This window comes from Streptomyces sp. NPDC090798, from assembly GCF_044768965.1.
Classification (GTDB): Bacteria; Actinomycetota; Actinomycetes; order Streptomycetales; family Streptomycetaceae; genus Streptomyces.
In genome coordinates this window covers 173,210-400,790 of the sequence record NZ_JBIVXA010000005.1, presented here as the reverse complement: position 1 = coordinate 400,790, position 227,581 = coordinate 173,210, and the positions used below count along the sequence as shown (strand labels likewise).

At 71.5% G+C, this 227,581-nt stretch carries 201 protein-coding genes and 7 pseudogenes (1 of these 208 only partly in view); 100 read left to right on the top strand and 108 right to left on the bottom strand.

Features of this window, described 5'->3' with window-relative positions; translation table 11 throughout:
* Window positions 1-756, top strand: the 3' portion of a protein-coding gene (locus ACIQTP_RS14310) for an XRE family transcriptional regulator (protein ID WP_403399682.1). It extends 510 nt beyond the left edge of the window; only the last 756 of its 1,266 coding nucleotides appear in the window; its start codon lies off the left edge, out of view; it ends in the stop codon at window positions 754-756.
* The gene (locus tag ACIQTP_RS14305; protein ID WP_403399680.1) at window positions 741-1,283 is read left to right on the top strand and encodes a GNAT family N-acetyltransferase; all 543 of its coding nucleotides are present in this window, start codon (window positions 741-743) and stop codon (window positions 1,281-1,283) included. The genes ACIQTP_RS14310 and ACIQTP_RS14305 overlap by 16 nt, the downstream gene beginning before the upstream one ends.
* Here ACIQTP_RS14305 and ACIQTP_RS14300 read toward each other — a convergent pair.
* Complete coding sequence (locus tag ACIQTP_RS14300; protein WP_403399678.1) at window positions 1,275-1,733, bottom strand: hypothetical protein; 459 nt, start codon at window positions 1,731-1,733, stop codon at window positions 1,275-1,277. The two genes, ACIQTP_RS14305 and ACIQTP_RS14300, sit on opposite strands and share 9 nt — an antisense overlap.
* Window positions 1,734-1,996: 263 nt before the next feature.
* Here ACIQTP_RS14300 and ACIQTP_RS14295 point away from each other — a divergent pair, with 263 nt between their 5' ends.
* A complete protein-coding gene (locus tag ACIQTP_RS14295) occupies window positions 1,997-2,470 on the top strand; it encodes a DUF4429 domain-containing protein (RefSeq protein WP_403399676.1) in 474 nt (157 codons plus the stop codon).
* Here the strand turns inward: ACIQTP_RS14295 and ACIQTP_RS14290 are convergent.
* From ACIQTP_RS14290 to ACIQTP_RS14280, 3 genes are all read right to left on the bottom strand, one after another.
* A complete protein-coding gene (locus ACIQTP_RS14290; protein WP_403399674.1) occupies window positions 2,418-2,828 on the bottom strand; it encodes a hypothetical protein in 411 nt (136 codons plus the stop codon). The genes ACIQTP_RS14295 and ACIQTP_RS14290 overlap by 53 nt on opposite strands.
* Before the next feature lie 730 nt (window positions 2,829-3,558).
* Window positions 3,559-3,759, bottom strand: a complete 201-nt coding sequence (locus ACIQTP_RS14285; protein ID WP_403399672.1) for a hypothetical protein — start codon at window positions 3,757-3,759, stop codon at window positions 3,559-3,561.
* A gap of 107 nt (window positions 3,760-3,866) precedes the next feature.
* Window positions 3,867-4,190, bottom strand: a complete 324-nt coding sequence (locus ACIQTP_RS14280) for a hypothetical protein (RefSeq protein ID WP_403399670.1) — start codon at window positions 4,188-4,190, stop codon at window positions 3,867-3,869.
* A 133-nt stretch (window positions 4,191-4,323) separates the two neighbouring features.
* On the opposite strand from ACIQTP_RS14280, the gene ACIQTP_RS14275 reads away from it, so the two are divergent.
* A complete protein-coding gene (locus ACIQTP_RS14275) occupies window positions 4,324-4,941 on the top strand; it encodes a hypothetical protein (protein ID WP_403399668.1) in 618 nt (205 codons plus the stop codon).
* A gap of 301 nt (window positions 4,942-5,242) precedes the next feature.
* Here ACIQTP_RS14275 and ACIQTP_RS14270 read toward each other — a convergent pair whose 3' ends face one another.
* On the bottom strand, window positions 5,243-5,794 hold the full coding sequence (locus ACIQTP_RS14270) for an HIRAN domain-containing protein (protein ID WP_403399666.1): 552 nt from the start codon (window positions 5,792-5,794) through the stop codon (window positions 5,243-5,245).
* A gap of 757 nt (window positions 5,795-6,551) precedes the next feature.
* The gene (locus tag ACIQTP_RS14265) at window positions 6,552-6,971 is read right to left on the bottom strand and encodes a hypothetical protein (RefSeq protein WP_403399664.1); all 420 of its coding nucleotides are present in this window, start codon (window positions 6,969-6,971) and stop codon (window positions 6,552-6,554) included.
* A gap of 207 nt (window positions 6,972-7,178) precedes the next feature.
* Between ACIQTP_RS14265 and ACIQTP_RS14260 the strand changes: the two genes are divergently transcribed.
* Both ACIQTP_RS14260 and ACIQTP_RS14255 read left to right on the top strand, forming a co-directional pair.
* Window positions 7,179-7,622: an SRPBCC family protein gene (locus ACIQTP_RS14260; protein WP_403399661.1), complete on the top strand. Its 444-nt coding sequence runs from the start codon at window positions 7,179-7,181 to the stop codon at window positions 7,620-7,622.
* A gap of 64 nt (window positions 7,623-7,686) precedes the next feature.
* Entirely contained in the window at window positions 7,687-10,644 is a 2,958-nt protein-coding gene (locus ACIQTP_RS14255; protein ID WP_403399658.1) for a SpoIIE family protein phosphatase, read from the top strand.
* Window positions 10,645-10,686: 42 nt separating this feature from the next.
* On the opposite strand, the gene ACIQTP_RS14250 is transcribed toward ACIQTP_RS14255, so the two are convergent.
* The 5 genes from ACIQTP_RS14250 to ACIQTP_RS14230 all read right to left on the bottom strand — a co-directional run bounded on the left by ACIQTP_RS14250 (window position 10,687) and on the right by ACIQTP_RS14230 (window position 17,324).
* Complete coding sequence (locus ACIQTP_RS14250) at window positions 10,687-11,838, bottom strand: XdhC family protein (RefSeq protein ID WP_403399655.1); 1,152 nt, start codon at window positions 11,836-11,838, stop codon at window positions 10,687-10,689.
* A 55-nt stretch (window positions 11,839-11,893) separates the two neighbouring features.
* Window positions 11,894-13,351 (bottom strand): NCS2 family permease, encoded by a 1,458-nt coding sequence (locus ACIQTP_RS14245; protein WP_403399653.1) that lies wholly within the window; start codon window positions 13,349-13,351, stop codon window positions 11,894-11,896.
* A gap of 111 nt (window positions 13,352-13,462) precedes the next feature.
* On the bottom strand, window positions 13,463-15,847 hold the full coding sequence (locus ACIQTP_RS14240; protein WP_403399651.1) for a xanthine dehydrogenase family protein molybdopterin-binding subunit: 2,385 nt from the start codon (window positions 15,845-15,847) through the stop codon (window positions 13,463-13,465).
* A gap of 2 nt (window positions 15,848-15,849) precedes the next feature.
* Window positions 15,850-16,434 carry a (2Fe-2S)-binding protein gene (locus ACIQTP_RS14235; RefSeq protein ID WP_403399649.1) on the bottom strand — a complete coding sequence of 195 codons (585 nt, stop codon included), beginning with the start codon at window positions 16,432-16,434 and terminating at the stop codon, window positions 15,850-15,852.
* Window positions 16,434-17,324 (bottom strand): FAD binding domain-containing protein, encoded by an 891-nt coding sequence (locus tag ACIQTP_RS14230; protein WP_402038058.1) that lies wholly within the window; start codon window positions 17,322-17,324, stop codon window positions 16,434-16,436. The genes ACIQTP_RS14235 and ACIQTP_RS14230 overlap by 1 nt, the downstream gene beginning before the upstream one ends.
* 342 nt (window positions 17,325-17,666) lie before the next feature.
* On the opposite strand from ACIQTP_RS14230, the gene ACIQTP_RS14225 reads away from it, so the two are divergent.
* Both ACIQTP_RS14225 and ACIQTP_RS14220 read left to right on the top strand, forming a co-directional pair.
* Window positions 17,667-19,394, top strand: a complete 1,728-nt coding sequence (locus ACIQTP_RS14225; RefSeq protein WP_403399647.1) for a PucR family transcriptional regulator — start codon at window positions 17,667-17,669, stop codon at window positions 19,392-19,394.
* A gap of 149 nt (window positions 19,395-19,543) precedes the next feature.
* Complete coding sequence (locus tag ACIQTP_RS14220; protein WP_403399645.1) at window positions 19,544-20,317, top strand: hypothetical protein; 774 nt, start codon at window positions 19,544-19,546, stop codon at window positions 20,315-20,317.
* 118 nt (window positions 20,318-20,435) lie between these two features.
* On the opposite strand, the gene ACIQTP_RS14215 is transcribed toward ACIQTP_RS14220, so the two are convergent.
* Both ACIQTP_RS14215 and ACIQTP_RS14210 read right to left on the bottom strand, forming a co-directional pair.
* On the bottom strand, window positions 20,436-20,735 hold the full coding sequence (locus ACIQTP_RS14215) for a hypothetical protein (RefSeq protein WP_403399642.1): 300 nt from the start codon (window positions 20,733-20,735) through the stop codon (window positions 20,436-20,438).
* A gap of 133 nt (window positions 20,736-20,868) precedes the next feature.
* On the bottom strand, window positions 20,869-21,714 hold the full coding sequence (locus ACIQTP_RS14210) for a GntR family transcriptional regulator (RefSeq protein WP_403399640.1): 846 nt from the start codon (window positions 21,712-21,714) through the stop codon (window positions 20,869-20,871).
* Between the two features lie 156 nt (window positions 21,715-21,870).
* On the opposite strand from ACIQTP_RS14210, the gene ACIQTP_RS14205 reads away from it, so the two are divergent.
* Complete coding sequence (locus ACIQTP_RS14205; RefSeq protein WP_403399637.1) at window positions 21,871-22,749, top strand: (2Fe-2S)-binding protein; 879 nt, start codon at window positions 21,871-21,873, stop codon at window positions 22,747-22,749.
* Window positions 22,750-23,066: 317 nt separating this feature from the next.
* The gene (locus ACIQTP_RS14200) at window positions 23,067-24,119 is read left to right on the top strand and encodes a DUF2637 domain-containing protein (RefSeq protein ID WP_402038071.1); all 1,053 of its coding nucleotides are present in this window, start codon (window positions 23,067-23,069) and stop codon (window positions 24,117-24,119) included.
* Window positions 24,120-24,183: 64 nt separating this feature from the next.
* On the opposite strand, the gene ACIQTP_RS14195 is transcribed toward ACIQTP_RS14200, so the two are convergent.
* The gene (locus ACIQTP_RS14195) at window positions 24,184-24,666 is read right to left on the bottom strand and encodes an ATP-binding protein (protein ID WP_403399635.1); all 483 of its coding nucleotides are present in this window, start codon (window positions 24,664-24,666) and stop codon (window positions 24,184-24,186) included.
* Between the two features lie 455 nt (window positions 24,667-25,121).
* A complete protein-coding gene (locus ACIQTP_RS14190; protein ID WP_403399633.1) occupies window positions 25,122-25,640 on the bottom strand; it encodes a hypothetical protein in 519 nt (172 codons plus the stop codon).
* 156 nt (window positions 25,641-25,796) lie between these two features.
* On the opposite strand from ACIQTP_RS14190, the gene ACIQTP_RS14185 reads away from it, so the two are divergent.
* Window positions 25,797-27,332, top strand: a complete 1,536-nt coding sequence (locus ACIQTP_RS14185; protein WP_403399631.1) for a helix-turn-helix domain-containing protein — start codon at window positions 25,797-25,799, stop codon at window positions 27,330-27,332.
* Here the strand turns inward: ACIQTP_RS14185 and ACIQTP_RS14180 are convergent.
* Together ACIQTP_RS14180 and ACIQTP_RS14175 are read right to left on the bottom strand one after the other, a co-directional pair.
* Window positions 27,329-29,071: a pyruvate dehydrogenase gene (locus ACIQTP_RS14180; RefSeq protein ID WP_403399628.1), complete on the bottom strand. Its 1,743-nt coding sequence runs from the start codon at window positions 29,069-29,071 to the stop codon at window positions 27,329-27,331. The genes ACIQTP_RS14185 and ACIQTP_RS14180 overlap by 4 nt on opposite strands.
* 83 nt (window positions 29,072-29,154) lie before the next feature.
* On the bottom strand, window positions 29,155-30,975 hold the full coding sequence (locus tag ACIQTP_RS14175) for a PP2C family serine/threonine-protein phosphatase (protein WP_403399626.1): 1,821 nt from the start codon (window positions 30,973-30,975) through the stop codon (window positions 29,155-29,157).
* 459 nt (window positions 30,976-31,434) lie between these two features.
* On the opposite strand from ACIQTP_RS14175, the gene ACIQTP_RS14170 reads away from it, so the two are divergent.
* Together ACIQTP_RS14170 and ACIQTP_RS14165 are read left to right on the top strand one after the other, a co-directional pair.
* Window positions 31,435-32,415, top strand: a complete 981-nt coding sequence (locus ACIQTP_RS14170; protein WP_402038085.1) for a helix-turn-helix domain-containing protein — start codon at window positions 31,435-31,437, stop codon at window positions 32,413-32,415.
* Window positions 32,416-32,451: 36 nt separating this feature from the next.
* Window positions 32,452-32,934: a DUF456 domain-containing protein gene (locus tag ACIQTP_RS14165; RefSeq protein WP_403399623.1), complete on the top strand. Its 483-nt coding sequence runs from the start codon at window positions 32,452-32,454 to the stop codon at window positions 32,932-32,934.
* Between the two features lie 132 nt (window positions 32,935-33,066).
* Here ACIQTP_RS14165 and ACIQTP_RS14160 read toward each other — a convergent pair whose 3' ends face one another.
* The gene (locus ACIQTP_RS14160) at window positions 33,067-34,314 is read right to left on the bottom strand and encodes an SGNH/GDSL hydrolase family protein (RefSeq protein WP_403399620.1); all 1,248 of its coding nucleotides are present in this window, start codon (window positions 34,312-34,314) and stop codon (window positions 33,067-33,069) included.
* 252 nt (window positions 34,315-34,566) lie between these two features.
* Between ACIQTP_RS14160 and ACIQTP_RS14155 the strand changes: the two genes are divergently transcribed.
* Complete coding sequence (locus ACIQTP_RS14155; protein ID WP_403399617.1) at window positions 34,567-34,935, top strand: PPOX class F420-dependent oxidoreductase; 369 nt, start codon at window positions 34,567-34,569, stop codon at window positions 34,933-34,935.
* Between the two features lie 114 nt (window positions 34,936-35,049).
* On the opposite strand, the gene ACIQTP_RS14150 is transcribed toward ACIQTP_RS14155, so the two are convergent.
* The 17 genes from ACIQTP_RS14150 to ACIQTP_RS14070 all read right to left on the bottom strand — a co-directional run bounded on the left by ACIQTP_RS14150 (window position 35,050) and on the right by ACIQTP_RS14070 (window position 65,854).
* A complete protein-coding gene (locus ACIQTP_RS14150; RefSeq protein WP_403399843.1) occupies window positions 35,050-36,417 on the bottom strand; it encodes a bifunctional transcriptional activator/DNA repair enzyme AdaA in 1,368 nt (455 codons plus the stop codon).
* A gap of 375 nt (window positions 36,418-36,792) precedes the next feature.
* A complete protein-coding gene (gene rsgA, locus ACIQTP_RS14145; protein ID WP_403399616.1) occupies window positions 36,793-37,902 on the bottom strand; it encodes a ribosome small subunit-dependent GTPase A in 1,110 nt (369 codons plus the stop codon).
* A 326-nt stretch (window positions 37,903-38,228) separates the two neighbouring features.
* A complete protein-coding gene (locus tag ACIQTP_RS14140) occupies window positions 38,229-40,925 on the bottom strand; it encodes a SpoIIE family protein phosphatase (RefSeq protein ID WP_403399614.1) in 2,697 nt (898 codons plus the stop codon).
* A gap of 142 nt (window positions 40,926-41,067) precedes the next feature.
* Complete coding sequence (locus tag ACIQTP_RS14135; RefSeq protein WP_403399612.1) at window positions 41,068-43,095, bottom strand: hypothetical protein; 2,028 nt, start codon at window positions 43,093-43,095, stop codon at window positions 41,068-41,070.
* Window positions 43,092-45,212: a hypothetical protein gene (locus tag ACIQTP_RS14130; RefSeq protein ID WP_403399609.1), complete on the bottom strand. Its 2,121-nt coding sequence runs from the start codon at window positions 45,210-45,212 to the stop codon at window positions 43,092-43,094. The genes ACIQTP_RS14135 and ACIQTP_RS14130 overlap by 4 nt, the downstream gene beginning before the upstream one ends.
* Before the next feature lie 58 nt (window positions 45,213-45,270).
* Entirely contained in the window at window positions 45,271-47,874 is a 2,604-nt protein-coding gene (locus ACIQTP_RS14125; RefSeq protein ID WP_403399607.1) for a hypothetical protein, read from the bottom strand.
* Window positions 47,871-51,380 (bottom strand): tubulin-like doman-containing protein, encoded by a 3,510-nt coding sequence (locus ACIQTP_RS14120; RefSeq protein ID WP_403399604.1) that lies wholly within the window; start codon window positions 51,378-51,380, stop codon window positions 47,871-47,873. The genes ACIQTP_RS14125 and ACIQTP_RS14120 overlap by 4 nt, the downstream gene beginning before the upstream one ends.
* 130 nt (window positions 51,381-51,510) lie before the next feature.
* Complete coding sequence (locus ACIQTP_RS14115) at window positions 51,511-53,784, bottom strand: VWA domain-containing protein (protein ID WP_403399603.1); 2,274 nt, start codon at window positions 53,782-53,784, stop codon at window positions 51,511-51,513.
* A 99-nt stretch (window positions 53,785-53,883) separates the two neighbouring features.
* Entirely contained in the window at window positions 53,884-54,432 is a 549-nt protein-coding gene (locus ACIQTP_RS14110; protein ID WP_402038117.1) for a Pycsar system effector family protein, read from the bottom strand.
* Complete coding sequence (locus ACIQTP_RS14105) at window positions 54,429-55,526, bottom strand: hypothetical protein (protein WP_403399601.1); 1,098 nt, start codon at window positions 55,524-55,526, stop codon at window positions 54,429-54,431. The genes ACIQTP_RS14110 and ACIQTP_RS14105 overlap by 4 nt, the downstream gene beginning before the upstream one ends.
* Window positions 55,519-58,044: a hypothetical protein gene (locus tag ACIQTP_RS14100; protein WP_403399598.1), complete on the bottom strand. Its 2,526-nt coding sequence runs from the start codon at window positions 58,042-58,044 to the stop codon at window positions 55,519-55,521. Before ACIQTP_RS14100 ends, ACIQTP_RS14105 begins: the two co-directional genes overlap by 8 nt.
* A 5-nt stretch (window positions 58,045-58,049) precedes the next feature.
* Entirely contained in the window at window positions 58,050-58,886 is an 837-nt protein-coding gene (locus ACIQTP_RS14095) for a hypothetical protein (protein WP_403399596.1), read from the bottom strand.
* 113 nt (window positions 58,887-58,999) lie between these two features.
* Window positions 59,000-59,710, bottom strand: coding sequence for a Crp/Fnr family transcriptional regulator (locus tag ACIQTP_RS14090; protein ID WP_403399840.1), 711 nt, complete (start codon window positions 59,708-59,710; stop codon window positions 59,000-59,002).
* Window positions 59,711-60,105: 395 nt separating this feature from the next.
* The gene (locus tag ACIQTP_RS14085; protein WP_403399595.1) at window positions 60,106-61,629 is read right to left on the bottom strand and encodes a cellulose binding domain-containing protein; all 1,524 of its coding nucleotides are present in this window, start codon (window positions 61,627-61,629) and stop codon (window positions 60,106-60,108) included.
* A gap of 280 nt (window positions 61,630-61,909) precedes the next feature.
* On the bottom strand, window positions 61,910-63,256 hold the full coding sequence (locus ACIQTP_RS14080) for a radical SAM protein (protein ID WP_403399593.1): 1,347 nt from the start codon (window positions 63,254-63,256) through the stop codon (window positions 61,910-61,912).
* An 82-nt stretch (window positions 63,257-63,338) separates the two neighbouring features.
* Window positions 63,339-64,022 carry a pyridoxamine 5'-phosphate oxidase family protein gene (locus ACIQTP_RS14075; RefSeq protein ID WP_403399591.1) on the bottom strand — a complete coding sequence of 228 codons (684 nt, stop codon included), beginning with the start codon at window positions 64,020-64,022 and terminating at the stop codon, window positions 63,339-63,341.
* An 824-nt stretch (window positions 64,023-64,846) separates the two neighbouring features.
* Window positions 64,847-65,854: a hydroxyacid dehydrogenase gene (locus tag ACIQTP_RS14070; RefSeq protein WP_403399589.1), complete on the bottom strand. Its 1,008-nt coding sequence runs from the start codon at window positions 65,852-65,854 to the stop codon at window positions 64,847-64,849.
* A gap of 216 nt (window positions 65,855-66,070) precedes the next feature.
* Between ACIQTP_RS14070 and ACIQTP_RS14065 the strand changes: the two genes are divergently transcribed.
* The 7 genes and pseudogenes from ACIQTP_RS14065 to ACIQTP_RS14035 form a co-directional block, all read left to right on the top strand.
* Complete coding sequence (locus tag ACIQTP_RS14065; protein WP_403399587.1) at window positions 66,071-67,321, top strand: FAD-binding protein; 1,251 nt, start codon at window positions 66,071-66,073, stop codon at window positions 67,319-67,321.
* Window positions 67,322-67,427: 106 nt separating this feature from the next.
* Window positions 67,428-68,675, top strand: a complete 1,248-nt coding sequence (locus ACIQTP_RS14060) for an ROK family protein (protein ID WP_403399585.1) — start codon at window positions 67,428-67,430, stop codon at window positions 68,673-68,675.
* Window positions 68,676-68,861: 186 nt separating this feature from the next.
* On the top strand, window positions 68,862-70,124 hold the full coding sequence (locus tag ACIQTP_RS14055) for an ABC transporter substrate-binding protein (RefSeq protein WP_402038142.1): 1,263 nt from the start codon (window positions 68,862-68,864) through the stop codon (window positions 70,122-70,124).
* A 29-nt stretch (window positions 70,125-70,153) separates the two neighbouring features.
* Window positions 70,154-71,116: a carbohydrate ABC transporter permease gene (locus ACIQTP_RS14050; protein ID WP_403399583.1), complete on the top strand. Its 963-nt coding sequence runs from the start codon at window positions 70,154-70,156 to the stop codon at window positions 71,114-71,116.
* Complete coding sequence (locus tag ACIQTP_RS14045) at window positions 71,113-71,994, top strand: carbohydrate ABC transporter permease (RefSeq protein WP_403399581.1); 882 nt, start codon at window positions 71,113-71,115, stop codon at window positions 71,992-71,994. The genes ACIQTP_RS14050 and ACIQTP_RS14045 overlap by 4 nt, the downstream gene beginning before the upstream one ends.
* A gap of 42 nt (window positions 71,995-72,036) precedes the next feature.
* Window positions 72,037-74,904 (top strand): glycoside hydrolase family 2 TIM barrel-domain containing protein, encoded by a 2,868-nt coding sequence (locus tag ACIQTP_RS14040; protein ID WP_403399579.1) that lies wholly within the window; start codon window positions 72,037-72,039, stop codon window positions 74,902-74,904.
* Window positions 74,858-75,090 (top strand): annotated as a pseudogene (locus ACIQTP_RS14035) (MFS transporter); the annotation flags it as partial. The gene ACIQTP_RS14040 and the pseudogene ACIQTP_RS14035, both read left to right, overlap by 47 nt.
* Window positions 75,091-75,099: 9 nt before the next feature.
* On the opposite strand, the gene ACIQTP_RS14030 reads toward ACIQTP_RS14035, so the two are convergent.
* From ACIQTP_RS14030 to ACIQTP_RS13965, 14 genes are all read right to left on the bottom strand, one after another.
* Window positions 75,100-75,414 (bottom strand): CPCC family cysteine-rich protein, encoded by a 315-nt coding sequence (locus ACIQTP_RS14030; RefSeq protein ID WP_403399838.1) that lies wholly within the window; start codon window positions 75,412-75,414, stop codon window positions 75,100-75,102.
* A 182-nt stretch (window positions 75,415-75,596) separates the two neighbouring features.
* Window positions 75,597-76,271: a response regulator gene (locus ACIQTP_RS14025; protein ID WP_402038153.1), complete on the bottom strand. Its 675-nt coding sequence runs from the start codon at window positions 76,269-76,271 to the stop codon at window positions 75,597-75,599.
* 89 nt (window positions 76,272-76,360) lie between these two features.
* Window positions 76,361-77,683 carry a lasso peptide C-terminal Trp epimerase gene (gene mslH / locus ACIQTP_RS14020; protein ID WP_403399577.1) on the bottom strand — a complete coding sequence of 441 codons (1,323 nt, stop codon included), beginning with the start codon at window positions 77,681-77,683 and terminating at the stop codon, window positions 76,361-76,363.
* Entirely contained in the window at window positions 77,680-78,411 is a 732-nt protein-coding gene (locus ACIQTP_RS14015) for a DsbA family protein (protein ID WP_403399575.1), read from the bottom strand. Before ACIQTP_RS14015 ends, mslH begins: the two co-directional genes overlap by 4 nt.
* A gap of 5 nt (window positions 78,412-78,416) precedes the next feature.
* A complete protein-coding gene (locus ACIQTP_RS14010) occupies window positions 78,417-78,977 on the bottom strand; it encodes a MauE/DoxX family redox-associated membrane protein (protein WP_403399573.1) in 561 nt (186 codons plus the stop codon).
* A complete protein-coding gene (locus ACIQTP_RS14005) occupies window positions 78,974-79,843 on the bottom strand; it encodes an ABC transporter permease (RefSeq protein WP_403399571.1) in 870 nt (289 codons plus the stop codon). Before ACIQTP_RS14005 ends, ACIQTP_RS14010 begins: the two co-directional genes overlap by 4 nt.
* A complete protein-coding gene (locus ACIQTP_RS14000) occupies window positions 79,840-80,805 on the bottom strand; it encodes an ATP-binding cassette domain-containing protein (protein WP_403399569.1) in 966 nt (321 codons plus the stop codon). The genes ACIQTP_RS14005 and ACIQTP_RS14000 overlap by 4 nt, the downstream gene beginning before the upstream one ends.
* Window positions 80,802-81,272, bottom strand: a complete 471-nt coding sequence (locus ACIQTP_RS13995) for a lasso peptide biosynthesis B2 protein (RefSeq protein ID WP_403399567.1) — start codon at window positions 81,270-81,272, stop codon at window positions 80,802-80,804. Before ACIQTP_RS13995 ends, ACIQTP_RS14000 begins: the two co-directional genes overlap by 4 nt.
* Window positions 81,269-81,532 carry a lasso peptide biosynthesis PqqD family chaperone gene (locus ACIQTP_RS13990; protein WP_402038170.1) on the bottom strand — a complete coding sequence of 88 codons (264 nt, stop codon included), beginning with the start codon at window positions 81,530-81,532 and terminating at the stop codon, window positions 81,269-81,271. Before ACIQTP_RS13990 ends, ACIQTP_RS13995 begins: the two co-directional genes overlap by 4 nt.
* Window positions 81,529-83,370: a lasso peptide isopeptide bond-forming cyclase gene (locus ACIQTP_RS13985; RefSeq protein ID WP_403399564.1), complete on the bottom strand. Its 1,842-nt coding sequence runs from the start codon at window positions 83,368-83,370 to the stop codon at window positions 81,529-81,531. The genes ACIQTP_RS13990 and ACIQTP_RS13985 overlap by 4 nt, the downstream gene beginning before the upstream one ends.
* Window positions 83,371-83,443: 73 nt before the next feature.
* On the bottom strand, window positions 83,444-83,572 hold the full coding sequence (locus ACIQTP_RS13980; RefSeq protein WP_103079660.1) for an aborycin family tricyclic lasso peptide: 129 nt from the start codon (window positions 83,570-83,572) through the stop codon (window positions 83,444-83,446).
* A 115-nt stretch (window positions 83,573-83,687) separates the two neighbouring features.
* Window positions 83,688-84,440: an ABC transporter permease gene (locus tag ACIQTP_RS13975; RefSeq protein ID WP_402038174.1), complete on the bottom strand. Its 753-nt coding sequence runs from the start codon at window positions 84,438-84,440 to the stop codon at window positions 83,688-83,690.
* The gene (locus tag ACIQTP_RS13970; protein ID WP_403399562.1) at window positions 84,433-85,380 is read right to left on the bottom strand and encodes an ATP-binding cassette domain-containing protein; all 948 of its coding nucleotides are present in this window, start codon (window positions 85,378-85,380) and stop codon (window positions 84,433-84,435) included. Before ACIQTP_RS13970 ends, ACIQTP_RS13975 begins: the two co-directional genes overlap by 8 nt.
* 147 nt (window positions 85,381-85,527) lie before the next feature.
* Window positions 85,528-86,661, bottom strand: coding sequence for a sensor histidine kinase (locus ACIQTP_RS13965; RefSeq protein WP_403399560.1), 1,134 nt, complete (start codon window positions 86,659-86,661; stop codon window positions 85,528-85,530).
* A gap of 150 nt (window positions 86,662-86,811) precedes the next feature.
* Here ACIQTP_RS13965 and ACIQTP_RS13960 point away from each other — a divergent pair, with 150 nt between their 5' ends.
* Both ACIQTP_RS13960 and ACIQTP_RS13955 read left to right on the top strand, forming a co-directional pair.
* Window positions 86,812-87,504 carry a LuxR C-terminal-related transcriptional regulator gene (locus tag ACIQTP_RS13960; protein ID WP_403399558.1) on the top strand — a complete coding sequence of 231 codons (693 nt, stop codon included), beginning with the start codon at window positions 86,812-86,814 and terminating at the stop codon, window positions 87,502-87,504.
* 508 nt (window positions 87,505-88,012) lie between these two features.
* The gene (locus ACIQTP_RS13955; RefSeq protein ID WP_403399557.1) at window positions 88,013-88,222 is read left to right on the top strand and encodes a hypothetical protein; all 210 of its coding nucleotides are present in this window, start codon (window positions 88,013-88,015) and stop codon (window positions 88,220-88,222) included.
* Window positions 88,223-88,380: 158 nt separating this feature from the next.
* On the opposite strand, the gene ACIQTP_RS13950 is transcribed toward ACIQTP_RS13955, so the two are convergent.
* From ACIQTP_RS13950 to ACIQTP_RS13940, 3 genes are all read right to left on the bottom strand, one after another.
* Complete coding sequence (locus tag ACIQTP_RS13950; RefSeq protein ID WP_403399555.1) at window positions 88,381-88,959, bottom strand: hypothetical protein; 579 nt, start codon at window positions 88,957-88,959, stop codon at window positions 88,381-88,383.
* Window positions 88,956-90,668 carry a PHP domain-containing protein gene (locus tag ACIQTP_RS13945; protein WP_403399553.1) on the bottom strand — a complete coding sequence of 571 codons (1,713 nt, stop codon included), beginning with the start codon at window positions 90,666-90,668 and terminating at the stop codon, window positions 88,956-88,958. Before ACIQTP_RS13945 ends, ACIQTP_RS13950 begins: the two co-directional genes overlap by 4 nt.
* Before the next feature lie 134 nt (window positions 90,669-90,802).
* Window positions 90,803-91,240 (bottom strand): ATP-binding protein, encoded by a 438-nt coding sequence (locus ACIQTP_RS13940; protein WP_403399551.1) that lies wholly within the window; start codon window positions 91,238-91,240, stop codon window positions 90,803-90,805.
* Window positions 91,241-91,345: 105 nt separating this feature from the next.
* Here ACIQTP_RS13940 and ACIQTP_RS13935 point away from each other — a divergent pair, with 105 nt between their 5' ends.
* Together ACIQTP_RS13935 and ACIQTP_RS13930 are read left to right on the top strand one after the other, a co-directional pair.
* Window positions 91,346-92,182 carry a Scr1 family TA system antitoxin-like transcriptional regulator gene (locus ACIQTP_RS13935; protein ID WP_403399549.1) on the top strand — a complete coding sequence of 279 codons (837 nt, stop codon included), beginning with the start codon at window positions 91,346-91,348 and terminating at the stop codon, window positions 92,180-92,182.
* Window positions 92,179-92,382 (top strand): DUF397 domain-containing protein, encoded by a 204-nt coding sequence (locus ACIQTP_RS13930; protein ID WP_403399547.1) that lies wholly within the window; start codon window positions 92,179-92,181, stop codon window positions 92,380-92,382. The genes ACIQTP_RS13935 and ACIQTP_RS13930 overlap by 4 nt, the downstream gene beginning before the upstream one ends.
* Here ACIQTP_RS13930 and ACIQTP_RS13925 read toward each other — a convergent pair.
* The 3 genes from ACIQTP_RS13925 to ACIQTP_RS13915 all read right to left on the bottom strand — a co-directional run bounded on the left by ACIQTP_RS13925 (window position 92,304) and on the right by ACIQTP_RS13915 (window position 95,460).
* Window positions 92,304-93,641, bottom strand: coding sequence for an MFS transporter (locus tag ACIQTP_RS13925; RefSeq protein ID WP_403399545.1), 1,338 nt, complete (start codon window positions 93,639-93,641; stop codon window positions 92,304-92,306). The genes ACIQTP_RS13930 and ACIQTP_RS13925 overlap by 79 nt on opposite strands.
* Window positions 93,638-94,294, bottom strand: a complete 657-nt coding sequence (locus tag ACIQTP_RS13920; protein ID WP_403399543.1) for an ArsR/SmtB family transcription factor — start codon at window positions 94,292-94,294, stop codon at window positions 93,638-93,640. The genes ACIQTP_RS13925 and ACIQTP_RS13920 overlap by 4 nt, the downstream gene beginning before the upstream one ends.
* Window positions 94,295-94,365: 71 nt before the next feature.
* Complete coding sequence (locus ACIQTP_RS13915; RefSeq protein WP_403399541.1) at window positions 94,366-95,460, bottom strand: alanine racemase; 1,095 nt, start codon at window positions 95,458-95,460, stop codon at window positions 94,366-94,368.
* 136 nt (window positions 95,461-95,596) lie between these two features.
* On the opposite strand from ACIQTP_RS13915, the gene ACIQTP_RS13910 reads away from it, so the two are divergent.
* Entirely contained in the window at window positions 95,597-96,190 is a 594-nt protein-coding gene (locus ACIQTP_RS13910) for a TetR/AcrR family transcriptional regulator (protein WP_402038201.1), read from the top strand.
* A complete protein-coding gene (locus ACIQTP_RS13905; protein ID WP_403399538.1) occupies window positions 96,183-97,019 on the top strand; it encodes an alpha/beta fold hydrolase in 837 nt (278 codons plus the stop codon). Before ACIQTP_RS13910 ends, ACIQTP_RS13905 begins: the two co-directional genes overlap by 8 nt.
* Window positions 97,020-97,040: 21 nt before the next feature.
* Here ACIQTP_RS13905 and ACIQTP_RS13900 read toward each other — a convergent pair whose 3' ends face one another.
* Entirely contained in the window at window positions 97,041-97,550 is a 510-nt protein-coding gene (locus ACIQTP_RS13900; RefSeq protein WP_403399536.1) for a CAP domain-containing protein, read from the bottom strand.
* A gap of 434 nt (window positions 97,551-97,984) precedes the next feature.
* Between ACIQTP_RS13900 and ACIQTP_RS13895 the strand changes: the two genes are divergently transcribed.
* Window positions 97,985-98,632 carry an HD domain-containing protein gene (locus tag ACIQTP_RS13895; protein ID WP_403399533.1) on the top strand — a complete coding sequence of 216 codons (648 nt, stop codon included), beginning with the start codon at window positions 97,985-97,987 and terminating at the stop codon, window positions 98,630-98,632.
* A gap of 8 nt (window positions 98,633-98,640) precedes the next feature.
* Complete coding sequence (locus tag ACIQTP_RS13890) at window positions 98,641-99,630, top strand: GlxA family transcriptional regulator (RefSeq protein ID WP_403399531.1); 990 nt, start codon at window positions 98,641-98,643, stop codon at window positions 99,628-99,630.
* Window positions 99,631-99,695: 65 nt separating this feature from the next.
* On the opposite strand, the gene ACIQTP_RS13885 is transcribed toward ACIQTP_RS13890, so the two are convergent.
* Window positions 99,696-100,460 (bottom strand): isocitrate lyase/phosphoenolpyruvate mutase family protein, encoded by a 765-nt coding sequence (locus ACIQTP_RS13885; RefSeq protein WP_403399529.1) that lies wholly within the window; start codon window positions 100,458-100,460, stop codon window positions 99,696-99,698.
* Between the two features lie 240 nt (window positions 100,461-100,700).
* Here ACIQTP_RS13885 and ACIQTP_RS13880 point away from each other — a divergent pair, with 240 nt between their 5' ends.
* Window positions 100,701-102,101, top strand: a complete 1,401-nt coding sequence (locus ACIQTP_RS13880) for a hypothetical protein (RefSeq protein ID WP_403399526.1) — start codon at window positions 100,701-100,703, stop codon at window positions 102,099-102,101.
* Here ACIQTP_RS13880 and ACIQTP_RS13875 read toward each other — a convergent pair.
* Both ACIQTP_RS13875 and ACIQTP_RS13870 read right to left on the bottom strand, forming a co-directional pair.
* The gene (locus ACIQTP_RS13875) at window positions 102,046-103,758 is read right to left on the bottom strand and encodes a DUF2264 domain-containing protein (protein WP_403399524.1); all 1,713 of its coding nucleotides are present in this window, start codon (window positions 103,756-103,758) and stop codon (window positions 102,046-102,048) included. The two genes, ACIQTP_RS13880 and ACIQTP_RS13875, sit on opposite strands and share 56 nt — an antisense overlap.
* 78 nt (window positions 103,759-103,836) lie before the next feature.
* Window positions 103,837-104,883, bottom strand: a complete 1,047-nt coding sequence (locus ACIQTP_RS13870; protein ID WP_403399522.1) for a rhamnogalacturonan acetylesterase — start codon at window positions 104,881-104,883, stop codon at window positions 103,837-103,839.
* 189 nt (window positions 104,884-105,072) lie between these two features.
* On the opposite strand from ACIQTP_RS13870, the gene ACIQTP_RS13865 reads away from it, so the two are divergent.
* On the top strand, window positions 105,073-106,743 hold the full coding sequence (locus ACIQTP_RS13865; RefSeq protein WP_403399520.1) for a rhamnogalacturonan lyase B N-terminal domain-containing protein: 1,671 nt from the start codon (window positions 105,073-105,075) through the stop codon (window positions 106,741-106,743).
* Window positions 106,744-106,745: 2 nt separating this feature from the next.
* On the opposite strand, the gene ACIQTP_RS13860 is transcribed toward ACIQTP_RS13865, so the two are convergent.
* Both ACIQTP_RS13860 and ACIQTP_RS13855 read right to left on the bottom strand, forming a co-directional pair.
* A complete protein-coding gene (locus tag ACIQTP_RS13860) occupies window positions 106,746-108,155 on the bottom strand; it encodes an RICIN domain-containing protein (protein WP_403399518.1) in 1,410 nt (469 codons plus the stop codon).
* A 212-nt stretch (window positions 108,156-108,367) separates the two neighbouring features.
* The gene (locus tag ACIQTP_RS13855) at window positions 108,368-108,676 is read right to left on the bottom strand and encodes a hypothetical protein (protein WP_403399516.1); all 309 of its coding nucleotides are present in this window, start codon (window positions 108,674-108,676) and stop codon (window positions 108,368-108,370) included.
* A gap of 251 nt (window positions 108,677-108,927) precedes the next feature.
* On the opposite strand from ACIQTP_RS13855, the gene mmuM reads away from it, so the two are divergent.
* Window positions 108,928-109,872, top strand: a complete 945-nt coding sequence (mmuM, locus tag ACIQTP_RS13850) for a homocysteine S-methyltransferase (protein ID WP_403399514.1) — start codon at window positions 108,928-108,930, stop codon at window positions 109,870-109,872.
* Between the two features lie 83 nt (window positions 109,873-109,955).
* Window positions 109,956-110,255: a hypothetical protein gene (locus ACIQTP_RS13845; RefSeq protein WP_403399512.1), complete on the top strand. Its 300-nt coding sequence runs from the start codon at window positions 109,956-109,958 to the stop codon at window positions 110,253-110,255.
* Here the strand turns inward: ACIQTP_RS13845 and ACIQTP_RS13840 are convergent.
* A complete protein-coding gene (locus ACIQTP_RS13840) occupies window positions 110,194-111,831 on the bottom strand; it encodes a carboxylesterase/lipase family protein (protein ID WP_403399510.1) in 1,638 nt (545 codons plus the stop codon). The genes ACIQTP_RS13845 and ACIQTP_RS13840 overlap by 62 nt on opposite strands.
* Before the next feature lie 203 nt (window positions 111,832-112,034).
* Here ACIQTP_RS13840 and ACIQTP_RS13835 point away from each other — a divergent pair, with 203 nt between their 5' ends.
* Together ACIQTP_RS13835 and ACIQTP_RS13830 are read left to right on the top strand one after the other, a co-directional pair.
* The gene (locus ACIQTP_RS13835) at window positions 112,035-113,354 is read left to right on the top strand and encodes an acyltransferase (RefSeq protein ID WP_403399508.1); all 1,320 of its coding nucleotides are present in this window, start codon (window positions 112,035-112,037) and stop codon (window positions 113,352-113,354) included.
* A 261-nt stretch (window positions 113,355-113,615) separates the two neighbouring features.
* Window positions 113,616-114,722, top strand: a complete 1,107-nt coding sequence (locus tag ACIQTP_RS13830) for a LacI family DNA-binding transcriptional regulator (protein ID WP_403399506.1) — start codon at window positions 113,616-113,618, stop codon at window positions 114,720-114,722.
* On the opposite strand, the gene ACIQTP_RS13825 is transcribed toward ACIQTP_RS13830, so the two are convergent.
* Together ACIQTP_RS13825 and ACIQTP_RS13820 are read right to left on the bottom strand one after the other, a co-directional pair.
* A complete protein-coding gene (locus tag ACIQTP_RS13825; protein ID WP_403399504.1) occupies window positions 114,659-115,312 on the bottom strand; it encodes a ThuA domain-containing protein in 654 nt (217 codons plus the stop codon). The two genes, ACIQTP_RS13830 and ACIQTP_RS13825, sit on opposite strands and share 64 nt — an antisense overlap.
* 188 nt (window positions 115,313-115,500) lie before the next feature.
* Window positions 115,501-115,779 (bottom strand): hypothetical protein, encoded by a 279-nt coding sequence (locus ACIQTP_RS13820; protein ID WP_403399503.1) that lies wholly within the window; start codon window positions 115,777-115,779, stop codon window positions 115,501-115,503.
* A gap of 237 nt (window positions 115,780-116,016) precedes the next feature.
* On the opposite strand from ACIQTP_RS13820, the gene ACIQTP_RS13815 reads away from it, so the two are divergent.
* Window positions 116,017-116,421 (top strand): VOC family protein, encoded by a 405-nt coding sequence (locus tag ACIQTP_RS13815; protein ID WP_403399501.1) that lies wholly within the window; start codon window positions 116,017-116,019, stop codon window positions 116,419-116,421.
* On the opposite strand, the gene ACIQTP_RS13810 is transcribed toward ACIQTP_RS13815, so the two are convergent.
* Window positions 116,404-117,090 carry a helix-turn-helix domain-containing protein gene (locus ACIQTP_RS13810; protein WP_402038249.1) on the bottom strand — a complete coding sequence of 229 codons (687 nt, stop codon included), beginning with the start codon at window positions 117,088-117,090 and terminating at the stop codon, window positions 116,404-116,406. The genes ACIQTP_RS13815 and ACIQTP_RS13810 overlap by 18 nt on opposite strands.
* 10 nt (window positions 117,091-117,100) lie before the next feature.
* The gene (locus ACIQTP_RS13805; RefSeq protein ID WP_403399499.1) at window positions 117,101-118,036 is read right to left on the bottom strand and encodes an AraC family transcriptional regulator; all 936 of its coding nucleotides are present in this window, start codon (window positions 118,034-118,036) and stop codon (window positions 117,101-117,103) included.
* A 103-nt stretch (window positions 118,037-118,139) separates the two neighbouring features.
* Between ACIQTP_RS13805 and ACIQTP_RS13800 the strand changes: the two genes are divergently transcribed.
* Entirely contained in the window at window positions 118,140-118,991 is an 852-nt protein-coding gene (locus ACIQTP_RS13800) for an NAD(P)H-binding protein (RefSeq protein ID WP_403399497.1), read from the top strand.
* A gap of 113 nt (window positions 118,992-119,104) precedes the next feature.
* Here the strand turns inward: ACIQTP_RS13800 and ACIQTP_RS13795 are convergent, their stop codons facing one another.
* On the bottom strand, window positions 119,105-120,265 hold the full coding sequence (locus ACIQTP_RS13795) for a YihY/virulence factor BrkB family protein (RefSeq protein WP_403399495.1): 1,161 nt from the start codon (window positions 120,263-120,265) through the stop codon (window positions 119,105-119,107).
* Between the two features lie 17 nt (window positions 120,266-120,282).
* Between ACIQTP_RS13795 and ACIQTP_RS13790 the strand changes: the two genes are divergently transcribed.
* From ACIQTP_RS13790 to ACIQTP_RS13720, 15 genes are all read left to right on the top strand, one after another.
* Window positions 120,283-121,917 carry an acyl-CoA dehydrogenase family protein gene (locus tag ACIQTP_RS13790; protein WP_403399492.1) on the top strand — a complete coding sequence of 545 codons (1,635 nt, stop codon included), beginning with the start codon at window positions 120,283-120,285 and terminating at the stop codon, window positions 121,915-121,917.
* A gap of 335 nt (window positions 121,918-122,252) precedes the next feature.
* Window positions 122,253-123,659, top strand: coding sequence for a GAF domain-containing protein (locus tag ACIQTP_RS13785; RefSeq protein ID WP_403399490.1), 1,407 nt, complete (start codon window positions 122,253-122,255; stop codon window positions 123,657-123,659).
* Between the two features lie 81 nt (window positions 123,660-123,740).
* Entirely contained in the window at window positions 123,741-125,120 is a 1,380-nt protein-coding gene (locus ACIQTP_RS13780; protein WP_403399488.1) for a hypothetical protein, read from the top strand.
* A gap of 320 nt (window positions 125,121-125,440) precedes the next feature.
* The gene (locus ACIQTP_RS13775) at window positions 125,441-126,013 is read left to right on the top strand and encodes a GNAT family N-acetyltransferase (protein WP_403399486.1); all 573 of its coding nucleotides are present in this window, start codon (window positions 125,441-125,443) and stop codon (window positions 126,011-126,013) included.
* Between the two features lie 171 nt (window positions 126,014-126,184).
* Window positions 126,185-126,268: a putative leader peptide gene (locus tag ACIQTP_RS13770; protein ID WP_309486338.1), complete on the top strand. Its 84-nt coding sequence runs from the start codon at window positions 126,185-126,187 to the stop codon at window positions 126,266-126,268.
* Between the two features lie 135 nt (window positions 126,269-126,403).
* Window positions 126,404-128,098 carry a nitrite/sulfite reductase gene (locus ACIQTP_RS13765; protein WP_403399484.1) on the top strand — a complete coding sequence of 565 codons (1,695 nt, stop codon included), beginning with the start codon at window positions 126,404-126,406 and terminating at the stop codon, window positions 128,096-128,098.
* On the top strand, window positions 128,095-128,274 hold the full coding sequence (locus ACIQTP_RS13760; protein WP_079090235.1) for a hypothetical protein: 180 nt from the start codon (window positions 128,095-128,097) through the stop codon (window positions 128,272-128,274). Before ACIQTP_RS13765 ends, ACIQTP_RS13760 begins: the two co-directional genes overlap by 4 nt.
* A complete protein-coding gene (locus ACIQTP_RS13755) occupies window positions 128,271-129,017 on the top strand; it encodes a phosphoadenylyl-sulfate reductase (protein WP_403399481.1) in 747 nt (248 codons plus the stop codon). Before ACIQTP_RS13760 ends, ACIQTP_RS13755 begins: the two co-directional genes overlap by 4 nt.
* Window positions 129,014-129,586, top strand: coding sequence for an adenylyl-sulfate kinase (cysC, locus tag ACIQTP_RS13750; RefSeq protein ID WP_403399478.1), 573 nt, complete (start codon window positions 129,014-129,016; stop codon window positions 129,584-129,586). Before ACIQTP_RS13755 ends, cysC begins: the two co-directional genes overlap by 4 nt.
* Entirely contained in the window at window positions 129,583-130,521 is a 939-nt protein-coding gene (gene cysD / locus ACIQTP_RS13745) for a sulfate adenylyltransferase subunit CysD (protein WP_402038273.1), read from the top strand. The genes cysC and cysD overlap by 4 nt, the downstream gene beginning before the upstream one ends.
* Window positions 130,522-130,523: 2 nt before the next feature.
* On the top strand, window positions 130,524-131,879 hold the full coding sequence (locus ACIQTP_RS13740; RefSeq protein WP_402038275.1) for a sulfate adenylyltransferase subunit 1: 1,356 nt from the start codon (window positions 130,524-130,526) through the stop codon (window positions 131,877-131,879).
* Window positions 131,880-132,111: 232 nt separating this feature from the next.
* Complete coding sequence (locus ACIQTP_RS13735) at window positions 132,112-133,227, top strand: aliphatic sulfonate ABC transporter substrate-binding protein (protein WP_403399476.1); 1,116 nt, start codon at window positions 132,112-132,114, stop codon at window positions 133,225-133,227.
* Window positions 133,228-133,263: 36 nt separating this feature from the next.
* On the top strand, window positions 133,264-134,052 hold the full coding sequence (locus ACIQTP_RS13730; RefSeq protein ID WP_403399836.1) for an ABC transporter ATP-binding protein: 789 nt from the start codon (window positions 133,264-133,266) through the stop codon (window positions 134,050-134,052).
* Window positions 134,039-134,959, top strand: coding sequence for an ABC transporter permease (locus ACIQTP_RS13725; RefSeq protein ID WP_403399474.1), 921 nt, complete (start codon window positions 134,039-134,041; stop codon window positions 134,957-134,959). The genes ACIQTP_RS13730 and ACIQTP_RS13725 overlap by 14 nt, the downstream gene beginning before the upstream one ends.
* 7 nt (window positions 134,960-134,966) lie before the next feature.
* A complete protein-coding gene (locus ACIQTP_RS13720) occupies window positions 134,967-135,710 on the top strand; it encodes a sirohydrochlorin chelatase (protein WP_403399471.1) in 744 nt (247 codons plus the stop codon).
* A 72-nt stretch (window positions 135,711-135,782) separates the two neighbouring features.
* Here ACIQTP_RS13720 and ACIQTP_RS13715 read toward each other — a convergent pair whose 3' ends face one another.
* From ACIQTP_RS13715 to ACIQTP_RS13705, 3 genes are read right to left on the bottom strand one after another with little or no spacing between them, the layout of a single operon-like run.
* Entirely contained in the window at window positions 135,783-136,412 is a 630-nt protein-coding gene (locus ACIQTP_RS13715; protein ID WP_403399470.1) for a DsbA family protein, read from the bottom strand.
* 55 nt (window positions 136,413-136,467) lie between these two features.
* Entirely contained in the window at window positions 136,468-137,079 is a 612-nt protein-coding gene (locus ACIQTP_RS13710; protein WP_403399467.1) for a TIGR03086 family metal-binding protein, read from the bottom strand.
* Window positions 137,080-137,089: 10 nt separating this feature from the next.
* Entirely contained in the window at window positions 137,090-138,127 is a 1,038-nt protein-coding gene (locus ACIQTP_RS13705) for a ketopantoate reductase family protein (RefSeq protein ID WP_403399465.1), read from the bottom strand.
* 39 nt (window positions 138,128-138,166) lie between these two features.
* Here ACIQTP_RS13705 and ACIQTP_RS13700 point away from each other — a divergent pair, with 39 nt between their 5' ends.
* Window positions 138,167-138,997, top strand: a complete 831-nt coding sequence (locus ACIQTP_RS13700) for an aldo/keto reductase (RefSeq protein WP_403399463.1) — start codon at window positions 138,167-138,169, stop codon at window positions 138,995-138,997.
* Window positions 138,998-139,072: 75 nt separating this feature from the next.
* Here the strand turns inward: ACIQTP_RS13700 and ACIQTP_RS13695 are convergent, their stop codons facing one another.
* Both ACIQTP_RS13695 and ACIQTP_RS13690 read right to left on the bottom strand, forming a co-directional pair.
* Window positions 139,073-139,450: a DUF4440 domain-containing protein gene (locus ACIQTP_RS13695; RefSeq protein WP_402038293.1), complete on the bottom strand. Its 378-nt coding sequence runs from the start codon at window positions 139,448-139,450 to the stop codon at window positions 139,073-139,075.
* On the bottom strand, window positions 139,443-139,991 hold the full coding sequence (locus tag ACIQTP_RS13690; protein ID WP_403399461.1) for a DUF1697 domain-containing protein: 549 nt from the start codon (window positions 139,989-139,991) through the stop codon (window positions 139,443-139,445). Before ACIQTP_RS13690 ends, ACIQTP_RS13695 begins: the two co-directional genes overlap by 8 nt.
* Window positions 139,992-140,267: 276 nt before the next feature.
* Between ACIQTP_RS13690 and ACIQTP_RS13685 the strand changes: the two genes are divergently transcribed.
* Complete coding sequence (locus ACIQTP_RS13685) at window positions 140,268-142,532, top strand: MMPL family transporter (protein ID WP_403399459.1); 2,265 nt, start codon at window positions 140,268-140,270, stop codon at window positions 142,530-142,532.
* Window positions 142,533-142,645: 113 nt separating this feature from the next.
* On the opposite strand, the gene mgt is transcribed toward ACIQTP_RS13685, so the two are convergent.
* From mgt to ACIQTP_RS13665, 4 genes are all read right to left on the bottom strand, one after another.
* Window positions 142,646-143,848: a macrolide-inactivating glycosyltransferase gene (mgt, locus tag ACIQTP_RS13680; protein ID WP_403399457.1), complete on the bottom strand. Its 1,203-nt coding sequence runs from the start codon at window positions 143,846-143,848 to the stop codon at window positions 142,646-142,648.
* Between the two features lie 110 nt (window positions 143,849-143,958).
* A complete protein-coding gene (locus ACIQTP_RS13675) occupies window positions 143,959-145,248 on the bottom strand; it encodes an ABC transporter substrate-binding protein (protein WP_403399455.1) in 1,290 nt (429 codons plus the stop codon).
* A gap of 44 nt (window positions 145,249-145,292) precedes the next feature.
* Window positions 145,293-146,126: a carbohydrate ABC transporter permease gene (locus tag ACIQTP_RS13670; RefSeq protein WP_403399453.1), complete on the bottom strand. Its 834-nt coding sequence runs from the start codon at window positions 146,124-146,126 to the stop codon at window positions 145,293-145,295.
* On the bottom strand, window positions 146,123-147,058 hold the full coding sequence (locus tag ACIQTP_RS13665; protein WP_403399452.1) for a carbohydrate ABC transporter permease: 936 nt from the start codon (window positions 147,056-147,058) through the stop codon (window positions 146,123-146,125). The genes ACIQTP_RS13670 and ACIQTP_RS13665 overlap by 4 nt, the downstream gene beginning before the upstream one ends.
* Window positions 147,059-147,272: 214 nt before the next feature.
* On the opposite strand from ACIQTP_RS13665, the gene ACIQTP_RS13660 reads away from it, so the two are divergent.
* The gene (locus tag ACIQTP_RS13660; protein WP_403399834.1) at window positions 147,273-148,136 is read left to right on the top strand and encodes a phosphotransferase enzyme family protein; all 864 of its coding nucleotides are present in this window, start codon (window positions 147,273-147,275) and stop codon (window positions 148,134-148,136) included.
* Between the two features lie 33 nt (window positions 148,137-148,169).
* On the opposite strand, the gene ACIQTP_RS13655 is transcribed toward ACIQTP_RS13660, so the two are convergent.
* From ACIQTP_RS13655 to ACIQTP_RS13640, 4 genes are all read right to left on the bottom strand, one after another.
* On the bottom strand, window positions 148,170-148,892 hold the full coding sequence (locus ACIQTP_RS13655; RefSeq protein WP_403399449.1) for a 3'-5' exonuclease: 723 nt from the start codon (window positions 148,890-148,892) through the stop codon (window positions 148,170-148,172).
* A gap of 130 nt (window positions 148,893-149,022) precedes the next feature.
* Window positions 149,023-150,261, bottom strand: a complete 1,239-nt coding sequence (locus ACIQTP_RS13650; RefSeq protein ID WP_402038313.1) for an SAV2148 family HEPN domain-containing protein — start codon at window positions 150,259-150,261, stop codon at window positions 149,023-149,025.
* Window positions 150,262-150,375: 114 nt separating this feature from the next.
* Window positions 150,376-151,695 (bottom strand): copper amine oxidase, encoded by a 1,320-nt coding sequence (locus ACIQTP_RS13645; protein ID WP_403399447.1) that lies wholly within the window; start codon window positions 151,693-151,695, stop codon window positions 150,376-150,378.
* Window positions 151,696-151,791: 96 nt separating this feature from the next.
* Entirely contained in the window at window positions 151,792-152,613 is an 822-nt protein-coding gene (locus tag ACIQTP_RS13640) for a Tat pathway signal sequence domain protein (RefSeq protein ID WP_403399445.1), read from the bottom strand.
* Between the two features lie 178 nt (window positions 152,614-152,791).
* On the opposite strand from ACIQTP_RS13640, the gene glgX reads away from it, so the two are divergent.
* Window positions 152,792-154,900 (top strand): glycogen debranching protein GlgX, encoded by a 2,109-nt coding sequence (glgX, locus tag ACIQTP_RS13635; protein ID WP_402038320.1) that lies wholly within the window; start codon window positions 152,792-152,794, stop codon window positions 154,898-154,900.
* A gap of 60 nt (window positions 154,901-154,960) precedes the next feature.
* Window positions 154,961-157,366: a malto-oligosyltrehalose synthase gene (gene treY, locus ACIQTP_RS13630; RefSeq protein WP_403399442.1), complete on the top strand. Its 2,406-nt coding sequence runs from the start codon at window positions 154,961-154,963 to the stop codon at window positions 157,364-157,366.
* Here the strand turns inward: treY and ACIQTP_RS13625 are convergent.
* A complete protein-coding gene (locus ACIQTP_RS13625) occupies window positions 157,326-158,564 on the bottom strand; it encodes a cytochrome P450 (RefSeq protein ID WP_403399440.1) in 1,239 nt (412 codons plus the stop codon). The two genes, treY and ACIQTP_RS13625, sit on opposite strands and share 41 nt — an antisense overlap.
* 448 nt (window positions 158,565-159,012) lie before the next feature.
* On the opposite strand from ACIQTP_RS13625, the gene ACIQTP_RS13620 reads away from it, so the two are divergent.
* On the top strand, window positions 159,013-160,263 hold the full coding sequence (locus tag ACIQTP_RS13620; RefSeq protein WP_403399437.1) for a M14 family zinc carboxypeptidase: 1,251 nt from the start codon (window positions 159,013-159,015) through the stop codon (window positions 160,261-160,263).
* 8 nt (window positions 160,264-160,271) lie between these two features.
* Here ACIQTP_RS13620 and ACIQTP_RS13615 read toward each other — a convergent pair whose 3' ends face one another.
* The 3 genes from ACIQTP_RS13615 to ACIQTP_RS13605 all read right to left on the bottom strand — a co-directional run bounded on the left by ACIQTP_RS13615 (window position 160,272) and on the right by ACIQTP_RS13605 (window position 162,777).
* The gene (locus ACIQTP_RS13615) at window positions 160,272-160,688 is read right to left on the bottom strand and encodes an SSI family serine proteinase inhibitor (protein ID WP_403399435.1); all 417 of its coding nucleotides are present in this window, start codon (window positions 160,686-160,688) and stop codon (window positions 160,272-160,274) included.
* Window positions 160,685-162,052: a M14 family zinc carboxypeptidase gene (locus tag ACIQTP_RS13610; protein WP_403399433.1), complete on the bottom strand. Its 1,368-nt coding sequence runs from the start codon at window positions 162,050-162,052 to the stop codon at window positions 160,685-160,687. The genes ACIQTP_RS13615 and ACIQTP_RS13610 overlap by 4 nt, the downstream gene beginning before the upstream one ends.
* Before the next feature lie 173 nt (window positions 162,053-162,225).
* The gene (locus tag ACIQTP_RS13605; RefSeq protein ID WP_403399431.1) at window positions 162,226-162,777 is read right to left on the bottom strand and encodes an FHA domain-containing protein; all 552 of its coding nucleotides are present in this window, start codon (window positions 162,775-162,777) and stop codon (window positions 162,226-162,228) included.
* Between the two features lie 262 nt (window positions 162,778-163,039).
* Between ACIQTP_RS13605 and treZ the strand changes: the two genes are divergently transcribed.
* Window positions 163,040-164,785, top strand: a complete 1,746-nt coding sequence (treZ, locus tag ACIQTP_RS13600) for a malto-oligosyltrehalose trehalohydrolase (protein WP_403399428.1) — start codon at window positions 163,040-163,042, stop codon at window positions 164,783-164,785.
* Between the two features lie 27 nt (window positions 164,786-164,812).
* Here the strand turns inward: treZ and ACIQTP_RS13595 are convergent, their stop codons facing one another.
* Together ACIQTP_RS13595 and ACIQTP_RS13590 are read right to left on the bottom strand one after the other, a co-directional pair.
* Entirely contained in the window at window positions 164,813-165,736 is a 924-nt protein-coding gene (locus tag ACIQTP_RS13595) for an aminoglycoside phosphotransferase family protein (RefSeq protein ID WP_403399426.1), read from the bottom strand.
* 67 nt (window positions 165,737-165,803) lie between these two features.
* Window positions 165,804-166,919, bottom strand: a complete 1,116-nt coding sequence (locus ACIQTP_RS13590; RefSeq protein ID WP_403399424.1) for an aminopeptidase P family protein — start codon at window positions 166,917-166,919, stop codon at window positions 165,804-165,806.
* A 203-nt stretch (window positions 166,920-167,122) separates the two neighbouring features.
* Between ACIQTP_RS13590 and ACIQTP_RS13585 the strand changes: the two are divergent.
* Window positions 167,123-167,690 (top strand): annotated as a pseudogene (locus ACIQTP_RS13585) (metallophosphoesterase).
* A 14-nt stretch (window positions 167,691-167,704) separates the two neighbouring features.
* Here ACIQTP_RS13585 and ACIQTP_RS13580 read toward each other — a convergent pair.
* From ACIQTP_RS13580 to cyc2, 3 genes and pseudogenes are all read right to left on the bottom strand, one after another.
* Window positions 167,705-168,343 carry a PDZ domain-containing protein gene (locus ACIQTP_RS13580; RefSeq protein ID WP_403399422.1) on the bottom strand — a complete coding sequence of 213 codons (639 nt, stop codon included), beginning with the start codon at window positions 168,341-168,343 and terminating at the stop codon, window positions 167,705-167,707.
* A gap of 92 nt (window positions 168,344-168,435) precedes the next feature.
* Window positions 168,436-169,057, bottom strand: a pseudogene (locus ACIQTP_RS13575) (LysR family transcriptional regulator substrate-binding protein); the annotation flags it as partial.
* Window positions 169,058-169,240: 183 nt separating this feature from the next.
* Window positions 169,241-171,574, bottom strand: coding sequence for a germacradienol/geosmin synthase Cyc2 (gene cyc2, locus ACIQTP_RS13570; RefSeq protein WP_403399420.1), 2,334 nt, complete (start codon window positions 171,572-171,574; stop codon window positions 169,241-169,243).
* Window positions 171,575-171,732: 158 nt separating this feature from the next.
* Here cyc2 and ACIQTP_RS13565 point away from each other — a divergent pair, with 158 nt between their 5' ends.
* Together ACIQTP_RS13565 and ACIQTP_RS13560 are read left to right on the top strand one after the other, a co-directional pair.
* On the top strand, window positions 171,733-172,635 hold the full coding sequence (locus tag ACIQTP_RS13565) for an alpha/beta fold hydrolase (RefSeq protein ID WP_403399417.1): 903 nt from the start codon (window positions 171,733-171,735) through the stop codon (window positions 172,633-172,635).
* Complete coding sequence (locus tag ACIQTP_RS13560; RefSeq protein ID WP_403399415.1) at window positions 172,632-173,897, top strand: cytochrome P450; 1,266 nt, start codon at window positions 172,632-172,634, stop codon at window positions 173,895-173,897. Before ACIQTP_RS13565 ends, ACIQTP_RS13560 begins: the two co-directional genes overlap by 4 nt.
* A gap of 3 nt (window positions 173,898-173,900) precedes the next feature.
* Here ACIQTP_RS13560 and ACIQTP_RS13555 read toward each other — a convergent pair whose 3' ends face one another.
* Both ACIQTP_RS13555 and ACIQTP_RS13550 read right to left on the bottom strand, forming a co-directional pair.
* A complete protein-coding gene (locus tag ACIQTP_RS13555) occupies window positions 173,901-175,067 on the bottom strand; it encodes a damage-control phosphatase ARMT1 family protein (RefSeq protein WP_403399412.1) in 1,167 nt (388 codons plus the stop codon).
* 77 nt (window positions 175,068-175,144) lie between these two features.
* Window positions 175,145-175,380 (bottom strand): annotated as a pseudogene (locus tag ACIQTP_RS13550) (proprotein convertase P-domain-containing protein); the annotation flags it as partial.
* A gap of 263 nt (window positions 175,381-175,643) precedes the next feature.
* On the opposite strand from ACIQTP_RS13550, the gene ACIQTP_RS13545 reads away from it, so the two are divergent.
* On the top strand, window positions 175,644-176,585 hold the full coding sequence (locus tag ACIQTP_RS13545) for a lytic polysaccharide monooxygenase (protein WP_403399410.1): 942 nt from the start codon (window positions 175,644-175,646) through the stop codon (window positions 176,583-176,585).
* Between the two features lie 18 nt (window positions 176,586-176,603).
* Here the strand turns inward: ACIQTP_RS13545 and ACIQTP_RS13540 are convergent, their stop codons facing one another.
* Window positions 176,604-177,254 (bottom strand): Tat pathway signal sequence domain protein, encoded by a 651-nt coding sequence (locus ACIQTP_RS13540; RefSeq protein ID WP_403399408.1) that lies wholly within the window; start codon window positions 177,252-177,254, stop codon window positions 176,604-176,606.
* 663 nt (window positions 177,255-177,917) lie between these two features.
* Here ACIQTP_RS13540 and ACIQTP_RS13535 point away from each other — a divergent pair.
* The 3 genes from ACIQTP_RS13535 to ACIQTP_RS13525 all read left to right on the top strand — a co-directional run bounded on the left by ACIQTP_RS13535 (window position 177,918) and on the right by ACIQTP_RS13525 (window position 180,482).
* A complete protein-coding gene (locus ACIQTP_RS13535; protein ID WP_403399831.1) occupies window positions 177,918-178,574 on the top strand; it encodes a DUF6230 family protein in 657 nt (218 codons plus the stop codon).
* A complete protein-coding gene (locus ACIQTP_RS13530; RefSeq protein WP_403399406.1) occupies window positions 178,574-178,993 on the top strand; it encodes a DUF6114 domain-containing protein in 420 nt (139 codons plus the stop codon). The genes ACIQTP_RS13535 and ACIQTP_RS13530 overlap by 1 nt, the downstream gene beginning before the upstream one ends.
* A 226-nt stretch (window positions 178,994-179,219) precedes the next feature.
* A complete protein-coding gene (locus ACIQTP_RS13525) occupies window positions 179,220-180,482 on the top strand; it encodes a cytochrome P450 (protein ID WP_403399404.1) in 1,263 nt (420 codons plus the stop codon).
* 17 nt (window positions 180,483-180,499) lie between these two features.
* Here ACIQTP_RS13525 and ACIQTP_RS13520 read toward each other — a convergent pair whose 3' ends face one another.
* Genes ACIQTP_RS13520 through ACIQTP_RS13500 form a run of 5 tightly spaced genes read right to left on the bottom strand, consistent with a single transcriptional unit; the run spans window position 180,500 to window position 184,811 of the window.
* Entirely contained in the window at window positions 180,500-181,846 is a 1,347-nt protein-coding gene (locus tag ACIQTP_RS13520; protein ID WP_403399828.1) for a cytochrome P450, read from the bottom strand.
* Window positions 181,847-181,881: 35 nt separating this feature from the next.
* Window positions 181,882-182,487, bottom strand: a complete 606-nt coding sequence (locus ACIQTP_RS13515; RefSeq protein ID WP_402038371.1) for a GTP-binding protein — start codon at window positions 182,485-182,487, stop codon at window positions 181,882-181,884.
* Window positions 182,465-182,824 carry a DUF742 domain-containing protein gene (locus tag ACIQTP_RS13510; RefSeq protein ID WP_403399402.1) on the bottom strand — a complete coding sequence of 120 codons (360 nt, stop codon included), beginning with the start codon at window positions 182,822-182,824 and terminating at the stop codon, window positions 182,465-182,467. Before ACIQTP_RS13510 ends, ACIQTP_RS13515 begins: the two co-directional genes overlap by 23 nt.
* Window positions 182,821-183,234 carry a roadblock/LC7 domain-containing protein gene (locus tag ACIQTP_RS13505; protein WP_402038376.1) on the bottom strand — a complete coding sequence of 138 codons (414 nt, stop codon included), beginning with the start codon at window positions 183,232-183,234 and terminating at the stop codon, window positions 182,821-182,823. The genes ACIQTP_RS13510 and ACIQTP_RS13505 overlap by 4 nt, the downstream gene beginning before the upstream one ends.
* On the bottom strand, window positions 183,231-184,811 hold the full coding sequence (locus ACIQTP_RS13500; RefSeq protein WP_403399400.1) for an ATP-binding protein: 1,581 nt from the start codon (window positions 184,809-184,811) through the stop codon (window positions 183,231-183,233). Before ACIQTP_RS13500 ends, ACIQTP_RS13505 begins: the two co-directional genes overlap by 4 nt.
* Before the next feature lie 188 nt (window positions 184,812-184,999).
* On the opposite strand from ACIQTP_RS13500, the gene ACIQTP_RS13495 reads away from it, so the two are divergent.
* Together ACIQTP_RS13495 and ACIQTP_RS13490 are read left to right on the top strand one after the other, a co-directional pair.
* Complete coding sequence (locus tag ACIQTP_RS13495; RefSeq protein WP_402038381.1) at window positions 185,000-185,941, top strand: AraC family transcriptional regulator; 942 nt, start codon at window positions 185,000-185,002, stop codon at window positions 185,939-185,941.
* A gap of 383 nt (window positions 185,942-186,324) precedes the next feature.
* Window positions 186,325-188,715 (top strand): SpoIIE family protein phosphatase, encoded by a 2,391-nt coding sequence (locus tag ACIQTP_RS13490; protein ID WP_403399398.1) that lies wholly within the window; start codon window positions 186,325-186,327, stop codon window positions 188,713-188,715.
* 43 nt (window positions 188,716-188,758) lie between these two features.
* On the opposite strand, the gene ACIQTP_RS13485 is transcribed toward ACIQTP_RS13490, so the two are convergent.
* The gene (locus ACIQTP_RS13485) at window positions 188,759-189,223 is read right to left on the bottom strand and encodes a cupin domain-containing protein (RefSeq protein ID WP_403399396.1); all 465 of its coding nucleotides are present in this window, start codon (window positions 189,221-189,223) and stop codon (window positions 188,759-188,761) included.
* Window positions 189,224-189,537: 314 nt separating this feature from the next.
* On the opposite strand from ACIQTP_RS13485, the gene ACIQTP_RS13480 reads away from it, so the two are divergent.
* From ACIQTP_RS13480 to ACIQTP_RS13455, 6 genes are all read left to right on the top strand, one after another.
* Window positions 189,538-190,557: a substrate-binding domain-containing protein gene (locus ACIQTP_RS13480; protein ID WP_403399395.1), complete on the top strand. Its 1,020-nt coding sequence runs from the start codon at window positions 189,538-189,540 to the stop codon at window positions 190,555-190,557.
* Window positions 190,558-190,672: 115 nt separating this feature from the next.
* Window positions 190,673-193,093, top strand: a complete 2,421-nt coding sequence (locus ACIQTP_RS13475; RefSeq protein ID WP_403399393.1) for a nitrate- and nitrite sensing domain-containing protein — start codon at window positions 190,673-190,675, stop codon at window positions 193,091-193,093.
* Window positions 193,094-193,104: 11 nt separating this feature from the next.
* Window positions 193,105-193,536 carry a roadblock/LC7 domain-containing protein gene (locus ACIQTP_RS13470; RefSeq protein WP_054236774.1) on the top strand — a complete coding sequence of 144 codons (432 nt, stop codon included), beginning with the start codon at window positions 193,105-193,107 and terminating at the stop codon, window positions 193,534-193,536.
* 1 nt (window position 193,537) lies between these two features.
* Complete coding sequence (locus ACIQTP_RS13465; RefSeq protein WP_402038394.1) at window positions 193,538-193,894, top strand: DUF742 domain-containing protein; 357 nt, start codon at window positions 193,538-193,540, stop codon at window positions 193,892-193,894.
* A complete protein-coding gene (locus ACIQTP_RS13460; RefSeq protein WP_403399390.1) occupies window positions 193,881-194,483 on the top strand; it encodes a GTP-binding protein in 603 nt (200 codons plus the stop codon). Before ACIQTP_RS13465 ends, ACIQTP_RS13460 begins: the two co-directional genes overlap by 14 nt.
* Window positions 194,484-194,746: 263 nt before the next feature.
* Window positions 194,747-195,604, top strand: coding sequence for an LPXTG cell wall anchor domain-containing protein (locus ACIQTP_RS13455; protein ID WP_403399388.1), 858 nt, complete (start codon window positions 194,747-194,749; stop codon window positions 195,602-195,604).
* A 154-nt stretch (window positions 195,605-195,758) separates the two neighbouring features.
* On the opposite strand, the gene ACIQTP_RS13450 is transcribed toward ACIQTP_RS13455, so the two are convergent.
* Window positions 195,759-196,139 (bottom strand): UDP binding domain-containing protein, encoded by a 381-nt coding sequence (locus ACIQTP_RS13450; protein WP_403399386.1) that lies wholly within the window; start codon window positions 196,137-196,139, stop codon window positions 195,759-195,761.
* Window positions 196,140-196,167: 28 nt separating this feature from the next.
* Here ACIQTP_RS13450 and ACIQTP_RS13445 point away from each other — a divergent pair, with 28 nt between their 5' ends.
* The gene (locus ACIQTP_RS13445; RefSeq protein ID WP_403399384.1) at window positions 196,168-196,476 is read left to right on the top strand and encodes a hypothetical protein; all 309 of its coding nucleotides are present in this window, start codon (window positions 196,168-196,170) and stop codon (window positions 196,474-196,476) included.
* Between the two features lie 13 nt (window positions 196,477-196,489).
* Here the strand turns inward: ACIQTP_RS13445 and ACIQTP_RS13440 are convergent.
* Window positions 196,490-196,928 (bottom strand): annotated as a pseudogene (locus ACIQTP_RS13440) (methyltransferase domain-containing protein); the annotation flags it as partial.
* 118 nt (window positions 196,929-197,046) lie between these two features.
* Here ACIQTP_RS13440 and ACIQTP_RS13435 point away from each other — a divergent pair.
* The 4 genes and pseudogenes from ACIQTP_RS13435 to ACIQTP_RS13420 form a co-directional block, all read left to right on the top strand.
* Window positions 197,047-197,409, top strand: a complete 363-nt coding sequence (locus tag ACIQTP_RS13435) for a MarR family winged helix-turn-helix transcriptional regulator (protein ID WP_403399826.1) — start codon at window positions 197,047-197,049, stop codon at window positions 197,407-197,409.
* Window positions 197,406-198,839 carry an MFS transporter gene (locus tag ACIQTP_RS13430; protein WP_403399382.1) on the top strand — a complete coding sequence of 478 codons (1,434 nt, stop codon included), beginning with the start codon at window positions 197,406-197,408 and terminating at the stop codon, window positions 198,837-198,839. Before ACIQTP_RS13435 ends, ACIQTP_RS13430 begins: the two co-directional genes overlap by 4 nt.
* Before the next feature lie 33 nt (window positions 198,840-198,872).
* Window positions 198,873-199,166 carry a DUF1330 domain-containing protein gene (locus tag ACIQTP_RS13425; protein ID WP_403399380.1) on the top strand — a complete coding sequence of 98 codons (294 nt, stop codon included), beginning with the start codon at window positions 198,873-198,875 and terminating at the stop codon, window positions 199,164-199,166.
* A gap of 21 nt (window positions 199,167-199,187) precedes the next feature.
* Window positions 199,188-199,689 (top strand): annotated as a pseudogene (locus ACIQTP_RS13420) (arsenic resistance protein); the annotation flags it as partial.
* Window positions 199,690-199,806: 117 nt separating this feature from the next.
* Here ACIQTP_RS13420 and ACIQTP_RS13415 read toward each other — a convergent pair.
* Window positions 199,807-200,133, bottom strand: a pseudogene (locus ACIQTP_RS13415) (hypothetical protein); the annotation flags it as partial.
* Window positions 200,134-200,359: 226 nt separating this feature from the next.
* On the opposite strand from ACIQTP_RS13415, the gene ACIQTP_RS13410 reads away from it, so the two are divergent.
* A complete protein-coding gene (locus ACIQTP_RS13410) occupies window positions 200,360-201,364 on the top strand; it encodes a YbhN family protein (RefSeq protein WP_403399378.1) in 1,005 nt (334 codons plus the stop codon).
* A 3-nt stretch (window positions 201,365-201,367) separates the two neighbouring features.
* Here ACIQTP_RS13410 and msrB read toward each other — a convergent pair whose 3' ends face one another.
* The 4 genes from msrB to ACIQTP_RS13390 form a co-directional block, all read right to left on the bottom strand.
* Entirely contained in the window at window positions 201,368-201,775 is a 408-nt protein-coding gene (gene msrB / locus ACIQTP_RS13405; RefSeq protein ID WP_402038400.1) for a peptide-methionine (R)-S-oxide reductase MsrB, read from the bottom strand.
* A 28-nt stretch (window positions 201,776-201,803) separates the two neighbouring features.
* Entirely contained in the window at window positions 201,804-203,189 is a 1,386-nt protein-coding gene (murC, locus tag ACIQTP_RS13400) for a UDP-N-acetylmuramate--L-alanine ligase (protein ID WP_403399376.1), read from the bottom strand.
* 133 nt (window positions 203,190-203,322) lie between these two features.
* On the bottom strand, window positions 203,323-203,796 hold the full coding sequence (locus ACIQTP_RS13395; protein WP_402038404.1) for an indole-3-glycerol phosphate synthase: 474 nt from the start codon (window positions 203,794-203,796) through the stop codon (window positions 203,323-203,325).
* Window positions 203,797-203,940: 144 nt separating this feature from the next.
* Window positions 203,941-204,777 carry a pyrimidine reductase family protein gene (locus ACIQTP_RS13390; RefSeq protein WP_403399374.1) on the bottom strand — a complete coding sequence of 279 codons (837 nt, stop codon included), beginning with the start codon at window positions 204,775-204,777 and terminating at the stop codon, window positions 203,941-203,943.
* Between ACIQTP_RS13390 and zapE the strand changes: the two genes are divergently transcribed.
* The 18 genes from zapE (at window position 204,776) to ACIQTP_RS13300 (ending at window position 222,241) form a co-directional block, all read left to right on the top strand.
* Window positions 204,776-205,918 carry a cell division protein ZapE gene (gene zapE / locus ACIQTP_RS13385; RefSeq protein ID WP_403399372.1) on the top strand — a complete coding sequence of 381 codons (1,143 nt, stop codon included), beginning with the start codon at window positions 204,776-204,778 and terminating at the stop codon, window positions 205,916-205,918. The two genes, ACIQTP_RS13390 and zapE, sit on opposite strands and share 2 nt — an antisense overlap.
* Window positions 205,919-206,041: 123 nt before the next feature.
* Window positions 206,042-206,380, top strand: a complete 339-nt coding sequence (locus tag ACIQTP_RS13380) for a hypothetical protein (protein WP_403399369.1) — start codon at window positions 206,042-206,044, stop codon at window positions 206,378-206,380.
* A 70-nt stretch (window positions 206,381-206,450) separates the two neighbouring features.
* Window positions 206,451-207,029, top strand: a complete 579-nt coding sequence (locus ACIQTP_RS13375; RefSeq protein ID WP_403399367.1) for a carbonic anhydrase — start codon at window positions 206,451-206,453, stop codon at window positions 207,027-207,029.
* 8 nt (window positions 207,030-207,037) lie between these two features.
* Window positions 207,038-208,510 (top strand): SulP family inorganic anion transporter, encoded by a 1,473-nt coding sequence (locus ACIQTP_RS13370; RefSeq protein WP_403399365.1) that lies wholly within the window; start codon window positions 207,038-207,040, stop codon window positions 208,508-208,510.
* Between the two features lie 100 nt (window positions 208,511-208,610).
* On the top strand, window positions 208,611-209,546 hold the full coding sequence (locus ACIQTP_RS13365) for a slipin family protein (RefSeq protein WP_403399363.1): 936 nt from the start codon (window positions 208,611-208,613) through the stop codon (window positions 209,544-209,546).
* A gap of 158 nt (window positions 209,547-209,704) precedes the next feature.
* Entirely contained in the window at window positions 209,705-210,955 is a 1,251-nt protein-coding gene (gene thrS / locus ACIQTP_RS13360; RefSeq protein ID WP_403399361.1) for a threonine--tRNA ligase, read from the top strand.
* A gap of 11 nt (window positions 210,956-210,966) precedes the next feature.
* Complete coding sequence (locus tag ACIQTP_RS13355) at window positions 210,967-211,527, top strand: hypothetical protein (protein ID WP_403399359.1); 561 nt, start codon at window positions 210,967-210,969, stop codon at window positions 211,525-211,527.
* Between the two features lie 64 nt (window positions 211,528-211,591).
* The gene (locus ACIQTP_RS13350) at window positions 211,592-212,491 is read left to right on the top strand and encodes a PPK2 family polyphosphate kinase (protein WP_403399357.1); all 900 of its coding nucleotides are present in this window, start codon (window positions 211,592-211,594) and stop codon (window positions 212,489-212,491) included.
* Between the two features lie 214 nt (window positions 212,492-212,705).
* On the top strand, window positions 212,706-213,587 hold the full coding sequence (locus tag ACIQTP_RS13345) for a polysaccharide deacetylase family protein (protein WP_403399354.1): 882 nt from the start codon (window positions 212,706-212,708) through the stop codon (window positions 213,585-213,587).
* Window positions 213,588-213,618: 31 nt separating this feature from the next.
* Window positions 213,619-213,807, top strand: a complete 189-nt coding sequence (locus ACIQTP_RS13340; RefSeq protein WP_403399352.1) for a hypothetical protein — start codon at window positions 213,619-213,621, stop codon at window positions 213,805-213,807.
* Between the two features lie 61 nt (window positions 213,808-213,868).
* Window positions 213,869-214,624: a peptidyl-tRNA hydrolase gene (locus ACIQTP_RS13335; RefSeq protein WP_403399351.1), complete on the top strand. Its 756-nt coding sequence runs from the start codon at window positions 213,869-213,871 to the stop codon at window positions 214,622-214,624.
* Between the two features lie 45 nt (window positions 214,625-214,669).
* Window positions 214,670-215,332 carry a TetR/AcrR family transcriptional regulator gene (locus ACIQTP_RS13330; RefSeq protein WP_403399349.1) on the top strand — a complete coding sequence of 221 codons (663 nt, stop codon included), beginning with the start codon at window positions 214,670-214,672 and terminating at the stop codon, window positions 215,330-215,332.
* Window positions 215,333-215,430: 98 nt separating this feature from the next.
* The gene (locus tag ACIQTP_RS13325) at window positions 215,431-216,069 is read left to right on the top strand and encodes a TIGR03086 family metal-binding protein (RefSeq protein WP_403399347.1); all 639 of its coding nucleotides are present in this window, start codon (window positions 215,431-215,433) and stop codon (window positions 216,067-216,069) included.
* Window positions 216,070-216,188: 119 nt separating this feature from the next.
* On the top strand, window positions 216,189-216,977 hold the full coding sequence (locus tag ACIQTP_RS13320; protein ID WP_402038437.1) for a DUF4142 domain-containing protein: 789 nt from the start codon (window positions 216,189-216,191) through the stop codon (window positions 216,975-216,977).
* A gap of 187 nt (window positions 216,978-217,164) precedes the next feature.
* The gene (locus ACIQTP_RS13315) at window positions 217,165-218,526 is read left to right on the top strand and encodes a DUF692 domain-containing protein (RefSeq protein ID WP_403399345.1); all 1,362 of its coding nucleotides are present in this window, start codon (window positions 217,165-217,167) and stop codon (window positions 218,524-218,526) included.
* A 282-nt stretch (window positions 218,527-218,808) separates the two neighbouring features.
* A complete protein-coding gene (locus ACIQTP_RS13310) occupies window positions 218,809-219,564 on the top strand; it encodes a DUF4142 domain-containing protein (RefSeq protein ID WP_403399343.1) in 756 nt (251 codons plus the stop codon).
* Window positions 219,565-219,673: 109 nt separating this feature from the next.
* Window positions 219,674-220,462, top strand: a complete 789-nt coding sequence (locus tag ACIQTP_RS13305; RefSeq protein ID WP_403399341.1) for a TIGR04222 domain-containing membrane protein — start codon at window positions 219,674-219,676, stop codon at window positions 220,460-220,462.
* 120 nt (window positions 220,463-220,582) lie between these two features.
* The gene (locus ACIQTP_RS13300) at window positions 220,583-222,241 is read left to right on the top strand and encodes an alpha/beta hydrolase (RefSeq protein WP_403399338.1); all 1,659 of its coding nucleotides are present in this window, start codon (window positions 220,583-220,585) and stop codon (window positions 222,239-222,241) included.
* Here ACIQTP_RS13300 and hemQ read toward each other — a convergent pair whose 3' ends face one another.
* On the bottom strand, window positions 222,242-222,973 hold the full coding sequence (gene hemQ / locus ACIQTP_RS13295; protein ID WP_402038448.1) for a hydrogen peroxide-dependent heme synthase: 732 nt from the start codon (window positions 222,971-222,973) through the stop codon (window positions 222,242-222,244). It lies immediately after the preceding gene.
* 4 nt (window positions 222,974-222,977) lie between these two features.
* Window positions 222,978-224,438 carry a protoporphyrinogen oxidase gene (gene hemG, locus ACIQTP_RS13290; protein WP_403399336.1) on the bottom strand — a complete coding sequence of 487 codons (1,461 nt, stop codon included), beginning with the start codon at window positions 224,436-224,438 and terminating at the stop codon, window positions 222,978-222,980.
* A 181-nt stretch (window positions 224,439-224,619) separates the two neighbouring features.
* Here hemG and ACIQTP_RS13285 point away from each other — a divergent pair, with 181 nt between their 5' ends.
* Window positions 224,620-225,606 carry a DUF4349 domain-containing protein gene (locus ACIQTP_RS13285; RefSeq protein ID WP_403399333.1) on the top strand — a complete coding sequence of 329 codons (987 nt, stop codon included), beginning with the start codon at window positions 224,620-224,622 and terminating at the stop codon, window positions 225,604-225,606.
* A 27-nt stretch (window positions 225,607-225,633) separates the two neighbouring features.
* Complete coding sequence (locus tag ACIQTP_RS13280; protein ID WP_403399331.1) at window positions 225,634-227,022, top strand: FAD-dependent oxidoreductase; 1,389 nt, start codon at window positions 225,634-225,636, stop codon at window positions 227,020-227,022.
* Between the two features lie 103 nt (window positions 227,023-227,125).
* On the opposite strand, the gene ACIQTP_RS13275 is transcribed toward ACIQTP_RS13280, so the two are convergent.
* Entirely contained in the window at window positions 227,126-227,461 is a 336-nt protein-coding gene (locus ACIQTP_RS13275) for a hypothetical protein (protein WP_101401515.1), read from the bottom strand.
* Window positions 227,462-227,581: the final 120 nt, after the last annotated feature.

The following is a 227,581-nucleotide window of genomic DNA, read 5'->3' as shown; positions in this document are numbered from 1 at the left end:
CGCCAGAGGCTCTTCTCGGTGTCCGCCGACTACACCGCCACGGCCGCCTGGAGCGCGATCGACGCCCGGCAGATGGATCGAGCCTCCCAGCTCTTGGGCCGGGCCCTGTACCTGGCCGGGATGGCCAAGGATCCCGTCGCCGAGATGCGGGTCTGGAACTCGTACGCGATGCTCGCCCACCACCGGGACGAGTACGCCGAAGCCGTCGATGCCGCCTACGCGGCCCAGGGGACAGCCATCGCCCGGCGCGAGCCCCTGTACAACTCCCTGGCCCACGCCCGTACGGCCATCGGCCACTCGAACCTCGGTAACCGTCAGGCCGCCCTGCGCTCCCTGGGACACGCCCAGGAGGCCCTGGGCAAGGCAGGGACGGCCGAGCCCAGGCCGTCTTGGATCGCCTTCTACGGGCTGTCTGAGCTGATGGCCATCACCGCTATCGTCCGGGACCGGATCGGGGACTCCGCCGAGGCGGAGGCCGCCTCCCACAAGGCTCTCGGGACGATCCCGAAGGCGTTCCGCAGGAACCGGGCTCTGGCCACCGTGCGGCTCGCCCTGGCCCAGCTTCACCAGCGCGACGTCGACCAGGCGTGCACCACGGCCTCCACGGTCTTCAAGCTGATGGCCGGCCACCCGATCCCTGGACGGATTCGGTCTCTGCTCGGTGACTACTACCGGGACTTGATCACTCTTGCGTCAGACGCCACGATCGCCCGAGAGTGGGGCGACCGCTACCGATCCGAATGGAGCCGACTGTGAGCGCCGCTGGGCTGGACATCCGCCGCTTCGGGCATGACGACCTGCCGCAGATCCGGCAGACAATCATCGATCTGCACGCCGCAGCGGCGGGCCCCGACCGGGACGACGACTTCAAGAAGAAGTTCCCCTGGTTCGTGGACCACTGGGGCGGTAACGCCGACTTCGCCTGTGTACTCGCGTACGACGGTGACGAGGCGGTGGGCTTCGCCTACGGCGCTCCTGCGGTCCCTGGCCGTGAGTGGTGGCGCGAGCACCTCGACCAGGCGCCGGAGAAGGCGGTGACCTTCTCGTACTCCGAGCTGGCCGTCAGCCCGAACTGGCGGAAGAAGGGTGTGGCGGACCTGCTCTCCCGGGCTCTCCTGGAGGACCGGGACGAGGACCTCGCCGTCCTCCTGGTGGACGTCGAACACCCCAGGGTCCAGACGCTGTACGAGGACTGGGGCTTCCGGAAGGTCGGGGAGCGCCAGCCCTTCCCAGACTCTCCGGTCTACGCCGTGATGCTGGCCCAGCTGCCGCTCTCATCCTGATCCGGTCGCTTCGTCGCCGTCGTCCTCAAGGGCCGCACGGGCTGCCATGGTGAACAGCCCCGGCGCCCGTGCGACATCCGAGATGCCGCTGAAGCGGCGCAGGTGCATGACCTCGTTTCTCATCACCGCTACGTTGCGGAGGAGTTCGGTGGCTGACAGGGCGACAGGCTCAGGTCCGACGATCGCCACAGCGGCACGGCGTTTACGAGCTGTGGAGTACAGGTTGTCGATGCACTCGGCCATGTCCTCCATGGAAGAGGAGGAGCGGAGCAGGTCAAGAACTTCTTGACCTGCATCGAGGAGATCGGCGTACGCCTTGGCACAGGGCTCCCGTCGCTCGCGCAAGCTCTCGAAGCGGCGCTGACGGGCTGCCTCCGCCTGCTGTGTCTCCTTCTGGAGACGTGGTGAACCAGCCCGTCCCGGCAGCAGCCAGAATCGCGAGGGTTCCACCTATGGCCGCACCCACGACGGCCGCAACTCCTGCATCCACAACGGGATTCTTGCCGGATGTACGGATCACCGCAGGACAACAAGAGGAACGGCATTCCGCCGGAGCTGAGGGGGTGCTTCGTCGTACCGGTCGGGAGGTTCGGGGTCAAGATGCATGGGGTGGGCACATTTTTGCCACATGTTGGCCCCAGGCTCTCCACATCAAGGGTTCGACCTGCCACGATGGCGTCTCCAGAAGCAGCATCGCGAGAAGAGAACACCACGTGATCGAGGTCAACGGCAAGGGCGGACAGATCCAGTTCGACGGCCAGTACGTGACTATCACCCGCAAGGGGTTCATGGCCCGATCCATCGTCGGTAAGGGCGAGAAGCGCCTTCACATCAGCCAGATCGCCAGCGTCCAGTGGAAGCCCGCCGGAGCCATCGTGGAGGGCTTCATCCAGTTCGGGGTTCCTGGCGGCGTCGAGAGGCGATCCCAGTTCGGCAGCCAGACTCAAAGCGCCAGGGGCGACGAGAACTCGGTGCTGTTCACGAAGAAGCAGATGCCAGCGTTCGAGGAACTCCGCAAGGCCCTGGATGTCGCTATAGCCCAGCAGCACGCACCGCAGCAGCCCACCGGAGCACAGCCTCCGTCCCTCGCGGACGAGTTGGCCAAACTCGGGCAGTTGACGCAGCAGGGCATTCTCACCCAGGCCGAGTTCGAGCAGCAGAAGGCGCGTCTCCTCGGCAGCCAGTAGCACCCCCGAACGCACAAAAGCGCCCCTCACCTCCCAAAGGAGATGAGGGGCGCTTTGCATGTCCTGCCAGAGACACAAGGGGGGCGAACGCGACGTCACCGCGCTGCTCGGCCTCGGCGAGCTGATCCCGGGGCGCCTTGTGAGCATCGCGCTCCTTCTCGAACGCCTCGCGCCAGTTGTCCTTCTCGGTCATCAGGGCAGACATCACGTACTTCGGGACGATGACCCCGAGGATCAGCAGGGTCAAGAACACGCCGGCCGGGCCGTAGTGGGCGAACTGCCCGATCAGCTTGCCGATGTCGGGGCCTCCGCCACTGTCGTCGGCCGCCGCCAGGACCCTGAGCAGCTCTGGTACCACTCGGTTCCTCCTTGCGGGGTATGCGCAGGAAGATCCAGCGCGGTTCTGGACATGCGAAAGCCCCGGCCGGGGGACCGGGGCTTCGGGTGGACATCAGTCCGTCTCGGTCTCGTCTGTCTCGTCGGAGTCCGCAACGTTGGAGCAACACCGCTGAAGACCAGCTTCTGCATGGCGGCCATTTCTTCGGGGCCGGATGCGCGGAAGTTGCATATAAAGCAGCCGTAGGTGCTCGGAACGTACGTATCCTTCGTGTCTGTTCGACGGGCGAGTTCGAAGCCAAGAACAGCGGGCCCGGTGCAAGCGGGGCAGTCGCCCCCAGTCGTGATTACGAAGGGAACGCCGTTCCTCTTGGACTCCATGGGGTGATCGAACAACGAACTTACAGGGGGTCCCTGCGACGTCAGGGCTTGCTCCTTTACCCCCTCCGGTAGGCCCACGAACCGGTCATCAAAGGCATGCCGGGACTGAGCGATCCGGAGCTGAATGTCCCGACTGGCCTGATCCTCGTGCCAGTGCACTGCCGCTATGACGGCTGTCGTCCACCGGTCCCAGAAGGCCTCTAGGTCTTCGCCAAGGAGATCGAGCAGCGTCTCTATGGTGCGAGCGAAAGGAGAGATCATCTGCTTCGCTTCGCCGCCGCCGCTGGAGGCGTGGGCAGCACCGTTACGCATCTCCATTGGAAGGTCGAGCTGTGGATCGGCCAGTAGCGCTCCAATTCGCCGGAGACGAGCTACCGCATCCTTGGCTCCGACGGTCCGAACCTTCTCAGTGGGAAGCTCAAGATGGCCGCCGAGGTAAACGTGTCCGCGTTGCGTATCTCGGCGATGTATAGCGGGTTCTTTGAGACCAGGACCGCCTTGGCGAGCTTCTCGACCGCGACACCGCCTTGGAGGGCGAACTCGTCGTACTCACGGCGCCCGTGTTCGTCCATGGCCCCTGAGCGGTATGAAGGCCCTCACCAGGTAGCGGTGGGGGCGATGTCGTCTGGGCTGGCCGTCTGGTCGGCTCAGAAGCTCAGGGCCTGCTCGGTGAACGCCTTCAGCGCTGCCCCCACTCACGGGCCAGGAGCTTCATCTCCTCGCCCCAGATGGTCACGTTGTCGCCCTTGCGGCCGAACTCTTCCCGCGCCAAGCGGTAGAACCCCGCGCCGGGCTCTCGCTTCTCCTTGAGCACCACCATGGCGGAGAGCATCGCCTTCGTACCGTCCGGGCTCTCCTGGCGGGAGACGTCGGCCAAGAGATGATCCATCTCCACGCTGTGGGCCTGGACGTTGTGGCCCTGCTCCTCCAGGAGCCTGCTCAGCTTCCCGTACTCGATCGGCCAGTCCCCATTACGGGCCCGCTCAAGCAGGATCTCCGCCATGGCCTCCTGGGCCGCTTCGTACTCCGATGACCCTCGCCTCACGGCCTCCCCTCCACATCGACAGGGGCGCCAAGGTACCGAGATCGAGCTGGCAAGGCGGTTCGCCTGCGGCCCTTACGATTCGGCCGTTACCTTGCGGGTTCTGATCCGAACGATCTGGGGGGATCCGTTGCGTCGAGTCGTGTTTGCCTGTGCCGTGGCCGTGGTTGCGCTCACCTCCGCCTGCTCCTCCTCGACCCCAACGGAAAAGGTCCGCGCGGACTCAGGCAGGACGGTGCCAGAGGCACTGAAGCTGGCGGGCGCAGTTCATGGCTCCCTGACGACCGGGCTCAACGCTCAGGGCGTCATCAAGGGGCAACCCACCCCTGACACGGCCGAGGACATGGTGTTCGCCCAGACCAGTTGTGCCGAGTACAAGTTGGCGGACGACGAGGGCCCGAGCCAGGGGACCCAGGAGTGGGAGGCCGACATCTACGGCAGGTTGGGCGGCCAAGAGGTCAACCTTCGCCTGTCCCTGGAGGGCGAGGTGAAGCCGGGGACCTACGACGTCTTCAACAGCTCACTGCCGCCCGGCACCGCCTACGCGTACTTGGAGACGGCCACTGCTAGTTACAACACCACGGCAGGCGGCGGCACAGACACGCTGCACATCAACGCTGACATGCACTCGGGCAGCATTCATGTGGCCTTGAGCGATAGGCCCTCTGGCGGGCCCGAGATGCGCGTATCAGGGCAGTGGCAATGCGCCTGAGAGCGTGGGCGGTGGCCCCACCGAGGGGCAGGGTCTCCGTCCGTACAAGGGGCAGGGGGTGTCTCCCGGGCCAGGCAAGCGCGTCAAGGGTTCCTGCGGAAGAGCCGCATCAGGGGTGGGACGAACACCCGGAAACGGCCCTCGCCCTGCCCGCGGGAGTTGTGGGCGGCCTGTTCTGCGTCCTCGACGTCATCTGATCCTGGGCGCAGAGGTCCGGCTGGGACACCGTGCCTCCTGCCGAGACCGCGTGCATTCGGGGCCCAGCAGCCCGCGCGCGAGGTACCAACCTGGGATGCCGGGGTCAGCGGCTCCGCAGGAAGACGGGGGCGGGCAGCCCGATGGGCCGTGGGGAAAGCAGGTGGTCAATCACCTTCGGGTCTGCCGCGAGCACCGCCACCGCATTACAGGGCTTTCCCGGACCGGTCCCTCGGAGGCTGATGGTCCGGAGCCGGACCCCCTCGGCCAGGAGCTTCGACCAAGACCGGGCCTTCGCCTTGTTCACGTACCCGACCGGGCCAGGGCCCTGTGCAGGGTGGACTGCGAGGGCGTTGGGGTCGTGGGGGTTGTCGGGCTCGGGAATCAGGCGCACGAGCCGGCCAGGTCGGAGGTCGGCGTCCCGGGCGGCTTTCGCGTGGTACCGCCCGCCCCGGAGGTTCGTGGCGTACAGGCCCGCCCGGTGGAGGCGTTGGTCCGTCGGTCCCACCAGGAGGCCCGTCTCATCCTCGCAGAGGCGGAGGTCCTCCTGGTACTCGATCAGGTGCAGCCGGGGCATCCTGCCCGGGGGAGGTACGAACCGGTCCTTGGCTCCCTCAGATGGAACGTAGAAGCGCTCTGCGGCCGACTGTGTGTGCATGGAATCCCCTCTCCCCAGAGGTCGGCAACCTACTGCGGATACGCCGAGGCCGGGCCCTTCTTGGTGAGGAACCCGGCCGCTTCTCCTCAGTCACAGTTCCCAGCGGGGGACGGGTCGGTCAGGTGGGGCGGGGTTCCCTCAGCTCCTTGCCCAGGACCTGCGCACCAGCTCCATGCAGGTCGGCTGGAACAGGACGTCCTCCAGGACTCGGGTCTGGCCCTCGTTTGGGGCGGTCCTCAGTGTCTGCCAATCAGGTCAAAAGTTTCTGATGTCATAAAAAATCTCTGACCTCTCATTGACTACTTGGGGATTGGCTCCTGCCTTCCTCCCGCGGATGGTCTGTTGCGTTGCGGCCTGACAGAGCCGTTGCGGCCACGGACCGAAGAGCCATCAGAGGATCCGTCGAGGACAGGCGCTTAGCCCTCAGGCAGCAGGGATCGGTACACGCTTGGCCTTCGCCCGGGTGGCCCTCCCGGCCCTCGCGACGGCGAGATGGCGGAAGAGCTTCTGGCCTCGGTGATCGAGGTCCTCGAGTTCAGATGCTTTCGGCGGACCCACGAATAGACCGTCACGGTACTGACGCCCGTCAGCTTGGCGGCCTTGCGGGCGGTCAGCCAGAGTTCGTCCTCCACTGAAGCCCTCCCGAACATGCGAAAGGCCCCGGTCCGCCAGTGGCGTCGGGGTCTGCATGAAGGTCTGGGTGGTAGAAGGAGCGGCCAAGGGCGCGACCGAGGAGCGGACGACCCACACGATTCGTCTATCCATCGCCCCGCGAGGCCCCGGGTGGGAAGGGTCCGACTTCGCGGATATCGCAGTTACCGACGAGATCACTTCCAGAGGATCTCGACCCGGTCCGGGTTCCACACGTTGGAAGGCCGGATCGCTTCCGACGGGCGTCCGCCATCCGCATGTTGAGCTTGTCGATCACGTTCTGAATCTCCCGAGCCGGACGGTCGCCGTCCAGGAGTTCGCCCTCCAGCTCCTTCTTCCGCTTCTCGTCGCGGACGAGCTTGGCCTCCAGAGCCGGCCGGGGGTCGTTGACGTCCTCCTCGTCCGCCACCTCGACCTCCTCCAGCCGCTTGAACAGCAGCTTCTCCACGAGGGGTTCGAGGTCGGGGATCTGGATCGTCCGGCCGCCGCAGCCGCCCCCGTCCTTCTTGCACGTATAGATGGCCATGTCCTTGTCCCCGCGCTGGCCCGTGCTCATCTTGTGGTGCTGCTTCCCCACCTTCTTGCAGGAGCAGGGCTGGCCACGACGTGCCGGACCTTGCAGGTGCACCGGGGGAGGTTCGAGAGCGAGTACTTCAGGGCCGTGGCGTCACGCTCCCCGAGCTCCGCCTTGGGAAGGTGCGGCACGGCCGTTCGGCCCGCCTACGATCGGTCCGTGGTTCTCTTCCGGCTGGAACGCGTGTCCCCTTCTCCCGTCGAGGAGAGCTGGCGTCGCCTCACCGACTGGCCCCGGCATGCCGCCGTCGTCCCGCTGACCCGGGTCATCGTGCGCACCCCGCCGCCGACCGGCGAGGGCACGGTGTTCGTCGCCCGGTCGGGGGTGGGCCCGTTCGTCTTCGACGATCCGATGGAGGTCGTCATCTGGCGGCCACCCCAGGATGGGGGCGCGGGCAGGTGCCGGCTGGTCAAGCGCGGCACGTTCGTCACGGGGTGGGCCGAGATCGAGGTCCGTCCGGTGGCGGGCGGGGGCTCGCGGGTGCTCTGGCGGGAGGACCTGAACGTACGGTGGCTGCCGCGGTTCTTCGACCGCCCCCTGGGTTGGGCGGGGCGGTGGATGTTCGGGCGAGCGGTGGGAGGGCTGCTGCGGCCGGAAATCTGACGCTCCGTGCGCGCGGCGGGTCGCGCACCTATGTGTGAAACGGGAGAATTGTAGTCTTTACATCATGAATACACGGCTGGCTCTGCTCAGCGCGGTGGACCCCGGTGTCACGGAGAGTGAGATCTTCCGGCTGGCGCTCCAGCACGCGATGGGGGAGCTGGGTGCTCTGGGGGGAATGATCCATCTGCGGGGCCCCATGTCCGCGCTGCGCCTGGTGTCGGCGACCGGCCTTCCCGCGGTCCTCACCCGGCCCTGGGAGATCATCGACCAGGAAGGCCCGCTGGCCCCGGCCCGGGCCCTGCACCAGGGCCGGGGTGTGTGGATCGCGCCGGGATCCGGCGGACAGCCCGGATCCGGTGCCGTCTCATGGCCCGGGACCGGGCTGGCGGCCGTGCCGGTGTTCAGCGGTGACCGCGGTATCGGCGCGCTCACCGTGGTGATGGGCGGCCAGGGGGAGCCGACCGTCGAGCAATGGGGTTTCCTCCAGGCCGTGATCGCCTGGACCGAGGAGCGCATGCGGCAGGCACCGCCGCCCGCTCGGCCGCCCAGGGAGGAACTGAGCGGTGACCGGCTGCGGCAGGCTCTGGAGGAGGTCCGGGTCGGCTCGTGGGACTGGAACGTCGAGACCGGCGAGCTGGTCTGGGACGAGGCCGCCCTCGAGCTCTACGGCACCAGGCCGACCGAGTTCACCGGCAGGATCGAGAACTGGATGAGGATCGTCCACCCCGACGACCTGGCGCCGACCCTGGGCGCGGCGGAGAAGGCGCTCCGGGACCGTACGGTGTTCGAGGCCGAGTACCGGGTGCGCCGCCTGGACGGCACCTACGGTTGGACCCAGGCCCGCGCCCGGGCGACCTACAACGCTCAGGGCGAACCCGTACGGATGATCGGCGTCGGATGGGAGAGCAACGAGTCCCGCTCCGCCCGCGACGCGCTCAGCCGGGCTCTTCGCCATATGAGTGACGGCTTCCTCGCCGTGGACGACCGCTGGCGGATCACCTTCCTGAACCTGGCGGCCGAGCGCATGCTGGGCTCCTCGGAGGAGGAGCTGTTCGGCCGCGTCCTGTGGGAGCTTCCCTCCGTCCGGCAGGTCCCGGATCTGGAGAAGCGCTGCCGGGAGGCCGCCGCCGCGGAACAGTCCGCCGGCTTCGACATGGCTACCCCGGACACCGGGCGCCGGCTCCACCTGCGGCTGGTCCCGGGACCCGACGGCCTCACCCTCTACTTCACCGACGTCACCGAGATTCGGCGGCACGAGGACGAACGGTCCGCCGCCGAGCAGGCCGCCGCCGAGCGCGCCGCCCGGATCGCCGAGCTGACCGAGTCCCTCGCCAAGGCGACGACCTCTCGGGACGTGGTGGACGCCGTCGCGCAGCGCGTGCTGCCGCCGTTCGGCGCCTCCGGCCTCGTGGTGCAGGCCATCGAGGGCGACCGGGCGTACAACGTCGGGGCCGTCGGCTATCCGGCCGCCTTCCTCGACACGATCAACGGCCGTGCGCGGGTGGCCCGCGACCCGGTCTGGGAGCCGATCCTGACCGGCATGCCGCTGTTCCTCTCCTCCCGCGCCGAGTACGCGGCCCGCTACCCCGAACTCGCCGCCCGGCCGCCTCAGGCGGGCAAGCAGGCCTGGGCGTTCATGCCGCTGACCGTGTCCGGGCACACGTTCGGGGTGTGCGCGGTCTCCTTCGACCGGCCGCGCCGCCTCAGCGACGAGGAGCGCACCCTGCTGACCACGATCAGCGCCCTCGTCGCCCAGGCCCTGGAGCGGGCCCGGCTCTACGACGCCGAACACACCCGTTCCCAGGAACTCCAGCGCAGCCTGCTCCCCAGCGGCCTGCCCGAACTGCCCGCGTGCACCGCTGCCGCCCGCTACCTCCCCGCCGGACAGGGCATGGACGTCGGCGGCGACTGGTACGACATCATCCCGCTCTCCGGGGGTCGGGTGGCCCTGGTCGTCGGTGACGTGATGGGCCACGGGCTGCCCGAGGCGGCCACCATGGGTCGGCTGCGCACTGCGGTGCACACCCTGGCCGACCTCGAACTTCCCCCCGACGAGATCATGAGCCACCTCAACGACATCGTCGGCGGCATGGCCGAGGAGTCCTACGCCACCTGCCTGTACGCGCTCTACGACTCCACCACCCAGATCTGCTCTGTCGCCCGCGCCGGGCACCCCCCGCCCGCCGTGGTCCACCCCGACGGCAGTGTGCAGTTCCCCGAACTCGCCCCCGATCCGCCGCTCGGCGCGGCGGAACCGCCCTTCGAGACCTTCGAGATGACGGTGCCGGACGGAAGCCTCCTCGTCCTCTACACCGACGGCCTGGTCGAGTCGGCCACCCGCGAGATCGACGACGGCATGGCCGAACTCGCCCGGCTGCTGCGGGCCGCGCACGAGGGTCCCGGCGACGCGGCGGCCGACCTGGAGCGCCTCTGCGACACCGTCACCGCAGGGCTGCTCCCCGCCGAGCACTCCACCGCCGACGACGCGGCCCTCCTCATCGCCCGCCTCCACGCGCTGACCAGCGACAACATGGCTTCCTGGCTGCTCCCCGAGAATCCGCGCGCGGCCGGGCAGGCCCGCCGCCACATCCGCGAGCAGCTCCACACCTGGGGCCTGGACGACCTGACGCCGACGACGGAACTCCTCGCCAGTGAGCTGGTCGGGAACGTCGTGCGCCACGCGAAGGGACCCGTGCGGCTGCGCCTCCTGCACGGTCCCGAGCTGGTCTGCGAGGTCTTCGACGGAAGTCTGACCATGCCGCGCATCCGCCGGGCGTCGGAGACCGACGAAGGCGGACGCGGACTGCAGCTGGTCACCGCGCTCTCCCGGCGCTGGGGCACCCGCTACACGGCGACCGGCAAGTGCATCTGGACCGAGCAGCCGCTGTTCGGCCCGGAGGGCCCGACAGGCCTGCCCGCCGACGTCCTGGACCTTCCGCTCCTGGACACCGAGGAGTTCGCCCGAGACCTGGACGCGCTCACTTCCGAGGACCAGGAACTGCCGGGACCGGCCCCCCAGTAGCCGACCGGCGGCCGTATCACCCCCGCGCTCCCCCGACCGGGCTCAGGCCACCGACCCGATCCGCCGTGCCGGAACCGACGTCGCGTCGTGGTGGATCGGCGTGTGTGCCCCGGTGAGCGACACCCCGCTCCCCCCGCGCCGGTTGGCCACGATCTCCGAGGCGATGGACAGGGCCGTCTCCTCGGGGGTGCGGGCGCCCAGGTCGAGGCCGATGGGAGACCTGAGGCGCGCCAACTCCAGCTCGGTGACGCCGACTTCGCGCAGGCGGTCGTTGCGGTCCAGGTGCGTGCGCCGGGAGCCCATCGCACCGACGTACGCGACCGGAAGCCGCAGCGCGAGCCGCAGCAGCGGTACGTCGAACTTGGCGTCGTGGGTGAGGACGCACAGGACGGTCCGGGCGTCCACCGCCGTGCGCTCCAGGTACTTGTGGGGCCACTCGACGACGATCTCGTCGGCGTCGGGGAAGCGGGTGGCGGTCGCGAAGACCGGGCGGGCGTCGCACACCGTGACGCGGTACCCCAGGAACTTGCCCATGCGGACCAGCGCCGACGCGAAGTCGATCGCGCCGAACACGATCATGCGCGGGGGCGGCACGGACGACTCGACGAGAACCGTGAGCGGTGCTCCGCAACGAGAGCCCTGCTCCCCGATCTCCAGGGTGCCGGTGCGGCCCGCGTCCAGGAAGGCGCCCGCCTCGCCGACCACCGTGCGGTCCAGCTCGGGATGGGCGCCGAAGCCACCCTCGTACGAGCCGTCGGGGCGGACGAGCACCGCCCGGCCCCGCAGTTCGGCGGGGCCGCCGACGATCCGCGCGACCGCCGCCGCCTCCCCTCTCGCGCCGGCGGCCAGCGCGGTGCCGAGCACCGGCCGGGCGGGGTCTCCCACCCGGACCGGTGTGACAAGGATGTCGATGATGCCGCCGCAGGTCAGACCGACGGCGAAGGCGTCCTCGTCGCTGTATCCGAAGCGCTCAAGGACACTCTCGCCGTCCTGAAGCGCCTGCCGGCACAGCTCGTAGACCGCGCCCTCCACGCACCCGCCGGAGACCGAGCCGATCGCCGTGCCGTCGGAGTCGACGGCGAGTGCGGCGCCGGGCCGGCGGGGCGCGCTGCCGCTGACGGCCACCACGGTGGCCACGGCGAAGTCGCGTCCCTGCTCGACCCACCGGTGCAGCTCTTCGGCGATGTCCAGCATGTCTCGGTCTCCTTAACAGGGGGTGCGTGGAGGGTCGTCGGCCGGAGGGGGCGCGTCAGTGCACGCCCATCCAGCTCTCGATCGGATTCAGGGCGAAGAAGACGAGGAAGATCGCCGTCAGGCCCCACATGAACGCCCCGATCTCCCGGGCCTTGCCCTGGGCGATCCTGATGGCGACGTACGACAGCACGCCGGCCGCGACGCCCGCGGTGATGGAGTACGTGAACGGCATGACGACGACGGTCAGGAAGACCGGGATCGCGGTGGCGCGGTCGGCCCAGTCCACATGGCGGGCGTTCATCATCATCATGGCGCCGATGACGACCAGCGCCGCCGCCGCGACCTCGCCGGGGACGATCGCCGTCAGCGGGGTGAAGAAGAGGCAGGCCGCGAAGAACAAGCCCGTGACGACGGAGGACAGGCCCGTACGGGCGCCCTCACCGACCCCGGTCGCCGATTCGACGAAGACCGTCTGGCCCGACGCGCCCGCGACCCCGCCGACCGCTCCGCCCGCGCCGTCGATGAACAGCGCCTTGGACAGGCCCGGCATCCGGCCCTGCGCGTCGGCGAGCTTCGCCTCCGTGCCGACGCCGATGATGGTGGCCATCGCGTCGAAGAACCCGGCGAGGACGAGCGTGAAGACGATCATGCCGACCGTCATCACTCCGACGTCGCCCCAGCCACCGAACTCGACCTTGCCGAAGAGCGAGAAGTCCGGCATCGAGACGGCGCTGCCGTGCAGTTCGGGGGCGCCGCTCGCCCACTGCTTGGGAGCGATGACGCCGAGGGCGTTGAGGACCACCGCGAGTACGGTGCCGCCCACGATGCCGATCAGGATCGCGCCGGGGATGCCGCGCGCCTGGAGCATGAAGATGGCGAGCAGCGTGGCGGCGAAGAGCAGGACCGGCCAGCCGGCGAGTTCACCGGCCGGGCCGAGGGTGACCGGGGTGGACTTCCCCTGGTGCACGAAGCCGGCCTTGTAGAAGCCGATCAGCGCGACGAACAGGCCGATGCCCATGGTGATGGCGTGCTTCAGCGCCAGCGGGATCGCGTTCATGATCATCTCACGCAGGCCGGTGACGACCAGGAGCATGATGACCGCTCCGTAGATCACACACATGCCCATGGCCTGCGGCCAGGTCATCTGCGGGGCGACCTGCGAGGAGAGCACCCCGGAGACGGAGAGTCCGGCGGCGAGGGCCAGGGGCACCTTGCCGAAGAAGCCCATCAGGAGCGTGCTGAAGGCCGCCGCGAACGCCGTCGCGGTGATCAGCGCGTTCTGGCCGAGCGTGTGCCCCGCCGCGTCCTTGCCGGACAGGATCAGGGGGTTGAGCAGGAGGATGTACGCCATCGCCATGAAGGTGGTGACGCCGCCGCGCACCTCACGCGCGACCGTGGATCGTCGCTGGGATATGTGGAAGTAACGGTCGAGCCAGGACCGCCCGGCCGGGACGCGGGTTCCCGCACCCGCGTCGTCGGCGACGGTCCTGGGCTCCACTGACTGCTGGGTCATGGTGCCATCTCCCAAGGTTCACAGGGGCACCCGCGTCAGCAACCACGTTGGTCGCTGCGGGATTTGGGATGGTGCACGACCCGGGGGACGGCCCGAGACGAACAGAGGGTGTTACTTGCCGGTCAGGTGCTCGGGGCGTACCGGCGTCCTGTTGAGCTCCAGACCCGTCGCGTTCCGGATCGCCGCGAGGACGGCCGGGGTGGACGACAGGGTCGGGGCCTCGCCGATGCCACGGAGCCCGTACGGGGCGTGGTCGTCGGCGAGTTCGAGCACGTCGACCGGGATGGTCGGCGTGTCGAGAATCGTGGGGATCAGATAGTCCGTGAAGGAGGGGTTCTTCACCTTCGCGGTCTTGGGGTCGACGATGATCTCCTCCATGACCGCGATGCCCAGGCCCTGGGTGGTGCCACCCTGGATCTGGCCGATGACGGACAGCGGGTTGAGCGCCTTGCCGACGTCCTGGGCGCAGGCCAGTTCGATGACCTTGACCAGCCCGAGTTCGGTGTCGACCTCGACGACCGCGCGATGCGCGGCGAACGTGTACTGGACGTGGCCGAAGCCCTGTCCGGTGCGGAGGTCGAAGGCCTCGGTCGGGCGGTGCCGCCACTCGGCCTCGATCTCGACGGCCTCGTCGCCGAGCACGTCCGCCAGGTCGGCCAGGACCTCGCCGCCGTCGGTGACGACCTTGCCGCCCTCGAGGAGCAGCTCCGCGGTCGCCCAAGCGGGGTGGTACGTGCCGAACTTGCGGCGGCCCAGCTCCAGGACCTTCTCGCGGACGAGCTCGCAGGAGTTCTTGACGGCGCCACCGGTGACGTACGTCTGCCGGGACGCGGACGTCGAACCGGCGCTGCCCACCTGGGTGTCGGCCGGCTGGATGGTCACCTGGGCGACGCCCAGCTCGGTGCGGGCGATCTGCGCGTGGACGGTGACACCGCCCTGGCCGACCTCCGCCATCGCGGTGTGCACGGTCGCGACCGGTTCGCCGCCGACGACCTCCATGCGGACCTTGGCCGTCGAGTAGTCGTCGAAGCCCTCGGAGAAGCCGACGTTCTTGATGCCGACCGCGTAGCCGACACCTCGGACGACGCCCTCGCCGTGCGTGGTGTTGGAGAGGCCGCCCGGCAGCTGCCGTACGTCGGCCGCCTCGCCGGCGGCGAGCCACTGCTGCTCCGGCGGCATGGGCATCGCCTTGACGCGGCGCAGGAGTTCGGCGACCGGGGCCGGCGAGTCGACGACCTGGCCGGTCGGCATGACGGTGCCCTGCTCCATCGCGTTGAGCTGACGGAAGGCCACCCGGTCCATGCCCACCTTGTCGGCGAGCTTGTCCATCTGGGCCTCGTAGGCGAAGCATGCCTGGACCGCGCCGAAGCCGCGCATCGCGCCGCAGGGCGGGTTGTTGGTGTAGAGGGCGATGGCCTCGATGTCGACGTCGTCGACGACGTACGGGCCCGCGCCCAGCGAGGAGGCGTTGCCGACGACCGCCGGGGAGGCGGAGGCGTAGGCGCCGCCGTCCAGGACGATCCGGGCCTTCAGGTGGGTGAGCTTGCCGTCCTTGGTCGCGCCGTGCTCGTAGTAGAGCTTCGCGGGGTGGCGGTGGACGTGCCCGAAGAAGGACTCGAAACGGTTGTAGACGATCTTGACGGGCTTGCCGGTGCGCAGGGCGAGCAGGCAGGCGTGGATCTGCATCGACAGGTCCTCGCGGCCGCCGAACGCGCCGCCGACGCCGGACAGCGTCATGCGGACCTTGTCCTCGGGCAGGCCGAGCACGGGCGCGATCTGGCGCAGGTCGGAGTGCAGCCACTGGGTGGCGATGTAGAGGTCGACACCGCCGTCCTCGGCGGGCACGGCGAGACCGGACTCGGGGCCCAGGAACGCCTGGTCCTGCATGCCGAAGGTGTACTCGCCCTTGACGACGAAGTCGGCCTTCTTCGCGGCCTCTTCGACGTTGCCGCGGACGATCGGCTGGCGGTGCACGATGTTCGGGTGCGGGACGTGGCCGATGTGGTGGTCGTCGCGGCCCTCGTGGATGAGGACCGCGTCGGGCGCGGTCGCGGACGCCTCGTCCGTGATGACCGGCAGTTCGCGGTACTCCACCTTGATCTTGGCGGCGGCGCGGCGCGCGGTCTCCGGGTGGTCGGCGGCGACGATCGCGACCGGCTCACCGTGGTGGCGGACCTTGCCGTGCGCGAGGACCGGGGTGTCCTGGATCTCCAGGCCGTAGTTCTTCACCTCGGTCGGCAGGTCGTCGTACGTCATGACGGCGTAGACGCCGGGCGTCGCGAGGGCCTCGCCGGTGTCGATGGAGACGATCTCGGCGTGGGCGACCGTGGAGCGCAGGATCTGGCCCCAGAGCATGTCCTCGTGCCACATGTCGGACGAGTACGCGAACTCGCCGGTGACCTTGAGGATGCCGTCCGGGCGGAGCGTCGACTCGCCGATGCCGCCCCTGGTCCTGGAGCCCTGCGTGAGGTTGGTGGGTGTTCCCGTGGTTCCCATGGTCAGACCGCCTCGGACTGCCGGGCGGCCGCGAGGCGGACCGCGTCCATGATCTTCTCGTAGCCGGTGCAGCGGCACAGGTTGCCGGAGAGCGCCTCGCGGATGTCCGCGTCGGTCGGCGTGGGGTTGCGCTCCAGCATCTCGTCGGCGGCGACCAGCAGACCGGGGGTGCAGAAGCCGCACTGGACGGCGCCGGCGTCGATGAACGCCTGCTGGATGGGCGAGAGTTCGCCTCCGTCGCCGGTGTGGGAGTCCTGGGGCTTCAACTCCCAGCGCCTGGCCTCGTCCAGCGAGGTGCCGCAGGAGCCGGTGGCGCAACCGCCCTGCTCCGCGCGCTGCTTGGCGAACTCCGCGAGGCCCTCGACCGTGACGACCTCGCGGCCCTCGACCTGACCGGCCGCGACCAGACACGAACACACCGGCACGCCGTCCAGGCGGACCGTGCAGGAACCGCACTCGCCCTGCTCGCAGGCGTTCTTGGAGCCGGGCAGGCCCAGGCGCTCGCGCAGCACGTACAGCAGGGACTCGCCCTCCCACACGTCGTCGGCTTCCTGCGGACGGCCGTTGACCGTGAAATTGACACGCATTACGCGACTCCCTCCGTGGTGGCGGCGGTGCCGCGGTACGACTCCCAGGTCCAGGTCAGGGTGCGGCGGGCCATGATGCCGACCGCGTGGCGGCGGTAGCTCGCCGTGCCCCGGACGTCGTCGATCGGGTTGCAGGCGGCGGAGCAGAGGTCCGCGAACTGCTTGGCCACCGACGGGGTGATGATCTTGCCGTTGTCCCAGAAGCCGCCCTCGTCGAGCGCCGCGTTCAGGAACTCCTCGGCGGCCTTGGCGCGGACCGGCGTGGGCGCGGCCGAGCCGATGCCGGTGCGGACCGTACGCGTCTCGGGGTGCAGGGCCAGGCCGAAGGCGCAGACCGCGATCACCATGGCGTTGCGGGTGCCGACCTTGGAGTACTGCTGGGGGCCGTCGGCCTTCTTGATGTGGACGGCGCGGATCAGCTCGTCGGGCGCGAGCGCGTTGCGCTTCACGCCGGTGTAGAACGCGTCGATCGGGATCAGCCGCGATCCCCGTACGGACTCGGCCTCGACCTCGGCGCCCGCCGCGAGGAGGGCGGGGTGGGCGTCGCCGGCCGGGGAGGCGGTGCCGAGGTTGCCGCCGACGCCGCCGCGGTTGCGGATCTGGGGAGAGGCCACGGTGTGGGAGGCCAGGGCCAGGCCGGGGAGCTCGGCGCGCAGGTTCTCCATGATCCGGGTGTACGGGACGGAGGCGCCCAGGCGCACGCTCTCCTCGCCGACCTCCCACTCGCTCAGCTCGCCGACGCGGTTCAGGTCGAGGAGGTACTCGGGCCGGCGGTGATCGAAGTTGATCTCGACCATCACATCGGTGCCACCCGCAATCGGCACAGCGGTGGGGTGCTCGGCCTTCGCGGCGAGCGCCTCCTCCCAGCTGGCGGGGCGAAGGAAGTCCATGAGTGGCTCTCTTCTTCGTATCGTGGGTCGTTCTGATCAAGCCAGATCGTGTGCGGCGGCCCGGGCTCGTTCATGAGTTGTTCACGTGGAGTGAGGTCAGTACACCGCGCTGTCCTCCACCGGGGTCAGTCACCGAAACCATGAAGGAGTTGGCTGGCCAGGGCGGTCATCTTGTAGATTCGTATGAACAGGGGTCATCAGTAACCTCCTCGTTTTCCTATGGAAACGACAGGAAACATCCAGCACACGCTGGGACCAGGGAGTACGGCTCGCGGACCCGCTCGCCCATTGCTCACCTTCAGATCCATCGTAGATTTCGAGACAAGAACGGCGGCGACGAGAATGCGGCTGCGCGCACTGCTGGACACCGACGCGCTGGGCCTGCGGCTGCTCGGCGGCGAGGACGAGCTGGACCGCACCGTACGCGGTGTGATGACCACGGACCTCAAGGACCCCAGCCGCTACCTCTCCGGCGGCGAGCTGGTCCTCACCGGCCTCGCCTGGCGGCACGACGCCGCGGACTCCGAGCCCTTCGTACGGATCCTGGCGGCCGCGGGGGTCGCGGCCCTCGCAGCCGGTGAGGCGGAGCTCGGCGATGTCCCGGAGGACCTCGTCCTGGCCTGCGTCCGGCACCGGCTGCCGCTGTTCGCCGTGCACGAGTCGGTGGCGTTCGCGACGATCACGGAGCATGTCGTACGACAGGTCTCGGGCGAGCGCGCCGGGGACCTCGCGGCCGTGGTGGACCGGCACCGGCGGATGATGACGTCAGGCCCGGCGGGCGGCGGCCCCGACGTGGTCCTGGACCTGCTCGGCACCGACCTCGACCTGCGTGCCTGGGTGCTCTCCCCCACCGGACGCCCGATCGCCGGTTCGAAGGTCGCCGGGGCCGCGCTGCCCGCCGACGTGTCCGCGAAGCTGGCCGCGGAGCACCTCGCGGCGACGCGCACCGGGCGGCGCGGACCGCACCGGGTGATCGTGGACACGACGACCTACTCCCTGTTCCCGATCCGTTCCTCGGGGCGCTCCGCTGCCGCCTCCCGTGATGTGCGCGAGACGGTGCTCTCCGACTGGCTGCTCGCGGTCGAGGCGGACGCCGGGGACTGGCCCGCGGAGCGGCTCGACCTGCTCCAGGGCGTCACCCAGCTGATCGCGGTCGAGCGGGACCGGCGGGACGCGGCGCGCACGGTACGGCGCCGGCTCGCGCAGGAGGTCCTCGAACTGGTGCAGACGGGAGCGGCCCCCGCGGAGATCGCGGCCCGGCTGCGCGTCGCCGCTCCGGTGCTGCTGCCCGGGCTCGGCGCCGCACCGCACTGGCAGGTGGTGGTGGCCCGCGTCGAGTGGGAGGAAGTAGGGGGCGGGACCGCAGGGCCCTCGGTCGAGGGTGGTGGCGGGCGACGGGCGGGCGAGATCGAGGGCGGGCCGGTCGCCCAGTCGCTCCTGGAGGAGATCCTCGTCGACCCGCTGACCAGCGGCCCCGAGCACTCCGACCGGATCGCCGTCGCCCATACGGGTGAGGAGGCGATCGCGCTCGTACCCCTTCCGGCGGTCTCCTCGGAGCACGACGGCTCCGAGTCGGGCATCCTCGCGGACGCCCTCCTGGAGGCCGTACGCGACCCGCTGTCGGCCGGCCTCAACGACGACGGGCGGCTCACGCTCGGCGTCAGCGCCGCCGTGCACTCGGCCGAGGGGCTGCGCGGCGCCCTGGAGGAGGCCCGGCACGCACGCCGGGTCGCCGCCGCCCGCCCCGGCCGGGTCTGCGCGGCCGGACACCAGGAGCTGGCCTCGCACGTCCTCCTGCTGCCCTTCGTGCCGGACGACGTACGCCGCGCCTTCACCGCGCGGCTCCTCGACCCCCTCCGGGACTACGACCGCCGCCACCGCGCCGAACTCATCCCCACCCTGGAGGCCTTCCTCGACTGCGACGGCTCCTGGACGCGCTGCGCCACGCGGCTCCACCTGCACGTCAACACACTGCGCTACCGGGTGGGCCGCATCGAGCAGTTGACGGGCCGGGACCTCTCCCGCCTCGAGGACAAGCTCGACTTCTTCCTCGCGTTGCGCATGAGCTGAGGTCACGGGCGCGTGCGGCGCGTGTCAGCAAGTGCCGCACCAGTCCCACGACTTTGTGAAATCCTTCACCTACCCTCTTGGCCGGGTACCGCGATCCGTGCTGAGATGCCACCACTCAACAGCTCAATGGCGTGCTCGGGGAGGGCAACGTGGCGCATACCGCCATGTCTGGTTCCGGAACGAACGCAGGGGACGATCCACTCCAGACCGCGGTATGGCGGCTGCGCTCACGCGCCTGCTGGGTGGACGCGGCCGCACTGCTCCAGCCCGGGACGGCGGGGCCGGCGCTGCAGAGAGCCTCGCTCCTCGTCGAGCGGTGTCTGTACACCGAGCAGGGCTGGGCCGAGGCGGAGGACGCGCTGCGGACGGCGGAGGCGGTGGCCCAGAGCGACGAGGAGCGCGGGGCGGCGGCCTGTGAGCGCGGGCAGCTCGCGTACGCGGCCACGCTGCTCGGGGTGCGCGACCGGGCGGACGAGGCGCGGGCCGCGCTCGGGCGGGCGGCCGCGCTGATCGCCCCGGGGGCGCCGGGGCGGGCACTGCTGGACTTCCGGCGCGGGCTGCTCGCCGAGAACCTCGCGCAGTCGCCGCAGGCCGCGCGGGCCGCGTACCGGCGTGCCCACGCGGGCGCCGTCGCCCAGGGCGACCCGCTTCTGCTCTCCTTCACCTGGCGGCACCTCGCCGGACTCGCCCTGCGGGACGGGGAGTTGGCGGAGGCGCGGCACGGGTTCGCCGAATCCCTGCGGATCCGGGAGGAGTTGGGGTACTTGGTGGGCACGGCCCCGGCGCTGGCCTCGCTCGCGGATGCCGAGGTCGAGCCGGAGGCGTCTCGGTTGCGGGCGGAGGCGGGGCGGTTGTTCCGGTTGCTCGGGGGTGTGCCGACGTGGCTGGCTCGGCAACTTACTCCCCCTGCCGCAACGGCTTGAGGTGGTGGGGAGACCGCGGATTCGTCGTGGCTGGTCGCGCCCGCGCGGCGGAGCCGCCCATGTCACGGCCCCGCGCCCCTGAAGGAGCGCCGCGGTCCCCCGCGTCCGCCGGACCGGGTCACTTGCTCTGGACGTGCGCCAAGAGGTTGCGGGCGAAGTGCTCCACCGTGGTGCGGAGTTCGGGGTCGTGGGCCACGTAGACCACGATCGCGACGACGATGATCAGGGCGAGGAGGCCGCGCAGGCCGCCGCCCCGGGCGCCGGTGTGCGGCACGGGACGGTGCGTGTGGGGTGCGCCGGTGTGGCGGGCGTGGGCCCGGGCCATGTCGTGCATCTCGCGGTGGTGGCGTACGTGGCTCTGGTGGATCTGCTGGGCCTGCTGAGCTTGTTGCATCGCCTGCCAGGACGGGTCGGGCATTGGTCTTCTCCCCCGGTTCGGTGCTGGTACCGGGGGGCACGTGGGCGGGGCCGTCCGGGTTCCCGGCGGCGCGTCCTGTTGCTCGGCGCGTACGGAGCCGTGACGTCCGTCGGGGGAAGGCGACGTACCGGACCTAGGTCCTGTCGGCGAAGTGCTCCCGTACGAGGGACTGGACGACCGGGAGGTCCTGGGCGGTCAGGGCGTCCAGGAGTGCGATGTGCTCGGCGGCGTCGGCCATGAGGTCCGCGCGGCCGCGCGGGACGGGGCCGCCGACGAGGGGCCACTGGGCGCGGCGGTGCAGGTCGTCGGCGATCTGCACGAGCTGGTCGTTGCCGGCGAGGGCGAGGATCGCGTGGTGGAAGGCGCGGTCGCACTCGGCGTAGGTGGCACGGCACCCCGCGGACGCGGCACGCGCCGCCGCCTCGGCGAGCGGGCGCAGTTCGGCCCAGCGCGCGGCGGGCACCGTGCGGGCGAGGCGCAGCACCACCGGGACTTCGAGGAGGGCGCGGATCTCGGCGAGTTCGGCCAGCTCGCGCGTCCCGCGCCGGACGACCCGGAAGCCACGGTTCGGTACGACCTCGACGGCACCTTCGAGGGCGAGCTGCTGCATCGCCTCGCGTACGGGGGTGGCGGAGACCCCGAAGCGTTCGCCCAGCACGGGCGCCGAGTACACCTGGCCGGGGGCGAGCTCGCCCGCGACGAGGGCGGTGCGCAGGGCGTCGAGGATCTGCCCGCGGACCGAGGCCCGCTGGACCACGGGGCGCGCGGTCTCCACACGGGGGTGCGGGATGGGCGGCTCGCTGTGGGTGTGCTCGCCACGGGCCCCGGACGCGGACCGGGACTCGTCCGAGGCGACGCCCCGCTCCCGCTCGGCGTCCGCCGTCCGCGCCTGTGCGGGAACCCGGACGGACGCCGTACGGATGTCCGGGGCCGCTGACCCGGTGGAACCGCGCGCGCCCAGCGAACCGGCCTGCTCCACGGGGTCCTCCTCCGGGCTTGGTGGTACTTGGGGGTCATTGCGGCGGTTGTCACCCGTCCGTCAAGCACCATAGGCGCACATGGCCCCAGTTCAAACATCCGATATTGAGGGTAAGGTAAGCCTAACCTGTCAACGATCGTGAAGCGGGGTACCCGTATGTCCGCTCCCGCCCTGGCCACAGGCGCCCTGGGCCTCGCCGACTCCCACCCCGCCCGTTCGGCCGTCACGGACGCGTACACCCGGCTGACCGAGGTCTTTCCGGAGCTGAGCGTGCGGGAACTGGGGCAGGGGGAAGCGGCCCCGGAGGGCGACGGCTGGGTAGGCGCCGCCGGGCTCGCGGCGGGCGGGGCCGACCTGGACACCTTCCTCACCTGGGACGAGGCGCAGATCGTCAGGGACTACGGACAGCGGGCGCGCCCGGACGTGGTGGCGAGCTTCGGGCTGCACCGGTACGCCTGGCCGGCCTCTTTGCTGATCACCGTCCCGTGGTTCCTGCTGCGCCGGGTACCCCGCCTCCCTGTGGAGCGCGTCACATTCCAGCGCACGCGCGGCCTGATGGCGGTCCGGGTCCAGGAGTTCGCCTGTCTGCCGGGCGACCCGGCGGCCCGGCTGCCCGGCGCCCGGGTCGTCCCGGACGCGGAGGCGCTGCGGGCCGAGGCGCGGGCGGCGGCGGCCGAACACCTGGAGCCGGTCCTCGGCGGCTTCGGCCCGCGCATGCGGCGCCGCGGCCGGGCCCTGTGGGGCATGGCGACCGACGAAGTCGTCGAGAGTCTCTGGTACGTCGCCGATCTGCTCGGCGAGGAGCGGCGCGCGCTGCGCGAGCTGGAGCTGCTGCTGCCGGGGGCCACCCGGCCCTACGTCGGATCCGCCGCGTTCCGTGAACTGAGCGGCCCGAACGGCGAGTCCCTGCCCACCCGCGACCGGGCGAGCTGCTGCCTCTTCTACACGCTGCGTCCCGAGGACACCTGCGTCAACTGCCCGCGCACCTGCGACACGGACCGCATCGCCAAGTTGACGTCCACCGCGGCGGATTGAGCGCCGCTCCCGCCGTACGGACGGGCCCCCGGGTGCTCTAAGATCAACTCCGACGGAGACTCCCGACGGGTGCCCGACAGATGACAGGCACTTCACAACTTCCTCACTTGTCGCAGGAACTTTCCGTAGAACCATCCGTACGGGTAATCTAATTCGCACTCAGCTCCCGTCCCTCGAGCGGCAGTTCGAGCAGAATGTCGCCCTGCGCATCCCCTTGCACTCCCTTGGCGGCCTCTTGCCCCGAAACCCCCTGAGGGTCGACGGGCGTGGGCCAATATGGCGGGCGTTACGCCCTATCCCAATGCAAGGGACCCCAGATGAGATTGACCGACATATCGCTGAACTGGCTGCTTCCGGGCGCCGTTTTGCTCCTGGGACTGCTGGCGGCGGTGGCGGTGCTCGCGCGCAGCAAGCGGTCCGGGGAGAACGCGAGCAGCAACAACGACGACTCGTGGGAGCGCAGCGAGGAGCGTCGCAGGCGTAAGGAAGCCGTCTACGGCACGGCCTCCTATGTGCTGCTGTTCTGCTGTGCCGCGGTCGCCGCGGCGCTCTCCTTCCACGGCCTCGTCGGCTTCGGCCAGCAGAACCTCGGACTCACCGACGGCTGGGAGTACCTCGTCCCGTTCGGTCTGGACGGCGCGGCCATGTTCTGCTCCGTCCTCGCCGTGCGCGAGGCCAGCCACGGTGACGCGGCGCTCGGCTCCCGGATACTCGTGTGGACCTTCGCCGGTGCCGCCGCCTGGTTCAACTGGGTGCACGCTCCCCGGGGTGTGGACCACTCGGGCGCTCCCCAGTTCTTCGCGGGCATGTCCCTGTCGGCCGCCGTGCTGTTCGACCGGGCGCTGAAGCAGACCCGCCGTGCCGCGCTGCGTGAGCAGGGCCTGGTCCCGCGTCCGCTGCCGCAGATCCGTATCGTCCGCTGGCTGCGCGCGCCCCGTGAGACGTACAGCGCCTGGTCGCTGATGCTCCTGGAGAACGTCCGCACGCTGGACGAGGCGGTGGAGGAGGTCCGCGAGGACAAGCGCCAGAAGGAGCAGAACCGCCTGCGCCGCCGGAACGAGGAGCGGGTCGAGCGGGCGCACCTCAAGGCGCTCAGCCGCGGTCACCGTGGCCTGCCCGGCCGTGGTGGCGGCGGTGGCCGGCAGCAGCTGGAGACGACCGTGGAGCGTGCTCCCGCGCAGGCCACCGCGGAGCCTGCCATAGCGGCGCCGGAGCAGCTGCCCGTACGCTCACGGCCCTCCCTTCAGCCCGTCCGCAAGAGTGGTGACCCGATCACCGTCGATCTCACCGCGGAGGACGACACCATGGCCCTGCCGCGACTCGACTCCCTGGAGCGCAAGCTCAAGGACCTCGAGCAGCAGTTCGGCTGAGACACCGGGGTGGTCCGGCCGTCGAACGGCCGGACCCCGGACAGGAATTACGGCGGCGCGGTGACTACACCGCGCCGCCGTCCAGTTCGAACCAGACCGACTTGCCCACGCCGTGGGGGCGTACCCCCCAGGCGTCCGCGAGGGACTGGACGAGGACAAGGCCTCTGCCGTGCGTACCGTCGTCGGCGATCGGTACCCGCAGCCTGGGCCTGCGTCCCACGAAGTCCCTTACCTCCACGCGGAGTCCGCGGGGTCCGACGGTGGCCGTCAGGACCGCGTCATGGTCGGTGTGGATGAGGGCGTTGGTGACGAGTTCGCTGGTCAGCAACTCGGCTATCTCGGACTTCTCCGGCTTCCCCCAGTGCCGTAAGAGTTCCCTCAGCGCTCTGCGGGCCTCTGGCACCGCTCGTAGATCGGCGCCGGCCAGCCGCCGCCTGAGCTGCGCGGCGGCCGGGTCCCCCGCGCCGTCGGCCGCTTCTTCCTCCACTGCCTGTGCCGAGGAGGCCCCGATGGCCACGGGACCGCCCCCTCGTACCTGCCTCTTCATGACCCCCGCCTGCATGCCGATGTCGGGTTCCCCTCCTGATCGAACATGTTCACGGGAATCCATGCCCCATCGGGGACGCGGCAGTCATGCCGAATGGTCGACCACCAGCCATTTCCGAGCGCAAGCACGGCGTCGCGCCGAAACGGTGGCCTGTGGGACGCCACAGCCCGTACAACAGGGCTCTCCGGGGCCGGCTCGCGCGACGGCGAGTCGTCGGTCTGGGAGAGCCCCGCTTGCCCTGTTTGCCCTGTTCAACGCCTGCTTGAGGCGCACGGTACGGCCGGTGCGGGCCCCGCGCACGGCGACGGCGCACGCGGCGGGCCCGCACCACCCGGCGCCTCCCCCTCCCAAGCGACGTGTTGACCGCGGGCGCTCGGTCCATCTACCGACTCTCGGCTGCGGGTATGGCCGTACTCGACGGGGAGTCGGCCCGGCCGTCGGCTAATTACCGGCGGCTACTTACCGTCGATGCCCTTGGTGCCGATGTGGATGATCTTTTGGCTGCGGGACATGTCGACGATGAGCTTGGTGGTGGTGCCGCTCCAGCTGAGGGTGACGACGGCTTCCGTGTGATCGGCCCTGCCGTTGTCGGTGACCGTCCACTTCAGCGGGACGTTCTGGGCCTGAAGGACGCCGTCGGCGTGGTTCCTGGCCTCCCAGGCCTCGACCTTCTTGAGGTAGTCGGCCTGCACGTAGAACTTACGGAGCTCGCTGGCCAGCCTTGCGCCGTGGTCCGGGTCGCTCTGGGCGTCGATGTAGGCGCCGTAGAAGTCGGCGATCCGGGTCACGGAGTCCGACGGCTTGCCGCTGACCGTCCGCTGCGCGGCCGACCTTGTGGACGCCCCTGTGGTCGTCTGGGCCGAGGCGGTGAGGCCGAGAGGAAGGACGAGGGCGGCGGTGAGGCCGGCGACGAGTGCGGTGCGGCGGATCGGCTTGCGGGAGATCGGCTTGTGCGAGGTGGTGTTGCTGTTCATCGGTGTGTGTCCCCGTTCTCGGTCGGTGCGTTGGTGCGTCGGTTCGACCCCTTGAGCATCAGCGGCCACTCGGGGCGGGCACAACGGACGGCGCCCGATCCGCAACGGTGGAACCGTCCCAGGGCTTCTGACGTGCACGTATGTGGAGTGCCTGGGATGCCGTCCTGGGACGGGACGGGGGAACGGACAGTGTCACCTCAGCGCGGTGTCCATGAAGATGCGAACGGCGACGGCGTCAGCGATGTCCATGGCGATGTCCATGGCGATGTCGAGGAGTTCGCGGCGCTGCTGCGGCGGCTGAAGGCGCGCACGGATCGCAGCTACGGTGCGCTGGCGCGGCGGCTGAACATGAACACCTCGACGCTGCACCGCTACTGCTCCGGTGACGCCGTGCCGCTCGACTTCGCGCCCGTGGAACGGTTCGCCGCGATGTGCGGGGCGACAGCGGCCGAGCGGGGCGAACTCCACCGCCGCTGGATCCTGGCCGCGGCGGCCCGCCAGCGCTCCCGAGCAGCGACTCCGTCGGGCCGCCGCCCGACGACGGGCGACCTGTCGGCGGCCCCGGCGCCCGCCGAATCGACACAGCGTCCGGCGCTCACCACCCCGCCGGGCTCCGCGACGCCGACCGTTTCCCGGCATCCCGCCACGCCCGTCAAGGACGACAACTCCCCGCCCGAAGTGGCCGAATCCACCCCCCGGTCAACACCCACGCCCAATACGCCGAACGGACCCGGAGTACCGGACGGACCCGGAGTACCGGACGGACCCGGGAGTTCCCCGGCACCCGCTGAGCCGCAGGGGGGCCCGGCGGTCGTCGAGGACCACGGCCCGACACGCGGAACGGGCGGAACCGGCCCGCGGACCACGCTCGTGCCCGGGTCGGCCCCGCTGCGGCCCTGGTACAAGCGGCGGTTGTCTGTCGCCGTCGGTGTGGCGGCCGTGCTGGTTGCCGCTCTGGGGAGTGTGTCGGCGCTGTCTCTGTCCGCGGACCGGCAGGAGCAGCGGGACCGGCACTCGAGTGGCGGCGTACGGCAGCATGCTCAGGCACCGTCCGCGCACGCGGCATCCGCCCCGCTCACCTGGACCGCGAACTCCCAGCTCTGGGAGCTCGGTTGCAGCCATGCCTACGTCATCGCCAAGCCGCCGGGGCAGGTCCCGCCGCCCCCGGCCGCGCAGGACGCCGAGACCTGGGCGCGGACGCAGAACGCGGTGCACGGACACGAGACGCTCGTACAGATCTCGGTGCAGGGGCGGACGTCGACGGCCGTCGTCCTGGAGGCGTTGCGGGTACGGGTCGTGGGTCGCGCCGCCCCCGCGAAGGGCACCGCGTACGCCATGGACCAGGGCTGCGGAGGGGACATCAGTCCCCGCTCCTTCGCCGTGAACCTGGACGTCGACCGGCCCATCGCCCACTCACTCCCGGGCAGCGACACCGGCAGGACCGTGCCCGCGATCCGCATGCCCTACCGGGTGTCCGCGCAGGACCCGGAGGTGCTGCTGGTCACCGCCCGGACCGAGACCTGCGACTGCCGCTGGTACCTGGAACTCGACTGGTCCTCCCAGGGCCGCACCGGCACCCTACGCATCGACGACCACGGCCGCCCCTTCCGTACCAGCGGCATCAAGGGCCTGCCCCACTACTGGTACGCCGGACGGCAATGGGTACCGATGGCCGGCCAAGGAAACGGTTAGGGACGGGGCACGTTGCGCAGGTTGGAGCGGGCCATCTGCACCATCCGGCCGACGCCCCCGTCCAGGACCATCTTCGACGCCGACAGGGCGAACCCGGTCACCATCTCCGCGCTGATCTTCGGTGGGATGGACAGGGCGTTGGGGTCGGTGACGATGTCGACGAGGGCGGGGCCCTTGTGCTTGAAGGCGGCCTTCAAGGCGCCGGCGAGGTCCTTGGGCTTCTCCACGCGCACGCCGTACGCCCCGCACGCACGCGCGACGGCCCCGAAGTCGGGGTTCTTGTTCGTGGTCCCGTACGACGGCAGCCCGGCGACCAGCATCTCCAACTCGACCATGCTCAGGGCGGAGTTGTTGAACAGGACGACCTTCACCGGCAGGTCGTACTGGACGAGGGTGAGGAAGTCACCCATCAGCATGGAGAACCCGCCGTCTCCGGACATCGAGACGACCTGCCGGCCCCGGTCGGTGAACTGGGCCCCGATCGCCATCGGCAGCGCGTTCGCCATCGAACCGTGCGAGAACGAACCGATGACCCGGCGACGGCCGTTGGGCGAGATGTAGCGGGCCGCCCACACGTTGCACATCCCGGTGTCGACGGTGAACACCGCATCCTCGTCGGCGAGTTCGTCGAGGACGGAGGCCACGTACTCCGGGTGGATCGGAACGTGCTTCTCGACCTTGCGCGTGTACGCCTTGACGACACCCTCGAGCGCGTCCGCGTGCTTCTTCAGCATCTTGTCGAGGAAACGGCGGTTCCCCTTGGGCTTCACCCGGGGCGTCAGACAGCGCAGGGTCTCCTTCACATCGCCCCACACCGCCAGGTCCAGCTTGGAGCGTCGGCCCAGGCGCTCGGGCCGGACGTCGACCTGGGCGATCTTGACGTCGTCCGGGAGGAAGGCGTTGTACGGGAAGTCGGTGCCGAGCAGGATCAGCAGGTCGCACTCGTGGGTGGCCTCGTAGGCGGCGCCGTAGCCGAGCAGACCGCTCATACCGACGTCGTACGGGTTGTCGTACTGGATCCACTCCTTGCCCCGCAGCGCGTGTCCGACCGGCGACTTGATCTTCTCCGCGAACTCCATGACCTCGGCGTGCGCGCCCGCCGTGCCACTGCCGCAGAAGAGCGTGATCTTGTCGGCCTCGTCGATCATCGCGACGAGCTTGTCGATCTCGGCGTCGCCGGGGCGGACGGTGGGCCGGGAGGTGACGAGGGCGGTCTCGAGGGCCTTGTCCGGGGCCGGCTCGGAGGCGATGTCGCCGGGGAGGGTGACGACGCTGACACCCGACTGGCCCACCGCGTGCTGGATGGCGGTCTGCAGCAGCCTCGGCATCTGCTTCGGGTTGGAGATCATCTCGTTGTAGTGACTGCACTCGCGGAAGAGCTGGTCCGGATGGGTCTCCTGGAAGTAGCCGAGGCCGATCTCGCTGGAGGGGATGTGCGAGGCGAGGGCGAGGACCGGGGCCATGGAGCGGTGGGCGTCGTACAGACCGTTGATGAGGTGGAGGTTGCCGGGGCCGCAGGAGCCGGCGCAGGCGGCGAGTTTGCCGGTGATCTGGGCCTCGGCGCCCGCGGCGAAGGCAGCCGTCTCCTCGTGCCGGACGTGGATCCAGTCGATCGCCGCGTTGCGCCGGATCGCGTCCACCACCGGGTTGAGGCTGTCGCCGACGACGCCGTACAGGCGCTTGACGCCCGCGCGGACGAGGATGTCGACGAACTGCTCGGCGACGTTCTGCTTGGCCATGCTGCACGCACCCCTTTGTGATCCATGGATCCCGCGGGTCCCTTGGTTCGTCCTTTGGGTCCATGAATTCACAGGGTGCGCCGTTACGCCTCCCAAACGGCCGCGACGGTCCGGTCGTCGGCGTACCCCTTGACCCGTACCTGAGTGTCGGCGAGAAACGCGGCGAGGCCGGGCGGCTCGCCCGCCGACCACCGCGCCGTCAGGTGCTCGCAGAACTGCGGTTCGCCGCGCAGGGGCTCCGCGAGGCCGCCGGTGCACAGCAGCAGCGTGTCACCCGGTCGGGCGACGGAGGCGCGGAATCGGAAGGGTTCGCGAGGCGGTTCGGGGGCCGGTTCGTACGGGCTCGGGGGCGTCGTGATGCCCAGGTCCATGGTGAGCCGGTCGCCCTCGGGGGTCTCGTGCGGCAGCGATCCGAAGCCGACCACGGCCTCGCCGGTGGTCTCGGCGACCCGCGGCTCGATGTCCTGCCACTCGCCGTCCCGCAGCCGGAACAGGCCACCGGCGCCGACTCCGAAGAAGACGCGTGTACGGCACTCGGGGTCCCCGGTGAGCAGCAGGCAGCGCAGGCCGGCGGTGTACTCCTCGGGCTCGATGCCCTGTTCGGCGGCGCTGGCGCGCAGCTTGCCGAGGCTGCGGTCGGTGAGCCGGTGCAGGCCCGACTTCAGGTCGCCGCGACGGGCCGCCCTTATGTCCTCGGCCAGCCGCGCGTGGCTGCGGCCCACGGCGCGACCGATCCACCGGCATGCCTCGGCCGCCGCCCGGTGCGCGCCGGGGGTCGCCCGGGCGCCGGTGGCCATCGCCACCAGCACCAGCGCGTGCTCGCCCGCCCCGAAGCGGGCGGTGAGCAGGGAGTCCCGGCGGGGCTCGCCCCGGAAGCGCGCGGAGTCGCCGCGCACGGAGGCGGCGCGCAGGGTGCTCGCCCCGTAACGCGCTCCGTCCAGGACGGTGTCGGCGACCAGGTCGTCGAGGTCGTCCGGATCTGCGGGCGGGAGGGCGGTGGGCTCGGCGTAGTAGGTGGGCGGGCCGGAGCCGACGTAGTCGACGGGGGGTGGCTGGTGGGGGACGCTGAGGACCGGCTCCGCGGGCGGCGGGGCGGGGAGGGCGTCCACGGGGGCGGCCATGCCGGGCGGGGCGGGATCCGGCGGCGCGCTGGGGCGCGGTGGCACCGCCGCGCCGGACGGTTCCTTGGACGTACGGCCGCGGAGCGACTCGGCGTGGAACCCGGGCGGTGTCGGTCCCGGCGGGAAGGTCGCGGGGGTCGGCGGCTGGGCCGACGGGGTTTCCCAGGAAGCCAAGGGCTCTTCGCCGCCCCCCGAGGGGCCAGGATCCGCACCGCTCCGGGAGAAGCCTGTGGGCTCGCTGGTCCACCAAGGGCCGGGCGCCGCTTCAGCCGACGGGGGGCCGGGGTCGTCCCCGCTCCCCGAGAGGCCGCCCAGGTACCCGCCACTCCACGAAAGGCCCGGCTCCCCGCCACCGCGAGAGGGCTCGGAGTCGTCACCCCGAGAGGGCTCGGAGTCCTCCCTGCCTCCCGAGAGACCGAGGTCCCCGCCACTCCGTGCGGAGCCGGCGTCCTCGCTCGTCGACGGGGTCGGGTTCTCGGCGGGCCGTGTCGGATCGAGGAAGCGGTCCGGTGGGTTGGACCGGGGCGCGTGGTCCCAGCCGGCGAGGCGCCGGCCCAGTGCCTCGCCGCGCGGGGTGCCGCCGCCCCGTTGCTCGGGGACGACGGGAGACCCGTCCAGTTCGGGCGGCGCGGACCCCGATCCCACCGTCCCCGCGGCCGACGCGAAGCGGTCGTCGAGGGAATCGGCCGCGGGCGTGGGCCCCGTGTCCCCGGTGGAGTCGTCGTACAGCTGCCCCCACCAGTCGTCCTCGTGACCGGTAGGCCTCTCCCCCTGCTGGCTCATGCCCCTAATTGTCCACCGCGAGAGCCGTATGAAAACGGGGCATCCGGAAAAACCGGCCATAGGACTGGTAGTCGAACGACGCGTCGGGTGACGTATCGAATGGCCGTACGAGTGCGGAGGGTTGAAGAAACGTGAGACGTCGCGCCGAAGCCGCCGGACGATTCCACCCCCCACGGGAGAACCGCCCGGCGGCGCCCTGAGTGTGACCTGCTTCCCTGAGGTTCCCCTGTGACGCGCGCTGTCGCGCTCCCCAAGGTGCCACTCCCAAGATCACTCCGCCCGCGTCCGCGCAGGCCGGTCCGGCCCAAGCCGGGCATTACGGGCGGCTGTTGCTGCCGCGGTGCCGTGAGCTTGGCAGAGTTACGGGTGCCGCGGCGATGATGTGCCGAGGCGGGTTTGCGCCGTGGCCGATTTCCGCCAGGTCACGGCCGGAACGGGAATTGGGGAGGGCATCGCCGCATGCTGGGAGCGATAGGTCTGGATGAGACGCACGAGTCGGCGTACCGGGCACTGGTGTCCGTGGGCGCCGCCGACGTGCCCGACCTCGCACGGCGGCTCACGCTCGGCGAGTACGACACCGAGCGCGCCCTGCGCCGACTGGAGCGGCACGGTCTCGCGGCCCAGTCCTCGGGCCGCCCGGGACGCTGGGTCGCGGCGCCGCCCGGCGTCGCCCTCGGCGCACTGCTCACCCAGCAGCGGCACGAGCTGGAGAAGGCGGAACTGGCGGCCGCCCTGCTCGCCGAGGAGTACCGCGCCCAGGCCACCGAACCCGCCGTGCACGACCTGGTGGAGGTGGTGATCGGAGCGGCTGCCGTCACCCAGCGGTTCCTCCAGCTCCAGCTCGGCGCGGCCACGGAGGTGTGCGCGCTCGTCACCGGGAACCCGATGGTGGTCTCCGGGATGGACAACGACGCGGAGGAACAGGCCGCGGGACGGGGCGTCGGCTACCGCGTGGTGCTCGAACGCGCCGTCCTCGACCAGCCCACCGGCCTCACCGAACTGTCCGCCGCGCTCAGCCGCGACGAGCAGGTACGGGTCGTGGACAAGGTGCCGACCAAGCTGGTGATCGCCGACCGGACGCTCGCGATGGTGCCGCTCACCTCGCACACCGCGGAGCCCGCCGCCCTCGTCGTGCACGCCAGCGGGCTGCTGGAGCTGCTGTCCGGCCTGTTCGAGTCGGTGTGGCGGGACGCGCTGCCGCTGCGGCTCGGCAGCCGGGGCGTCATGGAGCAGGAGCCGGACGGCCCCGACGTCACCGACCTGGAGATCCTCTCCCTGCTGCTGGCCGGCCTGACCGACGCGAGCGTCGCCAAACAGCTCGACCTGGGCCTGCGGACCGTACAGCGCCGGGTGAAGCGGCTGATGGAGCTGGCGGGCGTCACGACCCGGCTCCAGCTGGGCTGGCACGCCTACGAGAAGGGCTGGGTGGCCCGCGACTGACCTGCGCTTTCGCGCCCGCTCAGTCACCCTGGGCAGATGGGAGCGTGGGAACTCCTGCTGGTCGGCGTGGTGATCGTGCTCGGCCTGTGCGGAGTACTGGTGCCCGGTGTGCCGGGGTCATGGCTGGTCTGGGCCGCGGTCCTGTGGTGGGCCCTGACCGACCCACGGGCCCTCACCTGGGGCGTACTGGTGGGCGCGACCGTGGTCCTGCTGCTGGCCCAGGCGATCCGCTGGGGGCTGCCGCCCCGACGGCTCCGGGAGGCCGGCGCCACTCCACGGATGGGCGTCTACGCCGGGGTCGGGACGCTGCTCGGTTTCATTCTGCTGCCGGTGGCCGGCGCGGTCGCGGGTTTCCTCGGCGGGGTCTATCTCTACGAGCGGTCACGGCTGGGCGGGCACGGCCCGGCGAAGGCGGCGGTGGGGACGGTCATGCGGTCGGGCGGCTGGCACGTCCTGACGGAGCTGTTCGCCTGCCTGCTGGTCACGGCCGCGTGGCTGACCGCGGTGATCCGGGGCTGAGCGGCCTCGCATGAACCGAACCAACACATCGGATCCGTCCCTTCGAATTGACGGGCTGCAACCGCGACCGCCCGGACTGACCGTCACGCCGGTACGGCCGAACGCGGACGCTCCCCGGCGGGGGCTGCCCGGCTAGAGAAGGAGCGTGTCCAGGTCGATGTCGTCGGCCAGCGCCTGCATCCCCGTGTCGTTGAAGTGGAGGTGGTCGCCGGGGTCGTAGGCGGGGCGGATGCGGTGCGGGTCGGCCGGGTCGCGAACTGCGGCGTCGAAGTCCACGACCGCGTCGAAGAGACCGGCGTTGCGGATGAAGGCGTTGACCGTCAGCCGGACCGCCTCGCGGGACTCCGTGTAGGCGCCGTATCCGCCGTACGGGGTGATCGTGGCACCGACGACCCGGATCCCGCGGGCGTGGGCGCGTTCCACGATCCGGCGGTACGCGTCCTCGATGGCGAGGGGATCCGTCTGCTCGGGCGTGCCCTTGATGTCGTTGATGCCCTCCAGCACGATCACCGCGCGCACCCCGGCGCGGGAGAGCGCGTCGGCGTCGAGGCGGGTCAGGGCGCTCGGGCCGCCGCTCCCCAGCAGGAGGCGGTTTCCGGAGATCCCCGCGTTGAGGACACCGAGCCGGCGGTGCGCGGGGAGCGTGCGGAGACGGGCGGCGAGCAGGTCGGGCCAGCGGTGGTTGGCGCTGTCCGTCGAGCCGGTGCCGTCGGTGAGGGAGTCCCCGAGCGCGACCACACTGCCCGCGGCGGGCGCGCCGAGTACGTCGACACCGGTCACGTAGTACCAGTTGCCGAGGGTGACGGTGTACGCGGCACCGGGCTCGTCGGCGGTCCGGTCCCCTTCGCGGGCCAGGAAGTTGGCCTGGAACGCGGAGCGGTGGTAGGTCACCGGGCCGGAGCCGGCGGGGGTGTGGACCGAGATCAGGAGGTTGGCGTCGGCGGGGATCGGGAGGTCGACGGGGTCGCTGACCATGTCCTGCCCCACGGGGATCGTCACGGATCGCCGGCCGGCGAACGTGGCGACGCGCAGCGACCCCGGGGCCGCGTTCGGACTCGTGGGCCTGCCCCACTCCTGCAACGCGACGGTGACGGCGTCGAGTTGGAGGGGTGCGGTGCCGAGCCGGTTGGAGACGCGGACACGGGCGGCACTGCCGCCGACGCTGGTGTGCACGACGTTGCGGATCGAGGCGCCGGGCAGGGCGGGGGCCGTTCCGGAGGGGGCTGTCTCCCAGGTGCCGGTCCAGTGGGCCTGGTCGTGGCCGTGGTCGTGGCCGGTGCGGGGGGTGGGCCCCGCATCGGCGCTCGCGGCCGGCGGGACGAGCGCCAGAACGGTCACCAGGGCGGTGAAGAGATGACGAGCCTTGATCACGCGGGTCATACGGGATCGCTTCCCTGACCGCCGGGCCGGTCAACGAAACGTCACACCGTTGGCCGCCCCCACTCACCCGCACCACTGATTCGTAGGACCCGCCGTTCGACTTCTGCCGTTCGAACTTCCAGATGATGGAGTGGTCCTGACCCTGACTGACCCTGACGGCGGTCACGGGAATGTCGGCGCAACCGCTGTGGGGCGGGAGACTTAGGACCAGGACCCGATGCGGTCCGCGCGCGGGCGTGTTTGGCTGCTGCCATGACCGAATTCAGCGCGGCGGAACGCGCCTACCTCACCACACAGCGGCTGGGTCGGCTGGCCACCGTGGACGCCCACGGGCAGCCGCAGGCGAACCCCGTCGGCTTCTTCCCGCAGGACGACGGGACGATCCTGATCGGCGGTTATGCGATGGGCACCACGAAGAAGTGGCGCAACCTGCGGAAGAATCCGAAGGTGGCGCTCGTCGTCGACGACATCGTCAGCCACCAGCCGTGGAAGGTGCGCGGCATCGACATCCGGGGCGAGGCCGAACTTCTCACGGGCCCGCACGAGTTGGGGCCGCACTTCAGCGAGGAGCTGATCCGTATCCATCCCCGGCGCATCCACAGCTGGGGCCTGGAGGACTGACGAAGGGGGTGTACGTCGTCCGGCGCGAGGGGGACCAGGTGGTCGGGGAGCGTCTGGAACGGCGCGTGCTCCCGGCACCGCGACACTGACGTTCCCGACGGCCACCCGGGGGCTTCACTCCAACTCGCCCGCCGCTCTGAGGTGTTGAACGGCGTACGAGCGCCACGGGCGCCACGCGTCCGGTACATCCACCCCCGGCGGCACCACGTCGGGGTCGCCGAGCGCGCGCGTCCGGATTTCGGCGGCGGTAGGGCCGTCCAGCCCCGGCAACGCCAGCAGCGCCTCCTGCGCCTCATCGCGCTCCGCGCCCGCGTCCAGCCGCAGGGTGCCGTCGGCCAGGGCGGTGGTGAGCGCGCCGAGGGGGCCGTCGGGCTCCGCCTCCGCGAGGACGGCCGGCTCCGGGAACACATGGGTGAGCGTGCCGCTCGGGGCGTCCAAGGCCTTCCCGTACCGTCGCACCAGCCGCTCGGCCTCCGCCCGCCCCACCAGCGCGCGCACGGCGAGTTCGTCCGGATCGGCGGCACCCGGCGAGCGCAGGCCGGGGCGCGCGGCGACCAGCGGGGCCAGCCGGGGATCGGCGCCCAGCCGCTCGTCGACGGCGTACGGATCGGCGTCGAGGTCGAACAGCCTGCGCAGGCGTTGGACGGCGGTGGTGAGGTCGCGCAGGTCGGTGAGGTGGAGCCGGGCGTCGAGCCAGCCGCGCGAGCGTTCGTCCACCGCGACGATTCCGGTGCCGTACGGGAGGCGGAGGGTGCGGCGGTACGTACGGCGGCCGGGGGTGCCGCCGATGTCCTCCACCCCGGGGACCGCCTCGTGGGCGAGCAGGTCGAAGACGGCGGCGGACTGGTACGGGCCTCGGTGGGCGAGGCGCAGCGGGATCCCGGCGGTGGGGGTGACGGTGCGCCGGGCTCCGGTCCCGCCCCGTGGTGCGGCGGCCGTGCGCAGTTCGCTCGGCGTCGAGGCGTACACCGCGCGGATCGTGTCGTTGAACTGCCGGACGCTGGCGAACCCGGCCGCGAACGCGATCTCCGTGATCGGCAGGCCGGTGGTCTGGAGCAGGACGCGGGCGGTGTGGGCGCGCTGGGCGCGGGCGAGGGCGACGGGGCCCGCGCCGACCTCCGCGGTGAGCTGCCGCTGCACCTGGCGGGCGCTGTATCCGAGCCGGACGGCGAGCCCTCCGACCCCCTCCCGGTCGACCACGCCATCCCCGATGAGTCGCATGGCGCGCCCTACGACGTCGGCCCGCACGTTCCACTCCGCGGAGCCGGGGACGGCGTCCGGGCGGCATCTGCGGCAGGCTCGGAAGCCCGAGTTCTGCGCCGCGGCGGCCGTTGTGTAGTACCGCACGTTCTGCCGCTTCGGCGTCACCGCCGGGCAGCTGGGCCGGCAGTAGATCCCGGTCGTCTCCACCGCGAAGAAGAACTCCCCGTCAAACCGGGCGTCCCTGCTCCGCACCGCCTCGTACCTGGTCTCCGCGTCGATCACACCCACCAGTCTGCGCCACCGCCCGCCGTTCGACTGGCGGCTTTCAGACACGACGCTCCACCCAAAACCCTGATTCCGCCCCCGCCGCCCCTACCCGTCCCATCCCCAGGGGCTCCGCCCCTTCAACCCCGCCAGGGGCTCCGCCCCCGGACCCCCACATCGCCCGGCCGGGGCGGAGGCTTCAGGAACGCGGGAACCGCGCGACCAGCCCCCACCGGCCGTCAGTCAAACAACTTCGAACACCCGGAAGCTCTGGGGCGAAGCCCCACCCTTAGGGGCGCGGGGAACTGCGCGATCAGCCACCGCCGCCCGCAGCCGAAGAACCCGCCCGGGGGCCTGGGGCGCAGCCCCGGACCCCCGTTCCGCGCAGGCTCAGTGCCAACGACCCCGTTTGGCGTCCATCGCCGCCCTCCCCTCCGCCCCCTTCCGCTTCCAGTCCCGTCGAATCTCCGCCCGCAGCCGCGCATCCGTCTTGGCGACGATCCGCTGGTTCTCCCGCAGCAGCTTGCGATAGCTGTCGAGGCGGCGTTCGGGAAGGACGCCGCAGTCGACGGCGGCGAGAACCGCGCAGCCGGGCTCCGCTTCGTGCGCGCAGTCGTGGAAGCGACAGTCGGCGGCCAGCTCCTCGATCTCGGAGAAGACCTGCCCGACGCCGGTCTCGGCGTCCCAGAGACCGACCCCGCGCAGTCCGGGCGTGTCGATGAGGACACCTCCGCCGGGGAGGGCGAGAAGGTTGCGGGTCGTCGTGGTGTGGCGGCCCTTGCCGTCCACGTCACGCGCGGCCCGTACGTCCATCACGTCCTCGCCGATCAGTGCGTTGGCGAGGGTCGACTTGCCCGCGCCGGACTGTCCGAGGAGGACGGACGTGCCGCCCGACAGCACCGCCGCGAGCACGTCCAGCCCCTCCCCTGCGCTGGAGCTGACCGGCAGCACCGGAACCCCGGGCGCCGCCGTCTCGACGTCCTGGACGAGGTGTCCGAGCGTCGCCGCGTCGGGCACGAGGTCGGCCTTGGTGAGGACGACGAGGGGCTGCGCACCGGACTCCCACGCCAGCGCGAGGAATCGTTCGACGCGGCCGAGGTCGAGTTCCAGGGCGAGGGACACGGCCACGACGGCGTAGTCGACGTTGGCCGCGAGGATCTGCCCCTCGGACCGCTTGGAGGAGGTGGAGCGTACGAAGGCGGTACGGCGCGGCAGATACGTACGCACGTAGCGCGGATTGCCCGCCGGTTCGACGGCGACCCAGTCACCGGTGCACACGACCCGCATCGGATCGTTCGGCGTCACGAACGCGGTGTCCGCGCGCAGTACCCCGTCGGCGGTGACCACGTCGCACTGACCGCGGTCGACCCGGATCACCCGCCCGGCCAGCAGCCCTTCGGTGTCGTACGGGGCGAACTCGTCCGCCCAGGCGTCGTCCCAGCCGTAGGGAACGAGCGCGGCGAACGGTGAGGAGGGGAAAGCGAGAAAAGCGGAAGTCAAGGGAGACCCTTCACAAGGGCGGCCCCGGCACGCGCGCTCGGGCGCGGAGAGAAAGAGGAAGGTCAGCCGGCGGCCACGGAGGTGGACTTGATGAACTTCTGGATGCGGGCAGCGCCCATCTCGAAGACAGCCATCGGTCACACCTCCCTGACATGCACCAGACGTGCACGAGTCACCCGCGGCGCCCATCGGCCACCGCTTGAACAGAACCGACCCTAGAGGCACCCGGACCCGCGACGCCATCGAATTACGGCGCACCGTCCGCATCTGGACGGCACCGCGCAAGGACCGGTCCGGAATGTGGCTGGTTCAGCGCCCGACAGCGTCTACGGGCCGGGCTGCCCGGTGACCCGTGGCAGTGCCTGTTCGGCCCAGATCACCTTGCCCTGGGGGGTGTACCGGGTGCCCCAGCGCTCGGCCATCTGCGACACCAGGAACAGGCCCCGGCCCCCCTCGTCCATGGTCGCCGCGTACCGCAGATGCGGCGAGGTGCTGCTGGTGTCGGACACCTCGCAGATGAGCGTACGGTCGCGGATCAGCCGTACGTGGATCGGCTCGGAGCCGTAGCGGATGGCGTTGGTGATGAGCTCGCTCAGGATGAGCTCCATGCTGAAGCCGAGCTCGGACAGGCCCCACTCGTCGAGCTTCCGGGACACGGTGTCGCGCATCCCGGCGACGGCGGCCGGGTCGAGCGGCACGTCCCAGTCGGCGATCCGGTCGGGCGGCAGCCCCTGGGTACGGGCGATGAGCAGGGCGACGTCGTCCTTGGGGCGACCGGGCAGCAGTTCGTCCAGGACGGCCTGGCAGCTCTCCTCCGGCGACCGGTCGGGGTGCCCCGCCAGTGCTTCACGCAGCAGTTCCATGCCCACGTCCAGGTCGCGTCTGCGGTCCTCGATGAGGCCGTCGGTGTACAGGACGAGCTGGGCGCCCTCCGGGATGTCCAGCTCGGCGGTCTGGAACGGCAGGCCGCCCAGGCCGAGGGGAGGCCCGGTCGGCACGTCCACGAAGGTGACGGTTCCGTCGGGGAGGACCAGCGCGGGCGCCAGGTGCCCCGCCCGTGCCATGACGCAGCGGCGCGTCACGGGGTCGTAGATCGCGTACAGGCAGGTGGCGCCCACGACACCCGCGGCACCATCCGTGTCCCGCTCGTCCTGGTCGATCCGGCCGACCAGGTCGTCCAGATGGCTCAGCAGCTCGTCGGGGGGCAGATCGAGGGTGGAGAAGTTGTGCACCGCGGTCCGCAGCCGCCCCATCGTGGCGGCGGCGTGCAGCCCATGGCCGACCACGTCGCCGACGGCCAGCGCCACCCGGCTCCCCGGCAGGGGAATCACATCGAACCAGTCCCCGCTCACGCCCGACTGGGCGGGCAGGTAGCGGTAGCCGACGTCGAGGGCGCTCTGCTCGGGCAGGGCCCGCGGCAGCAGGCTGCGCTGGAGGGTGACCGCCAGCGCGTGCTCGCGGGTGTAGCGGCGTGCGTTGTCGATGCTGACCGCGGCACGGGCCACCAGTTCCTCCGCCAGCGACAGCTCCTCCTCGTCGAAGGGCTCGTGCTGCTTGGCGCGCCAGAAGTTGGCCACGCCCAGCACGACACCGCCGGCCTGGATCGGGGCGGCGATGAGGGAGTGGATGCCGTAGTCGATGATCTCCTTGGTGCGCTCCGGGTCCTGCGCGTGCCAGCCCGCGGCGGTCGACAGATCCGTCACCAGTTCGGAGCGGCCGCTGCCGTAGCCGCGCGCCTGGGGCGTGGAGGGCACGAAGTCGATCAGCCGGCCCCTTTCGTAGAGCGGATGGTCGTTCCGGATGCCGCACACGGCGATGCGTCGCAGGTCCGTCGCCGTGGGGGCCGGCTCCTCGCCGTGCAGCACGGCGTCGGCCAGGTCGACGGTGACGAAGTCGGCGAAGCGAGGGACGGCGACCCGCGCCAGCTCGTCGGCGGTACGCCGCACGTCCAGGGTGGTGCCGACGCCGAGTCCCGCGTCGTACAGCAGCTTGAGCCGCTCCCGTGCGACCTCCGCCCTGCCGGTGACCGCCTGGAGCTCGGTGGAGTCGCGCAGCGTCACCACCGTTCCCTCGATGCCTCCGTTGCGCCCCGTGGGCCGCTGGTTGACCGCCAGCAGCCGCTCCCCGGCGAAGTGCACCTCGTCGGTGGCCTCGCGCCCTGAGACGAGCAGCTCCACCGTCTCGGGTTCGAGGTTCGACAGCTGCGACACGTGTCGTCCCTCGGCGTCGGGGGGCAGCTCCAGCAGCCGTCTGGCCTCGTCGTTCGCCAGCAGCAGCCGCCCGTCGCCGGCGACGATGAGCACTCCTTCGCGTACGGAGTGCAGCACCGTGTCGTGGTGGTCGTACATGCGGGTCATCTCGTCCGGGGCCAGGCTGTGGGTCTGCCGTCGCAGCCGTCTGCCCACCAGTCCCGTCACCCCGGTGGACACCACGAGTGCCCCGGCCCCGGCGCCCAGGATGATCGGTAGTTGCCGGTCGACCTCACTGGTCACGTTCTTGACCTTCAGACCGGCCGACACCAGGCCCACCACATTGTCCCCGACGTCCTTGATGGGGACGGTGGCCTGCACCTCGTGGCCGAGCGGGCCGTGGACGCTCTCCGTGTAGACCTTCCCCGCCAGCGACGGCCCGATGGTGCCCACGAACCGTTTGCCGATCAGGCTCGGCAGGGGGTGGGTGTAGCGGATGCCCTTGGTGTTCATGACCACGATGAAGTCGACCCCGGCGGCCTTGCGGGCCGCCTCGGTGGCCGGCTGGAGGATCTTGCTCGGATCGGGGGTCCGCAGTGCCGCCACGACCCCGGGAGCGTGCGCGAAGGTCTCCGCCGTGGCTACGGAGCGGCGCTTGGCCTCGGCGGTGGTGTCCCGCTCCGACTGCAGGACAAGGGCGAACACACCGCAGGCCACGAGCAGCACGACAAGGGCCACCTGAAGAACGAACACCTGCCCGGCTACGCTTCGCGGGCTCCTGCTGACCAGTGGCCTGAATGAAAAGCGTCGAAAACCGGCGAAACGATTCGCCATGTGACCTTTCTAGCACTGGTGATCCCAAGCGGCCATGGCCCACCCCGGAGACGACCCTCCCGGCTCCTGCCCCGCCCCGCCCCGGACACACCGAGGACACATGATCACCCGGACGGCCGGGGGCGGGGAGGCGGGCCCGTGTTCACAGGGCGATGAGGACGATCGTGAGGAGTACGGCGATCACGCCGAAGCCGGCTCCCATCACGCAGCCCGGATTGTTCACCAGGTCGGAGAGCCGGGACGTGAGGGTGGGCGGTCTCGGCGCGGTGGCGGAGGGTTCCGGGACCGTCGTGGGCGACGGCACGGTGTAGGGCGGCTGGGAGGCGGAGGGGACTCGCTCGCCCCGGCTGAGCACGTCTCGCAGGATCTGCTGCCACAGGACGGGCGGCAAGTCGGGGACCTGGCCGTTCGCCGGCGCGATGATGCTCTGGCGGAGCCAGTTGCCCCCGGTGGGGTGACTGTCCCGGGTCATGCGGTGGAGCAGCTCACGCAGATCGCGCAGATAGCGTTCGTCCCGGGCGAGCGGGGCGACGGCCCAGGTGAAGAGGTCGGCCGCCCGGGTGACCATGGCCGTCCGGGAAACGGGTTCCGGGCCCTGCCCGTACGGCGTGAAGTACAGGCCGTTGTGGAGCACCTCCGCGCACAGGTCGTGCCGCGTCTCCGGTCGGCGCTCCCGGACGCGGTGATCGTTTCCCAGCTCGTCGAGCAGGAGTTCCACGGACTCCGGTGGCAGATCGGCGGAGCGCAGCTCGCCCAGGAGCGACTCGTCGGGCAGGGTGCGCAGGCGCGCCGCCAGGAGACTGCGTTGCATGTGGTTCCCGCGCCGATGGTCACGGAGGTCCTCGTGGAGCCCGTACGCCTCGCGGGCGGGAGTCTGGACCGGCGCCTGGACCGGCGTCCGCGGGGGCCGCGGAGGAGCCGTGGGGGGAGAGTCCGCGGGCGGAGAACCCGCGGACACCCGGTCCGTATGCGCGTTGGAATACGGGTCCCCATACGTGTCCGGATACGGGTCCGCGTACGAGTCCGGGTGCGGGTCGAGGTACGGGTCGGGGTACGCGTACGGCTTCGGGATCCGCGGCGGGGGCGCCGTCTCGGCCCGCTCCCGGTCCTCGTCCTCCTCCCCGACCGGGCCCGGTTGCGCAGAGCGGGGCGCGGGCGCGTCGGTGCGCGTGCCGGTTCGGCGGTCGGTGCTGAGGATCTCGTTCAGCAGGACGCGCCGCCGCGCCCACTCCAGCTCCGCGCCGCCGGCGAGCTCCTCGACCAGCTGGGGCACCCCGGGGGCGGCCTCGGGGTCCGTGAGGAGGTGGTCGAGGAGGTGGTCCACCAGCCGGGCCGCAGCCTTGTGCTCGAACTGGGGGGTGACCCGACGGCCCATGACCCGGGCCAGCGGACCGGCCCCGCCCGCGTCCGGCTCCCAGCGCGGGACGCACATCAGACGCAGCTGATGGGTGTCCACCGTGTCGTGGGTGGCGAACGTCCACTCCTGGCCCAGCCAGGGCCCGAAGAGCAGGAACAGCCCCAGATACGCCACCGGCACGGCGTCCTGGTCGGGCCAGCCGGGCTGCCCCTTCTCCTCCACGAGCAGCGACACCCGCTGCGCCGGATCGCGCAGCCACTCCGCGGCGACCAGGATCAACGCGCGTTTGACCGCCGGCAGCAGCTCCAGCATGGCCGGGAGCCGCTCGCGCGCCAGCGCGTCGAGCTGCGCGCACTCGATCACGCGCTGGCGTCCGGAGGCCTTCTCGGCGGACTCCCGGCTGCCCCAGCCGCCGTAGGAGAGGCCGAGGCACTGGCGGGTCTTCAGGGTTGCGGGGTCACCGATCAGGACATGGCTGATCGTGCTGGGCCGGCCGCCACGGTCGGTGGTGGGCCAGCGCTGGACGAGCATGACGTCGCCGTCGCGGGACAGGGTGCGTACGACGCTCTGCCGCGAGGCGGCCGTACCGGACACCCACAGCAGCGGGCCCAGTTCCCGGCCCAGTTCCTCGGCGCGCTCGGCCGGGCAGGAGTGGGCGACGGCCTTCATGCCGGTGCCCTGGCGGCCCTGGTTGCCGTCCCACCGGAAAACGACCTGGTGCACCGAGCCCCCGGTGCCGTCACCGCCCGGCCCGTGCGCGCCGGCCTGCTCCCCGTGGGCGGCCGGACTCCTCCGATCCCGAAAGTCGCTCACTTCGTCTCCCTCACAGTTCCCACCGCTCCCCCGGTTCGTCCGGCCCTCCCCGACGGCACCGCCTCGAACGCGGGCGCCTCTCCCACGGCGAACGCCTCGGCGCCGCCCGGCACCTCGACCATCCCGTGCAGCGCCAGCAGCGCGAGCAGCGGCTCCAGCACCCGCCGGGGCCCCGCCCCGGCCGGATAGCGGCCCTGGTCCTCCTGGCCGCCGGTGGCCGACGCCACATGCAGGGTGCACCGGCGGATCGCGTCGAAGGGGCGCAGCCAGGCCGGCCCGGCGTGCTGTCGCAACAGCCCGTACACGTCCCGGCTCTCCTCACGCATCCGTTCGGGGTCGAGGGAGGTCGCCGGTGCCCGGCCGAGCCACCGGTCGACAGGCGGCTGGAACCGCAGGAGGTCCGCCTTGCCGAGCACCATCGCGGCGGCCACGTCCAGATACGGTCCGTTCTTCGGCAGCCGGTCGAGGACGGTGCCGAAGGCGAGGTCGCCGTCCCGGTTCACCTCGACACCCCAGCGTTCCCTGGCGTGGTCCAGATGCGGCAGCGGAAGGGCCAGCGCCGGGTCGACGACGAAGATCAGGGCGTCGATCCCGAGCAGGAAGCGCAGTGCGGCGTCGGTCCGCACGAGGTCCTCGCCGCCCAGGTCGAAGAAGGCGACCGGACGTACCTGCCCGTGGGCGTCGGTGATGAGGAGGGACTCCACGAAGCGGGCGAAGCCGTCCAGACCGAGGGCGCCGGTGTGGTCGAGGACCTTGCCGTTGCGCAGCGGCTGCACCCGCTCCCGTACGAACCGAGCGTGCTGCTCCGGGTTGACCGACTGCCACTTCAGGCCGAACGGCTCCAGGCCGCCGTCGGTGATCTCCGCGATCATCTGGGTCAGCAGGTGGCTCTTGCCGGTGGACGACTGGCCGACCATCGCGACGGTCAGCGGGCGGCCGTAGGTGAGGTAGGGCACCGGGATGAAGTGCTCGGGGAAGTCCCGGTCCGCGGTGCACTTCTGGACGGCGCCGCGCATGACGTCCTGGCGGCGCAGGGGGTTGCCGATCGTCGAGACGTCCAGCGGCTTGTACTGCATCCTGCTGTCGGTGACGAAGAGCGAGGCGAGGTCGAGCTGGATGTTCTCCAGGCAGTACGGGCACAGCACCTGGCCGTCGCTGCCGCGCCCGGCCGGTGTCCTGGGCTCCTGGTGGGTGACGGGGGCCTGCTGCTTGAGGCGCAGCGCCTGCTCGAACGCCTCCCGGTGCGCGCGGGTCTCGTCGGCGGGCACGGTGAGCGTGACGCGCCGGGCGGCCCCCGGTGCCAGCAGGTCGAGCAGTTGGGCGGGGGTCGGCCGGTCGGCCGCCAGCGGGGCGAAGGCGCCCCGCAACGTCTCGGCGAGCACCCGGTGCTCGCCGAGGTCGGTGGGTGCCCGGTCGCCGGGGCCGGGCCGGCCGGTCACCAGCTGGTAGAGCACCTGGGCGGCGCTCCACACCGCGTCCCGGGGGTCGACGAGCCCCTCGCCCCGGCGTTGTTCCGGCGAGCAGTAGGGTGCCCGGCCCCACCGGGTCCTCGGCCCTCCGGTACGGGCCGCTCCCTCCAGTCCCCAGAGCTGGACCGAGGCGCCGTCCCAGAGCACGGTGGCGGGCGAGATGCCGCGCAGCACCAGCTCCTGGCTGTCCAGCAGGCACAGGGCGAGCATCAGGTCGCGGGTGAGGACTCGTTGGTCGGTCGCGGACATCACATGGGTACGTGCGATGGCGGTGCCGCGCGGCGCGGCGTACAGCAGGAACGGCTCGGCCGCGTCCAGTTCGTAGCCGACGATCCTCGGGAAGAGCGCCGTGTACTCCGTGTCGTCGAGCGCCCGGTGCAGTCGCAGGGCGGTGCCCGCCTCCGCGTCGAGCAGGGCGCGCGCGGCCGGGTTCGCCGCGTCGGCGGCGTTCAGGCGGACCTGGACGCACTGCTGCCCCTCGTCGAGCAGTCCGTTGCGGATCAGCTGGGGCAGCAGCGGATCGCGGCGGGACTCGGGGCCGAAGCGGACGGAGGCGACCCGGCGCCGGCCCGAGGGGACGGTGAACGCGAGCGTCTTCCAGCGCGGCCTGTCCGGCTCCGTCAGGTGGGGGTGCGAGGTGCTGGTCACCAGCGGTTGCCGTCCTCTCGGTCGTACGGGTGCGCCGGGCCGGGATGCGGGGTGCGGGTCACCAGCTGTCGCCGTCCTCACGGTCGTAGGCGTCCGCGCTGTCGTACGGGTCGAGGCCGTCGGCCGGGGAGTTCTGGCGGGAGCGGACGGTGTCCACCACGCCCATCCGCAGCGGGGTGAGCCGGACCAGGCCGGCGTAGCGTCCCGAGGAGGTCCACAGCGTCTGCTCCGGCGGTACGCAGCCGGTGGTCCGCCAGGTCTTCTCGACCTCGTCGCGCACGGCCTGCGGCGCGAACCTGATCCACACCGCGGCCGCCGGGTCCCGGCTGAGCAGCGTTCCCTGTTCGGGTGAGGAGAGTTGGACCACGGCCTGCCGGTCCGCCTCCGTGCCGACCAGGTCGGCCACCCGGCGCGGGTCGGTGCCCAGCAGGTTCGCCGAGCCGGCCCGGGTGCGGTGGTCGGCGGCGAACGGGGGCGGGGCCAGTACGCCGTTGTGCTGGAGGTGGCGGCGGGCCGTCGAGAGCAGGTCGCGGACCCGTTCCTCGGTGCGCCGGACGGCGAGGGCGCCGGCCTGGCCGCGCTCGACGGCACCCCAGTAGGGCTCCATCGCCACCATGGCGGCGTCCGTCAGATCACCGGCCAGGGCGGCGACCAGCTCCGGTCCGCCCTCACCGTTCTCGCGGTCCAGCCAACGCGGCACCCCCGCGGTGCGGTCCGCCCACGGGGCGGCGGGCCCTGCGGACTCCGCGAACCCGCCGCGCGCGCCCGGCTCGCCCCGCTCGTCGGGCTCGCTCCAGGAAGCCCCGTCCTGCCAGGCGTACGCGCTCGCCCAGTCGCTGTCCCCGTCGTCGGACAGCGCGAACGCGTCCGTCTCCAGGGCCGAGGCGCTGGTCAGCCAGTCGTCCGCGTCGAGCGGCTCGGGGCCGGACGCGCCGGTGACCGTGGGCCGTTCGGGCTCGGGCACCGCTTCGGCGGCCGCGGCGGCGGCCGTCGCCCGCAGCATGCCGGCGACGGACCGGGCGGCGTCGGCGCAGTGCAGGCGTTCCTCGACGGCCCAGTGCTCACGGACCGCCTCGGCCAGCAGCGCGTCGAGCCCGCCCAGGGCCTTGCGCAGCGCGGCGGTGGCGTGGAAGGCCGCCCAGGAGTCGATCGCGGCGCGCCACAGCCTGCGTGCCGTCTCCACCGCGACACCGAGGCCCGCCAGGAGACAGACGGCGCTCAGCCAGAGCGGGGATTCGAGCGCGTACGCCATCGCCACACCGGCCGCGGCGCCGCCGAGTGCCGCGGCTCGGGGGCCCCAGCCCCAGCGGCCGGTGCCTCCCGCGCCCCGCAGCCTGGACGCGCCGAGCAGCGCCACCGCGAGGAAGATCAGCGGGACGGCGATCGCCAGCGCCGCCAGGGGCCCCCGCCACAGGGCGCCGAGCAGCCCCGCCACGGCCGCCGCGGGCAGCGCGCCGCGCCCCGTGGCCGCGGTGCCGTTCCCCACGGCGGGCCGCCGGGACACCGCTTCGGTGGAGTGGTCGGCGAGTTTGCGCACCAGTGCCGAACCCGGTACGGGCTCCACCCGCCCGGCCAGCCCGGTGAAGCGCTGGGCCACGGACCGCAGGGCGAGCCCCTGTCCGAGCAGTTTTCCGGCGAACTCCCGCAGGCCCTCGCCGATCCGCTCCCCCATGCCCTCGGCCGAGGGCACCCGCAGACCGAGGGCCCCGAGCCGGGCCGCCGTCTCGGCGGCGGACGGCGCCGTACCGGAGCCGCCGCCGCGCAGGGCCGTGCCGACGAGGTCCCGGTACTCGCCGAGCGCCTGGTGCGCCTGGTCGAGGTCCGCCTCGAACGCCTGCCTGCGGGAGGCCCGCAACAGCCCGGGCAGGGAACGCAGTTGGGCCAGCGCGTCCTCGGCGTAGTCGAGGGCCTGGGCACAGGCGGCGTATGTGCTGTCCGCCACGCCGCCCGGCTCCCGGTGCCGTTGGTCACGGCCGCCCCGGCCCGCCACCAGACTCCGCAGCGGCTCCGGCAGATCGGCGCCGGAGGAGGCGGTCACCAGCAGGTCGGGGGCGAGTTCGGTGTCCTCGCCCGCGAACCTGAGGAGCGCGTCGCGCCAGGCCCGGTCGCGCACCTCAAGGGGCAGGTCCTGCTCCAGCAGCCGCACACCGGGCGCGGCGACGGCGTCCGGCAGCGCCCCGAGGCCGTCGAGGACCTTCAGGTAGACGTCCGGGACCGACAGCACGTCCACAAGGACGGCGAGCGCCTCCGGGGCGTCGGGCTCGGGCTGTTCCAGCGCCGTGCGCGCGGAACGCAGATCGCCCGCCCACAGCAGGGCGGTGCCCGAGGCCCGCAGCACCGCGGGCCGCACGAGGCGCCTGTCGGGCTGGAAGGCCTCGTCCTTGCCCGCGTACGAACCGGGTGCGCTGCCCACCAGCAGGACCAGGATCCTGACCTCGCCCACGGCCCGGTAGGCGGTGAGCAGTTCGTACTGCCGCTGGTGGTCGGTCAGCCCGGCCGGGGTGTCGACCACCAGGAACAGCGGGTCGTCGGGTTCGGGCAGCCCGGCCCGGCCCAACTGCCGGGCGACGCCGGCCCGCAGGGCCTTGGCGGTGTCGAGTTCCGCCGCGCCGCTGCGCAGGTCCAGCTGGATGACGGTGCCGAGGTCTTCGGACGTCTTCACTCCGGGTCACCGTCCCAGGGGTTGCGGCGGGAGCGTTCGCGCTGGCCGTCGTCGCCGTACGGGCCGGGGTCACCGGGCTCGTCCCAGGGCACCGAGGGCCGGCCGGCGCCGCCGGAGCGCCCGTTGACGCGGTCACCCCGATCACCCCGGTCGGTGCGGTCGGCACAGTCGGTGCGGTCGGTGCGGTCGGCGTCGTACCCGTCGTCGTAGTCGTCCACGGACGCGCGGTGCGGACGTTCCTCGGTGCCGCTCGGGTACGTGTCGAAGGAGGCGCGCGGTGCGGTGCCCCAGTCGTCGTCATCGGGCACGGCACGCCGGGGTTCGGGGAACTCCTTGCGGACGCGCGGCGCGGGAGCTGCGCCGCGTACGTGCTCCAGCAGCGTGCGCAGCGTCGGCTGGACGGCGCGCTGGTCCCCGAACTCGGTGTCCAGCGCGGCCGGCAGTGTCTTCGCCCAGAACTCCCACAGCGGGCGCACCCATCCCTCGACCCGCTCGCCGCCGCGCTCGCGGCGGTCGGCCAGCAGTTCCAGCTGACGCGGGGCGGTCTTCTCGACGAGCTCGACGAAGAGCGGATGAGGTTCGCTCGCGCTCCTGGCGAGACCGAGCGGCTGAGCCCCCATCAGTTCGCGGCAGTAGTCCTCCACGGTCCGTTCGTCGTCGAGGACGGTCCAGCGTTCGTACGACCGCAGCAGCTCCGCCCAGCTCGACACCCCGCCGGGGAAGTCCCCCAGCCGCAGCCGGACGCCGGGCACATGGGCGCCCTTCTCGGGGAACAGCCGCAGCCTCAGCCGCTCCGGCGACGCCGGGTCGCCGTCCACCACGTCGACCTGGCCGTTCCACATGCAGCACAGCAGCCGGTGCAGGATGACGCGGCGGTCCTCCTCGCTGCTGACCATCCAGCTGTCCCGGTAGCCGAGCCGCTGCCGCCAGCGCAGTACGTCCTGGGCCTGCTCGGAGTCCTTCGCCCTGGCCCACTGGCGCAGCACCTTGCGGGCTTCGGGCACCTGGGTGAGGCTCATCTCGCTGCGGAAGAGGACCACGGTGACGGAGTCGCTCTCCACTCCCCGGTACTCCACGGAGTTCTTGGCGTCGGACGGCAGCCGCAGCGCCTTGCCGAGGTACTCCTGCACCTCCTCCACGGCCTGCACGCGCGGGTGGGTGACGAGAACCCGCAGCGGTCCGGTGCCCTCCGGGGTGAAGCCCACCGGCAGCAGCCCGGTCAGCTTGCGGCCGAACAGGTCGAGCGCCTCCTTGCTGACCTGGTCGGCGGCGTCCGCGTCGCCCGCCGCGGCGGCCAGCAGGGTGCCCATGGCCGGCAACAGCGGGCGTTCCTCCAGGTGTTCGCCGCTCTCCGCGAACAGCCGGGTGATACGGCCCTCCAGCTGGGCCTTGACGACCGCGACCGCGTTGTCCGGATTGCGGCGGCTGAGTGTGTGGACCTCGCGCCAGGTGTCCCCGTCGATCATCCTGAGCAGCAGCGCGGCCTCGTCGTCGTTCTCGCGCATTCCCTCCCGGCGGATCAGCCGGGTGACCACGTCCTCGTAGAAGTGGTTGAGGGTGCGCTGCGGCGGCAGCAGATACGAGATCCCGGTGCGGTCCTCGTACAGTTCGAGGCCCTTCTGCTGAGAGATCTTGCGTTCCTGGTCGGAGTGTTTGCGGAAGGCGTTGACCAGCCGTCCGAGGTCGGCCCCGGCGGTAGCCGCCGGGGGCTGCCACTGCTGTTGCTGTTCCCGCCAGGCCTCGTGCCACACGGTCCGGCTGCGCCACTGGTACCAGAGGTCCTGCTCCTGGAGCGCGGCCTGCACGTCGTCGTCGCCCCAGCGGGCCGGTGACATGCCGGCCAGCCGGCCCTTGATCCTGGGCGTCTTGGGCGGCTGATCGGTCACGCCCGGCGGGCGCTGGGGGGCGCGAGAGCGGCTGTCGAGCATGCCGAGGAAGCCGAGCCGGGCGATCGGTTCGTCGCTGTCCTGGACGCCTCTGACGACGCGTTCGGCGAGGAAGGGATCCACGCTCTGGAGGAGTTTGTCGATGGCGGGGCGCGGGGCGAAACGGTCGGCCATCGAGGCGGCCTGGCGGTCGGCGACGGACTGGAGGTCGGACAGCAGCCGCTGCATGTCCGTGAGCCGTTCGCCGAGCGCCTGCTCGATGGCCTTGCCGCCACGCGGCAGCGGATCGGGTTCCGGGACGGCCAACTGCGCCCGTTCCCACAGCTCTTCGAGGTGGGAGTCGGCGAACAGCTGCCGGATCAGCGGCACCGCGTTGTCGCGCAGCGCGGTACGGGGCCGCTCCACGAGGTCGGTGACCGCCTCCCGCAGCAGCCGGCCCGCCACCAGGTCGGCCAGTTGGTCCATAGGGGCGGTCATGGAGGCCACCAGGCTGGTGGAGACGCCCTGCCGGCCGATGCCGGTGGGGGACACGGCGCTGCGGTGCACGCCCCGGTTGATGAAGCTCGCGGCGAAGGTCTGGAAGTCGTCGTCGGTCGCTGTCGCCCGGCCCCTGGGGCGGCTGTCGCCCAGTTCGGTGCCGATCAGCGACATCACCAGGGAGACGATGGAGCGGCGCAGGTCGTCCTGGCGGATGCCTGCGGTCGGGCTGAACAGGAAGGCGGTGGGCAGGATGCCGGTGCGCAGGCGGATCGGTGTCGTGCCCGGGTAGCGGATGCCGAGCCCGGAGTCGAGGTCGAGGTCCAGGTCGCCGATCTCCGTTCCCTCGCTCGGCGCGTTCTGCGCGTCGACCAGCCGGAACAGGTCGACCAGCGCACGGGCCGCGTTGAGCTCCGCCTCCCGTCCGCCGCCGCCCGCCGAGGAGAACGAGGACGGCATCACGACCAGCGGGTAGATCTTCACGCCGTCGAAGCGGCGCAGCTGGAAGGCGTGGTTGATCAGGTGCAGATAGTCCAGGAAGATCCCGGCGCCGGTGCCGCCGGCCACCGAGAAGGCGACGAACACGTCGCAGCCGTTGACCTTGCCGCCGCCGAGCTCGGCCAGTTCACCGGCCGACTTGGCGATCGCGTCGATCGCCTGGAGCAGCGGCTCGAGGACCGGGGCGAGGCTGTGCCGGAGTGTGGCGAACAGGGCGGCGCGGCCGACGGTGGGCAGTTGGCCCGCGCCGTTGTGCAGCGGGGTGACCTTCGGCTCGTCGATGCGCGGCGGCAGCCAGTCGGCGACCTCGTCGCGCAGGCTCGCCCGGAGCATCTTGGTCAGTTCGGGTGACGCGTCGAAGTTCGGCAGCAGGTTGTGGGTGGCCCGGGAGGTACGGGCGTACGCGGCCCGCAGCGAGGGGTCCACGTTGAACTGGGGCAGCCGCTGGAGGTCGGACTCGCTGTAGTCCGCGTAGACGAACTGGAGGCAGTCGGGCAGCTGGTAGGGGGCGTGTCCGCTGAGGTGGCTGAGCGCGACGCCGTCCGGCCCGCACAGTTCGGCGCGCAGCTTGCGTTCGAGTTCGGCGCCGACCAGGCCACCGGTGCCGCCCAGGCCGACGAAGAGCATCGGCTGGAAGATCTTCATGGGGTTCCTCCCCGCTTGCGGCCGTCGTGGCGGCCGGTTCGTGCTCGGTACGTCCGTGGAGTGCGCGCGGCACGGCCGCGCTGCGGTGCGTGGGGGGCGGCCCGGTGGCGCCTCGGCCCGCCCCCTGGCGTCACAGGTACGACCCGTACGAGCTCCCGCTCTCGCCGGTACCGGTCGCGGAGGTGGTGGAGCCCGCGGTCGTCCGCGCGGAGGGCCGCGGTCGGCGGACCTTCGAGGCGCGGGTGTCCTCGCCGAGGGCCAGGCTCAGCGTGTCGGTCAGCTGGACCTGGCCGCGGGCGGGCAGCGGGGTACGGCCGCCGCCGCGCTTGCGCAGGACCGCTCCGCCCTCGGGACTGCGCTGGACGGCGTACGGGCCGTGGGCGCGCCGCTCGATGCGCGGGCTGCGGTGGGGTTCGACGACGGCGAACTCGTACCACTGCTTGTGTCCGTGTCCGGCGAGGTGCTCCCCGAGGACGTCGCCCTCCGCGGAGACCAGCCGCAGCACCAGGCCGAACGGGTCCCTGCGGGTGCGGCGCTGGCGCAGCCAGGCGAGGACGGCCACGGTGGCCAGCGCGATCAGTGCGGCGGCGGACACGAACGCCCACCAGTACTTCGCCCAGATGCCCGGCTCGGGTGTCACCCGCACCGAGAGCGGGGTGCGCACCAGCGTCCGTTCGTGGTCGGTGGTGTCGACGACCGTGACGGTGCCGCCGAGTCGCAGTCCGCCGTCGCCGAGGCGGTCGCCGAAGACGTCGCGGGGGGCGACCTCGACCGTGACCTTCCGGGTGCCGGACTCGCCGGGTTTCACCTGGATCTCGGCCGGGGTGACCGTGAGCAGGCCGGACTTGAGGTCGGCGACGGACAGCCGCAGGGTGTGCGGGGTGTCGCTGGTGTTGTGGACGGCCAGCGTGGCGGTGACGGTGGAGCCGGGGTGGGTGTTCGCGGCGGGCAGTTCGAGCGCGGTGGTGACGGGCAGTGTGCCGGGCGCGATCTGGCCGCCCTCACTGCGGGTGTCGGCGCTCAGACCCGAGGCCGTCAGCGTGCCGCTCACCTTGAGTGCCCCGTCGGCGCTCTTGGGGATCTCGACGGAACCGGTGAAGGAGCCGTCGCTCGCCTTGGAGTCGGGCCCCTGGCCGTCGTCGGTGAGGCTCAGCGCCAGCGGGTCGAAACCGTCGCCGGTCAGTTCGCTGCGGACGCGCAGCCCCTCGTAGTCGCGCGCGTCCTTGATCTCGTAGCCCTCGCGGGTCTGCAGGCGCATGGTCACCGTGACCTTGTCGCCGGCCTGCGGGGACGGCGGGTCCATGGTGATGGCGCCGCGCAACTCGCCCTGCCACAGCACGCTGACGGCGACGGGCAGGGAGCGGTGGCCCTCCGGGGCCTCGGCCTTCACACGCCAGGTGCCGGGCACCGGGTCGACGATCTTCAGCGCCTCTACGGTGCCGCTGCCGCCCGCCAGCTCGAAGCTCGACTTGCGGTACGTCCCCGTGGTGGGGACCTGGTGGCCGTTGGGGTCGAGGTAGGTGATCTTCACCTGGGGGTCGCCCTTGTCGACGACGATGCTGCCCACGGTCGCCAGCGGCGAGATGCCGATCTCCAGGGTGGCGGGCGGCCGTTTGCTGGGGCCCTGTTCGTGGCGCAGGCAGTGGGCGGCCGCGAAGATCTTCTCCAGCATGGGGCCGACGTCCTTGGCCCCGGAGACCTTGCCCGCGCTCGGACGGGCGGAGGGCAGTTCGACGCAGCCCTTCTGGTACCCACCGGCGGCCATCCGGTCGAGCTGCGCCTTGTCCGGATCGGATCCGAAGCCGAGCGGCCAGATCTGTACGTGCTGGGCGGCGGCGTTCTCGAGCTCCTGCGTCAGCTGCCGTTCGCCCTCGTCCTTGCGGTGCGCGGGGTCGCCGTACTTGGGGCTGTCCTGGACGTCCAGCTTCCCGTCGGTGAGGAGGAACAGCACGCGGGGCTGCGAGGGGTCGGTGCCGGTGGTGAGGTCGTGGACTCCCTGGCGTATCGCGCTCGGGAAGTCGGTGCCGGTGCCCTCGGTCTTCGTGCGGCTGCGCAGCTTGCCCACACAGGTGCCGATCGTCTCGCGGCCCGCCGCGTCCAGCGTGGTGCGCGGGCACACCGGGTCCACCGCGCGCTGGGCGTCGGACTCGGCGGCGGCGAAGCCGAAGACGGTGGCGTGGGAGGACGAGGAGACGTCGCCGAGCGCGATGCGTGCGGCGGCGGCCTTCTCGGCCTTCATGTCCTCGGGCGCGAGGCTCGCGGACTCGTCCACGGCGATGGAGTAGTTGACCGCCGGGAAGGCGGGTTCGGAATCCGCCGCCGGCACCGGATCATGACCGGCGGGTGCCAGCAGCGACACGAGCACCGACATACCGCCGAGCGCGCCGACCGCGGCGCGGCGCACCCGCCCCTTTCCTGTCCGCCCTCTTCCCCTGACTCTTCCCACGGCCGTCCCCCTGCTTTCTTGGTTCGTCTCTGTGTCGTGTACGTGCTGTGCCGCGTGTCAGCGGGCGGTCAGGCTCCAGGCCAGGGCCAGCGCCGTCGAAGGGGCGAGCGAGCCCACTCCCCAGCGGATGGCGCGGTACTTGGCGGACAGGATCGAGCTGACGTCCACGGCCTGGACGAGCAGCCATCCGGCGGGATCGCGTCCGGCGTCGGTGACGTCGGCGGCCAGCCCCGCGAGGTCGCGGGGGGCCAGCAGGTCGCCGAAGTACGTCACCCCGTCCCGGCCGCGGACCGTGCGGGTGCGCGGCATGAGCGCCCCGACCAGCGCGGTCACCGCGATCACCCAGAGCACGCTCGCGAGGATCAGCGTCACGTCGGCGAGCCCGCGCCAGTCGGGCGGTCCGTGCCGCCCGATCAGGAACGCGGGCAGCGCCAGCGTTCCTGAGAGCAGTACGGCCGCCTTCGCGTCGGCCCGGCCGAGGTCCTCCCTGACCGTGCTCAGCAGTCGTTCGGCGATGCGCTCCCCCCGGTCGGACCCGTGCGGACCCCCGTCCGGCACGGGCCCGACCGGGTCGCAGGAGGTGCGCGCCGGGCCGTCGCCGGTCACCGGTCCTCCTCCGCCCAGGACCATCCGTCGTCCCGGGAGCGTGCGCGGCGGCGTGGCGGTTCGGGTTCGGCGTCCTGGGGGTCGCCCGGGTAGGGCTCTCTCGCGCGTGACCCCCGGTCCGCCCGGGAGGGCGGCTCGTCCGCCACCCAGTCCGGGGTGAACGGCCCGTCGGCGGCCGGAGCCAGCTGCGGGGTCTCGCGGCGGGCGGGCAGCGAGCCGATGGGCCCCTGGAGGGGGTGGCGGCCCTGGTTGAGGAGGTTCAGGGCCTGTGTCTCCATGTCGTTGGACTGGATCTGGCCGCTGGCGACCATGGCGAAGAGCCGGTCGACGCGTTCCTTCTCGTCCTGCCGCCCTTCCTGGCGGATCTTCTCCAGGAAGTCCTTGGCCGCCTCGGGCTCGGCCGCCAGCATGTAGCTGAGCTGTTCCAGCTCGCCGCCCTGCAGCATCTTGCGGAACGCGGCCTGATGCACCCGGGTCACCTCGGCCGAGGCGTGCGCGTCCCGGATGCCGTCCATGTGCTCGATCGTCCGGTCGTCCACCCGCAGGCGGACGTACAGCCGCACCCGCAGGCCGAGTTCGGTGCCCAGCTCGGCCCAGCGCCCGCCGGCACACTCCAGGGTGATGGCGCGGTCGGCCTGTTCGGCCTGGGTCACCCGGTAGGCCGAGGACACCTCGCGCAGTCGCTCCAGCACCGGGGCGGTGAGCCGCTGGGCGACGTCGGTGACGACCTCGGTGGCGGCCAGATGGGGGTCGGTCACCGTCCAGTGGATGTCCACCTCGGCCTTGAAGAAGGTGGTGCCGCCGGCGGCCGGCAGCTCCATCTGAAGCGTCGTCACGTAGGTGCCGAGCGCGATCTCGCAGACGGTGTACGGCCGGGCCAGCGCCCGCTTGTCGACGTGCTGGACGCCGGAGACGGTGACCACGCTGTAGCCGCCGTTGCGGTAGAACAGCACCGAGGCCTTCTGGGCGCTCACCTGTGGGAACCCGCCCGTCGGCGCGTACTCCCGCAGGAAGGGACCCGCGGGCCCCGCGGCCGCCTTCCGCGCCCTCAGCCGCTCCCTCGCCTTCGCCCTCGCGTCCTGGTCCTCAGCCATGGCTGTCCTCCTCGCCCGTCCTCTCCCGCGGCGGGACGGCGAGCCACCACAGGGAGCGCGCAGAAGCGTCGGGGAGCGGATTCTCCGGATCGTTCATCATTCGGCGCAGGAGCCAGTCCAGCCGCCGTCGGTCGTTCTCCTCGGTCGCCAGCGCGGGCAGCAGCGCCGCCAGCCCCGGCCGGGTTCCTTCAGCGCCGTCCTTGCGCACCGCCGAACGCAGCAGGGACTCCAGCGCGTCAAGGGCCACGTCCTTCGACCGCGCCGTGTTCAGCGCGCTCCACATCAAGTCGGCCATGGGGAGCACGAGTTCGGGGCGGGTGACAGCGAGGGCGAGCGGCAGCGGCCAGTCGGCGCGGTCGGCCAGCGGGGAGTCGGGCTCGTCGGACAGCACCTCGTCCACCGAGGTCAGGGCGAGCCGGACGGTGGTCACCAGACCGAGGTCCTGGTACGCCTCGCGCTTGTGGTGGGTCCAGTCGGCCATCCGCCGCAGCACCTTGGCACCGTCCGGGAGGGCCAACAGCCGTACGGCGTTGAACGAGGCGACAGCCAACTGCTCCCCGTCGTCGCGGACCCCGATCCGGGCCAGGGCGTCCAGGGCGTCTTCCGTCGTGTCCGCGGCGTTCCCGTAGCCCAGCGCCATCGCCGCGGTCCAGCGCAGCGACTTCGTCCCGTACCTGCTCCAGTCGTCGACCAGCTTGCGCACCGCCTTGCGGTGCGACGCGTGACCGGCCGCCTGGTCCAGCGTGGTGGCCGCGAAGATCCTCCGGCGGGGCGTGGCCGCCTCGGCGAGCGGCCGGATCAGCTCCGCGTATCCGTGGTCGAAGTCCCGTGCGCACAGCTCTCCGGCGGCCACCGCGGCGCGCATCCACACCTGGGGGCGGGGATCGTCCGCGAGCAGCCGCAGCCAGCGCACGATCGGTGCCCGGACGGCGAAGTGCCGGTCCCAGATCTCGGTCAGCACCGCGGAGGGCAGGGCGGAACCCCGGTACCAGATCAGCCGGGCCGGAACCTCGGTCCCGGCCACCTCGAGCCGCCCGTCGGTCAGTTCGGCACGTGAGAGAGCGAGATCGGCTTCCGGGTCGTCGCAGAACAGCGGGCGGGCCGGGGTGTGGTCCGGATCGCACTGTACGGACAGTTCCCAGGTCAGCAGATGGGCGGCGGCGGCCACGGCGCTGTGCGAGGCGCCGCCCAGTACGGCGAGCGCGATACGGAACGCCACCGGGTGGAACAGGGCCGCCGTACCCGGCCGTGCCGCGCCGCCCTCCGGCTCGGCGGGCGGCGCCGTCAGCGCCCGGTCCACTCCGGCGAACCACTCCTGGGCCTGGTCGGCGGCGAGGCTCCGGCAACCGGCCAGCAGCTCGTCCCGGGAGACCTCCCCCAGCTGGTGTCCGGCCAGCAGCGAGGCGAGCAACTCGGCCTCGGCGGGCCGCAGATCCTCCAGCCCGACCGCGTCCTTGACGTCCTGGCGGACCGCCAGTTCCTCCGCCCCGGCGAGCAGCTCCTCCAGCCGGACACCGCCGTCGGGGGCGGCGGCGACATACTCCTCCAACCGCTCCCGTAACCGGGTGGTGAGCAGTTCCTGGGTGGGCGCGGGCGGACAGAGCCTGCCGTACCGCCCGGCCAGCAGCGGGTTGGCCGCCGACCCGACCGTGACGACGACCACCGCGTACGACTCGCACCGGGCCAGGGCCGCGGCGAGCCCGTCGAGATCCATCTCGTCCGGGGGCAGCACACCGGGCCCGGTGAGGGAGAGCTCCAGCAGGTACCCGGTGGCGCGCCGCGCCTCCTCTCCCTCGCCGGCCAGGGAGCCCGCCAACTTCCTTACCCCACCGTCCGGACCGACCCGGCGCACCCGGGATCCGGTCCCGGGCTCCGTCCCGGTGGCGTCCGCCGCGGGGCCGGTGAGCTCGTCGAGGAGCGAGAGTGCGGTGCTGGTGCGTCCGGTGCCGGGGGCGGCGCCGAGCACCAGCAGCCGACGGGTGTGGAGGGCCTTGCGCAGTTGTACGTATCCCTGCGGTTCCACATGGACGCGGCGGAGCCTGCGCAGTTCCTCGTCGGGTACGGGTCCGCTGCGCATCCCCGCACCGGAGTGGCGGGCGTCCATCCGCAGGTGGATGTCGCCGATGTGGGCGCTGTGGAAGTACGAGCGGTCGAAGCTGTTCAGGTCCCGGCCGGTGTCGAACAGCATCCGGGTGGCGCGGCGGGCGCGCGAGGCGGCGGCGAGGTCGGTGGTCCCGTCCTCGCCCTGCTCCTCGGCGAGCGGGTCGCGGGTGTGCTCCTTGAACCGCCCCGCGGCGCGCTCGCGTTCCTCCTCCTGCTTCTTCTTCTGGTCCTTCTTGTCGTCGCCCTCTTCCGGGGCGTCGTTCCCGGCGGCCCCCTCGTCGCCGTCGGCCTTGCCCTCGTCCGCACGGGGCGGCGGGTCGTTCCTGGCCTTCCCGTCGACCTCGGGCGAACGGGCGTCGGCCCCCTTCTGGGGTACGGGCTCGGCGGCGCCGCCCGCCTGCTGATCGTCGGTCACCGCGATCAGCCCTTCCGTCGGCCGGCGTCGCCGGTGATCCGCCCGATGTGCACGGGCTGCTGGTAGACGTTGTCGCTGTGCTGCGACATGTCGCCGTGGACGGTGTACCGGGCGCCGGGGCCGTCGGCACGGTCCTCGTCGTCGACGCCACGGGTTTCGTCGACGTCACGGGCGTCACTGCCACCACGGGTGTCGTCGACGTCATCGGCACGGTCGGCGTCAGGTGCTGCCGGTGCGGCGGCGGGGATCTCGGGAGCGGGTCGGCCGGGAAGGTGGAACCAGGCGGTGACCTCGCCCTCCTTGAGGTCCAGGCGGGCGGCGGAGTAGTGGGCGGGCTCGATGAACTTGCCGCCGCTGCTGACCACGTCCTCGTAGAGCGACTGGGAGGTCACCAGCACCAGATCGGCCCGCTCGGCCTCCAGCAGCCGCCTTGCGAGGGGCGAGTCGGCCAGCCGGCAGGCGAGGTCGACCGCGCGCCCGCTGATGCCCCGGCCGTCGTGCCGGACAGGCCCGACGTGCATGCCCACCCGAAGCCCGAGGGGAACGCGCAGGCCGCGGTTCTCGTCCCGCAGGTTCTCGTGCACCTCGACCATCCACAGGCCCAGCAGCCGGGTCACCGCGATCCGGCCGGTGACCGACAGCAGCACACCGTCGCCGCGGTCCTCCATGTGTACGGCGTCCCGCGCCACCTTGGCGTGGGTGAAAGCCGCTTCCAGCACCCGGTAGATCCGCTCGCGCATGCGCTGCTTGTCGACGTCGTCGTACTCCCCGGAACGCCGGGCGTCGACGCTGATCACCAACTCGTAGCGTGCTTCGGTGAGATCCATCGCGTCGTGGTCCACCCCGTGCCCCCTTGTTCTCTCCGCTTGCCGTCCCCCTCAGCGTCGGGCCCGGGACGTAGGCCGTCTGTAGCCGTTTACACACGACGAGGCGTGAGTTACGACAAGGCGTGGGTCTACTCCTGATGACCGTCCGCGAGGAGGGTGAGCAGCTCGGGGTCGAGGATCTCCACTATCCGGTTGCCGGTGCGCACGACATGTTGGGTGCGCAGCAGCTTCAGTGCCTTGGCGACGGCTTCCCGGGTGGCTCCGATGGTGGCGGCCAGTTCGTCCTGGGCCAGCTGGACGACGGTGCCCGTGCGCGTGGCGCCCGGTACGGCCGGGTTGTAGGGGCCGGAGGGCTCGGCTCTCGACAGTTCGGTGAGCCGGCTGGCCAGCCGTTGCAGCACGGTGAGCGAGGCGAGCGCGGACCGCTCCTGGTCGGCGCTGCGCAGCCGGAAGGTGAGCTGGCGTATCACCAGACCGCTGACGCGGGGGTGCAGGGCGAGGAAACGGCGGAACGCGTCCCCGGATATGACCTGGGTCTCGGTAGGACCCAGCGCGCGCACGGTGGCGCTGCGGGGATGCGGGTCCAGGGCGGCCATCTCGCCGAGCAGTTCACCGGGACCGCGCAGCCCGAGTATCAGCCGGGTGGCACCCCGGTCCGTCGCCACGGAGACGGTCACCCAGCCCTGAATGATGATCAGGACGTGACTGGACCGGTCACCTTCCGTCAGAAGATGGGCATCGGCCGCGTAATGCTTCCGGCTGCCGAGAGCCATCACGCTCTCGCGCTCCTGAGCGGTCAGGGCGCGCGCGAAAGCCAGCTCATTGCCGAGCAGCCCCATGGCCACGCCCCCCGCCGCAATCATGCCGCCTGACTTTTCAGAGGCGTTGATGGTGGCAGAGCGAAGCATTGAGGCGAGTGAATTACGCCAGATCGGCAGTACTGGTCGGTAAGTGCCGAAGTGCCAGGTGGGTCGCCCGGGGGGTGTCGTCCCCTCGTGACGCTCCCACCACTGGTGACCGCGGCCGAACCGTCCGCCCCGGCTTCCGCCCCACCGACGACCTTGAGGTCAGGACCGGCGCTCCCACGGCCGGTCCCGTCGATGTGGGGAACCGGCCGGGGCGGCGGACTTGGCGAAAAATCAGGTTTCCGCCGCCAAAGGGGTGCTGGCGCGGTGGTGACGGGGTGAGGGGACGGCGTCGGCCTCTTCGCGCGTCACACGGGTCGGCCGGATGCTCAGCCGGCGGTCGCGCAACTGGCCGTGTTGAGGGTGAAGTCGCGCGCGGCCGAGTTGGAGCCGGTCCAGGAACCGATGAAGCCGAAGGTGACGGTGCCGTTCGCGGCGACGGTCTTGTTGTAGTCGGCGGCGGTGGCCGTGACATGGGAGCCGTCCTGGATGAAGGTGCCGTCCCACATCTGGCCCACGCGCTGGCCGTCCTTGAAGGTCCAGCCGAGGCTCCATGTGGCGAGGGCCTTGGTGGAGGTGACGGTGACGGAGGCCTGGAAGCCGTCCGGCCACTCGCTGACGATCTCGTACTTCACCCGGCAGTCCGGCGGGGCGCTCTTCGTGGAGCCCTTCGCCCCGCCCTGCTTCTTGGCGGGCGACGAGGACTCACCCTGGGCCTCCTGATCGGAGTTGCCCGCCGGACGCGAGGTCGAGTCCGCCACCGCGGGCGAGCCCGTCGTCCCCGTCCCAGTCTCCGACCCCGCCCCTGACCCCGCATCCGATCCCGAGCCCGAGGGGAAGGAGGGACCCGGGTCCGCCACGGACTGCCCGTCCGTCGACTCGCTCTGCGCGGCGCTCGCGTCTGCGCCCTTCGAGCCGCCGAAGGGCATCAGCGAGACCGTGAGCGCCAGTGCGGACACGAGGACGGCCGTGACGAGGATCCCGGTCCGGCCGATCCGGGGCCGGACCGGCTTGCCCTCGTTCAGCCCCGTGTCGACCGCCGCGTCCGTGCGTCCGCCGATCATGCCGGCCTCGGCGGCCCGGCGCCGCCGTTCGAGATACGCGAGGCCGCCCCAGCCGATCACACCGCTGGAGAGCGCCGCGGGCAGCCCGCCGCCGTGCAGCCGCAGACAGGCGGCGGCCTCCGCGCACTCGACGCAGCGCGCCAGGTGCCGGGAGAGGTCCTCGGGCGTCTCGGCGGTGGGTGAGCGGGTGACCGCGTCGAGGAGCCGTGCGTAACTGCGGCAGTAGGCGTCCATCGGCGTGTCGATGTGGTTGCGGTGGCAGCGGTCCCGGAACAGCGCCCGCACCTGGGCGAGTTCGGAGGACGCGGCCGCCGGATCGAGACCGAGCCGCCGGGCCACCGCGGACAGCGGCAGCGACTCGACCTCGGCCAGCCACAGCAGAACGGCGTCCGGCTCCTGCATGTCCCTGAGGCCGCGCAGCGCGAGCGGGCGGTGCAGCGGCGGTCCGACGTAGCGGGCGGCCTTGTCGGAGTGGAGCCACAGGCGCAGGTCGGGGTCGAGCCGATGGCCGAGCCCGTTCGTCTCCCAGGCGGCGGCCACGGTACGGACCGAGGCCAGCAGCAGCGGAATGCGGGGCAGCCTGAGCACCCTGCGCCCGGTACCGGTACTCTTCGATGCCGCGGTGGCGGCGCGCAGTTCGTCGATGCCGTGTGTGAACGCCTCGGTCGCCAGCTGCGTCGCCGCGGCCGAACCGGACGTGCACAGATCGGCGTAGGACAGGACCGCGTCCCAGCACTCCGAGAGCAGCGCGGCCTCGGTGGCGTTCTGGGGGGTCGGCAGGTCGGGCATGGGGGGCTCCTGCATCAACTGCTTCCAGGTGCAACGTCTACAAACGTCTGAACAACGTGACCGTCAACTCACGCTCCGTACAAGGGAGTTGATGCCGTCTCAACGACGGGGCCCGAGCCTTTCACGCTTTCCACACAACTGACAAGCGAGGTATTCAATTAGCGTGGCAAGCGGTTGCGGCACCGTTCGTGCGGGCGCGCGCAACCTCCCTCCCGCCCTGTGGAAGGTGATACGGAAGGGAGGCCGATACGTCTCGATCGCGGTCGACTTCTAAGAGGTTCTACGGAACCTTCGGTCCGGCCGCTTCCGCCACCGCGGGTTCCCGCGCCGGGAGGCTGTCCATGAAGGAGCTCACCGAGAAGACCGCGTGGCCGGGTCCGGGCGGCCCGTATCCGGGCGGGGAGGACAGCCCGAAGTCCTCCATGGTCGAACGGTAGGCCTCCAGCAGCCGGATGTGGTACTCCAGCGGCGCGCCCTGGGGGTTGGCCTTGCCGAGCGGGGTCGTGGGCTCCGGGCACCAGGTGGTGAAGCGGGGCGTGATGCCGTGCGACATGAAGAAGCGCAGCCCCTCGGTGGTGGAGGCGATGGCCTCGTCGACGGTCGTGAAGCCGAACGGCTCCGCCATCTCCACGCCCGCCACGAAGTTGGGGATCACGTTGCGCGCGCCGAAGACCTCCGCGGAGTCGAGGATGCGCTTGTGCCACTCGTCGCGGCCGACGTAACGCTCCTTGCCCGGGCAGTACAGCTCGAAGAGCCGCCGGTCCCACACCTCGTAGTTGGGGTGGTAGATCTGCACCCCGTAGTCCTTGAACCGCTGTACGTCGTCGCGCGGCAGCGCCTGCGCGACGACCTTGCCGATCCAACGCCCCGGGAAGCGCTCCTCAATGGCCTTGGCGTAGTGCCCGTAGAAGTCGGCCTCGTCGCGTCCCTGCAGTTTCGAGGTGATCGCGCCGCCGGTGAGGGTGTACGCGGTGGAGGCCTTCGCCGTGTCGTACCGGTCGATGATCTCCAGGGCTTCGAGGACCTCCTCGACGTCCTTCACCCCGGTGTACGGGCGCCCCGCCGCCTTGTGCTGGCGCCAGTTGTGGTTGATGTCGCAGTACTGGCACTCCTCCTTGGCGCCGAAGTACTGGCAGACGCGGAAGACGGTGAGGTAGATCAGGTAGCCCCACTGGATGGTCGGGGCGACCTCCATCACGGACTTCCCGTTGGAGAGCGTGTGCCGGTAGTACTCGGGCATGGGCGGCACACCGACGTCGGCGATCCGCTTCCCGTCGAGGTAGAGCCCGAGCATGCCTTCGTCGTCCGCGGCGACGCGATAGGGCGAGGCGGGGTTGACCCGCACGGACACCACGGTCCGCCGCAGGTCGTACGGCCCACCTGTGAGGATGATCTCCTCGGGCGGGCGTCGCAGCGCGGCCTCGCCGAGCTCGGGCAGGGTGCCGTGGTCGAAGGAGAAGATGAAGTACGACTTCGGCTTGACGTCACCGTCCTCGTTGTCGGAGAGCGCCGACTCGTCGAAGGCCATACCTCCGCGGAGCAGGTCCTCCTTGAAGACGGCCTCCCGCGGTACGTGCGGGAACCGCTCCATCAGATCCTCGACCAACGCGGTGCGGCTGCCGACCATCCCGTTCTCCTCGCTCCCGACCCGTTCCCGACTCGTTCAAGTCTCCGTGCTCGACTCCTCACGGTATGCCCCTGCCTGTGCGTCAGCCGTGCCGGGTCCCCTCGCGGCGTGCGATGTGCACGGGAGGAGCCACGTCCGGCGGCAGCGCCGGGTCGGGCTCGGGCGCGCCCCAGGTGGTCGTGAGCGGCAGGGTCCCGGCCCAGAGTCCGAGGGCGGCGTCGGGTCCGTCGCCGTCGTCGGGGGCGCCCGTACGGATCTTCACCGAGGCCTCGTCGAGGGAGAGCGCGAGCAGGGTCGTCGCGGCGAGTTCCTTGCGGGTGGGCCGACGGGCGTAGTCCCACTGGCCGGGTGTGGCGTGCTCGGTGAGGCACCGCAGCCCGGCGGCCTTCTCTTCTGGATCGGTGACCTTGCGCGGTGCGCCGTGGATCATCGCGCTCCGGTAGTTCACGCCGTGCTCGAAGACGGACCGTGCGAGCACGAGGCCGTCGACGTGCGTGACGGTGACACAGACCGGCGCCCCGGCCGCCAGACTCCGGCTGGCCACCGATCCGTGTACGTACAACGTCCACTCGTCCCGCCCGTACACGGTCGGCACAACGAGCGGCCGCCCCTCGACAACCACCCCGAGATGACAGACGAACCCGGCGTCGAGAACGGCGTCCAGATCGGCCCGCTCAAGACGGCCTTGCTCGCGCAGGCGGCGGTGACGGGTGAGATCGGTCTCCGAGAGGAGAGAGGGGAGGGAAGCCCGAGATTCATGCACCATGACACGCCAGACTACTGATGCAGCACACCCGGGACAGCATCTCAACGAATTCAGTCTCACACATAGCCCACAACAACGAAATCCGCACCCATCCACACCCACGTCCCTGCCCCCCTTCCCCACCCTCCCTCACCGAGCCCCGACCCGGGGCCGGGGCGCAGCCCCGAGCGGGGGCCGAGGGCGCAGCCCCGGACGGGAGGCCGGGGGCGCAACCCCGGACGGGAGGCCGGGGGCGCAACCCCGGACGGCGGCCGGGGGCGCAACCCCGGACGGCGGCCGGGAGCACAGACCCGGACGGGAGGCCGAAGGCATAACCCCTGGCGGGAGGCCAGGGGCGCAGCCCCGGACAGGGGCCCAGGGGCGGAGCCCCGAGCGGAGGGCCGGGAGGCGCTACCCCGGGTGGGGAGGAGCCAGGGGCACAACCCCGGGCGGGAGGCAGGGAGGCGCAGCCCCGAGCGGGGAGGGGCCAGGGGCACATCCCCTAGCGGGGGACTGGGGGCGGAGCCCCCGACGGGAGGGCCAGGGGCGCAACCCCTGACGGGGGCCGGAGACACAACCCCAGACGGGGGGCCGGAGACACAACCCCAGACGGGAAGCCAGGGGCACAACCCCGGACAGGGGCCCAGGGGCGGAGCCCCGAGCGGAGGGCCGGGAGGCGCAGCCCCAGGCGGGGAGGGGCCAGGGGCACAACCCCGGGCGGGGGGCCAGAGGCACAACCCCGGGCGGGAGGCAGGGAGGCGCAGCCCCGGGTGGGGGGCCGGGGGCGCAGCCCCGGGGGATGGGGTGGGTAGGGGCGGCGGGGGCGAGGAAAGCCGGCCGCCGCGTCACGCCCCCCGTTCCAACACCCCCACGTCCACCCCGAACTCCACCCCCTCCCCCGCAGCGACCCGCTCCGCCTCCGAAAGGACCGTGAGGCCCAGGCGGGTGAGTTCGTTGCCCTGGGAGCCGGCGAGGTGGGGGGTGATGAAGGCGTTGGAAAGGTCGTAGAGCGGGGAGTCGGCCGGCAGCGGCTCGGGCTCGGTGACGTCGAGGATCGCGCTCAACCGCTCGGCCCGCAGCTCCTCGATCAGCGCGTCGTGGTCGAGGAGCGAACCCCGCGCGGTGTTGATGAGGACCGACCCGGCCGGCATCAGCCCCAGCTCGCGGCGGCCGATCAGGTGCCGCGTCTCGGGGATCTGGGGCGCGTGGACGGTGACGATGTCGCTGGTGGCGAGCAGGTCGTCGAGCGGGAGGAGCAAAACCCCCAGCTCGGCCGCCCCGGCCTCGTCGACGTACGGGTCGGTGAGGCTCACCCTGAGATCGAAGGGGCGCAGCAGTTCGATCACGCGGCGGCCGATGCGGGACGCCCCGATGACGCCCACACGGCGGCCGTAGTTGCCGATGCCGGGAACGAGGGCCCAGCCGGACGGTGAGCGCCGCGCGCGTAGACGGTCGCGGTGGGCGAAGAGGTCCTTGCCGGCGAGGAGGATCATGGCGAGGGTGTATTCGGCGACGGGCACCGCGTTGGCAACGGCGGCCGACGACACCAGCAGGCCGCGGTCCCAGACCGCCGGCGTGGTGAAACCCTTCACCGAGCCCGCGGAATGCAGCACGGCACGCAGTTTCGGCGCCGCGTCCAGCGCGGCCGCGTCCAGCCGCGGGCAGCCCCAGCCGGTGATCAGGATCTCGGTCCCGGCGAGCGCCTCGCGGACACGACCTTCCGCGAAGTCCTCGGCCACCAGCGCGGGATCGATGTCCACGACCTCGCACAGTCGGGCCATGATCTCGGGCGGGAAGATCTGCGGCACGTTCTCGGCGGACATGGCGAACATCGCCACGGGACGCTCGGGCAAGGAGTCAACCCTCCGGCTCGGTGACTACGGACGCGATATCAGCAAGCGCTCTCTACGGTAATCGCGGCCCCCCTCACGCGACAGACGCCGTGCGGGGGACCGGCACGATGAGCCTGGCCGGGGCCGGGACACCGGGCCGACGAACCCCCGAGGTAGTTTCCAGCAGTGGCCACCGCACGGCCGCGCACGGCGACTTCCCGGGGAGGGACGACAGGGATGACAGAAACCCTGACCAACTGGGCCGGCAACATCACGTACACCGCCAAGGAACTGCACCGCCCGCGCACGCACGACGCCCTCGCGGCGCTCGTCGCGGAGAGCGCACGCATCCGTGTCCTCGGCAGCGGGCACTCGTTCAACGAGATCGCCGAGCCCGGCGACGACGGCGTACTGGTCTCGCTCACCGCGCTGCCCCCGACCGTGGACGTCGACTCGACCGCCCGTACGGTTCGGGTCGCGGGCGGCGTCCGGTACGCCGAACTGGCCCGCCAGGTGCACGGACACGGGTTCGCCCTGCACAACATGGCCTCCCTCCCGCACATCTCCGTGGCGGGCTCGGTGGCGACCGGCACCCACGGCTCGGGCGTCACGAACGGCTCCCTCGCCTCAGCCGTGCGCGAGGTCGAGATCGTCACGGCGGACGGCTCGACCGTCACCGTCGGCCGCGACGACACCCGCTTCGACGGCGCCGTGACCTCCCTCGGCGCACTCGGTGTCGTCACCGCCCTCACCCTCGACCTGGAACCTGACTTCGAGGTGAGCCAGCACGTCTTCACCGAACTCCCCCTAGCGGGGCTCGACTTCGAGACGGTGGCGGCGACGGCGTACAGCGTGAGTCTCTTCACCGACTGGGGGCGTCCGGGCTTCCGGCAGGTGTGGCTCAAGCGCCACACCGACCGGCCGCTGCCCGACTTCCCCTGGGCCGCGCCCGCCACCGAGGCGATGCACCCCGTGCCGGGCATGCCCGCCGAGAACTGCACCCAGCAGTTCGGAGTGCCCGGACCGTGGCACGAGCGGCTGCCGCACTTCCGGGCGGAGTTCACCCCGAGCAGCGGGGCCGAGCTTCAGTCGGAGTACCTGCTGCCGCGCCCGCACGCGCTCGCGGCGCTGCACGCCCTCGACGCGATCCGCGAGCACATCGCGCCGCTGCTCCAGATCTGCGAGGTACGCACGGTGGCCGCCGACCGGCAGTGGCTGAGCCCCGCCTACGGTCGGGACACCGTGGCCCTGCACTTCACCTGGGTCGAGGACACGGCGGCCGTCCTGCCGGTGGTGCGCCGGGTCGAGGAGGCACTGGAGCCGTTCGACCCCCGGCCGCACTGGGGCAAGGTGTTCACCACGCCCGGGGAGGTGCTGCGCGGGCGCTACCCGCGACTGGACGACTTCAGGACCCTGGCCGAAACCATGGACCCGGCGGGCAAGTTCACCAACACCTTCGTGCGGGACTTTCTTCACCCCCTTTCCTAACCCCTTGTCGAACATCCTCGCCAGGCCATAGCCTGACGCCGCGCCGGGACCGCCGAGCCCCGCTGTGCAGTACGGAGGACCGAGCTGTGCGGTACGGAGGACCGAGGTGGCAAAGCAGGCGAAGCGGACATCGCGCGACATCCGCACCGCGAACCGCTACGAGGTACTGCGTCAGATCATCGCCGCGTCCCCCACCTCACGACAGGAGTTGACGGCGGCCACCGGGCTGAGCCTGGCCACGGTCGCCACGCTCGTCGGTGAACTGCTCGACCTCGGGATGCTGACCGAGGTCGGGTTCGAGGACTCCGCGGGGGGCCGCCCCCGGGGACTCATGGCCGTCAACGCGTCGGGGGGCGCGTTGATCGGTGTCGACATCGCGGAGACGTACGTCCGCGTGGAGCTGTTCGACCTCGCGCTGAACGTGCTCGCCCGCGCCGCCGAGGACATGCGCCCCGGCGAGAGCCGCCCGGAGCAGGTCGTCGGGCATGTCGCCGCGGCCGTCGGCTCGGTGGTCGCACAGGCCGGGATCGAGGGCGCGCGCGTCCTGGGCGTCGGGGTCAGCGTGCCGGGCCAGGTGGACCGCGACACCGGCATCTCCGAGTACGCGCCGAACTGGGACTGGCACGACGTGCCGCTGCTCGACCTGCTCGCCGAGCACATCGCCTACCCCCTGTACCTCGACAACCCGCTGCGCGCCTGCGCGGTCGCCGAGCTGTGGTTCGGCGCGGCCCGCGGTCGCGGGGACGCCGTCGTCGTCAACCTGGGCACGGGGGTCGGCGCCGGGCTCGCGCTCGGCGGCGGGCTGCACCGCGGGGTGAGCAACAGCGCGGGCGAGTGGGGCCATACGACGCTGGTGCTGGACGGGCGGCCGTGCCACTGCGGCAACCACGGCTGCGTGGAGACGTACGTCGGGGCGCCCGGAATCATGCGGAACCTGCGGGAGTCGAGCCCGGACAGTCCGCTACTGCATGCCGACGACCAGACCGCCACCATCGACGCCCTGTCCCGCGGGGTCGGCGCCGGCGACCCGGTGGCGCTCCAGGTCGTCCGGGACACCGCCCGCTATCTCGGCGCGAGCATCGCGGACCTGATCAACCTCCTCAACCCCGAAGTCGTCGTGCTCAGCAGCTGGGTGGCCGCCACACTCGGCGAGCCGCTGCTGCGCGAGGTGCGCGAGGCCGTCGCCCGGCACGCGCTGCGGCGGCCGCTGGCCGCCACCGAGATCGTCCTCTCCCCCATCCCCACCGACCCGGTCTGCCTGGGCGCCGCGACCTTCGCCCTGGAGGGCGCCCTGAACTCGGTGGGCCAGAAGCCCGCCGGCGGCAGGACCGTCCCGCGCCGCGCCGCCCTCTAGACCCCGGGCCGTCGGTCGGCGATCCACCAACTCACCCTGCCCACACCCACGTTCGACCCACCGAACCATGAACAACACTTCGAACATACTTCGTCCAACCCCTTGCCGAAGCCTTAACGGAAGGTTAGCGTCCCGCACCGCACAGCGATTTGGAGCCGCAGCCGTACAAGAGACAAGGACGTCACCATGTCGGCAATGAGCAGCAGCTGGGACCGTCGATCCGTTCTGCGAGCCGCCGCGGGACTGGCCGCGCTGGGACCGCTGGCCGCGTGCGGAAGCAACAACGGGCGCTCCGGGGGCGGGAGTTCGGGCAAGTCCGTCAAGCAGTACTTCCACGCGTACGGGGAGGCCGGCGTCGAGGACGCCCTCAAGCGGTACGCGAAGGGCTACGACAAGGCCGCGGTGAACACGCAGTGGATCACCAGCGCGGACTACGAGAGCAAGCTCTTCTCCTCGTTGCTCACCGACAACGCCCCCGACGTGTTCGAGTTCCACCCGCAGATCCAGCTCATCAGGAGCGGTCAGGTGGCGGACCTGAGCGACATCATCGATCCGGTCAAGTCCGACTTCAACCCGGCCGACATCGCCTCGCACACGGTGGACGGGAAGACATACGGCGTCCGGATGATCGACGACCCGCAGTTCTTCTTCTACCGCAAGTCCGTGCTGGAGAAGGCGAAGATCCAGCCGCCGACCACGCTGGACGAGCTGATCGAGGCCGCGGCGAAGCTCACCACCGGGAAGGTCAAGGGCCTGTTCATCGGCAATGACCTGCACGCGGTCATCAGCCCGATGATCTGGTCGGCCGGCGCCGACACCCTCGACGCGAAGAACCAGATCGCGTACCACACGGAGGGCGTCAAGGAGGGCATCAAGAAGATGCGCACGCTGTTCACCAGCGGCCATCTGCTCCTGGACGCTCCGACCGACTACTGGGACCCCTCCGCGATCGTGCAGGGTCTGACCCCCATCCAGTTCTGCGGTATGTGGGCCATGCCGGTCATGCAGAAGGCGCTCGGCGACGACCTCGGGATCTTCCCCTTCCCGAAGGTCACGGACTCCGGCAAGCAGTCGGTCTACAACGGCGGCTGGTCGATGTTCGTCAACGCCAAGGGCAAGAACGTCGACCTGGCCAAGGAGTACGTGCAGTGGCTGTGGATCGAGCAGAAGAAGTACCAGGAGGACTTCGCGCTGTCGTACGGCTTCCACATCCCGCCGCGCACCTCGATCGCCGCGTCCGCCACCAAGCTCAAGACAGGCCTGCCCGCTGAGGGCGTCAAGCTCTTCAACGACTTCGGGCACTTCGACAACATCGGCTGGACCCAGGCCATGATCACCGCGCTGGAGGACGTCTTCGCCAACAGCGTCCGCAAGAACGGTGACCCGGAGGCCTCGCTCGACCAGGCCGACACCACCGTCAACCGCGAACTCAAGAAGCTCTTCGGATAGCCGGCGGAGACCGACGGACGGGTTTCGACATGTCGACCACCACCACGCGCGGTGTCGCGCGCCCCGCCTCGGCCAAGGCCTCACCGGCCAGGCCGCGGCGGGAGCTGCGCGGCAGCAGCACCTTCAACTTCTGGCTCTTCACGAGCCCCTTCCTCATCGGCCTGACGGTCTTCGTCTATGTGCCGATCGGCTGGAGCCTCTGGCTGAGCTTCTTCGAGGCGCGCTTCACGGTGACGCCGAGCACGTTCGTCGGGTTCGACAACTACTGGCAGATGCTTCAGGACAGCAAGTTCACCGGCTCGCTCATCACCTTCACCGTGTTCGCCGCGTTCATCGTGCCCGCCACCTGGGCGCTGTCGCTCGGCCTCGCTCTGCTGGTGAACCGGCTGCGTTTCATGAAGGCGTTCTTCCGGTCCGTCTTCTTCCTGCCGACCGCGTGCAGTTATGTCGCCGCCGCGCTGATCTGGAAGATGTCGATGTTCAGCGGGGTCCGCTTCGGCCTGATGAACACGGTCCTCGGCTGGTTCGGCGTCGAGAACATCGCCTGGCTCGCCAACCCCGATCCGCCCTGGTACTGGCTGGTCATCGTGACGTTGCGGCTGTGGCTGCAGGCCGGTTTCTACATGATCCTGTTCCTCGCGGCGCTGCAGAACATCCCGCCCGAGCTGTACGAGGCCGCCGCCATCGACGGCGCCAGGCCTGGCTGGCAGACCTTCCGCCACATCACCCTGCCGCAGCTGCGGGCCACTTCGACCGCGGTGATCCTGCTGCTGGTCATCGCCGCCTACCAGGCCTTCGACGAGTTCTTCAACCTGCTGGCGAAGACGACCTGGGGCCGGCCGCCGCTCGTCGAGCTGTACTACACCGCGCTCGGCGAGAGCCAGGACTACGGCGAGGGCAGCGCGGGCGCGGTGATCCTCACCCTGCTGATCCTCGTCGTGACACTCGCGCAGGGCAGGTTCCTGGGCTTCGGAAGGGGTGACGACAAGTGACCGCCACCGTGCCTCCGGCTGCTCCGGTCGACAAGCCGCGCCGCATCAGGCGCGGCAGCGTCATCGGCAACACCGGCCTGTACGTCTCCATCGGCGTCGCCGCCCTGCTCTTCCTGGTCCCCTTCTATCTGATCGTCCGCAACGCGCTGTCGACGGACCCCGAGATCACCGGCGAGAACTGGAAGTTCTTCCCCTCGAACCCCCAGTGGAGCAACGTCACCGAGCTGTTCCACGACACGACGGTCGACTTCGGCCGGTCCCTGTTCAACTCGGCGGTCGTCGCCGTCCTGATCACCGTCGGCACCCTGCTGGTCTGCTCGCTCGCCGGCTACGGCCTGGCCCGTATCCCGTACAAGCACGCCAACAAGGTCTTCTACATGGTCCTGGGGACCCTGATGGTGCCACCCGCCGTCACCTTCGTCCCGAGCTTCGTGCTGGTCTCCTCGCTGGGCTGGGTGGACAGTTACCGGGGGCTCGTCATTCCGGTGCTCTTCAGTGGTTTCGCCTGCTTCCTCTTCCGGCAGTACTTCCTGGGGTTCCCCAAGGAGTTGGAGGAGGCGGCGCGCGTGGACGGGCTCGGCCACTGGGGCGCGTACTGGCGCATCGTCGTACCGAACTCCCTGCACTTCTTCGCCGCGATCGCGACCATCACCTTCATCAGCGGCTGGAACGCCTTCCTGTGGCCGCTGGTCATCGGCCAGGACCCGAGCGCCTGGACCGTGCAGATCGCGCTCTCCTCGTACATGACCAACCAGACCGTCAACTACCACCTGATCTTCATGGCCACCGCCATTTCCATCCTGCCCCTGGTGTTCGTGTTCCTCTTCCTCCAGCGCTGGCTGGTGCAGGGGGTCGCGCAGACGGGCATCAAGGGCTGATCGACAGGCTCAACGGGCACCGAGGGACGATCTAGGAGACCGATGTCTTTCCGCACGACTTCCGCCATTGACTACATCGAGGACGTCTCGCCGGGCAGCGGGGCGCTCCCGCCACGCGCCCGGTACGCGTCCTCGGACGCGCGGTCCTTGTCACTGAACGGCAGTTGGCGCTTCCGTCTGTCCCCCACCGCCGACGCCGAGGACGACTCGTTCGCGGCGGAGGGTTTCGACGCCGGGGACTGGGCCGAGGTGTCCGTCCCGGGCCACTGGGTCCTCCAGGGGCACGGCTCACCGATCTACACCAACCATCTCTACCCGTTCCCGGTCGACCCGCCGCGCGTGCCGACCGGGAACCCGACCGGCGATCATCTGCACGCCTTCGACCTGCCGTCCGACTGGCCCTCGGACGGCGGGGCGGTGCTGCGCTTCGACGGGGTCGAGTCCTGTGCCCGGGTCTGGCTCAACGGCACGGACATCGGCGAGTTCAAGGGGTCTCGGCTGCCGCACGAGTTCGCGGTCGGCCATCTGCTCAAGCCGGGCGGCAATGTGCTGGCGGTCCGTGTCCACCAGTGGTCGGCGGGCTCGTACCTGGAGGACCAGGACCAGTGGTGGCTGCCGGGCATCTTCCGGGACGTCACGCTCCTGCACCGCCCGGCCGGCGGCGTACTCGACTTCTTCGTGCACGCCTCCTACGACCACGTCGAAGGCCTCGGGACCCTGCGCGTCGACTCCGACGTCGACGGCCGGGTCACCGTGCCCGGCCTCGACATCGATGTCGCGACCGGCGAGTCGGTCACCGTCCCGGTGCGGCCGTGGACGGCCGAGACACCCCAGCTGTACGACGGTGTGCTCGCGACCGAGGGCGAGCGCGTCCCGCTGCGCCTCGGCTTCCGCACGGTCGCCCTGGAGGGCGGCCTGATCAAGGTCAACGGCACGCCCCTCCTCTTCAAGGGCGTCAACCGGCACGAATGGCACCCGGAGCGGGGCCGCGCCCTCGACCTGGAGACCATGCGCGAGGACGTGCTGCTGATGAAGCGGCACAACATCAACGCGGTGCGCACCTCGCACTACCCGCCGCACCCCGCCTTCCTCGACCTGTGCGACGAGTACGGCCTGTGGGTCGTCGACGAGTGCGACCTCGAGACGCACGGCTTCACCGAGCAGGCCTGGCGCGACAACCCGGTCGACGACGACTGCTGGACCCCGGCCCTGCTCGACCGCGCGGCCCGCATGGTCGAGCGCGACAAGAACCACCCCTCCGTCGTCATCTGGTCTCTCGGCAACGAGGCCGGCACCGGGCGGGGGCTGACCGCCATGGCCGAGTGGATCCGCGGCCGGGACGGCTCGCGGCTCATCCACTACGAGGGTGACATCGACTGCCGTGACACGGACGTCTACTCACGGATGTACGCCGGCCACGCCGAGGTGGAGAAGATCGGCCGCGGCCTTGACGGCGGCACCCACAGGCGCCGCGGACTCCCCTTCATCCTCTGCGAGTACGGGCACGCCATGGGCAACGGGCCCGGCGGGATCGCGGACTACCAGCACCTGTTCGAGTCGTACGACCGGATCCAGGGAGGCTTCATCTGGGAGTGGATCGACCACGGCATCAAGGACGAGCGGTACGGGTTCGCGTACGGCGGCGACTTCGGCGAGGAGCTGCACGACGGGAACTTCGTCTGCGACGGGCTGCTCTTCCCGGACCGGACCCCGTCCCCGGGTCTGGTCGAGTACAAGAAGGTGATCGAGCCCGTCCGGATCGTCGGCGACGGGGCGGACGGGACCGTGCGGGTCACCAACGGCCACGACTTCGCCGATCTCTCCGCGCTGGCCTTCGCGTGGTCCTACCAGGTCGACGGGGAGACGGTCGAGGCGGGCGCCCTGTCGGTGCCGGAGCTCGCCCCGGGCGAATCGGCGGACGTGAAGCTGCCGGACCCGCCGGCCGACTCACGGGGCGGGGAGACCCGGTGGACGGTACGGGCGACGCTCGCGGCCGACACCGCGTGGGGGCCCAAGGGGCACCTGGTGGCCTGGGCGCAGTTCCCGCTCTCGGCGCGGCCCTTGACCGCCGTGGCGCGGAGCGACGGTCCGGTCCTCGGCGAGGGGCAGATCACCCTGGGCCCGGCGGCCTTCGACGCCCGTACGGGTGCGCTGCGGTCGATCGGCGGGGTCGATGTCAGGGGGCTGCGTCTGGACGTGTGGCGTGCGCCGACCGACAACGACAACGGGGCGGCCTGGCAGCCGGAGCTGCGTTACGGCCCGCTCTGGCGCGAGCTCGGCCTGCACCGTATGCAACACCGGCTGGAGTCGGTGGAGTTGGGCGACGACGCGCTGACCGTACGGACCCGGGTGGCGCCCGCCGCCCGCGAGGTGGCCCTGCACACGGTCTACCGGTGGACGTCCGACGGAACACGGCTGCGGCTGACCGTGTCCGTGGCGCCCGAGGGCGACTGGACGCTGCCGCTGCCCCGGCTCGGGATCCGGCTGGGGCTCGCGGGCTCGGTGGACGCGGCCAGGTGGTTCGGCGGCGGTCCCGGCGAGGCCTATCCGGACACCAAGTCGGCTTCCATGGTGGGGCGTTGGGAGTCGACGATCGACGGGCTTCAGACGCCGTACGTCCGTCCGCAGGAGAACGGCGCTCGGGCCGACGTCCGCTGGGTGGAGATCGGCGGGCTGCGGGTCGAGGGCGAGCCGGAGTTCTGGTTCACCGCGCGGCGCTGGACGTCGGAGCAGCTCGACGCCGCCGAGCATCCGACCGATCTGAAGGCCGGTGACACGGTCTGGGTGAATCTCGACCACGGCCAGCAGGGCATCGGCTCGCAGTCGTGCGGTCCGGGCGCGCTCCCGCAGTACCAACTGCGGCCTGCGCCAGCCGAATTCACGTTCCACTTCTCGGAGATCCAGGGCTGACACCCTCACGAGGACCGCGGCCGGTCGGCAGCTTTTCAGCCGACCGGCCGCGGTCGCGTCGTGTATCGGATGCGTCCTCATCGGCTCGCTGCAGGCGCTCTACGGCCCGGCGGTCCCGGGTCTGCGCGCGCCTCTCCCTCGGCGGCAGGCCTCGGTCTGAGCCCGCACTTCACCGGTGGTGTCGCGACGCGGGAGTCATGCCCCCGAGTAGAGGGTGCCTATTCCGTAGGGTGTGCCGCCGTCCGGGTGCTCTTCCGGCAGCGGAGTGCGTGAGAACTGGACGCTGCGCTCGTCGCACGCGCCGAACACGTGGAAGTTCCCGCGAGCTTGGCGCAGGCTGAGCCCGCGATTGGGGCCGCCGTGCACGTCGCCGGCGTCGTGCTCGTCCTGGCCGTCGTCCTCCCAGCGGCAGACGGTGCAGATCTCGAACACTCCACGCTCGGCCAGGGTGATGAAGCCGCAGCAGGGACAGCGGTACGGCCCGCACTCGGCACTTCCGCGAACCATCATGAAGGTCACGTCCGCATCCTGATCCGCGGACACCGCGCGATCAAGGGCTTTTGACTCTGGCGTGCACGCTTTCCCACTGTGTTGGTGGGGTGGCGGGGTGTGCGCAGGGGCGTTCGCCTGCGTTCAAAGGCGGCTGGTCACCGGGCGGAACCGAGACGGCCGTACTCGTCATCTGGCCGCGGTCACGTCGGCATTCCCCGCTCGGCCAGGCCGCTCTCGTACGCGATGATGACCAGTTGTGCGCGGTCCCGGGCGTGCAGCTTGGCCAGGAGGCTGCCGACGTGGGTCTTCACGGTCGGCATGCTGATGACCAGGCGTTCGGAGATCTCCGCGTTGGACAGGCCGTTGGCGATCTGGACGAGGACTTCGTGTTCCCGCTTGGTGAGACCGACGAGTCGTGGAGCGGGGCGGGGCGTCTCGCCGAGCCGGGAGAAGTTGGCGATGACGCGCCGGGTGACCGTCGGGGCCAGTACGCCCTCGCCCGTGGCGATGACCCGGATGCCGTCGACCAGGTCGGACGGCGAGGCGTCCTTCAGCATGAAGCCGCTGGCGCCCGCCTGGAGTGCCGGGTAGACGTACTCGTCCATGTCGAACATGGTCAGGGCCAGCACCCGGACACCGGTCAGCGTCTCGTCGGAGCAGATCTCCCGGGTGGCCGCGATGCCGTCGAGAACCGGCATCCGGAGGTCCATCAGGACGACGTCCGGGGCGAGTTCCCGGGCGAGCCGCACCGCCGTGGCGCCGTCGCCCGCCTCGCCGACGACCTCCATGCCGGGCGTGGAGTCGACGAGGACCCGGAAGCTCCCGCGCAGCAGTGCCTGGTCGTCCGCGATCAGTACCCGGACCGACTCGGCCATGCGTGTTCCCCGGTTCCTCGTCCGCTCGTAGGTGACATATGACATTTTAGCAAGGCTCTCTCGTCAACTCGTCCGCCCCATAGGGCCCTTCACGCCACGCTCAGGAGCAGCTCCGCCGTGCCGTCGGCCGCCGCCCCGACCGTCGTACCGTACGGCTCGGACAGCCGGGCGACCTCGGTGAGGATCTCCTTGGCCTCGGTCCGACCGGCCAGGCGGGGGCGGCCCCTGCGGTGCACCGGCAGGGCGAAGCCGAGGTCGACCGGATGGAGGCGGGCCGTCACGAGGGTGCCGTCGTCGAAGGTGAGGACCGGCAGGAGCGACTGCCAGTAGCGGCGGTGCGGGGCGAACAACCGGGTGCCGTGGCCGCCCAGTCGGTCGTAGTAGCGACCCGGGGTGGGCGGCCGGTCGGTGGTGACCTTGGCGTAGTCCTCGGCGGAGACACGGTCGGTCAGTTCGATCTGGCTGACGATGTTGCCGAGGCTGTAGAAGATCGGCCGGTCCCGGTACAGCTCGACACCGCGCAGGAAGTGCGGGCCGTGCCCGACCACGACGTCCGCGCCCTCGTCGATCACCCGGTGGGCGAAGGCGCGCAGGAACTCGCCCGGTGTCTCGGGCGTCGGGCCGGGCTCGTGGGAGTGCACGCTCACCACCACGAGGTCCGCGCGGAGCCGGGCCTCGCCGACCCAGCGGGAGATCTCGTCGAGGTCGCGCGGATCGCACTCGGTGGTGAAGCCCGGTTCGTCGGCCGTCAGGAAGCGGGTGCCGAACAGGGTGAGCCGGTCGGGTCCGAGGAGGGCGGGGTCGAACCTGAGGAGGGTGCGGGCCTCGGCCCGGCGGGCGCGCAGGCCCGTCTCGGCGTCGATCGTCCGCAGCACATCCATCTGAGAGGCCGTCACCCGCAGGGTCGCGGAGTGGCGCAGCGGATTGAGGCCCGGTCGGCCGGGCAGTTCCGGCGACGGATCGGCCGCTTCCTGGCCGGGCAGGAACGTCGTGGTGCAGGCGAGCAGCGCCAGGCTGCCGTCCGACCGGTCGACGTAGACGGGGCGGCGCGCCGTGGTGAGGTCGGCGCCGATGCCCGCGTACGGGATCCGCCTGGACCGCAGCAGGTCGACGGTGCCGAGCACGCCCTCCGTGCCCAGGTCCATGGCGTGGTTGTTGGCGCAGCCCAGCACGGTGAACCCGGCCGCCGTGATCTCGTCCAGGACACCGGAGTCCGCGATCAGACAGCCGCCGCCGGCCGCGTTGTGCACCGGGTGTCCGCGTCCGTCGTAGGGGACCACCTCCAAGTTGGTGACGGCGAAGTCGGCGCCGTGGAGGAGTTCGTGGAGCCGTCCGGCGGCCGGGTCGGAGCCGATCAGCGCTCCCCGGGTCGCCATGCAGTCGCCGGACAGGGCCACGGTCAGCCGGGTCACCGCCGGGCCGCCGTGACCGCGCGGGTCAGCGCGCCGCCCGGGTCGGAGCCGGTGACGTCGACGCGGTTGCCCTCCACCATCACGGTCGGGGTCAGCGCCACCTTGCGGGAGGCGGCGATATCGGAGACGTACCGTACCCAGGGCCGGTACGGGGCGTCCTCGACGCAGCGGGCGAAGGACGCCCCGGTGATGCCGGCGTCCCGGCCCGCCGCGATCAACTGGGCCTCGCTGAGCCCGGGGCCCTGTTCGGCGGGCTGCTTCGCGAACAGGACCGTGGAGTACTGCTCGAACCTCCCCGCGTCGGCCGCGCAGGCCGCCGCCGAGGCCGCCTGTGTCGAGTAGCCCGCGGGCTTGCTGCGGCCGTCGAGGAAGGCGACCGGGTGGTAGACGACGCTCACCCCACCGTGCGACCGCAGGCCGTCCAGGGCGGTGGTCAGGGCCCGTTCGGTACGACGGCATTCGGGGCAGAGGTAGTCGAGGTAGACGTCGACGCGTACGGCGCCGGTGGAGGCGGCCACGCCCGACTTGTCGGCGGCGATCCCGGCCGGTACGCGGCTGGGTGCCTCGCCGGGGGCCGTGTTGTTCGCCCGGACCAGGCCCGCGCCGACCAGCGCGGCGGCGACCACCACCAGGACGGCCACCAGCGACACCACCAACGTGCGCCGTCGCCTGTGCCGTTGGTGCACCATCTCACGCACCATGGCGTCCGTTGTCTGTGTGCCCGTCATGCCCCTCACTCCTTCGGGTCCAGGACCCAGCTGTCCAGCGCGTATCGGGTGCGCGGATTCCGGATCAGGAGGGCGGCCGCGCCGAGCAGCAGCAGGTCGCGCGCGATGTCGAGCGCGTAGCCGCGTGCGGCGCCACCACTGAGCGTGCCTCCACCGCCGAAACAGCCGCAGTCGATGGACATTCCCCGTGCCCACACCGAGGCGATGGCCGCCGCGTACGCGACCAGCAGGACGGCCGCGCCCACCGCCGCCGTCCTGGTGGCCAGCCCGGCCGCGAGCAGCAGCGCGAGCGCCACCTCGACGAACGGCAGTACGCCACCCACGAGTTGGGCGGAGTCGTCGGGCACGATGCGGTAGAGCGCGACCGTCCGTCCGGCCTCCGTGAGGTCCCCGATCTTCACCAGACCGGCGTAGGCCAGGACCGCCGCCAGGAGCAGCCGGGCCGCGAGCCGCACCGCGCCCGCCCCGTACCCGGCCGTGGCCCCGGTGTCCGCTGTCGTCGTGACATCCGCCGCGTCCGCGTCCGTCGTGCCCGCGTCCACCGTGTCCTGTCCTCCCCGGCTCATGACGTACGGGAGAACCGGTGGCCCGCGAGACCCAGCGCGACCGCGGTGAGGGCGGCCAGGACACCCAGTTCGGCGGCCACGGGTGGGTGCCAGTCGCCGAGCGTCAGCCGGGTCTGCTCCGAGGTGAGCACGCTCGGTCCTGGCAGCGTCCGGCGGACCGCGTCGACGCCGTACGTCAGCGGGTTGAGCTTGACGACGGTGTCGAGCCAGCCGGGCAGGCCGTTGGGCGGGAACATCGCGCCGGAGAAGAACATCAGCGGCATCAGGCTCAGGTTCACCACGACCTGGAAGGTGTCGACCTGCCGGATGGTGACGGCGGCGAGCAGCCCGAGCGCCGTGAACATGAGGGAGACCAGGAGGAGTTCGAGCAGGACGACCAGCAGCATCGGTGTGTAGCGGATGCTCGCGATCCCGCCGACGGACAGCACCATGAGGCCGTAGACCGCGCCCGTGGTGGCGCCGCCGAGAGCCAGTCCGAACACGATGGACGCGCGCGGGAACGGCGCCACGAGCATCTGCCGCAGCACCCCCAGCCTGCGGTCCCACACCAGCGAGATGCCCACCGCGATCGCCGGGGCCTGTACGGACATGACCAGCGTGCCGGGGAACAAGTAGGCCCGGTAGTCGTTCAGTTGGGCTTTGCCGAGGCTGGAGGACGCCGCGTCGAGGCCGGTACCGAGGACGACGAGGAACAGCAGGGGTGTCACCAGGCCCATGGCCAGGCGCACGGGGTTGTGCCGCAGCCGGGTCATCTCCCGCCGCCAGAGCAGCAGGACGGGGCGGGCCGGGTGGCGGGACCGGTCGGCCGGTGGCGGTGCGGCGGTGGCGTCGCCGAGTGCGGCGGGTGCGGTGTCGGTCCGGCTCATCGCAGTCCTTCCCCGAGGTTGCCGAGCATGCGTGGGCCGGTCGTGCTCTCCCGGATGGCGAGACCGGTGTGGTGCAGGAAGACGTCGTCGAGCGTGGGCGGGGCGATGCCGACCTCGCGTACGGTCACGCCGAGTTCGGTGCACAGGCGGGGCACCAGGGCTGCCGCGCGCTCGACCCGGAGCAGCAGACCGTCCGCAGTGGGCTCCGCCGGGAGGCCGAACCGTTCGCCGAGGGCGTGGGCGGCGCGCCGGTCGTCCTCGGTGCGCAGGACGACGAGGTCGGCCCCGATGACGGACTTGAGGTCCGCGGGTGTGCCCTCCGTGACCACCTTGCCCCGGTCGATGATCGCGATCCGGTCGCAGTGCTCGGCCTCGTCCAGTTGGTGCGTGGTGACGAAGACCGTGATGCCCCGCTCCCGCCGCAGCCGCTCCAGGTGCTCCCAGACGGCGGCGCGGGTCTGGGCGTCCAGTCCGGTCGTCGGCTCGTCGAGGAACAGCACGCTGGGCTCGGCGAGCAGGCCTCGGGCGATCTCGAGGCGGCGGCGCAGTCCGGTGGAGAACTGCCGTACGGGCACCCTGTGGCGCTCGGAAAGGTCCATCAGGTCGAGCATCGAGGCGATCGCTTCGCGGGACGCGCGGCGGGACAGGCCGCACAGGTCGGCCTGGAAGCGGAGGTTCTCGGCGGCGGTGAGGTCCAGGTCGAGGGTCGACTCCTGGAACACGATGCCGATACGGCGGCGGACCTCGGCGGGCTTGGCGGCGACGTCGAAGCCGGCCACCTCGGCGCGGCCCGCGGTGGGCCGCAGCAGGGTGATCAGCATGTTGATGGTGGTGGTCTTGCCCGCGCCGTTCGGTCCGAGAAAGCCGTACACGCTGCCCGTGGGCACGGCCAGGTCGAGCCCGTTCACGGCCGGTGCGGTGCCGTAGTACGCGTAGAGGCCCTCGGCCCGGATCGCTGTCATGAGCGACTCCCTTCAGAGGCACGGGAGTCGGCGTCGGCGGGTTGTGCGCGTTCGACCGGGCGACGGACCGCCAGGACCGTGCGGAACACGCTGAGTTCGCCGGGCTCGTCCACCGGCCGCCCGTCGGCCTCCACCCAGGCGTGCGCGCCGAACGGTTCGGTTCTGAATCCCGTGCACCAGTCGGCCCACCTGCCGCGTGCCCGGCACAGCAGGACGGTGGCCACGGAACGCTGGAGGCAACCGAGGCCCGCGCAGCGGGTGCTGACCGAGACGACGGACCGGCGGGCCCGCGCCACCTCGGCGTAGCCGGCGGGGCGGGACCCCTTGCTGATCACGCCCAGCACGCGGTGCAGCCGGGCCGGCGGCAACCGGACCAGCAGACGTGCCGCCCCGGCGGCGCACCGGGGAGCGAGCTGCCGGTACCAGGGCAGCCGCGGGGCCTGTTCGGCCACGGCGGGGGTGGTCACGAGGCCACCTCCACGAGATGTGCCGCGCTGAGCGCGTCGATGAGGGCCTGGACGTCCTGCCGCGCCTGGTCGTCGCTGACCGGGGCTTCGGCGCACAGGCCGGCGGCGGCCGCGTCGGGCGCCGTTCCGTCGAGCAGTTGGCGCAGGACGCCCGCGCCCGAGTGGTTCAACTGCCAGTAGCGTCCGCGGCGCCCGTCGAGCAGCACGGCCCCGGAGTCGACGACGGTGAGGGTGACGTCGCGGGCGAGGGTCAGCTTCATCGGAGTTCTCCCGTGTGCGTGGTCCGGGCGGGTGGCAGAGGGTACGGCCGCGGATGCGTCCGCAGCCAGCTCTCGCACGCCACCGTGGTGTCGATCGGCTGAAGGTGATGGGACATCGGCCCCGGGTTCAGTACCGCGGACCGGAAGGCCGCCGGGTCGATGAGGCCGAGCCGGGCGAGGTGGGAGTCCTCGCACAGTTCCAGGATCCGGGCCCGGTTGCGGGCCAGGCCCCGGAACGCCTCCGCGCTGAACTCGCCCTTGTCACGGCGGCACAGGATGTCCGCGGGGACGAGACCCCGTGCGGCCGTGGTGAGCAGCGGCTTGAACCGCCCGCCGAGCAGGCGCTGGTCGATCCGGGTGGCCAGGGCCGCCTCCACCACCCGGTCGTCGAGGAAGGGCGCGTCCCAGGTGATGCCGGTGCCCGCGAGGACGGCGTTGACCTGGCGGACGGTGGTTCCCTCGAAGACGAGTGAGGCGAGCGCCTGGTGCCGGGCCCGGTCGGCGTCCAGGGGCCCGGGTCCCTCGGTGGCGGCGTCGGTGAGCAGGGCGCGGACCGCGGCCACGGCGTCGGGGGTTGCCCAGGCCGGCATGCGGGGCGCGAACACCCAGCCGAAGTCGGGCTCGTCGACGGGTGGGGGCGGGGCGTCGATGCGGGCGGCGACCCGACCGAGGTTCTGCGTGAACGTCGACCGGTCCAGCAGCGAGCGTACGGTCGCCCGCCACGGCCAGCGATTGGCCAGCCGGTAGCGGTTGACCAGCCGCAGCCCGCCGACCGGTGTGGCCCGGGCCAGGGACCAGGCGCAGGCGGGCATCCGGCCGAACAGCTCGTCACCGCCGAAGCCGGTCAGGTGCAGCGTGGCGCCCTCCGCCGTGGCCCGCTTGGCCAGGTCCTGGATGTGGGCGAGTCCGGAGGCCCAGGTCGAGGGACCTTCCGGGGCCGCGCCCACGAGGTCGGCGGTGTAGCCGACGTCGAACAGGTTCTCGGCGCGGTCGGCGGGCAGCGTGTGGTGCCGGGCCGCAGGCAGGCACTCCGCGGCCCTGTGGGCCCACATCGTGTCCGCGTTGGCGCTGTCGACCGGCATCACGTGGTACGTGACCAGGTCGGCCCCTGCCGCGTGGGCGAGGAAGCACAGTGAGGTGGAGTCCAGGCCGCCGGACAGGTCGGCGCTGAGGGTGCCGCCCGCGGCGACCCGGGTGGTGATCGCGTCGTCCAGCGCCGAACGGACGGCGGCCGCGCCCTCCGCGAGCGTGCGGGACGGCTCCGGGAGTTCCCACCAACGGGTCTGCCGGGCCCGGCCGTCCATGTCCAGTTCCAGCCAGTGGCCGGTGGTGAGCGCCTCGATGCCCCGGCGGACGGGGCGCTGGGCGAGCGGCCAGGGTGGTCCGCCCGGCGCGAGCAGGCGGGCGGCGAGCACGGTCTCGTCGAGGCCGGCGCCGGTCAGCCGCAGCAGGGGATCCACCCCGCTCGCGGCGACGGTCACCCCGTCGACGACGGCCGTGAAGATCTGTCGTACGCCGACGGCCGACCCCTGCACCCTGGTCCTGCCGTCCAGTGACACTGCCAGGTGGACGGTTCCCGGCAGCCGGGACGCGATCGCGTCCACGTCGCGCAGCGAGCGCAGCCGGCCGAGTGCGGCAGCCGTGGCGGTCTCGTCGAGCCGGGTGTGTCCCAGTACGACCAGCCGCCGTGGGCCCGCCTCTACGACGACGGCCTCGGCCTCGGGCCAGTCGCCGACGATCCAGGGCCGCCCCGACGCGTGGTCGATACGCCGCGTCGCCCGCAGCCGGCCGGCCGTCGCGGCACCGGCCGGGCAGTCCGGAAGAACCACGAATTCCATGTCGCCTCGTTCCCCGTCTCCTCGTTGCCCCGGGTGGTGCCGGTGCGCGTGAGCGCACCGGCACCGGACGTGATCACCAGAAGCAGACGATCGCGTAGCCACAGCCGGCGAAGTCGTTGCAGCTTCCGACACCGAGGCACTTCGTGAGCTCCTCGAAGTCGCCGACTTCCTGGAGCATGGGGGGCTCGTAGATCGCGGACATGGTGTCCTCCCGTTTCGGATCGGTCAGGCCGACCTTGTTCGGCCTGTGACCTGCAACGGAAGTTACGTGGCGGAATGTCCCACCGGCATGGGGCAGTTGTCTCAGGCCCGTCCTGTCAGCTGTCCCACCGGCGTTGGCGCACCCAGCCCCAGCCGAGGGCGGCGACGGTCCAGGCGAGCAGCACCGTGAGGCCGAAGGCCGTGTGCGGGGAGCGGACGGTGAGCAGTTCGTTTCCCGCCTGGTCGGGGAAGTACCGTGCCATCTCCTTGGTCGCCCCGAGGAGGGACAGGATGTGCGTCCCGGCGAGCACCATCGGCAGCAGAACGGCCAGCGGTACGACGGCGTTGCGGGCGATCGCCGCGATACCGGCCGCGAACAGGCACATCAGGGTCAGATAGACGACCGCCCCGGCCAGGGCGCGCGGGACACCGCTCGCGCCGAGCGAGGAACCGTGGGACCCGAGAGCCGCCTGCGTGACCAGGTAGCCGAGGACGGTGACCGGGAGGGAGACGGCCACCGCCGCAAGGGCGGTGACGCTCACCTTCGCCAGGTAGAGCCGCCCGCGCCTGGGTACGGCGAGCAGGGAGACACGGATCATGCCGGACGTGTACTCGCTGGTGACGATGAGCACGCCGAACACGATCAGCGCCAACTGGCCGTAGAGGATGCCGTCGAGACCGGCCTGCTCCGGGGTGAAGTCGGAACGCAGGCTCGGGTTGTCGGACTCCAGCGCGTTCTTCGCCGACCAGCCGTCGAGGGCGGCGATGAGAACGCTGACCGCGGCGAACAGCAGCAGCGCGATCTGGGTACCGCGAATGCCGCGCAGCTTGGTGGTCTCGGCGCGGACGGCCGCGAGGGTCTCAGACATGCGAGTTCCTGCCTTTCTCACCGAGGGCGCGTTCGCCGTCGGCTCCCGCACGGGTGCCTTCCCCTCCGATGACGTCGAGGAAGGTCTCCTCCAACGACCCGGCGTGGGTGCCGAGTTCGTCGAGCGGGAAGCCGCCCGCCGCGGCGATCCGGCTGACGTCCGCGGCGGCCATGCCCACGACGTCCAGGCCGCCGCCGGGGATACGGGTCACGGTGGCGCCGCCACCTTCCAGCTCCCTGCCGAGCCTGTCGGGCTCGGGGGTGCGGACGCGGACGTACGACCGTCCGTGGCGCTCGATGAAGTCCGACATTCCGGTGTCCGCGAGGAGCCGGCCCCGGCTGATGACGACCAGGTGATCGGCGACCAGGGCCATCTCGGTCATCAGATGGCTGGAGATGAGGACGGTACGGCCCTCGGCGGCCATCGAGCGCAGCAGGTCGCGCAGCCAGCGGATGCCCTCGGTGTCCAGGCCGTTGACCGGTTCGTCGAGCACCAGCACGGGCGGGTCGCCGAGGAGCGCGGCGGCCAGGCCCAGCCGCTGGCCCATGCCGAGGGAGAAGGTGCCGGTCCGGCGCCGGGCCGCGTCCGCGAGCCCGACCGCCTCCAGGACCTCGGCGACCCGGCCGCGGGCGATCCGGTTGCTCTGGGCGAGCCAGCGCAGATGGTCGCGCGCGGTCAGGCCGCGGTGCGGGGCCGAGGTCTCCAGCAGGGCGCCGATGTGGCGGAGGGGGTAGGCCAGGTCGCCGTAGGCGTGCCCGTCGATCCGCGCGGTTCCGGTGTCGGGGCGGGTCAGGCCCAGCAGCATCCGCAGGGTGGTCGACTTCCCGGCGCCGTTGGGGCCGAGGAAGCCGGTGACGGCTCCGGGCCGCACCGTGAAGGTCAGGCCGTCCACGACGGTGGTCGGCCCGTACCGCTTGGTCAGGTTCTGGACATCAATCACGGGACGAGTCTGGCCGCGGCGGCGGCACCACACATCGGACCGGGGTCGGGACGGTGCGGGCCGGTTTCGCGGACCGGACCCATACCGGAGTATGAGACCGTTTCAGCCATATGCGGTGGGCGGGACGTATGGCAGTCGGCGTGGGACCTAGTACGGCAGTGTCGCGAGGATGCGGAAGCCCGCGCGGGGGCGGGGGCCCGCGGTGAGGGTCCCGCCGTGCGCGACGGCCCGTTCCCTCATCCCGACGAGCCCCATCCCGCCGCCGGGCACGGTCGGCCGGTGCCCGGGTCCGGGGCCGTCGTCGGTGACGCCGATCGTCAGCACGCCGTCCTGTGCGGTGACGCTGACCAGGCAGCGGGTCGGGGCAGCGTGTTTGACGACGTTGGTCAGCGCCTCCTGGACGATTCGGAACGCGGTCAGCGCGACCCCGTCGGGTGGTTCCTCCGCGCAATCGCGGCGCAGGTCGACGCTGACGCCCGCCGCCTCGGCCGTGTGGACCAGGGAAGGCAGGTCCGACAGTCCGGGGACCGGCTGGAGGTCCTGCTGCTGGTCGACGTGTTCTCGGCGCAGCACCTTGAGGGTGGCCCGCATGTCGCGCAGCGCCCTGCGGCTGATGTCCTCGATGACGGTGAGGGCTTCTCCGGCCTCCTCGGGGTGGGTGGCGATGACGTGGTTGGCGACCCCGGCCTTGATCGCGATCAGGCCCACGCTGTGGGTGACGACGTCGTGGATGTCCCGGGCGATCCTCATGCGTTCTTCGACCTTGGCCTGCTCGGCCGCCTGCACGATGGTCCGCCGCAGGCTCTCGCGTCGCTCCCGTACGGCCGTGCCCGCGGCCCACGTCGCCCCCAGCACCAAGAGCCCGAACAGCAGTTGCACCGCCCGCGTGCCGCCTGTGTAGTGCTGCCCGCCCGTCACCGTCAGCAGGGCCGCGCCCGCCGTGCTCGCCCCGCCGACGATCACGGCCGACCGCCCCAGCTGCCGTCGCCGCGTCGTCGCGACCAGGTACAGGGCGTAGGCCGCGGAGAGGAAGACGGCGGGGCCGAGACCTGCGGCCAGCGCCACGCAGGACGCGGTGAGGACGATCGCGAACACCGGGACGGGCCACAGCCGCCGTACGGCGAGCGGCAGCGCGGTGGCGAGCGAGAGCAGCGGTACGGCGAGCCCACCGGGCGCGCCGCCGCTGTCGGGCCGTACCAGCGTCAGTTGCGGAAGCAGGGCGAACCCGAGGGCCGCCGCCCCGTCGAGGAGGATCAGGCGTCGGCGCGAGACATCTCCCATGTCCCCAACCTAGGTGTCTGATCAGGCGGACGTCCAACGCGGCCGGAACAGGACCATGACCGCCTAAGTCGGTGCGGTCCGTCCGTTTCGTCTGCTTAGGCTGGCACCGTCTTTGCAGGCGTTCAACGCTTACCACGGGGGTGCAAAGCTATGCGGATCAACCTGTTCATTCTCAGTGAGGACCCGGTGTCCCTGGCCGGACTTGAGGCGATCGTCGAACAGGACGACAGCGTCAACCTCATCGGCACGGCGACGGACGAGTCCCACGGCCTTCGATGTCTGGAGAACAATCCGCTCCGCCCGGATGTGGTGATCATCGGTGAGCCGCCGTCAAAACGCGCCATCTGCAGAAACGTCGCGTGGATCGTCTCCCTGTACCGCCAGGAGAAGTCACGGCCACAGATCGTCGTGGTGTCGCAGAACGACTACGACGACGTGATCGTCTCCGCCCTCCGCCTCGGCGTGAACGGGTATCTCGCGCGGATCGCCTCCCCGGAGGAACTGTTCCAGTCCCTGCACATCGTGGCACGCGGCGGTGCCGCGTTCAGCCCGACGATCGCGGCTCGCTTCAGCAGGTTCTTCGCCACCATGCAAAGGCTTCCCGAGCCGCCCGAGTTCTCCCAGCTGACCAGCAGGGAGACAGAGATACTGGAACTGCTCGCGGACGGTATGAACAACCGCCAGATCGCCCGGCGCCTCTTTCTCGCGGAGAAGACCGTACGCAACTACGTCTCCCGCATCTTCACCAAACTGGAGGTGCACGACCGGGCCGCCGCCGTACTGCGCGCACGCGACGCCGGTTTCGGCGACCAGTCCGACACCGTCCTGCCCCAACACGCCTGACAAGCAGCGTGACCCCGGTCAGGACGGCCGGCATCGACGTCCCCGGCCATCCGGTTTGCCGACACCTTCGGCCCGACGCCGGTTCGCCGATCCTTGGCTTCGCCCTCCTCGCGCACCGGCGCCGAAGGGCGCGCGGATGCATACGTGACTGAATCTGCACAGCGAATGCGCAATTGCGCCACGGGTGCGTTCTGTTGGTGCGGAGTTGTCCTGGTCGGAGCTGCCGTGGCAATAGCTGTCGGTTTCCTGTGCGGGGCTACATGTAGAGATGCTGCCCTCAATTCGTGTGCACGTGTGCATGGATGAGCAGTCGACTGTTTCAACTGCCCTGCCGGGAGCAGCGACCGACTGGATGCCGGGCACGCTCCGTGATTTGATCCTTCGCGCCGCCGGGTTCGCGCCAAGGTGTCCGGAAACGGACGGCGCGCGCCTGCGGTCGCGGCCTACCGTCCATCCCCGGCTTGGCCGCTCCCCCTTGTGGACCATCCATACGAAGGGCAGTTTCATCATGAACTCCGCTCCCCAGGTTCAGAACCTTGAAATCTCCGACGCCGAGCTCGACACCGTCTCCGGTGGCCTGAGCCCGCAGATCGGCGTCGCCGCCGGCCCCACGGCGATCAGCAGCTCGGACCTCGCGGCTCAGTTCGGCGCGGTCAAGGACCAGGTCCTGGACACCGTCGGCCAGTACCACCAGGTCGGCGTCACCGTCTCCTTCTGATCGCCGGATCGCGGGACTTCCTCATCGCGGGATCGCTGATACCGACAGCCTGACCGCCGATCGGCGTCCACGGCGACAAGCCCCCTACCTGCGGGTCTTCCCTGGTAGGGGGCTTGATCACGACCTCTTCGTCCCGAAGCGACTTGGGCCTCGTCGAGTCAGTGGTCCGCGCAGCACGGGGTGGGATCCGGTACCTCGAACGGGACCAGTGTCCCGCCCGCGGCCGGCATCGCCGCCAGGACCAGTCGTCCTTCGCGCCACTCCGGTCGTACGTGATCGCGGGTGACGATCCGCTGGTCCGGGTCGGGGCCGTCGGGCGCCCCGAGGACGACGATCCGATCCACCGCGGAGACGGCCAGCAGCCGGGCGACGGTCACCGTTTTGGTGAGGGCGTCGGCCCCGGCGTACCGGACGGCGCGGCCTCCGGTACGCGCGAGGTGCTCCGCGGCGGCGTGCGCGGCACCGGCGGCCAGGTCGTCCGGACCGTGCCGGTCGGCGCCCAGAGCGGCGCCGAACTCCCGCTCCGTGAGCGCCCGCCAGGCCGCGCGGGCCACCCGCTCCGAGGGCGTGGAGAAGGACAGCGCGGTGTGCCGCCGCCCCTCCCGCACATGGTGCGTGCAGCCCACCACCCCGTCGTCCAGGCCGAGTTCGGCAGCGAGGTCGAGCAGAAGATGGTCGGCCGACCGCAGGGTTCCGGACAGACCGGTGTCGACCCCGACGACGTACCGTTCGGTCACGACGGCAGGACCCACACCGGGTTGGAGTAGAACCACAGGTCCTTCCACGGGTCCGCGTCGCCGACGACGTCCACGGCCGGGCCCGCCGGGTCGACCGCCGCGCCCATCAGACCGGTGGCGGAGCGGTTGCCGTCGGTGCCGCGCAGCCGGACGTACACCGGGCGGTCGACCGCGCCGAGGGAGTACGACAGACGCACCACGCCCGTGGACTTGTTCACCTCGTACGACCGGACGACCTTCGCGGTCGGCGCGGTGAAGGTGTCCTTGTCCGCGACGGCGCCCGTGACGTCGCCCTGGATGACGTCCACGCGGGCCAGCTTCGGCACGAATCCGGCCCAGTTGGGCCCGTCGGCGAGCGCGATGTCGACCGTCAGGGTGACCTTCTGTCCCTTCTTGACGTGCAACGCGCCGCCGAGGGTCGCCCAGCGGCTGCCGCCCGCCACCCGTGCGTCGAGGCCGCTGATGAGCTGCCCGTGGTCGACCCACACGCGTCCGGCGCGGATGCCGTCCATGACGGCGGCGTACGAGAAGCCGTCGGCGCCGACGTGGGTACGGCTGTACTGGCCGGGCCAGTAGTCGCCCTGGGTGACGTCGATCTTGCCGCCGTAGACCGGGTCGGTGTGCCTGCCGTTGGCGGTGAAGTCGCTGTCCGGGCCACCGCGCACCGCGGTGTCCGTGTACACCTGGTGGGAGTCGGAGTTGGCGGTGATCCACCAGGGCTTGCCCTCGGCGAGGAGGCTGTCCCACAGGCCGCCGACCGTGGCGGTCATCCAGTCGAAGCCGCCCCAGGTGCGGTAGCTCTCCAGCGGGTAGCCGGCGAAGGAGTCGGCGCTCGGGTTGTTGTCGTAGATGCCCCGGGCGCGCCCCATGCCCAGCGGCGCGGCGAGGCCCGCCGCCTGGTGGCCCGGGGCGCCCTCGAAACCGACGGCGATCTGACGGCCCGAGCCGGTCGCGTCGCGCCAGCCGCGGATCTCGTGCGGCGAGTCGACACCGCGCCGCGCCGGGTGGTTGGCGAGCATCAGCGCGTCCTTGACCTTGCGCCGCCGCACCTGTTCCGCGAGGAAGTTGAGGCCCGCGACGGCGAGCGCCTCGTTGGCGGGAGACGACCCGCTGGAGCCCGTCACCGCGCCGTCGTAGGACGTCTCGAACGCCTTCAGAACGCTGACCTCGTTGTTGCCGGGGTGAACGAACACGGTGCCGTGCTCGGCGCCGGGTATGTTCCACTCCAGCCCCTGGAAGACGAGCGTGTCCTCGTACTTCTCCCGGGCCTCCTTGATGTCCGGGTTGACCTTGTCGACACCGATCTTGGCGTGCGTCTCGCTGCCGTGGTCGGTGATGACCATCCAGTCCAGACCGTGCCGGGCCCCTTGCCGGACCTGGTCGCCGACGCGGTACTTGCCGTCGCTGCTGTACTGGGTGTGGATGTGGTGGTCACCGGACAGCCAGAGGAAGCCGTTCCGCCTGCGACCGCTCGTGGAACCGGAGGCGTACGCCGGTGCCGCCGCCCCCTGCGCGAGGACGCCACCGGCGGCGAGTCCCGCGCCGAGCAGCCCCGCGCGGCGCAGCAGCGAGCGGCGCGACTGCTGCTCGGGGGTCAGGGCCTCGTCGGGCACGGAGGGGTCGAACGCGGCGGGAAGCGACTCACTCCCGTGGTCGTGCCCGTGGCTGTGGTCGTGCTGGTGACCGTGGTGGTGATGCCCGTGCCCCATGCCTGCCTCCTGAGTCGTGCGCCGCGAGTGCGAGAGCGCGCCACGAGGAGATTCGGTGCGGAACGTGAACGCCGGAGGGCGGGTGCGTGACCGGAGGGCGATGGGGGCGAGTCGACTCGCCACTTCCGCCTCAACTACCCATCCAGGCCCACGCATAGCTCCGCCCACACCACCTTGTAGGCCATCCCGATCCGGGGCTCCACACCCCACCGCTCGGCCAGCGCCGCGACGAGCACCAGCCCGCGCCCGCCATCGCCGTCCGGCTCCCGCAGCACGGGCAGCCGCTCGGTCCGCCCGTCGGCGACCTCGACGCGGACGACGCCGTCGCGCAGCACCAGCCGTACGCGAAAGCTGCGCCCGCGCACGTTCCCGTGCCGTACGGCGTTCGCGGCCAGCTCCGCCACGACCAGGCTCACGTCTTCGCTCGCCTCACTGTCGTACGCGAACCCCCACACGTCCATCCGGTTGGCGACCAGCCGCCACGCGAGCCGGGCGCCTCGCGGAGTGGAGCTGAAGAGCTGCGTGAACGTACGTACGGTGACCGGTTCTTGGGCCCGGATGTCTCCTTGCATGGCTCAACGGTGGCTGGAAGAAGGGGGGTCGACCAGCGACGCCACTCGTACGCCGGGTTCTGTAGGGGTTCACGCTATGGACAGTACGAGTCACTTTCCGTGACCATGCCCGGCATGACCAACAGCACCACGAACGAGCCCGAACCGTCGGACAGTCTGAAGACGTTCGGCCTGGTCCACAAGGCCTGCCGCAAACGGGCGGGGCTGACGCAGGAGGAGTTCGCTCCCCTGGTGGGCTACCAGCCGTCCACGGTGGCGTCGATCGAACAGGGGAGACGGTTGCCGCCGCGGGCGTATGTGGAGCGGGCGGAGGAGGTGTTGGATGCGTTCGGTGTACTGAGGGCGGCGGCGAAGTACGCTACGCGGCAGCCGGGTTTGGCGTCCTGGTTCCGCGAGTGGGCGGAGCTTGAAGAACAGGCGATCAGTCTCTATACGTTCGAGAACAGGCTCGTGCCGGGGCTGCTCCAGACAGAGGGGTACGCACGCACTCTCTTCAACGAACGCGTGCCCGTCCTGACGGACACCCAGATCGAGGCCCAGATCGCCGCCCGCGCGGATCGCCAGCGGCTGCTCGTCGAGCGGCCCAACACGGCGTTCAGCTTCATCGTCGAGGAGCACATCATCCGCCGGGGGACCGGCGGCCTGCACGTCACTCGAGGGTTGATCGACCACGTCCTGACAGTTACGGAACTGCGCAACGTGCAGCTGCAGTTAATGCCCATGACGCGCGACGTCCACGCGGGTCTCGACGGCCCCATCCGGCTGCTGGAGACCCCGGAGAACGAGTGGCTCGGCTACTGCGAAGGCCAACGGAGCGGTCAGTTCATCGCTGACCCGAAATCGATCAGTGTGCTCCACATGCGCTATGCGAAACTACGTTCACAGGCTCTCACCCCGGAGGATTCCAGGAGCCTGCTGGAGCGGACGCTAGGAGCGCTATGAACACCACAGACCTGGCCTGGTTCAAGAGCACCTACAGCGGCAGCGACGGCGACGACTGCGTCGAGGTCGCCACCTGCCCCACCACCATCCACATCCGCGACTCCAAGCACACCTCGGGCCCTCAACTCGCCCTCTCCCCCACCACCTGGACCGAGTTCGTGGACTTCGCCGCACGCGAGGGCGTGGTCGGGTCCCGCTGAATCCACAGCACGGCGCCCGCCACCAGCGCGGTGCCCCCAAGTAGCCACGGCAGCGGCCCCGCCGGAAGCACCCCGACGACCAGACCACTGAGCGCCGCCACGAGTTGGAGGGCCAGGGACTGGACGGACAACGCGGTGGCGCGCCCGGCGCTGGGGACACGGCGGTGCAGGAGCTCGTTCTCGCTGGGCGCCGCCGCGCCGATACCGAGGTAGACGAGGGCGTAACCCCCGGCGGCGAGGACCATGGCGAACGGTGCCGTGGACACCGCCGTGGCGCCGAGCAGAAGCAGCCCGCTCGCCCCGGCGCCGAGGCTCACCAGGACCGCGCGCTCGCCGCTGCCCGCGAGCCGGGCGGTGAGCGGAGCGAGGTGGCTGCCGACGCCGGAACCGACGAAGCCGAGGCAGGCGATGACGGCGTACAGGACGGCGCCGGACTCCGAGGCGCCGGTGAGGGCGGCGGCGCGGCCGGGGGTGAGGAGTTCGAGCGCGGCCAGGGCGCAGCCGGTGGCCCCGGCGCTGAGGAACACGCGCCGGACGAGCGCGTCCCGCGCGCCCAGCCGCAGTCCGCCCACGACGGTGGCCGGGATGCCCTGAAGGACGCCACGGAGGGTGGCCTTCGCGCGGGGCGGCTCGCGCAGTGCGGCCAGGACGTACAGCACGAAGGCGATGTCGACCACCGCGCCGAGGAGCAGCGGAACGGAGAGGGGCGGTACGAGCCCGGAGGTCGCCCCCGAAAGACGCGCCCCGAGGTCGGGACCGAGTCCGAGGAGCCAGGGCAGGGCGCCGCCGAGGAGCGTGCCCGTGGCGAGCGCGGCGGAGGTCGCGGAGCCGCCGCGGGCGAGTCCCGTGCGGAGTTCGGCGTCGGGGCCGGCGTGGGCGTGGACGGTGTCGACGTACCAGGCTTCTGCGGGGCCGCTGGACAGGGCGCGGGCCGTGCCCATGAGGACCATGCCGAGGGTGAGGACCCAGGCGGTGGTGCCCAGGGCCTGGAGGGTCAGGGCGGTCAGGTTCAGCAGCCCGGCGGCGGCCAGGACGGCGCGGCGGCCGAGTACGTCGGAGAGTCCTCCGGTGGGGAGTTCGAGCGCGGCGGCGGTGAGGGAGTGGGCGGCGAAGAAGCCCGCGATCGCGGCCATGGTCATGCCCCGCTCGGTGAAGAGCAGGATGAGGGGAGCGATGGTCAGTCCCGCGGGCAGCCAGAAGAGGGCGCAGGCCGTGACGTACCGGCGGCGGGCGGTGTGTAAGTCCAGCGACGTGGTCATGACCCGGAACCACCCTCGGTCCCCGCCCCCGCCGTACCCGGCTCCTCTCCTCCCGGCTCCGCGTCGGGCTCGCGCGGCGCCAGCGGCAGCCCCGCGGCGACGAACACGACCCGCTCGGCCCGCGGATCCTCCGCGTCGCGCGCGGTCAGTTCCTCCAGCTTCCGGTCGATCACCTCCCAGAGTTCGGAAAGCGACTCGGGAGTCAGACGGGGCATCAGGTCGGTGATCCCGGACGGCTCGACCCACTCCTGGCCCAACCGCCCTTCGGCGACATCCGCCTCGTACCGTACGAGCGACGCCTCCAGGTGCGCGATCTGGCGCCTGCGCGACAGGCTCACGAAGTCGCGGCTGGCCGGGGAGTCCTCCATGGCCATGTTGCTCCAGGAGGTCACGGAGTGCACCGCCTGCCAGCGGCGCTCCCGCCCGTCCCGGTGCGCGGCCTCGGCGACGAACGCGTACTTCGCCAGAACCCGCAGGTGATAGCTGGTGGAGGCGGACGACTCCCCGGTCCTGACCGCGAGCTCGCTCGCGGTGGCCGGGCCGTCCTGCCGCAACATTCCGAGCAGCCGGATACGCAGAGGGTGGGTGAGGGCCTTCAGGGCCCCGGCGTCCCGCTCGGGATCGAGTACGCGTTTGTGCTCGTCGCTGACCATGACCGGAGGTTAGAACGCCCCGGACACTTTCCAAAAGTATTTTTGCAGAATTTATTTGGCAATCATGGCGATCAGGTGTTCGCGCCGCGTGCCGCCACCCGCCAGCGGTCCAGTTCCACGCCCTGGCGGGCGATCACCAGCTCATCCGCGAGGTTCACCGGCTGGCAGACGTGGTTGGGGACGACGGCGAGTACTGAGCCGAGGCGGGGGGCGGGGACGCCCTCCGGGAGGTGGACCACCGCGTGGTGCTCCCAGAGGGCGGTGATCGTGGCCTCGGGGTACTGCGGGAGGTAGCCGTGGCCGGTCACCCACGCGGAGCGGTCCGCGCCGAGGACCTTGCTGCCCGCGTCGAGGACGAAGCGGTCCGGGGCGGGGACGCTGATGACCGTCGAGGCGGCCGCGAGAGCCAGGTCGTCGATGCCGCAGCAGCCCATGGCCAGTTGCTGGGCGTCGTTGAAGACGTAGACGCCGGGACGGAGTTCGTCGACCGGGCCCGGGCGCCAGCGGCCCGCCGTCGGAGTCGAGCCGCCGCTCAACACCCGGGGTTCCAGGCCCAGTTCCCGCAGAGCCTCCGCCGCCTCGGACAGGGCTCGTTCCTCGTCGCGGGCCGCCCGCTCCCGGGCGTCGGGGGCATGGCCGTATCCGTGTCCGGGGAAGGTGAAGGCGCCGAGCACGCCCAGCCCGGCGTCCGACGCGGCGCGGGCCACCCGACCCGCGGCCGCGGCCGGCACCCCGGTCCGCGCCGTCCCGCAGTCCACCTCGACCAGGACCTCCACCGCGCGGTCGCTCCCGCGCACCGCGTCCCCCAGCCGCCGGGCCGCCTCCACCGAGTCGACGCCGACCCGCAGCGCGGCCACGTCGGCCAGTCGGCGCAGGCGCCGCGCCCTGTCCTGGTCGGGCCAGAGCGGATACGCGACGAACAGGTCGTCCACACCCGCCGCCGCGAACGCCTCCGCCTCGCTCAGGGTCGCCACCGACAGCCCGCGCGCACCCGCCCGGAGTTGCCGCCCCGCGATCTCCGCGCACTTGTGGCTCTTGGCGTGCGGCCGGAGAGCGAAGCCGCCGGTCCTGGCGGCCTCGGCCATGCGGGCGATGTTCCGGTCCAGTACGTCGGCGTCCACGACCAGCACAGGCGTGACGAGCCCTTCGGGCAGTTGCTCAAGCATCACTACGTCCTCCCCACTTCCCCACTTCGCTACAGCCTCCCACTCCCCACCTGCCTGTGTATATTAGGCCCCAACCTAGGAACACTAGGCAACGAGCAAGGCAATCCAGCCAAACCAGTGCCCAGAGGTGGTCCCCATGGCCCGTGCCGGGCTCACGGCCGACCGTGTCGTCGAGGCCGCGGCCGACCTCGCCGACGAGGTCGGGTTCGAGAACGTCACCCTGTCCGCGCTGGCGCGCCGGTTCGGGGTGAAGGACGCGAGCCTGTACTCGCACGTCAAGAACCTGCGGGATCTGCGGACGCGGGTCGCCCTGCTGGCCGCGGGCGAGATGATCGACGGGATCGCCACGGCGGTCGCGGGGCGGGCCGGCAAGGACGCCCTCGTCGCCTTCGCGGGCGCCTACCGGACGTACGCGCTCGCACACCCCGGCCGCTACGCCGCCACGCACACCCCGGTCGACCCCGCCGTCGGCGCCGCGTCCGACGCGTTCCGGCGTACCGCCGAGATCACCTACGGCATGCTCCACGCGTACGGCCTGTCCGAGCCCGACCTCACCGACGCCGTGCGGCTGTTGCGCAGCACCTTCCACGGTTTCTGCGCTCTGGAGGCGATCGGCGGCTTTCACGCCGCCAGGGACGTACAGACCTCGTGGGAGCGGGCCCTCGACGGCCTGCACACGGCCCTGGAGCACTGGCCACGGAGCGAGCGGGAGGAAGAGGATCATGCGTGACCGGCACTACGACGTGCACTACGACGTGCGGGGCAGCGGGCCCCTGTTGCTGATCATTCCCGGCGGGGCCGGTCACCCCATGGGGCTCGAGGGCGCCGTCGCGCGCCTTTCCGAGCGGTTCACCGTGGTGACGTACGACCCGCTCGGACTGTCCCGCGGCCCGCTCGACGGACCGGTCGGGGACCAGCGGGTGGGGGTGTGGAGCGACCGCGCCCACCAGCTGCTCGACTCCCTCCTCCCGGACGGCGAGTCCGCCCGCGTCTTCGGGAGCAGCTCCGGCGGGATCGTCGCCCTGGACCTGCTGGCCCGGTACCCGGAGCGGTTGCGGCGCGTGGTCGCGCACGAGCCGCCGAGCATCGGAGTGCTGCCGGACGCGGTCCGGCAGCACTCGATGATCACGGAGGTGTGCGAGATCCACCGTACGGAGGGGGTGACGGCGGCGACGGCCCGGCTCAGCGCCGGTCTGGAGGGCCGGAGTTGGGAGCCCGGCCCACGCCCCGCGTCGACTGCCGCCGACGGCGGCGAGACCACGCGGAGCGGGCAGAACATGCCGGACTCCAGACAGACGCAGAACACGCCCATGGACATCTTCCTCGGCCACGTCCTGCGCCCCTTCACCTCCCACGCCCTGGACCTGGACGCCCTGAAGGGTCTGTCCTCCCGGCTCACGCTCGGCGGCGGAAGCGACTCCCGGGGCCAACTCCCCTTCCGCACCGCCGCCTTGCTCGCCGAGCTCAGCGGCGGTGACTTCGTCGAGTTCCCCGGAGGTCACCTCGGAGTCCTCCAGCACCCGGTCGCCTTCGCGGACCGGCTGGCCGAGGCGCTCTGAGCCGCCCGGCGGAGGGAGGGATCAACGAGGCGCCGCGAAGAGCTGCACTGTGTACTTTCCGCTGACGGCTACGCCGGTGTCCGTGAACGAGCAGTTGACGATGTTGTCCTTGTGGCCCCTTGTGCTGCTCATCCAGCCGTCGACGACCTGCTTGGCGCTGGTGTCTCCCCAGGACATGTTCTCCGCTGACGGCCCCGCGTTGTAGCCGGCGTCCTTGATGCGCTGTTGGGGCGAGGAGCCGTCGGAGCCTGTGTGCGATGTGATGTTGTGCTTGTCCGCGTCGTCCGCGAAGACCTTGGCGGCATGGGTCAGCTGGGGGTTCTCGTGGAGGGCGGGGCAGCCCGCCTTGGCGCGTTCGGCGTTGACCAGTTGCAGGACCTCGCCGGGCGAGGTCTGCAGGGCGCGCGGTACGGCGGCGGGGACGGTGACCGTCGCCGCGGCGCCTGCGGCGGCCGCTCCGGTGAGCACCAGCAGAGGGGCCGCACACGCGGCAACGCAGACACGGCGTATTCGATTGCTCTTGGTTCGCACGGGATTCCCTTTCGTCAGGGGCGGTCGGCAGCTCCCCGGCATCGCGTGCGACGCAACGCGAGGAACGTGACGGCACCCTCCCCGCCCTTGGCCGTCACCAGCCCGCGGCCTCCTTCGCCGCTCGGGTGAGGGGCATGACAGCGCCTCCTCGTACAACATCCACGTTAAGCCCCACCTCGCGGGACCACGACTCGGACAGCCCCCCGGCAACACCGCTGGACCAACTCGCCTTCTACGCAAGTGTGTTGAGAGGCCGCGCAAGCGCGTACGGGCGCGGACTCCCACCGGCGCCGCCGGCACTGGGATCAGGGGCCGCATGTCGGTATCTGTGGGTCGGACGTCGTGATCGCCATGGCGAGGCGGAGGCCGCGGTGCCAACCTGGAGGTGGCAGCGCCGACCGGACGGCGACATACACCCGGGAAAGGCGGACAAGATGGGAACCGATCGTGCTGGGGCGGCGAACGTGGACGTGCCCGCGACGAAGCTGGCCCGAGAGACGACGGAGCTGATCCGTGACACCACGAGTGAGCTCATCTACGACCACTCGCGCCGGGTGTACTTCTTCGGCAGTCTGCAGGGACGCAACCGCGACCTGAGTTTCGACCCGGAGCTCCTCTACATCGCCGCCATGTTCCACGACGTGGGCCTGGGCGACACCTTCCGTGACAGCGGCCGCCGCTTCGAAGTGGACAGCGCCGACGAAGCGAGGCGGTTCCTGCAGGCGCGCGGGATTCCGGAGGACAGTGTCCGCCGCGTGTGGACGGCGATCGCCCTGCACACCACTCCCGGGATACCGGAGTTCATGGAACCGGAGGTGGCCCTGGTCACCGCCGGGGTGGAGTACGACGTACTGGGCATCGGATACGACGCTATCCCGGAGGCGGACCGGGCCGAGGTCGTGGCCCTGCACCCCCGCCCCGACTTCAAGCACCGGATCCTGCAGGCGTTCCACGACGGTGTCCGCCGCAAGCCGGAGACGACGTTCGGCAACGTGAAGGCCGATGTTCTGGAGCACTTCGACCCGGACTTCCAGCGCGGTGATTTCGTCCGTACGATCCTCGAGTCTCCGTGGAAGGAGTAGTCCCGCCGGTGTCCCGCCACCGTCACACGGTCGCCGTCGTCGCCTTCGACGCGGTCCAGCTCCTGGATGTCACCGGCCCGGTCGAGGTCTTCACGACCGCCAACCGCTACGGCGCGGACTACGACGTCCGAGTCGTCTCGCCCACCGGCGCCGGCGTCCTCACCTCATCGGGACTGGTGCTCGGCGTCAACGGCCCGGTTTCCTCGCTTCCCCGCCGGATCGGCACCCTGCTGGTACCGGGGAGGAGGGACTGGCGGGCGGCCGTCGGCGACACGGACCTGGTGGAGTCGGTCAGGCACCTGACCGATCGGGCCGAGCGGGTGACCTCCGTGTGCGCGGGGGCGTTCGTCCTCGCCGCGACCGGTGTCCTGGACGGTCGGCGCGCCGCCACGCACTGGGAGCTCGCCGCGGACCTGGCGGCCGCCTTCCCAGGGATACGGGTGGAAAGCGATCCTCTCTTCGTCCGGGACGGCCACGTCGTCACGTCGGCCGGCGTCACGGCAGGCATCGACCTGGCGCTGTCCCTGGTCGAAGAGGACTGGGGAGCCGAGGTGGCGCGCAGCGTGGCCAGGCAACTGGTCGTCTTCATGGCCAGGCCCGGCGGACAGGCGCAGTTCAGTGCCCGACTGCTCTCATGTCAGCCTCAGCACTCGGCGGTGAGACGCGTACTGGACCACGTCAGTGCGGACCCTTCGGCCCAGCACACCCTCGATTCCCTGGCCGCTGTGAGCGGGGTGAGCGCCCGGCACCTGGAGCGGCTCTTCCGCACCGAGATCGGCATGTCTCCTGGCCAATACGTCGAATTCAGCAGGGTCGAAGCCGCTCAGGCTCTTCTCGAAAGGGGCAGCGGCACAGTGGAGGAAGTGGCGCAGCAGGCCGGATTCGGTTCCTCGGAGTCGCTGCGTCGGGTCTTTCAGCACACCTTCGGCGTCTCTCCGACCGTGTACCGCGCCCGCTTCCGAAGCACCGCGGGCAGTCGCCGCATCGTGGCGGCCTGAGGACTTGGACCCGCCTCGATCGGTCGCAGCCGGAGAGCGCACCGGCGCGGCCGACACAGCCCCGGCTACCGGTCCTGCGTGCCGAGTGCCTGCACCTCGTCGTACGTCGGCGCGGTGCCCCGCGGCGGGCGGCCGGACCGGATGTCCGCCATCGCGTCCAGCGCCGCGCCCAGGGCCCTCCGGTAGAGGTATGAGCCCAGGCTGATCCTGCGTACGCCGAGGTCGGCGAGGTGGGAAACGGGCGGGCCGGCGGGTGAGTAGAGGATGTTGAGCGGTACGTCGAGGGTCTTGAGCAGGGCGGCGACGCGGGCCGGGTCGGTCAGTCCGGGAACGAACACGCCGTCGGCGCCCGCCTGTTGGTAGGCGTCGAGACGGCGCACGGTCTCCCGCTCGTCCGCGCCGTCGCCGAGCCAGTGGGTGTCGGTGCGGGCGTTGACGAAGAGGTCGGGTACAGCCGCCTTGACCGCCGCGATCTTCGCCGCGTGCAGGTCGGCGGGACCGAGGCCGTCCTCCAGGTTGATGCCCACCGCCCCGGCGGCCGCCAGCTCGTTCGCCAACTCGGCGACTTCGGACGGGTCTTGGCTGTATCCGTCCTCGGCATCCACGGACAGCAGGTAAGGGGCGCCCCCGAGCTGTCGCGCGAGCCGCACGGTCGGATCCCGGGTCGCCGCGGCCCCGTCCGGCAGTCCGGCCGCCGCGGCGACACCCAGACTCGTCGTGCCGATCGCCGCGAAGCCCTGAGCGGCCAGCAGCGCGGCAGAGGCGTGGTCCCAGGCGTTGGGCAGGAGAAGGGGCGCGTCGGCGTGGTGGAGTGCGGCGAAGGGAGTCATGTCGGCCTTCCGGTGCGGGAGCGGCGGGCGGTCACGTCAGCCTGCCGACAGCATCGGCGTAGTACGTCGATGCCTTGAGGTGTTCGGCCGGTTTCCGGTGTTCGGCCGGTTTCCGGGGTGAGGAGTTGTCCATACAGCGAACGCTAGACGCGCGATCCTTCGGCGCCCGCCGAACCGTCTCGGTCCACCGCGCCCCGAGAGGCGCGGCAACCTTTCGCCCCGCGGCGGCGACCACCCGGCATGACCAACGCAAGACCCACCACATCGCACCGCCGCCGCCACGTGGCCCGTAAGCCCCTGGCGGCCGGACTCGGGGCCGTCGGTGTCCTGGCCGGTGCCTGGTACGCGACCGCCACGCCGACGACGATCACGGCAGCCGCCGCCCCGCGGCTCGCCGCCGTCACGAACACCACGGTGAACCTGGCCGCCAAGTTCCCGTACCTGTCCGCGGGGTACAACAACACCCGCGAGTGGACGCACACCACGACCGCCGTCGCCCCGAACGGCACCCTCCGCGTGGCCTGGCCCGCGTCCGACGGCGTCCACGTCACCCCGCTGACGGCGGCCGGGAAGCGCTCCGGCGCCGACACGGTCGTCAAGGGCGCCAAGGAGGTCGGCGGTCTGGTCGCGCACAACGACGGCTTCGCGCTGCTGACCCGCGTCTCCGACACCAACAAATGGAAGGAGACGGCGGCGGCCCTCATCCGCTACAAGAACGGCACGCAGGCCTTCCGTACGAAGCTCACGGGGACCGCCTCGCACGACACGGCCCCGCTGCTGGACGGCCGGCTCACCTGGAACGGCACCAAGTACGGCACGTACTTCGTCGTGCACGGCGCGGGCGGCTTCGCGGACGGCCACTTCGGCGACAAGCTGAGCTACGTGAGCGCCAAGGGCGCGAAGCTGACGGGCGGCTGGAGCTGGGGGTGCAGCCACAACGAGGGCATCGCGCTGCACGCCGAGACGACGGGCGCCTTCACCTCCCTGTGCTTCGACGACTGGCGCTCGGGCCTGTTCGTCTCGACGGGCATCGGCGCCCCCGACAACGCGCCCGCCGTGCAGCGCGAGCAGTGCTGGGCGGGCTACTGCGGCGGGACGTTCGCGGGCCGCGCCGGCGACCTGGTGAAGTCCTCGGCGGGCCGGTACGCCACCGCCTTCGCCTCCCGGGGCGCCGCCTCCGCCGACAGGAACCCGGACGACGCGAGCGGGCGCGGCTGGACGGTGAAGCCGAAGACGTCGACCCACCAGGTGGCCGTCGCCTTCCTCAAGAACCGCGACACCCCGGCGGGCAAGCCGGTGTACCTCACCAGCGCCGCCGGCACCGAGAACGTCAACGTCCACATAGCCCCGTACGGCAAGGACCGCCTCCTCGTCTCCTGGGAGTCCCTGAAGAACGCCAAGTGCTCGGCCGGCACCTGCACGGGCACCTTCACCGGCACCCACCTGCGCCTGATCGACTGGAACGGCGCCCTCAAGACGCCGGACAAGGTCGTCCAGGCGCGTATCTCCGGTGACATCGCGACCCTCAAGGACGGCTCCCTGACCTGGGCGTACGCCCCCGTCACCCCGTCCTACGCGAGCGCCCTCACCGGGGCCTCACCGACCACGACGACGCTGAAGGTCGCCCGTCTGAAGCCCTGAACCGGAAGCACGCCGAGGGGCCCGAGGGCCAGCTCACGCGGAGGTCGTACACCCCCGGCTCCTCCCCCTCCACCGTCACGGACACCGACTCCGTGAGGGGCAGGGGATCCGGCTCGCCGGTGAGCCGGGCGACGGCGACGAAGAGCGTGGTGCCGGTTCCCGTGACACCGGCCGAGTCCGACAGGCCGTGCACGGGGAGGAGTTCGGCGTGCACGCCGTCGTCTTCCGGCCATCCCGTGACGCGCACCGGTGTCCCCGGGTCCGCTCCCGCCACCAGGTGGGCCCGCACCTCCACCGCTCCCCGCGCGACGACCAGGTTCACGACCCGCGCTCCCCCACCCGCCGTGTGCCGGGACGCCACCCAGCCGTCCCCCGCGCCCAGCGGTTCGATGTCCGTCCGGCTCGCATCGTCACCGACGATCACGCTGTTGTCGTACGACGCCGAGGGCGCGGTCGCGGTCGAGTACGCGAGCCGCGTGTAGTAGGGGTCGTAGCGGACGTCCTCGCTGCCGTGGTTGTGGAGGCGGACCAGGCCGTCCGAAGTCGTGGTCTGGAGCAGCCAGTTGGGGGGTCCGACGGGGGTGACGGCGTCGGCGCGGTCCGTCGGGCCCGGCTCCTCCCGCGCGGTCCACACCGCGTGGTCCGGTGGGAGGAGCAGGCCGACGAAGGCCTTGCTCGCCCAGTACGGGGAGGCCGGGCCCGAATAGCCCTGGAGGACCGTCTCGTCGGGGCCGTGCCAGCCGAGGGTGAGCAGGCCCCGGTCGTCGACCGCGCCCCGGTCGAGGAAGTGGCGCAGGGCGCCGGACGCCAGGCGTCGGGTCTCGCCCGGCGACAGCGGCGTACGGCCGGTGAGGGCGCCGAGCCACAGCGGGGCGGCCGTCGCGAAGCGGTAGGTGAGGGAGCGGCCCTGCCGCACCGGGGCGCCGTCGCCGCCGAACAGCCGGGCGTAGTCGGCGAGATGGCGGGAGAGCCGGCCGCCGTACAGGTCGAGGAGCCGGGCGTCGTCGGCGAGCCACGCGTGCAGCACCGGGTACAGGTGCATCGCCCAGCCGTTGTAGTAGTCGAAGGCGCGGCCGGGGCCATCGGTGTACCAGCCGTCGCCGACGTACCACTCCTCGATCCGCTCCAGGCCCCGGTCGATCGCGGCCCGCGACGCCTCGGGCTCGTGGCCGACCTCCGCCAGGAAGCCGCCGACCGTCACCGGGAACAACTCCCAGTTGCAGGACCAGGGTTCGGCGGTCAGCGCGTCGCCGAGCCAGGCCGCGGCCCGCTGCCGCACACCGTCGTCCAGGCGGTCCCACAGCAGTGGCCGGGTGAGCCGCAGCGCGAGGGCGATCGACGCGGCCTCGACAAGGGGCTGGCTGCGGTCCGCCACGCGCGGCCAGACGCCGGCCGTACCGGCGGCGAGTCCGTCGGCGTACCGCTCCAGGGTCTTCTCGTCGCGGCGGAAGGCGGCGAGGAGCAGGGTGCGGGCGTAGCCCTCCAGGCCGTCGGAGAGCCGGCCCGACCAGCTCGTGTGCGCACCGGGTAGGTGGTAGAGGGCGCCGTTGTCGGTCGCGTACGGGGCGACCGCGGCGAGCAGGGAGTCGGCCGCCGCCTCCCAGTGGGCGCGGGTGTAGCCGGTGTACGGGCTGAGGGTGCGGTCCTCGTCGGGCATCAGGGGCGCTTTCTGGTTCGGTGGGTGGGGGGGGTGGTACCTGGGGCGCCCCGGTTCCGGACGGGACGCCCCAGGGGTTCATCCCACCCTCACCTGGCGCTCGGGCACCAGATGCCGGGCGAGGAGTTCGTCGCGGACGAGGCCCGCGTAGACCGTGGCGCCGTGCACGGAGGTGTGGGTGTTGTCCCGCTTCTCGTTGTAGAGGTAGATCGCCTTGGAGCCCTCGACGCCGAGCGACTCGATGAGGGCCTTGGTCTTGGCCGTCAGGTCGATGAGGGGCACGTGCTCGGCGGCGGCGACCGAGCGGATGACGGCCGGATGGTTCACACCGAGGCCGTTGACCAGCAGCGCGGTGTCGTTGTTCAGGGTGCCGTCCGTGTTGAACCAGCGGCGGACGACGGGGGTGACCAGGACCGGGTCGCCGCCCCGCGCGCGAACCCCGGCGACCAGGGTCTCCAGGTTCGCGCGGTACGTCGGCTCGTCCGTCGTCTTGTCGTTGTGGGCAAGCTGGATGAGGACCAGGTCGCGCTGCCGGATGAGCGACTGGACGGTCGGGAAGAGCGCGGGATTCTCGAGGTAGGTGACCGTACTCTCCCCGGAGTCCGCGTAGTTGGCGACCGAGACGCCCTCGCGGAGGTACTGGGGCAGTTGCTGGCCCCAGCCGGAGTAGGGGTCGCCGGGCTGGTCGCAGACAGTGGAGTCGCCGACCAGGAAGATCTGGCGGGTGTGGGGGCGGGCCGGGGTCACCTCGATGCCGGCCAGCGCGGGCGCGGAGCCCCCGAGCACCAGGTCCAGGCCAGGGGTGCCGTCGGGACCGGTCGGCTCGCCCTCGGGGGTGCGGACGTTCACCGTGAAGCCGCGGGTCACGGGCCGCCCTGCCGCCGTGGTGGTCTCGGGCAGCAGCGCCCGGCGCGTCTCACCGCTGACGCTCGTGCTCGCCGCGGCCTCCCCGCCGAGCCGTACGCGCACGTCGTACGTGCCCGGCGCGACGTCGAAGTGACAGGCGGTCGCGGTGCAGTTCTCCAGGCCGAGGGCGTGGGGCCCTCCGTGCGCCTGCGCGGGCGTGACCGACAGCGCGGTGGCAGCGGTCACCGCCGCCAGCGTGGCGATGGTGAAACGTCTCATTGCGGCTCCTCCAACAGGACGACAAGACCTGGCGGCTGGACCGTACCGCTCTCCGCAAGCGCTTTCTAGTGTGCGGCGCGTTTTCATATGACTAGCAACTCCCAAGCGGCGAAAGCCCTTTCGCGAAATCGATTCAACTGTCAGTCTTCCGGACACCCGCACACCCCCACCTCCGAAGGAGGCACCCCCATGTCCGGATCCACCGACAGACCCCTCGGACGCCGCACCTTCGTCCTCGGTACGACCGCGGCGGCCGCGAGCGCGACGGCCCTGACCCGGACGGCCGCCGCCGCGAGCTTCGGCTACACGGACGACGGCTCGAACTACGTCATCGACACCGGCGCCTACCTGGTCTTCAAGGTCAGCAAGACCAACGGCGACCTGACCTCGCTCGTCTACCGCGGCACCGAGTACCAGGGCTACGGCGGCAAGAACTCGCACGTCGAGTCCGGCCTCGGCACCTCCACCGTGACCATCGCGCAGTCCGGTTCGACGATCCTCGTCTCCGTCGCGTACGGCACGCTCAAGCACTACTACGCGGCCCGCAGCGGCGAGAACAACGTCTATCTGTGGACCAACAAGGCCGACACGTCGGTGAGCGCCACCCGTTACATCGTGCGCGTCAAGGCGGGCCTGTTCCTCAACGACGAGCCGGACTCGTACACGTACGCGCCCACCACCGTCGAGTCCGCGGACGTGTTCGCGAAGTCCGACGGCCAGACCCGCTCGAAGCACTACTCGAAGCTCCGGGTCATCGACTACGACTACATCGGCTGGACCACCGGAAGCGCCGGCCTGTGGATCGTGCGCAGCAACCACGAGAAGGCCTCCGGAGGCCCGTTCTACCGCTCCCTGCTGCGGCACCAGAGCGCGGACGGCGGCGGACTGTACGAGATCCTGTACTACGGCGAGAACCAGACCGAGTCGGAGCGCTTCGGCCTCCAGGGTCCGTACGTCATCGCCTTCACGGACGGCGGCGCGCCCTCCTCCTCGCTGTACGCGGGGAACCTCACCACCTCCTGGGCGGACTCGCTCGGCATCTCCGGGTACGTGGCCGCGGGCGGCCGGGGCCGGGTCGCGGGCGTGGGCGTCTCGGGGCGCGACACGGCGTACGCGTACACGGTCGGGCTCGCCAACTCGGCCGCGCAGTACTGGGGTTCGGCGCGGGCCTCGGACGGCTACTTCTCGGTCGCGGGCGTGCTGCCGGGGTCGTACACCCTCACGGTCTTCAAAGGCGAACTCGCCGTGTACACCACGTCGGTGACGGTCACGGCGGGCGGCACCACGACGCTGAACAGCATCGCGATCCCCTCCTCCAACGACCCGTCCAACGCGAGCGCGATCTGGCGCATCGGCAACTGGGACGGCACGCCGGGCGGGTTCAAGAACGCGGACCTGATGACGTACGCGCATCCGTCGGACGTACGGGCCGCGTCCTGGACCGGCAACGTCGTCGTCGGCAGCGGCACCGAGACCTCGGCGTTCCCCTGCTATCTGTGGAAGGACGTCAACAGCGGCGTCATCGTGTACTTCAAGCTGACCGCCGCCCAGGCCGCCGCGGCGCACACCCTGCGCATCGGCGTGACCACGGCCTACGCGAACGGCCGCCCGCAGATCGTGGTCAACGACACCTGGACCTCGGCCGTCCCCTCGCCGCCCACCCAGCCGAGCACCCGGTCGCTGACCGTGGGCTCGTACCGGGGCAACAACCACACCTTCACCTACAGCGTCCCCGCGTCCGCCTGGCTGACGGACACCAGTGCGTACAACACGCTGAAGATCTACGTGGCGAGCGGCTCGGGGTCGACGTCCTTCCTCAGTGCGGGCACCTCCGTCGACGCCGTCGATCTACTGACCTGATGTCAGGTTCCGCGCGTCCACTGCTGGTTGGTCCCTCCGTTGCAGGTGTACGTGATGATCGCGGCGGAGTTGGCGGTGGACGCGCCGGACACGTCCAGGCACTCGCCGCTCGCCCGCGCCTTGACCAGCACGTAACTGCCGGACGTGGTCAGGCTCCACTGCTGGGCGGTGGCGCCGGTGCAGTTCTCCTGGGTGACACTGGCGGAGTTCTCCTGGAGGCACAGGGAGCTGCCCCGGCCCATGAGTTCGTAGTAGCCGGTGCCCAGGTCCTTGAACCACCACTTCTGGTTGGTGCCGCTGTTGCAGGTGTACTGACTGATCGCGACACCCTGCCACAGCGACTGGCTGGGGACGTCCGCGCACTTGGCGCTGGACCGGCCGACGAGCGTGTTGTAGGTGGCGCTCGTCCCGTTGATCGTGCCGGCGGCGGTGTCGACCGAGACCTCCGGGTACCAGGACATGGACATCGAGGTGGAGGTCGGGAAGGTCAACGGCAGCCAGACGTAACGGGAGTCGTTGACGGTCCCGCCGAAGGAGTTGCCCCAGCGGTCGCCCATGTACAGGTACGAGGTGCCCGAAGTCCCCTGGACCGGAAGGACGTACGCGGTCTGCGAGTTGTAGGTCGTCGAGTCGCCGACGTTGGCCATCGCGGTCCAGGGGCCGGCGATGCTGGTCGCGGTGGCGTACTGCTGCTGATTGGCGTTCCAGCCGGTGGCTGCCGAGGTCAGCATGAAGTAGACGCCGCCCCGCTTGAACAGCGCCGGTGCCTCGCGGTGGCCGCCCACCCACGGGTTGGCGACCAGGCTGTCGATGCCCGTGTAGTCGGCGGTTAGCCTGTAGATCTGGAGGTCGTAGTTCTCGCGGGCCGCCGACACCATGTAGCCGGTGCCGTCCGTGTCGACGAAGGTCGTGATGTCACGGGACATGTACTGGCCGAGCGGCTGGAAGCTGCCCTGGTAGGTGTAGCTCCCGTCGACCGTGTCCGAGACGGCGACGGCGGCACGCGCCTCGCTGTAGTCGACGCCGTTCTCCTTGTGCATCCACATGACGAACTTGCCGGTGGACGCGTTGTACATGACCTTGGGCCGCTCGATGTAGGCCGTGCCCAGCTCGGACGCGCTGGACTGGGTCAGGACGTGGTTACGGAACTCCCAGTTCTTCAGGTCGGTGGAACGGTAGGCGTCCACGTACCGGAAGGTGTTGTCGGCGTTGCGGTCCTCGCCGAACCAGTAGTAATAACTGCCGACCTTGATGACCCCACCGCCGTGCGTGTGCACGCCGTTGCCCGAAGTGTCGGTGAACTGGGTGCCGTTGGTGATGGTCTGGGCGGCCGCCCGGGCCGGTCCTGCGGTCACCATTGCCCCGGCCAGGGCACAGCACAGGGCGACAAGGATTGCGTACACACGTCTCATCTGACGCCTCTCGGAGGTGGGGGCAGAGCAGGAAACAGGCGGGAGGATTCGAGATCTCGTACGTCATCTGTCATTACGAACGTCGAAAAGGTAAGGGTGTGTTACGGGAAGGTCAACGGGTCGCGCGGGACGAAGATGGACGCGGGATTTCTGTTGTCGCCGCCGTCCGCGTGCGTCTCCGTTGACGTGCGCGGCCATACCCACAAGGTGAGTCACGGGTGGACGACGGTCACCCCGCGTTCCGCGAGCTCCGTCATGACGGGGTCGGGATCTCCGTGGTACGCGCTGTACCACATGCGGTAGGGCATGGTGACGTGCTTCAGGGACGGCAGGTCGAGCAGGGGGCGGCAGTCCGCCAGGTCGCGGCAGTGGCCCAGGTTGATCTTCGTGAGTGCGGGCAGTCCCGTCAGCGCGCCGAGGTCCCGCAGCTCGGACAGGCCCCGGACGTCGAGTTCGCGCAGGCTCGTGTGACCGGCCAGGCGGGACACGTCCTTCCAGTCCAGGCCGGATAGGCAGAGCATCTCGATTCCCCCGGCGGGTAGGTCGGCGCCGGTGGGAAGCCCAGGAGCGGGCCGAGTTCACGCGCCTCGTCGGCGCGGGCGAGCATCAGGAGCGCGAGCCAGTCGTACTTCACGGCCGAGGCGCACACGCCGGCCGCCGTCAGCTCGTCGTCCGCCCGGCGGGCGCCGCTCTCGCGTTCCGCATCGTGGTCGTTGCTCTCATCAGACGGACATAACAGGGCGCGGCCGTCCCCATCGACTAGCGTCGTGACATGACCAGCGACACCTCCCGCAGCACTTCCTCCCCCTCCCTCGCCGACGCCCTCGCCGCCGGAACGGTCGTCCTGGACGGCGGTATGTCCAACCAGCTCGGGTCCGCCGGACACGACCTGAGCGACGAGTTGTGGTCGGCTCGTCTGCTCGTCGAGCAGCCCGAGGCGATCACCGAGGCACACCTCGCGTACTTCGAGGCGGGCGCGGACGTGGCGATCACCTCCAGCTACCAGGCGACTTTCGAGGGCTTCGCGAAGCGCGGCATCCCGCACGGGCGGGCGGCCGAACTCATCGGCCTCAGCGTGGAGCTGGCGCGCGAGGCGGCCCGTCGCGCGCACGTGAAGGGTGCGACACGGCCGCTGTGGGTGGCCGCTTCGGTCGGCCCGTACGGGGCGATGCTCGCGGACGGTTCCGAGTACCGGGGACGGTACGGGCTGAGCGTCGCCGAGCTGGAGCGGTTCCACCGCCCGCGCCTGGAGGTGCTGGCCGCCGCCGCGCCCGACGTACTGGCCCTGGAGACCGTGCCCGACGTCGACGAGGCCGAGGCGCTGCTACGGGCGGTGCGCGGTCTTGGCGTACCGGCGTGGCTGTCGTACACCGTCGCCGGGGACCGTACGCGGGCCGGGCAGCCCCTGGAGGAGGCCTTCGCCCTGGCCGCCGACGCGGACGAGATCATCGCGGTCGGCGTGAACTGCTGCGCCCCCGAGGATGTGGACGCCGCGGTGGAGACGGCCGCGCGGGTGACCGGGAAGCCGGTGGTCGTGTACCCGAACAGCGGCGAGGTCTGGGACGCCGAGGCGCGGGCATGGAACGGGCTCTCGACCTTCACGGCCGAGCAGGTGACCGGCTGGCGGCGGGGCGGGGCGCGGCTGATCGGGGGGTGCTGCCGGGTGGGACCGGGAGCGATCGCGGGGATCACCCGGGCGCTGACGCCCATGCAGTGACTCCGGTGAAGCACACGCTCAACGAGGGTTTCACGGACGGGTGATGGAGTCCCCGTACTCGTCAGCCGATCATGGAGGCCCTCTTGAGCGAGCCCACCACCGAGCAACTGGACGCCTACGTACGGATCCCCTTCGACATCCTCGGGCTGCCCGAGATCGCCTTCCCCATCGGCTTCGACGCGGGCGGGGTGCCGGTGGGGGCGATCCTCGGCGGCCAGCCCTACGAGGAGGACCGGCTGCTGGAGGTGGCCGCCGCGTATCAGGCGGTCACCGACTGGCACACGCGGCGGCCCGCCGACCCGCACCCGTCCGCCGCGCGCCTCAAGGCCGCGATCGGCGGCCCCCGGCTCTCCGCGGAAGAGGTGGCCACGAGCTCGGCCTGACGGCCATGACCCGGCGGGGCCGGCGCGGGCTCGGCGAGGGGGTGGACTCCGGAGAGCTGAGCGGGGCACCGGGCCGCCCCGACTCGGCGTCCCACAGGGCCAGTTCACGGTCGCGTGGTCCGAATACGGTATGCGGTGCGCCCGCGCCGAAGATCCGGACCGGGTGCGAGGCGTCCCAGGCCTGCCAGCCCGGGGCGCCCTCGACCGCGAACCGCACCCACGCCGCGTGCATCGCGTCCGCCAGTTCCTGCGGGGCGCCCGGGCCCGCGAGCTGCGCCGCCTGGGGCACCTCCGCGGTGTCGAAGACGAAGCCGAGCTCCAGGGCGTGGCAGGCGCCGAGGCCGGGAACGTTGGAGGGCCAGGCGAACTCGTAGACGTACGAGGGTGTCAGCGGCGGACGGGCATCGGCGAGCCGGTGCAGCGGCACCCGCAGCAGATGGTCGGTGACCATCTGCCCGACGAGCTCCGCGGTGCCCGCCCGCGGATGGATCGCGCGATAGCCGCGGGGCACCTCGTGACCGCAGCGGCAGCGGGCCATGGCCCCGGCCAGGGCGATGGGTCCGAGCCGGTCGACACGCTCCAGCAGACCTCCCGGGGCCAGCCACAGCCGGTACTCCTCGCTGGTCCAGCCCAGCAGCAGTTCGACGTCGGGCGCGCCGCCCGCCCCGCCTGCGACAAGCGCCTCCATCGGGTCGCGCGGGACGAGGTCGCCGTCGACGACGATCCCGAAGGCGGGCCCGCCGAGGACCGGGCTGCTGAGCCTGGCCACGTCGGCCTGGGTGCGCAGCAGCAGGGCGCGGTCCACGGCGGCGAACGCCCGCGCCGTCGCCGGGACCTTCAGCCGGGTGGCCATCCTGCGCACCATGCGCCGCACCTTGTCGCGCTCGCTCGCCTCCGGCGGTCCGCTCTGCAGGACGGCCCGCCGGAACAGCCCCCGGGCGCGCGGACTGGCCAGCAGCGCCCCGATGCTGGTGGCCCCGGCCGACTCACCGAACACGGTCACCCGGTCCGGGTCGCCGCCGAACCGCGCGACCGACTCCCGCACCCACTCCAGCGCGGCCAGCTGGTCGCGCAGCCCGGCGTTGGGCGGCGCGTCCGGGAAGAGGCCGTAACCCTCCACCCCCAGCCGGTAGTTGATCGAGACGAGGACGACACCGTCGCGTGCGAAGGCGTGGCCGTCGTAGACGGGCACGGCCGACGAGCCGCGGGTCAGGGCGCCGCCGTGGATCCACACCATGACGGGCAGCCGGGCCCCGGGGCCGGGCTCCGGTGTCCATACGTTCAGGTTGAGGCAGTCGTCGCCGGGCACCACGGGGTCGGCGAGGAGCCGCGCGAACGCCTCGGAGTACGGCGGTTTGGGCGGCGTCGGACCGAACTCCCCCGCGTCGCGCACACCGTCCCAGGGCTCGGGCGGGACGGGTGGCCAAAAGCGGCGGGCGCCGAACGGCGGGGCCGCGTAGGGGATGCCGCGGAAGACGGCGACACCGTCCTCGTACCTGCCGCGCACCGCTCCGTACGGAGTGGTGACCACCGGGTCGTGCGTCTGTGAAACCGAGTCCACCGCGTCCACCGCCATCCGCCCACCAGCTCCTCACCCGGCGCGTCGTTTCCTTCCACAGCAGAGCATCACACCGCCGCAGCCCGTTCCCGGCGGTAGACGAGGCCGACGAGGCCGATCAGAACCTGGAGGACCTGGGGGATGTCGTACCGGGCACGAATTGGTTGCGGCCCGGGTTCCCCACGGTGGTCGGCGGCGGCACTGCGGCAGCATGACAGCCCATGAGCAGAGACCGCTATGTCGACTTCCTGCGCGCGTGGGCGATCGGCCTGGTGGTGCTCGGCCACTGGCTGATCACCGCTCTCGTCCGGGAGCCCGACGGAGAGATCCGCGCGCCGGAGCTGCTGGCGACCGTGCCCTGGACCCAGTGGCTGACGCTGGGGTTTCAGATCATGCCGTTGTTCTTCCTCGCCGGGGGCCATGCGGCGGGGGGCAGTTGGGCGCGGGCCCGGGCGGCGGGCGGTACGGCCGCCGGATGGGTCGGAGCGCGGGCGCTGCGGCTGTTGCTTCCGGCCGCCGTGTACAGCGGTCTTGTGCTGTCCGCCGTAGGGATCTGCTCAGCGGTCGGCGTGGACCCGAACACCCTTGAACTGGTGGGCTGGGCGATGGCGATGCAGTTCTGGTTCCTTCCGGTGTATCTGCTCCTCAGCGCCCTGACCCCGCCGCTGCACGCGGCGCACCGGCGCTGGGGCCTCCTCGTCCCGGTGGCGATGGGCGCGGTCGCCCTCGTGACCGACACCCTGGTGGTGACGGTGCACACGCCGTACATCGGACTGCTCGACTACGTGCTCGTCTGGGGCGTGGCCTACCAACTGGGCTTCTGCTGGCAAGACGGCCTGCTGACGGAGCGCCGGCCGCTCCCGGCCGCACTGGCGGCGGGCGGCGGGCTGGCCTTCGCCGCGCTGATCACCCTCGGGCCGTTCCCGGTCAGTCTGATCCTGGTGACCGGGCAGACCCCCAGCAACACCGATCCGCCGTCGGCGGCGATGCTGGCGTGGGCGGTGGCCCAGGTCGGCCTGTGCCTGCTGGCCGCGCCCGTGGTACGACGGCTGCTGGACCGCGAGCGGGTGTGGCGGGCGGTGCGCCCCGTGGGCGGCGCCACCATGACGCTGTATCTGTGGCACATGCTGCCGGTGCTGATCGTCGCCGCCGCGTTCTATCTGACCGGCCTCGCGCCCGAACCCGCCGTCGGGTCCGCGGCCTGGTGGGGACTCCGGTTGCCGTGGCTCCTCGTGCTCGGCGTCGTCCTGACCGGTGTCGTGCGGGCGCTGCGTCCCCTGGAGCGCGGGCTGGCCCTCCTCCACGAGCGGACTCGCCCGGATCCCGGCTCCTCCCGCTCCTGGCTGCCCTGGCTCGGCCTGGCGGCGAGCGTCACCGCCCTGACCCGTTTCGCCACCCGGGGCTTCGCTCCCGACGGCCGGTTCCCCGTCCTGCCCGCGCTGGGCCTGCTGCTGGGCACGGCACTGCTGACGGCGCGTCGGGGGACGACGACCGAGAGGAACCCCGGGAAGCCCAAGGAGGCTTTGCGAGAGTCCGCCTGACGTCACGTCACTTCTCCGGGATCCTCCACCTCATCGAGGTCGCCCTCAACGCCGTGGGGGCGGACGCCACACGTTCGGTATTTCGAAAGTTTCGGCCCGCGAGGAGTCCCGTGGACTTCCCCCAACCCTTTCCCCTTCACGCCGTGTTGAGGCGGGCTTAGTGTAGAAAGCGGTTGCTACGCGGTCGCGGTGCCGGTCGCGCGAGCAGTGCTGTTCGAAACTTTCGACGGGCCCTCGGGCGGGCCGGGGAGGCGGGCTCTCATGGTGCGTACGGGAAGCGTGACCGGGCCGACGCTGGCGGTCGTCGCCCGCGAGGCGGGGGTCTCGGTGCCGACGGCGTCGAAGGTGGTCAACGGCCGGGAGGACGTGGCACCGGAGACCCGCCGCCGGGTCACCGAGGCGCTCGACCGGCTCGGCTACGTCCGCAGACCCCGCTTCGAGGCGACCAAGCCGCCGGGGCTGGTCGACCTCGTGGTGCACTCGCTGGAGAGCTCCTGGTCGGGCGCGGTGCTGCACGGGGTGGAGGGCGCGGCGCACGACGCGGGTCTGGAGGTGGTGGTCTCGGCCGGCCTGACCCGGACCAGGGGCGGCCGTCCGGAGCGCGACTGGCTGGACAAGCTCACCACGCGGGGCTCGGCGGGCGTGCTGTTCAACCTGGCCGAGCTCACCCCGTCCCAGTACGCCTGGCTGGAGCAGCACCGCATCCCGTTCGTGATGATCGACCCGGTGCTCGAACCGCCACCCGGCGTGGTGTCGGTGGGCGCGGCCAACTGGCAGGGCGGGGTGCTGGCGACGGAACACCTCCTCTCCCTCGGCCACGAACGCATCGCCGTCATCGGCGGCTTCCGCCGCAAGATGTGCGGCAGTGCCCGGGTCGCCGGCTACCGCTCTGCCCTCGCCTCGGCCGGGATCAGGCACCGCCCCGAGTACGTCCGTTACGGCGGCTTCAGCGAGACCGGCGCCCACCGCCGCATGCGGGAACTCCTCGACCTCCCCGAGCCGCCCACCGCCGTCTTCGTCTGCTCCGACAGGATGGCCCTCGGCGCCTATCAGGCCCTGTCCGAAGGGGGGTTGAGCGTCCCTGACGACATCAGCGTGATCGGCTTCGACGACCTGCCCGAGTCCCGCTGGGCCACCCCGGCCCTCACCACCGTGCGCCAGCCACTCTCCGAGATGGCCGCGACGGCACTGCGCCTGCTCGTGCGGATGATGGCGGGCGAGCAACCCGAGGGCACGCGCATGGAGTTGTCGACGCGTCTGGTGGAACGGGCGAGTACGGGACCGGTACAGAGCGGCCGGATCGCTCAGAGGGCTGCCGCCCAGGTGATCCCGCCGAGCAGATGCGCACGGAAGTCCGGGTTCTCGTAAGCCTCCGCGGCATGACCGAGCGCGGTGTAGAAGACCCGGCCCGCGCCCTGTTCCCGGCACCACGCGAGGGGATGGTCCCGGCCCATGCCGCCGCCCTCGTACGAGGATTCGTCGGCGGAGACGAGGACGCGGACCGCACCGCGCGGGCTGGTGCGGAAGTCGTACCACTCGTCGGTGAACTCCCAGACGGGTGGCAGGTGTTGGGTCGCCGGATGCTCGCGGCCCTCGACGACGGCCTGGCCCGGCTGGTACTCCGGATGCCGGTCGAAGCGCGCGCCGAGGAGTTCGCCGTAGTACGGCCAGTCGTACTCGGTGCAGGCGGCGGCGTGCACTCCGACGAACCCGCCGCCGCCCTCGACGTACGCCGCGAGCCGGGTCCTCCCCTCCGGGGTCAGGACGTCCCCGCTGGTGGAGAGGAAGACGACCGCCGCGTACGGGGCGAGGGATGTCTCGAACGCGGCCGGGTCCTCGGTGGCGTCGACGCCGAAGCCGTGGGCCGCGCCCAGGGTGCGTACGGCGGCGACGGCGGCCGGGATCGAGTCGTGGCGGTAGTCGGTGGTGCGGGTGTGGACGAGAACGCGGGTGGTCATGGGCGCGAGCCTATGCCTGGGGATCGTCTTCGGCCGGGGGGTGGGGAGCTGGTCCTCAAACGCCGGACGGGCTCGAGGCTTTCAGGGGGCGGGGAACTGCGCGATCAGCCCCCACCCGCCCGCAGACCGAAGACCCGCCGGGGGGTGGGCGGAGCCCCAGGGAGGCGGCGGGGCGAGGCGCCCCATGCTCAACCCGCTGTCTCCACCCCGTTGTCGGGTGCCCCGTCCCCCGTCGACAGCAAGCCGCCCCGCTCCACGGGCGCCGTGGCCGTCCGAGCCGGTGGCAGGACGGCGGCGAGTTCGGCGTCGCTCGGGCGGTGGGCGGAATGGAGGGCGGAGCGCAGGACGGCCCGCGTCACCTTCGTCGAGTCACCGCTCACTTTCAGCACATGGCCCTTCTCGACGAGCGCGTACTCGTGCCGGCCCCCGCCGGCGCGGTACCGCGCGCCGCCGTCCCGCTCACACACCGTCCACCGTGCGTCGAGTTCGGATCATGGCCCCATCCTGCCGCCCAGGTGTTCCACGGGTACGCGTCAGCACCTGACATGCTGTCGCCTTCCCTCCGCACCCGTAACCCGTACTTGATCTGTCCCGGACACAGGAGACGCGCTCCTTCGTGAGTTCGGTTCCGGTCGTCGCGTCCCGGAGGGACTCTGTCCGATTCGTTCAAGACCCGCTTCCCGACCCCTGCCTACGGTGTCCCCATGACTCCACGATTCGCCGTGATCGGCCTGGTCGCCTCCGACATGGCCGCCACGCTCGCCTTCTACCGCCGCCTCGGGCTCGTCTTCCCCGAGGGTGCCGAGGACCAGCCGCACGTCGAGGCCGAACTGCCCGGCGGGTCCCGGCTGGCGATCGACGTCGAGGAGACGATCCGTTCGTTCCACCCGGCGTGGCGGCCACCGACCGACGGGGGCGGCCGGGTGTCGCTCGCCTTCGGCTGCGAGGGCCCGGCGGAGGTCGACTCCGTCTACGAGGACCTGGTCGGCGCCGGGTACCACGGCGAGCTCAAGCCGTGGGACGCCTTCTGGGGGATGCGGTACGCGGTGGTGCACGACCCGGACGGCAATGGCGTCGACCTGTTCGCGCCGCTACCCGCGCCCGAGTAGTTCACCCAGCGGCATGCCCGCCAACTCCCGTACGTCCCGGGCCAGATGGGCCTGATCGGCGAAGCCGGCGCGGGCCGCCGTCGCCGCGAAGGGGACCCCGGCGCGGGCGAGGGCGAGCGCCCGTTGCAGGCGCAGGACGCGGGCGAGGGTCTTGGGGCCGTAGCCGAAGGCGGTCAGTGAGCGGCGGTGCAACTGGCGTGCGCCCAGGCCGAGTCGGTCGGCCGTCGCCGCGATCGACCGGCCCGCGTCCAGGGCCGCCACGACCTCGCGCAGCAGCGGGTCGGGTGGATCGGTGGCAGCCGCCCGGTCCAGCGCCATCCGCTCCAGCGCGGTCACCGGGTCGGCGGCCGCGGCGACCCGCGCGGTGCGGCGCCGTACCTCCGAGGCGGGCCACAGGTCCGCCAAGTCGACGCGCTGGTCGCGCAGTTCGTGGGCGGGTACGCCGAGGAACGTCGGCCCCGTGCCGGGGTAGAAGCGGACGCCCGCCCAGTGGCCGCCCGCGCCCTCGGGAACGTACGCCCGGGTGTCGGGCCCGGCGACGAGCAGTCGCCCCTCGTGCCAGAGCAGGTCCATACAGCCGTCGGGAAGCACGGCCCCCACCGTGGAACCGGACGTTCCACGGGACCACACGACGGCGCCCGCCAACCGGGAAGCCCGCTCCACGTACACGTACGTCAGGCTACGCCGCCCGCGTCCGGTGCTCCTGCGGACTGAACCCGTACACCCGTTTGAAGGCGCTGGACAGGGCGAACGCGCTGCCGTAGCCGACGTGACGGGCGATCGTCTCAAGGGTGTCGTCCGTTTCGCGCAGCCGGTCGGCGGCCAGGGCGAGGCGCCAGCCGGTGAGGTACGTCATCGGGGGCTCGCCCACGAGTTCGCTGAAGCGGCGGGCCAGCGCGGCCCTGGACACCCCGGCCTTCGCGGCGAGCGTCGCCACCGTCCAGGGGTGTGCCGGGTCGTTCTGGACGAACCGCAGCGCCCGGCCGACGACGGGGTCCGCGAGCGCCCGGTACCAGGCGGGGGCGGCGGCCTCCGGGCGGGAGAACCAGGCGCGCAGCGCGGCGATCATGAGGAGGTCGAGAAGCCGGTCCAGGACCACCTCCTGGCCGGGCTCGTCGCGGACGATCTCCTCGGTGAGGATCGCGGTGAGCGGGCAGTCCCACACGTCCTGGGTGAGGGAGAGCAGCGGCGGCAGGGCGTCGAGCAGTCTGCCGTTGATCTCGCCCCGCATCATGTACGTCCCGATCAGCAGCACCGTGGAGCCGCCGAGCCGGTCGCCCCAGGTGCGGACGTCCAGGTCCCACCGGCCCTTCAGGGACCGCCCGTCGGGGTAGGTGCACGCGCCGCCCGGCAGGATCACCGCCTGGGGCGGGGTCCCCGGGTCGTCCGCGCAGGTGTACGGGTCCGGGCCGCGGGCGATCGCGAGGTCACCGGCCCGCAGGAACACGCGCTCCCCCGCGTCCGGCACGACCCAGGCCTCGCCGCGCACCACGAGCATGATCGTGAGAGGGGCGCGGTCCTCGACGCGTACGCACCAGGGCGGGTCGAAGCACGCACGGATCATGAAGGCGCCACGTGCCCGGGGGCCCTCCAGCAGGCCGGCGAGTGCGTCCATGGCGTCAGCGTAGACGTCTGGGGGGAAGGGGCGTAGACGTCCGCTTATGGGAATGAGTCCCTCGGCGATGGGAGACCTGCGCGGGCGGCGGTTCACTGGCGGTATGACGCGCAACAGGGCACGCGAAGAGCACGTACGGGGCATGACGGTGCTGGTCACGGGCGCCACGGGGCGTACCGGGCGGCGGGTGGCCGAGGCCGCGCGGGCGGCGGGGCTGAGGGTGCGGGCCGCGTCCCGCGCGGCGGGGTTCGACTGGACGGACCGGTCGACGTGGGCGGACGCCCTGCGGGGTGCCGACGCGGCGTATCTCGTCCACCCCACGGACGTCGGCTCGCCCGACGCGGCCGAGGTGGTCGGGGGTCTGGCACGGGAGGCGGTCCGGCTGGGGGTGCGGCGACTGGTGCTGCTGTCCTCGCGGGGTGAGGAGCGGGCGCGGCCGGCCGAGGAGGCGCTGAGGGCGTCGGGCGCGGACTGGACGGTCGTACGGGCCGCGTGGTTCGCGCAGAACTTCAGCGAGGGGCCGTTGGCGGAGGGGCTGCTCCGCGGGGAGCTGGTGTTTCCCGCCGGTGAGGTGCGGGAGCCGTTCATCGACGTGCGGGACATCGCCGACGTCGTGGTGGCCGTGCTCACGGGGGGCGAGCGGTATGTCGGGCAGGAGCTCGCCGTCTCCGGGCCCCGGCTGCTGAGCTTTCGGGACGCGGTGGGCGAGATCGCGGCGGCGACGGGGGGTGAGCTGACGTATCTCCCGGTGACGGCGCGCCAGTACGGCGATCAGCTGGCCGGGTTCGGGGTGCCGGCGGAGGAGGTCGAGTTCCTCGTCGAGCTCTTCGAGAGCCTGCTCGACGGGCGCAACTCCTACCTGTCGGGGGGTGTGCGGGAGGTTCTGGGGCGGGAGCCGCGCGATTTCACCGCGTTCGCTCGGGAGGCGGCGGTGGGGGGTGCGTGGAAGGGGTAGGTCCGTCCCCTCCCCAACCTGGGGGCTCCGCCCCCAGACCTCCGGGGTGCGTTCTTCGGGTGCGGGTGGTGGGGGTTGAGCGCGCAGTTCCCCGCGCCCCTGAGGGGCGCGTCCTACTCCCCCGCGCAGTCGTCGTCGTTGCTCTTGCGGGGGTGGTGGGAGCTCTTGACGTGGGTGCGGAGGCGGGAGGTCACGTCCTCCGGGGGGAGGAAGCGGGACCAGCGTTCCGGGAACTCGGAGGGCATGTCCGGGTCGTCGAGGTCGGGGTCGGCGGCGCGGTGGGCGGCGGCGCGGGCGACGTACTCGGCGGCCTGCTCCTGGCGCAGGCGCTCGTTCGCGGCGCGGGCCGCGGCCGTGGCGGCGGCCGGCCAGACCCGGTCGATGGCCGCGTTGACCGCGGCGCCGACGAGGACGGCGAACGCGGACACACCGATCCACAGGAGGACGGCCACGGGGGCGGCGAGTGAGCCGTAGATCGTCGGGCCCTCGACCGTGCTGGTCAGGTAGATGCGGAGCAGGAAGCTGCCGAAGACCCACATGGCGAGGGCGACCAGGGCGCCGGGCACGTCCTCCACCCAGGGTGAGCGGACGGGCACTGACACGTGGTACAGCGTGGTCAGGAAGACGACCGAGAGCACGATGACGACAGGCCAGTACAGGACCTGCACGAGCGTCGCCGACCACGGCACGATCTGCACCACCGCGTCCGGGCCCGCGACCATCAGCGGCAGCGCGATCGAGCCGATCAGCAGCGCCACGATGAACAGCAGGAACGACATCACGCGGGTCGCCACGATCCCCCGGGTGCCGTCGAGGCCGTACATCACGGTGATGGTGTCGACGAAGACGTTCACCGCGCGCGAGCCCGACCACAGGGCGAAGAGGAAGCCGAGGGAGATGATGTCGGGCCGGCCGCCCTTCATCACGTCGTGAAGGATCGGTTCGGCGATCTGGTGGACGCCCTTGTCCGTGAGGACCGTGCGGGAGGCCTCCATGATGTTGGACTCCAGGCTCGCGATCGAGTGCGCGCCGGTCCAGGCGTCCACGTAGCCGAGCAGCCCGATGAGGCTCAGCAGCAGGGGCGGCACGGACAGGAGTGTGAAGAAGGCGGCCTCGGCCGCCAGCCCCAGGATCCGGTACTCCATGCAGGAGTTGACGGTGTCCTTGAGCAGCAGCCAGGCGGTCCTGCGCTTCGACACATTCCTGTACAGCGCACGAGCGCGGTGAAAGCGACCCACGGGAGGCCGTTCAGGTGTTTCTTTTGCCTGGTGCACGTCCTTACCGTATCCGTATGGCAGCCAGCACCCACACCGTGACCAACCAGGCTCCGCCCCTGGTCGGATATGACGTCTTTGCCGCCGACCGCGCCCTCGTGGAGGCGGTCGACCGGCACCTTGATCCAGGGCTTCTCGACGAGGCACGCGAGGAGCTGTCGCTGCTCGGGCGCACGACGGGCTCCGCGCAGGTGCAGGAGTGGGGGGTGCTGGCCAACGAGAACCCACCGAAGCTGCGCACCCACGACCGCTACGGCAACCGCGTCGACGAGGTCGATTTCCATCCCTCCTGGCACCGACTGCTCGGCAAGGGGGTCTCGGCGGGGCTGACGGCGGCCTGGAGCCGTCCCGGCGGTCACCTCAGGCGCGCGGCCGGTTTCGTCGTGTGGTCGCAGGCCGAGGCGGGCCACGGCTGCCCGCTGTCGATGACCCACGCGGCGGTGCCCGCCCTGCGCACCGACCCGGCGCTCGCCGCCCTCTGGGAGCCGCTGCTCACGTCCACCGTCTACGACCAGGGGCTGCGGCCCGCCTCCCAGAAGGCCGGCGTGCTCTTCGGGATGGGCATGACGGAGAAGCAGGGCGGCAGTGACGTACGGGCGAACAGGACCGAGGCGCGGCCGCTCGCCGAGGACGGGACCTATGAGCTGACGGGGCACAAGTGGTTCTGTTCGGCGCCGATGTCGGACGGGTTCCTGGTGCTCGCGCAGGCCCCGGGCGGCCTCACCTGTTTTCTGGTGCCGCGGGTGATGGAGGACGGGACCCGCAACGTGTTCCGCATCCAGCGGCTCAAGGACAAGCTCGGCAACAAGTCGAACGCGTCGAGCGAGGTCGAGTTCGACGGGACCTGGGCGCGCCGGGTCGGGGACGAGGGGCGCGGGGTGCGCACCATCATCGAGATGGTCGCGGTGACCCGGCTGGACTGTGTGCTCGGCGCCGCCGCCGTCATGCGACAGGCCGTGGCGCAGGCCGTGCACCACTGCACCTACCGGGAGGCCTTCGGCGGCAAGCTGATCGACAAGCCGCTGATGCGCAACGTGCTGGCGGACCTGGCGCTGGAGTCGGAGGCCGCGACGACGCTGGCGATGCGTCTGGCGGCGGCGTACGACGACGGCGGCGAGGACGAGCGGGCGTTCCTGCGGCTCGCGGTGCCGGCCGCCAAGTACTGGGTGACCAAGCGCTGCACCCCGGTGGCGGTGGAGGCGCTGGAGTGCCTGGGCGGCAACGGATACGTCGAGGAGTCCGGCATGCCGAGGCTGCTGCGCGAGTCGCCGCTCAACTCCATCTGGGAGGGCGCGGGCAATGTGCAGGCCCTCGACCTGCTGCGCGCGATCCAGCGGGAGCCGCAGGCACTGAACGCGTTCCTGCAGGAGGTGGGCCGGGCCCGAGGCGCCGACCACCGGCTCGACGGCGCGATCAAGAACCTGCTGGGCGAACTCTCCGATCTGGACGGCATCGAGGGTCGCGGGCGCAGGCTCGCGGAACGTGTCGCGCTGGTGCTGCAGGGGTCGCTGCTCGTGCAGTACGCGCCCCCGGAGGTCGCCGACGCGTTCTGTGCCTCACGCCTTGGCGGCGACTGGGGCTCGGCCTTCGGCACCCTGCCGCACAGTCTCGATCTGGCCACGGTGGTGGAGCGGGCCCGACCGGTCTCCTGAGCCGGTCTCCGCACCGGTGGCGCGGGGGTGGTGCTGCGCCGACACGGCACCACCCCCGCTCTTTGGCCCCGTTGTGAGGAGCGCGAACGCCGCACGGGCGGCGTTGCTCAAGTTTCCGACCCCGTACGGCTGTTCGCCAGGGTTGCAGGGGGTTGCAACTTTTCCGGCCTCTGTGGCCGGACTGTGCCCCTCCGTCGGCTCTGAGCGGCACTATGAGAACAGCAGTCAGTACGGGCCCGGGTGACCGTGGCCGAAAAGGGCCGGGCAGTGGCGGGCCACAGGTGCCCCGAACCCGTCGGTCCGTCTGTCCGTCCGGGGAGGATGGGGAGGATTCCGTGGCGCACTCACCGATCGACGTGACGCGGCTCGCCGCCCTGGACGCCGCCCAGGCGGCCCGTGTCCTGCGGGAGGTGCGCGCAGCCACGCTCTCCGGACAGCCCGCCCGCCTCACGCCACGCCCGGTGATCGAGCAGTCCTGGGAGCGCATGCTGCGCAGCGGAGTCGACCCCGACCACGACTTCCGGGCCGGGCTGCTCGTCCGTGACGAGGTCGAGCGGCGGCGCCAGACCTCACAGCTGCGGCATGTCCTGCCGGTGCTGCGCGAGGGCCTGCTCTCGGTCGCGGACGTCGCGCACCACATCATGGTGGTCGCGGACGCGGAGGGCCGGGTGCTGTGGCGGGAGGGCAGCGCGTCCGTGCTGCGCAAGGCCGACGGGTTCGGCTTCGAACTCGGGGCGGACTGGCGCGAGGGTGTGGTCGGTACGAACGGTGTGGGCACCCCGCTGGTCGCCCGGCGTCCCGTCCAGGTCTTCTCCGCCGAGCACTTCGTGCGCACCCACCACTCGTGGACCTGCACCGGCGCCCCGATCACCGACCCGCGCGACGGGAGTCTGATCGGCGTCGTGGACGTGAGCGGGCCGCTGGACACCCTGCACCCGGCGACGCTCGCCCTGGTCGGTGCGGTGGCCAAGCTCGCCGAGGCGCGCCTGCGCGAGCTGCACCTGACCTCGCTGGAGGGGCTGCGCGCGGTGGCGGCGCCGGTGCTCGCCCGGCTCGGCGGGCGCGCCCTCGCCGTGGACCAGGACGGCTGGACGGCCGCGGTCACCGGGATGCCGTACACCGGACGGCTCGCGCTGCCCAAGGCGCTCGCTCCCGGGCGGAGTTGGCTGCCGACGCTCGGGCTGTGCGTGGTGGAGCCGCTGCCGGGCGGCTGGCTGCTCCGGGCCGCCGATGCGCCGGGCCCCCGGCGAGCCGCGCGGATCGTCCTGGACCTGGCGCACCCGCGCCGCTCCTCGGTGACCGTCTCGTCCGAAGCGGGCTCCTGGTGCCACGAACTCAGCCCCCGCCACGCCGAGTTGCTGTACCTGCTGGCCGTCCGACCCGCCGGGCGCAGCGCCTCCGGACTCGCCGACGACCTGTTCGACGACCCCGGTCGTACGGTGACGGTGCGGGCCGAGATGTCGCGCGTACGGCGGTATCTCGGGGCCTTTCTGGAACACCGGCCGTATCGTTTCTGCGAGGCGGCGGAGGTCGAGTTGGTACTCCCGGAGGACCCCCGGGACCTGCTCCCCCACTCGACGGCGCCGGCGGTACGCAGGGCGCGGAAATCCGGGCCCCCTTGTACCGCACCGGGGCCCGACGCGTCAGCCGACCGGCCGAATATGCCCCCTGCGGGAGGCAAGGAGCGTATTTCGGGACCGTCTTCCGGGGTCCTTGACCAGGCACGTGGCTCTCTGACGTAGCATCCCTCCACAGGCCACCCCACCCGTCTCTCCGTCAACGTTCTGATCATGAGGGGCAGTTGGCCTTCCTCGGGAGGACGCATGAAGCACCGCGGCAGGCACCGTCGTAGGCGAAGGGGACAGGCGCTGCGCGCCACTCTGGCCGGAACCGCCCTCGCGCTCACCGCGGCCGCCACGCTGATCAGCACCTCCCAGGCCACCGGCAGCAACAGTCCGGGCGCGCTGACCCCGCTCACCTCGGCCTCCGAGACCAGCAGGCTCCGGCTGCACGAGAACCTGGTCGCCGGGGACACCCTCAGCACGCTCAGCCGGAACATGGGCGGGAACGTCGGAGTCTCCGGCGTGCTGGCGAGCGCCGACCGCACGATGCGCGACGAGGCCGACTGCTCCGGGACCGAGCGGGCCGCGCTGCCGCTCGAACCGGTCGCCACCCGCGCGTACTGCTGGGCGTCGGACGACGCGCTGACCCAGCAGTGGGCGCCCGCCTCCGTCACCACCTCCGGTGACGCCGACGACGACGGCCGGTGGGGCGACCAGCGGGTCATCCTGGCGGGCTGGAACCACGACGACCGGGCCGCGGGCGCCTCCGCCGCGGACCGGGGCCTGGCCCGCGTCGCCTTCATCGACGCGAGCGACCCGGTGGCGCTCAGGTACCGCTGGGTGCTGCTGGTCGCGCCGCGCGACGGCGGCAGGGACTTCGGCGCGGTGCGTTCCCGGATGGGCGGCATGGTCTGGTACCAGGGCAAGCTGATCGTCACCGCGCAGAACGGCGCGGGACAGGACGACTCCCTGCTCGTCTTCGACCTGCACCACCTCCTGAAGGCGGGCGTGGACAGCGGGGCGATCGGCAAGGTGCGCGGCGGCTACTCCGCGCACGGCTATCAGTACGTGCTGCCGGCCGTCGGCTCGTACAGCCCGGCGGGCGGCACGTGCGGCTCGGGCGAGGCGCGGGCGAACCCCTGTTTCGGTTCCCTGTCGCTGGACCGCACCTCGACGCCGGACAGCCTGGTCGCGACCGAGGCGGCGCCGGCCGACGGCACGGAGCGGACCCGGATCTGGCGGTACTCGTACAGCACCGTCGCCGGCCGGGCGGGGTTGCTCGGCAGCGACTCCCTGGGGCGGGTCGACGCGCGCGAGGCCTACACGACCAAGGCCGCCGGGCTCTCGGGCGTCCTCTCCTACACGCCGGCCGGGGCGCGCAGGGCCGACTGGTACGTCGGCCACACCCCCGCCGGCGGGGGCCGGCACGGCACGCTGTGGCGCCAGAGCGGCCACGCCGCCGAGGCGGTCCGGTGCACCGGGGACCAGTCCTACGCCTGCTGGGGCCAGCACGCCGCCTCCCTGTCCTACTGGCAGGAGACCGGCGAACTGTGGACCCTCACCGGCGCGGACCCGGACACGACACCGGAGCGCGTCCTGTACGCCGTCCCCTTGCCCGCGGTGGACAAGTCCCTGGGCTAGAGCCCGGGGGATCTTCGCCCCCGCCGCCCCTACCCGTCCCATCCTTCTGGGGCTCCGCCCCAGACCCGCCAGGGGCGCTGCGCCCCCTGGACCCCCGCAGGGGGTCTTCAGGGGCGCGGGGAACTGCGCGACCAGCCCCCACCGGCCCGCAGCCAAACGAATCGGGCGGGCGGGGGATCGGGGCACAGCCCCGGCCCTAGGGGCGCGGGGAACTGCGCGAACGGCCCCCACCGGGCCGCAGCCGAAGAACACACCAGGGTGTCCGGGAACGCAGCCCCCCGCTTCGGAGCAGGGCGCAGCCCCGTGGTTCCCTGGCCCCCATGAGCACCGTCACTGTGACCACCTGGTCCCTGGAGCAGACCGCGCCGAGCGACCTGCTCCCCGCGATCGCGCCCGACGGCGACGTCCGGATCGTGCGCTCCGAAGTCCCCTCGCCCGAGTTCAACCGCTTCCTGTACGCCTCCGTAGGCGGAGACATCCGCTGGACCGACCGCCTGAGCTGGACGTACGCACAGTGGCAGGAGCTCCTGGACCGCCCCGGCGTGGAGACCTGGGTCGCCTACGACCGGGGAACGCCCGCGGGCTATGTCGAGCTGGACCCGCAGGACGACGGCGTAGTGGAAGTCATGTACTTCGGACTGATCCCCGCCTTCCGGGGCCGCCGGATCGGCGGGCACCTGCTCTCGTACGGGGTGGCACGCGCCTGGGACCTGGCGGAGCGCTGGCCGGGAAGGGCCGAGACGAAGCGCGTCTGGCTGCATACATGCAGCAAGGACGGTGAGCACGCGATGGACAACTACCTGCGTCGCGGCTTCAAGCTCTTCGACACCAAGGTGGAGGAGGAGCCGGAGGTCGCCGCACCCGGGCCGTGGCCGGGCGCACGAGCAGTCTGACGTGCCACGGACCGGCCCTCGGGCCACCATCGGGCGGTCCCGGGCCGCCGGATCGTCCATTCCTGCCCAGCCGTGTGACCGACAACACCTTTGTCTCGCCATTCGGGACAAGGGTGTCCACATGATGGATGACGGTGGACTGGCCCGAGATCCCCGTGACACGCTTCCGTCATGTCTGGAACTGGAATTGCCTTGGTGAGTCGGCGGCACGTCGACCTCGGCCGCATGTCCAGCGCCATCTGTCCGGCGAGCTGACAGCCCCGGCCCAGCCGACATTCTCCCTTTTGCCTCCCTCTGCGCAATGACGCGCGCGTATTTCCGTATGCGCCCATATGTGCAGTTGAGAGCCGCTCTCCTTCCTGTCCCGCAGTCCCGAAGGACGTATCAACCATGGCCGCCACCCCGCAGAATCCCGCCGCCGCGCCCCGCCGCAAGGTGAGCCGTCACCGCGGCGAGGGTCAGTGGGCCGTGGGTCACTTCACCCCGCTCAACGGAAACGAACAGTTCAAGAAGGACGACGACGGTCTCAATGTGCGGACTCGCATTGAGACGATCTACTCGAAGCGCGGCTTCGACTCGATCGACCCCAACGACCTTCGTGGGCGTATGCGCTGGTGGGGGCTGTACACCCAGCGCAAGCCCGGGATCGACGGCGGCAAGACGGCGATCCTGGAGCCGGAGGAACTGGACGACAAGTACTTCATGCTGCGCGTCCGCATCGACGGCGGCCGGCTGACCACCGACCAGCTGCGCGTCATCGGCGAGATCTCGCAGGAGTTCGCGCGCGGCACCGCCGACCTCACCGACCGCCAGAACGTGCAGTACCACTGGATCCGTATCGAGGACGTCCCCGAGATCTGGAACCGGCTCGAAGCCGTCGGGCTGTCCACGACCGAGGCCTGCGGTGACACGCCCCGCGTCATCCTCGGCTCGCCCGTCGCCGGCATCGCCGAGGACGAGATCATCGACGGCACCCCGGCCATCGACGAGATCCACCGCCGGATCATCGGCAACAAGGACTTCTCGAACCTGCCCCGCAAGTTCAAGTCCGCGATCTCCGGCTCGCCGCTGCTCGACGTGGCGCACGAGATCAACGACGTCGCCTTCGTCGGCGTGAACCACCCGGAGCACGGCCCCGGCTTCGACGTCTGGGTCGGCGGCGGCCTCTCCACCAACCCGAAGATCGGCCAGCGCCTCGGCGCCTGGGTCCCGCTCGACGAGGTCCCGGACGTCTACGAGGGCGTCATCTCGATCTTCCGCGACTACGGCTACCGGCGCCTGCGCACCCGCGCCCGTCTGAAGTTCCTGGTCGCCGACTGGGGCGTGGAGAAGTTCCGTCAGATCCTGGAGGACGAGTACCTCGAGCGGAAGCTCGTCGACGGCCCGGCCCCCGACCAGCCGGTCGCCCGCTGGCGCGACCACGTCGGTGTGCACCGTCAGCAGGACGGCCGCTTCTACGTCGGCTTCGCGCCGCGCGTCGGCCGCGTGGACGGCACCACCCTCACGAAGATCGCCGAGCTGGCCTCGGCACACGGCTCGGGCCGGCTGCGCACCACCGTCGAGCAGAAGATGATCGTGCTCGACGTGACGGAGGACCAGGTCGACTCGCTGGTGGAGGGCCTCGAAGCCCTCGACCTGACCGTCAAGCCCTCCACCTTCCGGCGCGGCACGATGGCCTGCACCGGCATCGAGTACTGCAAGCTCGCGATCGTCGAGACCAAGGCGCGCGGTGCTTCCCTGATCGACGAACTCGAGCGCCGCATCCCCGAGTTCGAAGAGCCCATCACCATCAACATCAACGGCTGCCCGAACGCCTGCGCCCGTATCCAGGTCGCGGACATCGGTCTCAAGGGCCAGCTGGTCCTCAACGACCAGGGCGAACAGGTCGAGGGCTTCCAGGTGCACCTGGGCGGCGCACTCGGCCTGGAAGCGGGCTTCGGCCGCAAGGTCCGTGGCCTGAAGGTCACCTCGGACGAACTGCCCGACTACATCGAGCGGGTCCTCAAGCGCTTCCAGGCGGAGCGCGAGGACGGCGAGCGCTTCGCCACGTGGGCCACCCGTGCGAGCGAGGAGTCGCTGTCATGAGCGAGCGGGCCGCCCCCTTCTACTGCCCCTACTGCGGCGACGAGGACCTCCGTCCGAGCGAGCAGGGCCACGGCGCGTGGGAATGCGCGGCGTGCAACCGAGCCTTCCAGTTGAAGTTCCTCGGGCTGCTCGCCCGTGGGGTTCAGCGCAACGAAGGCGGAGGGGACGAGATATGACGACGATTCAGAAAGACCGGGAAGACCGGGAAGACCGGGGAGCCCGTACGGCCGAGGACCTGCGGCGGCTCGCCGAGCGGGCGGGGCGCGACCTCGAGGACGCCTCGGCCCTGGAGATACTCCAGTGGGCCGTCGAGACCTTCGGCAAGACGTTCTGCGTGACCTCCTCCATGGAGGACGCGGTCGTCGCCCACCTCGCCTCCCGCGCCCAGCCCGACGGCGGCCCGGTCGACGTGGTCTTCCTCGACACCGGCTACCACTTCCCCGAGACCATCGGCACCCGGGACGCGGTCGAGGCCGTGATGGACGTCAACGTCATCACCCTCACCCCGCGCCAGACCGTCGCCGAGCAGGACGCCGAGTACGGCCCCAAGCTGCACGACCGCGACCCCGACCTGTGCTGCGCCCTGCGCAAGGTCAAGCCCCTGGAAGAGGGCCTGACCAGGTACGACGCCTGGGCGACCGGACTGCGCCGCGACGAGTCCCCGACCCGGGCGAACACCCCGGTCGTCGGCTGGGACGACAAGCGGCAGAAGGTCAAGATCTCGCCGATCGCCCGCTGGACACAGGACGACGTGGACGCCTACGTCGCCGAGCACGGCGTCCTCACCAACCCGCTGCTGATGGACGGCTACGCCTCCGTCGGCTGCGCGCCCTGCACCCGCCGTGTGCTGGAGGGCGAGGACGCCCGCGCCGGACGCTGGGCGGGACGCTCCAAGACCGAGTGCGGGCTGCACGGATGACCACGACCACCCAGATCTCTCAGGAGCAGCAAGTGACGACCGGAGCCACCGTCTGGCTCACGGGTCTGCCGAGCGCCGGCAAGACCACCATCGCGTACGAACTGGCCGGCCGGCTCCGCGCGGAGGGCCACCGAGTCGAGGTGCTCGACGGCGACGAGATCCGCGAGTTCCTCTCGTCGGGTCTCGGCTTCTCGCGCGAGGACCGCGACACGAACGTGCAGCGGATCGGTTTCCTCGCCGAGTTGCTCTCCCGCAACGGCGTCAAGGCGCTCGTCCCGGTGATCGCGCCGTACGCCGACAGCCGTGAGGCGGTCCGGGGGCGTCATCAGGCCGGCGGCACCCCCTACCTGGAGGTGCACGTGGCGACCCCGGTCGAGGTCTGCTCCGTACGCGATGTGAAGGGGCTGTACGCCAAGCAGGCCGCGGGGGAGATCTCGGGGCTGACCGGCGTCGACGACCCGTACGAGGAGCCCGCGTCGCCCGATCTGCGCATCGAGTCGCACACCCAGTCCGTGCAGGAGTCCGCGGCCGCGCTCCACGCGCTGCTCACCGAAAGGGGTCTCGCATGACGACCGTCGCCAGTGTCTCCGAGGAGACGGACAGCAGCCCGTACGCGCTCTCGCACCTGGACGCCCTGGAGTCCGAGGCCGTCCACATCTTCCGTGAGGTCGCGGGCGAGTTCGAACGGCCGGTGATCCTCTTCTCCGGCGGCAAGGACTCCATCGTCATGCTGCACCTCGCCCTGAAGGCCTTCGCCCCCGCCGCGATCCCCTTCACCCTGCTGCACGTCGACACCGGACACAACTTCCCCGAAGTCCTCGAATACCGCGACCGCACGGTCGAGAAGCACGGCCTGCGGCTGCACATCGCCTCCGTACAGGACTACATCGACCGCGGAGTCCTGCGCGAACGCCCCGACGGCACCCGCAACCCGCTGCAGACCGTGCCCCTCACCGAGAAGATCCAGTCCGAACGCTTCGACGCCGTCTTCGGCGGCGGACGCCGCGACGAGGAGAAGGCCCGCGCGAAGGAACGCGTGTTCTCCCTGCGCGACGAGTTCTCCCAGTGGGACCCCCGACGCCAGCGCCCCGAACTGTGGCAGCTCTACAACGGCCGCCACGCACCCGGCGAACACGTGCGCGTCTTCCCCCTGTCCAACTGGACCGAGCTGGACGTGTGGCAGTACATCGCCCGCGAAGGCATCGAACTGCCCGAGATCTACTTCGCGCACGAACGTGAGGTCTTCCAGCGGTCCGGCATGTGGCTGACCGCCGGTGAGTGGGGCGGCCCGAAGGACGGCGAGACGGTCGAGAAGCGGCTCGTGCGCTACCGGACCGTCGGCGACATGTCCTGCACGGGCGCAGTCGACTCCGACGCGACCACGCTGGACGCCGTGATCACCGAGATCGCCGCCTCCCGGCTCACCGAGCGGGGCGCCACCCGCGCCGACGACAAGATGTCCGAGGCCGCGATGGAAGACCGCAAGCGCGAGGGGTACTTCTAAACATGACCAGCACCACCGAACCCGCCGAGCCGCTGTCGGTCGAGCAGTTGTCGGCGACCACGCTCCTGCGCTTCGCGACCGCCGGCTCGGTCGACGACGGCAAGTCCACGCTGGTCGGACGTCTGCTGCACGACTCCAAGTCGGTCCTGACGGACCAGCTGGAGGCCGTGGAGCGGGCCTCGGCGAGCCGTGGCCAGGACGCCCCCGACCTCGCCCTCCTCACCGACGGTCTGCGCGCCGAGCGCGAGCAGGGCATCACCATCGACGTCGCCTACCGCTACTTCGCGACGGCGCGCCGACGGTTCATCCTGGCCGACACCCCCGGGCATGTGCAGTACACCCGGAACATGGTCACCGGCGCCTCGACCGCCGACCTGGCCGTCGTCCTCGTCGACGCCCGCAACGGCGTCATCGAACAGACCCGCCGGCACGCGGCCGTCGCCGCACTGCTGCGCGTCCCGCACGTGGTCCTCGCCGTCAACAAGATGGACCTCGTCGAGTACAAGGAGTCCGTCTTCGCGGCGATCGCCGAGGAGTTCACGGCGTACGCCTCCGAGCTGGGCGTTCCCGAGATCACCGCGATCCCGATCTCGGCGCTCGCCGGTGACAACGTGGTGGACGCCTCCGCGAACATGGACTGGTACGGCGGCCCGACGGTCCTGGAACACCTGGAGACGGTCCCGGTCAGCCACGACCTGGGGCACTGCCACGCCCGTCTGCCCGTGCAGTACGTGATCCGCCCGCAGACCGCCGAGCACCCCGACTACCGGGGATACGCCGGTCAGATCGCCGCCGGCAGCTTCCGGGTCGGCGAGAGCGTGACCGTGCTGCCCTCCGGGCGCACCACGAAGGTCGCCGGAATCGATCTGCTGGGCAAGCCGGTCGACGTGGCGTGGACCCCGCAGTCGGTGACCCTCCTGCTGGAGGACGACATCGACGTCTCGCGCGGCGACCTGATCGTGCCGAGCAAGGACGCGCCCCCGACCACGCAGGACGTCGAGGCGACCGTCTGCCACGTGGCCGACCAGCCGCTCACCGTCGGCCACCGGGTGCTGCTCAAGCACGGCACCCGCACGGTGAAGGCGATCGTCAAGGACATCCCGTCCCGGCTGACCCTGGACGACCTCTCGCTGCACCCGCACCCGGGTCAGCTGGTCGCCAACGACATAGGCCGCGTCAAGATCCGTGCCGCCGAACCGCTTCCGCTCGACTCGTACGCCGACTCCCGGCGGACCGGCGCGTTCATCCTCATCGACCCGGCGGACGGCACCACGCTGACCGCGGGCATGGTCGGCGAGTCGTTCGCCGCGCCGCAGCCGGTCAAGGACGAGGGCGACGACGACGGGTGGGACTTCTGACATGACGTCCACCGACTTCTACTCCACGTTCGCCAAGGAGGGCGGCCGCGTCGGCAGCGGCGCCCTCGGCAGCGGGCAGGGCGGAGTGGCGCGATGTGCGCAATGACGTACGCGCACTGCCTGCGCGCCCCGTCCCCCCACCCGACGTCCCGGATGCGACGACGAAGACCTGCCGACCTCCCGGCCACGACCTGAAAACGTGACCGCCGGGCCAACGAGAGGAACCCCTCCCGTGCCTGCCATCCGCTCGAACCTTGTACGCCGTGGCATAGCCACCGCCGTCGCACTCCCCCTGCTCGCGCTCGCCGCGTGCAGCTACGGCTCCGACTCCAAGGACTCCTCGTCCTCGAAGGAGAAGGTCGCCGCCGGATCCTCGAAGATCGACGGTGTCGACACCGTGAAGATCGGCTACTTCGGCAACCTCACCCACGCGACCGCGCTGGTCGGCCGCCAGGAAGGCCTCTTCCAGAAGGCACTGGGCGGCACGAAGGCGGAGTACTCCATCTTCAACGCCGGCCCCTCCGAGATCGAGGCCCTGAACTCGGGCTCGATCGACATCGGCTGGATCGGCCCCTCGCCGGCGATCAACGGCTTCACCAAGTCCCAGGGCAAGAGCCTGCGCATCATCGGCGGTTCGGCGTCCGGCGGCGTGAAGCTCGTGGTGAACCCGAAGAAGATCAAGTCCCTGAAGGACGTCAAGGGCAAGAAGATCGCGACCCCGCAGCTCGGCAACACGCAGGACGTGGCGTTCCTCAACTGGATCGCGGACCAGGGCTGGAAGGTCGACGCGCAGAGCGGCAAGGGCGACGTCTCGGTCGTCCGTACGGACAACAAGATCACCCCGGACGCCTACAAGTCCGGCTCCATCGACGGCGCCTGGGTGCCGGAGCCGACCGCGTCCAAGCTGGTCGCCGCGGGCGGCAAGGTGCTGCTCGACGAGGCCTCGCTGTGGCCCGACAAGAAGTTCGTGATCACGAACATCATCGTGTCGCAGAAGTTCCTCAAGGAGCACCCGAAGGTCGTCGAGGCCGTGCTGAAGGGCTCGGTCGACACCAACAAGTGGATCAACGCCAACCCCGACCAGGCGAAGGCCGCGGCCAACGCCCAGCTGAAGGTCGACTCCGGCAAGGAGCTCCCGGCGAACGTGCTCGACCCGGCCTGGAAGTCCATCCAGGTCACCGATGACCCGCTGGCCGCCACGCTCAACACCGAGGCGGAGCACGCGGTCAAGGCGGGCCTGCTGGAGAAGCCGGACCTGAACGGGATCTACGACCTCACGCTCCTGAACAAGGTCCTGGGGGCCGCGGGCGAGAGCACGGTCGCCGACGCCGGTCTCGGCGTCAAGTAAGGACCCACACCGATGAGTTCCCAGGAGGTGACGACCATGGCCACGACCCTCGCCAAGGCCGCCGACGGCGCCGAAGTGGCGGAGCAAGCCGCCCGGATCGAGCATGTCTCGAAATCCTTCGCCGGACCGGCGGGGCCCCAGCTCGTCCTCGACGACATCACCCTCGATGTCGCGCCGGGCGAGTTCGTCACCCTCCTGGGGGCCTCGGGGTGTGGAAAGTCGACGCTGCTCAACCTGGTCGCGGGCCTCGACGCCCCGACCGCGGGCAACATCACGACCAACGGGCGCCCGGCCCTGATGTTCCAGGAGCACGCCCTCTTCCCGTGGCTGACCGCGGGCAAGAACATCGAGCTCGCGCTGCGGCTGCGCGGCGTCGCGAAGTCCGAGCGCCGCGACCGGGCGGAGGAGCTGCTCGAGCTCGTCCGGCTGCAGGGCGCGTACGGGAAGCGGGTGCACGAGCTGTCCGGTGGTATGCGCCAGCGTGTCGCGATGGCCCGCGCGCTCGCCCAGGACAGCCAGATCCTGCTGATGGACGAGCCGTTCGCGGCACTGGACGCCATCACACGGGACGTCCTGCACGACGAACTGACCCGGATCTGGCGCGAGACCCAGCTGTCCGTCCTCTTCGTCACCCACAACGTGCGTGAGGCGGTGCGGCTGGCCGAGCGGGTCGTCCTGCTGTCCTCCCGCCCCGGCCGGGTGGCCCACGAGTGGCGGGTCGACATCCCGCAGCCGCGTCGTATCGAGGACGCGGCCGTGGCGGAGCTGTCCGTCGAGATCACCGAACAACTGCGTGGGGAGATCCGCCGCCATGGCCAGCACTGAGACGAAGGCCGACGCGGCCGACGAGTCCGTCAAGGACGGCCCCGGCAACGACATGGCGGGCCTGGAAGCGGGCCTGGACGCCCTGGAGTCGAACGCCCACACGGGCCGGCCGTCCTTCCGCCAGACCTTCGTCGAGAAGATACTGCCGCCGCTCGTCGCCATCGCCCTGGTGCTGGTGGTGTGGCAGGCGCTGATCTCGTTCAAGGTCGTCACCGATCCGAGCAAGCTGCCCTCCCCGTCCGACGTCTGGGGCGAGGTCAAGAACGCCTGGCTGCAGGGCACGCTGCTCGGCTACATCTGGACGAGTGTCTCGCGCGGTCTGCTCGGGTTCCTCTTCGCCCTGGTGATCGGCACCCCGCTGGGTCTGCTGGTGGCCCGCGTGAAGTTCGTCCGCGCCGCGATCGGTCCGATCCTCTCCGGCCTCCAGTCGCTGCCCTCCGTGGCCTGGGTGCCGCCGGCCGTCATCTGGCTGGGCCTGAACAACTCGATGATGTTCGCGGTGATCCTGCTGGGCGCCGTCCCCTCCATCGCCAACGGCCTGGTGTCGGGCGTGGACCAGGTGCCGCCGCTGTTCCTGCGGGCGGGCCGCACGATGGGCGCGACGGGCCTGCGCGGGACCTGGCACATCGTGATGCCGGCCGCGCTGCCCGGCTATCTGGCCGGTCTGAAGCAGGGCTGGGCGTTCTCCTGGCGCTCCCTGATGGCGGCGGAGATCATCGCCTCCTCCCCCGACCTGGGCGTCGGCCTCGGTCAGCTGCTGGAGAACGGCCGCACCGCCAGTTCCATGTCGATGGTCTTCCTCGCCATCTTCCTCATCCTGTTCGTCGGTATCGCCATCGACCTGCTGATCTTCAGCCCGCTGGAGCGGTGGGTGCTGCGCAGCCGCGGTCTCCTGGTGAAGAGCTGAGCCCGTCATGACGAGTCGTCCGGTCCTCCTGGTCATCGCCCACGGCAGCCGCGATCCGCGTCATGCCGCGACGGTGCACGCCCTCGTTCGGCGCGTGCGGGCCCGGCGTCCGGGCCTGCGCGTGGAGACCGGCTTCCTCGACTTCAACATCCCCTCGGTGCCGGGGGTGCTGGAGTCCCTGGCGGCGGAGGGCGTCCGCGATGTGGTCGCCCTGCCTCTCCTGCTCACCCGTGCCTTCCACGCGAAGGCGGACATCCCGGCGGTCCTGCGGGAGGCCCCGGCGCGCCTGCGCATCCGCCAGGCGGAGGTGCTCGGCCCCTCCCCCCTGCTGACGGCGGCGCTCGAACGCCGGCTGTACGAGGCGGGGCTGACCCCCGCCGACAAGTCCTCGACGGGGGTCGTGCTGGCCTCCGCGGGGTCCACCGACCCGGAGGCGATCGCGGTGATCGCAGAAATCGCGCGGGAGTGGCGGCACACCGGTTGGTGCGCCGTGCGGCCCGCGTTCGCCTCCGCATCCCTTCCGCGCACCGAGGACGCGGTGCGCGAACTGCGCGCCCTCGGGTGCGACCGTGTCGCCGTCGCCCCCTACGTCCTCGCCCCCGGCTTCCTGCCGGACCGCATCGCCCGCGGCGCCGCCGAGGCGGACGTACTGGCCGACGTACTGGGCCCGGCGCCGGAGGTGGCACGGGTCCTGCTGGAGCGCTACGACGAGGCCCGCGTCCCGGTGCTGATGGCGGCGCTCGGCGCCTGACGGGTCCCGTCCTGGTCGTGGCCGTCACCGTCGCGATCGTGACGGTGTACGAGGTGCCCGGTGGACCGCTGTTCAGTCGAAGGACAGTCCTCCCGTCCTCGTCCGCTTGAGCTCGAAGAAGTCCGGGTGGGCGGCGAGGACACGGAAGCTGTCGAAGAGTTCCGCCGCCCGCTCGCCCCGTGGAACGGCCCGCAGGACGGGGCCGAACCACACCGTTCCGTCGACGTGGAGGGTGGGGGTCCCCACATAGCCGTCCGAGCCGGGCTCCCGGCCCGCCTCGTGACTGCGGCGCACCGCCTCGTCGTACGCGGGGTCGTGGGCCGCGGCGGCCAACTCGGCCGGGAGCCCCAGCTCGGCGAGGGAGTCGGCGACCACGGCGTCGAAGTCCTCGGCCCCTCGGTCGTGGATGCGGGTGCCGAAGGCGGTGTAGAGGTCGCGCAGCACCTTCTCGCCGTGCTGTGCGGCGGCGGCCACCGCGACCCGTACGGGTCCGACGGACTTGTCCACCAATTCCCGGTACCAGTCAGGGAGTTCATTGCCCAGGTTGTGCAGGTGGAGGCTCATCACACGGAAGCGGAGGTCGAGCGGGCGGGCACGCTCGACCTCCAGCATCCAGCGTGAGGTGATCCAGGCGAAGGGGCAGGCCGGGTCGAAGTAGAAGTCGACGCGGGTGGGTCGGTCGTCCGTCCTCGGGTTCGTCATACCGTCGAGGCTAGCCAGCGAGTGGCACAGGAACACGATCCAATTCTGCTCCGAATCACTGGTCCATTGCCGTGTGGGCCAGGTGCGGATTCCGGCCGCTGTGGGCGAGGGCGCGCTCGAAGACGGGCGCGTCGTCGGACACCGGTACCGGGTCGGCGAAGCCGTCGTACTGACGGTAGAGCTCCGCGTGCGTGTCGACGACGTCCAGGACGAGCCGGGCCGCGCCGTCCGAGATCCGGAACTCCTGGCCGGTGGCCGTCGCCACGTCCCAGCCGTGCACCGCCATCTCCTTGACGATCATCGAGGCGATGTCGGCGGCGGGCATCCTCGCCGTCCCGAGTTCGACCTCGCCCTCCCACACCCCGGGGTCGTCCCAGGCGGCCACGGCACGGTCGAGCTGCTCCGCGTACGCCCGCGCCCAGCCGGGATCCGCCGTGAAGTCGCGACCGGTCAGCTCCTCGGAGAGCTGCTTGCGCAGCGCACGGTGCTCCAGGCCGTGCGAGGTGTAGAGGACCCAGTGGTTCACCAGGGTGCGCAGGTCCCAGTCCGGGCAGTGCGTGGGACCGGGCTCCGCCAGTTGCGCCGCCGTGACACCGCCGGCCACCCGGGCGGCCTCGGCGGCGCATTCCACCATGTACGGATGCACGTTCTTGTACGGATTGCTCATGCGCTCCACGCTAGGGACGCGGCGCGCGCTCCTCTTGAACAAACGCGACAGCCTCGTCGGCCAGGCGTACGAGCTCCGCGAGCGGCAGAGAGCCCGCCGCCCTGCGCTCGCGCGCGAAGGTGTTCGCGAGCCGCTGGAGCAGCTCGTTGAGCGGGGTCGGCACACCGTGCAGCCGGCCGAGGAGAGCGATCTCGCCGTTGAGGTAGTCGGCCTCGATGGTGCCGGTGCCGCGGTTGAGGGACTGCCAGGAGGAGCCGCCGCCGCGCTCGGAGCCGTCGAAGGGCTCGAACCGGATCTTGTTGTCGCGGACCTGCTTCTGCTCCTCCTCGCCGGTGTACGCGATGCCGGCGGCGGTCAGCACCGCCTCGCCCTCCGCGCGCACCCGTGCGAAGAGCGCCAGGCCCTCCTCGCTGGTCAGGACGCCGCTGACCGCCTCGATCGCGTTGGCGAGATTGCCGAGCAGCTTGGCGTACTGCCAGCGCGCCACGTCCGGCACGACCGGTGCCTCGAAGTGGGCCTTCTCCAGGTCGGCGGCGATGCGGCGGGCCGTCTCGTCCGTGCCGTGCGGATGGCGGCCCAGGTGCAGGATTCCGGTGAGCGGGGCGCCCGCCGCCGACACCGCACCCGGCCCGACGAGGGTCGCGGGCAGCCAGACGCAGACGCCGTACACCCGCCGGAAGCGGCGCAGCGCGATCCGGGGGCTCTCCACCCCGTTCTGCGCGCAGACCAGCGGCAGCCGCTGCGCCGCCGTGCCGCCGCCCGCCACGGGGGCCGGGCCCCACGCCTCCAGGGCCGCCTCGCTGTCCTGGGTCTTCACCGCCAGGACCAGTACGTCGTCGGCGCGCAGCTCTCCGAGCGCCGCGGGCCCGTCGACCGTGGGCAGCCGGTGCGTTCGCGTCCCCTCCGAGGTCATGAGCCGCAGCCCGTGCGTGCGCAGCGCCTCGTAGTGCGTTCCCCGCGCGACCAGTGCCACCTCGTGGCCCGCCTCGGCCAGCCGGCCGCCGATGGCCCCGCCGACCGCTCCCGCTCCGATGATGATGTAGCGCATGGGGATGAGCCTCGCACAGTCGTGTGTACCCTCCATTCAATGGTTTCGGAAAGCTTCGCCCTCGGTGGGGAGCCGGCGGTGCGGCGGCTCGGCTATGGCACCGCCCAGTTGACCGGTCCCGGGTACTGGGGGCCGCGCGGGGATTCACGGGACGCGGTGGCCGTGCTGCGGCGGGCCGTCGAGCGCGGGGTCACCCTCGTCGACACCGCCGACAACTACGGTCCCTCGATCGCCGAGGAGCTGGTCGCCGAGGCCCTGCACCCGTACACCGAGGGCCCGTTGATCGCGACCAAGGGCGGCGTCGTGCGCACCAGCGACCATGCCTGGCACGTCGCCGGGCGGCCCGAGCGGTTGCGGGAGATGTGCGAGGCGAGCCTGCGGCGGCTGCGGCTCGACACGATCGGCCTGTACCAGCTGCACCGGCTCGACCCGGCCGTGCCGATGGCCGAACAGCTGGGCGCGCTCGACGAGTTGCGCGCGGAGGGCAAGATCCGGCACATCGGCCTCGACACCGTCACCGCCGAACAGCTGGAAGTGGCAGTGGAGTTGACCGACATCGCCTCGGTCCAGAACCGCTTCAACCTGCTCGACCGTGACTCGCAGCCGCTGCTGAAGCTGTGCGAGACGCGCGGCATCGCCTTCCTGCCCTGGTTCCCGCTGGGCAACGGCTCCCTCACCGCCGACCCGGAGTGCGCCCGGATCGCCGCCGCGCGCGGGGCGACACCGGGGCAGATCGCCCTGGCGTGGCTGCTGCACCGCTCCCCGGTGCTGTGCCCGACCCCGGGCACGGGATCCCTCGCCCATCTGGAGGAGAACCTCGACGCGGGCGCGGTGCGGCTCACCGCCGAGGACATGGCGGCGCTGGGTTGACCCTGTACCGGGACCCGAGGCTGACGGTCCCGGACGAGATCGTCTCGTACACCACCTACGACGGCGTACGAAAGGTCACTCTGGGTCGGAGCTGAACGGCGTGCCCTGGTGGAAGTACAGGCGCCAGCCGTCCTCCGTCCGCCGCCACAGCGAACTCCGGTGCACCCGGCGGCCATTGTCATCCTCCGTGTCGAAGGTGAGGTGGACCAGGTCCGGGGCGAGCTGGACACCCTTCATCCGCGACGTGGTGATGGGCCGCGACCCCTGCTGCGCCAACGAGGTCAGTTCGGTGAGGACCGAAGCGCGGTCCCACAGCCGCCCGGAGGAGCCGAACTCGTAGAAGTCGGGGTGGAGCAGCGCTCCCATCCGCTCCGGCGAGCGGCGGACCTCGGCGTCGAGCAGGCGCAGTTCGCCCACGATGGCGGCCTCCACGGCGGGGTTGTGCTCAGGCACCGGTCAGCTCCTCGAGTTTGACGACCGTGTTCCAGTTGCGGGTGGTGGCGGTGACGCCCTTGAGGAGCCGCGGCTTCGACAGGGCCTCGGCGAGCTTGGAGCGTCCCAGGCCGTCGGGGGCGTACAGATAGAGCACCCGGTCGCCGAGGCGGAACTCCTCCGGCAGGAACACCGCCGGGTCGACCGAGGCGAAGCGCTCGGGGTCGACGGGGCCCGAGAAGTAGGTGACGTGCAGCTGCTTGGCCTCCAGTTCGGCGGCCGGGAACGGGCACGCCTCCCGTACGGCCCTCAGATAGGCGTGGTCGCGGACCAGCACGCCGACGCCGAAGCCGAAGTGCTTCTCCATGACCTCGGCCAACTCGGCCGCCAGGGAGTCCTCGTCCCCGCGGTCGGTGGAGAAGACGGCGTTGCCGCTCTGGAGGTACGTCCGTACGTCGCCGTGGCCGAGTTCCTCGATCAGGGTGCGGAGCTCGGCCATCGGCACCTTCTTGTTGCCGCCCACGTTGATCCCGCGCAGCAGTGCCGCGTACGTCGTCGTCATCCGCACACCATAGGACGGCCGTCGGGCCCAGGCGGACCAACACCCGCACCCCGGTCCCGATCGGCGGCCGCACCCTGATCGGGATCCCCGAGAGGCCCGGATAGGTGTAAGGGGCCCCTGTCCTCCCCAGTGCGGAGGCGACGGGGTCCGCGGGGAGGAGCCGGGGGTCCCGGCGTTCACCGGGCAGCACGAGGAGACGTTCTTATCCGGCGCCTACCTTCATAAGCAGAGGTGACGGCAGGGGGCTGTCACCGTGCACAAGGGGGCTGGCCCGTCATGGGGAACGGAGACATACGGGTGCGGGGCATCGCCGCGCGGGCAGGCGGCTGGAGTGCCCGGCACCGATGGGCCGCCGTGGGAATCTGGGTGCTGTTCGTCGTCCTGGCGATGGGGCTCGGCTCGGCGGCGGGCCGCGTCGACGTCAAGGAGAGCGACCAGCTCAAGGGTGAGACGCACACCGCCGCGAAGATCATCGAGGACTCGGGGATCAAGGCCCCGGCCGGTGAGAGCGTCCTGATCCAGGGGAAGGACGCGAGCGTCAAGGCGACGGACGCCGACTTCCGCGCCGCCGTCACCGCCCTCGTCAAGGCCGTCGAGGGGACCGGCGAGGTCACGGACGTGACCTCCCCGTACGAGACGAAGACGATCTCCAGGGACGGGCGCAGCGCGCTCGTGCAGTTCGACATGCGGGGCGACGCGGACACCGCGGGCGACCGCGTCGAGCCGGTGCTGAACGCCGTCAAGGGCGTCCAGAAGGACCACGCGGGGCTGCGGATCGAGGAGATCGGCGGCGCCAGCATGCAGAAGACCTTCTCCGACGCGTTCGGCGACGACTTCAAGAAGGCCGAGTACTCCGCGGTGCCGGTGGCCCTCGGCATTCTGCTGATCGCTTTCGGGGCCCTGGTGGCGGCGCTGCTCCCGGTGGCGCTCGCGCTCACCGCGATCATGGCGACGATGGGTCTGATGGGCATCGTCAGCCACCTCCAGCCGATGAGCGACACCGCCAACTCCGTGATGCTCCTGGTGGGTCTGGCCGTCGGCGTCGACTACTGCCTGTTCTATCTGCGCCGTGAGCGCGAGGAGCGCGAGGCCGGCCGGGACGCCGGTGCCGCGCTGCGGATCGCCGCCGCAACCAGTGGCCGCGCGATCGTCGTCTCCGGTGTCACGGTGTGCGTGGCGATGGCCGGCATGCTCTTCACCGGTCTCGCCGAGTTCGAGGCGATGGGGCTGGCCTCACTGATGGTCGTGGCCGTCGCCATGGTCGGCTCGGTCACCGTGCTGCCCGCGCTGCTCTCGCTGCTCGGCGAGCGGGTCGAGAAGGGCCGCCTGCCGTTCCTGCACCCGGACAAGCGGCGTGCCAGGGGCAAGCGCGTCCGGTCCGCCGAGGAGGGCAGCCGGTTCTGGAGCGCGGTGCTGCGGGTCGTGCTCGCCAAGCCCGCCGTCTCACTGGTCGTCGCGGCCGGTGCGCTGCTGGCCATCGCCGCTCCCGCCCTCGGCATGAAGACGCAACAGCTGACGCTGGACAAGGAGTTCGGCAACTCGCTGCCGATCGTGGGGACGTACAACCGGGTCAACGACGCCTTCCCGGGCGGCTCCGAGCCGGCCGAGGTGGTCGTCAAGGCGCACGACATCAACGCCGCCGACGTGAAGTCCGCGCTCGCCGACTTCCGTACGCGGGCCATCAGTTCGGGCGCCTCGCGCGGCCCGGTCGACATCAAGGTGCACGAGGCGCAGAACGTCGCGTTCGTGTACGTGCCCCTCGTGGGCGGCTCCGACCAGGACAAGGCGGAGAAGAGCCTTCAGCTGCTGCGCGACAAGGTGCGGCCCGACACGCTCGGCAAGGTCGACGGCGTCCAGGCGCCGATCACCGGACAGGTCGCCGGATCGCACGACTTCAGCGACCAGTTGCTGGGCTCGGTGGCCCCGGTCTTCGCGTTCGTGGTCGTGTTCGCCTTCCTGCTGATGCTGCTCTCGTTCCGCTCGCTGACGATCGCGATCACCTCGATCGTGCTCAACCTGCTGTCGGTCGCTGCGGCCTACGGCATCCTGGTCGCCGTCTTCCAGCACGGCTGGGGCGCCTCGCTGGTCGGCGCGGAGGGCGTGGGCGCCATCGTCACCTGGCTGCCGCTGTTCCTCTTCGTGATCCTCTTCGGGCTCTCGATGGACTACCACGTGTTCGTGGTCTCGCGGATCCGTGAGGCGCGGCTGCGGGGCCGGGACACCAAGGACGCGATCCGGCACGGGGTGGTCACGACGGCCGGTGTCGTCACCAGCGCCGCCGTCATCATGGTGGCCGTCTTCGCGATCTTCGGCACGCTGTCCATGCAGTCCATGAAGCAGATGGGTGTGGGCCTGGCGGCCGCGGTGCTCATCGACGCGACGATCATCCGCGGGGTGCTGCTGCCGGCCGTGATGGCGCTGCTCGGCGAGCGCAACTGGTATCTGCCGAAGTGGCTGAACCGGCTGCCTGACCTCACCCACGACGAGTCGCCCGAGGCCGTGCTCCCGCCGGCCCGGGAGGGCGAGCGGGCCGGGGTGTGACCCCGTAACCAGGCCGGCATCAGGGCCTGTCGGTTCCCCCGGGGAACCGACAGGCCCTTTGCCCATGCGCCCATCCTGCCTACGCGCCGCTCTTGCCCATGCGCCCATCTCGCCTACGCGCCCGCGGGCAGCTCGGCCTCGATGAGGTCGGCCGCCCGCAGGGTGCCGCCCTCTCCCGCCATCTCCTCCCGGATCACCGCCAGACGGCGCGCCACCTCGGGATCCTCGACCAGGGCGAGGACGGCCTCCCGCAGGGTCTCGGCCGTGGCCTCCGCCATCGGCAGGTGGCTGGCCACGCCCAGCGACTGGAGCATGTCGGCGTTGCCGAACTGGTCGACGGCCTGCGGTACGGCGACCATCGGGGTGCCGGTGGCCAGCCCCTCCTGGCTGCCGCCCGCACCGGCGTGCGTGATGAACGCGTCGGCCTGCCGGAGGATCGCGAGCTGGGGCACCCACGGGTGGACCTCCACGTTGCCGGGCACCTCCCCCAGCTCCGCGGGGTCGACGAAGCGGCCGATCTGCAGCACGACATGCCAGCCCGGCAGCCCGCCGAAGGCCTCGACGCACGCGCGGTAGAAGGCGGGCTGCTTGGTGAAGCTGGAGCCCAGCGACACGAGCAGCACCTTCTCGGCGTCGGCGGGCCGCCGCCAGTCCCCCTGTGCGGCGCGGTCGCCCTGGCAGGCGCCGACGAAGGTGTACCGCTTCTCGTCGACGCGGTCGGCGTTCGGCTGGAGGGCCCTGGGGATGAGGACGAGGCACCGGTCGGGGCGGCCCATGAAGTCCTCGACGCTCAGGTCCATGCCGTTCTCCGCGATCCAGCGCGCGAAGGTGTCGTAGAACGCCTTGCCGCGCGGGGTCCGCTTGAGCGGCTCGAACAGCGGCTTGCCGACCTCCTCGTCATAGCCCTCCCAGGCGACGAGGTTCGGGGAGAGCTGCACGATCGGCACGCCCCATCGGTGGGCGAGCACCCGGGCCGGGTACGCGGTGATGTCGTACAGCACCAGGTCCGGTTCGTCGCCCTCGTAGGCCGCCGCGAGTTGCGGCTCGGCCTGCAGCGCGTCGGTCAGGAACGGTTCGATGTTGTCGATCAGCTCGGTTCCCCATGCCTCCGGGTCGTCGTCGTCCGTGGGCAGGGTCGAGTGCCAGGGCCTCGGCTCGGCCCCCGTCGCGGCGACCTTCTCGGCGAAGGCGGGCGGAATCGCGTACGTCACGCGGTGGCCGCGCGCCACGAGCTCGCGGATCACCTCGATGCTCGGGTTCACGTGCCCATGGGCGGCGATGGAGAACATGGCGATGTGGGCGGGGCGGGTAGTCATGCGACGACCTTAGGCAAGACGAGACGTCTCGTTCAACCTGTTTCCGCTCGTGTCAGCGGCCACCGCCGCCTCGGTACCGGCCCCGGCCACTCACCTCTGGCCCCGACCACTCACCTCTGATAGCGGGCCAGCACCAGGTTCCCGTTCCGTACCAGCCGCTTCCTCAGCTCGGCGAGGCCGATCGCCCCGCTGTAGTACTCCTGGAAGGCGGGGGTCGCCACCTTGTCCTTCCACTCGGGATAGCCGCGCACGGACTGGGCGGGGGCCGGGCGGAGGTGGGCGGCGAGGGCGGCGCCGGTCGCCCAGCCGTCCTTGGCGGTGTGCAGGGCGGGGTCCTTGAGTGCCTCGGTCCCCGTGGGCAGCATCCAGTCGCCGAGGGCGAGGCGGACCATGTTCCGCGGCCGGAGCAGGAAGTCGATGAACGCGGCGGCCTCCTTCTTGTGCGGGCTGTCGGCGGCGATGGACAGGGTCTGCGGGCTGACGCCCTGGGTGAGCCCGTCCGCGCCGGCCGGGGCGGGCAGCACCTGCCAGTCGAAGCCCTTCGGCGCCTGCTGCACGATCTGCTGACGGTAGGAGAACCCGAGCGGCACCATCGCGTACTTCCCCCCGAAGAAGCCGGGCAGTGTGTCGGAGCCGCCCATGCCGAGCGTGGCGCTGGAGGCGCTGCGGTCCGTGTTCACCTCGTCGTGCACGGTCCTCGGCACCACCGCGTCGGCCGCGTCGAACCGGACGGTCACCTTGCCGTCGGCGCCCCGCTGGAACAGCTGTCCGCCGGTGGAGAGGGAGAGGTTGAGCGTCGCCGAGACGGGTTCCTTGAGCGGCCAGGCGACGCCGTACCTGCCCTTGCCGCTCAGCCGCTTCGCGATCGCCCGGAACTCGTCCCAGGTCCACGGCCGTTCGGGCGTGGGAATGCGGACGCCCGACGCCCTCAGCCATCCGGCGTTGGCGATCAGGACCCGCGGCTCCTGGAGGAAGGGCACGCCGTAGACCCCGTCCCCGAAGGTCGCGGTGTCCCAACTGTGCTGCGGGATCTCGGCCTTGAGCCGCGCGGGCAGCAGCGTGCGCAGATCGGCGAGATAGCCGCCGTAGGCGAAGTCCGCGAGGTCGTCCGAGGCGTCGTGGATGATGTCCGGCGCCTCGCCGCCCTCGAAGGAGGTGAGCAGCTGGTCGTGGACACTGTCCCAACTGCCCTGGATGTACTCGACCTTGACGCCTGGATGGGTGGCGTTCCACTCCTTCACCAGCGCCTCGTTCGCGGTGACGGACTCCTGCTGCCAGGCCAGGGACTGGAAGCGCAGGGTGATCCCGCCGCCCTCCGATCCGCCGCCGCCACCGGAGCAGCCCGCGCCCAGCAGGAGCAGCAACCCCATGACCAGCGCGAGGCGTCCTCTCGCGCGCATCGACTTCCCGCGCACCGGCCTCCCACGCATCGGCTTCCCCCGCATCAGCTCTTCACCGCCCCGGCGAGCATGCCGCCCGTGATCCGCTTCTGGATGATCGCGAAGACGACCAGGGACGGCAGGGTCGCGAGGGTCGCCGCCGCGGCGAGCGGGCCGAGGTCCGCGGCTCCCTCCGCCCCGATGAAGTGCGTGAGGACGACCGGGAGGGTCTGTTTCTCCGGGGTCTTGAGCAGCACGAGCGCGAAGAAGAACTCGTTCCACGTGCTGATGAACGCGAACAGCGCCGTCGCCACGATGCCGGGCGCGAGCAGCGGAGCGGTGACGGAGAGGAGCGTCCGCGCCCTTCCCGCCCCGTCGACCGCCGCGGCCTCCTCCAGCTCGGCGGGCACGGCCCGTACGTACCCCACCAGCATCCACAGCGCGAACGGCAGCGCCCACACCACGTAGACCATGATCAGCCCGGGTACCGAGTCGATCAGCCGCAGGTTCTTCAGGACCAGGAACAGCGGGATGATCACGAGCACGAACGGGAACGCCTGGCTGACCACCACCCACCCCGTGGCGGCCTTGGCGAGCGGGGTGCGGTGGCGCGCCATGACGTAGGCCATGGGGGTCGCGATCAGTACGGCGACGACCGCCGCGCCGAGGGCCGCGAGGAGGGAGTTGAGCGCGGCGTGCAGCAGTGGCTGCTCGTCGAAGGCCTGGCGGAAGTTGGCGAGCGTGGGGCTCCGGGGGATCCAGGTGGGGTGGAGACTGGCCAGCTCGCGGGCGGGCTTGAACGCGGTGGAGATCAGCCAGAGGAAGGGGAAGGCCAGGAAGACGAGATAGGCGAGCAGGGCGAGGTACTGGCCCGCGCGGGCCCCTTTGCGGGTCCTCACGTGTCCTCGTCTCCCTTCAGCCGGCCTGCCAGCCGGATCGCGAGCAGCACCGAGATCACCGCGACCATCACGCACCCCATGGCCGCCGCGTAGCCGAACTGCCCGTAGCGGAAGGCCTCTTCGTAGGCGAAGAGCATGGGGAGCCGGGTCCGGCCGCCGGGTCCGCCGTTGGTCAGCACATAGACCAGGGCGAAGGAATTGAAGTTCCAGATAAAATTCAGCGCCGTGATGGCGAGGGCGACCGGTCTCAGGGCGGGCCAGGTGACGGTCAGGAAGCGGCGCCAGGCGCCCGCGCCGTCCATCGCGGCCGCCTCGTGGAGTTCGCGTGGGGTGTTCTGCAGCCCCGCCAGAAGCGCGACCGTGGTCTGTGGCATGCCCGCCCAGACGCCGACGACGATCACCGCGGGCAGGGCGGTGCCGAGACCGCTCAGCCAGTCGTGGCCGTCGCCGAGGCCGAGGTCGCGCAGGGTCTCGTTGAGGATGCCCGCGTCGGGGTTGTAGACGAGCCGCCACATGATGCCGACGACGACCTCGGGCATGGCCCAGGGAATGATCGCGAGGGCGCGGGCGAGCGGACGCAGGCGGAGGTCCTGGTCGAGGAGAAGCGCGAGGCCCAGGGCGAGGAGGAACTGCGGCACGGTCACCCCGACCGCCCACAGCAGTCCGATCCGGAACGAGTCCCAGAACAGGGTGTCGTGCAGCAGGTCCTGGAAGTTGAGCGCCCCGATCCAGCGTGTGGGCGCGGTCCGGCCCGACTGCGCGTCGGTGAACGCCAGCGCGATGCCGTAGAGCAGCGGTCCGACGCTGAGCACCAGGATCGGGATCAGCGCGGGCAGCACCAGGAACCAGGCCCCGTGGTCGACGCGGCGCCGTCCCCCGCCCGCATCGGGCGTGCGCGTCGCCGGCCGCCTGGTCGCGCTCGCCAATGTCATGGAATCGGCTCCTTTGCGCGACTCATGGCGGTCTGGCCGTCCCGGCGGCCCCCGTCATGGTCCTCAGCGAGATGGAGGTCGTCAAGACACCTCGCACGCGGTCCGACCTGTGCGAATGCGACACTGGCCGACGGATGGCGGGAACCTGACGCCTTACCCGAAGGTCGTACACGAGGGTCGTACACGGGCTGTGCGCGAGGACGCGGAGGCGAAGATGGACGAGGCACGGGCGCGGGACGTACTGGCCGCGGCGGAGGTGCTGCCCGGACCGGCGCGGGACGCGACGCTGCTCGCCCTGGGCGAGAACGCGGTGTTCGCCGCCGATGACCTGGTGGTCAAGGTGGGCCGCGATGCCGAACTGCTCGACCGCGCCCGGCGGGAACTGGACATCGCGGCCTGGCTCGCCGAGGCGGGCGTCCCCGCGGTGCGGGCGGCCGAGACCCAGGCTCTGCTGGTGGACGGTCACCCGGTGACGTTGTGGCACCGGCTGCCCGATCCCGTACGCCCCGCCGAGCCACGGGATTTGGCCGAACTGCTACGGGTGGTGCACACACTTCCCTCCCCCGCCTTCCCCCTGCCGCCCCGCGAGCTGCTGGGCGGGGTGGAGCGCTGGCTGCGGCTCGCGGGCGATGCGATCGACCCCGCGGACGCGGCGTATCTGCGGGCGCGGCGCGACGGCTTCGCGGACGCCGCGGCCGCGCTCACCCCGCACCTGCCGCCGGGCCCGATCCACGGCGACGCGCTCCCCCGCAATGTGCACGTGGGCCCCGACGGCCCGGTCCTGGTCGACCTGGAGACCTTCTCCGCCGATCTGCGCGAGCACGACCTGGTGGTCATGGCGCTCTCCCGCGACCGCTACGGGCTGCCCGCCGACGCGTACGACTCCTTCACCGAGATCTACGGCTGGGATGTACGCGCGTGGGAAGGCTGCTCCGTGCTCCGGGGCGCCCGCGAGACCGCCAGCTGCGCCTGGGTCGCCCAGCACGCGCCGAGCAACCCGAAGGCCCTGGCCGAGTTCGAGCGACGGGTGGCGTCGCTGCGGGACGGGGACGAGACCGTGCGCTGGTACCCGTTCTGACGCTTCCCGAGCTCCCCGGCAGTGCGGGTCCTCTCAGACCTTCTGGTCCGCCAGGTCCCGCATCGGCCAGGTCCCGTCGATCACCGCGTCCGTCTCCCCCTTGCGGCGCAGGAAGCTCTGGAAGTCGGCCGCCCACTCGGCGTACCACTCGATCTGGCGGCGGTGCAGCTCCGCCGGGCCGAGGGCCGCGACCTTCGGGTGGCGGTCGGCTATCGCACGGGCGAGCTTGGCCGCGGCCAGGGCGTCGGCCGAGGCGTCGTGGGCGGCGTCCAGCGACACGCCGTACTCCGTGCAGACCGCTTCGAGGTTGCGCTTGCCTCGGCGGTAGCGGTCGACGGAGCGGTCGATCGTGTACGGGTCGACGACCGGCGCGGGGTCGGTCCCGCCGAGCCGCTCGCGCAGCGACGGCAGCCCGTACCTGCGCAGTTCGGCGGAGAGCAGGGTCAGGTCGAAGGCCGCGTTGTACGCCACGACCGGGACGCCGCTCTTCCAGTACCCGGTGAGGACGCCGGCGATCGCGTCGGCGACCTGGTCGGCGGGCCTGCCCTCCGCGGCCGCCCGCTCGTTGGAAATCCCGTGCACCGCCACCGCGTCCGCCGGAATCTCCACGCCCGGATCGGCCAGCCACTCACGGCGCCCTATCGGCTCTCCGTCCTTGACCTCGATCACGGCACCCGTGACGATGCGCGCCTCGCGCGGATCGGTCCCGGTCGTCTCCAGGTCGAAGCCGATCAGCAGCTCCCGGTGCCAGCCCATGGGCGGCCCCCCTTCTTCGTGGTGCTTTCCCCCAGTGGTCTCCACGATCGCACGAGCCACTGACAGTCCGAGGACCGCGTTCCGCTTCCCGCCCCGGACACCACGTCACGGCCCCGGTCGGAGCGACACTTCAGGACACCGGACGCGAATCCGCCCAAGCCACCTCGAACTCCTCGCGATATGTGGGGAACAGGCCCTCTTCGCCGATCTCGTCCGGTTTGACCACCCGGCCGCCGCCGCGCAGCACCAGCACCGGTGCCTCCATACCGCGGGCGCGGCGCAGATACGACTGCACGATCGCGATGCCGTCGGAGCCGTCCCCGTCGACGAGGTACGCCGTGAAGCGCGGCGTCTCGTCGTACACCTGGATCTCGAACGCGCCGGGGTCGCGCAGGCGGGCCCGCACCCGTCGCATGTGCAGGATGTTCATCTCCACGGCCCGGCTCAACTCGCCGCGCTTGAGACCGAGTTCGCGCTCACGCCGTTTGACCGCGCTGGACGCCGGGTTCAGGAACAGCAGCCGCACCCGGCAGCCCGACTCGGCGAGGCGTACGAGCCGCCGCCCGGAGAAGTTCTGCACCAGCAGGTTCAGGCCGATGCCGATGGCGTCGAGGCGGCGGGCGCCGCCGAAGAGGTCCTCGGCGGGGAACTGGCGCAGCAGCCGCACCCGGTCGGAGTGCACGCCGACCACGTCCGCGTACCGGTCGCCGACCAGCTCCTCGACGGCGTCGACGGGCAGCCGGCGCGCGGAGGGCACGTCGCTGCCGGCGCCGAGGATCTCCAGGAGCTTCGCCGCGGCGCGCTCGGCCTGTCCCAGGACCGCCTCGGACAGGGCCCGGTTGCGGGAGACCACGTTCCGGGTGACTTCCAGTTCGTCCAGCGCGAGTTCGACGTCCCGGCGCTCGTCGAAGTAGGGCTCGAAGCACGGCCAGTGCTGCACCATGAGCTCGCGCAGCTGCGGCAGGGTGAGGAAGCTGAGCACGTTGTCGTCGGCCGGGTCGAGCAAGTAGCCCTTGCGTCGGCTGACCTCGCGTACGGCGACCGCGCGCTGCACCCACTCCTGCCCGGCGGGTCCGGCGGCGGCGACCACCCAGTCGTCGCCGTGGACGGGCTCGTAGATGGGGCGCAGAACAGCGGCCACGACCGCGCGCAGCCGCTGTTCGACCAGATTCAGCCAGATGTAGGCACGGCCGGCTCGCTGGGCACGCGTACGCACCTCACGCCAGGCGTCGGCGCCCCAGTCCAGTTCCGGTCCAATGGATCCCATCTCCATCGGCCGCGCCAGGGACACCGCGCCGGGTGGGACATCTGTGGAGTTCCCCTCGTGACCCTCGTCACCAGGAGGCAACTCCAGCCCTCCCGAGCCCACCCGCGCACCGCCTTCCGCTCCCCCGAGCTCTTCCGTGGGGTCAGCCCCACTCAACGATCAAGGAAGGGTACTCCGGGAGCGGCGGGCGGTGCAGCCCGATGGACAGGTCGTTTCTCAACTACCGTTTTCCGCATGCCCGTTCTGGTTGGCGAGCTCCGGCGGAGTGAGCGGATTCATAGCGGTGACGTCACGCGGAGCGAGGGAAAACCCCTGCCAGTGGACCGGCATGGGCTGCTGGTCCTCGTCGCGCGCTATGTGGTGGAAGCCCACATTGACCCACACGATGGGGTGGGTGAGCGTCTGTCCGTTGACGTACGTGTCGACGGACTTGCCCGCTCCGGCACCGCAGTTGAGCAGATTGTTCGTGGCGAACTGCTCGCACTGCTTGTACTCGGTGAAGTACACGTCGTGCTTGGTGAAGGGGCGGCCGAGGTACTTGGTGGTGGCACCCGGGACGATCTCGTAACTGCGGGCGTGGTCGTCCTTGTTCTTGCCGGTGTCGCTGACGACGCGCCACCAGCGCATGTTCTTGGCGTCGCCCGCGAGTTCCTTGGTGACCTTGGTGCGGGTGGTCTTGTTGGTCGGGCCCTCGTTGCCGTTGCGGGGCGGGCTGACCACGGAGTCGTACTGCTCGACCTTGTTCTTGGAGGAGCCGTCGAGGCCGAAGTCCAGCCGCCAGAAGACGTTGTGGCTGTGGCTGGTGGCGTAGGCCTTGGCGCCCTTGCCGATGGGCCAGCCGCGGCCGTCGCCCGCGTCGTAGTCGCCGGGCGAGAGGCTGCCGGTGGCGCCGATGTTCATGTTGATGGTGCCGTCGTCCTGGAAGCGCCACTCGGTGATGTACTCGTACCAGCCGACCTTGTTGACGGTGTAGATCAGCAGGTCCTTGCCCTGGGTCTGGTAGACCTTGTTGCCCGTGTCGGCCTCCATGCGGTAGGCGTGGCCACGCGAACGGGTGGTGGTGCACAGGCCGTTGACGTTCGGGTGCTGCGGGTCCCAGGCGTTGGGGATCTTCACGGTCTTGATGGTGCCGCCGGGGCACTCGCCGGGCGCCATCTTCATCAGGCCCTGTCCGAAGCCGGCGCCCGTGAGGTCGTCGTACTCGGCCTTGCCGTCGTCGTAGGGGACGTGGATCTGGCCGAGCTTGGCACTGGTGAGGACCTTGATCGGCTGGGCCTCGCCCTTGGGCTGGTACGAGATGTTCTCCAGGACGAGCCCGGCCTCGCTCTCGTAGTGCCAGCACATGCGCCAGGTGGTGCCGGTGGAGAGCTTCTGCTCGATCTTGTACGCCGTGCTGCAGCTCGCGGCCGCGGCGGGCGCGGCCTTGGACTGGGCGACGGCCGGACCTGCGGCCGTCGTCGCGCCGACGGCGAGTGCGGCCACCGAGAGACCGACCGCCGTCCGGCTGCGGGCACGACTGATTCTGTTCACGCGCATGACGAAGAGACTCCTTGCGAAAGCATGTGGAAGAAGGAGGTGCGTTGGGAAAGTGAACGGAGGCGGCTCAGCCGCCCGGAGCGCGCCGGTCGCCGCTCAGCCGAGCTTGCCGACCTTGCGGGCGCTCAGGTCGATCACCAGTGCACGGGCATCGATCCAGGACCCGTTCCTGACCTTCGGGAACAGCCTCACGCAACGGTGCTCGCCGCACTGCGCGAGGAGGGCGGGCTGGGCGCCCGAGGTCGCCCGGTAGACCATGCTGTTCAGCGTCAGCTGGTCGGGCGAGGTGAGTTCCTTGCCGGTGGCGTCCTTGTAGTCGGCTCGCAGGCCGGCGCCGAGCGGGTCGGCGATCAGCAGTTTCGCGGCCTCGACCATCTCGTCGCGGCTGATGGGCGGCTGGACACCGTGCTGGGTGTCCGTCCGCTCGACCTTCCCGCTGTCGAGGTTGACCGTCTTGGTGACGAGCGTGTCGTCCTTGTAGTCGTAGAACGTGACGTCCGCGCGGCGCGGCGCGTTCGGGTCGTCGAGTTCGTTCTCCTCCGGGTCGGCGAGGTCGACCCCGATGCGCTGCGGGCCGCGCTGCCCCTCGACGTTCTCGCCGGAGGTGAACAACTGCCGGTTCAGCGCGATCTGTTCGACCCGCCTGGTCTCGTCGTCGGTCAGCGGATCACGGCCGGTGCCCTTGTCGCCCTCGGCCGGGGCCCGCTCGACGACACCGGGCTCGACGACCGCCTGTCCCTGCCCCTGCTGTTGTCCCGCCTGCCGCGCGGCCGGGTTGCCGCCCTGCAGGCCGCCCGAGCTCTCATCGGCCCCCGCCAGGCCCGGAAGCGTGATCCCGACCATCACGGCCGTCCCGGCCACCGCGATGGCCGCACCCGCCACCACTTTTCCCAGATGGCGGTGCACTATCTTGCGCACATTTCCCCCTACTCCCTCTGTTTCTCCAGGAGTGATCTGAGCCCCACTGGTTCGGCATACGACGTATGCCTGGTCAGCGGGTAAGAGGGACATAAGTCATATGAGGTTCCCTCACTTTCGGGGAGACTCGACTCCGAGTTGCCCCCAGGGGCGCGGCACTACTGGAAGAGTCATATCCATGCAGGTCTGGCCTGGTGAGGCATATCCACTCGGTGCCACGTACGACGGCGCCGGTACCAATTTCGCGGTCTTCTCGGAGGCCGCCGACCGGATCGAGCTGTGTCTGCTGCAGGACGACGGCTCGGAGACGGCGGTGGAACTGCGCGAGAGCGACGCGTTCGTACGGCACGCGTATCTGCCCGGGATCATGCCCGGGCAGCGGTACGGGTTCCGGGTGCACGGGCGGTACGCGCCCGAGCGCGGACAGCGCGTCAACTCCGCGAAGCTGCTGCTCGATCCGTACGCGCGTGCGATCAGCGGCTCGGTCAAATGGGGCGAGGAGGTGTACAGCTATCCGTTCGGGGCGCCCGACAAGCGCAACGACCTGGACTCGGCGCCGCACACCATGACCTCGGTCGTGGTCAACCCGTACTTCGACTGGGGCGACGACCGGCGCCCGCGCACCGAGTACCACCACACGGTGATCTACGAGGCCCATGTGAAGGGCCTGACGATGCAGCATCCGGCGCTGCCCGAGGAACTGCGCGGCACCTACGCGGCGCTCGCCCACCCGGCGATCATCGAACACCTGACGGAGCTGGGCGTCACGGCGCTGGAGCTGATGCCCGTACACCAGTTCGTGAACGACCACCGGCTGGTGGAGATGGGCCTCGACAACTACTGGGGCTACAACACGATCGGCTTCTTCGCCCCGCACAACACCTACGCGTCCTGGGGCGACCGCGGCCAGCAGGTCCTGGAGTTCAAGTCGGCGGTCCGGGCGCTGCACGAGGCCGGGATCGAGGTCATCCTGGACGTGGTCTACAACCACACCGCCGAGGGCAACCACCTGGGCCCGACGCTGTCCTTCAGGGGCCTCGACAACGCCTCGTACTACCGCCTCGCGGACGACCCCCGCTACTACATGGACACCACGGGGACCGGCAACTCGCTCCTCATGCGCTCCCCGCACGTGCTCCAGCTGATCATGGACTCGCTGCGCTACTGGGTCACCGAGATGCACGTCGACGGCTTCCGCTTCGACCTCGCGGCCACGCTGGCCCGCCAGTTCCACGAGGTGGACCGGCTGTCGTCGTTCTTCGACCTGGTGCAGCAGGATCCGGTGGTCTCCCAGGTGAAGCTGATCGCCGAGCCCTGGGACGTCGGCGAGGGCGGCTACCAGGTGGGCAACTTCCCGCCGCTGTGGACCGAGTGGAACGGCAAGTACCGCGACACCGTAAGGGACCTGTGGCGCGGCGAGCCGCGCACGCTGGCGGAGTTCGCCTCCCGTCTGACCGGCTCCTCCGACCTCTACCAGGACGACGGCCGCCGTCCGCTCGCCTCCATCAACTTCGTCACTTGCCATGACGGGTTCACGCTGAACGACCTCGTCTCCTACAACAACAAGCACAACCAGGCCAACGGCGAGGACAACCGCGACGGCGAGAGCCACAACCGGTCCTGGAACTGCGGCGCCGAGGGCGACACCGACGACGAGGCCGTACTCGCGCTGCGGGCCCGTCAGAAGCGCAACTTCATCGCGACGCTGATGCTCTCCCAGGGTGTGCCGATGCTCAGCCACGGCGACGAGTTCGCGCGCACCCAGAACGGCAACAACAACGCCTACTGCCAGGACAGCGAGCTGTCCTGGGTGCCGTGGCCCGAGGACGGCGGCGAGCTGCTGGACTTCACGCGCGCGATGGTGTGGCTGCGCCGCGACCACCCCGTCTTCCGGCGGCGCCGGTTCTTCCACGGCCGCCCCGTCCAGGGCACCCACGACGAGCTGTCCGACATCGCGTGGTTCACCCCGGCGGGCACCGAGATGACCCAGCGCGACTGGGGGTCCACGCAGGCGCAGGCGCTGTCGGTCTTCCTCAACGGCAACGCGATCTCCGAGCCGGGCCCGCGCGGCGAGCACATCGCCGACGACTCCTTCCTGCTGATGTTCAACGCCTCGCCCAAGCCGCTGGAGTTCGTGGTTCCGGTCAACCACGGGCGGCAGTGGCAGGTGGTCGTCGACACGGCCCTCCCGGACGGGGTGACGCCGGGCACGGGTGCGAAGGTCCAGGCCGGTGACCGGCTGACCCTGCTCGACCGGAGCCTGACCGTGCTGCAACGGCCCGCGTAGCCGGTCATTCGGGCGTACGTCGATGACACGAAAGAGGGCGAGGCGGGTACGTAGGTCTCCATGACACCTGAGCGTCCCGAACGGGAGATCCCGGCCCCGGTGGTACCCGCTGCGCCCACCGCCACCTACCGGCTGCAGCTGCAGCCGGAGTTCCCCTTCGGGGCCGCCGAGGCCGCCGTGCCGTACCTGGCCTCGCTCGGCGTCTCCCATCTGCACCTGTCCCCCGTCCTGGAGTCGGTCCCCGGCTCGACGCACGGCTACGACGTGGTGGACCACGCGCGAGTACGGGGTGAACTGGGCGGCGAGGACGGGCTGCGCTCCCTCGCCCGCACGGCACGGGAGCACGGGCTCGGCCTGGTCGTGGACATCGTGCCGAACCACATGGCGATGGCCCCGCGCCACAACCACGCCCTGTGGGAGGTGCTGCGCGAGGGCCCCGAGTCGCCGTACGCGCGCTGGTTCGACATCGACTGGGACGCCGGGGGCGGCCGGCTGCTGCTGCCGGTGCTCGGGGGCCGGCTCGGCTCGGAGATCGGCCACCTGAAGGTGGACGGCGACGTACTGCGCTACTACGACCACGTGTTTCCGCTGCGCGAGGGCACCGCCGCTCTGCCGCTGCCGGAGCTCCTCGACGCGCAGTGGTACCGGCCGGCCTGGTGGCGGCTGGCCCGCACCGACCTCAACTACCGGCGCTTCTTCAGCATTTCGGAGCTCATCGGGGTGCGGGTCGAGGACCCGGAGGTGTTCACGGCGACCCACGCGAAGATCCTGGAGCTGCTGGACGAGGGGGTGGTCGAGGGACTGCGCATCGACCACCCGGACGGTCTGGCGGACCCGGACGCCTATCTGCGCCGCCTCCACGAGGCGACCGGCGGGCGTTGGACGGTGGTCGAGAAGATCCTCGCGGACGGCGAGCCGCTGCCCGCCGCCTGGCCCGTCGCGGGCACCACGGGCTACGACGCCCTGCGGCACGTCGACGGCCTCTTCACGGACCCGGCGGGCGCGGGGGAACTCCTCGGCCAGTACCGGCGGTTCGCGGCCCCTCAGACCGATCGGGGCGGCCGCTGGGAGGCGACGGTGCGCCGGGCGGCGTACAAGGTGATCACGCACGAGCTGGCCACGGAGTTCGACCGCCTCACGCGCGTGGCGAGCCGGCTGTGCGCCGCCTCCCCCGATCCGGCACTGCGCGATCACGCCCCGTGGACCCTGGGCACCGCGCTGCGGGAGCTCCTGGTGCGCGTCGAGGTGTACCGGCCGTATCCGTCCACGGACGCCTCCCTGGTCGTGACGGAGGAGGCCGCCGAAGAGGCCCGGGCGGTCTTCACGGTGCCGGAGGAGGCGCACGCCGTGGACGCCGTACGGGACCTGCTGCTCGGGCGGGCCGGTGACGGGCCCGAGCGGGCGGAGTTCCGGGCCCGGTTCGCGCAGACCTCGTCCGCGCTGCGGGCGAAGTCCGTGGAGGACACCGCGTTCTACCGCTATGTGCCCCTGATGTCGGCCAACGAGGTGGGCGGGAACCCGGGCGCTCCGGCCGTGTCCCCGGAGGACTTCCACGCCTACTGCGCGCGCGTGCAGCGCGACTGGCCCGCCACCGGCACCGCCCTGTCGACCCACGACACCAAACGCAGCGCGGACGTCCGCGCCGCCCTCTCGGTGCTCACCCAGTGCCCCGAGCGATGGGCGGACGTGCTGGCCGAGGTGACCCGCGAGGGGGCGACGGGCGTACCCGACCCCCAGCTGGCGTGGGCCGCGTGGCAGACGGTGTTCGGGCTGGGTCCGGCCGACGCGGACCGCGTCCAGGGGGCACTGCTCAAGCACGTCCGGGAGGCCGGGCTGCACACCTCCTGGACCGAGCAGAACCCCGCGTACGAGGAGTCGGTGGCGTCCTTCGTCGCGGCGGGCCCCTGCGGGCCGCTCGGGCGGCCCGTGGCGGACTTCCGGGCCTCGCTCGCCCCGCACGTCCGGGCGAACGTCCTGGGGGCCGCTCTGGTCCAGCTGACGATGCCCGGGGTACCCGACGTCTACCAGGGCACCGAGGGCGAGTACCTGGCGCTGGTGGACCCCGACAACCGCGAGCCGTTCACGCCCCTGGAGCAGGCTTCGGCGAAGACCGCGCTCACCACGGCGGCGCTGCGGCTGCGCGCGCGGCGCCCCGAGGTCTTCGGCGACGCGGCGACGTACGTGCCACTGGCGGCGGCGGGGCCGGGCGCCGCGCACTGCGCGGCGTTCGTCCGCTCCGGGGAGGTGATTTCCGCCGTCACCCGGCTTTCGCTGCGCCTGGCGGAGGCGGGCGGCTGGCGCGACACCCGGCTCGCGCTCCCCGACGGGCGGTGGGCGGACGTGCTCGCCCCGGAGCGGGAGTTCACGGGGCACACGCGTGTGGCGGAGCTTTTCGAGCGGTTGCCGGTGGTCCTTCTGGAGCGGGTCAGCGCAGGCGGACCAGCAGGCTCCGGGGAGAGCGGCTGATCAGGCCGTCCGCGACGGGGCAAAAGCCCGGGGACCTGCGCAGCTCCGGGAGGGCGGCGAGCAGGGCGTGCAGGCCGTGTTCCGCGGTGAGCCGGGCTAGCAGCGCGCCGGGGCAGAAGTGCCGTCCGGAGCCGTACGCGAGCTGCCCGGGGTCGGGCCGGAAGACGTCGTAGCGGTCCGGGTCGGCGAACCGGGCCGGGTCGCGGCCCGCGGCGCCCAGCAGACACGCCACGGTGGCACCCACGGATACCGCGCCCACCGGCTCGACGGCCTGGCGCAGCACGATGTGCAGCGGGGGATCGCGGCGCAGCGACTCGGCCCAGGCCCCGGCCGTCAGCTCGGGGCGGGCGCGCACCAGCGCCAGTTGGCCGGGGTGGTCGAGGAGGTTGGCGAGGAACGACGCCAGCGCGTGCGCGCTCGCCTCGCCGCCCGCGCCCAGGAGCGTCCCGGCGATCCCCGCCACGGCCTCGTCGGACAGCGGGCGTCCGTCCGCCCGCGCCGTGCACAGCGCGGAGAGCAGATCGTCGCCCGGGTGGGCGCGCCGGCGGGCGATGTACGGGAGCAGGAAGGCGTCGAGCTCGGGGTGGTGGCCGCCGAGGTGGTCGAGGCCCGTGCGGCACCAGGAGTGCACGCGCGCGGTGTCCTCGTACGGCAGCCCGAGCGCGGCCACGGCCGCCGCGGTGGGCAGCCAGTGGCAGAACTCGGCGACGAGGTCGGCCTCCTGGCGGTCGGCGAGGCGGCGGGCGAGGACGTACGCCGTCCGTTCGACCCCGGCGGTCAGCGCGGTCAGGGCGTGTCCGCGGAACGCCGGTGAGACGAGCGCACGGTGCGCGCTGTGCGTGCCGCCCTCCAGGTGGGCCAGGGTGCGTCCGGGCGGCGGGGCGACGAGCCGGGGGTCGGCGAGGGCGGCGCGCACATCGGCGTACCGGCTGACCAGCCACGCGCCGAACGGCCGGTCGTACACGAGCGGGAACTTCTGGCGCAGGGTGCGGTACAGCGGGTACGGGTCGCGTTCGATGCCGGGGGTGAGCAGGCTAGGGGGGTCGGGCAGCCCTCGTACGACGGGCGGTCGTGTCGATGTCGCGAGCGGCGTGACCGGAGTGACCCGGGCGATGGGCGTGACCGGAGCGGCGGGTGTGACCACAGCGGTGGGCGCGATCGAAGCGCCTTCGGCGGGAAGGCCATGAGGACACAACACCGCGGGCCTCCCACCTCGGGTCTGCGCGCCGGGGAGCGGCACGTGGTCGTTCCCAGCGGACCACCGCGGCCCCCGGACCGCAGTCCTCGTACGCCCGTATGGGTGACCCCGGAGCTCGTCGGCTCGTCAAAGGCCCGGGCGGCTACACCGCGCGCCGGAGCTCTGTCCCGGGGGCCGGCTCGCGACCGCGCACGCTCCCCGGGTTCGCCCCGCAGGGACGGCGTGTGGGGCGGGCGACGACGCGCGGGCCGCGCCGGTACTCCTGAGGTCGGCCCCGGCCCTCGGGCGGGCACGAGCGGCGCCGGGTACGCCTCTTCCGGCGCTGCCCGGCCGTCCTGGCGGAGATCAATGCCACCTGGCGCCCCGCGCCGCCGCCCCGCCTTCTGCTTGACAGTTCCCCCAGACCGTGGAGTACTGCGGAAAGCGACGCAGGCCGGACAAGTCGGGGGTGAGTCTCCTGCCGCAGTTGCGCTACCCCAGTGTGACCGAAATCGTCTCGTCCGCCCGGACGTTGGCGGCTCACCGTCCCGGGCTGTGCGCCCTCAGACAGATCGGCGTCTCGCGCGCGGGCAGACCCCTCCATCTGCTGTCCGTCGGTCACGCCGAGCGCGCGGTCCTCGTCGTGGCGGGCGCCCACGCGAACGAGCCGACCGGCGGCTCGACGCTCCAGGCCCTGGCCGAACGTGTACTGCACGAGCGGGAGTTGAGGGCCGACACCTCCTGGCACTTCCTCCTCTGCGCGGACCCGGACGGCGCGAGCCTCCATGTCACACCGGCCCCGCGCACCCTGTTCGACTACCACCTCGGGTTCTTCCGTCCGGCCGGCCCCGAGCAGCCCGAGTGGTCGCCCTCCGTCCTGCCGCCCGACCGGCTGCCCCCGGAGACCCGCGCCCTCACCCGGGTCATCGACGAGCTGCGGCCCTACCTCCAGGTGACCCTGCACGGCACCGATCTCGGCGGCAGCTGGGTGCAGTTGACCAAGGACATACCGGGCCTCGCCGAACCCTTCGCCAAGTCCGCGGCGGAACTGCACATCCCCGTGGAGACGGGCGCCTCGGACGCCGCCGGCTGGCCCGCTTCCGGACCCGGGGTGCATGTGATGCCGGCGCCCGGCTCGGACGCGGCGTACCCGAGCATGCCCGACGACGCCCGGCACAGCACCTGGTACCACACCCACCAGTACGGCGGTCTGACCGCGGTCGTCGAGGTGCCGATGTGGGCCAGCGACCTCGTGGACGACCCGGCGCCGCATCCCGCACCGGACGCGGCGATGCGACGCCTGGCACACCGGCTGCTGCGCGACGCGCTCCAGGTGCAGACGGTGCTCACGGAGGTCCTGCCGAGGCTCCCCGGCCCCGACGGGCCCCTCCTGCGCGCCGCGAAGTGGGCACTGGAGCTGGTGCCGGGCCTGGCCCACGACTGGGTGCGGACGCCGCCCGCCGATCCGACGATGGCGTACGTCGGCAGTGTCGACGCGTTCGGGCGCCGGCTCCCCCTACGGGCCGCCGCGATGCTGCTGCGGGTCCTCCAAGAGGCCGACGACCGGGCGGCGCCGCGCCTCGAGCACCTGGTCGCCGCCTGGAGCGACGCCTTCGCCGAACGGTTCCGCGCCCGCTGGGTTCCCCTGGAGCACCAGGTCGAGCACCAGTCCCGCACGGTGGTCGCGGCGGCGCGGCACGCGCGGGACGGCGCCGCCTGACACCGGGATCAGTCCGACAACGCGAACACCGCCCCCGTCTCGGCCCCCATCACACACGAGTTCGAGAATGTGTGCGAGTACGTCACCTGCCGCCCCTCCCACTCCCCATGCGCGGAGGCGGTGACCGGGGCGTAGATCATCGAACAGATGGTGTCGGGCCTGGGCGGGATCCGGGAGATGTCTCCCGCGGCGGTGGCGAGTTCGGCGCAGGCCTCGGCCGCGTGGGCGTGACCCTGGGGCGGGTCGCAGAGCAGGAGCGCGCCGCGGGTGCTGCTGGAGTGGGCGTCGCCGGTGGTGAGGGTGAGGTAGAGCCAGTTGCCGGGGAGCGTCTCGCGGGGCGCCGCCCGGGCCGGGGTCGCGCCCAGGGTGAGCAGGACGACAGTCGCGAGGAGGGCGTTGCCCACCGCGTGGATGTTTCTCGTCATTCCCGGTGCATCGGCAGCGCGGCCTGCGAACCCCAGCCCGTCTCACCCGAATGCGAGCGCACGGGCGCGTACCGCCCGGCGAGTTCGAACGCGGCGATCACCACGCGCGCCTGGTACTCGACCTGGCGGGCGACCGGGATCCAGCGCGCCCCGCAGCCCTCACGGTAGTCGGCGCACCATGCGTCGATCAGCCGGTCGAGCTCCGGCAGCGCCCCGCTCGGGTCGTGCCCGGATCCGGTCACGAGCTGGTGCAGCAGCCCGGCCGTGCGCAGGGCGACCCGGCGTCCGGCGAGGCGCAGGGCGGTCAGGCGCGCGGTGTCGAGCGGTGGCAGGGGGCGCGCCCCGGCGTCGTGCAGGTCGGGGTCCCAGGAGTCGGCGAGGCCGGGGCCGACGAGTAAATAGTCGTCGACGGGTGCGAGGAGGCGGCCCGCGTCCGGGGAGGCGTCGAGGCCGGGGCGGATCCGCCCGAGGATGCCTTCCAGGAGCCGCGTGTCGTGCCGCAGCGTGTGGCTGACGGAGCGCAGCACGGCGTCGGCGCCGACGGGCCGGGTGGCGTCCTCCACGGCCGCCACGCCCCACATGGGGGCCTCGACGACGGCGGTGACGGTGCCGTAGCGGTGCGGGTGGAACCAGGTGGACTCGACGGCGGCCTCGGTGATGGCGGCGGCCAGGTCGCCGGGGTGTGGCGGCGGGATGCGGTAGACGGCGGGGCCGAGCCTCGGCCAGTACAGGGTGTCGTAGGGCCCGAGTTCGCGCGGGATGCCGAGGCGGGCCGCGGTGTGGGCGACGCGCTGGGCGAGTCCTGGCAGCTCGTGGGTCAGTTCGACGAAGGCGCCGCCGACGTCGACGCCGTGCAGGGAGCACTGGAAGACCGGCCGCAGTTCGTCCTGGAGGTCGAGGAGGGCGCGGGTCTCGGGGAGGGTGGCGCCGGCCGCGCCCTCGGGCAGCCACTCGGGCTGTTCGAGGAAGCCGGGGCGAAAGAAGTTCCGGAAGTAGTGGCCGAGGGTGTACGGGCCGGACAGCCAGGCCTCGTTGCGGCGGGCGCCGTCGGGGTCGAGGCAGAGCAGCAGGTTCCAGGTGGCGTCGGCGCCCTCGCGGAGCCGGGGGTCGGCGAGCGCCCGTTCGGCCAGGCGCAGGGCCGTGGCGCCGCCCACGGGTTCGTTGGCGTGGGGTCCGGCGACGACGAGGGCCTGGCGGCTGCCGTGTCCGACGGACAGCAGCCACAGTGGGGTGCCCGCCCGTGACGTGCCCACTCGGCGCAGTCGGGCGTCGCGCGGCCGGCGGGCGACGAGCGCGGCCGCACGGGCGCCCAGCTCGTCCACGGTCGGGTAGCGGAGGAGTGGCGGCAGGGCACACCTCCACAAATGTGGTGCCGTCGATTCACCTGATGTACATGGTGTACGCACAGTCAGTCACGGCTGTGGGGGTACGTCAACACCGTCGAACGTAAGGGAATTTGAGGAAATCGCTGAGTGAAACAGAGGCCAAGGCTCGCGCGGGTGCGGGTCGGTCGCTCACGCGGGGGCGGGTCGGTCGTTCAGGAGGACGAGAGGCGGAAGGACATGCGTCCGAAGCTGATCTGGTCACCCTCCTTGACGACGGCGGCGCTGATCACCCGCCGTCCGTTGACGGTCGTCCCGTTGGTCGAGCCGAGGTCGCGCAGCACCCACAGGCCACCCTGGCGGCTCAGTTCGGCGTGGACGCGGGAGACCGTCTCGTGGTTGAGCCGCAGTCCGCTCGCGGGGTCGCGGCCGATCCGCAGGGGGTAGCTGTTGCCCGGATGGGGCAGCAGCAGCTTGGGGAGCCGCTCGGCCTGCCAGGCCGTGCGCAGTCGTACGGTGAAGCCGGAGATCGCCTCGACGGTGCCGAACACCAGTTTGGACCAGCGTGCCTCGGTGGGCAGGTCGGCGATGAGCACGTCGAGTTCGTCGGAGCGGCGGGCGGCAAGCGCCAGTTCCATCCGGCGGACGAACGTGTCGTGCGAGAGGCGCCCGAGGGCGACGCCGTCACTGAGCGCCTTCAGCGCCCGGTCGCGCTCCGCGTCGGACAGCCGCGCGGGGTACGTGTGGAACTCGAAAGACGACGTCACGGAGGTGATTGTCGGTCAGTAGGAGCGGGGTGTCCAGAAGACCCGGAAAAGGCCGCCGCCGCCGACAGGTGGGCCCCCTGCGTCCATCACGTGGCAAACACGCGGCAAAAGGGTGGATTCGAAAGCGAATTGATCTCGTGTGAAGCACCATGGACGTGCTACGTCACGACAGGTTGCGTCAATCACGTCGCGCTCTGTCACGAAGAGCGGACAGCGCACAACGGACAACGGACAACAGAGAGCGGACAAGGGGGAACCGTCTGTGCGGTTCGAGGTGTGGGCACCGGATGCCGGCCGGATGACGCTCCACTGCGCGGGCGCCACGCGCGCGCTGGAGCGCGATCCGGAGCGCGCCGGATGGTGGACGGGCGACGCGGACGCGCAGGACGGCACGCGGTACGGGTTCGCGGTGGACGACGGCCCCGCGCTGCCCGATCCCCGTTCGCGGCGGCAGCCGGACGGCCCCGACGGACTGAGCGCGGTGGTCGACCAGGCCCGGTACGCGTGGCGCACCGAGTGGGCGGGGCGCCCGCTGCCGGGCGCGGTCCTCTACGAGCTGCACGTGGGGACGTACACCCCCGAAGGAACGCTCGACGCGGCCGCCGGGCGGCTCGAACACCTCGCTGAACTGGGTGTCACGCACGTCGAGTTGATGCCGGTGTGTCCGTTCCCCGGGCGCCACGGCTGGGGGTACGAGGGGGTCTCCCTGTGGGCCGTGCACGAGCCGTACGGCGGCCCGGAGGCGCTGAAGCGTTTCGTCGACCGGGCGCACGAACTCGGCCTGGGTGTGGTCCTCGACGTCGTGCACAACCACCTCGGGCCGTCCGGCAACCACCTCCCCGCGTTCGGACCGTACTTCACGGACACCCATCAGACTCCCTGGGGCTCCGCGGTGAACCTGGACGCACCGGGTTCGGACGAGGTGCGCGCGTATCTCGTCGACAGCGCCCTGGCCTGGCTGCGGGACTTCCGGCTGGACGGGCTGCGCCTGGACGCGGTGCACGCGTTGCGGGACACGCGCGCGGTGCACTTCCTGGAGGAGCTGTCGACGGCCGTGGACGCCCTCGCCGACGACCTGGGCCGGCCGCTGTTCCTGATCGCGGAGTCGGATCTGAACGACCCGCGGCTCGTCACCGCGCGCGCGGAGGGCGGTCTCGGGCTGCACGCGCAGTGGAACGACGACTTCCACCACGCGCTGCACACCGCGCTGACCGGTGAGGAGCAGGCCTACTACGCGGACTTCGCCCGGTCCCCGTTCGCGGCGCTCGCGAAGACGCTGACGTCCGGTTTCTTCCACGACGGTACGTACTCGAGCTTCCGCGGCCGCCGCCACGGCCGCCCCCTGGAGCGTACGCGCGTCTCGGCGCACCGGCTGCTCGGCTACTCCCAGACCCACGACCAGATCGGCAACCGCGCCCAGGGGGACCGGCTGTCGGCGTCCCTCTCCCCCGGGCTGCTGGCCTGCGCGGCCGCGCTGACGCTCACCGGGCCCTTCACCCCGATGCTGTTCATGGGCGAGGAGTGGGCGGCGGGTACCCCGTGGCAGTTCTTCACCGACCACACCGATCCCGAACTCGCTCAGGCCGTACGGCGGGGCAGGCGGCGGGAGTTCGCGGCCCACGGCTGGGCCGAGGAGGACGTCCCCGACCCGCAGGACCCGGCGACCCGCGACCACTCCTGCCTCGACTGGTCGCAGCCCGGAAAGGCACTCCACGCGCGTGTGCTGGCCTGGTACCGCGACCTGATCGCCCTGCGCCACCGTCAGCCCGACCTCGCGGACCCCGATCTCGCCGCCGTCAAGGTCGCCTACGACGACCAGGCCCGCTGGCTGGCCCTGCGGCGCGGGGACGTACGGGTGGCGGTGAACCTCGGCAAGGAGGCCGCCGCGATCCCGCTGGGGCTGCGCCACGCGCGCGTGCTGGCCGCGTGGGAACCGGTCGAGGCGCCGGGCGCGGACGGGGTGTTGAGCGTGCCCGGCGAGTCGTGTGTGGTGCTGACGCAGGCGTGAGCGCCGGGCGGCTTCGCGCGGCCGGGCTCAGCCGTCGCCCGGCAGTTCCGTGAGCCGTTCGAGGAGGATCGACTCCCAGGCGCGGCCCAGTTGGGTCCGCAGCAGCGGGAGCGGGCCTTCGGCGCGGCCCCGGAGGTGCTCGGCGAGGCGGATCACCGTGTCGCAGCGCGACAGCCACAGGCCACGCAGACAGGGGCGGGCCCCGTAGCCGGCGAGGGTGGCGGCGCGTACGGCGGCGGGGGCGCCGACGGCGATCGCGAGCCCGGCGATGTCCTCGGCGGGGTCCCCGAGGACCGCGTCGGTCCAGCCGAGGACGCCGCGCACCCGCCCGTCGGCGCTCACCACCAGGTGTTCGCCCTTGAGGTCGTGGTGGACGAGGACGGCGGCCGCGGTCTGCGCGGCCAGCTGACCGGCGGCGGGCCGAGTGAGCTGGGCGAGGCGTCCGGGGTCGAACTCGTCGGCGGCGGCGAGCCGCTCGGCGGCCCGCTCCGCGGCCGTCCGCAGCTCCTCCAGGGAGCGGGGCGCGGCCCGTGGCACCCCGAGCGCCTCGGCCTGCCGTACGGGCACCTCGCGCAGCCCCGTGAGCAGTCCCGCGAGGTCCGCCTCCCCGACCGCGGAGACGTCCCGTGCCTCACCGGAGCGGCCGGGCAGCCGGGTGTCCAGGGTGTAGGGCAGCCCGCCCGCCCAGTCGCCGTGCGCGACGCTCGTCGGCACCGCGACCCCGACCAGCGGGCGGACCAGGTCGCGCAACCGCAGCTCGCGGCGGCGGCGCACGGCGGTCTCGCGGTCCGGGGCGAGCCTCAGCACATGGCGGGTGCCGATCCACCAGGTGGAGTGCTCACCGCCCTCGGTGACGGGCCGGACGTCGGGGCCCGCGCCCGCCGCCTCGCTGTCGGCGAGCAGCGAACGGACCAGTCGGCGGACGGTGTCCGCGGTCGGTGCCTGGGTCATGGTCGCGCCGTTGCCGTCGGGGGCCTTGGACTGCCGGGAGTCCCTGGGGAGTACTCCTGGTGGCCGGTCAGTCGACGATCGCCATCTCGCGGGACGTGGTGTTGAGGCGCCATCCGCCCTCCTCGGTCACCGTCACGATGTCCTCGATGCGCACCCCGAAGCGGCCGGGCAGATAGATGCCGGGCTCCACGGAGAAGCACATCCCGGGCACGAGGGGCAGTTCCTCGCCCTCGATCATGTACGGCGGTTCGTGGGTGGTGACGCCGATGCCGTGCCCGGTGCGGTGGATGAAGTACTCGCCGTATCCCGCCTCGGTGATGACGGCGCGGGCCGCCCGGTCGACGTCCTGGCAGGCTGCTCCCGGGCGGACCGCCGCGACGCCCGCCTCCTGGGCCGCGCGCACGACGTCGTGCACCCGGCGCTCCTCGAGGTCCGGCTCGCCGACGTGGACCGTGCGGGAGGTGTCGGAGCCGTAGCCGTGCTTGAGGCCGCCGAAGTCGAGGACGACCATGTCTCCGCGCTCGATGACGCGTTCGCCCGCCTCGTGGTGCGGGTTGGCGCCGTTCGGGCCCGAGGCGACGATGGTGAAGTCGACCTGGGAGTGCCCGAAATGGCGCAGCAGCCCGGCGAGGTCGGCGGCGACCTCGGCCTCCCTGCGCCCCGCGAAGGGCACCTTCCGGATCTCCTCGTACGCGGCGTCCGCTGCCGCCCCTGCCTCCGCCAGCCGCGCCACCTCCGCCGCGTCCTTGACCGCCCGCAGCATCGGCAGGGCTTCGGTGAGGGCCACGTACCGCGTGTCCGGCAGCCGCCGCTGGAGGCCGAGCAGATGCAGGGCCCAGGCGTTGTCGCTGACGCCGAAGCGGCCGTCGCTCCCGACCAGGGACGCGGCCGCCTCGTACGGGTCCTTGCCGTCGGTCCAGTCGCGCAGCGCCAGCGTGGGGGCCGCCGCCGCCGCGTCCGGGGCCTCCAGGGTCGGCACGACCAGCACGGGGTCCTGTCCGGCCCTGAGCACCAGCAGGGTGAGGCGTTCGGTCTCCACGGGCCGGTAGCCGGTCAGCCACACCAGATCGGGCCCGGGCGCGATCAGGACGCCGTCGAGTCCCGCGTCCGCGGCGGTCTCGGCCGCGCGCCGCATACGGGCCCCGTAGTCACCGGCGGTGAAGGGCGCGGGCGTGCCGGTCATCCATGCCTCCGTCTGTCCGGAGTTTCCCCCAGGGGCTACGGGCAGCATCCTGCCCGTTCGCCGATGCGGACGCGAGCCGGTTGCGGCCATGGCGTCACTTCGGGAGCTCAACTAACGGTTGAGCATTTCCAGTCCATTAGCATTAATGGTTCTATGCAGATGTTCCATTAACTTCCAGGGATGTCAGAGGGAGGCCCCAGGCCATGCTCGTACTGGCACACGTCAGCGATCTGCATCTCGACGGCACCCGGCGGGCGACGGAGCGGGCGGAGCGGGTGCGGGACCGGCCGTGGGAGCTGCCGGGGCGGGTGGACGCCCTGCTGGTGACCGGCGACATCGCGGACCACGGCACGGAGGCGGAGTACGAGGAGGCGGCGCGTCTGCTCGGGCAGCCCGCGTCCGAGGGGCCGGTCAACAGCATCCACGTCTTCGACGACGCGGCCGTCCTGATGTGCGACTCCAGCATTCCGGGCCAGGACGAAGGAGAGCTGGACGAGGAGACGTACGCCTGGATCGAGACGACGCTCGACGAACTGGGCAGAGCCGTACCGGCGTTGCTCGCCTTCCACCATCCGCCGGTGGCACTGCACCATCCTCCCCCACTGCCTTGAGGACGTGGGAGGTACCCCCACCCGGACGCCTACCAGCTGCGCCGGCCGGATTCCCTGGCCGCGCTGTTGGAGCGCAGGCGACCGGGACGCGCCCCCTGGGTTCGCGTTTCATGTACTGGCCGACGACGGGCGGCTGACCAGCCACTTCAGGACCGCCTGACCGACTCGCCTGCCTCAGGTCACGATGCCCGGGACCGTGGACAGTTGCTGGTGGTCGCCGTTCGCGTGGCGCACGCCGAGCGTGACCGTCGTCCCGGGGGCCGCGGCCGAGACCGCCCGCGCGAGGTCGGCGGCCGAGCCGAGCGGTGCCCCGCCGAAGGCGATCAGGGTGTCACCGCGGACCAGGCCCGCGGTGTAGCCCGGGCCGGGGATGTGCACACCGACGACGAGCGCGCCCCCGCCGTGGGGGGCGTCGACGGCCTCGATGCCGAGCGTGGCCTTCTCGAGCGCGGGCTCCGGCGCCGTCGAAGGAACCGGACTCCCGCCGCCGGAGTGCGACTTGGTGCCACCGGCCTGCGGGGCGCCGGAGACCTGCCCGGGCTGGGACGCCCGGCCGGACGGTCCCTGCGCCGCCCCCGCTCTCTTCTGGAAGTCCGCCAGCTTGCTCATACCGATCACCGTGGCGCCTACGGTCCCGAGTCCGACGCCCGACAGGACCAGCACGGCCCCGACGAAGAGACCGAAGAGCAGGGACATCAGCCGCCTGCCACGCCGTCGCGCGGCGTGCGGGTGCTTGGTGGTGCCGGTCGGACGCCCGTCACCGCCCGGATCCTGACCGGGCATCGGTTTGGGACGCAGTGCGGCCTGTTCCATGGATCGCCTCCGGCAGATGCTCTACGGACCGCCCCCGGCTCTTGCTCTACCCTGCGCTCCGGCGCACGACGATTCACGAACGAGTGAGACTGTCAAACACGTTCGAGAAGTTTGTCCGCCATGGCCGCGGCGGCTCCGCGCGGCGACCCGCTGTGCACCAGTTCCGTCCGGTGCACCAGGCGCGGCGCCACGAGCGGGACGGCCACCGCTCCGGGGACGCCGGTGGCCGCGGCCCGCGGCAGCAGGGTGAGGCCGTGCCCGGCGGCGGCCAGGGCGGTGAGGGTGCGCACGTCGGTGCCCTCGTAACGCAGGGCCGGACGGAAGCCCCCGCTGCCGTTCGCCCGGCGGAGGTGGGCCAGGGGCAGTCCCGCGCCGGGGGCGTCCAGCCAGCGGGCGTCGACGAGATCGGCGAGGCGCAGCCCGTCGCGCCCGGCGAGCGGATGGGTCCTGGGCAGCAGCACACAGACGGGTTCCTCGCCGACGCCGTACGTGGTCAGCGGGGCCACGTCGGGATGGAGCAGGGGGTCGTTGGGCGCCGTCAGTCCGTCCACCAGGCCCAGGTCCGCCCCGCCCGCCGCGACGGCGGCGGGGATCTCCTCGCGGGCCAGCACCCGCAGGGTCACCCCGGCGGCGGGCAGCGCGGCGAGCGCGCGAACCGAGCGCCGTCGGTGTCGCCGCGAGCGTCAGCCCGTGTTCGGGCGCCCCCGCCATCCGTCTCCGACGCGGCGCTCGCCGACGAGGTCCGCGCCGTCACCGTGGCCGCCGGAGAGCTCCTGGCGAGACTCTCCGTGACGGCCAGGGCGAACGTGGAGTCGAGCCTCGCCGGGACGACGGACATCCGTACGGACACCGGTGCAGACGCCGGGGCGGACACCGGGGCGGTCGTCAGTGCCGACGTCAGTTCGGAGCGGACGCCGCCTCAGCCGTCGGCAGGGTGAACTCCGCCGCGGCTCCCACTCCCTTCGGCAGGGTGAACGACGGGGTGGCGCCTGCTGCGGTCCGGGGAGTGAGGTCCGGCGGGGCTTCGGTCTCCGCCACGTCGTGCGGACCGTTCCCCGGCACGGTCCCGGCCCCCGTCCCTGGGAACGGGACCGCGGGGGCCCGGTCCGGCAGGAAGCCGTGGGCGCGGCGGGCCAGGTCCTCGGCGCCGTAACGGTGGCAGTCCTGGTGCCACTTCAGGATTCCGGACAGCCAGTTCTCGAGTTGCACCACATAGCCGTCCATGATCCCGCGCACCTCCTGCGAGAGCTTGAAGTCCTCGTACAGAACGGGCAGTTCATGGGCGGCGACGTGCTGGAACTGCTGCATGCGCTGGGTCATCAGGTCGTGGATGATGCCGAGACCGGTCGGGTAGTCGCAGCCGAAGAAGTTCTGCACGACGAGGATGGCGTTGTGGACCTCGCCCTCGTACTCGATCTCCTTCTGGTACGAGAAGACGTCGTTGATCAGCATCGCGTAGTCGATGGCCGCGTTCTCCAACGACCGGACGGGACCGCTCCGGTAGACCTCCGGCGGGACCTTGGGGCCGTGGCCCTGGCGGCACAGGTTCAGGGTGAGGTCGGAGCCGAAGGTGGCGCGGCGCATCTCCAGGTAGTCGATCGGGTCGGGGATGCGGTGCTGGAGCTGGTTCGACAGCTCCCACACCCAGCTCTCCGTCATCTTGTCCACGTCACCGCGCAGCTTGCGCCGCGCGTCCGGCGTCATCGTCGCCGTCGTGCGCTCCCACAGGTCGAGGAGGCCGTGCTCCATGGCGTTGACCGGGACCGGGGTCGGCTCACCGTCGATGGGCATGCAGGCCGAGAGGCGCTCGGTGGTCGTCTTGGCTGCCGCCAGGTCACGGCGCTGCCCGAAGACGAGCGGGTAGTAGTCGTCGCCGTACGTCCCCCAGGCCAGCCACTGGGAGCCGAGGTCGAGAGACTCCTCGGTCGCGTCCGGGTGGATGCCCGCGGCGCACAGCGGAAGGTCGTACGCCTCCAGCTTGTCCTCGTCCCAGACGCCCTCCTGGAGCATGCCCTTCTCGTACATCCAGCCGGTGAGGCGGTCGCGGGCGCCGTCCAGGTGGGAGCTGAGGGAAAGCTCGAAGGGCATGTAGAAGTCGGGGAGCAGGGACGGGCCGACCTTCTGGTACGGGACATGGGTGTAGCGACGCAGCCGCTGCGCCCCGGCCGCGGAGAGCAGGGCGCCGACGTCGACGGCCGAGGTGCCGAACTCGGCGAGGCCGAGCGGGCGGCTGTCTTCCACCGCGCCCTCGTTCATGTAGCGACTGGAGCGCAGGTGCCACTCGTGGCCGCCCGACTGCCAGTCCTGGAGCCCCTGGGTGTACGCGGCGACGGCGGCGACCTGGTCCGGGGTGAGCCCCTTGTCCACGGCGAGCGCGGGCACTTCGGTGAGGGCCGTGTGCTCGAACTGGTGCAGGCGTGAGGTGAGGATGTCGTTGACGGTCTCGGCGGCCTCCTGGGTGGAGCAGCCGAAGAAGGTCTCCAGCACGAGGACGCCGTTGCTGAGCTCGCCCTCCTCCTCGACCTCGCGCTGGTAGGAGAACAGGTCGTTGCGCAGATGGACCCCGTCGGAGAACGTCTCCATCAGCACCCGCAGCGGGCGCGTCCCCGCGACGGAGGCGGGCACCTCGGCCGTCGCGTACTCCACGAGCCCCGCCGACCAGGGGGCGCCGCCCACCTTGCGGCGCATCTCGATGTACTCGACGGGGTTGGAGATCCGCCCCTCGTTGATGTTGGAGAGCTCCCACATCGACTCGTTGAGCAGGTGCTCCGTGGACACCGCGAACCGCCCCCGCCAGTCCACCGACATCGCGGGCACCGTGCGCGCCCAGAGGTCGGCGAGCCCCGCCTCGACCGGATTCTCCGGCTCCGGTACGGGGGTCGAGAGGTCCAGCGGCATGAAGAGGGGCAGCCGGTCCAGGTAGGCCTTGCCGCCGTCGCGGTCCTGGGTGCGTTTGAAGGTCTCCAGGAAGTGGTCGTCGAAGAAGAAGACCCACACGTACCAGTCGGTGATGAGCGAGAGTGCCGGGCCGTCGCAGTCGGGGTGGGTGTACGCGCAGAGCAGCCCGTAGTCGTGCGCGTCGAGGTCGGACTGTTCCCAGATGCCGGAGCCCTCCAACATGCCCATCCCACGGGCCCATTCGACCGTGTGGGCGCGCGCCTCGTCGAGGTGCGGGTTCAGCCGCGCGGGATACGGCATGTAGAAGTGCGGGAGTTCGAACGGCTGCGTCATGGCCGGGCCCTACCCAGGGCCCTCCGGAGGCATCCGCCGGGCGGGACATGATCACACCATCGCGTGAATTTACCCCTTTTCCGGTCAACGGCTCGGGCCCCGGGGACGGTCCGACGCGCGCTCTTGCCGACCCGCACCCGCCGGGCCACCGTGGTCGTATGACCTCCTTCGTACTCCCCCATGAAGTGCACGGCGACGGCGCCCACAAGGTGATCGCCGTGCACGGCTGGTTCGCCGACCGGTCCGCCTACGCGGCGGTGGTCCCGGATCTCGACCGTGCCACGTTCCAGTACGCGCTGGTCGATCTGCGCGGCTACGGGCAGGCGAAGGACGCGGTCGGCGCGTACACCACCGCCGAGGCCGCAGCCGATGTGGTCGAGCTGGCGGACCGGCTCGGCTGGGAGCGGTTCTCGGTGGTCGGCCACTCGATGGGTGCCGCCGTCGCCCAGCGCCTGCTGGCCCTCGCCCCGGACCGGCTGCGCCGACTCGTCGGGGTCTCGCCGGTGCCCGCGTCCGGGCTGCCGCTGCCGGCGGACCAGTGGGAGCTGTTCGCGGACGCGGCGCACAAGCCGGAGAACCGGCGCGCCATCATCGACTTCACGACCGGCGGCCGGCTGCCCGCCGCGTGGCTCGACCGGATGGTGGCGCGCTCGCTGGAGCTCAGCGACACCAAGGCGTTCCGCGCCTATCTGGACTCCTGGGCCGGCGAGGACTTCCACACGGAGGTCGAGGGCGCGACGGTACCCGCGCTGGCGGTGACCGGGGCGCTGGATCCCGCGCTGTCCGCCGGTCTGATGCGGGAGACCTGGATGTGCTGGTACCGGGACGCGGAGCTGTTCGAGCTGCCGTGGGCGGGCCATTACGCGATGGACGAGAGCCCGCTGGACCTGATCCGCGTCGTGGAGGCCTTCCTGCGCTCGCAGGACGCGGGCTGGGGCAGCGGCGAGGACGAGGACACCACGGAAGACGAAGAGGGCGAGGTCACGAACGGCGACGAGGGCGAGGTCACGAGCGGCGGCTTGGGTGTGGCCGCGGGCGAGGGCGGGGGCGAGCCGGCGTGAGCGTACGCGAGAGTGCCCCGCCCGTCCCCGACGTCTTCGACCCCCGGCGGTACGCCGACGGGGTCCCGCACGCCGCCTACCGCACCCTCCGCGACCATCACCCCGTGGCCTGGCAGGACGAGTCCGAGGTGCTGGGCTGGCCGGCCGGGCCCGGCTTCTGGGCGGTGACCCGGCACGCGGACGTGGTCCGGGTGCTGAAGGACTCGACGACGTACTCCTCGTGTCTCGGGGCGACCCAGATCCGCGATCCCGACCCGGACGACCTGCCCTTCATCCGGCGCATGATGCTCAATCAGGATCCGCCGGACCACGGCAGGTTACGGCGTCTGGTCAGCCGCGCCTTCACGCCGCGCCGGGTCGAGCACTTCGCGTCGGTCGTCCGCGCCCGGGCCAGGGACCTGCTCGAAAAGGCGGTGGCCGAGGCCCGCGCGGGCGACGGCGTCTTCGATCTCGTCGCCACCGTCACCGACGAGTACGCCCTGCTCAACCTCGCCGACCTGCTGGGCGTTCCGGAGCGCGACCGTGGCCTGCTGCTGCACTGGACACAGCGCGTCATCGGCTACCAGGACCCCGACGAGGCGGGCGAGCCCGTGCTCGACGCGCGCGGCCGCCCGGTCAATCCGCGCTCCCCGGCGATGCTGCGGGACATGTTCGCGTACGCGCACCAGCTGGCCCTCTACAAGAAGCGCCATCCGAGCGACGACGTCATGACCACCCTCGCCGCCGACCTCGAACTCACGCCCGCCGAGCTGGAGATGTTCTTCTTCCTCCTCACCGTCGCGGGCAACGACACCGTGCGCAGCGCGGCTCCCGGTGGCCTCCTGACACTCGCCCACCACCCGGACGCCTACGTCACTCTGCGCGCCGGTGGCCTCGAACTCGGCCCGTCCGTCGACGAGTTGCTGCGCCTGCATCCGCCGGTGCTCAGCTTCCGTCGTACGGCGGCCCTGGACACCGAGCTGGCCGGGCAGCGCATCCGCGCGGGCGACAAGGTGGTCGTCTTCCACGCCTCGGCCAACCATGACGAGCGCGTCTTCACCGATCCGGAGCGGCTCGACCTGACGCGCTCCCCCAACCCCCATGTCTCCTTCGGCGACGGCCCGCATGTCTGCCTCGGCGCGCACTTCGCCCGCCTGCAACTGCGCGTGCTCCTCGAGGAGACGTTGCGGGCCCTGCCCGTGCTGCGAGCCGCCGGCCCTCCCCGACGCCTCGTCTCGAACTTCATCAACGGGATCAAGTCGCTGCCGCTGGAGGCCGGCTGACCCTCAGGCTCGTACCTGGATCAGGGCGTGTGTGCCGCTCGTGCGCCAGCGCCCGCCCTCGGCCGCGTCGAGGGCGGCCTCCGTGCGGGCGTCCAGGCCCACGATCACGTCGGACTTGAGGGTGCGCAGGGCGGCGACCGGGCCCGGGAAGTACGCGGTGGGCTCCGTGAAAGGGGTGGTGGCGGGGTAGCGCCGGTCGCCGACCAGGCGGCGGTAGTTCAGGTCGCCCTTCACGATGGTCACGTCGGCCCCGGCGAACTCCCGGCGCAGGTCGTCGGGCATGTCGGCGTACGGCAGCGGGGCGCAGGAGAAGGGGTGGGCGCGGACGGTGAGGCGACCGTCGGTCATCGCCGCCCACAGCCGGTGGCCGGACTCGCCCGCCGCCCCCTTCGCCCCGGTGAGGTGGCGCAGGGCGTCGACCACGTCGGCGGTCGTGGCGTCGGACACGTAGTACGGGTACGGCTTCACGTGCAGGAGCGCCCGCCCGACGCGGCGGTGGTGGAGCAGATGGTCGATCAGGAGCAGATCGGGGATGAGTTCCCGGCCGGAGTTGTCCGCGACCAGGCAGAGGGTGCCGCCCGCGTACAGGGACCGCAGCGACTCGCCTTCATTGGCGACCAGTTGGGCATCGGCGTCCGATTCCCCGTCCGTGGCGGCGAGGCGGAAGCCGAGGTCCGCGCGGTTGCCCCACAGCGAGCCGTGCAGCAGCGCCTCCTCCCGCTCCTCGACCGGGCGCCCGGCGAGCAGGTCGAGCGCGGCGAGCTCCTCGTCCGCCTCCGGGGTGTCGAGCTCCGCGAGCTTGAAGGGACGGAAGGGGTCGATGCCCTGCCAGGGGCCTGGGGTGAAGTAACCGACGGCTTCGAGGAGTTGGCGGTAGAAGTAGCTCTCGGACCAGAGGAAGGGCACGTCGAACCAGGAGCGGCCTGCGTACTCCTCGCCGCCCCACCGCTCCCACTGCTCTCGGTCCGCCGCCCGCTTGCCGAGCGGTTCGATGACGCCCTCGGTGGCGTTCTTCAGCAGGGCGTCGAGCGCGCGGTGCTGCTCGGGGCCGTAGGGGAAGACGTCCCGGACCTTCCGGACGAGGGCCGGATGCCGCTCGGCCAGCACGCTCCAGGGGAACGAGCCCGGCTCGTCGCTGAGGATCACGGGCGCGTCGACGGGTTCAGACATGTGGCTCACGGTACCGGCCGAGCCGAAAGGGGCGGCCCACGCCGCGCGTGGGCCGCCCCTCCCCCCGTGGGCCGCGCTCAGAGGGTCAGTTTCCAGCTGTTGAGCTTGCCGGTGTCCGACGCGGCCACGTCCTGGACGCGGAGTTTCCACGTGCCGTTCGCGGTCTCGCCGGACGCGTCGACCGTGTAGGCGGTGTTGACGTCGTCCGCGGAGTCCGAGGTGCTGGAGGACTTCAGGCGTACGTCGAGCCGTCCGGGGCGACCAGGTCGATCACCAGGTCGCCGCGGTAGGTGTGGGTGATGTCGACGCCGAGCGAGCGACCTGTCAGGGGGTGCCTGTGGGTCGGCTGTGCCCGAACGATAGGCAAAGCCCAGGTAATACGGATACAGGGGAAACCCTCGATCTGGCTGGTAACCGCCCCCAAGGACTCCCAGTTGGCCGGGAGTGCCCGGTTTCACCTGGCTCGCGCATCTGAACGCATGACCCCGTGTCCCCGTACTTCACGGTGCGGCCACGCCTGCGCGCGATGCCGTACGGCCGCACCCGCCGCCCCCACCCCGCGAGGAGACCCACCGGATGACCGCACACCGCACCGCCACCGCGGCCGCTGTCGCCGTGGCGGCCCCGCTGCTTCTCCTGACGTGGGCCGTGGGTCCGGTCCAGGCGCACGGTGCGCCGACGGATCCGGTCAGCCGGGTGGTGGCCTGCTCACCGGAAGGCGGCAACACCGGTACGGAGGCCTGCAAGGCGGCGATCGCGGCGAACGGCGCGCCCTTCACCGCCTGGGACAACCTCCGGGTCGCCGGTGTGGGCGGCCGGGACCGTCAGGTGATCCCGAACGGGCAGCTGTGCAGCGGGGGTCTGCCCGCCTACAAGGGACTGGACCTGGCCCGCGCCGACTGGCCCTCGACACGGATGACACCGGGCGCGACCTTCACGCTCACCTACAGTTCGACGATTCCGCACACGGGAACCTTCACGCTGTATCTGTCCAAGCCCGGGTACGACCCGACGAAGCCCCTCAAGTGGTCCGATCTGCCGACGAAACCGTTCGCCACGGCCACCGATCCGGCGCTGGTGAACGGCGCCTACCGGATCAAGGCCACGCTGCCCGCCGACCGGACCGGCCGGCAGATGCTGTACACGATCTGGCAGAACACGAGCACGACCGACACGTACTACTCGTGCTCGGACGTGGTCTTCCCGAGCGGGGGCGGCGGCGGGGCCGCCGCGCCGACGACCTCGTCCCCCGCGCGTACGACACCCACGGCCGGCCGGAAGGCTCAGCAGAGCCAAAAGCCGTCCACCACCACGGCCACCCCCACCGGCCAGTCGCCGTCGCCCGCCCCGCAGACCACCGCGGCGACGACGGAGGTGACCGCGCCCGACCATCTCGCGCCGGCCGCGGACAGCTCGTCCGGCGGCAGCAACACGCTCCCCCTCGTCGCCGGGGCAGGGGGAGCGGTCGCGTTCCTGCTCACCGCGGGCGTCGCCATCACGCTGCGACGCCGCCGGTGATCGGCCGTCCGGGTTCGGTCAGTTGACGGTGACCGCGGGGCTGCCCGACTGGGTGGTGTCGGAGACGGGCGCGTACTTCGCGGTGAAGTAGCCGCTGCTGAAGCAGAGCGACGAGCCCGAGGACTTCGCGAACGCCTGGTTGGTGAAGGTGATGCTGTTGTCGGTGTTGCTCGCCGTACCGGTCAGGCTGGGCGCCTGGTAGACGCAGTTGATGCTGCCCAGCAGGGTGCGCAGCACGACCGTGGTCTGGATGGTGGAGCCGGCGGCGGGGGTCACGGTGACCGTGCCGGCGGAGGCGACCGTGGTGGTGTACGGGAGGTTGTTGACCGTGACGCTGGTGACGCCGAGCACGCCGATGACATTGCTGGTGCAACTGCCGAAGGTGTGGGCGCTGAGCGACTCGGTGGCCGTGCCGGGGGCCGTCGGGTTGTCGGTGACGGAGGCGGTGAAGGTGGACGCGGCACAGGAGACACCGCTCGTGCCGGTCGCGCTGGAGTAGAGCGTGGCGGCGGTGCCGCTCGCCAGTGAGGCGGTGAGGACGTCACCGGTGGCGACGGCGGCTCCGCCTGCGGTGAGCACGGGGGTGTCGTCCGCGGAGGCGGGGGCGATCGCGGAGACCGAGAGCGCGGCGGCGGTACCGAGGAGGGCGAGCAGGGATCGAGTGCGCATGGGGGTGCCTCTTTCTCAGACGGGGGTGCGGGTGGGTACGAGGCCGTCGCGGACATGCCGTCCGGCGGACCGCTGCCGGTCCGTGACGCCTTCTCCTTACGTCACGGACCGGCAGCGGAAGCCGGGCGACCGGACACGGCTCAGGGGGGAAAGTGCCGTGCCGGTGCCGCGGGGGGAGGTGGTTTCAGCGTTGGAGCGCACCGCACGTTCAGACGTGCCACGGCCGCCCCGCGAGGAGCGGGGGGTCCAGGAGGTGGCGTACGTGCCGCGCATCGGATCCGGCGCCACGGACCCAAGGGAATCAAGGCAGAGTTGTAGACCTGATGGGTGGTCAACGTCAAGGCGGAGCAAGGAAGTTGAAGGTCAGCACGGTTCCAGGCACGAGGCACCGGCGGACGCGGCTACGAGGTCGTCGCGGGCCCAAGTGCGAGGTCAGCGCGACCGGGCCTCCACAGTTGACACACAACCGACATCCCTTTTCCACAAGTCTCTTGACCCACGAATGTAACCCCCGGTAACTTCCAGGTCGGCTACTGCTGCGTAATGAGAAAGCCCTTGCGACCGCCGGGAGTTGTGAGGAGGCATGCGCGGCAGCCGCTGTCCGCGCCAGGACAACGTGCCCGTTGAAGCCCCACCTGCATGACTATGCCCAGGGAGCAGAACATGGCCTCGTCCTCGGACGCCACGGCGTCCCCCGATTCGACCCCCGAGAACGAAAGCGGTTCCGGCAGACGTGGGCGGGTCCGCCTGCGCCGCGCCGCGGTGATGGCGGTGCCTGCCACCGCGGTCGCCGCGGGACTGATGATCCTCACCGCCCAGGGCGCTCTGGGGGTGCAATTCGCCATCTCCGGCATGCCGTTCACGGTCACGGCCACCGAACTCAACGGCACCGGCTTCGAGCAGTTCGGCAACCTCGACAACATGGCCGACGGCAGCCCGAACGCCGGCGACACCGGCGGCCAGGTCCTCGTCGTCACCTCCGCGATCAAGAACGCGACGCTCACCAAGCTGTGCCAGAGCGTCGACCTGGGCGGTACGAACCTGGTCATCAGGGCGGGCGGCGGCGCGGACAAGGTGCAGGCGACCAATCTGACGACCGACTCGACCGAGCTGTCGGGCGACGCGTCCTTCAACAACATCGAGATCGGCAACGACGCGAGCACGCTCGACAAGGCCGGGGTCCAGGGGAACAAGGGCGTCTTCAGCCAGCAGGCCGACACCGTCCACATCGGAAACCTGCGGCAGACCAACTACGCCACCACGGCCGCGGTGTTCAAGCTCCCCGGTCTCAAGCTCAGCTTCAGCGACTCGGGCTGCTGATGACAGCCGTCCGGGATCTGCGGTCCGGCTTCCGGCAGTGGCGTGCGGACCGCCCCTTCTGGGGCGGGCTGCTGCTCACCCTGGGCGGAGCGGAGATCCTCCTCACCGAGAAGGCGTCCCTGAAGGTCGTCATGCACATCGGGATGCAGGGCATGGCGGGCTATCTGCTGCCGACGGTCATGATCCTGTGCGGTCTGCTGATCCTCTTCAACCCGACGCAGCGCCTCTTCTACTCCCTGCTCGGCATCCTCCTCTCCCTCGGCACCTGGCTCACCTCCAACCTGGGCGGCTTCTTCATCGGCCTCCTCCTCGGAGCGACCGGCAGCTGCCTGGCCTTCGGCTGGCTTCCGCACCAGGAGCCACGCAAGCGACGTCTGCCGCGCGGGCGCCGCCGGCAGCGGATGGCGACCGAGGCGTAGAGAGAGGGCAGGGAAGGGTCCCGCCCCGGCCGAGCTCAGGGCACTGGGCGGCCGGGGCGGGAGCTGCGACGGGACGGCTCCAGGAGGCGGGCGAGCCTCCAACTTGCCGGTACGCGCAGGGAATTTGTCCTCGCACGCAGTGGACGCCGGACGGCCTCGTTGGGGAACGCCACCCTCGCGTAGCGTGACGCGCCGTACTGACGTCCGAGCGCCAGGGAGGCTCCCGATGGGAACCCCAAGTCCCTTGACGAGCAACCCGAGCCCCTTGGTGGTGGACGCGACGGGCCGTGACATCCACGCGGAAGCCGCCCGTATCCGGGCGCGCGGACCGGCGACCCGCGTCGCCCTCCCCGGTGGCGTCGAGGCCTGGGCGGTCAGCAGCCCCGAGCTGCTCAAACGGCTGCTCCTGGACCCACGGGTGTCCAAGGACCCGCGCCGGCACTGGCCCGCCTGGATCAACGGGGAGATCTCCCCCGACTGGCCGCTGTTCACCTGGGTCGCGGTGCAGAACATGTTCACCGCGTACGGCGGCGATCACAGGCGGCTGCGGACCCTCGTCTCCACGGCGTTCACGGCCCGCCGCACGGCCGCGCTGCGACCCCGGATCGAGGAGATCACCAACGGCCTTCTCGACCGCATCGCCAAGGCCGGCGAGCACGGCGAAGTCGTCGATCTGCGCGAGGAGTTCTGCTATCCGATCCCCATCCAGGTGATCAGCGAACTCTTCGGGCTGCCGGAGGACAAGCGGGCGGACCTCAGGGACCTGGTGGACAGCATCTTCCACACCTCCGCGCAGCCCGAGGAGGTGACGGGGAACTACGCCAGGCTGTACGCCGTACTGGGTGAACTGGTCGCCGAGAAGCGGGAGTCGCCCGGCGACGACCTGACCTCCGGCCTCATCGCGTCCCGCGACGAGGGCGACGGCAGGCTGAGCGAGCAGGAGCTGCTCGACACGCTGGTCCTGATGGTCAGCGCCGGTCACGAGACCACGGTCAACCTCATCGACAACGCCGTGCACGCCCTGCTCACCCACCCCGAGCAGCTCGCACACCTCCGCGCCGGACGCGCCACCTGGGACGACCTGATCGAGGAGACCCTGCGGGTCGAGGCGCCCGTCGCGAGCCTGCCGCTGCGCTACGCCGTGGAGGACCTCGACCTCGCCGAACTGGGCGGCCCGGACGGCACGGTGATCGGCCGGGGCGAGGCGATCCTCGCCGCGTACGCCGCCGCCGGACGCGATCCCGAGCGCTACGGCAAGGACGCCGACCTCTTCGACGTCACCCGGGCCGACAAGGAGCACCTCGCCTTCGGACACGGTGTACACCGCTGCCTCGGCGCCCCGCTGGGCCGCTTGGAGGCCCGGATCGCCCTCCCTGCCCTCTTCGAGCGCTTCCCCGACCTCCAACTAGCCGTGAAGGCTTCGGAGTTGGAGCCGGTGGACTCCTTCATCTCCAACGGCCACCGCACCTTGCCCGCCCGGATCCGCTAAGCCTTGTCGTTCGGCGCTCACTCCCCGCGCCACCAGGACAGGAGACGGGTCCAGCCGCTCCGCGGGCGGTCGGGCGCCGGGGCAGGGGGCTCGGTCACCAGAGGCGGGAGGGGGCTCGCGTACGACTGCCGCTCGCCTTCGGGCCGTTGGAGCGTCGCGGTGGGCGGAAAACGTACGGGCAGCGCCACCAGCGCGCGGTGGAACGGGCCGGGCCGCCAGGCCAACTCTTCCACTGGCAAGCCCAGTTCGACATCGGGGAGGCGGTCGAGGAGCTTCTCCACCGCGGCTGTCGCGATCAGCCGGGCCGGACTCTGCGCCGGGCAGTTGTGCGGGCCCGCGCTCCACGCCAAGTGGGCCCGGTTGCCCGCTCGCTGATCGGCCGTCAGGTGAGGATCGGTGTTGGCCGCGGCGAGACTGACGACCAGCGGATCGCCCGCGCGCAGCACCGCTCCCTGGTACACCACGTCGTGCAGCGGATAGTGCACGGCGTAGTTGGCGATCGGCGGATCGGTCCACAGCACCTCGTCGAGGGCGTCCTCCACCGGGAGGCTGCCGCCGGACAGATCGCCCGCGAACCGGTCGTCGGACAGCAGCAGCCGCAGGCTGTTCGCGATCAGGTTCTGCTGGGGCTCGGTGCCGGCGCCCATCAGTACCACGAGGGTGTGGATCATCTCCTCGTCGGTGAGGCCCGCGGGGTGCGCCATCAGCCAGGACGTCATGTCCTGACCGGGGTGGCCCCGCTTCAGCGCGACCAGGTCGAGCAGCGTGCTGGTCAGCAGTTCGTCGGCCTTCTCCGCGTCCACCCCGTCGAAGATCCCGGACATGCCCTCGACCAGCCGGACCCCGTACTCGGCCGGGCAGCCGAAGAGGTGATTGAAGACCAGCAGCGGCAGGACCTGCGCGTACTCGCCGAGCAGATCCGCCGTGCCGAGCGGCGCGAAGCGGTCGATGAGGGTGTCGGCGCTGCGCTCCACATAGCCGCGCAGGGTGTTCGGATCGACGAGCGCGAGGCTGTCGGTGATCGCGCCGCGCAGCCTCTCGTGCTGCTCGCCGTCGGTGAACAGGGCGTTGGGCCGGTACATCATCATCGGCACGACCGGGCTGTGCGGCGGGACGGTCCCGTCGGCGAGGTCGCGCCAGCGGCGGGGGTCCTTGGAGAAGGTCTCCGGGCTGCGCAGGACGTGCAGGGCGGCGTCGTAGGAGGTGACGAGGGTGGCTCTGACGCCGGGTGCGAGCTCGACGGGTGCGGTCGGTCCGGCCGTACGCAGCCGGCGGTAGACGGCGGCGGGGTCGGCCGCGAACGCGGGCCCGTACAGGGACTCGTGCGCAGGGCAGCCAGGCGGTGGCCCGGTCGGTGGTGACAGGGACGGTGGCGGTACGGGCGGTGGTGGTTCGGAGGTCACACGGGCTCCAGTTCGCCGCTGCGGGTCATGAGGTACTCGACGAGCGCGATCAGCGCCTCGGTGGACGAGACCCGGTCACGGGCGTCGCAGCGCACGAGCGGGGTCGAGGGCAGCAGGTCGAGGGCCTCGCGCACCTCGTCCAGGTCGTGCGCCGCGGAGGCGTCGTCGAAGTCGTTGAGGGCGACGGCGTACGGGAGGCCCAGCTCCTCCAGTACGCCCATGACGTCGAAGGACTCGGACAGCCGCCGGGTGTCGGCCAGCACCAGCGCGCCGAGCGCTCCGCTGGTCATGTCCTTCCAGAGTTCGGTGAAGCGGTGCTGCCCGGGCGTGCCGAACAGATAGAGCACCAGGGCGTCGCTGAGGGTGAGTCGGCCGAAGTCGAGGGCGACGGTGGTGGTCGTCTTCTCCCTCGAACCGGCGAGGTCGTCGACGCGTGCGCCCGCCTCGGTCATCACCTCCTCGGTACGCAGCGGCCGGATCTCGGAGAGCGCGCCGACGAACGTGGTCTTGCCGACCGCGAAGTGGCCCACGACCAGCAGTTTGACCGCGGTCTGCACACCCGGGCCGAGGTGGACGTCGTCAGAGGCGGGCGCGGAGCCCATCCAGTACCTCCTGAAGGATGCGGGCGTCGGAGAGGCGGGCGGCCGGTACCGGCGCCCGGGTGACGAGGTGACCGCTGTCCATCAGGTCCGCGATCAGTACTTTGGTGACGCTGACCGGGAGTTCCAGATGACCGGCCACCTCGGCGACCGACAGCGCTCCGGGCCGGCACAGCTCCATCAGCCGGCGCTTCTCCGGGTTCAGCCCCGTCAGCGGCAGGTCGTCGTCGGCGATCAGCAGGGTGACGAGGTCGAGGGTGTTGCGGGAGGGGTGGGCACGGCCGTCCGTGACGACGTACGACCGCACCAGCCTCCCTCCCGGTCGGCGCCCGGGCGTCATGCCTGGCTGCCGGTGTCCTGCCGGGCCGGGCTGGTCAGCTCCTTGCCGAGCCGGTCGACCAGCTTGTGCATGCGGTAGGTGACCGCCTCCATGTCCACGTCCTCGCCGGTGGACACCGCGAGGTGGGTGCCCTCACCGGCGGCGACGAGGAAGACGTATCCGTGCGCGAACTCGATCAGGGTCTGCCGCCACGGCGCGGTCGCGCTGCCGCAGAACTCGGCGGTGCTGCGGCTGATGGACTGCACCCCGGACAGACCCGCGGCCAGCCGCTCGGCGTCGTCGCGGCCGATGTCCGCCGAGTGGGCCCGGAGCATGCCGTCGGCGGACAGCAGGATGGCGTGCCGCGCCTCCGGTACCTTCAGGACCTCGTCGAGCATCCACCCCAGCTCGTTGGTCATGGGCGCGATCATCCCTGTGTGTTCCCTTCGGATTCGTGGGGGGTTTCGATGTCGTGGGGGACTTCGATGTCGTGGGGGGTTTCGGTCTCGACGGGGGTTCGCGTGTCGTCGGGGGGTTGGGTTCCCTCGGAGGTCGCGGCCGCGGTACGTGAGGGGGGTGCGGTGTCCTGCTCGGCCCGCGCGGAGCGGGTGCCGCGCGCGAAGGCGCCCATGCGACGGGCGTTCTCCGCCGCGGACCGGCCCAAGCTCTCCTCGGCCGGTGCGGCCCGTTCAGCCGGTTCAGCCGGTTCGCCCGGTACCGCCGGGGGCTGTTCGGCGGCGGGCGGGGGTACGGGCGCGCGGCGGCGCCGCTTGGGCAGTCCGCCGACCGTCGTCGCCTCCGCGGGCCCGCTCGTCCGGGCCGTACGCCGGGGCGTGCGCGCCGGTTCCCGCGGCGGCGGGGGTTCCTGGACCGGGTCGGCGTGGGTGAGCAGCGCGGCCGGCACGAAGACCACGGCGCGGACGCCGCCGTACGGGGAGCGGGTGTCCACGGAGACGTTGAACCCGTAGCGGGTGGCGAGGACGCCGATGACGGCGAAGCCGAACTGGGGCGGGTCGTCGAGGCGGGTGACGTCCACCGCGCGGCGGCCGGTCAGCAGCGCGGCGGCGTGCTCGGACCCGCGGCTGTCCATGCCGACGCCCGCGTCGTCGATGACCACGACCGCGCCGTTGTGCACCGCCTGGACGCTGACCTCGACGGTGGTGTTGGGCTGCGAGTGGCGTGCGGCGTTGTCCAGGAGTTCGGCGACGGCGAGGACGACCGGTTCGACGGCCCGGCTCTCGACGGCGATGTCGGCCTGTCCGTTGATGCGGATGCGCCGGTAGTCGCGGATGCGGGAGGTCGCGCCGCGGACCACCTCGATGAGCGGGGAGGTGGCCCGTTGGCGTCCGGGCCAGGAGCCGCACAGTACGGCGATGGCCTGCGCGCGACGGCCGAACTGCGCGTTGGTGTGGTCGATCTCGAGCAGGTCGCGCAGCACGTCGGGGTGGTCGTGGCGGTCCTGCATCTCCGAGATGGACACCTGCTGTTCGTTGGCGAGGGCCTGGATCGAGCGCATGGACGCCTTGAGGGCGGCCTTCGCTGACTGGTCGGCGCGGGCCTGTGCGTGCCGCACGGCGTCGGAGAACCGCTCCAGGAGACCGTCGAGACACTTCGCGAAGTCGGTGTCGGCCAGCCGCGCGTCGAGGAGGCCTGCGGCGGGGAGGGCCGGTGCGTGGAGGGACTCACCGGCGGGGAGAGCCGCGCCGGCCGCGGGACGGGGCGGACCTGCGGGACGGTGCTGACCTGGCGCGGGACGGGGCTCACCTGGCGTGGAGAGGGGCTGACCCGTCGGGGAGGCGGCCTGGTGCGGGGCACTTTCGAGCGCGGGCAGGCGGACCGCGACCAGGTGGCGCAGCTCCTCGTCCCGGGCCCGCAGCGCGTCCGCGAGCTGGTCGCTCCGGCCGCGCTGCCGTCCGGTGATCCCGCGCTGGCGCACCAGCAGCACGGTGACGGCGAGCAGGCCGACGGCCAGGCACCAGAACGCCGCCTCCGGTATCCGTTCGGTCATGAAGTCCTCAATGGCATATGCAAGTTGACGGGTCGCACGACCGTAGCCGCCCGACGGCACAAACGCTTGCCCTCGCGCGCAAGGAAGTTGCCGTGGGACGCACGGACTGTATGCACTAGGCTGACGTGGAGTAACTACCGCTCGCTGCACGGGAGTTGAGGGTGTCGTTGCCCGCGGAAAGCTACATCGTGGAAACACGGACGACCGCGGAGGTGGATCCGCGCGAGCGGGCCGACTTCTGGAGCGAGCACGTCGGGTCCCACCAGTCCAGAATGGGCTACCGGTACGCGCGCACCGACGACTTCCGTGGCGCGACGGTCCGCCAGCGCACCGAGCGCTATCAGCTCGTCAAGTTCTGTTCGGACGAGGTCGCGTACAGCAGGACCGCCCGTCAGGTCCGCCAGGACCCCGACGAGGACTACCGATTACTGCTGCCGCTCAGCGGGGAGATCGTACTGCGGCAGGACGGCCAGGAGGCCCGGCTGACACCGGGCACCGGCACCCTCGTCAGCTTCGGGGCGCCCTTCGAGTGTCTCCAGGACGCGTCGACGCACGCGTTCATCCTCACCATCCCCGCGCGCGAGATGGACGGCCCGCTGAACCGCAAGTCGCCGCTGGCCACGGGGCTCGATCTGAGCAGGGGGCTCGGCCGGGTGGTGAGCTCCATGATCAGCGACCTGCACGCGGAGCGGGACCATCTCACCGACGCGCACTTCAACGCCGTCTCCGACCGCGTCGTCGAGCTGCTGTGCATGCTCACCCTCGGCGACGACCGCCCCGACGGGGCGGGCCAACTCACCGACGTGGAGACGATGGTCCGCCGCTACGTCCGTGAACACGCCGCCGACCCGGGTCTCACCGGTACGTCCATGGCGCGCGCGCTCGGCTGGTCCCTGCGGCAGATCCAGCTGGCCCTGCAGCGCGCCGGTACCACTCCGCGCGACCTCATCCGCGAGGAGCGGCTGCGGCTGGTTCGTGAGCGCCTCCAGTGTGGCGACTGCGAGCACCTGACCATCACCGATCTGGCCTTCGCCTCGGGGTTCTCCTCGGCGAGCGGGCTGAGTACGGCGTTTCGGCAGCGGTACGGGGTGACTCCGCGGGAGATGCGGTCCGGGGGGCGGCGGCCGTAACGCCGTGATTCCGCCGGCCCCGGGGCTGCGTCCTGGATCCCCGGCCGCCGAGAGTCTTCTGGCTGCGGGCGAGCGGGGGCTGACCGCGCAGCTCCCCGCGCCCCCAAAAACCCCGCCCACCCGGCAAGCGAAAGCACCCCCAGCCGGGACCGCACCCCGCGACCCCGGCCGCCCGCAGTCCTCCGACCGCGGGCCAGCGGGGGCTGACCGCGCAGTTCCCCGCGCCCCTCAAAACCTCGCTCACCCGGTAACCGACGACGCCGGGGGTGCGGACCCGGCGTCGGCCCCAGGCTGCCGGCGGCCGCGCGAGCGACCCTTCCCAGGGGCGGATTCCGGCCCACTCCGGGTTGATGTGACTGCCGGATCGCACCATCCTTGTACATATGGTGAAAACGCCGGGCGATGCGGGGCGGGCAACCACGGCCGGTGACGCCATGGTGGTGGTCGACGCGCACGGAGTCGTGACCGGCTGGAACGAGGGCGCGCAGCTGCTGACCGGGTACACCGCGGCGGAGGTCACCGGCCGACCGGTGTCGGACCTGCTGGACGGGGACCCGGACGAGGCCTGGCGGGCGCTGCGGGCGAACGGCGGCCACGGTGTGGTGGCCGTACGGCGTGCGGACGGGCGGCGGACCGAGCTGGCCCTGCGGGCGTACCCGCTCCAGGGCCAGGAGGGGGAGCCGGCCGGATACGTGATCACCGCGGTGCCGGACGGGCAGGGCCGCGACCTGGGAGAGCTGGCCTTCAAGCAGGCGTCGGTGTCGATGTCGGTCTTCGACACCGAACAACGCTATCTGCGGATGAACGACACCGCCTGCCGGATCATGGGTGTCCAGGAGGCCGAGGTCCTGTACCGCTACTTCCCGGACACCGTCGAGAACGCGGAGCACAGCCGCGGCTTCTTCAACCATCTGCGCCAGGTGGTCGAGACCGGCCGCCCCGTCCACTACGAGAGCTGGACCCGGGCCCCCTCCGGGCTGCGCATGCACGCCTGGAACATCGAGATGTGGCCGCTGCGGGCCCCCTCCGGACAGTTGCTCGGCGTCTCGCTGGCCGGTTACGACAGCACCGAGCAGTACCGGGCCCGGCAGCGGCTCGCCCTGCTGAGCAAGTCCGCAGCCGCCATCGGTACGACGCTGGACGTGATCCACACCGCCCGTGAGCTGGCCCGGCTGGCGGTGCCCGAGCTGGCCGACTTCGTGAGCGTGGACCTGCTGGACTCGGTGGTCGAGGGCGAGGAGCCCACCGGCGGCCCGGTGGACGCCTATGTGGAGCTGCGCCGGGTCGCGCACCAATCCCGTACCGCCGGGGTGCAGGAAGCGGCGATCGACCTGGGCCCGGCGGACGTCTACCCGTCCTCCTCCCCACCGGTCCGCGCCCTGGTCACCGGACACGCGGTGCTCACCAGGACCGGCGACCCTGACGTCGACGGATGGCTCAGCCGGCACGGCGCCCGGGCCGCCAAGCCGCACCAGGCGGACCGCCGGGACTTCTCACTGATGGCGGTACCGCTGGTGGCGCGCGGTACGACGCTGGGGGTGGCGGTCTTCGTGAGGCTGCTCACCGCCGAGAGTCCGGACCCCTTCGACCAGGACGACGTGTCGCTGGCGCAGGAGCTGGCCAGCCGCACGGCCGTCTGCGTGGACAACGCCCGCCGGTACGCCAAGGAACGCACGACCGCCCTGGCCCTTCAGCGCAGCCTGCTGCCCCAGGCGATGGCGGGACAGGCGGCGGTCGAGTTCGCCTCCCGCTACCTTCCGGCGCTGTCGCGGGCGGGCGTCGGCGGCGACTGGTTCGATGTGATCCCGCTGTCCGGGACCCGGGTGGCGCTCGTCGTCGGCGACGTCGTCGGGCACGGCATCCACGCCTCCGTCACGATGGGCCGGCTCCGTACGGCGGTATGGACACTGGCCGACGTCGACCTGCCCCCGGACGAGCTGCTCACCCACCTCGACGACCTGGTCGGACATCTGGCGGCCGACGAGAGCCCGACGGGCGCGGAGATCGGCGCCACCTGTCTGTACGCGGTGTACGACCCGGTCTCCGGGCACTGCGCGGTCGCCACAGCCGGGCATCCGCCGCCCGCCGTGCTGTTCCCGGACGGCACCGTGAAGGTCGTCGAGGTGAGCGCGGGACCGATGCTCGGCGTGGGCGGGCTCCCCTTCGAGGCCACCGAGCTGCACCTGCCGGAAGGCTCCGTCCTCGCCCTCTACACCGACGGTCTCTTCGAGGCCCGCCACCTCGACGTGGACGCGGGCACGGCTGTGCTGTGCAGTGCGCTGACGGTCCCCGCCGGAAATCTGGACGACGCCTGCGACAACGTGCTCCAGGTGCTGCTGCCGCAGCATCCCAAGGACGACGTGGCCCTGCTGCTGGCCCGCACCCGCACCCTGGACAGCGACGAGGTGGCGGTGTGGGACCTGCCCGCCGATCCGGCGGAGGTCGCCACCGCCCGGTCGTACGCGACCGAGCAGCTGACCCGCTGGGGGCTCGACGAGGTCGCGTTCGTCACCGAACTCGTCGTCAGCGAACTGGTCACCAACGCCATCCGCTACGGCGGCGCGCCCATCCAGCTCCGGCTCATCCGCGACCGCACCCTCATCTGCGAGGTCTCCGACGCCAGCAGCACCTCTCCCCATCTGCGGCGGGCCCGCACCTTCGACGAGGGCGGCCGCGGGCTGCTCCTCGTCGCCCAGCTCACCGACCGCTGGGGCACCCGCACCACCGGCACCGGAAAGACGATCTGGGCCGAACAGGCGCTGCCGTTCGAGTGATCGCGTCCTGCGACCCGATCCGCCGGACAGGCCCTGGCGGGCGCTACTGGAAGTCGCAGCCGGGGTTGGGCGCGTCCTCCGAGTACGGCGAGCCGTGCGGCAGGACGTACAGCACGTCCAGGACGACGGGGACCGATCCCTCGTTGCGGCCGATGTGCACATGGCCGGGACCGGGGGGCTCGGTGATCGTGCGGCCGGCCGGGTAGGTGCCGTCCTGCGCGCAGGTGGCGTCGAAGTGGCTCAGGGTGCCCTTCTTCACGAGGCCGTACAGGGGACCGTCGTGGTAGTGCCAGCCGGTGCTCTGGCCGGGCGGGATGGTGATCTCCCGCAGCGTGTAGTCCGTGTTCCCCACGGTGGTCCGGTAGAGCACCGTCGCGGTGACACCGGGTCCGGACGGAGTCGCGTACGCGGTCCCGGCGACCAGCGACATGGCCGACAGGCCGAAGACCGCGGCGCCCGTCACTCCCGTACGCAGCACGGCACGGACAGCGGAAACCTCACGCGTCATCTCGTCCTCCCCCGTGTGAACGCAGGCAGCCCGCCAACAGCGGGCCCGCGCACCATCATTGAACATCCATGCCCCATGCGGAAGGTGCGATACCACCCAACTCACGCATCACGCGTCCAACTAGTGACGATGCGGCGACGGCACCCCCGCGTCGGCCACCTCCGGCATATGCCCGCTCACTTGACGGCCGAGTGTGACACACGATTGGCTCCGGCCCAACGAAAGTACGACAGTCGGTGCACAACATCCCGACATCGCACCGATCTCACTCTCCCCGCCCCCGCCGCTGGGCCGCACAGCGAGGTGCCGCACCCATGAACATGTCCCCCACACCTCACCACTCCCCCGGAACCCCGCCCCGCGCCGCCCTCATCGCCGTCATCGCCACGGCCTGTCTGCTCGCCGCCGGCTGCTCCGGCTCCGGCGGATCGAACGACACGAGCGACGCCTCGGCGGGAAAGGCGGGCACCGGCCGGATCAAGGTCGCCCTGATCACCCACGGCGCCCGCGGAGACGCGTTCTGGGAGCTGGTGCGCAAGGGCGCACAGGCGGCGGCCACCAAGGACAACATCGACCTGACGTACGCGAGCGACTCCGAGGCCGCCGCCCAGGCCAGCCTGGTGCGGGACGCGATCCGCGACCGGGTGGACGGCATCGCGCTGACACTGGCCAAACCGGAGGCGATGCAGAGCGCGGTCAGCGCGGCCAAGGCGGCGGGGATACCCGTGGTCGGTCTCAACTCCGGGATCGACGCCTGGAAGTCGGAGGGCCTGCTGGAGTACTTCGGCCAGGACGAGAGCGTCGCGGGCCGGGTCACCGGCGACAAACTGGACGAGCTCAAGGCCAAGCACGCCCTCTGTGTCATCCACGAACAGGGCAACATCGCCCTGGAGGCCCGCTGCGCCGGGGTGAAGAAGACCTTCGGCGGCGAGACCGACATGCTCTACGTGAACGGCACCGACATGGACGCGGTGGGCGCCGCCGTCACGGCCAGACTGCGCCAGGACCCGAGCGTCGACGAAGTCGTCATGCTGGGAGCGCAGTTCGCGCTCGCCGCGGTGAAGTCGGTGAAGGCGGCGGGCAGCAAGGCCCAGGTCGCCACCTTCGACCTCAACAGCACCGTGGTGAAGTCCGTGCAGAGCGGGGACGTGCAGTTCGCGGTGGATCAACAGCCCTATCTCCAGGGCTATCTGGCCGTGGACTCGCTCTGGCTCTACCACTCCAACGGCAACTTCAGCGGCGGCGGAACCGCTCCCGTGCTCACCGGACCCGCGTTCGTCACCAAGGAGAACGTCTCCTCGGTCGCGAAGTTCGCGGCGAACGGAGCCCGTTGAACCGCTGCCGCCCACACCGGCGGCACCAAGGTTTTCCGTCCCTCACGGTGCGTACGGTCACTTGTACGGATAGCATCCTGCGCACCCCCTCATCGCTGATCGCTCTAGGACGACGATGTCTCCACGGACCGGTGCCCGGCGCCGTCTCGGCTCCATACGTCTCTCCCTGATCCTGCTGGCGCTGGTCCCCAGCGTCACCCTCGCCGTCATGTGGGGTGTGACGACGACGCAGATCTTCTCGGAGGGGCTGCGACTGCGCGAACAGACGGGGCTGAGCCGGTCGACGGGCGCCATGGGCACCGAGGCGACGCTCGCGCTGCAACAGGAGCGCAGCCTGTCGGCCGCCTGGCTGGCCTCGCCGCACGGTTCCCGGGCCGCTCTGGACCGGCAGCGCGGGCGCACGGACGTCGCGGTCGCGAAACTGGTCCGCCGGTCCGAGGACTTCAGAAACGCGCCCGCCCGGATCGGCGACCGGATGTACTCGGTCATCGCCTCGGTGGGAAGCCTGGAGTACTACCGGGGACAGGTGGACCACCCCACCGACATCACCGCCCAGCAGGCCCTGGACCAGTACACCTCGATCATCGGCGACCAGATCCACGCCTTCCAGGAACTCTCCCAGGTCGACGACGGCGATCTCACCTCGCAGGCAGGGCCGCTGATCACGGTGGGGAACGCGGCGGAGCTGGTCGCCCAGGAGGACGCCCGGCTCGCGCTGGCCTGGCCCTCGGGAAAGCTCGACCAGCAGTCGTGGCAGCAGTTCGCCCAGCAGGTCGACGTCCGCCGCTGGGTCTTCCGGAGCCAGGTCCTCGACTCGCTGCACGGTGCCGTGAAGGACCAGGTCGAACGGGTCCTCCAGAGCCAGGACTGGAAGACCCTGGAGAGCGTCGAGGACCAGATCGTCGCGGCCCGGACGGTCCACGGCCGGGTGGCCAGGACGGTCGAGCTGCCCGACGCGCAGGCCCGCTGGAACACCGCGCTCGGCAGGATCTCCGAGCAGTACTCGAACCTGATCCAGCAGCAGACCACGCAACTGCTCGACCGCAGCGCCGAGAACGCGCACAGCCTGCTGATCAAGGCTGCCGCGCTGAGCGCCGGCGGACTCGTCGCCCTGCTGGTGTGCGTCGTGATGTCCTGGCGCATCACCCGCTCCCTCTCCCGGCGGCTGCGCGGTCTCCGGATGGCCACGCTCAGCCTCGCCGAGGAGCGGCTGCCCGACGTGGTCGCCCGGCTGAACCGGGGCGAGAAGGTCGACGTGGAGTCCGCCACCCCGCCGCTGGACTACGGCGAGGACGAACTCGGCCAGGTGGCCAAGGCGTTCAACACCGCACAGCGCACGGCGGTGCACACTGCGGTGGAACTCGCCGACACCAGACGCGGCTTCCAGAAGGTGATCCTGGGCATCGCCCGGCAGAGCCAGAACCTGGTCAACCTTCAGCTCAGCAAGCTCGACGCGCTGGAACGCGAGCACCAGGACCCGAGGGTCCTCAAGGGCCTGTACGAACTCGACTCCACCGCCAGCCAGCTGCGCCGCTACGAGGAGAACCTCGTCATCATCAGCGGCGAGCAGCCCCGGCGCAGCTGGACCGAACCGGTAGCGCTGATCGACATCCTGCGCAGCGCCGTCGGTGAGGTCGCCCAGTACCAGCGGGTGGAGGTGCACACCGACGACGAGGTGTACCTGAGCCCGCCCGCGGTGGCCGACGTCATCCATCTGCTGGCCGAGCTCATCGACAACGCGACCGCCTACTCCCCCGCGCCCAGCCCGGTCGGGGTGCGGGCCGCGATGGTGGCCAAGGGCCTGGCCGTCGAGATCGAGGACCGGGGGCTCGGCCTGTCCGAGGAGGACTACGCCGCGTTCAACGCCCAGTTGGCCCTGGCCCCGCAGTTCGACGTGGTGGCGCTCGCCGACGACCTGCGGCTCGGCATGTTCGTGATCGCGCGGCTCGCCACCCGGCACGGCATCGCCGTCACCCTGCGCTCCTCGCCGTACGGCGGGACCACCGCGATCGTGCTGATCCCGCACGACATCGTGGTCCGCGAGATCTCCGACTCCCCCGCCACCGACGGGGACACCGCGGTACCGGCGGCGGTCGTGGCCGCGAGGGGCGCCGACGACGCCGCGGTACCGGAGCGCCAACCCCATGAACGTACGGAGGAGGCGCACCCCGCCGCCCGGGCCCGCACGGCCGACTCCGCCGCGCCCCGCTCCGCCCCCGCTCCGGGCACCGCCCGCCGCGACGGACTTACTCCGCTGCCGCGCCGGGTGCCGCAGACCAGCCTGGCCACGGAGCTGCGGGAGGAGGCGGCACCCTCCGAGGCCGACGACAAGGACGCCACCGACCTCGCCGACTTCACCGCGGAACGCGCCGCCTCCTCGCTCGGGGGCTTCCAGCGCGGGACGCTCCGGGCCCGCGGCGACGAGGAGATGTCGTACGACCACGTGGGCCAGGAACCGTCGAACGACCACGGGGAGGACCCGGCCCCGACCCAGCCCGCAGACCGCTCGTGGACTCCGCCCGCCGACCGCTCGTGAAGGACAGAGAAATGACACGCCCCAGCACCGCCACACACAGCCAGCTCGACCAGCTGCTCACCGGACTGGTGGAACGGGTCGCCGATGTGAACCATGCCGTCGTGCTCTCCGAGGACGGACTGGTCGTCAGCAAGTCCACGGCGTTCGTCCGCGACGACGCCGAACGGCTGGCGGCGACCGCGTCCGGTCTGATGAGCCTCAGCAAGGGCGTCAGCATGGACTTCCGCGGCGGCCCGGTGCGCCAGGCGCTGATCGAGATGCGCGACAGCTATCTGATCCTCACCGCCGCGGGCCCCGGCGCCCATCTCGCCGTGCTCACCAACCAGGGCGCGGACGTCGGTGTGGTGGCGTACCAGATGAACATGCTGGTGAAGAAGATCGGCGAGCACCTCAGGGCAGCACCTCGTGCGGGCGTCGCCGCCGCGGCCGACAACGGCGAATGAGGTGAGCGAAGGCGACGCGGCCGGCCGGCTGGTACGGCCGTTCACGCTGACCGGAGGACGCACCCGGCCCAGCCGCGCCGACTTCACCCTCATCACGTCGGTGACCGCGGTGGATCCGCCGCCCGAGGGCGCCACCCGGCCGCAGCCCGAGCACTCCCGGATCCTGCGGCTGTGCGCGAAGACGATCGTGGTGGCGGAACTCGCCGCCGAACTCGACCTGCCGGTGAGCGTGGTCGTGATCCTGCTCTGCGATCTGCTGGAGGCGGGCCGGATCACCGTCCAGGCTCCGCGTCTCGTCTCCCGTACCCCGGACCTGGACCTGCTGCAGAAAGTGAGGGACGGCCTTGGCCGGCTCTGACCCCGCCGCGCGCGGGACTTCGGCACCCGACGCGCCCTCCGCTCCCGACGCGGTCAAGATCCTGATCGCCGGAGGGTTCGGCGTCGGCAAGACGACCATGGTCGGGGCGGTCAGCGAGATCGTCCCGTTGCGCACCGAGGAACCCCTCACCTCCGCCGGTCTGCACGTAGACGACCTCGACGGCATCGAGGAGAAAGGGGCCACCACCGTGGCCCTGGACTTCGGGCGGATCACCCTCAGCCCCGAACTGGTCCTGTACCTCTTCGGCACCCCGGGCCAGCAGCGGTTCTGGTTCATGTGGAACGACCTCGCCATCGGCGCCCTGGGCGCCGTGGTCCTCATCGACGTCCGCAGGCCGGAGTCCAGCTTCGCCGCCATCGACTTCTTCGAGCGGCGCGGCATCCCCTTCGTCGTCGGCGTCAACGGCTTCCACGGACAGCACCCGTACACCCCCGAGGAGATCCGCGACGCGCTGGCCCTGCCGGAACGGACCCCCGTGCTGCTCTGCGACGCCCGGGAGCGCGGGTCGTGCCGGGACGTACTGATCACTCTGATCGACGAGTTGATCGCTTCGTCCAGCCACAACTGACGTACCCGTCATCGAGATCGCCACCTGGGTCTGTATCGAAAGCCTAGCGGGCTGGGTGGTCAGGCCCTGTCATCTGTGTTGATCAGGGTTCAGGTTCGGTGATTGCTGGTGTGAGGCGTTGTCTTCTGGAAACAGTGTCGATCCGTGGGGGACCGGCGCTGGCCGAGGGGTGAGCCTACAACCCTGGGCACTTGTGGGCTGTCTTCTCGGTGTACGGCAAGCAACGTCCCGATGCTTCCACCCGCACCGTGAGGACCCCTTCCATGAAGTTCCGTCCGGCCGTGATCGCGGCCGCCGCCTCCGTCGCCCTGTTCGCCGGCTCGCCCGCAGCCCGGGCGGTGGAGGACCCCGGGACTCTGCCCAAGTGCACCGACGTGTCGACCGCTTACGGCGGCTACGAGCAGGACGAGGTGACGGTCTCGGTCGACGTGGAGGCCACCGTGCTGATGGCCGGCGGCGACTGGCAGCCGGCCCGGGGCTCCGTGACGAACGTCGGCAAGCGGGACCTGCCGGCGGTCGTGGCGAGTGTTGACCCCTGGCTTGAGACCGATGACCCGGAGCTGGCCGATATGAGCGACTTCGTGAAGGTGGAGGCACGGACCGCGGACGGCGGGTGGCAGCCGCTGGACGGCTCCGGCAGGATCGACGCGCCTGCGTTGAAGTCCGGCGAGACGAGGACGTACGAGCTGCGCGTGCGCGTCGTCAAGGATGCGCCGAAGACGCTCGGTGGCTCCGAGTTCGACTTCACGGGCGCCTTCGCGGACGTCTATCGCTTCCCGGACACCGGCAAGGAAGTCGCCTGCGCGGGCGTCGCCCACGGCAACGACACCTTCCGGATCCAGCGGACAGCCACCGGCCCGACCCCGGAGCCCACCACCGCGAAGCCGACGCCGAGCGCCACCGCGCCGACCTCGACGCCTTCACCGACGGACTTGGCAACGGCCGCCCCGACGTCGCCGCCTGCCACCACGTCCGCTCCGCCCGCCGCGCCGTCACACACCCACGGGGAGATGGCCGAGACCGGCACCTCGAACGCCACCGTCCCCCTCGCCGCGGCTGCCGGGGCTCTCGCCGTGCTCGGTGTCGGAGCGGTGCTGTTCACCCGCCGCCGCAGGGGCTGACCAGCGCGGGCCGGTGGTCATGGGCGTCTGCGAGGATCGGAGTATGCCATTCGAGATGCACGGGCCCGGCGCAGCGCGGCGGCCTTGGTTGCCGCGGCCTGCGCGCTGTGCACGGGCCTGCTCGATTCGCTGCAGCGGGTTGTGAGGCGTAGGTCTACCGAGCAGGTCGGTGGGTGGCACGTCCCACGCTCAGACACGTGTAGCCGGCGTGGGCCATGTCGTGGGGGTTCAGCAGGTTTCGTCCGTCGAGGAGCACCGCAGTGCGCATGAGCTGTTGTGCCGCTGCCCAGTCGGTGTCCAGGAGCTGAGGCCATTCCGTGACGATGATGGCGGCGTCGGCACCGGTGAGGGCTGCGGAGACGGTGCTTCGGCGTTCGGCCTGGTTCCACGGTTGGACGTTGGCAGGGTGCGCCATGGGATCCCAGCAGGTGAGTACGGCTCCCTCGGCAAGGAGACGGGAGGCGAGGACTGTGCTGGGTGCCTCGCGCGACAGTGACAGCTGCTTCGCTCCCGCGGCTCTCGAACAGACGCTCATCCCGTTCGCTCGCCCTCGCGTGCAGTCGGTGGCCGGCATCGTCATCGCCACCAACAATCGCGCGAACTGGCTGGTACGGATTACCGACCTGTGGTTCGTCGTCTGCCAGCTCGTCGACCGCTCGGGCCAGTCTGCGGTCGGCGCCGTCATGGTCAACTCCGGTCCACTCGCGGCCTACCGGGCCGGCATCATCCGCGACAACCTCGACGGCTACCTCGAGCGACTCGTCGTCGGGCTTGATCGACTCGATCAGGTCGCCGTGTGGCCGGCGACGTTCGCCGGCGCAGCTGACCTGGCAGCCTCCGGGCAGCGGGAGGGCTCGCCCAGGGCCGCCTGAGCAAGCCCTCGTTGTCGGTGGACAGGTTGATGACGCAGTTGGAGATGACGACGTCGATGGTGTTCGCGGGCAGCGGGATGGCCGCGTTGGTGCCCTTGAGGAACTCGACGTCGGTAGCGCCGGCCTTCTGCTGATTCTCGAGCGCGAGGGCGAGCATCTCCTCGGTCATGTCGAGCCCGTACGCTGCCGGTGGGGCCGACGCGGCGAGCGGAAAGCAGTACGTCGACTCCGCCGCCGGAGCCGAGGTCCAGGACGCGTTCGCCTTCGTAGAGGTCGGTCACCGCGGTCGGGTTGCCGCAGCCGAGGGAGGCGGCGAGGGCCTCAGCGGGCAGGGTGTCGCGCTCGTCTTCGGCGTACAGGGTGGAGCCGAAGTTGTCGTCGAACTCGATGGCCTCGGGTCCGCAACAGGCGGTGCCGCCCGCGCCAGTCGACCATTTCCATAAACTATGAATATAAAAAGCCTATGCTTCGAGCGTGAGTCGTCAAGACACCGCTCCTGGCGCGTCCGCCGCCATCGGGGCAGCCCTCTACGGCCTGGCCACCAGGGCCGCGAGACGCCTGCCCCGGGACATGAGCCTGACGTCCGCCGCCACCCTGGCCACCCTGGACCGGACCGGCCCGCGGCGCATCACCGATCTGGCCACGGTCGAGGGCGTCACCCAGCCCGCGATGACCGCCCTGGTCCGGGTGATGGAGGAGTCCGGCCTGGTCGAGCGGCGAGGTGACGCGTCCGACAAGCGGGTCACGCTGGTGTGCCTGACCGAGGCCGGCGCCTCCTACGTCCGGACGCGGCGCCAGGCGGGCGTCCACGCGTTCGAGCGGTTGATCGGCGAACTCACCGGCGACGAGGTCGAGGCGCTGGTGGCGGCCCTTCCGGCGCTGAAGCATCTGGCAGAGCGCGAAAGCCAGGACCGCGAAGGGCCGAAGCAGTGACTAGGCAGCCGGTCGGCGGGGTCGCGGTGAAGACGTTCCCGGTGGCGCGTTCCGAGGCGCGGCTGCTGGTCCCCGCCCTGATGTTCATCGCTCTGGTCGTGGCGGCGGTCGCCAGCCTCGGCACGCCGCTCATCACCAGCGTGGCGACCTCGTTCCACGTCTCGCTCGGCAGCGCGCAGTGGACGCTGACCGTCGCGCTGCTCAGCGGCGCCGTCGCCACGCCGGTCCTGGGCCGGCTCGGAGCCGGCCCGCACCGGCGGGCCACGGTCCTCGCCACGCTGGCGGTCGTCGTCGCCGGCAGCGCGCTCACCGTGCCGCCGCTGCCGTTCGCGTGGCTGCTGGCCGGCAGGGCGGCCCAGGGCGTCGGGCTCGGGCTGACGGCGCTGATGATGGGCGTGGCCCGGGACCACCTCCCCGAGGAGCGCAGCGCGGCCGTGATCGCCCTGATCTCGGTGGTCTCGATCATCGGGGCCGGCGTCGGCTACCCGCTGGCCGCACTGCTCGCCGAGCTCGGCGGGGTACGGGCCGCCTACGGCCTCGGCCTGGTCGTCACCGCCGCCGCCCTCCTGACCGCGTGGCGCTCCGTTCCCGAAGCCCCCGAAGGCCGCTCCGCCCACGTGGACGTGGCAGGCGCGGTCGTCCTGGCCGCCGCGCTGCTCCTGGTGCTGTTCCTCGCCGGCGAACGGAATCTGTGGAGCCGGCACCTCGCCGTGGCGGCGGGCCTCGCCGTCGTCGCGGTGGTGCTGCTCTGCGTCTGGGCCGTCATCGAACTGCGCAGCACGACGCCCCTGGTCGATGTGCGGGCGGTGCGGCACCCGGCGGTCGCCGGGGCGAACCTCGCCATGTTCGTCGGCGGGATCGGCATGTACCTCCTGCTCACGCTCATCACCCGGTACGCGCAGACGCCGCACGGCGCCGGCTACGGCTTCGGGCTGACGACCTTCGTCGCCGGGCTGGTCCTCATCCCGTTCTCGGTGCTGGGGTTCGTCGCCGGCAAGCTCACGCCGCGGGTCCGGACGCGGATCGCCGACCCCCTGCTCCTGGCCGGCAGCGCCGTCGTGGTCGGCGGCGGGTTCGCCCTGTTCGCGGCGGCCCGGTCGGACCTGGCCGAACTGTTCGCGGCGATGGGCGTGCTCGGCTTCGGCGTCGGCGGCTTCTCGGCCGCGATGCCCGGCGTCATCCTGGCCGTCACCCCCAAGAGCGAGACGTCGAGCGCCATGAGCTTCAACTACGTCGTCCGCAGCGTCGGGTACTCCCTGGGCAGCGCCATCGGCGGCCTGATCCTCGCCGCGGGCACCGGCCCCGGCCACTTCTTCCCCGACGACAGCGCCTACACCACCGCGGCGCTGGTCGGCATCGGCGCCATGGCGATCACGACGCTGACAAGCCTCGCTCTCGCCCGCCGACGCTCGTCCGAGACCAACCCGTAAGTCAGATGCACTCATCCCACCACTGGAGGTTCCATGCCCAAGGGCTACTGGGTCAGCGCCTACCGCACCATTTCAGACCCTGAGAAGCTGGCTGCTTACAACAAACTGGCCGCTCCGGCCGTCAAGGCCGGGGGCGGTCGGATCCTCGTCCGTGGCGGTCGGGTCGTGGCGCATGACGCCGGAATCGCCGAGCGCACCGTCCTGGTCGAGTTCGACAGCTTCGAGCAGGCCGTCGCGGCGCACGAGAGTGCGGCCTACCAGGAGGCGCTGGTCGCCCTCTCCGACGGCGTCGAGCGCGACTTCCGCATCGTCGAAGGCATCGACTGACCGAGGTCCAGTCGGATCTTCATCGCCGGGTTCCTGACCCGCCGGCTGGACGAGAAGGCCCGGGGCCGGACCTGGTACGAGACCGAACTGATCCCCAGGATCGGGCCGTTCGCCCTGTACGGGCTGCTTCACGATCGTCGTGCTGTTCGTGCTGCTGGGTGAGGCGATCACCTCCCGGCCGCTCGACGTGGTGCGGATCGCGCTGCCGCTGCTGGTGTACTTCGCGCTCATGTGGGCCGGGTCCATGGCCCTGGGTAAGACCGTCGGCCTGGACTGTCCGCGGGCGACCACGCTGGCCTTCACGGCCGCGGGCAACAACTTCGAACTCGCCATCGCGGTGGCGATCGCCACCTTCGGCGCGACTTCCGGCCACGCCCTGGCGGGCGTGGCCGGTCCGCTCATCGAGGTGCCGGTGCTGATCGGGCTCGTCTATGTCGCCCTTGCCGCCCGCCGCTTCTTCTCTCAACCCGCCCCGGTGACCGGCCAGTCGGCTGCCCTCGAAGAAGGAGCCGCTCGTGTGTGAGACCGTCTCCGGCAAGCCGTCCGTGCTGTTCGTGTGCGTGCACAACGCCGGACGCTCCGTCCAGGTCGGTGGTCGACCCGGCACGATCGGCGGGCCGGTGTCGGCGAGCACGTCCAGGAGGACCTGGCGGCGTTCCACGTACGGACGCGGGCGAAGGTCAGGGAAGCCCGCCGCAGGATGGGCCAGGACGTCGAACGCGACGTACATCGCGGGGGGCCGGTCGGCGAGCTCCCGGGCCCGGCGGGGATGGGCGCGGGACTTCGCCGCCTCGAAGCTGATCCGCGCGTTGCCTTCGTTGTCGGCGAGGTACACGACCGCCTCGCCGTCCAGGATCACGCCGGGCGGCAGGCGCATGGCGGCCACGGCCAGGTCCATCCAGAGCGCGGTGACGTCGCGGCCGGTCCTGCCTGGACGCCTCCGACGTCGGCTGATCCAGCCATCCACCCCCGCAGGGGCGGCCGATCGGACATCCCCCACCGGTGTGCCGCCCGAGGAAGTTGCCACCGTGCGGGAGCTCCGGTCGTGTCGCCCAGCCGCTGGTGCCCCTTCCCCTCCCGGACACCGCACCGTCACACCGGGCGGGAACGTTCCCACTGTCCCCCTCCGCTCTGCCTCTCCTTGTGTCCGTCCGCCGGTGCCGCGGGCGTGACGTGGAAGGACGATGTGCGCCGTGTCCCCGCTCCCGCTCGACGGTCTCCCCGTAGTACACCCCGCCCCCGTCCGGTCCCCCGCCGCCGCACGCCTGGCCCGTCTCACCCGTCTGACGCCGGCCCTGCTGCCGCTCCTGGCGATCGGAGCGTGGGCGGCGGTCGACTGGCGCGCGGTGAGCGAGGGCGCCGCCCGGCTGGCCGCCGCCGATCCCCGGTGGCTGCTGGCCGGGGTCTTCTTCACCTGCCTGGGCTGGGTGGCCGCCGCGTGCGTCCGGCAAGGCGCCCTGCCGGAACGGCTGCCGCCCGGGCCGCTGCTCGCCTCGCAGTTCGCCGCGGGCGCCGCCAACCACATCCTTCCGGCGAGCATCGGCGCCCACGCCGTCACCCTGCGCTTCCTCCAGCGCCGCGGCATACCCCTGGCCCGGGCCACCGCCTCGCTCGCCCTGTACTCACTGGTCAAGCCGCTGGCGAAGACAGTGGTGCTCGTCGCATTCCTCGTGGCCCTCCCGGACGCCCTACGGCTCGGCGACCTCGCCCCGGACACCTGGACGTTGCTCATGGCCGCCGGGGCCGCGGTGCTCGCTCTCGCCACCGCCGCCCTGCTCCTGACCGTCGTACGTCCGCTGCGCCGCCCGGCGCTCGGCTTCGTACACACCGCCCTGGCCGAGGCGCGGACCCTGCACACCCGGCCCGGCCGCGTCCTCGCCCTGTGGGGCGGGTCGGCCGCCGCCCCGGTGCTCCAGGGGAGCGTGATCGCCTCGGTCGGGTTCTCGCTCGGGCTGCCGCTGTCCTGGGCCCAAGTGGTCCTCGCGCTGCTGCTCGCCAGTACCGCCGTCGGCGCGGTGCCCGCCCCGGGCGGCATCGGCCCGGTCGACGCGGCCATGGTCTTCACCATGGCCGCGTTCGGCGCCCCGGTGTCCCTGGCCACGGCAACCGTCATCGGCTACCGCGTCCTGACCGTCTGGATCCCCCTGCTCCCCGGCGCCCTGGTCCTCTCGGCCCTCATCCATCGCGAGGTGCTGTGAGCCTCAGCCCTCGTCCGGAGCCAACCGCAGCGAGATGCTGTTGATGCAGTACCGCTGATCGGTCGGGGTCGGGTAACCCTCGCCCTCGAAGACATGACCGAGGTGCGACCCGCAGCGGGCGCACCGCACCTCCGTACGGACCATCCCGTGGGAGCGGTCCGCGATCAGTTCGACCGCGTCGGAGTCCTTCGGGTCGTAGAAGGACGGCCAGCCGCAGTGGGACTCGAACTTCTCGTTCGAGGTGAAGAGTTCGGCGCCGCAGGCGCGACAGGAGTAGACACCCTTGGTCTTGCTGTCGGTGTACTCGCCCGTGAAGGCGGGCTCGGTGCCCGCCTTGCGCAGGACGGTGTACTCAGCCGGGGTCAGCTCCGCGCGCCACTGCTCGTCCGGCTTTTCGATGTCGTACGACATGAAGCTCAACCCCTCACAAACGTCACGGCTACTTCGACAGGCGGGTCAGGATCTCGGGACCGAGGTCCGTCACGTCTCCCGCGCCCATGGTGAGAACGAGATCACCGGGCTTCGCCATTCCCGCCACGACCGAGGGCGCCTGCGCCTTGTCGTGGACCGGTGTCACGTCCGCGCCCGCCGCCCGCGCCGCCTCGATGATCAGCTCGCTGGTGACGCCCGGGATCGGGTCCTCGCGGGCCGGGTAGATGTCCAGCACGATCGAGGCGTCGGCCAGGGCCAGGGACTGGCCCATCTCCTTGGCCAGCTCCTGGGTGCGGGAGAACAGGTGGGGCTGGAAGACCACCAGGATGCGGCCGCCGGCACCCGCGCGCATGGCCTCCAGGTCGGCCGTCATCTCGGTCGGGTGGTGCGCGTACGAGTCGACGACCTGGACGCCCGCCTCCTCGCCCTTCAGCTGCAGACGCCGCTTCACGCCCGTGTAGGAGGCGATCGCGGGGGCCAGCTCCGCGGCCGGAATGCCCAGCGCCGCGCCCGCCGCCAGCGCGGCCACCGCGTTGTGCGCGTAGTGGCGGCCGGGGACGGAGACGGCGAAGGTCAGCTCCGTGCCGTCGAGGAGCACCGTCACCTCGCTCTTCAGGCCGTGGGGGACCACGGACAGGACCCGTACGTCCGCGTCCGGCGCGTCGCCGTACGTCACCACCCGTACGTCCGCCGGCAGGCGCCGGGTCAGTTCGCGCGCGCCCTCGTGGTCCGCGGAGATCACCAGCGTGCCGCCCGGCACGATCTTGCCCGCGAAGATCTCGAAGGACTCGTAGATCTCGTCGATGGAGGCGTAGTTGGCGTGGTGGTCGAGCTCGACGTTGAGGACGATCGCGACCTCGGGGGCGTACTTGTGGAAGCTGCGGTCCGATTCGTCGGCCTCGGCGACAAAGATCTCGCCGTCGCCGTGCAGGGCGTTCGAGCCGGGGGCGTCCAGGTCGCCGCCGATCGCGTACGAGGGGTTCAGTCCCAGCGCGGAGAGGGACACGGCGAGCATCGACGTGGTCGTGGTCTTGCCGTGCGTGCCCGCGACCGCGATCGGGCGCAGGCCGTCCATCAGCCGGGCGAGGGCGTCCGAACGGTGGACCACCGGGATGCCGAGCTCGGCCGCGCGGGCCAGCTCCGGGTTGTCCGCGCGGATCGCCGAGGACACCACCACACAGGTGGCGTCGGACGCCAGGTGGTCCGCCGCGTGGCCGATGTGCACGGTCGCGCCCAGCGCCCGCAGGGCCTCGGCGGTGGCGGACTCCTTCGCGTCGCTGCCCGCCACCTTCGCTCCGCGCTGCGCCAGGATCTTGGCGATGCCCGACATTCCGGCGCCGCCGATGCCGATGAAGTGCGGTCGGTCCATGGCGGTAGGAAGGCCGGGTGCCATGCGTGTATCTCCCAAGATCCGGTACGACGGTAAGCGCGCTCCCACAGACAGGAACCCGCCCAAGCCTATTCCGTGCGGCCCGCTGCAACCCCCCAGGGGCGCGGGGCCCCACGGCCGAGGCCGGCGGCAGCGACTACGCCTTGCTGTGCGAGAACAGTTTCAGCACCGGCACGCCGACCTTGTGGCGGGCCCGCGAGGCCCAGTCGCGGTGGAAGAACTCCTCCACGTAGTGCGGGTCGGTCAGCACGATGACCTCGTCCGCGTCGATCTCGTCGACCAGCGCCTTGAGCGCGTCCAGCGGGTGGTCCTCGATGAGCCGCCCCTCGGCCTCGCTGCCGGCCGAGTGCAGCGCCACCAGCGACACGTCGAGGGCCTGCTGCCCCTGACCGGCCGCGTCCGCGCCCTCCGGCGTCTCACGCTCGTGGGCCGCCTCGTCCAGCTCCCCGAGCGCGACGTCGTCGATGGCCCGCAGCAGCCGGTCCGCCTGGTCGCCGCGCGGCTGGAGCAGCACATGGAAGGCGACCGCCTCGTCACCGTGCAAGGTGGTGACGAACTCCACGTCGGCGGACGTCAGGGCCTTCTCGATCATCAATACGCTTGTGAACACGACAGGCGCCCTTCTCCTCCGTGGGCCTCCCTGGCCCCCTGCGGAAACCATCCTGCCCCGTGATCGCACGGGTACTGCGATTTTTAGTGTGCCCAGCGGAAGATAATCGGAACGATCCACTCCGTTACCTCGCCAGGCCGCCGGTCAGGGGCGACGGTATCGGGCGAAGAGGAATCCGGCCTCCTCCAGGAGGGACGCCAGTTCGAACCGCTGGGGGACCGCCATCGCGGGCCCCCCGGCGATCCGCTGCGCGTCTCCCGCGGTGAGCGTCGGGGACAGGGTCAGACACAGTTCGTCGAGGACACCCGCCGCGACCATCTGGCCCAGCAGCCGCGGGCCGCCCTCCGTCAGCAGCCGGGTCATGCCGCGCCCGGCGAGGGCACGTACGGCCCGTACCGGGTCCACGCCCATCCCGTCCCCGGCGATCACCACCTCGGCGCCCGCCTTCTCGGCCGCCGCCACCCGGTCGGGGGCCGCCGCGGCGCCCGTCAGGACGAGCGTGGGCACCAGGGGCGAGGTGAACAGGGGCAGCGAGAAGTCCAGGTCGAGGCTCGCGGTGACGACGGCGATCACGGGCGCCGGGCCCTGTCCGGCCGCCTCCCGGGACCCCGCGAACTCCGCACGCGCGCGTGCCGGACGGTAACCCTCCTGGCGTACCGTTTCCGCGCCGACGACCACGACGTCCGCGAGAGCCCGCAGCACCCCGAAGATCCGCATGTCGGCGGCGCTGGAGATGCCCTGGGACTTCCCGTCGTGCTGGGCGGCGCCGTCGAGCGTGGAGACCATGTTGGCCCGCAGCCAGGGCTCCGGGGCACCGGCGGAGCGGTGTTCGGGGTAGGCGTACGCCTCCGCCAGCTCCAGCAGTTCCCACTCACGGTCCGTCGCATCCGTCACATCCGCCACAGCCGCACCAGGGGCATCGGGGGCCCCGGCGGCGGCCTGGGCTGCTGTTTCGTGGGTCACAGGGAACAGGCGTCGCATGTCGTGCAGTGTGGCACGGCCCTTAGAGTGGGGAACCGTGTCGTCCTCCTCCGCCGCTTCCGGGATCGAACCGATACCCGAAGCAGCCCCCACGTCCCTGTGCGCCCGCGAGCCGCACGTCCCCGCGGACCGGCTGGTCGCCGAGATGGTGCCGCCGCCGCGCTTCGACTCCGTGCGCTTCGAAACGTACATTCCGGACCCGAACCAGCCGAGCCAGACCGAGGCCGTACAGGTCCTCGCCGGTTTCGCGGCCGGTCTCGGCGGGGCGCACGCGCTCGGCAGCGGCAAGCGGGGTTTCTTCGGCTTCGGCAAGTCCAAGGCGCCGAAGACCCCGGCCGGCCCCCGGGGCGTCTACCTGGACGGCGGCTACGGCGTCGGCAAGACCCACCTGCTCGCCTCCCTGTGGCACGCCACCCCGGCCGAGCCCGCGCTCAAGGCCTTCGGCACCTTCGTGGAGCTGACGAACCTGGTCGGCGCGCTCGGCTTCCAGAAGACCGTGCAGACGCTCTCCGGGCACCGCCTCCTGTGCATCGACGAGTTCGAACTCGACGACCCGGGCGACACCGTCCTCGTCTCCACCCTGCTCGGCAAGCTGGTCGACGCGGGGGTCGCGCTCGCTGCCACCTCGAACACCCTGCCGGGCAAGCTCGGCGAGGGCCGGTTCGCGGCCGCCGACTTCCTGCGCGAGATCCAGGGGCTGTCGGCGCACTTCCGGCCGCTGCGCATCGACGGCGAGGACTACCGCCACCGCGGGCTGCCCGAGGCCCCGGCGCCGTTCACCGACGAGCAGGTCACGAAGGCCGCGTACGCCACGGACGGGGCCTCCCTCGACGACTTCCCGCATCTGCTCGACCACCTCGCGCGCGTGCACCCCAGCCGCTACGGCGCCCTGACCGACGACCTGAAGGCCGTCTGCCTCACCGACGTCCAGCCGGTGCCGGACCAGTCGACGGCGCTGCGGCTCGTGGTGCTCGCCGACCGGCTGTACGACCGCGAGGTGCCCGTCCTCGCCTCCGGGATGCCCTTCGACCAGCTCTTCAGCGAGGAGATGCTGAACGGCGGCTACCGGAAGAAGTACTTCCGCGCGATCTCCCGGCTCACCGCGCTGGCCCGCGACGCCAAGGGACTCGTCGAGGCGTAGTTTTCGGCCCCTCCACAGCGTTTTCGGCCCTCTTCACCGTGAAACGTCGAGTTAACCCTGCAAACAACTTGCCGCGTTAATCTATGTATCGACATGGAGGACGAGACGTCGGGAGGGGGGCGCATGTTACGAGGTACGACGGCCCGCCCCCTGTACGTGGTACTCGCCGCCGTCCTGATCGGCCTGCAGCTCTTCGCCCCCACCGAGGCGTTCGCGTCCGTGCACAGGGGCGAAGTCGTCTCCTGCGCCGAAGCGGAGCATCCGCACAAGGTGGCGCCCCCTCTGGGCGCCCGTCAGCGGACCCGCGACGACGATCTCGTCCCCGACCCGCCCGCGCGCGCCCTGCTCGCGAGCGACCCCGCGGCCTCGTACCCGCCGCTCGCGCTCGCCCCGGCGCACCCGCGCACGTCGAGATCCTCGACCGCCCACTCCCCCGCCGCACTTCAGGTCTTCCGCTGCTGAGCGGAGCGCGTCCCCCCACGCTCCGTCTTGTAAGCCGACGCGCCCTCAGGGCGCGCCAGGAGGAACTGACATGCAGCCCCTCATCGACCATGCCCGCTCCTTCGGCCGACGGGCCGAGGAATTCGCTTCGCTCGCCAACGGCCAGTCCCCGCAGGTCCTGTTCATCACCTGCTCCGACTCCCGGGTCGTTCCGGCCCTGATCACCGGCGCCCGCCCGGGCGAGCTCTTCGAGCTGCGCACCGCGGGCAACATCGTCCCGCCGTACGTCCCCGGCCGGCCGACCTCCGAGGCGGCCACCGTCGAGTACGCGGTGGACGTGCTCGGCGTGTCCGAGATCGTGGTCTGCGGCCATTCGCACTGCGGCGCCGTCGGCGCGCTGGTGCGCGGCGAGGACCTCACGGCCGTACCCGCCGTGCGCGACTGGCTCGCGCAGGCGCAGCGCCCGACCGGCGCGGCGGGCGACGACCCCACCGTCGCCGAGGCGGTGCAGAACCACGTCCTCGCGCAACTGCTCAGGCTTCGCGGATACCCGTGTGTGGAAAAGGCCCTGACGACGGGCCGGCTGCGTCTGCACGGCTGGTACTACGAGGTCCACACCGGAGCCGTGCGTGAACACCGTGCGCACACCGACACCTTCGAGGCGCTGTGAGCCGCGCCATGAACACGTCGAGCCTCAAGAACAAACTCCCCCACCCGCGGCAGGACTTCGCCGCCTCGATCGTCGTGTTCCTGGTCGCCCTGCCGCTGTGTGTGGGCGTCGCCGTCGCCTCCGGTGTCCCGGCGGAACTCGGCCTGGTCACCGGCATCGTGGGCGGTCTCGTCACCGGTCTGATGCGCGGCAGCAGCCTTCAGGTGTCGGGTCCGGCGGCCGGACTGACCGTGCTGGTCTTCGAGGCCGTACGGGAGTACGGCCTCGCCGTCCTCGGAGTCGTCGTGCTCGCCACGGGTGTGCTCCAACTCCTCATGGGCGCCCTGAAACTGGGGCGCTACTTCCGGGCCATCTCGGTCGCCGTCGTCGAGGGCATGCTCGCCGGGATCGGCCTCGTGCTGATCGCCGGCCAGCTCTACTCGATGGCCGGGCTCAAGGCCCCCGCCTCCGGACTCGACAAGCTCGCCGGGCTGCCCGAGGCCGTCATCCACGCGGCCCGCAGCGCCGAGGCGCTGGCCTCGGTCGGACTCGGGGCGGGCACGATCGCCGTGCTCGTCCTGTGGCGGCGGCTGCCGAGCCGGGTGCGTACGGTGCCGGGGGCGCTCGGCGCGGTCGTGCTGGCCACGCTGGTGGCCTCGGGGTTCGGGTTGCCGGTGGCCAAGGTCGAGGTGCGGGGGCTGGCCGGTTCGATCCAGCTGCCGAGCCTGGAGGCCTTCGGGGAGCTCGCGAGCGTGGGCGTGCTCGGCACGGTGCTCGCCTTCACGCTGATCGCCTCCGCCGAGTCGCTGTTCAGCGCGGCGGCCGTGGACCGGCTGCACGACGGCCCCCGGACCGAGTACGACCGGGAACTGATGGCGCAGGGCGCGGGCAACACGGTCTGCGGACTGCTCGGCGCGCTACCGATGACCGCGGTGATCGTGCGCAGCGCGGCGAACGTCCAGGCGGGCGCGCGGACGAAGGCGTCCCGCGTGCTGCACGGCGTCTGGCTGCTGCTGTTCGCGGCGCTGCTGCCCGCCGCGCTCGGCGTCATCCCGCTGCCCGCCCTCGCCGGCATCCTGGTGCACGCGGGCTGGAAGCTGGTCCCACTGCGCGAGATCGTCTCGCTGTGGCGCGAGCACCGGGGCGAGGCGCTGATCCTCGTCGTCACGGCGGTGTCGATCGTCGCCGTCAGTATGTTCGAGGGGGTGCTCATCGGGCTCGCCCTGGCGGTCGCCAAGACGGCGTGGGAGGCCTCGCACGTCCGCCTGGAGGTCATAGACAAGGGTGCGGGCCCCGTCCAGGCGTATCTGTCGGGCAACGCGACCTTCCTGAGGCTGCCGAAGATCCTCGACAGCCTGGAGGCACTGCCCCAGGACCGCCCGGTCGAGCTGGACCTCTCCGGCCTGCACCACCTCGATCACGCCTGCCGCATCGCGCTGGAGAACTGGTCGGCGCGGCACAGTGAGGCGGGGACGGAACCGGTGAAGGTGACCACCGGCTGACCCCCCGGGGCTCGCGGTCGGGGGGCTCCTCGACCGCGAGCCCGCGTGAGGCATATCGTGGGATTAGTGGTGGTATGCGGCGGCTCGAAAGGGGGTCGTCATGCTCGATGAGCTCTTGGCCACGGCCGCGGTGGTCGGCACCGCGGGGGTGGTGTACGTCGCCGCGGCGGCCCGGGTCGTCAAGCAGTACGAGCGGGGCGTGGTGCTCCGGCTCGGGCGGCTCCGGGGTGGCATCAGGCCGCCCGGGTTCACCATGATCATCCCCGGCGTGGACCGGCTGCGTAAGGTCAACATGCAGATCGTGACGATGCCCGTCCCCGCGCAGGACGGCATCACGCGGGACAACGTCACGGTCCGGGTCGACGCGGTCATCTACTTCAAGGTGGTCGACGCGGCCGACGCGGTCATCCAGGTCGAGGACTACCGCTTCGCCGTCTCGCAGATGGCGCAGACCTCGCTGCGCTCGATCATCGGCAAGAGCGACCTGGACGATCTGCTCTCCAACCGGGAGAAGCTCAACCAGGGCCTGGAGCTGATGATCGACAGCCCTGCCATGGGCTGGGGTGTGCAGATCGACCGGGTCGAGATCAAGGACGTGTCGCTGCCGGAGACGATGAAGCGGTCGATGGCCCGGCAGGCCGAGGCCGACCGTGAACGGCGGGCCCGCATCATCAACGCGGACGCCGAGCTCCAGGCGTCGAAGAAGCTGGCGGAGGCCGCCGGGGTGATGTCCGAACAGCCCGCCGCGCTCCAACTGCGGCTGCTGCAGACCGTGGTGGCGGTCGCCGCCGAGAAGAACTCCACCCTCGTCCTCCCCTTCCCGGTGGAACTGCTGCGGTTCCTGGAACGGGCGCAAGTCCAGCCGGGGGCGCCGACAGTGGAGCAGCTACCGACGCGTCCGCGCCCCGCCGAGCACAAGGACGACGAGTTCGTGCTCGATGAACCCAAGGGTGACAAGTTCACGCGCGCCGAGGCCCAGGACGACGAGTTCCCACTCGACAACCCCGGCACAAGCCCTCTCCCGGACCCCGACTAATTACCGCGACCGCCCGCCGACTCCCTGCTACCGTCCTCCCATGAAGCGTGCCGCTGTGAAGACGACGACGCCGGAGAGTGTCCCGGCGCGCTGACTGCTGACGAGTCCGAAGCCCCGGGGCGAGTGCCCCGGGGCTTCGCCGTGTGGTCACTCGCTCCTTGAGAAGCGAGGAGACCACCATGACCGCCGTCCCCGACCACCGCCGCCTCGGCCGTGAACTGGACCTGTTCGACACCGATCCCCTGATGGGCGCGGGCCTGCCCTACTGGCTGCCCGACGGCGCGGCCGTGCGCCACGCCCTGGAGGAGTTCGTCCGCGACGCCGAGCGACGCGCGGGCTACCAGCACGTGTACTCACCGGTGCTGGGCAAACGGGAGCTGTACGAGACCTCCGGGCACTGGTCGCACTACAGCGAGGACATGTTCCCGCCGATGGAACTCGGCGGCGAGCAGGTGGTGCTGCGCCCGAGCCTGTGTCCCCACCACGCGCTCATCTACCGATCCCGCTCCCACAGTTACCGCGAACTCCCGCTCCGCATGGCCGAGTTGGGCGGCATGTACCGCTCCGAGCCGTCCGGTGTCCTCGGTGGCCTCACCCGCGTACGCGCCATCCAGCTCAACGACGCGCACCTCTTCTGCACCCTGGAGCAGGTCGCCGAAGAGGCGGCGGCGGCACTGGAGTTGATCCACCGGGCGTACGAGGCGATGGGCATCCGCGCGGCCCGTCACCGGCTCTCCCTGCCGGGCCCCGGCGGCAAGTACGTCGCCGACCCCGAGCTGTGGCGGCGTTCGGCGGCGCTGCTGCGCGAGGTACTCGACCGCTCCGGGGTGGCGTACGAGGCCGTCGAGGGCGAGGCCGCGTTCTACGGCCCCAAGATCGACGTCCAGATCGCCGATCCGGCGGGCCGGGAGTCCACCCTCTCCACCGTCCAGGTCGACTTCCACCAGCCCGAACGCTTCGACCTGCACTACATCGGCGCCGACGGGGCGAAACACCGGCCGGTCATGGTCCACCGCAGTGTCATCGGCAGCCTGGAACGGGCCGTCGCCCACCTCATCGAGGCGCACGGCGGCGCCTTCCCGCCGTGGCTCGCCCCGACCCAGCTGGTGGCCCTGCCCGTCTCCGACGCGCGGGCCGAGGTCGAACAGGCGGCCGATCTCGTACGCCGCTGCCTGGACCGGGGCCTCCGGGCCCGGCTCGTCACCCCTGACCAGGGCAGCCTGGGCGCCCGGATCCGCGCCGCCCGCCTGGTCCCGTACCAGGCGGTGATCGGTCCCCGGGAGACCGCGGCCGACGAGATCGCCCTGCGCCTGCGCGACGGCCGCCGCCTCGACCCGCGGCCGGCCAGCGAGGCGCTGGACCGCATCACCCGTCTCGTCCGCGCCCACAGCACCGAGCTGATCGACTAGATTTCCGCGCCGTGGACAAACTGCAGGTACGCCAGGGGTGGTTGAGACAGCGGTGGCGGTCGGTGACCGTGCTGGGAGCGGTCTTCGCACTGGCCGGGGGCGGGGCGCTGTACGCGCAACTCCGCCCGGTGTTCCCGGGGACGGACGCACGGGCCTGTTCCGACAGCACCGTGCCGTTGACGGAGCAGGCCGGCGCGTCCGCGCTGGCACTGCCCGAGCACGCGGTGGACCTGCGCTACGACACCACCCGTCTCCGTCCGCGGGCCGGAACCCCGACGGGCACGACCGGCAGGACGGTCCTGAGGATGGAGTTCCGCGCCACGTCCGTCGACATCCAAAGGTGGCTGACCGCCAACCGTCTGCCGAAGCCGGCCGACTTCGACACCTTGGGCGGTCCGGAGGCGCTCGGTGCGACCTGCGGGGTCCTGGAGGACGGCTTCTCGGACTGGCAGACCACGAGCGGGCGGCTCGCGCCGACCGTGACGACCCCGTACGGGCTGCGCCTCATCGTGAACATCGACCCCGACAGCCGTCCGGAACCGGCCGTCCTGGTCACCCTCCAGGAGGCCTGAGCACGACTCGCGGGTACCCGGCTCCCGTCGCACCATCGAGGGACACGGCCGGAAGGGGTACGCGGTGGCCAAGAAGGACGGCAAGGGCACGAAGGACGGCGAACAGGGCAAGGGCAGGGACCCGGCCCCGCTGCGCCGGCTGCTGCGCGTCCCCGGCGGCAAGGACGTCGACCTCTCCTCGTACGACGCCAGGGCCACGCCCGCCGGTCCGCGCGACAAGGCCGCCGGTCTTGCCGCCATCGCCCAGATGGTCGAACGCCTCGCCGACCTGCAGGAACGCCTGTGGGCCGCGAGTACGGCGGGTGACCGCCGACGGGTCCTGCTGGTCCTTCAGGGGATGGACACCAGCGGCAAGGGCGGCACGGTCAAGCACGTCATCGGGCATTTCAACCCCGCCGGCTGCCGCATCCGGGGCTTCAAGGCGCCGACCGCAGAGGAGCGCAGGCACTCCTTCCTCTGGCGGATCGCACGGGCCTTGCCCGAACCCGGCGAGATCGGCATCTTCGACCGCTCGCACTACGAGGACGTCCTGGTCGCCCGCGTCCGCGAACTGGCTCCCCGCAAGGAGATCGCCCACCGCTACGGCAAGATCAACCGCTTCGAGAAGTCCCTCGCCGACGACGGCGTCACCGTGGTGAAGTGCTTCCTGCACATCTCGTACGACCAGCAGCGCCGCCGGCTCCTGCGGCGGCTGGACAACCCCGACAAGCACTGGAAGTTCAGCCCGGACGACATCGACGACCGTGAGCTGTGGCCCGCGTACCAGAAGGCGTACGAGACCGTCCTCGAGCGCTGTTCCACACCGGAGGCCCCCTGGTTCCTCGTCCCCGCCGACCGCAAGTGGTACCGGAACTGGGCGATCAGCACACTGCTCCTGGAACACCTGGAGAAGCTGGACCCGCAGTACCCGAAGGGCGACTTCGACGTCGCGGAGGCCAGACGGCGGCTCCTGAAGGACACCTGACCCGCGCCAGGACGCCGCGGCCGGGTACCCGGCTTCGGTGGTGCGAAGGCGGCCCCGTCCGGCGGTCGACCCGTCGGACGTACCGCACTCGAGACCGGCGTACGAGACCGGCGTGCGTTCCGCCGGGTCCAGCCGGGTGACTTCCGCGCCCCCGTCGGCCGGGCACGTGTGGACAATGGGCGAATAGTCTGGATTACCCACATATCTTCATCGGGTGATCATTCCAGTACGACGATTCGCCGCGACCTGCGCCCTCGGCGCGCTCGGGGTCGCGCTCGCCGCCTGCGGGACCCCCGGCACCCCGCACGCCGCCCGCCCAGGGCACCCCGCGTCGGCCTCGGGCAGCGCAGGCGCCCAGCCCTCGCGACCCCCCACACTCGCCCCCGGCTCCAGCGGTATCACCCCCGTCTTCACCAACGGTCCGCGGACGCAGGACAAGACCGTCGCGCTGACCTTCGACGCGGACATGACCGCGGACGAGGGGCCACGCGCCGCGGCCGGGGAGCACTTCGACAACCCCGAACTGATCGCCACGCTGCGCGCGTTCAAGGTGCCGGCGACCTTGTTCATGACCGGACGCTGGGCCGACGAGTACCCGAAGGAGGCCAAGGACATCGGGCGGGACCCGCTCTTCGAGGTCGCCAACCACTCGTACAGCCACTACGCCTTCACCGACAACTGCTACGGCCTGCCCACCGTGCCCCAGGAGCGGATGCGGGCCGAGGTGGAGGAGGCCTACGCCGCCTTCAAGAGGGCGGGCGTGCCCCACGCGATGCCCTACTTCCGGTTCCCCGGCGGGTGCTACGACCAGCAGGCACTGCGCACGCTGAGCGCCGTGGGCGTGACCGTCGTGCAGTGGGACGTCGTCAGCGGGGACGCCTTCGCGACCGACTCCGACGCCGTGGCCCGGCAGGTGCTGGAGGGCGTGAAGCCCGGATCCGTCGTCGTCATGCACTGCACGCGCAGCGCGGCACCGGTGACCGAACAGGCCCTGCGGACGATCGTCCCCGAGCTGCGGAAGAAGGGGTTCCGCTTCGTGAAGGTCTCCGAGATGATCGGCTCGGCGACGCAGGGCGAGCGGCACGGCACCACGTAGGCGCGCTCCGGTCCCGGCCTACGCTGGGGCCATGAGCGACGACTACTGCGCCACCCCGGCGGCCCCCGCCCCGGTACCGGACCAGGCCGACGCCGGGCCGCCGTTCGCCGAGTGCGTGCTGTGCCGGAAGCCGACCGAGTACCCGGAGTCGTACAAGGGGATCACGCTGTGCCCCGTCTGCGAGTGGCAGGAGGCACAGCGGACCGCCTGTTCCGGGTGACGGTGGCGGTGGCGTGACCGCTCGCCGAAGAACCGATCTTCCGCCTGGCACACTGGAGGGCGTGAGCAGCGACCCGACCGTAGCCGACGCACCCGGCCGACCCGACGTACCCGGCTCGGCCGAGGACAGCCCCTTCCGATCCGAGCGCACCGCGCGCGACGAGGCCCCGCAGTTCGTGCTGCCGCTGGTCGTGCGCATCGAGAAGGCCGCTCCCCCGGCACGCACGGACGCGCTGGAGAGCGCGGCCCGCGCCGTGCTGACGATCCTCAGCGATGAGCGGGCCCTCGGGGACGGCGAGTGGGCGCAGGCGGTGCGTGACTGGCAGGACGCCCGGATCCGCAAGGTCGTCCGACGGGCGCGCGGCGCCGAGTGGCGGCGGGCCGAGGCCCTGCCCGGCATCACGGTGACCGGGAAGTCCGCCGAGGTGCGCGTCTTCCCGCCGGTTCCCCTGGACGGCTGGCCGAAGGACCTGGTCAAGCTCCAGGTCTCCGGCACCGACCTCGACGACCCGGAGCCGCCGGTGGACGCGGACCCGACGGCGCCCGTGCTGTGGCTCAACCCCGATCTCGACATGTCGGCCGGCAAGACGATGGCGCAGGCCGGGCACGGCGCGCAGCTGGCCTGGTGGGAGCTCTCGGACGAGGAGCGGGAGGCCTGGCGCGACGCCGGTTTCCCCCTCGCCGTCCGCACCGCCGACCCGGCCCGCTGGAGCGGACTCACCACCTCCGGGCTGCCGTTGGTGCGCGACGCCGGCTTCACGGAGATCGCGCCGGGGTCGTGCACGGTGGTGGCCGACCATCCGGCGCTGCGCTCCTGACCGCCCCGACCGACCCTGAGTGACCTACGGACCCGAGGAGGCGCGATGGCCGGGACCCGGCTGGACGGCAGGGTCGAACGCGGCAACCGCACACGGCAGTTGGTGCTCCGCCGCACGGTCGACATCGCCTCGGTCGAAGGGCTGGAAGCACTGTCCGTGGGCCGTCTGGCCACCGAGCTCCGGCTCAGCAAGAGCGGGGTCTTCGCGCTCTTCGGCTCCAAGCAGGAACTGCAGCTGGCCACCGTGCGGGAGGCCGCGCGCATCTACGTCGAGCAGGTGATCCGGCCCGCGTCCGAGACCCCCGCCGGTGTCGCCCGGACCTGGCGGCTGTGCGAACTCTGGCTGGACTACTCCCAGGGCCGGGTCTTCCCCGGCGGCTGTTTCTTCTACGAGGTCATCGCCGAGTTCGACGCCCGGCCGGGGCCCGTGCACGACGCCGTCGCACAGGCCCAGCGGGACTGGACGGCCCATGTGGAGCACACCATCACCGAGGCCCGCGACCTGGGTGAGCTGCACTCCGACACGGATGCCGCGCAACTCACCTTCGAGCTCATCGCGTTGATGGAGACGGCGAACGCGGTGTCGGTGCTGCGCGACGAGACGGACGTCTACCGCAGGGCCCGCGTCGCCATCCTTTCCCGGCTGCGTGCGGCGGCGACCGACCCGTCCCTCGTGGCCGAGCTCTCCCGACCCGCCGGGCCCTCCTGACCCGCCGGGCTCTCCTGACCTGCCGAGCCTTTGACACGGCAACCGTCACGGCCGAAAACAAGTAGCACGATCGTTCGCTCAGTTTTATGCTCTGGCGTATGACATCGACCGGAGTGGACATCGTCGAGCTCGACCGGATCGCCGTGTACGAGTCGTTGCGGCTCGTCGGGCTGGCGCGGGGCGGGGACTGGGAGCGGGACACGCCGTGTGCGGGGTGGACGCTGCGGCGGCTGGTGGCGCACATGGCCGCGCAGCACCACGGGTTCGCGGCCGCCGCGCGGGGAGCGGGGCACGAGACGGCGTACTGGCGGGAGCCGGAGGACATGAGCGATCCGGACCGGACCTACCGGGGAGCGGCGACGGCGGTGCTGGCCGCGTTCGCCGAACCGGGCGTGACGGAGGGGGAGTTCGTACTGCCGGAGATCAGGGACGGGGGCGGGTTCCCCGGCGGGACGGCCCTCCGCTTCCACTTCGTCGACTACGTGGTGCACGCGTGGGACGTCGCCGCCACGCTCGGCGTCGGGCTCGAACTGCCGGACCACGTCCGCGGGGCGGCCCTGGCCGTCGCCCGCCTCGTACCGACGGATCCGGCCGGTCGCGGGCCGGGGTTCGCGTTCGCGCCGCCGGTCGACGTGCCCGTGGGCGCGGACCCGCTGGACGAGGCGCTGCGGCTGCTCGGACGTGCACCGGAGAAGTGGCCGCTGTCGGGTGATGGCACGGATTCACAGCGGATTTGACCTGAACCGAGGATTGGCTTTAGCCGTGCTTGAACATTCCCGGTGCCCCGCACGTACCTCACGTCGCTGGCCAAGTACAGGTTTCCAACGACCAGTTGGTTTCCCCCGGGAGGCTCATTTTGCGGCGTATCAACGGTTCCGCCTTCGTCATCGCGGCGCTCGCCGCCACTGTCGGCGCACTCGTGTTCCCTGTGTGGTCGTACGCCGACCGCGCCGGCACGGGGCAGGCGAATCTGGCGGCGGGGACGGTGAACACACAGTGGGGGCCCCTGTCCGCCTCCGACCGCGACCTGATCGTGCGCGTGCGGCTGGCCGGACTCTGGGAACTGCCGGCGGGACAGCAGGCGATCGAGCGGGCCCCCAACAAGGCGATCAAGGAGGCGGGCGACCACCTGATCGTCGGCCACACCGACCTCGACAAGCGGGTGCGGGTCATCGCGGCCCAGCTCAATGTCGAGCTGCCGAACCAGCCGAACGCGCAGCAGCAGGGCTGGCTGCAGGAGATGACCGCGGCGACGGGCGCGGAGTACGAACGGAAGTTCGTGAACCTGCTGCGGGCCGCGCACGGCAAGATCTTCCCGGCGATCGGCGCGGTCCGTAATTCCACCCGCAACTCACTGGTCCGGCAGCTGGCCTCGGACGCCAACCAGACCGTGCTCGACCACATCACCATCCTGGAGAAGACCGGGGCCGTCGACTTCGACGCCATCGCCAACGACACGGCCGCCCTGTCGACCGCGAGCCCCACCGGCCCCCCGGCGCCGGCCGCCGGCGTCACGGCGCCCTCCGCGCCGCCGGTGCAGCCGGGCAACGGCGTCGTCGCCACGTCGAGTCCCTCGCCCGCGCCGCCGGGGCAGGTCAACACCGCCCGGCCGGAGCCCTCGGATCCGGACAACGTGCTGCGGTAACCGGTACGGCCGCCGGTGCCTCGGGGCGCCGGCGGAACCTCAAATGTTGCTCTGAACGTCCGGCGACATGGGTTCGGCCCCGCTTCCCGGGGCCATGACTCCGTCACGCCGGAACACGGGTCCGTCGTGCGGAGACAGCGGCCAGGGTCGCAGCGGCCGGGGTTCGAGTGGTGACGGAGGAGGCGACATGACGCAGCCGAGGCGGCTGGGGACGGGAATCGGGTGGCGGCCGGAGATCGCCGAGGCCGTGGAGCGCATGCCCGGCATCGACTGGGTCGAGGCCGTGGCGGAGAACCTGTGCCCCGGGCATCTTCCCGAGCCGCTGCTGCGGCTGCGCGAGCGGGGTGTCACGGTGGTGCCGCACGGGGTCTCGCTCGGCCTCGGCGGCGCGGACCGGCCCGAGGAGTCCCGTCTCACCGCCCTCGCGGAGCGGGCCGAGGCGCTGGGCTCGCCGCTCGTCACGGAGCACATCGCGTTCGTACGGGCCGGGGGCGCGCTCACCGCGTCGCCGTCGCTGGAGGCCGGGCACCTGCTGCCGGTCCCCCGCACCCGGGACGCCCTCGACGTGCTGTGCGAGAACGTCCGTATCGCGCAGGAGGCCCTTCCCGTCCCGCTCGCGGTCGAGAACATCGCCGCGCTGATCTCCTGGCCCGGCGAGGAGATGACCGAGGGGCAGTTCCTGTACGACCTGGTGGACCGCACCGGCGTACGCCTCCTCATCGACGTGGCCAACCTCCACACGAATCACGTCAACCGGGCCGAGGATCCCGCGAAGGCCCTCGACGAGCTCCCCGTCGAGGCCATCGCCTACGTCCACGTCGCCGGCGGCTTCGAACGGGACGGCGTCTGGCACGACAGCCACGCCCACCCCGTCCCCCGGCAGGTCCTCGACATCCTGGCCGACCTCGCCTCCCGAGTGACCCCTCCGGGGGTCCTCCTGGAACGCGACGAGAACTTCCCGGCCCCGGACGAACTGGAGAGGGAGCTCGGCGCGATCAGAGCCACCCTGACGAAGGCGCGGGCACGGGGCGTGACGCCGTCCGAAACCCCGGCCGGCCGGCAGTCCGGTGAGGCCGCGGCCACTGCGAGCGGCACCACCGGGGCAACCGGGAGCCGCGCGGACCGGGTGGCCGTGGGAGCCCGGCAGCGGCTCGCGCTCGGGCAAGCCGCTCTGTTGTCCGCGCTCGTCGCGGGTACCCCCCTGCCCGAGGGGTTCGACCGGGGGCGGCTGGGTGTGCAGGCGCGGGCGCTCGCGGCCAAGCGGGCGGATGTGGTCGCGAAGGTGGCGGCGGAGCTGCCGGAGATCCTCGGGGACGCGTACCGGCCGGTGTTCCTCGCGTACGCGCAAGGGCATCCGATGAGCGGTGGGTACCGGCGCGACGCGTTGGACTTCGCCGAGTACATGCTGCTCGCGGGGCACCCCGAGGACGCGGAGACACGGCGGCGGCTGCGTGCGTGGTGGCTGGAGCGGTCCGGCCCGACCCCGCCGTCGCAGCGGCCCACGGCCCGGCTGGCCCGCGCGACCCGACGGGTACTGCTGCGCCGCTGACCGCGCCCGCACGTCAGGCGCCGACGCGCACTGCCACGCACGCCGTAGTGCCTCGCCCCGGCAGAGTGTGCCGGGGTTAACACCGGGCCCCGCCCGGCCGGATTCCATGTCTGTTTTTCGGGGTTTCCTGACGGTATGGACTCAGGTCGAACTACCCCATTCGACGCCTTCCTCCCGCCCGGCAACCCTTTCTCCTCGTACGGCAGTTGGCGTACTGCCCGAAGTAATATGCCAACCCGCACCCGTAGCGCACCAGCGTGCGGTGCCGCAACAGGAGGCACCATGCGATCCATCAACCGCACCGGATTGGTCAGTGGGACAGGACTCATCATCGCGGCCCTCACCGCGACCCTCGTCGCGCTGATCTTTCCGATCTGGTCGTACGCGGACCGCGCCGGCACCGGCCTGGACACCCTGAACGCCCAGTCCGTGTCGACGCAGTTCGGTCCGCTGTCCGCACTGGACCGGGAGTTCGTCGCCAAGGTCCGGCTCGCCGGGCTGTGGGAACTGCCCGCCGGCCAGCAGGCCGAGGAGCGCGGCACCACCCAGGCCGTGAAGACGGCGGGCGCGCACCTCGTCGAGGGCCACACGTTCCTGGACGCGCGCGTCCGGAACGTCGCCGCACGGCTCGGACTCGAACTCCCGAACCAGCCCAACGCACAGCAGCGCGGCTGGCTGGCCACGCTCGACGCCGCGCACGGCACGGACTACGACCGGAAGTTCGCGAACATCCTGCGCCGGGCACACGGCAAGGTCTTCTCCGTCGTCGCCCAGGTCCGCGCGAACACCCGCAACTCGCTCGTACGGGACCTCGCCGACGACGCGAACACCACCGTGCTCGACCACATCAAGGTCCTCGAAGCCACCGGGTACGTGGACTTCGACGCTCTCGCCCAGGACGCCGCGACCGCGAGCCCGCCCCCGCTGACGGCTTCCCCGGCCCCGCCGGGTCCCACCCAGTCCCCGGACAGCCCCGTCCCCGTCACGCCGTCCGGAACCTATCCGCTGCCCCCGGCCGCGTCCCGCCCCAAGGGCTAGCGGAGTGGCGCCGCTCGGCAAACACCGAAACGTCACAGAGCCACAACGCTCCGTCCATATCGTGGGCATACCGTGGCGCCGACCTGGACTCTTCGCGTAGAAACACGCCATGTTCTGGGTCCTTCTCCTGCTCCTGGCCTGGGCCGCGGCCGGTATCTCCTGCACTCGGCTGTGCCTGGCCGCCGTGCGCGCGGCGGCGGTCGACGCCGACGCGGCGCGCGGACACCACCTCACGCTGTACGAGGCGGCGTTCCTGTCCGGCGGCCCCGCCCGGGTCGCCGATCTGACCCTGGTGTCGATGGCTCGTCAGCGGCGGCTGCTGCTCGCGCACACGGGCTGGGCGACCGTCGTGGACCCGCGTGGGCGCGACGAGATGGAGCGCTCGGTGATAGGGGCGATAGGTCCGCAGGGGCAGTCCCGGATAGCGCCCGTACGGGCGAGCACGGCCGCCGCGGACTCGGTACGCCGCCTCGCCGACCGTCTCGTCGCCGCGGGCCTCGCCGTGCCCGACGGCGCCCGCACCACCGTCGCGAGCGCCATCCGCCAGGTCCAGGCCGCCGCCGCGGCCGTCCTCACGCTGGGCGCCGTCGCCGTGCTGTTGCCCTCCCAGTCCCGGGCGAGCGAGAACGACGTGCCGATCGCCGTGTGGTTCTCGCTGCCGCTCATCCTCACCGTGAGCTGCCTCGCCATCGCCCGCATCGAGGTCCACCCGTACACGCGCTGGGCCTCCCCGGCCGGACAGCGGCTGCTCGGCACCCTCGCCCGGCACCCCGACGCCACCGGCGACGACCGTACGTATCTCACCTCGGTCGCCGTCCGCGGCGTCCGGGCGGTCGGCGAGCCGGAGCTGCGCGCGGCCTTCGCGCACCGCGACCGAAGCCCCGAGTGGCAGCGCTGACGGCGCCCGAGGGGGCGCATAGGGGTCATTGGGGCCGACACCGGCACCAGGTGCTTTACTTCATCAACTGACGAACCAAACATCCCTTTTGTCGCTGCCGTGCGCCGAAGGGGATACGCGATGAGAGCTGCCGTCCTGTACGGGACCACCGGGTCCTTGCTTCTGAGCGGCCTCATCGCCGCCCCCGCGGGCGGTGCGGCGGCCTGGCCGGACCCCGCGGCCTCCCTCGAGGCGCGCGGCACCACCGTCGCCGCCGCCCGGGCCGCGACGGCCGGCATCCACTGGGGCACTTGCCCCAAGGGGGACGACTTCCCTGTCGAGATGCGCTGCGGCACGGTCACCGTGCCGCTGGACTACGCGCAACCCGACGGCAAGAAGATCAAACTGACCGTCAGCCGCGCCCACGCCACCGGCAAGGACCTGCGCAACTCCAAGCACAAGGTGCCGCGTCAGGGCTCCCTCGTCTACAACCCGGGCGGCCCGGGCGCGTCCGGCATGTACTTCCCGCTGATCGGCTTCCTCCCCGAGTGGAAGCGCATCGCGGCCGCGTACGACCTCGTGGGCTACGCCCCGCGCGGGGTGGACCGCTCGGCCCCGCTGTCCTGCGAGGACCCGAAACACTTCCTGAAGGGGCCCGCGCAGTCGCCGACGAACCCCTCGGAGACGTACAAGAAGGAGCGCATCGCGGAGGCACAGGCGTACGCGCGCGGCTGCCTCAAGCGCTCCGGACAAAGCATCCGGCACTACACCTCGCTCAACAACGCCCGCGACCTCGATGTGCTGCGCGCCGCGCTGGGCGAGCGGAAGCTGACGTTCATGGGGGCGTCGTACGGCACGTACTTCGGAGCCCTGTACGCGACGCTCTTCCCCTCGCACGTACGCCGGATGGTGTTCGACTCGGCGGTGAACCCCGACCCCCGGCAGATCTGGTACCAGAACAACCTCGACCAGTCGGCCGCGTTCGAGGCCCGGTGGGCGGACTTCCGCGCGTGGATCGCCAAGCACGACAAGGAGTACGCGCTCGGCACCACGCCCCAAGCGGTGCTGCGCAACTACGAGAAGGCGCGCGCACGGCTCGCCACGGCGCCCGCGGGCGGCAAGGTGGGGCCGCGTCAGTTGCAGGGCGCGTTCCTGGAGGCGGGGTACTTCGACGACTACTGGCCGCAGCGCGCCCTGGCGCTGTCCGCCTATCTGAAGGGCGACCCGAAGCCGCTGGTCCAGCAGGCCGGGCCGCATCCGGAGGTGTCGGCCGAGGCGGAGAACGGCAACGCGGTGTACACGGCCGTAGAGTGCAACGACGCGGCCTGGCCGACGGACTGGCGTACCTGGGACCGGGACAACACGCGGCTCGCGCGCGTGGCTCCGTTCGAGACCTGGGACAACGTGTGGATGAACCTGCCGTGCGCGTACTGGCCGGTGCCGCGGCAGAAGCCCCTCGCTGTGCGGACGCTGCCCGGGGCGCTGGCGCCGGTCCTGATCCTGGCGGCCGAGCGGGACGCGGCGACGCCCTACGAGGGGGCGGTGGAGCTCCAGCGGCGGCTGTCCGGCTCGGTCCTGGTGACCGAGAACGGCGCCGGGACGCACGGGATCGCGGGCGGCCCCAACCAGTGCGTCAACGGCTACCTGGACGCCTACCTCCTGGAGGGCCGCCTCCCGGAGCGGCGCGCGGCATGCGCCCCGCACGCGGAGCCGGAGCCGGTGGCGCCGGGCGGTGACAAGACCACCCGGCACGACGCACAGGCCCGTGAGGACGCGAAGACGACCCGCCAGGCTCCCTGATCAGGCGAGACCGGCGACCAGCTCGGCCACGGACTTACGGCGGCCGGTGTAGAACGGGACCTCCTCGCGGACGTGCATGCGGGCCTCGGAGGCGCGCAGGTGGCGCATGAGGTCGACGATGCGGTACAGCTCGTCGGCCTCGAACGCGAGCATCCACTCGTAGTCGCCGAGGGAGAACGAGGCGACCGTGTTGGCGCGCACGTCCGGGTAGCCGCGGGCCATCTTGCCGTGGTCGGCGAGCATGCGGCGGCGGTCCTCGTCGGGCAGCAGGTACCAGTCGTACGAGCGCACGAAGGGGTAGACGCTCACGTAGTTGCGCGGCGTCTCGTCGGCGAGGAACGCCGGGATGTGCGAGCGGTTGAACTCGGCGGGGCGGTGCAGCGCCATGTTCGACCAGACCGGCTCCAGGGCGCGGCCCAGCCTGGTGCGGCGGAAGAGGTTGTAGGCCTCCTGGAGCTGGTCGCTGGTCTCGGCGTGCCACCAGATCATCAGGTCGGCGTCGGCGCGCAGCCCCGACACGTCGTACGTGCCGCGGACGGTGACGTCCTTCGCGGCGAGCTGGTCGAACAGCTCCTGGACCTCGTCGGCGTAACCGGCGCGGTCTTCGGGGAGCACGTCCTTCAGCCTGAAGACGGACCACAGGGTGTAGCGGATGACCTCGTTGAGGTCCTTGGCCAGCTTGCCCTTGTTCGGGACCCTGCCGGACTCGGTGGTGGGGGCGTCGTCACTCATGGGTCTATTCTCCCGCTCCGCCGTGCAGGCTCTGCACCGGGTTCGCCCTCAGCGCGTCCAGTCCGGCGCGGTCGCCGCCGAGCTGGTCCACGGCGGCGTACGCGCTCGCGACGCAGGCCGGGATGCCGACCCCGTCGTACGCCGCGCCGCAGACGGCGAGCCCCGGGAGTTTGGCCACGTGCTCGCGGACGCGGGCCACGCGCGCGTGGTGCCCGACCGGGTACTGCGGCAGGCCGTCGTCCCACCGGGTCACCCGGGTCGCCACGGGCTCGGCGGCCAGGCCGGTGGCCGCGCGCAGGTCGTGCCGGGAGACGTCCACGAGGTCGGCGTCGTCGCGGCCCAGCACCTCCGTCTCGCCGTACCGCCCGACGGAGGTGCGCAGGACGAGCAGGTCGGGGTTCTCCTCGGCGATCCAGCCCCACTTCTGGGAGGCGAAGGTGGATGCCTTGATGGTGTGGCCGTCCACCGGCGGCACCAGGAAACCGCTGCCTTCGGGGAGGGTGATGTCCGCGCGCCGGTAGGCGAGCGTCACCAGCGCCATGGAGGCGTACTCCACACCGGCCAGCTCGGTGGCCGCAGCGGGCGCCTCGGCCCTCAGCAGGGCGGCGGCCGCGCCGGCGGGCACCGCGACGACGACCCCGTCCGCGTGCAGGACGCGGCCCCCGGCCACCACCCGCCAGCCCCCGTCCTCGGCGCGGCGCAGCTCCTTCACCGGGGCGCCGGTGACGATTTCGCCGCCCCGCGCGCGCACCGACCGCGCGACCGCGAGCGGCAGTTGGCCCACCCCGCCCTCGATGCCCATGAACACCGGCCCGGTCTGCCGGGCCGCGGCCGCCTTCGCCTGGATCTCGCGGACCGCCTCGGTCAGGGAGACATGGGTGCGGACGGCGGCGAACAGCTGGGGGACGGCCAGCCGCATGGAGATGCGGTACGCGTCGCCTGCGTAGACGCCGCCCAGGAGGGGCTCGACCAGGCGGTCGACGACCTCGCGGCCGAGGCGTGCCGCCACGAACTCCCCCACCGCCACGTCGTCGCCGACTTCCGTGCGGGGCAGCTCGTCGTCGCGCCCGATGCGGGCCAGCCCCTCGTCGGAGAGGACTCCGGAGAGGGCGGCGGCCGTGCCGGGCACGCCCATGACGTGGCCCTTGGGCATGGGGCGCAGCGCGCCGCGCGTCCACAGGGATGCGGTCGCGGTGGCGGGCGGCCGGAGGCGGTCGGCGAGGCCCACCTCGCGGGCGAGCGCGACCGCTTCCGGGCGGCGGGCGAGCATCGACTCGGCGCCGAGATCGACCCGCGCGCCCGCGATCTCGCCGGGCAGCAGCTTGCCGCCGACGCGGTCCGACGCCTCCAGGACGGTCACCCGCGCGCCGCGGTCCAGCAGGCGGTGGGCGGCGGCCAGACCGGCGATGCCGCCCCCGATGACGACGACCTGTCCCGTACCCGTACGACTGTCCTGTGCGCGCATGACTCCACCTTCTCAGACCCCGCCGAGGGGCCCTCCGGGACCCGGTGCCGTGAGCCGGTACGGCGGGGTGTCCTGCGCGAGTCCCGACCGTGACCGCATCGGGATCGGATCCGTCCAACGTCGCGCCGGGCCCCGGCGTCGAAGGAACGTCAGCAGTCACCACCCAGGGGGGTACGTCCACATGCGCACTCGACGTTTCGCACGAACCGGCCCGGTCCTCGCCGGGATATTCCTCGCCGCCGCGCTCGCGGTGACGGGCTGCGGCGCCGCCGGCGGTGGCTCCTCCTCCAGCGCCGACAAGGCGGCCGCGCCGGGCGCGGAGAACGCCCGCTCGGGTGCCGCGGACAGCGCCGCCTCGGGCGCGGGTGGCGCACAGTCCACCACCCCCTCCAAGGCCACCGGCCCGTCCGTGCCGGCCGGCAGCCACATCATCCGCACCGCCTCGCTGACCCTGCGGGTCAAGGATGTGCCCAAGGCGCTGGACGCCGCCCGCACCGCGGCCGTCGACGCGGGCGGCTACGTCGGCAACGAGACGACCACCCGGGACGGCGGGGGCCGCGAGCGCACCCGAGCCGTCCTGCGGGTGCCCACCGACCGCTACGACGCGGTGCTCTCCTCCCTGGAGGGCACCGGGAAGGTCGTCGAGCGGACGGCGAAGGCGGAGGACGTCACCGACCAGGTCGTCGACGTGGAGAGCCGCGTCACGTCGCAGCGCGTCAGCGTGGCCCGGGTCCGCGAGCTGATGGACCGGGCCACCAAGCTCAGCGATGTGGTCGCCCTGGAAGGCGAGTTGAGCACCCGTGAGTCGGACCTCGACGCCCTGCTCGCCCGGCAGGCGTCCCTGAAGGACCGCACCAGCCTGGCCACCATCACGCTCTCCCTCTCCGAGACCCCGCTGAAGGACGCCGGGAAGAAGTCCGACGCGCCGGGCTTCGTGGACGCGCTCACGGGCGGCTGGGACGCGTTCGTCACGATGCTGCGCTGGATCACCGTGGTGTTCGGCGCGGTGCTCCCGTTCCTGCTGAGCGCCGGGCTCCTCCTGGCGCTGTGGCTGCGCCTCGCCCGCACGGGGCAGCCACGCCGGCCCGGGGCCGAGGCGGCTCCCGCGAGTGCGGGTTCGCTGCCGGTGGCACCGCCGGTGCGCGAAGAGGGTGGCGACGAGGGCTGAAATGCCCGGCCCCCGTAGCGTGTTCGCATGAGCATGAGCCGTACGGAGCGACTGGTCGTGATCGGGGGTGACGCGGCGGGCATGTCCGCCGCGTCACAGGCACGCCGGATGCGCGGGCCCGGCGAGCTGGAGATCGTGGCGTTCGAACGCGGTCACTTCAGCTCCTACTCGGCCTGCGGCATCCCGTACTGGGTGGGCGGCGACGTCCCCGAGCGGGACCGGCTGATCGCGCGGAGCCCGGCGGAACACCGGGAGCGCGCGATCGACCTGCGGATGCGCACGGAGGTCACGGAGATCGATGTCGCCGGGGGCCGCGTCCGCTCGCTCGACCTCGGGACCGGGGCCGAGGAGTGGACCTCGTACGACAAACTCGTGATCGCGACCGGCGCCCGTCCGATCCGCCCCGACCTGCCGGGCGTCGACGCTCCGGGCGTGCACGGCGTGCAGACCCTGGACGACGGCCAGGCCCTCCTGGACACACTGGCGGTGACCGAGGGCCGCCGCGCGGTGGTCGTCGGCGCGGGCTACATCGGCGTGGAGATGGCCGAGGCGCTCATCAACCGCGGGTACGAGGTGACGGTCGTCAACCGCGGCAAGGAGCCGATGTCCACCCTCGACCCCGACATGGGCCGCCTGGTGCACACGGCCATGGAGAACCTCGGCATCACCATGGTCAACGACGCCGAGATCACCAAGGTCCTGACCGGGGACGCGGGCCGGGTCCGCGCGGTGGCCACCGAGGACGCACAGTACCCGGCGGACGTGGTCGTGCTCGGCATCGGCGTACGCCCCGAGACCACGCTCGCACGGGCCGCGGGACTCCCCCTCGGCGACCACGGCGGGCTGCTCACCGACCTGGCTATGCGGGTGCGCGGGCACGAGAACATCTGGGCCGGCGGCGACTGCGTCGAGGTGCTCGAGCTGATCTCGGGACGCGAACGGCACATCGCGCTGGGCACGCACGCCAACAAGCACGGGCAGGTCATCGGCTCCAACGTGGGCGGCGGGTACGCGACCTTCCCCGGTGTCGTCGGTACGGCCGTGAGCAAGGTCTGCGACCTCGAGATCGCCCGCACCGGGCTGCGCGAGAAGGACGCGCACCGGGCGGGCCTGCGGTTCGAGGCCGTCACCATCGAGTCGACCAGCCGCGCGGGCTACTACCCGGACGCGGACCTCATGACGGTGAAGATGCTCGCCGAGCGCCGCACGGGGCGGCTGCTCGGCGTGCAGATCGTCGGCGGGGAAGGCGCGGCGAAGCGGGTCGACATCGCCGCGGTGGCGCTGACCGCGGGCATGACGGTGGAACAGATGACATCCCTGGACCTGGGCTACGCGCCCCCGTTCTCACCGGTCTGGGACCCCATCCTGGTGGCGGCACGCAAGGCGGTGACGGCGGTACGCGAGAACTCCGCGTAGGAGGAGCGCCCCAAAGGGGCGCGGGGCTGTGACATATGCGGCTCCGCCGCGTGGGCGCGACCAGCCACGACGCATCCGCAGTCGACACTCGACCGCTGCGCGCCTACGCCGATTCGTGCCCCGAGTTCCCGTTGATCCGGTCTATCGCCTGCCGCGCCTGCTCGGCCGGCGGCCGCGCCGGCAACGAGGACACCGACGCTGAGGCGGTGACGGCCGCGGGCTGCGTGGTGGGCGGCTTCGCGTGGGCGGCCGACCGCGCGGAGCGCAACCGGTGGCTGACGGCCTCGTCGAGGGTCACCGGCCGCTGCATCCGCGCCGCGAGCCGTCCGGCCTCCTGGCCGAGCGCGGCGACGTCCTCCCAGGGGAGGTGCAGCACCAGGGCGATTTCCGCCTCGCCGTCGGGCAGGGCATGCATCGGAGGAGTAACTCGGTCGTTCATCGCCTGTGTCCTCACGTCTCTCGCGTCGCGTCTTCGTCGCGGTGCGGGCGGTTGAGGAGACATACGGATTCGGGCGCGGGGGCGTTCACGGATTCACCCGGCGTATCCCGGGCACTAGTT

Coding starts and splice junctions, on each gene's coding strand:
- ACIQTP_RS13545 (WP_403399410.1), top strand. CDS start 175,644: ATGACCGCACACCGCACCGCCACCGCGGCCGCTGTCGCCGTGGCGGCC.
- ACIQTP_RS13765 (WP_403399484.1), top strand. CDS start 126,404: ATGGCCGCCACCCCGCAGAATCCCGCCGCCGCGCCCCGCCGCAAGGTG.
- ACIQTP_RS13315 (WP_403399345.1), top strand. CDS start 217,165: ATGACGCAGCCGAGGCGGCTGGGGACGGGAATCGGGTGGCGGCCGGAG.
- ACIQTP_RS14250 (WP_403399655.1), bottom strand. CDS start 11,838: ATGCTGGACATCGCCGAAGAGCTGCACCGGTGGGTCGAGCAGGGACGC.
- ACIQTP_RS14240 (WP_403399651.1), bottom strand. CDS start 15,847: ATGGGAACCACGGGAACACCCACCAACCTCACGCAGGGCTCCAGGACC.
- ACIQTP_RS13880 (WP_403399526.1), top strand. CDS start 100,701: ATGACCAACGCAAGACCCACCACATCGCACCGCCGCCGCCACGTGGCC.
- ACIQTP_RS14105 (WP_403399601.1), bottom strand. CDS start 55,526: ATGGCTGAGGACCAGGACGCGAGGGCGAAGGCGAGGGAGCGGCTGAGG.
- ACIQTP_RS14050 (WP_403399583.1), top strand. CDS start 70,154: ATGTCGACCACCACCACGCGCGGTGTCGCGCGCCCCGCCTCGGCCAAG.
- ACIQTP_RS13800 (WP_403399497.1), top strand. CDS start 118,140: ATGACGCGCAACAGGGCACGCGAAGAGCACGTACGGGGCATGACGGTG.
- murC (WP_403399376.1), bottom strand. CDS start 203,189: ATGGCACCCGGCCTTCCTACCGCCATGGACCGACCGCACTTCATCGGC.
- ACIQTP_RS13825 (WP_403399504.1), bottom strand. CDS start 115,312: ATGACCACCCGCGTTCTCGTCCACACCCGCACCACCGACTACCGCCAC.
- ACIQTP_RS13905 (WP_403399538.1), top strand. CDS start 96,183: ATGCGTGACCGGCACTACGACGTGCACTACGACGTGCGGGGCAGCGGG.
- ACIQTP_RS13375 (WP_403399367.1), top strand. CDS start 206,451: ATGCAGCCCCTCATCGACCATGCCCGCTCCTTCGGCCGACGGGCCGAG.
- ACIQTP_RS13510 (WP_403399402.1), bottom strand. CDS start 182,824: ATGACGCCCGGGCGCCGACCGGGAGGGAGGCTGGTGCGGTCGTACGTC.
- ACIQTP_RS13380 (WP_403399369.1), top strand. CDS start 206,042: ATGTTACGAGGTACGACGGCCCGCCCCCTGTACGTGGTACTCGCCGCC.
- ACIQTP_RS13300 (WP_403399338.1), top strand. CDS start 220,583: ATGAGAGCTGCCGTCCTGTACGGGACCACCGGGTCCTTGCTTCTGAGC.
- ACIQTP_RS13805 (WP_403399499.1), bottom strand. CDS start 118,036: ATGGACGCACTCGCCGGCCTGCTGGAGGGCCCCCGGGCACGTGGCGCC.
- ACIQTP_RS13325 (WP_403399347.1), top strand. CDS start 215,431: ATGACATCGACCGGAGTGGACATCGTCGAGCTCGACCGGATCGCCGTG.
- ACIQTP_RS13860 (WP_403399518.1), bottom strand. CDS start 108,155: ATGAGACGTGTGTACGCAATCCTTGTCGCCCTGTGCTGTGCCCTGGCC.
- ACIQTP_RS13885 (WP_403399529.1), bottom strand. CDS start 100,460: ATGACTCCCTTCGCCGCACTCCACCACGCCGACGCGCCCCTTCTCCTG.
- ACIQTP_RS13840 (WP_403399510.1), bottom strand. CDS start 111,831: ATGGCGGTGGACGCGGTGGACTCGGTTTCACAGACGCACGACCCGGTG.
- ACIQTP_RS13705 (WP_403399465.1), bottom strand. CDS start 138,127: ATGCGCTACATCATCATCGGAGCGGGAGCGGTCGGCGGGGCCATCGGC.
- ACIQTP_RS14015 (WP_403399575.1), bottom strand. CDS start 78,411: ATGACGGGCACACAGACAACGGACGCCATGGTGCGTGAGATGGTGCAC.
- ACIQTP_RS13740 (WP_402038275.1), top strand. CDS start 130,524: ATGACCAGCACCACCGAACCCGCCGAGCCGCTGTCGGTCGAGCAGTTG.
- ACIQTP_RS13595 (WP_403399426.1), bottom strand. CDS start 165,736: ATGACCCAGGCACCGACCGCGGACACCGTCCGCCGACTGGTCCGTTCG.
- ACIQTP_RS13340 (WP_403399352.1), top strand. CDS start 213,619: ATGAGCGACGACTACTGCGCCACCCCGGCGGCCCCCGCCCCGGTACCG.
- ACIQTP_RS14025 (WP_402038153.1), bottom strand. CDS start 76,271: ATGGCCGAGTCGGTCCGGGTACTGATCGCGGACGACCAGGCACTGCTG.
- ACIQTP_RS13590 (WP_403399424.1), bottom strand. CDS start 166,919: ATGACCGGCACGCCCGCGCCCTTCACCGCCGGTGACTACGGGGCCCGT.
- ACIQTP_RS13790 (WP_403399492.1), top strand. CDS start 120,283: ATGGCAGCCAGCACCCACACCGTGACCAACCAGGCTCCGCCCCTGGTC.
- ACIQTP_RS13720 (WP_403399471.1), top strand. CDS start 134,967: ATGACGAGTCGTCCGGTCCTCCTGGTCATCGCCCACGGCAGCCGCGAT.
- ACIQTP_RS14245 (WP_403399653.1), bottom strand. CDS start 13,351: ATGACCCAGCAGTCAGTGGAGCCCAGGACCGTCGCCGACGACGCGGGT.
- ACIQTP_RS13730 (WP_403399836.1), top strand. CDS start 133,264: ATGGCCACGACCCTCGCCAAGGCCGCCGACGGCGCCGAAGTGGCGGAG.
- ACIQTP_RS13540 (WP_403399408.1), bottom strand. CDS start 177,254: ATGCGCACTCGATCCCTGCTCGCCCTCCTCGGTACCGCCGCCGCGCTC.
- ACIQTP_RS13990 (WP_402038170.1), bottom strand. CDS start 81,532: ATGAAGCTGACCCTCGCCCGCGACGTCACCCTCACCGTCGTCGACTCC.
- ACIQTP_RS14255 (WP_403399658.1), top strand. CDS start 7,687: ATGAATACACGGCTGGCTCTGCTCAGCGCGGTGGACCCCGGTGTCACG.
- ACIQTP_RS13580 (WP_403399422.1), bottom strand. CDS start 168,343: ATGGAACAGGCCGCACTGCGTCCCAAACCGATGCCCGGTCAGGATCCG.
- ACIQTP_RS13685 (WP_403399459.1), top strand. CDS start 140,268: ATGGGGAACGGAGACATACGGGTGCGGGGCATCGCCGCGCGGGCAGGC.
- ACIQTP_RS13925 (WP_403399545.1), bottom strand. CDS start 93,641: ATGACCACGTCGCTGGACTTACACACCGCCCGCCGCCGGTACGTCACG.
- ACIQTP_RS13835 (WP_403399508.1), top strand. CDS start 112,035: ATGAGCAGAGACCGCTATGTCGACTTCCTGCGCGCGTGGGCGATCGGC.
- ACIQTP_RS13455 (WP_403399388.1), top strand. CDS start 194,747: ATGAAGTTCCGTCCGGCCGTGATCGCGGCCGCCGCCTCCGTCGCCCTG.
- ACIQTP_RS13975 (WP_402038174.1), bottom strand. CDS start 84,440: ATGTCTGAGACCCTCGCGGCCGTCCGCGCCGAGACCACCAAGCTGCGC.
- ACIQTP_RS13505 (WP_402038376.1), bottom strand. CDS start 183,234: ATGATCGCGCCCATGACCAACGAGCTGGGGTGGATGCTCGACGAGGTC.
- ACIQTP_RS14205 (WP_403399637.1), top strand. CDS start 21,871: ATGTCCGCTCCCGCCCTGGCCACAGGCGCCCTGGGCCTCGCCGACTCC.
- ACIQTP_RS14000 (WP_403399569.1), bottom strand. CDS start 80,805: ATGACAGCGATCCGGGCCGAGGGCCTCTACGCGTACTACGGCACCGCA.
- ACIQTP_RS14285 (WP_403399672.1), bottom strand. CDS start 3,759: ATGGACGAACACGGGCGCCGTGAGTACGACGAGTTCGCCCTCCAAGGC.
- ACIQTP_RS14160 (WP_403399620.1), bottom strand. CDS start 34,314: ATGACCCGCGTGATCAAGGCTCGTCATCTCTTCACCGCCCTGGTGACC.
- ACIQTP_RS14140 (WP_403399614.1), bottom strand. CDS start 40,925: ATGGCGAATCGTTTCGCCGGTTTTCGACGCTTTTCATTCAGGCCACTG.
- ACIQTP_RS13425 (WP_403399380.1), top strand. CDS start 198,873: ATGCCCAAGGGCTACTGGGTCAGCGCCTACCGCACCATTTCAGACCCT.
- ACIQTP_RS13700 (WP_403399463.1), top strand. CDS start 138,167: ATGGTTTCGGAAAGCTTCGCCCTCGGTGGGGAGCCGGCGGTGCGGCGG.
- ACIQTP_RS13770 (WP_309486338.1), top strand. CDS start 126,185: ATGTCTGGAACTGGAATTGCCTTGGTGAGTCGGCGGCACGTCGACCTC.
- ACIQTP_RS13875 (WP_403399524.1), bottom strand. CDS start 103,758: ATGCCCGACGAGGACCGCACCCTCAGCCCGTACACCGGCTACACCCGC.
- ACIQTP_RS13780 (WP_403399488.1), top strand. CDS start 123,741: ATGAAGCACCGCGGCAGGCACCGTCGTAGGCGAAGGGGACAGGCGCTG.
- ACIQTP_RS13365 (WP_403399363.1), top strand. CDS start 208,611: ATGCTCGATGAGCTCTTGGCCACGGCCGCGGTGGTCGGCACCGCGGGG.
- ACIQTP_RS13535 (WP_403399831.1), top strand. CDS start 177,918: ATGGCCTCGTCCTCGGACGCCACGGCGTCCCCCGATTCGACCCCCGAG.
- ACIQTP_RS13500 (WP_403399400.1), bottom strand. CDS start 184,811: ATGACCGAACGGATACCGGAGGCGGCGTTCTGGTGCCTGGCCGTCGGC.
- ACIQTP_RS13515 (WP_402038371.1), bottom strand. CDS start 182,487: ATGGGCTCCGCGCCCGCCTCTGACGACGTCCACCTCGGCCCGGGTGTG.
- ACIQTP_RS13450 (WP_403399386.1), bottom strand. CDS start 196,139: ATGAGCGTCTGTTCGAGAGCCGCGGGAGCGAAGCAGCTGTCACTGTCG.
- cysD (WP_402038273.1), top strand. CDS start 129,583: ATGACGACCGTCGCCAGTGTCTCCGAGGAGACGGACAGCAGCCCGTAC.
- ACIQTP_RS14180 (WP_403399628.1), bottom strand. CDS start 29,071: ATGGCCAAGCAGAACGTCGCCGAGCAGTTCGTCGACATCCTCGTCCGC.
- ACIQTP_RS13565 (WP_403399417.1), top strand. CDS start 171,733: ATGACCTCCTTCGTACTCCCCCATGAAGTGCACGGCGACGGCGCCCAC.
- ACIQTP_RS13830 (WP_403399506.1), top strand. CDS start 113,616: ATGGTGCGTACGGGAAGCGTGACCGGGCCGACGCTGGCGGTCGTCGCC.
- ACIQTP_RS13390 (WP_403399374.1), bottom strand. CDS start 204,777: ATGCGACGCCTGTTCCCTGTGACCCACGAAACAGCAGCCCAGGCCGCC.
- ACIQTP_RS13285 (WP_403399333.1), top strand. CDS start 224,620: ATGCGCACTCGACGTTTCGCACGAACCGGCCCGGTCCTCGCCGGGATA.
- ACIQTP_RS13480 (WP_403399395.1), top strand. CDS start 189,538: ATGAACATGTCCCCCACACCTCACCACTCCCCCGGAACCCCGCCCCGC.
- ACIQTP_RS13930 (WP_403399547.1), top strand. CDS start 92,179: ATGAACACCACAGACCTGGCCTGGTTCAAGAGCACCTACAGCGGCAGC.
- ACIQTP_RS14090 (WP_403399840.1), bottom strand. CDS start 59,710: ATGGGGCTGCTCGGCAATGAGCTGGCTTTCGCGCGCGCCCTGACCGCT.
- ACIQTP_RS13525 (WP_403399404.1), top strand. CDS start 179,220: ATGGGAACCCCAAGTCCCTTGACGAGCAACCCGAGCCCCTTGGTGGTG.
- ACIQTP_RS13815 (WP_403399501.1), top strand. CDS start 116,017: ATGACTCCACGATTCGCCGTGATCGGCCTGGTCGCCTCCGACATGGCC.
- ACIQTP_RS13725 (WP_403399474.1), top strand. CDS start 134,039: ATGGCCAGCACTGAGACGAAGGCCGACGCGGCCGACGAGTCCGTCAAG.
- ACIQTP_RS13370 (WP_403399365.1), top strand. CDS start 207,038: ATGAACACGTCGAGCCTCAAGAACAAACTCCCCCACCCGCGGCAGGAC.
- ACIQTP_RS13960 (WP_403399558.1), top strand. CDS start 86,812: ATGCGGATCAACCTGTTCATTCTCAGTGAGGACCCGGTGTCCCTGGCC.
- ACIQTP_RS14085 (WP_403399595.1), bottom strand. CDS start 61,629: ATGCCCGACCTGCCGACCCCCCAGAACGCCACCGAGGCCGCGCTGCTC.
- ACIQTP_RS13955 (WP_403399557.1), top strand. CDS start 88,013: ATGAACTCCGCTCCCCAGGTTCAGAACCTTGAAATCTCCGACGCCGAG.
- ACIQTP_RS13675 (WP_403399455.1), bottom strand. CDS start 145,248: ATGCGCGCGAGAGGACGCCTCGCGCTGGTCATGGGGTTGCTGCTCCTG.
- ACIQTP_RS14075 (WP_403399591.1), bottom strand. CDS start 64,022: ATGGTGCATGAATCTCGGGCTTCCCTCCCCTCTCTCCTCTCGGAGACC.
- ACIQTP_RS13645 (WP_403399447.1), bottom strand. CDS start 151,695: ATGCGCGTGAACAGAATCAGTCGTGCCCGCAGCCGGACGGCGGTCGGT.
- ACIQTP_RS13945 (WP_403399553.1), bottom strand. CDS start 90,668: ATGGGGCACGGGCATCACCACCACGGTCACCAGCACGACCACAGCCAC.
- cysC (WP_403399478.1), top strand. CDS start 129,014: ATGACCACGACCACCCAGATCTCTCAGGAGCAGCAAGTGACGACCGGA.
- ACIQTP_RS14185 (WP_403399631.1), top strand. CDS start 25,797: ATGCCGTCCTGGGACGGGACGGGGGAACGGACAGTGTCACCTCAGCGC.
- ACIQTP_RS14155 (WP_403399617.1), top strand. CDS start 34,567: ATGACCGAATTCAGCGCGGCGGAACGCGCCTACCTCACCACACAGCGG.
- ACIQTP_RS13865 (WP_403399520.1), top strand. CDS start 105,073: ATGTCCGGATCCACCGACAGACCCCTCGGACGCCGCACCTTCGTCCTC.
- ACIQTP_RS13710 (WP_403399467.1), bottom strand. CDS start 137,079: ATGAGCAATCCGTACAAGAACGTGCATCCGTACATGGTGGAATGCGCC.
- ACIQTP_RS14080 (WP_403399593.1), bottom strand. CDS start 63,256: ATGGTCGGCAGCCGCACCGCGTTGGTCGAGGATCTGATGGAGCGGTTC.
- ACIQTP_RS13485 (WP_403399396.1), bottom strand. CDS start 189,223: ATGACGCGTGAGGTTTCCGCTGTCCGTGCCGTGCTGCGTACGGGAGTG.
- ACIQTP_RS13920 (WP_403399543.1), bottom strand. CDS start 94,294: ATGGTCAGCGACGAGCACAAACGCGTACTCGATCCCGAGCGGGACGCC.
- cyc2 (WP_403399420.1), bottom strand. CDS start 171,574: ATGACGCAGCCGTTCGAACTCCCGCACTTCTACATGCCGTATCCCGCG.
- ACIQTP_RS13965 (WP_403399560.1), bottom strand. CDS start 86,661: ATGGGAGATGTCTCGCGCCGACGCCTGATCCTCCTCGACGGGGCGGCG.
- ACIQTP_RS14040 (WP_403399579.1), top strand. CDS start 72,037: ATGTCTTTCCGCACGACTTCCGCCATTGACTACATCGAGGACGTCTCG.
- ACIQTP_RS13715 (WP_403399470.1), bottom strand. CDS start 136,412: ATGACGAACCCGAGGACGGACGACCGACCCACCCGCGTCGACTTCTAC.
- ACIQTP_RS13490 (WP_403399398.1), top strand. CDS start 186,325: ATGGTGAAAACGCCGGGCGATGCGGGGCGGGCAACCACGGCCGGTGAC.
- ACIQTP_RS14265 (WP_403399664.1), bottom strand. CDS start 6,971: ATGGCCATCTATACGTGCAAGAAGGACGGGGGCGGCTGCGGCGGCCGG.
- ACIQTP_RS13305 (WP_403399341.1), top strand. CDS start 219,674: ATGTTCTGGGTCCTTCTCCTGCTCCTGGCCTGGGCCGCGGCCGGTATC.
- ACIQTP_RS14235 (WP_403399649.1), bottom strand. CDS start 16,434: ATGCGTGTCAATTTCACGGTCAACGGCCGTCCGCAGGAAGCCGACGAC.
- ACIQTP_RS14055 (WP_402038142.1), top strand. CDS start 68,862: ATGTCGGCAATGAGCAGCAGCTGGGACCGTCGATCCGTTCTGCGAGCC.
- ACIQTP_RS13855 (WP_403399516.1), bottom strand. CDS start 108,676: ATGCTCTGCCTATCCGGCCTGGACTGGAAGGACGTGTCCCGCCTGGCC.
- ACIQTP_RS13870 (WP_403399522.1), bottom strand. CDS start 104,883: ATGAGACGTTTCACCATCGCCACGCTGGCGGCGGTGACCGCTGCCACC.
- msrB (WP_402038400.1), bottom strand. CDS start 201,775: ATGTCGTACGACATCGAAAAGCCGGACGAGCAGTGGCGCGCGGAGCTG.
- glgX (WP_402038320.1), top strand. CDS start 152,792: ATGCAGGTCTGGCCTGGTGAGGCATATCCACTCGGTGCCACGTACGAC.
- ACIQTP_RS14230 (WP_402038058.1), bottom strand. CDS start 17,324: ATGGACTTCCTTCGCCCCGCCAGCTGGGAGGAGGCGCTCGCCGCGAAG.
- ACIQTP_RS13910 (WP_402038201.1), top strand. CDS start 95,597: ATGGCCCGTGCCGGGCTCACGGCCGACCGTGTCGTCGAGGCCGCGGCC.
- zapE (WP_403399372.1), top strand. CDS start 204,776: ATGTCGTGCAGTGTGGCACGGCCCTTAGAGTGGGGAACCGTGTCGTCC.
- ACIQTP_RS13555 (WP_403399412.1), bottom strand. CDS start 175,067: ATGTCTGAACCCGTCGACGCGCCCGTGATCCTCAGCGACGAGCCGGGC.
- ACIQTP_RS13655 (WP_403399449.1), bottom strand. CDS start 148,892: ATGGGCTGGCACCGGGAGCTGCTGATCGGCTTCGACCTGGAGACGACC.
- ACIQTP_RS13940 (WP_403399551.1), bottom strand. CDS start 91,240: ATGCAAGGAGACATCCGGGCCCAAGAACCGGTCACCGTACGTACGTTC.
- ACIQTP_RS13935 (WP_403399549.1), top strand. CDS start 91,346: ATGCCCGGCATGACCAACAGCACCACGAACGAGCCCGAACCGTCGGAC.
- ACIQTP_RS13980 (WP_103079660.1), bottom strand. CDS start 83,572: ATGTCCGCGATCTACGAGCCCCCCATGCTCCAGGAAGTCGGCGACTTC.
- ACIQTP_RS14030 (WP_403399838.1), bottom strand. CDS start 75,414: ATGATGGTTCGCGGAAGTGCCGAGTGCGGGCCGTACCGCTGTCCCTGC.
- ACIQTP_RS13985 (WP_403399564.1), bottom strand. CDS start 83,370: ATGGAATTCGTGGTTCTTCCGGACTGCCCGGCCGGTGCCGCGACGGCC.
- ACIQTP_RS13615 (WP_403399435.1), bottom strand. CDS start 160,688: ATGACGAGAAACATCCACGCGGTGGGCAACGCCCTCCTCGCGACTGTC.
- ACIQTP_RS13895 (WP_403399533.1), top strand. CDS start 97,985: ATGGGAACCGATCGTGCTGGGGCGGCGAACGTGGACGTGCCCGCGACG.
- ACIQTP_RS13470 (WP_054236774.1), top strand. CDS start 193,105: ATGACACGCCCCAGCACCGCCACACACAGCCAGCTCGACCAGCTGCTC.
- hemQ (WP_402038448.1), bottom strand. CDS start 222,973: ATGAGTGACGACGCCCCCACCACCGAGTCCGGCAGGGTCCCGAACAAG.
- ACIQTP_RS13435 (WP_403399826.1), top strand. CDS start 197,047: ATGAGCCTGACGTCCGCCGCCACCCTGGCCACCCTGGACCGGACCGGC.
- ACIQTP_RS14305 (WP_403399680.1), top strand. CDS start 741: ATGGAGCCGACTGTGAGCGCCGCTGGGCTGGACATCCGCCGCTTCGGG.
- ACIQTP_RS13760 (WP_079090235.1), top strand. CDS start 128,095: ATGAGCGAGCGGGCCGCCCCCTTCTACTGCCCCTACTGCGGCGACGAG.
- ACIQTP_RS14215 (WP_403399642.1), bottom strand. CDS start 20,735: ATGCCCGACCCGTCCTGGCAGGCGATGCAACAAGCTCAGCAGGCCCAG.
- ACIQTP_RS13660 (WP_403399834.1), top strand. CDS start 147,273: ATGGACGAGGCACGGGCGCGGGACGTACTGGCCGCGGCGGAGGTGCTG.
- mgt (WP_403399457.1), bottom strand. CDS start 143,848: ATGACTACCCGCCCCGCCCACATCGCCATGTTCTCCATCGCCGCCCAT.
- ACIQTP_RS14005 (WP_403399571.1), bottom strand. CDS start 79,843: ATGAGCCGGACCGACACCGCACCCGCCGCACTCGGCGACGCCACCGCC.
- ACIQTP_RS14195 (WP_403399635.1), bottom strand. CDS start 24,666: ATGAAGAGGCAGGTACGAGGGGGCGGTCCCGTGGCCATCGGGGCCTCC.
- ACIQTP_RS13755 (WP_403399481.1), top strand. CDS start 128,271: ATGACGACGATTCAGAAAGACCGGGAAGACCGGGAAGACCGGGGAGCC.
- ACIQTP_RS14175 (WP_403399626.1), bottom strand. CDS start 30,975: ATGAGCCAGCAGGGGGAGAGGCCTACCGGTCACGAGGACGACTGGTGG.
- ACIQTP_RS13330 (WP_403399349.1), top strand. CDS start 214,670: ATGGCCGGGACCCGGCTGGACGGCAGGGTCGAACGCGGCAACCGCACA.
- ACIQTP_RS14170 (WP_402038085.1), top strand. CDS start 31,435: ATGCTGGGAGCGATAGGTCTGGATGAGACGCACGAGTCGGCGTACCGG.
- treY (WP_403399442.1), top strand. CDS start 154,961: ATGACACCTGAGCGTCCCGAACGGGAGATCCCGGCCCCGGTGGTACCC.
- ACIQTP_RS13690 (WP_403399461.1), bottom strand. CDS start 139,991: ATGACGACGACGTACGCGGCACTGCTGCGCGGGATCAACGTGGGCGGC.
- ACIQTP_RS13475 (WP_403399393.1), top strand. CDS start 190,673: ATGTCTCCACGGACCGGTGCCCGGCGCCGTCTCGGCTCCATACGTCTC.
- ACIQTP_RS13280 (WP_403399331.1), top strand. CDS start 225,634: ATGAGCATGAGCCGTACGGAGCGACTGGTCGTGATCGGGGGTGACGCG.
- ACIQTP_RS14200 (WP_402038071.1), top strand. CDS start 23,067: ATGAGATTGACCGACATATCGCTGAACTGGCTGCTTCCGGGCGCCGTT.
- ACIQTP_RS14225 (WP_403399647.1), top strand. CDS start 17,667: ATGCGGCTGCGCGCACTGCTGGACACCGACGCGCTGGGCCTGCGGCTG.
- hemG (WP_403399336.1), bottom strand. CDS start 224,438: ATGCGCGCACAGGACAGTCGTACGGGTACGGGACAGGTCGTCGTCATC.
- ACIQTP_RS13665 (WP_403399452.1), bottom strand. CDS start 147,058: ATGACATTGGCGAGCGCGACCAGGCGGCCGGCGACGCGCACGCCCGAT.
- ACIQTP_RS14280 (WP_403399670.1), bottom strand. CDS start 4,190: ATGGCGGAGATCCTGCTTGAGCGGGCCCGTAATGGGGACTGGCCGATC.
- ACIQTP_RS13915 (WP_403399541.1), bottom strand. CDS start 95,460: ATGCTTGAGCAACTGCCCGAAGGGCTCGTCACGCCTGTGCTGGTCGTG.
- mmuM (WP_403399514.1), top strand. CDS start 108,928: ATGACCAGCGACACCTCCCGCAGCACTTCCTCCCCCTCCCTCGCCGAC.
- ACIQTP_RS13530 (WP_403399406.1), top strand. CDS start 178,574: ATGACAGCCGTCCGGGATCTGCGGTCCGGCTTCCGGCAGTGGCGTGCG.
- ACIQTP_RS14010 (WP_403399573.1), bottom strand. CDS start 78,977: ATGAGCCGGGGAGGACAGGACACGGTGGACGCGGGCACGACGGACGCG.
- ACIQTP_RS13775 (WP_403399486.1), top strand. CDS start 125,441: ATGAGCACCGTCACTGTGACCACCTGGTCCCTGGAGCAGACCGCGCCG.
- ACIQTP_RS13310 (WP_403399343.1), top strand. CDS start 218,809: ATGCGATCCATCAACCGCACCGGATTGGTCAGTGGGACAGGACTCATC.
- ACIQTP_RS14270 (WP_403399666.1), bottom strand. CDS start 5,794: ATGCACACACAGTCGGCCGCAGAGCGCTTCTACGTTCCATCTGAGGGA.
- ACIQTP_RS14190 (WP_403399633.1), bottom strand. CDS start 25,640: ATGAACAGCAACACCACCTCGCACAAGCCGATCTCCCGCAAGCCGATC.
- ACIQTP_RS14065 (WP_403399587.1), top strand. CDS start 66,071: ATGACAGAAACCCTGACCAACTGGGCCGGCAACATCACGTACACCGCC.
- ACIQTP_RS14120 (WP_403399604.1), bottom strand. CDS start 51,380: ATGAAGATCTTCCAGCCGATGCTCTTCGTCGGCCTGGGCGGCACCGGT.
- ACIQTP_RS13275 (WP_101401515.1), bottom strand. CDS start 227,461: ATGAACGACCGAGTTACTCCTCCGATGCATGCCCTGCCCGACGGCGAG.
- ACIQTP_RS14165 (WP_403399623.1), top strand. CDS start 32,452: ATGGGAGCGTGGGAACTCCTGCTGGTCGGCGTGGTGATCGTGCTCGGC.